We start from the raw sequence: 229,207 nt of genomic DNA on the forward strand, positions 1-229,207 counted from the left end.
GTAGGGTGGGTTCTCGTGTCCGAGCAGAGTGCCGACGGCGTCGAGCACGCGCGCCTGCGCCACCACGGTGACGTGGACGCGCGGCCGGGCATGCTCGATTTCGCCGTGAACGTCCGTGGCAGTGCGCCGCCGGAATGGTTGCGTGCGCGGCTGGCCGCCCGGCTCGGCGAACTCGGTCGGTATCCGAGCGCCGAGGACGAGCGCGTCGCGCGGGCCGCCGTCGCCGCGAGGCACGGGCGTCGCGCGGACGAGGTGTTGTTGCTGGCGGGCGCCGCGGAGGGGTTCGCGATGCTGCCGAGACTCGCCTCGCGTGCGGCCGCGGTGGTGCACCCGTCGTTCACCGAACCCGAGCTGGCATTGCGTGCGGCCGGTATCCCGGTGCGTCGAGTGGTGTTGTCGCCGCCCTATGTCCTCGATCCTGGTGCGGTCCCCGACGACGCCGACCTGGTGGTGGTCGGTAATCCGACCAATCCCACCTCGGTGCTGCACGCGGCGGAAACGATCCGGGCACTGTGCGCACCGGGCCGGATCGTGGTGGTCGACGAGGCGTTCGCCGACGCGGTACCGGGGGAGCCGCAGTCGCTGGCGCACACATCCGTCCCCGGGCTGCTCGTGCTGCGCAGCCTCACCAAGACCTGGGCGTTAGCCGGTTTGCGCTGCGGATACTTCCTGGGCGACCCGGCATTGCTGACGCGGTTGGCGCACGGCCGCCCGCATTGGCCGCTGGGCACGCTGCAACTGGAAGCGATCGCCGCTACCGCGCAACCGCACGCGGTGGCCGAGGCCGAACGGATCGCCCAGCGCGCTGTCGATGAGCGTGGCGTGATGATCGATCGGCTGCGGGCGCTCGGCGTCACGGTGCACACCCCCGCCGAGGGGCCGTTTCTGCTGCTGTCGGTCCCCGACGGTGCGTTGCTACGAAAGCATTTGGCCGACAAGGGGATCGCGGTGCGTCGCGCGGATACCTTTCCCGGTCTCGGACCGAATCATCTGCGAGTCGCGGTGCGTGCGGCGGCCGACGTGGATCGACTGATCGAGGCGATTGTCACGGCACCGGCTGGTGTCGCCAGAGCTGACGAGCGCCGATGATTGCGCATGGACGCGCCCATCCGTTCGAACTTTCGACGAATGCTGATCCGAGGAGAAGGGACACTGTTCGATGACGACGCTCGCCGATCTCATCGCCGTGCTCGACGCGGCCTACCCGCCGAAGCTGGCCGAATCGTGGGACTCGGTGGGGTTGGTGTGCGGTGACCGGACTGCCGAGGTCGAACGGGTGATGTTCGCCGTCGACGCGACCGCCGAGGTGGTCGACGCGGCACTGGACTGGCAGGCGCACGCGTTGGTCGTGCACCATCCTTTGTTGCTGCGCGGGGTGGACACCGTGGCGGCGGATACGCCGAAAGGCGCACTGCTGCATCGACTCATCCGTTCGGGTTGTGCGCTGTTCACCGCGCACACCAATGCCGATTCCGCCGACCCCGGCGTGAGCGATGCCCTCGCCGAGGCACTCGGGCTCACGGTGACGGGACCGCTGGATCCGAAACCGGAATCGGCCGTGGACAAGTGGACCATCCAGGTGCCGACCGAACACGCCGACGCGGTGCTCGCGGCACTGTTCGCGGCGGGTGCCGGTGGCGGCGGGAACTATCGCGAGGCCGCCTCGCGCACCGAGTCGGTCGGGCAATTCCGGCCGGTGGGCGCGGCGAATCCGGCACACGGGGTGGTCGGGGAGCTGGCTCGGGTGCGCGAAGAGCGCTTGGAGGTGGTTGCCCCGCCGAGCGCTCGCGCCGCCGTGCGCGCCGCACTGTTGGCCGCCCACCCGTACGAGGTTCCCGCGTATCACCTCACCGAGCGCGCCGAATTGCCTTCGACGCGCGGAATCGGTCGAGTGGGCACCCTGCCCGAACCGGAATCATTGCGCGCCTTCACCGCTCGGGTGGCTGCGGCCCTGCCGAGTACCACCTGGGGTGTACGAGCGGCGGGTGACCCGGAACGCCTGGTGCGCACCGTCGCGGTGTGCGGTGGCGCCGGTGATTCCTACTTGGCGTCCGCCACGCGCCTACAGGTCGACGCCTACGTCACCGCCGACCTGCGCCACCACCCGGCCGACGAACACCTGCGCAAGGGCGGCCCCGCACTGATCGACGCAGCCCACTGGGCCACCGAATTCCCTTGGTGCGCACAGGCTGAACACATAGTCCGCGACACCCTCCCCACCCTGCGAACAATGGTTTCGGAAGTACGAACCGACCCGTGGACCCTGGCCTGCGCCAGCGACTGACGACGGACCAAGATCAGCCACGACATCCGCACCGCATTTCCCCCCGCACGACCCCCTGGTTGCCTGTTGATCTTGCGAGACTCGCCGGGCTGCGATCTGCGGCGGTGCCAGCCGCCGGAGGAGTTCCTCGTCCCCCCGCGTGTCACCCCGGCGGCTACGTGGTGCTGAGCCCTTGCGTCTCGCTTCGCCGTTCACCGGGGGTCGGGTCGCAACCCGCGTGCATCACCAACCGCGTACCTGATGGCAGTCCTCGTCTCGGGTTTTCTCCGCGCGGCAGTTGCACTGTGAGGTGGGCGGTTTCGCGCGAATACGGCACCGGTTTGGGGGTACAACTAGGGCATGAGGTTCCTGGTGGACGGCGGCGTGGGGCAGATCGTTTTCGTTGTCCTGGTCGTTGTCGGGTTGGCGCTGCTCGTTTCGGGAATCGTGCAGGCGCGCAGGGCGAAGTGGGGGGCGTTCGCGGTGCGGGGCACCGGCGGCATCGTGGTCGCTTTGGTTGCCGTGGTGTTGTTGTGGATCGTCACCCTCGTACAGACCTTTCTCGGGTTGACGGGTGAGGTGAAAGCGGCGCATGTGGTGGCGCGGGCATTGGATGGGCAGCAGCATCAGATGGTGGTGGACCTGACCCTCTACGGTGATGCGGGGCACGATGAGCAACACCTGACCTACCAGGTCGAAGGGGACATGTGGATGTTGCAGGCGAACATCGTGGAACTCGAGCCCTGGGTGAACGCGCTGGGTTTCCACTCCGGCTACAAGATCAGCCGGCTGTTCGGCCAACGCCTCGACGGTGTCGCGACCAGCCAGCACCACATCTTCCTCAACGGCGGTGACCAGGACTTCTTCGCCGATATGCGGGACAACCGGTGGTGGACGGGCCCGTTCGTGCGTTCCGCGTACGGCAATGCGGTGGTCGCGGTGCCGGGCGAATACGACGTCTATATCTCCAGGGACGCGATCAAGACCCGTGCGGTCGGCGGTTAGCGCGGGCCGCTTCGGCGGGCGGGGTACGGTTGAACATCAACCCATCCCCAGCTTCCAGGAGTTTGTCCGCGTTGAATGTCGAACCCACGATCCAGGCCGAGCTGCTGAAGCTGGCCGCCGTCGACGCCGAGTTGACCCGGATCGCGCACCGTCGCACCGTGCTGCCCGAGCAGCAGGAGGTGGCCCGGCTGGAGGCCGAGCGCAACGCGCACAAGGACGCCGCCGTCGCCGTGCAGATCGTGCTCGATGATCTCGACCGCGATATTCGCAAGCTGGAGGGCGAGGTCGACGCCGTGCGCAAGCGCGAGGAGCGCGACAAGAGCATGCTCACCGCCGGATCGGTGAACGCCAAGCAGCTTTCGGAACTCCAGCACGAGCTGGGCAGCCTGGAGCGCAGGCGATCGGTGTTGGAGGACGAACTGCTCGAGGTGATGGAGCGGCGCGAAGCCTCCGAGGACGACTATCAGCACGCGGGCGCGCGGCTCAGCAAGACCGAGGAGGAACTGACCCTCGCGCAGGATCGCCGTGGTGAGGCGGTCGCGGATCTGGATGTGGCGCAACAACGTTGCGACAGCGACCGCACCGGACTGGTGCGCGAGTTCCCCGCCGACCTGCTGGCGATCTACGACCGGCAGGTGAGGCAGCACGGCGTCGGCGCGGCGTTGTTGCAGGCACGCAGGTGTGGAGCGTGCCGCATCGAACTCGACCGCGGGGAGATCGCGCGTATCGCCAAGACCGAGCCGAATGTGGTGGTGCGGTGCCCGGAGTGCAGCGCGATTCTGGTGCGCACGAAGGAATCCGGTTTGTGACCCGGGTCGTGTCGATGCCCGTGCCTACCGAATCTGTGAAGCGAGTGTAGTGATGAGCGAACGTGCCGTGATCGTCGAGGCCGACGGTGGTTCTCGGGGTAACCCCGGTCCTGCCGGGTACGGCGCGGTTGTTTTCGATGCCGATCACGGGCGGGTGCTCGCCGAGCGTCGCGAGTTCATCGGGATCGCCACCAATAATGTCGCCGAATATCGTGGTCTGCTCGCGGGATTGGCGGCAGCCGCGGAACTCGGTGCCGAATCCGTTGCGGTGCGCATGGATTCGAAGCTGGTGGTGGAACAGATGTCGGGGCGGTGGAAGGTCAAGCACGCGGCCATGATTCCGCTGGCTGATCAGGCGCGTCGCTTGGTCGCCGGGTTCGCCGAGGTGCGTTTCACCTGGATTCCGCGCGCGCAGAATTCGCACGCCGACCGGTTGGCGAACGAGGCGATGGACGACGGTGCCCTGGTCGACGAGGTGCACGCGGCCGAGCGCACGAGTACCGGTGTCGCCGAGCGTGTTACCACCGGCGAAAGTGGTGTTTCGGAGCGCGACCTGCCGAGTTGGGCTGACGAGGCGGAGCAGGCGAGGAAGTCCGCGCAGACGGTGTCGCCGAGTGAGCCAGCGCGTGCGGCACAGACCGGCCCCGGCTGGTCCGGCGCCACGGGAAGTCCGACGCGCCTGGTGCTCCTGCGGCACGGTCAAACGGAACTGTCGATACAGCGCCGCTATTCGGGTCGCGGCAACCCGCCGTTGACCGCGCTCGGTCGGGAGCAGGCCGCGCGCGCGGCGAAGCACTTCGCGGGTAAGGGCGGCATCGATGTCGTGGTGAGCTCACCGCTCGGGCGCGCACGGGAGACGGCCGAGGCCACCGCGAACGCGCTGGGCTTGCCGGTGCGGGTGATCGACGGGTTGATCGAAACCGATTTCGGCGAGTGGGAGGGGTTGACCTTCGCCGAAGCGGTGCAGCGTGATTCGCAGACGCACGCCGAATGGTTGGGTGACACGTCGGTGCGCGCACCGGGTGGGGAGAGTTTCGACGAAGTTCGTGAGCGGGTGGACGCGGTGCGCCGCGACCTGATCGCGCGCTATCCCGCGTCGACGGTGCTGGTGGTCAGTCACGTCACGCCGATCAAGTTGCTGTTACAGCTCGCGTTGGCGGTGGGTCCCTCGCTGCTCTACAAGCTGCACCTGGACCTCGCCTCGACCTCGATCGCCGAGTTCTACCCGGACGGGCCGACTTCGGTGCGTTTGGTGAACGACACGTCGTATCTGTGACTCGCGATGATCGGATAGTGGGGCGGTAGCTGGCACGCTGAGCGCACCGCGTGGGTGCCTGACCACGCGAACATCGGCGAGGCGACATTTCGGTAGTGGCCGGTGCGGACCAGAGCTCGAGTAGTCCGATGACAGCCGCGCACACGGACGTTTCTCGGCAGCACGCGCGGGTGGTCGTCGCGGCGAATGTCGCGTCGGTGGTGGGCATGGTGGTGCTGGCGTTCTCCGGGCTCATCCCGCTGACCGGGCTGGGTATCGCCTTTCTGCTGATCAGTGCCGCGTCGGTCGCGGTGTTCGCGACGTGGGAAGCGGCCGGTCTGCGGGTCGTCGAGTGAGCCTCGGTGTGCCGGGATCAGACGTTCGCGGCGGAACTACGCGCCGACGCGGGCGTCAGGCTCGCTTGGCCCAGGCCGAGGTGGTCGCGCAGGGTGTTGCCGGTGTATTCGGTGCGGAACAGGCCGCGCCGCTGCAATTCCGGGACCACGTAGTCGACGAAATCGTTGAAGGTGCCCGGTGCCTGTGCGGAGGAGAGGATGTAGCCGTCGGCTTCGCCGCCGTGGAACCCCTCCTCGATCTGGTCGGCGATCTGCTGCGGGGTGCCGACGAACTGCGGAAGCAACACACCCTGGGCGTAGAGCTTGCCGATGTCGCGCAGGGTGAGGTTGTCCTTGACGCTGAGCCTGCGCGCCACCTCGAACAGGCCCTGGGTGCCAGGTACCTGGACGTCCTCGATGGGGGCATCGAGGTCGTACTGGGAGAAGTCGTGGTCGGTGTGCACGGACAGGGTGATCAGGCCGGAAATGGGATCGGCGAGTTTGTTGTGGAAGGCCTGCTTCTCGCGGGCGATCGACTCCGTCTCGCCGACGAACGGCACGAACGATGGGAAGATCTTGATGTCGTCGGGGTTCCTGCCGTAGTTCGAGGCCCGCGACTTCACGTCGTCGTAGTAGGCCTTGCGTCCCTCCTTGGTGGGGTCGATCTCGAAGATCGCCTCCGCCCAGCGGGCCGCGAAATCCTTGCCCACCGAGGACGATCCGGCCTGGATGATCACCGGCCTGCTCTGCGGTGAGTGCGGGACCGTCAGCGGTCCGCGGGTTTTGAACCAGGCGCCGGCGTGGTCGATCGTGCGGACCTTCTCGGGGTCGGCGAACACGCCGGACACCTTGTCCTGAACCAGGGCGTCGCGATCCCAGCTACCCCAGAGCTTGAACGCGACCTCGAGGAATTCCTGGGCGCGCGCGTAGCGCTCGTCGTGGCCGAGGTGATCGTCGACACCGAAGTTCTGCGCCTCGGCCTGATTGAGCGAGGTGACCACATTCCACCCGGCCCTGCCGCGCGACTGGTGGTCGAGCGTGCCGAAGATCCGCGCCACCTCGTAAGGGTGGAAGTAGGTGGTGGACTTGGTGATCGCGAGCCCGATTTTCTCGGTGACATAGGCGAGCCCGGCCGCGACCAGCGACGGATCGATAGTGGCCGAGGCCTGGGTGCCGCTGCGCAGCGGCACCTCGATGTCGTTGCCGTAGCGCACCGGGGTGGCGAGTAGATCGGCGAAGAACACGAAGTCGAACTTGCCGCGCTCGAGCGTCTGCGCGACCCGGCGGTAGTAGTCCGGCCCGAGGTAATCGGACTCCGACGCGGGATGCCGCCACGCCGCATGCGAGTGCGTGACGTGCGAGGCGATCAGAAATCCGGCGAGGTGGAGTTCACGAGACATGCGGGTTCCTTCGGGTTGGCGCCTTCGGGTGTTCGGAGGTCGTATCGGCTGCCACCAAGGCTCGGCAACCCGTCGGCGAATGTCACCGGTTCGGCTCAGCGTGAGTTGAGCGCACGCCATCACCGTTCGGTGCCATGCCGCCCGAAACCCCCTGGGACAAGCAGCTCGTCGGTTTGGTATTCAGTTCTGATGGCCCCATCGACCGTCGATGTTCATCAGCTCACACCGGAGCAATGGCGCACGTTCCGACATGTCCGGTTACGCGCGCTATCCGACACTCCGCGATTCTTCGGAACGACTCTGGCGCAAGCCCGACAACGAACCGAAAGCGACTGGCGCCAAGCCCTTTCGGACCGCTCGCAGTACCTTGCCCGCCTCGGTGGCACCGAAATCGGCACGGTCGGTGGGATGGTCGACCCCGACCGAGGGGGAGTGCATCTGATCTCGATGTGGGTGGCGCCCGAGGCACGTGGCACCGGCGCCTCGGATGCCCTCGTCCGCGCGGTCATCGACGGCGCTGTGAGCGACGGTCACACCCTGATCTGGCTCGAGGTCGTGGAAGAGAACATATTCGCCGAGCGGCTCTACAGTCGCAATGGTTTCGTTAGAACCGGAGTCGTCTGTCCCACTGCCCCCGAGGATCCACGCCTGGAGTTCGAGATGGTGCGTCGGATCGGTATATGTGGGACCTAGAGTCGTGGGGTGCTGGATATTCCGGAGGGGTTCGCGAGCGCCACTATCGCGCGCGAGGGGGAGCCGGGCTCGCGGTGGATCGCGGCGCTGCCTGGCTTGATCGAAGAATTGACGCGCCGGTGGTCGTGCACGCCGGAAGGGCAGGTGTGGCACGGGCAGGTGGGGGTTGTGGTGCCGGTTCGGTCGGGTGATCTGGCGCCTGCGGTGCTGAAGGTGTCGTTCCCGCATCCGGGGAACGTGCACGAGCCCGATGCTTTCGAGGTGTGGGGTGGGTCGGGGGCGGTGCGGCTGTTTCGGCGCGACGATGCGGTGTTCGCGATGTTGTTGGAGCGTGCGGGCGAAGGGAGCCTGGCCGGAGTCGAGGATTTCGATGCCGCGGTCGCGGCGCTCGGTGAGTTGTCCCGTCGGCTGGCGGTACCCGCGCCCGAAGGTTTGCCTCGGATCGCTCGTCAGATGCCCGAGTGGGAGCACGAGATAACCACCACGGCACGGGAGTTGGGTTCGCCGATGCCCCAGCGCGTGCTGGATGCGGCCGTCGCCACCGTACGCGAATTCGGCGGCGATCAGCCGAACACGCTGGTGCACGGCGACCTCCACGACAGCAATGTTCTTCCGTCCCAACGGGAACCATGGCTGGTGGTCGACCCGAAGGGGTACGTGGGGGATCCGGCCTATGACGCGATCACCGTGGTGCGCAGCCTGCGGTTCCTACCACTGTTGAACGAACCGGATCCGGAACGTGCCGTGCGGCGCGGACTCGATCTCTACTGCGAGGGCGCGGGAATCGACCGGACCCGCGCTCGTCGATGGGTGCAGGCGGGTGCCGTGCGCTCCGCGCTGTGGGGGAGACGGTACGACGAGCCTTCGTGGGCGATCGAAGTCACCGATCGGCTGGCCGAGATGTTCACCGAGTGAGCGAGAGTCCTTGTACCTCACCGGCCCCCGCTTATGGACCGACCCGCGCTCGACTCACTCGAAGGCGGCCGACCGCAACCGCGCCGTATATGTCTGTGCCCGCTCCACCGCGTCGGCGGCGGCGTCGAGTTCGATCATGGCTTCTTCGAACACCTCTCGGGCTCCCGCGACGCAGTATTCGGGGGTGGTGAGCGCGCCGATTCCGTCGGTGTCGAGCAGCACCCCCGAACTCTGGAGCGTCGCGTAGCCCTTGTCCAGGGTGGCGAGGTCGAGTCGCAGTGCGGTCAATCGGTCGAGTAGGCGGGCGCGCTCGGCTTCCAGGGTGCTCGGATCGGTCATCGTGTTCGCCTCGATTCGGTGACGCCGGGGGTTGCTGCCCAACTTAGTCACGCTGATCGTCGAGGTGGTTACGCCGCAAGCGAATCAGGGTCACGCCGTAGGCGACGATCCAGACCACCCAGAGCAGCCAGCTGGCCAGCGACAGCAAGGTGAGTGGCCCGGTGTGGTCGATGATCGGTGCGACGAGTGTGGCCGAAAGGAATTGGCCCGCCGCGGCGATCAGGCCGAGGGTCCCGTGCCAGCGGGCGATGGTGCCGGTGCGTAGACCCGCGAGCGAGAGTCCGAGCATGGCGAGGGCGAGGAAGGTGCCGTTGACGGTGAACATGGCGTTGTGCAGCGTCCAGAGGCCCGATCGGTCGGTCGTGGTGGTCAATGCCAGGCGGATTCCGGAGATGCCGACGAAGGTGGCGTTCTGTAAGAGCATCCCGGCGAAGCCGACCAGCGACCAGGCCGAGCCTGTCGCGCGTTCGCGCGGCCACAGCGCGGCGACGGCGGCGGCACCGAAGATCGTCAACGACAGCCATGCGGTCGGCAAGAAGTACAGCGACCAGCCGACGACGTCGGATTTCGTGGTGAAGAACGCCGTCACCTCGTCGAGTTCGGCGCCGACCCGTGGCAGTCCCGCGGGCTCGAGGATGAGATTCGGTGCGACGATCGTGGCGGCGAAGACGAGACCGGCGACACCGCCGATCCTGGCGAACGACCACCCAGCGGCTACATTAGTTTTGTTGTTCACATATTGAATATAAGCTCCGTAAAACGAAAGGGGAACCCCGATGGCCGACGCGCACCCTCGCCGCCGCTACGACTCCCTGCGCCGAACCGCCAAGGCGCAGCAGACGAGCGCGGAAATCGCCGCGGCGGCAAGGTCGTTGTTCGTGTCGAAGGGGTGGGCGGCGACCACGGTGCGTGATGTCGCCGCCGAAGCCGGTGTCTCGGTGCCGACGGTCTACGCCGCCTACGGCAACAAGGCGGGGCTGACCAAGGCGCTGGCCGATTCGGCCGACCTGTCCGCCGACATGCCTCGGCTACTCGCCGAATTGGACCGGAACCCCGACCCGTCCGCCCAACTGGCGGCGATGGCGGGCTACGACCGAAGGCTCTTCGAGCGATCGGGGGATGTGCTGCTCCTGGTGCGCGAGGCGGCGCGCGCGGAACCCGAACTGGCGCACACGTATCGAGACGCGCGCGGGCGCGGCGACGACGCGCACCGTCAGGTGTTCACCGCGTGGCCGCCCGAAACCCTCGCGCGGGGTATCGATGTGGCCTCGGCCGTGGATATCTACGGTGCGCTCTGCAATATCGACGTCTACACCGATCTCACCGAGGAGCGCGGCTGGACACCCGAGCGGGTCGAACGATGGTGGGCGGAGACCCTCGTTCGTGAATTGTTGCGATGAAAGCACGTTCGGTGCGTTGGATTCCCCGCGACCCGAAGCCGCGGGGAATCCACGAAACTGCTACGGCCGCAGCACCGAGACCAGGAAATCGGTTTGGTCGTAGACGACCTGTTCGAAGGTGTCGTCGAAGTAGGCGTCGAAATGTCCGCCGGGGTAACGCTTCACGATCGCGTGCTTGGTCTGTTCGGCCGCACGCAGAGCGGGTTTGATCGGGGTGACGGTGTCGTCGTCGCATAGGCAGTACAGGACGGGAACTTTCACACGCTTGGCTTTGCGACCCGGCGAGTAGAACAATGCCGAGAAGGCCGCGCGTGCGGCCATTTTCGGCTTGTAGGTTTCGCTTTCCTCGGCGAGCCTGCCGAACCCTTCGGGCACCTCGCGTGCGCTCATCATCGCCGCCGACCGTTTGCGGCCACCGATTCTGATCCCGAGCGGTTTGCGCAAGATCGTGCCGAACACCACGTCCAGGGTGGCGATGATGCTCACCTTGGTCATGCTGATCGGCCCCTTCGCCAATGCCGAGGACAACCCGCTGGTAAACGGCACCTGCGCGACCACGGCGGCGATGTAGGCGTCCTCCGGCGCGATCGTCAGCACATGGCCGCCGCTGAACGAGGTGCCCCACAATGCGATTCTGGTCGCGTCGATTCCGCGCAGGGTGCGCGCGTAGGCGATGGCGGAATGCCAGTCCTCGCGTTGACGTTTCACCCGCAAGAGTTGACGCGGCTCTCCTTGACTGGCACCGAAGTGCCGGTAATCGAAGACCAGAACCGCCATTCCCGCCATGGCGAAACGCCTGGCATAGCGATCCAATCCCATTTCCCGATTTGCCCCCAAACCGTGCGCCAGCACCACGAGCGGGCGGGGTTTCGGCGATCCGTCCGGGCGATACAGCCAGCCGGCGCACTGCTCGCTTCCGGAGGGGAAGCCGACCTCGACACGTTCCATGGCTAATGACCGTACTGCGTTCCAGGTCGAGCGCATCTCGGTGGTCGGCCGGTCAGGCCCGGATTCACCGCTTCGGGCCCGCGCGAAGTAGGCTGAACGCCGCGGACGAGTTGGTCGGGCGACCGCGGCGTCGGGAACGGGCACGAATGTGTCGCTGCCCGGTGTCGAGGAAAGTCCGGACTCCACAGAGCAGGGCGGTTGCTAACGGCAACCCGGGGTGACCCGCGGGACAGTGCCACAGAAAACAAACCGCCCACGGCCCCTGTGGGTTGTGCGGTGAGGGTGAAACGGTGCGGTAAGAGCGCACCAGCGCCATGGGTGACCATGGCGGCTAGGTAAACCCCGCCCGGAGCAAGGTCGAAGGTCGCACCTCGCGGTGCGGCTGCGCAGGTGTTCGAGGGCTGCTCGCCCGAGCCTGCGGGTGGACTGCTCGAGGTACCCGGCAACGGTGTGCCCAGATGGATGGTCGCCACCCGGTGCGAGCCGGGGACAGGATCCGGCTTACAGGCCAACTCGTCCGCCTGTCCTCGCCTCGCGTCGGTATCGATCACGGTGATCGATACGGGGTGATTGCGGTGGGGTGTTTTCGCGGATGGCTCAGGCGATTACGCCGAGCACAGCATTTTCACGGTCTGGTAAACGGCTTGGGCCTGCTCGTGGCTGGCACCCGACGCGCGTTGTTCCGTGCTCGCCACGATGTCGTCCTCGGACTTGCCCGCTGTGATGTCGGCGCAGGTATCGGTGAAGATCGCGGCGACCGCCGAATCGTCTTTGCCTTCGGCGAGTTTCGGGAAAGCGCCACGGAAACTCGCGACGAAGGTGCCCGCCTTCGCGTTGTCGACGGCCTGGTCGACCGCGCCCGCGCTCGGACTCGGTGCGGCACTGTCGCTGTCGTCACCGCCGCAGGCGGACAGGAGGGCGCCGCAGGCGGCGATGGCCAGGACGGCCGTGCTGGTTCTGGTCAAGACGGTTCTCATCACGGGGCGCGATGGTAGCCCCTGAAAACCCGAAGTCGCCTCCCGTCAGGTGAACGGGAGGCGACCAATGATGCGTTCGAGGCGTGCGATCTAGTGTGTCGGGTCGATGACGAACATGTGCGCCCAGTAGGCGGCCTGTTCCGGTCCGAGCAGGGGCACGAGGTAGTCGAACAAGAGCGTTGACATAGGTGCGGGAACTCCCAATTGTCTTCGTATTCGGACAGTGTGCGGAGGATGCGTCGAGCTCGGCATCGCTCCGGCGGGGCCACGTTAGCAGCCGGCTGCCAGGGTAGGGGCGCGGCACTTCTGCTATGGGCCTTTTGTCCAAGCTTTTATTTCGGGTTCGTCCCAGCTTTGTTCCGGGCTGGCTTGTCGGTGATCGACGTCATAAGGTAATGCCGTTGGTATAGGACTCGGGCTGCTCGGCCTCGGGTCATTCGTACATAAATCGCGCGAAAGCAGGTCTCTACGCATATGCGGGTAGTTCGCTCACTGGTCACCGGCGCTCTGATCGCCGGTGCTGCTTCGGTTTTCGCCATCCTCGGCTCCGGGTCGGCCGGCGCCGTCGGGGTGACGCCGCTGCCGGGTGGGGTCCAGGTCGACCTCAGTCCCGGTGACACCGCGTGGGTGTCCCAAAACCATGTCGGACAGGCCCTCGCCGGTCTGCCGCATCCGTCGGCATCGTCGTTCGGCACTTCGCTGGATGCGGCGGCGCGGCTGTCGTCCACGGTGCCCGGCGGTCGGGTCACGTTCACGGTCTACGGTCCGCTCGATCAGTTGAGCGGCACGATGTTGGCGTTGCAGTAGCGCGGCGCTGTCCTCGAAATTCGGCTCGGCCACCGCGAATCCCGCGGCGGCCGAGCCGAATTCGTTCGAGCATCCTGGTGCTCGATTACTCGATGTTCTGCCAGCCGGTGAGTGCCGCCGCGCGTGCGGGGTAGCCGCTGAGCGCGCGCCCCGCGGCGGCGTCTTCCTCGGCGGCGAGCGCGGCGTAGGCGGCGGTGTCTTCGCCCGCCGTGGCGGCTTCTTCGGCCACCGCGAGGATCGCCTCGTGTGATTCGACGGCGTCACGGTGGTCGCCGAGTACCGTCTGCAAGCGTTTGGCTCGCTGCCCCAACTCGGTGGCCAGCTCGCCGACGCTGGGCTGCGCGGCCTCCCCGGAGTACCGTAATCGCTTGGCGCTCTTGCGAATATCGTGCAGCAGCTCGACGCGTTCGGCGGGGGCGACCGTGGGTTCCCTGCGAATCAGCGCCTCGACCCGTTCGCGATCGCGTTCCAGCACCACGCCGAAGTATTCCTGTGCGGTGGTCTCCGCGCGGGCGGTGCGCAGCGGCGGTTTGTCGCGCCAGCGCGCCAATTCCGCGCGCAGCGCCAGGTAGCGGTCGTCGTCGAGCGCGGAGGTGATCCGTTCGTGCGCGTCGCGGTAGCGATCGCGCTGGGCGGTCACCAGCCGCGCGGTGACGGCGGCGGTGTCGGCGCCGGGCACCTCGGCGATCAGCGCGGCGAACCGTTCGGCGCGCACTTGCGCATCCCTGGCCTCGCCGAGCAGGTCGGCCAACCACTTGAGCTCCGCGCCGGTGTCGGCGATGGCCCGCTTGTCGAACAAAGCGCGGTAGGACCTGAGCACGCTGCGTAGCCTGCGCGTGGCCACCCGCATCTGGTGGACCGAATCCGGTGCGTCACAGCGCACGTGCGGTTCGCTATCGAACAGTCGGTCGATGTCCTCGGCGAGCGCGACCGTCAGCGCACCGCCCGCGGTGGTGGTCACGGCGGGTCCGTTTTCGCGAAGGCGTCGGTGGCCTCGACCAGATGGTGCACGATGCCGGGTTCGAACGCGGTGTGACCCGCGTCCTCGACGAGATGCAGCACTGAACCCGGCCACGCACGGTGCAGGTCCCATGCGCTGGTCGCGGGGCAGACGACGTCGTGGCGACCCTGCACGATCACCGAGGGGATCTGCGCGATGGTGTCGATATCGCGCAGCAGCTGACCCTCATCGAGGAAACCGCGATGGCGGAAGTAGTGATTCTCGATGCGCGCGAACGCGAGCGCGAAGCGCGGGTCGGCGCTTTCGGCTACGCGCTCCTGGTTGGGCAGCAGCGAACTCGTCGCGCCTTCCCAGGTGGACCACGCGGTGGCCGCCTCGAGTGCGACCCGTTCGTCGGGGGAGTGCAGCAGTCGGTGATAGACCTCCACCAGGTCCTGGCCGCGTTCGTCTTCCGGCACCGGCGCGAGGAACTTCTCCCACTCGTCCGGGTACAGGTACCCGGCGGCACCGTTGTAGTACCAGTCGATTTCCTTGCGCCGCAACAGGAACACGCCGCGCAGCACCAGTTCGGTCACCCGCTGTGGGTGGCGTTGCGCGTAGGTCAACGCCAGCGTCGACCCCCACGACCCGCCGAACACCAGCCAGCGTTCGATACCGAGATGGGTGCGCACCGCCTCGATATCGGCGACGAGATGCCGCGTGGTGTTGTGCTCCAGGCTCGCGCCGTCGGCGATGTGCGGCGTGGACCGTCCGCACCCGCGCTGGTCGAGCAGCACGATGCGGTAGACGGCGGGGTCGAAGAATCCGCGTTGCGCCCGACCGGTCGCGCCGCCGGGCCCACCGTGCAGGAAGACCGCCGGTTTGCCGTCCGGGTTACCGCTGGTCTCCCAGTAGATCGACTGGCCGTCACCGACCTCGAGTAGCCCGGAAGCGTAGGGCTGGATGTCGCGGTAGGTGGTGCGTCTCGCGGGTGCCGTCATCAGAAGGCGAGTCCCGTGGCGAGGTCCGGGATTTCGAGGGCCTCGACGGCCTGCTGGCGAACATCGGAGCAGCTTTTGTCGGTGACCCGGTCGATGATCGGTTTGTCGGCGAGCACGGCGCCGTTGATGGCGCCATTACGCAGCGCCCACTCGTGCACGATGCCGTTGAGGCCGATCTTGCCCGCGGTCGGGCCTTGTACCCGCCAGTTGGACAGTTCCGGGCGGATCATGTCGCACAGTTGGCTGCCCGCGGCGTCGCTGATCTCCGGGCTGCCCGGCTTGGGCTTGCTCGCGCTCCCGGTCTCTTCCGGTGTCGTCGAACCGGTGGCGGTCGAGGTCGCGCTGGCCGTGGTCGACCCGGAGCTCCCGGTCGCCGGTGCGTTCTCGGTGCCCCCGCACGCGGTGAGCGCCGCTGCGGTGAAGACACCGGCGAGGAGCAGGGTGCTGTGGGAAATCCATCGGCTGTGCGGCATCGGTACCTCTGATCGTGTCGAGATTTGTCGGTTCGAGTCTGCCAGTTTCGCCGAAGCGGCGGGTGTCGGTCGACTGTTCGATGCGCGCTGACGTTCGCAATGACACGCGACGATATCCGATCCGCCGCGACCGGGTCCGGCGTTACACCTTGTCCAGCAACATCATTCGGCACCACCACGGGCATCCCACGAAGGCCGGCGCGCGCGGCGGCGGTGTGGTGGGCTTCTCGGTGCTGGCGTGGGTTTCCCACGATCGGCGCATCGAGGCGTGCTCGCGACGGTGGCAGACGAGCGGCCGAGCAGCGCGGTCCACCCGCACTCCTCGGCCGCACCCGGTGACCGATCCGCTCGGATCAGAAGATGTGCTCCGGGCCTGGGAACGTGCCCCGGCGCACCTCGTCGGCGTAAGCGGCTGCGGCCGTACGCAATTGGTCACCCACATTGCCGAATCGCTTGACGAACTTCGCCGTCTTGCCCTCGGTGTAGCCCGCCATGTCCTGCCACACCAGTACCTGGGCGTCGGTCTCCACCCCCGCGCCGATGCCGACGGTCGGGATGGTGAGCTTGCGGGTCACCTGTCCGGCCAACTCCGCGGGCACCATCTCCATCACCACCGCGAACGCACCGGCCTCCTGCACCGCGATCGCGTCCGCGACCAGCTGTTCGGCGCCGTTACCCCGGCCCTGCACCCGGAAGCCACCGAGGGTGTTGACGCTCTGCGGGGTGAATCCGATGTGCGCCATGACCGGGATACCCGCCGAGGTGATGGCCGCGATCTGGTCGGCGACGCGCTCGCCGCCTTCCAGCTTCACCGCGTGCGCCTGGCCTTCCTTCATGAACCTGGTCGCGGTGGCCAACGCCTGCTGTGGCGAGGACTCGTAGCCGCCGAACGGTAGATCGGCCACCACCAGCGCGTGTGGGGCGCCGCGCACCACACCCCGGACCAGGGGCAACAGCTCGTCGGCGGTGATCGGCACGGTGGTGTCGTAGCCGTAGACCACATTGGCCGCGGAATCGCCGACCAGCAGCACGGGGATGCCCGCCGACTCGAACAGGCGAGCCGAGGAGTAGTCGTAGGCGGTGAGCATGGCCCAGCGCTCGCCGTCGGCCTTCATCTGCTGGAGATGATGAACACGGGTCTTGCGGCGTGGCTTGTTCTGCCCGGCGTCGTCGGCCGGTGCAGCACCGTAGGCAGGGGTTTCCGAATCGGATACGGACATCATCGTCCCTCTCGTCGTGTCTCCTCGGGGCCCGTCCGGGTCCCCGGGTTCGTCTGACGAAGCCCAGTGTGCCACCACGACGGCGGGTCTTCTAAGGGTGGAGCACGATGCGATTGGTCACAGCGGGTGCCCGGGTATGTGGCGTTTGTCCAGGCGAAATGCCGTTCGCGGTCGGTTACTGCCAAGATCGACGCATGTCTTCGGTGTGGAGTGGGCGCGGCGCGCTCGTGCTGACGGTGCTCGCGTTGGTGGTGGCCGGGTGCGGCGACACGGGTGGGGAGTCGAAAGAGTCCGCCGAGATGCCCGCGGTGCCCGCGCCGTTGCAACAGTTCTACGACCAGCAGGTGCGGTGGGGTGGTTGCGACGGATTCGGTTCCGCCGACGATCGTTTCGCGCCGAATATGGAGTGCGCGCGGATCACCGTCCCGGTGGATTACGAGAAGCCCGAGGGTGCGACCGCGCAGGTCGCGGTGTCGCGGATCAAGGCGACCGGCGAGCGGGTGGGTTCGTTGCTGATGAACCCCGGCGGCCCAGGCGAGTCCGGGCTGACGATGTCGATGCTCGGCAACAACACCCCGTTGGCGGAGCGGTTCGATCGTGTCGGCTTCGATCCGAGGGGAATCGGCTCGTCGACGCCGACGGTGGCCTGCCAGACCGCGCAGGAGCAGGACCAAGAGCGTGCCGAGGCGCCGGAGGACAACAGTCCCGCCGGGATCGCCGCCGCCGAGGCCGACGACAAGCAGTACGCGCAGCGCTGCTCGGAGCGCACCGGCGATGAATTCCTCGCCCACGTCGGCACCCGCGAGGTGGTGCAGGACATGGACGTGATGCGCGCGGCGCTGGGCGACTCGAAGCTGAGCTATCTCGGATATTCCTACGGGACCAGGATCGGTTCGGCCTATGCCGAGCGTTTCCCCACGCACGTGCGCGCCATGGTGCTCGACGGCGCGGTGGACTCCTCGCAGGACCCGGTGCAGGAGTCGCTGCACCAGGCCGAGGGCTTCCAGAAGGTTTTCGACGCCTACGCCGCGAACTGCGCGAAACAGTCGGACTGCCCGATCGGCACCGACACCGCGCAGTCGGTGCAGAGCTTCCGCGATCTGGTGAATCCGTTGTGGGACAACCCGGTCGCGACCACCGATCCCAGGGGGCTCAACTATGAGGACGCGATGACCGGTGTGCGGCAAGCGTTGTACTCCGACGACCTGTGGAAGATCCTGACCATGGGTCTTTCGGAGGTACGCGAGGGGCACGGCGACACCCTGCTGAAGCTGGCCGACCTCTACGACGGCCGCAACGACGACGGCACGTACACCAACACCAACGATGCTTTCAACGCCGTGCGCTGCGTGGACGATCCGCGCATGAGCGACCGCGCCGTCGCGGGCAAGCAGGACGCCGAGTTCCGCAGGGTCGCGCCGTTCCTGGACGACGGTCGCGGTACCGGTGCCGCGCCGCTGGAACTGTGCACCAACTGGCCGGTACCCAATACCAGTGAGCCACATCGGATCTCGGTGCAGGGCCTGGCCAAGACGGTCGTCGTCTCCACCACCGACGACCCGGCGACCCCGTATCAGGCCGGTGTCGACCTCGCCGATCAGCTCGGCGCCGCCCTCATCACCTATCAGGGTTCGCGCCACACCGTCGCGTTGTCGGCGGACGTGGCCTGCGTCGACAACCCGGTCATCGACTACCTGGTGACACTGCGCGAACCCGAGGAGGGCCTGCGCTGCTGACCGGACACGCGGCGTGCGCACGGCCCGCACACGGCCTCGATCCCGACCGTGTACTCGGTATCGAAATGGTTGGCACACAATACTCAGCGCGTATGTAACACGGATTTAACGCCGGGTGCTTACGCTCGCGGGCATGGATCGCCAGAAGGAATTCGTGCTGCGGACGCTCGAAGAGCGGGACATCCGCTTCGTACGTCTCTGGTTCACCGATGTCTTGGGCTACCTGAAGTCGGTAGCGATCGCCCCCGCCGAGCTCGAAGGCGCCTTCGAGGAGGGCATCGGCTTCGATGGTTCGGCCATCGAAGGCTTTGCCAGGGTCTCCGAGGCCGACATGGTCGCGCGGCCCGACCCCTCGACGTTCCAGGTGCTGCCGTGGTCGACGAGCAAAGGTCATCAGCATTCGGGTCGGATGTTCTGTGACATCACCATGCCCGACGGCTCACCGTCGTGGGCCGATCCACGCCACGTGCTGCGTCGCCAGCTGAACAAGGCCGCCGACGTGGGGTTCAGCTGCTACGTGCACCCGGAGATCGAGTTCTTCCTGCTGGAGAACGGGCCCGACGGCGCACCGCCGGTCCCGGCGGACCGTGGCGGTTTCTTCGATCAGTCGGTGCACAACTCGGCACCGAATTTCCGTCGCCACGCCATCGACGCGCTGGAATCGATGGGGATCTCGGTGGAGTTCAGCCACCACGAGGGCGCACCGGGTCAGCAGGAGATCGACCTGCGTTACGCCGACGCGCTCTCGATGGCCGACAACGTGATGACCTTCCGCTACCTGATCAAGGAGGTGGCGATCGACGAGGGCGTGCGCGCGACGTTCATGCCCAAGCCGTTCTCCGACTTCCCCGGTTCGGCGATGCACACGCACATGAGCCTTTTCGAGGGGGAGGCGAACGCCTTCCACGATCCGGACGATCCGATCAACCTGTCGGAGACCGCGCGCGCGTTCATCGCGGGCATTCTCGAGCATGCCCCGGAGATCAGCGCGATCAGCAACCAGTGGGTCAACTCCTACAAGCGGCTCATCCACGGTGGCGAGGCGCCGACGGCGGCCTCATGGGGCCGGTCCAATCGTTCGGCGCTGGTGCGGGTGCCGATGTACACGCCGAGCAAGTCGTCGTCGCGACGCGTCGAGATCCGTAGCCCGGATTCGGCGTGCAACCCGTATCTCACCTTCGCGGTGCTGCTCGCGGCCGGACTGCGCGGCATCGAGAAGGGGTACACGTTGCCGTCGGAGGCCGAGGACGACGTGTTCTCGTTGACCTCGGCGGAGCGGCGCGCGATGGGCTTCCGTGAGCTGCCCGGCACGCTGGACGAGGCCCTGCAAGCGATGGAGCGGTCGGAATTGGTCGCCGAGGCCCTTGGCGAGCACGTGTTCGATTTCTTCCTGCGCAACAAGCGCAGGGAGTGGGCGGACTACCGCAGCAGGGTCACCCCGTACGAGATCGAGCAGTATCTCGGCCTGTAATCGGGGCCGGTGGCGGACCTGAGCGGCGGGGACCCGGCGGCGAGCATGTAATTTGAAGGCATGGTTCGGCCACCGACTGCGCGTTCCGCTGTTCCCGGTGTCGGCAGGCTCGGGTTACTGGAGCCGACCGCCGCCGCGTCGCTGCGCGAACTGGGCTGGGACAATGTGGACGGCATTCCGGTGCTGTGGTCGTTGTCGCGGGCCCCGGATGCCGACCTCGCGCTGAACACGCTGATGCGGCTGCGTGAGAGTTTCGACGACGACGGCGCGGGTTGGCGGGAACTCGACGCTGCCGTGCGCGCCGAACCCGCGCTGCGCGGCAGGCTGTTCGCGTTGATCGGCTCCTCGACGGCCTTCGCCGACCACCTGGTGGCCGACCCGCCGGGGTGGAAGTTGCTGCGCCGTAAGGACTTACCCGACGGTGACGAGCTGCGAGACGATCTGCTCGCGGTCGTGAACGCCGAGCCGGAGCAGGGACCCAACGCCAGCCCGATGTTGTTTCGCGCGGGGATCAGCGGGCCCGAGGTGGTCGCGCTGCTGCGCAAGCGCTACCGCGATCATCTGATGCTCCTTGCCGCACTCGACCTCGCCGCGACCGTCGAGAACGAGCCCGTCCTGCCGTATCAGGAGGTCGGCGTCCACCTCACCGAGCTCGCCGACGCGGCGCTGACCGCGGCACTGGCGGTCGCGGTGGCGCGGGTGTTCGAGAACGAGCCGGTGCCGGTGCGCCTCGCCGTGATCGCCATGGGCAAATGCGGTGCGCGCGAGCTGAATTACGTCAGCGATGTGGATGTGGTGTTCGTCGCCGAGCCCGCCGACGCCTCGGCGGCCAGGCTGGCGGCGGAGATGATGAGCGTTGGTAGCTCGGCGTTCTTCGATGTCGACGCGGCCTTGCGGCCGGAGGGTAAAGCGGGCGCGTTGGTGCGCACGCTCGACTCGCATCTGACCTATTACCAGCGCTGGGCGCGGACGTGGGAATTCCAGGCGCTGCTGAAGAACCGGCCGATGACCGGCGACATGGACCTGGGGTGGGAATACCGCGCGGCCGTGATGCCGATGGTGTGGACGGCTTCGGAGCGCGAGGATTTCGTCACCGACACCAGGGCGATGCGACGGCGGGTGGAAGACCTGGTGCCCGCCGAGATGCGCGAGCGCGAACTGAAACTCGGGCACGGCAGCCTGCGCGATGTCGAATTCGCGGTGCAGCTGCTGCAATTGGTGCACGGCAGGGTGGACGAGAAGCTGCACGTGCCGGGCACGGTCGAGGCGCTGGGCGCGTTGGCGGCCGGTGGTTATATCGGACGTGACGACGCGGCCAACCTCAATGCCTCCTACGAGTTCCTGCGGTTGCTCGAACATCGTCTGCAGCTGCAACGGTTGCGCCGCACCCACACTCTGCCCGCCGCCGACGACGAGGAGGGCCTGCGCTGGTTGGCGCGCGCCGCGCATATGCGCCCGGACGGCAGCCACAACGCGGTGGGTGTGCTCAACAGCGAGATCCGCCGAAACACGGTGCGGGTGCGGCGGTTACACGCCAAGTTGTTCTACCGGCCGCTGCTGGAATCGGTGGTGCGGCTGGAACCCGACGCGGTGCGCCTGAGTCCCGATGCGGCCATTCGGCAGTTGGCCGCGCTCGGTTATGTGTCGCCGGTGCACGCGATCGACCACCTCAAGGCCCTCACCGGCGGGGTGTCGCGCAAGGGCAGGATTCAGGCACTGCTGCTGCCCACGTTGCTCGAATGGCTCGGTGACACACCGAATCCCGATGCCGGGCTGCTGGCCTATCGTCGGGTGTCGGAAGGACTCACCGACCAGACCTGGTTCCTGCGGGAACTGCGCGACGAAGGCGCGGTCGCGCAGCGGTTGATGATCGTGCTCGGCTCCTCGGAGTATCTGCCCGATCTGTTGATCAACGCGCCCGAGACGATCCGGATGTACGCCGACGGCCCCAAAGGACCGTTGCTGCTGACGCCGAAGGCCGAAGATGTCGCGCGCGGCATCATGACGGCGGCGCGCCGCTACGAGGATCCGAAACGTGCTGTGGCCGCGGCACGTTCGCTGCGCAGGCACGAGCTGGCCAGGGTTGCCTCCGCCGATATTCTCGGCATGCTCGACGTGCCGAGTGTGTGCCGCGCGTTGTCGGCGGTGTGGGTGGCGGTGCTGGAAGCCTCGCTCGCCGCGGTGATCCGCGCCAGCGAAGCACAGCGGGGCGAGCCGGCTCCCGCCGACTTCGCGGTGATCGGCATGGGCAGACTCGGCGGGATGGAGCTGGGATACGGCTCCGACGCCGACGTGCTGTTCGTCTGCGATCCGCGACCCGGCCATGACGAGACCGCCGCGGTGAAGTGGGCGATCGGCATCGCCGATCAGGTGCAGCGGTTGCTCGGCGCGCCAAGTACGGACCCGCCGTTGCTCGTCGACGCCGGACTTCGGCCGGAGGGGCGCAATGGCGCCCTGGTGCGCACCCTCGCCGCGTACGAGGCGTATTACGCGCAGTGGGCGCAGTCGTGGGAGGTGCAGGCGTTGTTGCGGGCCCACCAGGTGGCGGGCGATCAGGAACTGGGCGTGCGCTTCCTGCACATGATCGACGCGGTGCGGTATCCGGCGGGCGGCGTCTCGCCGGAAGCGGTATTCGAGATCCGCAGAATCAAGGCGAGAATGGACGCCGAACGTCTTCCGCGCGGGGCGAATCCGGCCACACACACCAAACTGGGACGCGGCGGCCTCGCCGATATCGAGTGGACGGTGCAGCTCACGCAGCTGCGTCATGCCCACGAAGTGCCCGGCCTGCACAACACCTCGACACTGCAATCGCTCGCGGTGATCGAGGAGACGAAACTGCTGGACTCCGAGGATGTTTCGTTGCTGCGCGACGCGTGGTTGACCGCGACGAAGGCGCGCAACGCCCTGGTGCTCGTGCGCGGCAAGCCGACTGACCAACTGCCGGGGCCGGGACAGCAATTGTCGGCGGTGGCGCGGGTCGCCGGGTGGCCGACCGATGACGGCAGCGAGTTCCTCGACCATTACATGCGCGTGACCCGACGGGCGAAAGCCGTGGTGGAGCGAGTCTTCGGCGAGTCGTGAGCGATCGGCGCCGTCGAGGAAATCGCTGACGCGACAGGATTATCGGGTCACGCGCTTGGTGCCGATGCTCGACAAGCGGGCCTTCTTCGAGGACTGTCGGCGCGGGTGCGCGGTGTGCTGCGCCCGCGCGGGATAGTGTCCGGTGAGGGTTTGGAAACGGAGAACGAAATCACGCAGGGCGCGGCGGTCCTCTTCGTCGCGCGGTTGATGCCCACCCTCGGCGGTCACGGAGATCGCACTCCCCGCGACAACCCGCAGCACGTCCCAGTACACCGGCAAGACGGTCGATTGCACGCTACGACCGTTGCTGCTCACCGTGATCCGAGAGCTGTATCGGCCCGATAGGGCGGCGAGGTCTTCGGCGATTTCCGCGGTGAGATCGCCGGCCGATTGGAACTTTTCGACATACATCGTGGCTACCAGGCCTCTCTTCGACGCTCTTGCGCCGTGTATAGGGCCAGTGTAGGTGGTGTGGGCGAAAAGAGTTCCCGAGAACGACCGCGTGTAATCCTGTCGGGACAAAAATTTGTCAGAAATCCCGACCGGTCGGCGTGTGAGGGTGTCGGGGATTTCGGCCGCATGGAGGAATCAGTGCGGCCGAATGTCGTTCGTTCGGTCTCCCGGTACCCGGCTGGTTAACGGAGGTCGTCTCGTGCGAGCACGGTGGCGAGCGCTGTGAGCAGCGCATTGTCCGGTTCCGGGGGAGCGATGGGCGCGCGCCATGCGAGAAAGCCGTCCGGGCGGACGAGGGCGGCGCCGGTGTCGGCGAGGCCGTACGCGCACAGGAAGCGGTGCTCGACATCGTCGTAGTCGGCGCCGATTCGATGCACGTGCAGTTCGATTCCTGATGCGGTGGCGGATGTTTCCGCGGCGGCGGCCCACTGCGTACCGTCCGGTCCGACCAGAAGAACGAATGCGCCGTCGAACAAGTCGGTGGTCGACAGCTCGGTGGTCGACAGCTCCGCGCCGCCGCGCCGCAACCAGAGATGCGGTGCGCGTGATCCCGGGCGACCGGATGGGTGCCGTGGGTCCTCCACTGGGTCGGCGTGGTCGCGGGGTTCGGTGTGGTTGTCGGGTGCACCAGTGTCGCTGTGTTCGCCTGTGTTGCCGAGCTTGTCGGTGTCGTTGAGTTGGCTGGTGGCGTTGAGTTCGCCGAGCTTTGTGGTATTGCCGTGTTCGCCGGTGTCGTCGTGTTCACCGATGACCGCGGTGGACCGGTAGCGATAGCCGAGGATCATGGTGAGGTCGTCGATGGTCGCCTCGGTGTCACCCGCCGCGTGGTGACGACCGTGCAGACGCTGCATGGCCTGGTCGAGGGTGACCAGCGCGACCGGGCGTCGTTCGGGTTCGTAGGTGTTCAGAAGAGCTTCGCCCGCTTGGCCTTTCAGTACCGCGGCCAGTTTCCAGGCCAGGTTGTGCGCGTCGGCGATACCGGTGTTCGCGCCGAACGAGCCGGTGGGCGGGAAGACATGCGCGGCGTCGCCGACGAAGAACACGCGCTCGTCCCGGTACCGGTCGGCGACCCACGCGCCGATCCGCGTGCCCGCGACCTTCTGGTCGCTGCCGCGCATCAGCGGCACCAGCCGCACCTCGAGCGTGGGATCGCCGATCGCGCGACGGGTCAGTTCGACGCAGCGCTGCTCGGTGAAGTCGTCGAGGCTCGTGCCCGACTCCTCGCCGAACGGGATGCCGAGCGACCAGCGGCCGAATTCTCGTCCGGGAACCAGCGCGGTGCCCGTGATCGGCTGGTCGAGATAGCCGAGCAGGAAACGGCGCTCCCGCAACGCACCGGTGAGATCGGCGTCGAAGACGAAGGCGGCCGCGTGCAAGAGTTCGCCAGGCCCTTGGGCTTCGACACCGAGCCGTGTCCTGATTCCCGCGCGATTGCCGTCGGCGGCGACCAGATAGTCGGCGTGAATGCTGAACTCCCCGCTGCCGTTTTCCCCGCGATCGCGGCCCTCGCCGGCGCCCGCACCGCCGTCGCTACTGCCGCCGCCACCAACGTCGCGGAGGCGGGCGACGACGCCGTCGGTGCTGTTGTCGAACGCGACGAGCTCGGTGGCGAATCGGATGTCGGCGCCGAACTTTTCGGCTTCGGCACACACCACGCGTTCCAGTTCGTCCTGGTCGATCATCGTCCAGTCGGTGGGGCTGAGGCTCGCGGGCGGTCGCACCTGGCTGAGGATGTCGACCCGGAAGCGTTCGGCTCCGGCGAGTGTCTCGGCGCCGATCATCTCCGGGAAGTCGGCGAGGATCGAGGTGCGGTCGCGAATCGCCTGTTCCAGTCCGAGCGCACGGTAGATCTCCATGGTGCGCGGGTTGAAGGCGCGCGCCTGTGGTTGCAGTGCGGTCGCGGGGTGGCGCTCGACCAACGTGGTCCTGATACCCGCCCTGGCGAGGAACAACGCGGTGGACAGGCCGGTGATGCCGCCGCCGACGATGAGGACCTCGGTGCGTGCGCCGCTGCGTGGTGGGGTCATGGGTTTCTCCTGACTCGATGAACCGTCCAGCCCATGGTTCAACCATCTGCGGTACTTTGTCAATCGTTTGATTGATTAAGTCTTCGCAGTGATTGATACTGCTAGGTGTCTGTACACTCGCGGACGTGCCGTCGTCGAAACCCCGCAGGTCACCCAAGCCGCAGGAGCGCCAACGCGACCCCGAGCGCACCCGCGCCCTCATCCTGGACGCCGCCGAGGCGGAATTCGCCGCGCACGGTTTCCAAGGCGCGAGGACCGCTGCCATCGCCGCCCGCGCCGGGGTCAACCAGCAGCTCATCTCCTACTACTTCGACGGCAAACACGGACTGCACCAAGCCATGTCGCAACGCTGGCAAGAACGCCGCACCGAACTGGTGCCACCGGAAACACCACTGCCCGAACAGTTCCGCCGCTATGCGCTGGAGGCCCTGCACAACCCCGACGCCGTCCGCCTGATGACCTGGGGTGGCCTCGAATACACCGGTGCAGACAGCGATCCCGACCACACACCACGCGCACGCATGCTCGAACACAGCGTGGATGAACTGCGCACCCTGCAAGAGCAAGGCCGCCTACCGGCCGAATTGGACCCCGCCGCACTGATGGTGATGCTCATGGCCGCCGCCATGGCGCCGACCACCCTCCCGCACGTGATCGAAGGCGTCTACGGAACCGACCCCCGTACACCGGAATTCCTCACCCACTTCGCCGACCAGGTCTCTTTACTCGTCCGAGCGCTGGGACGCGACACCGAATAACCGCGCTCCCAGCGGTTGCGGGCCTGATCGCGTGCCCAGTACGGTGATCGCAACTGTGAAGGGGGCGGAAAGCCGGTCCGGCCCGGAACGTGGCTCCCACCTCACCGGCGGTAAGGGGACCGTAATGGCGAGCAGTAGCAGAGCTTTCCGTGCTGCGGCGGTGATGTGCGGTGCGGCGGTCGTACTGAGCGGATGCGGGTCGTCGGGGGAGACCGGAAAAGATGCGACGACGAGTGCGTCCGCGCCCAGCGTGGCGGCCGAGGTGCCCAGCGGGTATGACCCGTGTACGGATGTGCCGCAGGATGTGCTGGATTCGGAGAAGCTCACGCTGCGCGGCCAGGCGAACTCGAACGCGAACGGCGGGATCAAGTGGCGTGGTTGCCAGTTCGGTCGGACCGACGGATACGTGACGAGCATCCGCACGACGAACCTGACGGTCGACGTGGTTCGAGGTAAGAACTTCCCTGAGACGCAGGAGTTCACCATCGCGGGACGGCGGGCGATCTCGACCCGCCAGTTCGACGGGCCACACATCCAGGAGGCGTGCACCCTGGATGTCGAATTCAATGGTGGCAGCCTGGAATTCAACTTGAACAACCCTCCTTCGAACCGGGACACCGGGAGCACGGATTCGTGCGAACTCGCCCGGACGTTGGCCGAAAAGGTCGGCCCGACCCTTCCCTCGGCGCAGTAACCATTGCGTGGTCCCGTGACTCGACTTGGAGGACTAGATGAGTGAGGAAAACCCGCCTCGTCCGCTGGCGAATCTGATTGACGAGGCGCATGAGGGTCGGCTGTTGGTGCGTATGGACCCTGAGCAGTTCGTCAGGGTCGACCGCGACTGTGAGTTCTTCAAGAACGCCATCAGGGACATCCAGCAGAAGATGATCGAGATCGCTCAGCAGGACGAGTGGGGTCTGGGTGAGAAGTACACGAACGACGAGGGTAAGGAACTCGTCTCCGGGAAGACAATGGTGCATCGCTACCGAACGAAAGCCCAGGGCACGCAAAACGGAGTTTATGAGGTTCTGGAATCACACTTTCAGGTGGTCGAGGACTTTCAAAACGTGTTCCGTGAGATCCGAACCCGTTACTCGGAGCAGGATGACGGCTGGGCGGCGAGGTACCAGAACCTCGAACAAACGATGCCACCCGAGCCCCCTGCGCCTCCCAAGTACTTCATGCGTTTCACCAGTACTGGAGGCGCCTGATGGGTGAGTACGAGTCCAAGCAGATTCCCGGTGGCGGCGAGTATGCGAACGGTTGGTCGCATATCGAGATCAAGAACGCATTCGGGAGTTTGGATACCACCAACTCCAGTGATGCCGCTGGTAAATACACAGATTCCGCCACTCAATTCGACCAGGGGATCGAGACCTTCGCGCGGTCGGTAACGAATTCGATCTCGGAGTCTTGGGAAGGTAACGCGGCCGAATCCGCGAAGGACGCGATCAAGCGGTACACCGACGACGCTCGTCAGCTACCGGGTCTCCTATCCGACCTATCGAACCAGATCAACGAAGCCGCCAAGGCAATTGTCGACACCCGCAACGCGATTCCCGACTATGCCGATCATTCCTGGACCGCACGGATCAACCCCTGGCGCGCCGCCGAAGAGAATCGCTCGCGTAACGAGGTCGAGCAAAAGGCACGGGACGCCATGCACGACAACTACGTCACGCGATTCGCGGACTTCGATGCGAAGGTTCCGGTTCTCCCTCCCGCGGTGAATCCGACCAGCCCACCCGGTGATCCCGCGATTGTTCCTGGGACCACGGTGAACGGACCAGGGCCAGGCCCAGACGGTTCCTCGACACCCGAGAATTCCACGGGTGCCCCGGATTCCGCCGACGCGAACGACCAGGACGGCGACGGCATCCCGGATGATCAGGCCGTGGATCAGCCCACGCGGTCGCAGGATCCCGCCGACAACCAGACCACGACGTCGAGCGCCGGGTCGCCGAGCGCGGATCCGGGTACGCCGACCTCGTCGAATTCTCCGCAGACCATGGCGAGTAGTACCCCTTCGAATGCGCCGTCGACGTTCGGGCCGGGGCCTGGCCCCGGCGCTGCCCAAACACCCGGCGCGGGTCGCAGCCTGCCGGGCACGCCCGGTGCGCCGACTACGGGAGGCCCGGCTGCCGCTGCCGCGGCGACGGGACGAGCCGGAATGCCGGGAATGATGGGTCCTGGTCCCGGTGCGCCTGGGAAAAAGGGTGATGAATCCGAGCGCAAGGGTCCGGATTATCTGGTGAACCAGGAGAACACCGACGAGTTGCTCGGGGAGATTCCCAAGGTGGTGCCCGGCGGGGTGATCGGCGGCGATATCCCGGCGAGCGATCAGCCGCCGACCAGCTGAATGGTAGACGAATCATGCTGCGACGCAACCGTTGTGTGCCGGGTCCGGGGGCTCGATGAGTGAATGGACTTTCGACCCCGACGATTTCGCCGCGCTCTGGTACAACAACGCCAACGACCGGTTTCCGAGCCCCTTGCACTACAGCAGCCGCTTTCTGTTGCGCGACGAGTTCGAGGCGCACCGGGTTGCGGTCAGTCGGCGGTATCCCGCCGACGAACTAGAGCGAATCCAACTGGCCACGCACACCCTGACCACCTCCGACATTCGGATCGAGGTTCTCGGTGGTACCACCAGGCACAAAGCCCGCGACGGCAGTTTCAAGATGTATCGAATCGTGGGTGCGCGCAATCAGTTTCAGGCCGTGACGCTCTATCAAACAACCACCGACGATCAGGACGGCCCGATCAAGATGCGGCTGTGTCGGCCGGAGAGCCTGGTGTCGTATCTGGTGAAGTCGATTCCGCCGTGTCGGCCGGGATCGCAACCGCCGGAAACCTTTCACCCCGACGATCTACGCGCGCGCCACGGCGAATACTTCGAGGATGTCGCGCGCAATACCCCACGTGAGCGATTTCACCGTCTACTACAACGCCCGGCGGACGGCGGCGGCAGCGCCGGATTGTTCGCCGGGGCCATCAACACCATGCCCGCGGCGTGGAATGTGGTGCAGTGGCACGACATCACCCGCGACGGGCGCTATACCGAACTGCGCGGAAGTCATATTTCGGTTCAACCCACCCGATCCGAGGACCTTGTCACCCGGCTCACCGGGTGGGTGGGAGACGCGTTGCACCGCCTGGCCGAAGACGACGCGGACAGCTGGTGAACCACTCGCCGAACAACGTTCACCGATCTCGAGCGCGCTAACGTATCTATGATGTAACGATTCGCCCGGCGGGGGAGTGCGCGGAATGGAGCGACAATGAGCAACAGAACCGATCTCGAACAACAACTGGGCGGTTCGCTCGCGGCGTCCTCGGTGTTGTCCGAGGACGAGGCCGCCGACCTGCTCGAATTGTTCGCCGCCGCCCGTCGGCAGGAACGGACGTTGCTCGCCGAGTCGGTGGACACCACGACCAGCGCGCTGCCGTGGCCGCTGCGCTCCACGGCCAGGAAAATCATGTTCGGCGGCCACATCAGCTGATGACCGATCTGGTAACCCACGCCCAACTCGTCCTGTTGGCACGCACATTGCACGTGCCGGTGCGACGAGTCGCGCACCTGGAGCGGTTGGGTGCGCGGCACCTGCACGAGATTCAGCAGCGGATGGCCGCGATCGTGTTCGAGCAGCACACCGAGGTATTCGCGCGGATCAGCAAGTTGGTGCCGATCATTCCGCTGGGCGTCTCCATGCCGTTGGTGCAGCGGTTCGTGCCGCCGACGATGACCGGGAGAGCCGCGGGCTCGATCGGCGTCGAGCATCCGAAGAAGGCCGCGGACATCATCGCGGTGCTCGGCACCTCGTATGCCGCTGATTGCGTGCCGTACATAGACCCGAGGACCATCGCTACCGTAGCCGAACATGCGCCGTGGAGACCGATCGCGGAGATCCTGAACGAGATCTTGCGCCGCGGCGACTACATCACGGCGGGCCCCTTTCTCGAGTACCTGAACGCGGGGCTGATCGATGCCGTCGAGTTCGGCGTGCACGACGACGCGGGTGTGATCTTCTCCGCCGCGTACGCGTACTCCTCGTCCAGCGTGAGCGCGATTCTGCGGCGGCTGTCTTCCGGTCGCCGACAACGGGTTCCACGCATCGTGCACACCGTGCTGCACGGCTCCGCTGAGCTGCAACGTGCGGGATTGTCGACCTTCGCGCGGTGCGAGCCGGATGTGATCGCCTCGGTGGGCGAGGTGCTGTTTCGGGTCGGAAACGCCCAGTCCATCGGGAATCTCGTGGTCACCGCGATCCGGGTGGGCGCGGTCGAGGAGTTGTTGACCTTCGCCGACCAGCTCACTCCCGCCGCCAAGGACACGCTCGCCGGGTACCCGGTGTTCGGCAACGAGGCGGTGCTCACCGGGCTGATCGGTGCGCTGGAATCCTCTCGTGACCCGATTGTCTGGCATGGTCTGTTCGAAATTCTGCGCCGCAACGGTCCCGAACTGGGGCAGCGCGCGGCGCGCATGCTCGCCGACCTGCCGGACGAGACGGTGGCCGCGCTCCCGTCGATCGCCGCCGAGGCCGACCTGTGGCGGGTGCTGTTGCGCGTGCTCGCCGCCGCCGACGCCACCGTCCATGAGCGGATCGGCGCGGTGTGGGCCACGTTGCCGCCGGAACGGTTGAGCGGCTTGGAATTACATATCCACGAGCTCGACCTCGGCCAGGCGGTGTCGGCCTTGACCGAGCAGATCTCGACCGCCTCGATGGAGGAGGTGTTCTTCCGACGACGGCAGCGTAGTCGTCACCGTGACTCCGCCGACGATGGTTGGCCACTCAGCTGAACCCGTCGCACGACCGTTGGGGGTGCTCGGCTGTGCACATTCGCAATGGGTTCGATGCGGGGGTATCCGGTCGCGCTGGGACAGACATCGTCGGTGTGCCGGAGTTTGTCCGCTGTGCTTGTCGGGCCGGTGGAGCGTTCGACGGCTACTACCCCTATCGGTGGGTCGGGGGAGCGTTGTCAGGGTGTCGTCGGAACATGTCTCGCGCCTCGTCGTCGCGCGACGGAACCTGCTCGACGGGCTCGTTCGGGTGCTCCGGCTACCCTCGGCGGCATGCGGCATGGGTGGAACCGAGCGGTGCTCGGCGTGGGTTGGTGCGCTGTCGGGGTGGGCTTCGTCGGTGTGGTCCTGCATTTCGGCGCGTGGGGGAATCGATTGCCCGTGCTGGTCGCTTCGGGGGCCACGTATCTGATGTTCGCGGCGATCGTGGGTTTGATCCTGTTGCTGCTCGCGCGGGGGTGGCGCAGTTCGGTGGTCGCGGGCGTGGTGGTGGCGGCGGTGTTGTGGACGGTGGTGCCGATCTATGTGCCGCAGAGCCGGGCGGCGAGCGGGCCGGCCATCGTGGTGATGCAATCGAACCTGCTGTTCGGCGGTGCCGACCCCGACGCGGTGGTGCGCGCGGTCGAGGACACTCGGGTGGACGTGTTGACCGTCGAGGAGCTCACCGAGGCGGCGGTGGGCCGGTTGCGTACGGCGGGTCTCGAGGCGGCGCTGCCTTTCCACTACCTGGAGCCGACGCGCGACGGCGGGGGCGGCACCGGGATCTACAGCCGATTCCCGTTGCGCGAGAACAAGAAATACGACGGGTTCATTCTCAATACCGTCTCGGCGGTGGTGGAGCATCCCGAAGGTGGGCCGATCACGGTGTTCGGGATGCATCCCGTCCCGCCGACGGCGGCGTTCCCGAACTGGCGCGCGGAGATGGGTCGGGTTCGCGAGATCCTGGACGCACAGCGCGGGCCGGTGGTCGTCGGCGCCGATTTCAACGCGACGCGTGATCACGCGGAGTTCCGTGCGCTGCTCGAGGGGCGTTTCACCTCGGCGGCCGAGCAGATCGGCGCGGGCATGGTGCCGACCTACCCGAGCGATCGCCGCTGGGGTCCGCTGATCGGGATCGACCATGTGCTGCTCGCCGACGTGACCGCCGAAGATGTTCGCACCCTGAGTATTCCGGGTTCGGACCATCGGGCGTTGCTGGCTCGGGTGCGATTGACCTGAGCCGTCGCTTTCGGCGTCGAGTACCGGCGCGTGTCCGACTGTGTGGTTATCATGATCGTGGCTCGGTAGTCATGGTCCGAGCGTTCGCGTGCGGGAGACACGCGGAGGTATTCGGGGAGGATTCTCATGGTCACGATTCCACGCGTGCGCTCGGGTGTTGTCGCGCTGATCGCCGTATTGGCTGCCGCGCTCACCGGCTGCGACCAGGAGGCGGGCGCGCCCGCCTCGAATGCCGCTGTCGCGCCCGATGACTCGACGTGGGCGCTGGCGGGCGCGGCGACGGCTACGGGACCGAACGGTCCACGCCCCGGCATGCCGGACGCACCGTTGACCGCGCGCAACGGCGACGGCGGTCGGATCGACACGCTCGCGCTGAACACCCTGTCCGACGTGCAGGACTTCTGGACGAAGGAATACCCCAAGACCTTCCCCGGCACGTTCGAACCGGTCACCGATTTCCTGTCCTGGGATGCCAAGGCTCCCAAGGAGTCCGCGGTCGACTTCTGTCGCAGCAGCACCTATCACCTGGTGAACGCGGCCTATTGCAGTCTCGACCACAGCATCGGCTGGGATCGTGGGGTGCTGCTGCCCCAGGTGGTGGCTAAATTCGGCGAGATGGGTGTGGTGATGGTGCTCGCGCATGAATACGGCCACGCCGTGCAAGGACAGGCGAAGCTCGCCGGACTCTTCACCCCGACCCTGGTGAAGGAGCAGCAGGCCGATTGCCTGGCCGGAGCGTTCCTCAGCCACGTGGCGGGCGGCGACGCGGCGCACTTCGACATGAACACCACCGAGGGCTTGAATTCCGTACTCGGCGTGACGGTCGCCGTGCGCGACCACGATCCGGACAACCCGGGTAACGTGCACGGTTCCGCGTTCGAGCGGGTCGCCGCGGTGCAGATCGGCTACACCGACGGCGCCGAGGGCTGCAAGAAGATCACCAAGCAGGAGATCACGAAGCGGCGCGGCGGATTGCCGGTGACGTTCGAGCCCGGCGAGCAGGACGCGCAGCTCCCGGTGGATCAAGAATCGTTGACCACCCTGGAACAGGCGCTCACGACCATCTTCCCGACCGCCCGAGCGCCGAAAACCGACTTCACCGGCCTCGGCGACAACTGCGGGGGCGTCGGGCGCACCGCACCCGTCGCCTACTGCCCGTCGACGAACACGATCGGCACCGACCTGCCCGCACTGGCCGAGCGCGCGGGACGCGCTGTGCCGGAAGAGGATCCGCTCTCGGCGGTGGTCGACGGCGACTACAACGCCTTCGTGGTCTTCGTCTCCCGCTACGCGCTAGCGGTCCAACAGGATCGCGGCCTCACCTTGACCGGAGCCGCGACCGCTGGCCTGCGCACCGCGTGCCTGTCCGGCGTGGCCACCACCAAACTGAGCGAACCCACCAGCGACCCACACCTGTCCGCCGGTGACCTGGACGAAGCCGTCTCCGGCCTGCTAGCCGACGGCGCCGCCGCCGCCGACATAAACGGCAACACCGTCCCAAGCGGATTCCAGCGCCTCGAAGCATTCCGCACCGGCGTCCTAGACGGCGAACCCACCTGCCTAACCAAGTTCCGGTAACCGGAACCAGATCACCAGGACACCCTGGCGTGCCGACCGGTCCGATGCCGCCAATGTGTCCTGGTGATCTGAAGCCTCAGAAGACTGCGACGAGGCGTCCTTGTGTCTTGCCCGATTCCAGTCGGCGTAGGGCCGCGGGGATATCGTCGAATGCGATCGCCTCGGTGTTCGGGCGTACCGAACCGGCCGCGATGAGCTCGAGTACGGCCCGTGCCTCGTCCTTGGTGCCGTTGGACGATCCGACGATCTGTACCTCCTTCATAGTGATGCTCGGAATCGATACCGAGGTGGTGTCGGCGTGCAAGCCCGCTTCAACGATTCGGCCGCCGTGTCGGATGGCGTCGATCGCGGAGGCGAGGGTGCCGTCCGCACCCGCGAGGTCGACAATCAGGTCGAGTTGTTCGGGCTCGAAATCCCTGATGTCCTCGGCCACGCCCGTGACGCCGAGCGCGGATGCCGAATCCCATCTCGATTTGTCCAACTCGGACACATAGACGCTCGCGCCAGCGGCGAGGGCGATTTGCACCCCGAAAAAGCCGAGACCACCGAAACCTATTATCCCCACGCGCATTCCGGACTCGATCCGACCCGCGGTATGCACGGCTCGATAGGCCGTTCGGCCGGAACATGTCGCGGGTGCGGCGTCGCGGAACGACAGGCCGTCGGGCAAGGCGACCGGCAGTGCGGCGGGCACTCGTACCTTCTCGGCATAACCGCCGTCGATGGCGGTGCCAGGCCCATCGGTGGTGGCGGGTATTCCCACTCGCTCACCTGGCACGAATTCGGTGACTCCCGCTCCGACTGCGCTCACAGTGCCGACGATCTCGTGCCCGAGGGTAATCGGAACGTGTCCGAGCAGCGCGGTGATCGTGCCGTCCATGAACCCGATATCGGAGTGGCACAAACCCGAAGCGCCGATGTCGATGACGACGTCGCCGGGGCCGGGACGTGGATCATTCACCTCGTTCGCTACAAGCGGCTGCCCGACCTCCGTGAATTGCCAAGCTCTCAACGTTGTTTCGCCTTTCTTCAGGTGGAGGGCCCGATCACCAACGCAGCGGCAGGCCGACAACCGCGCCGACGATGCCGGACTGGTGGGTGATCTTCGTGTCGGGCACGATCTCGAACTCGGGGATGCGGGCCAGCCATTCCTTCAGTGTCGTCGTAATTTCGTAGCGGGCAAGATAGGAGCCCGCGCAGTGATGCACGCCGTGTCCGAAGGTGAAGTGCTCGGTGTCTTTCCGGTCGAGATCCACGTCCATCGGACAGTTGGCGACCGCTGGGTCGAGGCCGAACAGCATGGTGGGTACCGCGATCATGTCGCCGTCGAGCAAGGTGGCGCCGTCCATCTCGGTGTCTCCGTTGACGATCCGCGCGTCCGCGACGAGTCCGTATCTGCGCAGCAGTTCCTCGGCCGCGTTGTCGATCGAGTCCGGGTTGTCGACGAGTTTCCTTCGGTCCGAAGGGTTCTCGGCGAGGTGTTGCATCATGAAGCTGAGGAAGTTGACCACGGTGTCCAGGCCGGCCAGCAACAGCAGACCACATATTCGCAGGCATTCGTCCTGGGTGAGCGGCCTGCCGTTGACCGAACTCTTGGCCACCGCGCTGATCGCGTCGGGTCCCGGATTCGCCCGCCGTTCGTCGATGATCGGCCCCAGGTAGTCGAAGAACAGATCAGTGGCTTCCGACATCGTCATCGAACCGTCGGGCCTGGTCATCTGGTCGGCAATGTACTTCAGGTGCGCTGAATCAGAACTCGGCAGGTCGACCAGACGCAGGAACACCTCGACCGGGAAGATCTGCGCGAAGTCCTTCGTGAAGTCGCATGTGCCCTCGGCGACGATTCCGTCGATCAGGTCGGCCGCGATCTTGTCGATGTCACCTTCGATCCGTCGAATGGACCCCGCTCCGACTGCGGTATTGAGCACCTTGCGGTAGGGCCGATGTTCGGGAGGGTCCAGGGAGGTGGGGATGAAGCTGTACTGTTCACCGGCCTCCCTCGGCAGGAACGGGCACTTGCTCGAGAACGTGTCATGGTTCTCGAACACTTCCTTCAACAGTTGCCCCCGGGTCGCGATCCAATGGCCGCCGTTTCGGGGCGTCCAGACGAGTCCGTGGTCGGATCGTTGCAATCCGGTCCACGCCTCCTGGAGTCCGCTGCCGATATCGGCGGGGGCGAACATGTCGAAATCGACGACTCGATCGGCGGGCACATTGTCGGGCAAGTTCGTGGTATCGGAACTCGTGGTCATCGGATTACCTTTCTGGGCTGAACAACTGCGGGCTGGGCAATATGGGCTGGGACGATTCACCACTGCTCGGGTGCGACACGGACGACCAGCGCTGCCAGTTCGTCGCGCATGATCAATTGGCAACCGAGACGGCTGTTGGGCAATACCTCGGAGGCGGCGTCGCCGAGCATCTCCGTTTCGTCGTCGCTCTTGGGCGGTAGTTGGTCGAAGTGGGATTCCACGTAGACATGGCAGGTGGCGCAGGAAGCGCTGCCACCGCAGTCGCCGACGATCGACTCGATGCCGTGCGAAACAGCGGCTTTCATGATCGAAGTCCCGATCGGGACTTCGACATCCTCCTGCTCTCCGTCGGGGCAGACATAGGTGACGATGGGCATGAAGAGTCCTTTCGAGTGTCTTGTGGAACGGCGACTGTGGGTGTCACGTGTGCACGGCCTCGGACATGCGCTGTTTGCCCGACCGAAAGGCGGCGGCGTGATTGATCGCGTCCACCGCGACGAGCCTGCCCTCGCGTAGGTACTCGACGGCGAACGATCGGCTGCCGGGGTCATCGATGATTCGCGTCTCGTCGTAGCCGGTGGAGAGGCCGACGATTTTGAGGCTGTGGTCGTACTGATGGGACCAAAACCACGGCAACTGCCAGGGTTTCGGCGCTGCGCCGGTGAGTGTCGCGGCTGCCCTGCGAGCGTGTTCCACCGCGTTGGCCACGGATTCGAGCCGCATTCGTCGGTCGTAGATCGTGCTCGGGAAATCCGCGCAATCGCCTATCGCGAGTATTCTCGGATCGGTCGTGACCATGTCCTCGCCGACGACGATTCCGTTTCCGACCGCAAGGCCCGCATGGCGAGCGAGTTGTACGTTGGGTGCCAATCCGACGCCGACGATCAGGTTGTCGACCGGATATTGTGTCCCGTCCGAAGTCCATACCCGATCCACCGCTCCGTTCGGGTCGAGCGAGACCCGCTCGATCGTCGTCTCGGTGTTGATTTCGACGCCGCGATCGGTGTGCTCGCGCTCGAAGAATCGAGATACCACCGGTGCGGTTACGCGCGCCAGTACCCGTGGCGCCGCCTCGAGCAGCACTACTCGTTGACCCGATTCGATCGCTGCCGCGGCAACTTCCAAGCCGATATATCCCGCGCCGACGATCATCAAGGTGCGGCCGGTCCGAAATGCGGCGCGCAGGCGGGTGCAGTCGCCGATGGTGCGCAGGGTATGCACATTCGGCGCGGGGCGATCGAATCCGGACAGCATCGGAAGTTCGCGTGCGTGTCCGCCCACGGCGAGGATCACATGGTCGTAAGCGAGACTGCGATCTGCGTTGAGCTGTAACAGCCGGTTCTCGCGGTCGATTCGTTCGACCGAGGTATTCAATCTCAGATCGATGTTCTTCCTGTCGTACAGCGGCGCACCCTTCAACGGGTCAGGTGCGACGAAAGCCGAACTCGCGGTGAGTAATTCCTTGGACAGCGGTGGCCGATGGTAGGGCGGGTACGACTCCTCGCTCAGCAGGATGATTTCCCCCGACCATCCCGCATTGCGGGAGGCGAAGGCCGCTTCGGCGCCGGCGGTGCCGCCGCCGACAACGACGAGCCGACCTGTCTTCGCATGCGGTTGCTCGGAATTCACGGGTCACACTCCGGTGGTGATTGCGGGAATGGATCGATCGTGGGGTTGTCGGAGTTGGAAATTCGTTCGAGTGCGACGGCGATCGTTCCGCTAGCACTCGGGGTAAATATCCGAACGGTGGCTGTCCGTCGGTCTGTTACCAAGGTATGTGGCAGTGATCTGGATTACATCGGTCGCACGACACACAGTTTCGGCGCCCTTTTGGTACGCGCGCCCAGTCGAATTGCCGGCGCAGGGCGCGACTCTGCTACGCCGAGACTATTGCGCGAGCGGAAGGGGGATTCAGGCTTGCCTGAGTACGGCAGAGCCGAGCCAGAATGCGAGTTCGAGTGCATTCTCGAGATCCAAACGGTGCTCACGCACCGAGCGTCCGAGTTGCTCTTCGATCTTGCGGATTCGATACACGACCGAATTCTTGTGCATATGGAGGGATTCGGCGGTGGCCGCGTAGCTGCATCCGGTTCTGAAGAATTCTCGCAGCGTACTGCGCAACTGGGCGAGTGCGGCGCTGTCGGATGCCAGGGGGCCGAGCGTTTCGGCCACCCACGCCCGTGTCGAGGACAGGTCCGAACACAGTAGCGTCACCGCGCCGAGTTCCTTCGCGCAGACGACCCCGAAGCCGGACGCTTCCGATGCTTGCAGAACGGCCCTGGCCGAGTCGGCTTCGGCGTGGGTGCGCACGAATCCGTCGAGGCCGTGGCGTGCGTTGCCCACCGTGACGACCACAGGACCGGTCCAACTGCCGCGCATGGCGTCCAGCCGCGTGTGATCGAGACCGTTGCGCCGCCCCAGTGGAATCCACGCCCGAGCCATGTGCGCATCCCGCGCCTCTAGCAGCGGGTGCCCGTTGATTCCGAGTCGGTCGGTGAATGTGGAGGCCGCGGCTTCGAAATGGGCGATCGCGGACGGTGTGCCCTCGGTGTCGTCGGTCCACATGATGATGCCGAGGTGGTACTGGTCGAAGTGGTAGCCGAGGATCTCCTCGGTGGGCGCCAGGTCTATCGCGCGGCCTGCGAGCACGTCTTTGATCCTGGCCGAACGCGTGGCGGTTCGACGCAGACGCCATGCGTCACGCGCGGATTCGTAGGTGGTCAACAACTGTTGGGCGATCAAGTTCATGTGCGCGGAGACCAGCGCGCTGATCTCCAAGGCGGCTTGCGCTGTCACGGCGGCATTCCGGCTGCGCACGGACAGTCCCTGCAGGCACCACCGGACAACGGTTTCCTGGTAGAGACGGTATGCGTGTTCCAGGTCGGTGATCGGTATGTCTTGTTCGGCCATGAGTCGGGCCAACTCGATCGCTGGTTCCGAAGGTCCGACCTGTTCGATTTCTATATCGTGCCGGAGAATGGCCATGGTGATGGAGAAATTGTGTGTCGCACCGGCGTTCAATTGGTCGAGAATCGGTTGGTCGGTGGCGAAGGATTCTATCTCGGTGACCAGGTGCTCGACAATTGCCCCGACCCGTTCATCCAGTTGATCGAGTTCGGCGGCGGTAATGCGTGAGATGACGTTTGCCACTTGCAGATCGCGATCTACCGGGTTGATGGATTCCTGATCTGCGGTCGACAAATACATACTGGCTTCCGTCATGTCTGCTGTCGGGCAATCGGCGAATGCTGTCGCCTACAACTTTGTGGACCGATTATTCGGTTGTTGTCGATATCCGTGGCGGCGGGAACCGGGAAGGGATCGACAACCGCGGCAATAGGGACAAGCTGACAAACCCTTCCGTGAAAGTGACGGGCGACACATCGCAACAGTAGGTGACGGGCACGGAAACGTCAACATCCGAGTTGACAGAGCGGCCGTCGGTCTGTCGTCCGCGCCCGGATACGGCGGTCGATTCCCGCTCGAACGGTGCGGGTATCCAGCGGATTCCGGTGTCTCGAAGGCATTTTCACACCGCCGTGCTCGACGGTGCGAAAGCCTGTCCGAGAGGTGTTTCGTCCGGCCGAGCTGGCTCAGCCGAGAATCGTTGCGGCGGCGGTGTTCACACCGGCAGGGAGCGCAGTGAGCTGAGGGTGCTCGCGAGTGCACGGGCCGCTTCGGCGCCCTTGGTGTGGAAGTGTTCGGTGAAGAAGGTGACGTGTTCGCTGTGCTCGTGGAAATGGTGCGGGGTGAGCACGACGGAGAACACGGGGACGTCGCTGTCGAGTTGTACGCGCATCAGGCCGTCGATCACGGCGGAGGCGACGAAGTCGTGGCGGTAGATGCCGCCGTCGACGACGAGCGCGGACGCGACGATGGCCGCGTACTTGCCGGAGGCGGCCAGCCGCTTGGCGTGCAGCGGAATTTCGAACGCGCCCGCCACCTCGAAGACGTCGATCCCGGCGGAGTCGTAGCCGAGCGCGGCGAATTCGGCGGTGAAGCCTTCGAGCGCCCTGCCGACGATAGAGGTGTGCCAGCTGGCGCGAATGAAAGCGACGGAGTTGTTACTCATGCGCCGATCCTAGGCGCCGATAACGTGCGCTTCCAGCCAGGCGACGAGATCATCGAGCACCGCGCTCTGCTCGGGTTCGTTGAACACCTCGTGATACAGGCCGCCGTAGCGATGCACCGTGATGTCCTTCGAGGCGGCCCCGCGCGCGATGATGTCGGTGCTTTCCGGTGCGGCGATCGCATCGGCGGTGCCGTGCAACAACAGTAGCGGCGCGGTCAGGGAGTCCAGGCGGCCCTTGATCAGCTCCGCGGTGTCGACCAGTTCGACGGCGGTGCGGGCGGGCAGACTGCCGCGATAGTTCAACGGATCCGAATCGTAGTCGGCGACGACCTCGGGGTCGCGACTGATCTGTGCCGAATCGAGTTTCAGCACACCGAGATTCGGGGTATAGCGGCTCAGCAGGGGGGCGAGCAGCCGTTGGATCCGGTTACCCGCCGTGATCTCGATCGGCGGGCCCGACAGGGCGATACCCGACACATCGATCGGCGCGCGAGTGGCCAGCTGCAACACGATCACGCTGCCCATCGAATGGCCGAGCAGGAACTTCGGGATGCCGGGTTGTTCACCGACGGCGAGATCGAGCAGCGCGGCCAGATTGTCGGCGGCGCTGTCCATCGACTCGATGTTCGCCTTGGCTCCCTCGGACTTCCCGTGGCCGAGATGGTCGAGCGCGTACAGCGCGAAACCGGCCGTGGTGAGCCGTGCGCCCACGTGTTCGTAGCGCCCGGAATGCTCGGCGACGCCATGCGCCAACACCACCACGCCGCGCGCGGGAGCCTTCGGCAGCCACGCGCGCCAGGCGATCGTCCCACCGGACCCGTCGAACCGTCCGGTCTCGTTGCGGGTCGGCGAGTCGGTCATCACTGGGCTCCTGCGACCTGGGGCGCGCTGTCGACCGACCGGGCGAGCCGGGTGATCAGGCGTCGGTTGAATTCGATGAGCCGAGCATAATTGAGCCGCGACAGTCGTTCGTCGGTTCCGTGGATCGACGCCAACTCGCGCTCGTTCAGGATGATCGGTGCGAAATTGCAGCGGGTACCCGCCAGACCGTCGTAATGACGCGAATCCGTGGCACCGGGCACGATGCCGCTGGTCACGGCGCAGCCCGGCACGACGTCACGGGTGATCTCGGCAACCAACTCGAAGGCGGGCCCCGGGCCGGTGGTCGCCGACGGTTCCGAGGCCAGGCCCACCAGTTCGATGTGTACCTGCTTGTCCCGCACGACCTTCCGGCAATGGGTGAGGATCGTTTGCACCGTGTCGCCGGGCAGGATGCGGAAGTTCACCAGTGCCTCGGCGCTCTGCGGCAACACATTCGCCTTCACCCCGCCCCTGATCACGGTGGGCGCGGTCGTGGTGCGTACCAGCGCCTCGGTCTGCGGGCGTGCCGCGAGCACGCGGGTGAGCAGCGGTTCGGCCTTGCGTGCGAGCCCGAGCGCACCGCTGCGCGGCTGCGACAACACCAGCCGCAGCCGATCCAACATGTCGGCGATGACCGGTGTCAGCCGCAGCGGCAGCGGATGATCCTGGATCCGACCCACCGCACGCGCGATCCGCCCGACCGCGGTCTGCCTGCCGGGCATCGAGGAGTGTCCGCCCTTGTCGGACACCGAAAGCCGCACGGTCGCATAACCTTTCTCGCCGACCATGATCGTGGCGACCGGCTTGTTCACGCCGAACGCGAGTCCCTCGGCGATCACACCGCCCTCGTCGAGCAACAGGTCCGCGCGCACCCCGGCTGCGCGCAGATGCGCGGCGATACGCACCGCGCCCTCGTCGCCGAAGACCTCCTCGTCGTGGCCGAACGCGAGATAGATCGTGTGGTGCGGACGAACGCCTTCGGCTAGCGCGGATTCCACGGCTTCCAGGATGGCGAGCACACGACTCTTGTCGTCGATCGCGCCACGGCCCCAGATGTATTCATCGTCGACCACGCCGTCGAACGGGGGACGGGTCCAACTCTCGACGTCGCCCACAGGCACCACGTCCAGGTGCGCCAGCAGAATCGCCGCGGTGTGCTCCGGGTCGGTGCCCGCCCAGCGGTAGAGCCTGCTGTGGCCGAATCGCGTCAGCTCGAGTTCGGCGTGCACCAGCGGAAACGAGCGCTCCACATGAGCGCCGAGGCGGGTGAACTCGGCGGTGACGGCGCTCGCTGTGGCATCGGTGGGCCGCGTGTTGTCGATGCCCTCGGGGCTTTCGAGACTCTCGGCGCTCGCGGTGGCCTCGGCGGAGACCGTGCGGCAGCGCAGCGCCTCGGCCAGGCGTTGCGCGGTGTGTTCGTCGACGGGTCGAATCATCGGTCTCCGGTCCGGTCGGGCAGGTCCATGGGTACGGTCGCACCGTCGAGGACGGCGGGATCGATCATGATCGTCTTCTCATTCCGCCATTTCACCAGGTTCTCCGGCGCGCCGCCGGGCAGGTCCGGTTCGCGCGGCCGGGTGAGCAACGGCAGGTCGACGCTCGCCCGGTCGACGGTGACCTCGGCGAACGACGGGTTGCGCGCCCACACCTCGTCCACCACGTCGGTGACCCGCACGCCGATGCGGTGGCCGGCGGCCAGCGGCCAATCCTGCGCGAGTAGCCGCACCCGGGTTTCCTCCTCGGCGAGCGGCGCTACGCCACGGGTCACCGGGATGGCGGTGTTGTCCGGCGCGATGTCGTAGATCTCGACGGTCGCGGTGGCGTTCGGCGGACCGTCGGCGTGCAGCGTCGCGGTGGGGATGCCCGACAGGTGCTGGTCCTGCGACAGCGGCGCGGAGACCGACCAATACTCGCGGTCGTGCCCCGGTAGGAAGCCGCGGTCGGCGTAGCGGCCAGGACGAAGCGCGACCGGGACGTTCACCGAATCGGCGGGCGGCCACTGCTTTTCCGAACGCCACCTGGTGTCGAACTGGCCGACGGTGATGCGCGGCCCCGGCACGCTGACGTCGCGGTCGGCCACGTGCTTGTCGAAGAACGCCAGCAACTCCTCGTCGAAGCCCATTCTCCCGCACTTCGCGTGGCAGGTGCGGTGACCCCACTGCCCGAACCATGCCCGGTGGTCGCCGGGGCCCAGCGAGTTCCACAGGTCGAACACGCGGTAGGCCCTGGTGTTGTAGTCGACGAAACCCTGCCCGAGAAACAGCGGAATCGTGTTGCCGCGTACCCGGGGTAGCAGGTCGCGGTCACGCCAGAACGCGGAGTCGGGGTCGTGGTTGCTGGTATCGGCCGCGTACTGGCGATAGCACTCCAGCGGCAGTTGCGTCGCATTGGCGCGGTACTCGGGGGAGTCGTCGGGTCGCGGTGGCGTCGAGGCGATGAGCAGATGTTCCAGACCGGCGAAATCCGCTGGGCGCACCCCGTTCTCGGTGACCGGCTTGAGCGAGAACCGCCACGACACGCCTTGCATATACAGGTAGGAGTACGGGTCTACGACGGGTTCGAAGGACGCGACGGCGGCCAGGCCCTTCGGCTTCTCCGCCAAGCCCATCATTCCCGTCCACGCCTCATACGAGGTGCCGAACATGCCCACCTTGCCGGTCGACCACGGCTGGCTCGCGGTCCACTCCACCGCGGTCGCCACATCCGAACGTTCGCCCGGTCCACCGAAATCCGGGCATCCGGAGGACCCGCCGAAACCACGAAGATCCACGATCACATACGTGTACCCGGCCCGGAGGAACAGCTCGGGATTGAGGTCGTCGATGGAGGGTCCGCTGTCGATCCTCGGCACGCTGAGATACGCCAGGTGTCCGCGATACGGGCTGACGGTGAGGACGACCGGTGTGGGAGTGGCGTCGGCGACGCCTTGCGGGCGCACGATGTCGACGTGCAGCCTGGTTCCGTCCGAGGCGGTGATGTAGTCCTGTTTCCACTGGTAAGACGAGGGCAGCGGGTCGGCTGCCGCCGTGACCGGAATACAGATGACCAGCAGGAGAAGAACTCCGAAGACACTGCGCAAGAAGATGGACCGTTGGCTCACCATAGGACTATCCAGTGTGCCGTTGTCCAGGTCCAGCCCCAGAAACCGGGGGAGGCCACCCGATTTCGGCAGCTGTGCCGCATGAACTCGGCTGAAGCGCGGCTCGCCGATGGACGCGTCGCATCGTATTGGATGCGACGCGCGTGCGGGCCCCGGTTCCCCGCTGAGGCCGCGTCAGGCGGCGGCGTCCACGGTGAGCCTCGGCAAGTAGCGGGGCGGAGCGGATCTGTCCGTGCGTGGGCCGGATCGCGCGGTCCCCTCGACGACTGAGCCGACCGCGTGGCGAGGCGTGTGCGGACTGGGCACTATCCTGGCGGGTATGGCAGCAAAGCCCACCAAGGAAGCCAAGGCCGAGGCGAAAGCGGCCCGTAAGCAGCAGTCCAAACAGCGCAGGCAGCAGCTGTGGCAGGCGTTCCAGATGACGCGCAAGGAAGACAAGCTGCTGTTGCCGCTGATGATCGGCGCGCTGATCGCCAGCATCGTCGTCTTCGCCGTCATCGGGCTCGTCGTCGGCCTGACTTGGTACCTGATTCCGCTGGGCATCGCCGTCGGCGCGCTGCTGGCGTTCATCATCTTCGGTCGCCGGGTGCAGAAGAACGTTTACACCAAGGCCGAGGGTCAGGCGGGTGCCGGCGCGTGGGTGCTGGACAACCTTCAGGGCAAATGGCGCGTCAAGACCGGCATCGCCGCGACCACGCAGTTGGACGCGGTGCATCGCGCGATCGGACTGCCCGGCGTCGTCCTCGTCGGTGAGGGCACCCCGCACCGGGTGAAATCGCTGCTGGCGCAGGAGAAAAAGCGGACAGCGCGACTCGTCGGCGACACCCCGATCTACGACGTCGTCGTCGGCAACGAAGAAGGCCAGGTTCCGCTCAAGGAACTCCAGCGCTACATCACCAAGCTGCCACGCAATATCGACGCCAAGCGGATGGACCTCATCGAGGGCAGACTCACCGCCCTCAGCGCGCGCACCGGTCCCGCGCTGCCCAAGGGGCCGATCCCCGGCGGGGCGAAGATGCGCGGCATGCAACGCACCATGCGTCGCCGCTGAACGATCCTCGGTCGGCCCGGGTGGCTCAGCGCGAGTGCACCAGGGCCGTTCCGGTCGCCCTGTCGTGCATTCCTCGACCATCGGAGTCGGTGAACAAGGCGGGCACCACGAAGATCAGCAGCGCCTGGCGTGCCAGCGCGCGCACGAAACCCACGGTGACCGGCGCGTCGATGCGCACTGTGCGCAACCGCAGGAAGTATTGGCCCGGCGTGAACCCGAACAACGTCACCGCGACGATGCCGATCACGAACCACACCAGCAGGGTGACCGTCGAGGCCGAGCTGCCGCGCACGATCAGCGCGGCGATACCGAGCGAGATCATCCAGTCGACGAACAGCGCGGCGATGCGCCGCGTCATCCCGGCCAACGAACCGGCGCCCGATCGCGGTAGGCCGAGTTGTTCACCGGGGAACTCGGAGGTCGCCGGTTCGCCGGAGCTTTCAGGGCCGGAAAGCCAGGATCCCGTCATGCGTGCCATACCCCCACAATATGCGCGGCCGGACGACAGCCTCTCGGCGCATAGCAGGGCGTCCAACCCGACAACAGGCGTTTCGGATGGCAGGATGACCCAGGTCGGTGCCTTCAGGTGGTACTGGTCACCCGGTGAGCGGCACGCGTAACACTGGCGAAACACGTCCTTGACTGCAGGGAAACACCGCATCCATAGCGTCTGGTCTCGACGAACCCACGCAATCGACACTGGCGGGGAACCGATCCGTAAGGAGAAGCACGTGACGTTCAGCACGGCCGACGAGGTCATCAAATTCCTCGCTGACGAGGAAGTCGAATACGTCGACATCCGCTTCAGCGACCTTCCCGGTGTGCAGCAGCACTTCTCGATCCCGGCCAAGGCGTTCACCACCGATCTCGTCGAGGACGGCCTCGCGTTCGACGGCTCCTCCGTGCGCGGCTTCCAGTCGATCGACGAGTCCGACATGCTGCTGCTGCCCGACTTCGGCACCGCGCGCCTGGACCCGTTCCGCGCCGCGAAGACGCTGAACCTGAACTTCTTCGTGCACGACCCCTTCACCCGCGAGGCCTACAGCCGCGACCCGCGCAATATCGCCCGCAAGGCGGAGGAGTACCTGCGCTCGACCGGCATCGCCGACACCGCGTTCTTCGGCGCCGAGGCGGAGTTCTACATCTTCGACTCGATCCGCTACGAATCCGGCATCAACCACTCCTCCTACGAGATCGATTCGATCTCGGGTTCCTGGAACACCGGCGCGCGGACCAACCCCGATGGCAGCCCGAACCTCGGCTACAAGGTTCGCAGCAAGGGCGGTTACTTCCCCGTCGCTCCTTACGACCACTACGTCGACCTGCGCGACAAGATCTCCACCAACTTGCAGAACGCGGGTTTCGTGCTCGAGCGCGGCCACCACGAGGTCGGCACCGCCGGTCAGGCCGAGATCAACTACAAGTTCGACACCCTGCTTTCGGCTGCCGACGATCTTCAGCTGTTCAAGTACATCGTGAAGAACACCGCATGGGCCGAGGGCAAGTCCGTCACCTTCATGCCCAAGCCGCTGTTCGGTGACAACGGTTCCGGCATGCACGTGCACCAGTCGCTGTGGAAGGACGGCAAGCCGCTGTTCCACGACGAGGCAGGCTACGGCGGGCTTTCCGACATGGCGCGGCACTACATCGGCGGCATCCTGCACCACGCCCCGTCGCTGCTGGCGTTCACCAACCCGACCGTGAACTCCTACCACCGCCTGGTCCCCGGCTACGAGGCCCCCATCAACCTGGTGTACTCGCAGCGCAACCGCTCCGCCGCGGTCCGCATCCCCATCACCGGCAACAACCCGAAGGCCAAGCGCCTCGAGTTCCGTGCCCCCGACTCCTCGGGCAACCCGTACCTGGCCTTCGCCGCCATGATGATGGCGGGCCTGGACGGCATCAAGAAGAAGATCGAGCCGCTGGCGCCGGTCGACAAGGACCTCTACGAGCTCCCCCCGGAGGAGGCCAAGAACATCCCCCAGGCCCCCACCAGCCTCTCGGCCGTCATCGACCGCCTCGAACAGGATCACGACTACCTGACCGAAGGCAACGTCTTCACCGAAGACCTCATCGAGACCTGGATCAGCATCAAGCGCGAACAGGAAATCGCCCCGGTGAACCTGCGCCCGCACCCGTACGAGTTCGAGCTCTACTACGACGTGTGAGTCGATGTAGCGCAAGACTTTTCGAGCCCTTCCACACTTCGGTGTGGGAGGGCTCGGCTGGTTCTTCCTGCTCGGTGCCGATTACTTTTCGGTGAGGAAACTATGCAGGGCGGCGAGTATGGCCAACAGCCCAACTGGAGGTTTGGCCGTCGAGCGACCTTTCGCCGGAGTTGTTACCAGACCGTATTTCACAGAACCAAAGATGGGTTGGTGCTTGTCTCACTGCTCTCGGGCGAACTGAACTAACTGTTCCAAATCTGTCAATTCGTATTGCGTGGCGTCCACACCGATCGATCCGGACAAGCTGTCTTCGGGTAGTCCTTGGCAGCGTTGGATTGCTGTCAGAGAATCGATTCCGTCCTCATAGGTCCTGGCTGAGTCGGAAATTCCACAATCCGGCAGCGATTTCGCCCGCACGACCGACAGCGGCGCGTGGCAAGTAGTCCGCCGCATCGCCGGTGGTCGCGGCCCAGATGTAGCCGATGGTGGTGTCGTCCTTGGTGATTGGGAAGTACCTGATGACGGACTGTGTCGTGGTGGCGTATCTGGGTAGGGGGCTACTGACAAGAGGGCCCCATCCTTGGGAACGGTCGACGGGTGTTCCGTCGACGAAGGCGCCATCTTGAATCATCGGATTGGGTGGCGGCGGGCCGCCAGGGTTGGTGAGTTCATAGAGGGTCGCTAGATCCGGCGCTTCTCGTGCTTCACTGTCGGCGGGAATCTGCCCGCCGACGGGGTGTTCCGGTGCGCCGATCCATTTTGCTACGGCATCGACGGGCCGGAGCTCGTGTCGCTTACCATCGTCGAGACGCGCATGCCAAACATCTTGCCAGAGACGGTTCCTCCCAATCGGGGCGACGAATCCTGCTGAGTGGAACGATTTCGATGCCCAGACATATCCAACGAATTCCCCGTGAACCGAGAGTGGCCAGTAGTATATAGGCTTTCGTGTCCACGGCTCGTATGATTTTTCCAGGAGACTCGGTTTCTCCTCGACCATTGGTGGTGGGGGTGTTCCGGGCGGTGGTGTGGGTGCGCCGTGGAGGTATGAGTTATCCGGTTGCGGTGGTGTTTGAGGAATTTTCTTACCTTTCAACGAGATCCCTGGGGCCCAAAACCCACTGAAACAACTTCAGCATGAACGGTGTACGTCGAGGTTCCGTCCGATAATGCGAAGGGCTCCGGGCTGATCCCGACCGCATTGACCCGCTTCCAACCAGGATGACCAGCGCAAACCACACCTACAAGACGAAAGGCCCACACTTACAAGACGAAAGGCTGAGAACCCGGGCCGGTGGCCCCCAAGTCACCCCCGCTGAACGGGCCACGAATCACACCGTTGTCCGGCCGGAAATGCCGCACAACACCAACCCGAAACCAAGCAGGCCAGCACGTCAGCACCACGAAAGATCCAACAGCTAGGCAGTGGGGGGAGCGTGGTACTCGACCATTTCATCGCTTATCCGAATTCCTTGCCGCCCTAGACTGTCTACGACTTGCCTGGTTATGTGCCGGGGCGGCTTATAGTGACTGCTTTGGTCGCTGATCAGTCGAACGTTGCCATGTGCAACTTCGATCTCGCCGGCTCCGGAAGCGGGACCTCCGGCAAGGAAACTTGAATGATGAAATTCTCCCAAGATGTGGTACGGGGCAGAGTAAAGGTTACCGCTATGATCCATGACAAATATCGCGCGACCACCACCTGGCGACCAGAGTGTTTTTGCGGAGCTGGTATCGTACGGGTAGCCGTTTCTGTCATAAAGCTTCCCGTTCTTGCTCCTCAGTCTGAACTCTTGACGTTCTTCTCGACTCAGGTATTTGACGACCATCCCGTCCCACCTTGTGTTTTCGGGAGAATTTTCTCCTTCAAACGAGCTCTGAATCGAGACTGATTCGTAGTACGTGATCGGAACGGCGAATTTTGTTCCTGGCAGATCTACTCGAAAAACACCCGTGGGGTCCAAATTTCCTGCGCGCACAAGTTCATTCAAGACTTCCCCGGATTCGTGATCGCTGCTTGCGCTGGCCACCATGACATGGTCACTGCCTTCCCAATAGCCTGAGAACATGCCCACGATCGCTCCGGACTTCATGCGTAGCAACAAAAAATTTCCGAAGCCGCGTCGATGAAAGATACGTCTGACCCGCGACTCTATCTCGCGTGTCGACAACGTGATCCGGGCAACTGGTTCCGAACCCTGAAACTCGGTGAGCAGTGACTCCGGCAGCAGTAAGTATCCCGGCTCCTCCCATGGACGCATCTCATCCATTCGGGCAACGACCTCAGACAGGAATTCGCGGAGTTCATGCGAGCTATGGTGCATCGGAACCAGCGATGGTAGTGGAGAGTTATTCGCAAGCCCGCTAGCGAGAGCCGAGTATTCTTCGTCGGGTGTCAGGATGTCGATGGGTTCAGTCAGTAGTGAACGGGCAGTGATATCGACGAGGTCTTTATTCAAATCAGGTTCGAACTGGATCTTGTAGAAAATCCTCGAAAGTAGGCCCGGCCAATAGTCGGTCACTGCGCCGCTCTGGGTCGAGGTTCCCAATCCTTCGCACGGTCGGCTGGTGTGCTGTCGGGGAATTCGCCGTCGGCCGGGCCCTGTTTCGGGCCTGGCCGGATTATCCCTGCCCGGCAATGGATTCGAGGTCGCTGAGGCTCGCGGCAGACTGTTCATGCGCCTCGGTCCCGATGACTCCTGCGAGCATGTCGGGTGGGTATCGCCGGAATCGGCGGATTGCTTCCAATGCGGGGATTCCTTGGGAGAACGCATCACTGAGGCGGATGTTCCAGAGTCCGGCGGCGGCCGTTCCTGCTGGGCCTGCCGATGCCAGTGGTAGGTACTCGGCCGACTGCTCGCCTGCCGCAGCCCACAGAAATCCGAGCAGTTGCCCGCTCTTGGTGACTGGGTAGTACCTGACTTCGGCTGCTGTGTTGGACGCATAGGTTGCAGGTGTGACCGAGACTGGTGCGCTCCAACCCTTGCTGCGGTCCTCGGGCGTTCCGCTCGGAAACTCGCCATCCTGAATCCACGGACCTGGGTCCATGGGGGTGGCTGTGGGGTTGAGCACGCTCCAAAGTTCCTGCTTCGTGGACGCTTCCAACTCCTGCGCGTGTGGCGGAACCCCGCCACAACGGGGGTCCTCTGGTACACCTGCCCATTGCCGGAGCGCGACTTCGGCGGAGAGCCCTTGGCGATACTGCTGATCGAGTCGATCATTCCAGAAGCCAGGGCAGGTCAGGTTATCGTCGTCGACCGCAACGTGACGCAGATAGCCCGCCGCGTTGCCGCCGACGGATGCCCACAGGTAGCCCATCAGTTGGCCGTTCAGGACCACCGGCAGGTAGCGGACCGGGCGTCGTGTCCATCTGTCGAAGCCTTGGGGGAGCGCGGGGGCGAAGTCTGAGGGAGGACCGCCGGAGAAATCTGACACATCATTCCTTTCGTAGGTGTCTGAATTGAAATTCTAGTAGACCACCTTCCTTACGCCCCCGGAATCTCTTCTGGTCGCAGGACTCTCGCACGTATGAGCCATTGAACTCGGCCGCCGGGAGCACCATTTCTGGAGTACTGATCGCCTGGTGGGTTGGGAATTACTGCAGTCACTTGATACCGTGTACCACTCGGGAGAATGAGTTCACGCTGGTCTGGATATGCGCTTCTGTGCCCCATCCAGATTCCAGTTGTCCCCGGGGGTAGTTCCAGTTCCATTCTATAGGCTCGGTCAAAATTGGCAGGCGGTGTCGCACCGAGACTCGATGACATGTAGCCCTGCTCGGTTTGCACGGTGCCGAGGAGGTTTCGGGGATCCCCTGAATTGCCCAACGGTGTTCCGAAGTTATCGACCGTCATGAACCCGACATCACCAAGTCCGCGAACTACTTCGATTGCTTCGGGCAGGGGATGCCCGACGGCCTGGTTCAATGATGTCATGTGAGTCTCGATGAGGCTTACTGTTGGTGCAGCTCCAAAATCTTGCCACATGAGATGGTATTTCTGAGCATTCGACCACATGCTCATGATTCGATCGGTGGGATTCTGATCGCCAAGAATTTCCAATATTGTCTGCCGCTGGGCCGTTGTGATATCCCGACGTTGGAGCAAATAGGCGAGAGTTTCGGGGCGTGGCATTTGATTGTTGCCAGTAAGCTGAGATAGCATGCGGAAATTCCCGTAGCTTGAGGAAAGTGTATGAATCAGGGCAGGCGTGTTGCCATGTCTCAGAAATTCATTTACCCATGAATTCACAGTGTATTGATACGCCTCGTTGAATTCATGCCGTGGCATACCATCACGTATTGGCCCCAATTGTTGCTCGCCATAATTGTATCCCTCCGCGTTATTCGTAAACCTCCGTGGAGTCTGGTGATCGTGCTGTGTGGGTTCAGGAGGGCGGGTCGGTATGTCGCGAGGGAATTGTTCCGGTCCTGACGGATGATGCCCCGGCGCATTTTCGTTGGTTGGGCTGTGTCGGTGGATGTTCGGGCCGTGTGGCCGAATCGATGCGCTTGGTGCGGTGGGTCGGCTTCCGGCATGCATCTCGGTGCCCGGAGGGCGAGCTCCCGTTCCTGGCAAAGGTGCGGTTGTACGGCTGGGTGAATCTATGTGGCGGTCGGTGGGAGCCCTGGGAGCTCGTGGCGGTGTGCCGGGGTGCGGTGGGGTGTGTGGGCGGGACGGTGGCACGGAGTGGGATGGTGCGACCGGGTGGGTTGGAGGTGCTGGGTCACGTGGTGCGTTCCGGAGCGGTGGGGGTGGGAAGCCTTCGGGGGTGGGATGGTGGCCGGTTGGCTGGGTGGGGGTGTGGGTCGGCTCTGGTGTGCGGGGTGGGGGTAGGGACTCGGGGGCGTGGGTGGTTGGTGGGGGGAGGGATTCCGGGGCTCGGGCGATGTTCGTCGAGTCAGGGAACGGTGGTGAGCTTGTGCGTTCGGGTTGCGGGTACCAATCGGGCAGTCGGGCCGACTGTTGGTAGTTCGGGTCCACCTGTTCCCAGGGGTATCTGGTCGGCTCGATGGGCGGGGCCTCGTCCGATGTCGGCCTGGTGGTTTCCGGGGCGGGACGGTTGGCTTCGACATCGGGGTGGTTGGTCTCAGGACCGGGGCGGTCGGACTCGATGGTGGGGTGGTTGGTGTCGGGACCGGGACGGTTGGCGTCGAGGCCAGCGTTGGTCTCGGGATCAGGGTGGTTGGTTTCGGAACCGGGGCGGTCGGACTCGGCATCGGGACGGTGTGCTGGCGAGTCCGGTCTCGGTGTGAGTTGGGCGCCAACGGGTTCCGGGGCTACTCCGGGGTCTCGCCCCGTTCCTGCTCGATCCTCTTCGCCTCCGAGTCGCCCCACGCCTGCCAGATCGCGGTCTGTTCCTCTGTCGCCTGCCGGCGGCCCTTCTCCTCCAGTTCTTTCAGGTACGCCTTTTGCTTCGCTACTACGGCTCGGCTCTCCGGGGTGTCCCTCTGGAAGCCCATTGTGGGTCCCCAAAGCTCCCGCGCTATCCGCTCCATTTCTTCCCGACTGATGGACATCAGGGCTCCTTCCTAAATCGGTGAGTTGTACGATGTATTTATCTTCGAATGGTGTGCGGCCCGGTTGAAAGTTGACTGATTCGACACGGAATTGATGTCCTGGTGGAAAAATTATCTCATGCTGTTGTCCGCTGCTCCACGAGATGTCTTTTCCGTGCTGGGACTCGATGATCATTTCGATATTTCCGCCAGCGGAAGCGTCTTTGTCGGAAGACGCGAAACCGCGGTCCGTTACGATGTTTTCTTCCGTGTAGTAATCAAGGAAATTCTGCAACTGTGCCGGGTCGGTGATCGAAATTCCGCGCAGTACCGTGCCCTGGTAGTCGGGCAGCCTGTTGTAGGCGCTGACCAGTCCGCGGATGGCGGCATCGTGGGATTCGAGTGCGTGGGTGTCGCCGTCGCGGGTGGCGCGGTTGACGTGTTCGTTCAGCGACAAGTGCTGGTTGTGCCGGATGAGGGCGATTTCCTCGTCGGAGAGGTTCGCTATTTCCGGGTGCTCGTCGGTCGACCTTTCGCGGATGCCAGGGACTTCCTGCAGATGGGCAGGGTTTGCGTGGACGTATTCGGCTGCCGCGCTCGGATCGTGGAACTCGGTGTTGGCGTAATAAGGGCGCTCCTCCACCGGATGTGGTGGGCGAGCAGGTGTCGGGGTCTCGGGTGAAGGGGTCGTGTGCTCTGGTGTGTGGTCGTCCGACGAGTCGTGGGGCCGGGGCGCGTCCGTACTGTTTTCGACGGGTCGTCGGGCGGGAGGATCGAGGTCACGTGGCCGTGACGAATCGTGAGGCTGTTCAGGAGCCCGGTCCGAACGGGGGTTCGGTTCAGTGGGCCGCGAATGTGTTTCAGGGTGCGCGGGGGGCGCTTGTCGTTCGGAAATCGGGCGGTGCGGGGCCGCGGAGGAGTCCGGGCCAGTCGGGCGCGGTGTGGTTTCCAGGCGCGATGGTGTTGGGCGGACTGCGGGTTCCGGGCGTGACCCAGCAGGGTGCTCAGTGCGCGAGGATTCGGGTCTCGGTGTGGTGGGTGGTTCGGGGCGCGTGGCAGTCGGCGCGGGTGTCGGCGCAGGCGTAGGTGTTGCCGCGTCGGGAGTGGGTGGTATTGGGCGGTGGGCTGTTTCGATTCCAGGGGCGGCGGGAGGGACCGGTGGTGTCGAGGGGGTTGCGGCGGAAGCGGTGCTGGTTTCTTGCGGCGCCGTGGGGGTGTCCGGTTGTGTGGCGGTGTCGGCCGGTGGTGGTGTCGGGCGGATCAATTCGACGGGTGGGAGGTCGAGGCTGGATTGTGGCTGCGACGGCGGGGTGGCCGGGTTGTCGGCAGGACGCGACGGAGCGCTGGATTGTGAGGTGTCCGAGCTGGGTTCGGGGCGCGGCCCGCTGTGGGAGGGGGCAGGGGCCGTCGCTGATTCAGGCGTGCGTGGGGGTGGTGCCGTGGGGTTGCTGCCGGTGCCGGTCTCGGCCGAGTTGGTTTCGTTCGTTGGGTTTGGCTGAGTGCCGGGGTCGGTAGCTCGGCTGGGTCCAGCGTCGGTTTGCTGGGTCGGAGCAGTCTCCGTACTGGTTGTGGGGTTGTTACCGGACTCGGGATGAGTGTTCTGGGTGTGGGGGTTCGATCGTGGTGCTGCGTCTGTGGGTTGGGTTGGCGCAGCGGGGTTTCCGGCAGCGTTGTCGGCCGGCGCAGCCGGATGTTGTGCGGCGTCGGTGCCGCCAGGTTGTCCGGGATCGGTGCTGGGCGTGGGGTTGTTCGCGTTGCTCGGATCGCTAGTGGCGGCGTGCGGTGGTGTCGCGGTATCGGTCGCGGTGACCGAGGGCGTGGTGTGGGCGGGTCCCGGGGCCGGCGTCGGGGAATTCGACGTCCCGGCGTCCGTGATATTCGACGAGGTGTCCGCGGGTTGTGCGGGCTCGGGTGTCGTCGGAGCGTTGTTCGCTGTGCCGGGATCGACAGGGGCCGAGGAGGTTTCGTGGACCGATGTGGATGGAGTGTCACCAGTGCTCTGTGACGGTGCCGTGCCTGTGGGTTGGGCTGGTGTCGGTTCCGGGGCTGACGCAGGGGTGTTCGCCGCTCCGGTGTCGGAGTGCCCGGGTTGTACTGGTAGCCCGGAGTCGGTGGGCGAGGTTGGCCCCACGCTTGATGACGGCGCAGGTTGGGACGGTGCAGGTTCGGGCGTAGGGGTGTTCGCCGCTCCGGTGTCGGGGGGTGCGGGGCTCGCGGGCTGTGCGGGCTCGGGTGATGTCGGGCCGTTGTTTGCGACACCGGGATCAGTGGGGGTGGAGATGGTTTCGGTGTTCGGTGCCGGTGCGGAATCGGTGGTGCTCGGCGGGGGTGTGGTGTCGGTGGGTTGGGTGGGTGGGTCCGTGCTGGGTGGCGGCGCCGTGTCTGCCGGTGGGGTCGGGGCTGGTTCTGGCGTTGGCGCGGGGGTGGTCGCCGCTGCGTCGGAGGGCGTGGTGCTTTCGGGTGCGGGTGCTGTTGGCGGGTTGTTTCCGTTGCCGGGGTCGCCGGGGGTGGAGGTTTCGGTGCTCGGGGGTGGTGGGGTGTCGGCTGCGCCCGGTGGTGCGGTGTTCGCAGGTTGAGTGGGGGCCGAGGAGGTGTCGCCGGTGGGTGGCGAGATGGTGTCACCCGTGGACGCGGATGCTGTCGAAGTCTGTTGCGGCTGTTCGGAACCCGGTGTGGGTGGCGTCGTGGGCCGGTTGCCTTCTGGCTGCGACGGCGGGGTGTTCGGGGGCGGCTGGTTGTCGGGTTGTGCCGGGGGACTATTGGGTTCGGGGGAGGGGCCGTTGGGTGGCTGGGGGTTGTTTCCCTGACCGTTGGTGTTGTTACCGGTGTCGGTGGTTCCCGGTTCGTTGCCGTGACCGAAATTGGTGCTGGCCGCCCCGGCGACCGAGGAGGTGAGGGTGGTGGCGTCGACGTGGAACTCGCCGCCCAGCGGAACGGTGGCGGCGCTGCCCGCGACGCCGCCCAAGGCGCCTGTGGCGGAATCGTGCCGATCTCGGCGGCGTAGCGGCCCGCTTGGTTTCCGATGCCGCTGGTGCCCGCGGCGAGGCCGCCGGTGCCGAGTCCGCCGCCGACCGCGCCGCCGACGGTGCCTGCCAGGGAGCCGAGTCCGATCTCTTTCCAGTCTTCGGCTTTCAAGGCTTCGTCGTGGCCCTGGGCCTTCTGCACGAGCCGGGCACCGAGGTCGACGCCGCCGGATTGCAGGAGGCCGAAGGCCGCGCCTTTGAGCGCGGCACGGGCGATGGCGCGGGCGGTCATTCGGGCGATCATGCGTTGGACGAGTTGGCGGATCGCCATGCGTATGGCGACCTGGGTGGCGGCGCGGGCGGCGACCTCCGCCGCCGCGGCGGCGGGTGCGCCGATGCCGGTGGCCGCCGTTGCCAGGGCCGCCACCATTTGGGCGGCGAAGATCACCAGCGACGCGATGATGACGTATTTGGTGTGTTCGATGTCGGTGGCGCCCTCATCGAGACTGGTGGCCTGTTTTTCCAGGCGTTCGATGAGGTGCTCGAGCCCGCCCTCGGGACCGCCGACCGTTTTCCAGTACGCGTCGAACGAATCGTGCGTCGCCCCGGCGCTCAGTGCGTCGAGCGCATCGCGAACGATCGCTTCCGCGGCATCATCGATGCCGTTGAGGGTGGTCGCCGCGGCTTCCCACGCGTCGGCGGCCCGGCGCATCGCCGTCTCGTCACCCTCGGGCCAATCGCCCGCCCCGACAACCCACTTCGCCACCCATTGGAGCGAACCGGGGATCTCGATTCCCATGGATCAGGGCTCGAGCGCGTTGGTGGCGGCGGCGCGGGCTTGGTCCTGTGCTTCGAGCGTGTCCGCGATGGTGCGCACGTTGTCGGCGAGACCGCCGAAGGTGGTCGCCAAGCCGTCGGTGCCCTGGAGGGCTTCGTCTCGAGCCGTGACGTAGTCGCTGGCGAAGTGTTTCCCGGTCTCGTCGTGTCCCCAGCATTCGCCCTCGGCGTCGAGTGCGGCGCGCAAGGTGGACGCCATGTCGGTGACCCTGCGTGCGACATCCGCGAACCGAGGTTGGGTGGCGCGCAACGCGTTCGTGTCCGCGTGCAAGGAGGTCATCGGCGGCGGTCCTCGAGGTAGGAGCGGTTGCGGTAGTAGTCGTCCTCGTCTTCGTCGTCGAAGTGCGGCGGATCCGGTTGTGCGGGTGGCTGCGTCGCGGCGTCCGGAATGAGGGAGGCGACCAAGTCCTTGATGCTCGGCGCGCCGGGGATGAGGTCGGAGAGGTCGGGAATCTCGTCGGCGAGGTTGTTGACCGGAGCGAAGAGCTCCGCCGACTTGCGTGCCGCGATCGCGGCGGCGGCCTGCGCTGCCTCGGCGATGGATCGGCCGAGCTTCTGCGGGGTCGACCGTTTGAAGGCACCCTCGTCCAGTTGCACCTCCAGCGGGATGCCCGCGACATTGCAGACCACGCGGACGAGATTGTCCGACGACCACGCTTCCCCGGTGGCGGCCGCGAGTTGTCCCTGCGCCTCGGTGAGTTCGCGACGTTGTTCGTCGAACGCCGACAGCATCGAGTCCACTTGATCACGCAACGCGTTGTTGCGGGCACGCAGCTCGCTCTGTTCGGCGTCGTTCATTCCTCACCCATTTCTCCGAGATATGACCCTGTCACCTGATATCGACGCGACACGAGGCCGATCGGTTCCACAGTCGGCAGATTCCATCACTCGCGTCGAGATCGGGCAACCCGGCGACCTGGCGGTGCGACGTCCCGCACATTCGTGCGCGACCTCGATCCGTTGCCGAGCCGGGCCGATCGAACCCGGCGGTGTGTCATGCGCCGGGTGGTGTTCGTGGCGAATCGGTGGACGCGGGTCGCCTCGGCTGTCGGCTTGTGTCACCATCGTTGAGCAACCTTGTGATCCGAAGGCTCTGGTAGCGCTGATGTTCGGCGCCCGGCCGCGGGCAAGGGGCCAGGTGCGATACGGAAGAAGCGCTGCATAACCATGAAGATCACCACGATGACCCCGCAGCTCACCGGGCTCGACCTTCGTCCCGAACTGTCGCGGGAAGACTTGTGCACGTTCGTCGAACGGATGCGCCCGGAGCTGCCGGACGAATTGTGGCGGCTTGTCGAGCCCTACACCGAGACGCCGCGAAACTGGTCGACCAATACCGAGGTCTACGGTTTCGCCACCGTGGACGACGGGGACGGTCGCCCGTGGCGCTGTGAGCTGCACGCACCTATTCCCTGGCACGATGTGGTCGACACGGCGCCGTCGCTGCGGTGGGCCGACGAGCGTCCCACGGTCGAACAGTTGCGCGGTGCGTGGACGGCGCTCGAAAACCTCGGAGCGCGTCCGGCTTTCGCCGCGAACCTGGGGCCTTCGGAGTCGGGGGACGCCTGGTTGGTGCAGGTGGTGTTGCTTTCGACGATCGGATCGATCTGCGTCGAGGAGGCCAGGGAGGTCGGTCGGTTGTTCGGTGGACGTGTCGGTGGGATCGCCGACCATTGGGCGTGCTGGCGCACGGGGCGGTGAGTCCGGGCGCCGAATCGGCGCGGATGAGCGTTGGCACGAACCTTGCTACGATCTGCACGCCCCGGTCGGTGACCGACTCCTGATTCCGGGCGCAGCCTCTGTTCGAGGTGGCTTCATGCTGCGTGCGTTGAGAAGTGGTGTCCCCCCGCGTGGATTCAAGGGTTGGCAAGGACGAGTTGGATGGGGCGCGACCGTACACGCGGTTGATGCTGACGATTTACGATCTATGGGTTCTTCGGTTCAATAATTCTGTGGTGTGGCGTTGTCCCACAAGGAATTTGCTGAAGTTGTACAACAAGAATGTTTCCAACGCGCACCTGGATATCGGTCCCGGCACCGGCTGGATGTTGCGTCGGGTGAATTTTCCCGGTAGTTCCTCGCAGGTCGTCGGATTGGTTGATCTGAACGAAAATTCGTTGGCGAGGTCGACGCAGCGGCTGCGTCGACGCGGGGTGGAGCCCACCAAGCATCTCGGCTCGGTGCTGCGCGAACTGCCCGTCGATCGCCAGTACTCCTCGGTGGCGGCCTCACTGTTGATGCATTGCGTACCCGGGTCCTGGGCGGAGAAAGGCGAGGCCTTTCGCCATATCGCGGACGCGACAACCGATGACGGTGTTTTCTTCGGTGGCACCGTGCTGTCGAAAGACGTTCCGCACACGCGTTTGAGTCGGGGGACATTGCGCTGGTTCAACGACGCGGGCGGGTTCCACAATGCCGAGGACGATCTGGCGGGTCTGCGCACGGCGCTGGCGGCGGCGTGGGGTGAGGTCGAGCTGGAGGTGATCGGGGCGACGGCGTTGTGGACGGCCCGCGTCCCGCTGCGGCGGTGATCCGCGTGGCTGCCGCGGGGACAGCGGTGGGCCGGAATCCGCTGCGGTTGCGCAGCTGCGGGGCCGCCGAGGTGCGGGCGACCGCTCGAGGTCCACCGGCGCGCGAACACCGTTTCGGCCGAGCGTCATGGGGATGATCGCGGAGGAAACGGTTCGACGAGGATCACTCGAGGGAGGTCCGGAGGGGACTTCACGCCGCGCAGGGGGCGACGTGGGGAGAGGTCCGACCTGTGGTGAACATGGAAAACCGACGGCTCCGTGCTGCGGGGAAGCGCAGCGGAGCACGCTGATCCGCGTGCATGCGGTCACTCGGCGACACCAGCCGGGGCGAGGTATTCGGCCGCTGGCCGAGCGTGTCATGGCGTAAGACGGCGCGGGAAAGGCCGAATCGGTCAGAAGTTCGCGGGCACGGCACCCGCTCGTTGTCGGGCCGTGCCGCGAGCGGGTGACTCGCACGCACCGAGCCGGGTCACGCCCGGTTCACCGACTCGCTGTCAACACGACGGCGGCCGGATGGACGGGCCGATTCTGGACGGTGGGCAACGCGAACGAGCTCGCCCGAAAGGTGCTGCCCGCGAAGGTGATCTGGGTGACAGCGGTGTCCATCGGTGCGGCGACGACGGGGGCGAAATCGATCTGGTCGAGAATCGTGTCGATCTGTGCGGTGCTCAACGGCGCGAGCATGCCCCCGGTGGCCAGCGGTGCCCGACGGTCGACGTCGACGATCAGCACGGTGCCCTGGGCGATGTCGACCAGTCGGCCCAGGTTGAGGTCGAGCTCGCGGTGCGGTAGCCGCAGGGTGAGGCCGTGCACGGTGCGGCGACTGGTGTCGATGACGCCCACGCGGGCGGCCGACCAGAAGTGCACCCATTCGCGGTGGGGTTTGATCGACCACACGGATTCGGCGAGGGTGCCGGTCTGCGCGGTGAGCGCGTCGTAGGACAGGCTCAGAAAGCCCGCGGTGTCATCGGGATTGATGCCGGTCAGCAGGTCGCGCAGCGGTCGCTCCTCGCCCGCGCGGCGACCGTCGCCGATGAGGTCGAGTCCGTCGCCGTTGGAGCGGGTCGTGATGGTTTCCAGGTCGAGAACCCACGCGTTGAACACGGGCATCGCTGTGACCGGGGCGGGTGCCAACCAGATGAGCAGGCCGACGGCGGTCGAGTCGGGTGCGACGATCCAATGCGTTCGACATTCGAAGCCGCCCTCGGTCGCGACGTGATCGACGTGCTCGGCTCGGCGGAGCACGTCCGTGGCGACTTCGGTGAACAGATTCTCCCCGCGAAAATCGAACCGACACCAGCTCTTTCTGGCGATGCGACGCAACGGCCGCGCGACCCGCTCAGTGTCGACGGAGTGCACGATGATCTCGCCGTGCAGCTGGGTGGCCAGCACATCGATACAGATCCAGCGGTTCGGCAAATCCATGACGTGAGCGTAAACAAAGCCGCAGGCCATGACGTGAGGGCCATCGGCACGGGCGTCCTTCGACCGAAACGCCTCGGCGCCCGGCACAATGCCAGTCGAGTGGGGGAGGGTGCCGCACGTGCGGTGAGCGCGGCATGTGCGGCGCTGCGTGATCGTCACGGTGTACCGGTCGTCACGACCAGCACCGACACGGTTCGGTGCCGGGGCATGGCCACCGGCCGCATCAGCCATTTCGCTGAATACTGGGACAGTCGTCCCATAATCGCGCGCACGGGAGCGCGGGAAGGTCGTCGTGGATCTCGTCGTCGATGGTGATGACGAATTCCTGGGAGCTTCGCCGCAGATGCGCGGCCACACTCTCGGCCTGGTCGGCGCGGGCGAGGTAGTGCAGCTGTAGCGCGCCCGAGTGGATGCAGAGGTGGCGCCAGCCGGGGGACACCGAGAGGTCACCGAGGTCGGCGACTGGGCACCACGCGTCCGCCGTCGATGAGCGTGTGTAGCGCCGCCGCTTTCCGTGGGCACCGGCGGGCGCGGCAAGCCAGGTGAATGCGCATCACCTCGTGGGCTCGGTCGACCGTGAACGGAACCGAAGGCGCGCGGTGCGCCGAGGGGTCACACAATGCGATGAGTCGGTACACGGCAAGGGATTCCGTGCGCATCTGAGCCCTTTCTCTGGTGAACGGTGGTGCCCGACACCGAGGGCTTTCGCCACCGACCCGCCGTCGTCGGCGAGCCGGTGCGCCGTGGCGAGGGAATCGGCGTCGTCTCGGTGTCGGGCACCTGTTGTTGAAACTAAGACGAGGAAAGGGGTGACCGCGTCTCCGATTCGGGTCGATGTCTCGAATATGTGTATCGGCGTATATCCGGTTGGGCCCGGGCATTTCGGCGGTAGGTTTCCGGTATCCGACGAGCGGGGGTGTGGGTGTGTATATGACGACGGGTGCGGTGATTCGGCGAATCCGGAAGTCGATCGGCATGACGCAGGTGGAGTTGGGTGCGTTGATTCGGTTTTCGCAGCCTGCGGTGTCGGGGTTGGAGCGTGGCGGTCCCGCGTCGCATGATGTGCGCGTTCTCCGCCTTGTTGCTCGCGCCCTGGACGTTCCGCTTGCCATACTGGTAGTGGAGTCGGATCGGGAGGCAGATGTGGACCGTCGGAACTTCTTGAGGGTGGGGGCGGTCGGTGGTGCGGGGGCAGCCGCGATGGGGGCTGAGGCGTCGCGCGGCGGGTTCGGTCTGAAAGTCGGTGTGAGCGATGTGATGACGATCAGCGACAGTGTGCAGCAGATTCATGACTTGGACTTGGCCATAGGCGGTGACCGGTTGTGCACGGTCGCTGCCAACCAGGTTCGCCTTGTTGAGTTGTTGCTCGAGAGCGGCACCTATACCGAATCGGTGGGACAGTCGCTGATGAGCGTTGGCGCCGAAATGATGACGGCGACCGGGTGGGTTCATTTCGACTCCGGCCGTTTCGATGCCGCACGTCGTTATTACGCGGATGCGGCGAATGCCGCGAATGCCGCTGGTGACGGAGTAGCGGCGGCGCATGCGCTGGGAAACGCGACGTTCCTCATGGTGTGTGGTTCAGATGAGTCGAGTCCGGCCGCTCCTGCGATGGCCGTGCAATACGCGCAGGCCGCGTCGAAGGCGGCGCTGCGTGAAGGTGGCCCGAAATTGCGTGCGCTGATGGCAATTCGTGAAGCCGAGGCGCACGCGGCACGCGGCGAGCACAAGATGATGACGGCCGCGATCAGTCGGGCTCATCGCGCCTACGAGTCGACTCGTGGACATGACCCGGAGTGGGTGCACCTGCCGAAGGCTGAATTCCTGGGTGGTGTCGGCTGGGCTCAGATGCGCATCGGCGACCACTGCGCGGCGACCGAAAACCTCCGAGCGGCAGTAGACGCGGCGGTCGAATGGCCGAGGGAACGCGCCGCATTGCGGACCTATCTCGCACAGAATTTGGTCAATGCGGGTGACGTCGCGCAAGCGTGCGAATTGCTCGCCGCGAACATGGCGGCGATGAGCGGCCTCTCCTCGACGAGACTGCGTCGACGCATCGGGAGCCTCGCCAACCAGGTTCGTCGGCACGCCTCCGTTTCGGAGGTACGGGAGTTTCTAGGTCAGTGTGCGACTCGGCTGTAGTCGGTTGAAATCGGCTGTGGTGCAAGGAGTATCGGTCAGTGTTCGACAACGACCGGTATTTTTTTCGGCGATCTCTTCGGTCCCGCCGGTCGGGTCCGGTGAACGAGCTCCTTGTGGTATCTCCGCTCGTCCCCTGGGATGTCTCCTCGGTAAGTAGCGGTCCACGGGGGCCAAGACAGGGCCTGCCGCCCGCAGCGGAATATCGAGCACGGCTACGGGCTGCGCTGTCGAGTTGCCTATCCCTCTCTCCGGGTTATGCTTTCGAGCGTTCAATCTCTAGGGGGAGTCCGTATGTCACGTTTGCGTGTTCTGCTTGTCCTGTTCGTGATCGCGGCGATCGGGATCGGGGGGATGTTCGTCTGGAAGAGAGTGTTCGGCACCACCGTCGACCGACGTGTCGAGCTCGGCGGTATCGTCTGCGACGTGGGCGGCAAGGTGACCAACACCGCCGACTACCGGTCGGGGCCGTCACCTCATGGGCTGGTCGTCTTCCTCGACAAGGATTCGACGTACTCCGAAAAACCCGTCAAGGACACCGGATCGGAGGGTCCGCTGCGGGCGGCGCAGCGCGACAAGCAGATCGCCGATATCCAACTCGTCGCGTGCGTCGACCGCGATAGCGAGCAGGCGCTCGGTCGTAGCTGTGACTTCGACGGGGGAACGAGCCTGCCGGTCTATCGCCCGCGCTACCACGTTCGCGTCTACGAATCCAAGACTCATCGGAAGGTCTCCGACCAGTTCATCGACGCACAGTCGGAAGCCGAATTCACCTGCCCGACTCTTTATTTCGATGAGGGCGAACGCAAGATCCAGGTCGACCCGGACTATCCGGCTTTGGCGGCACTGCTCACACCGCTGGTGCGGTGAGGGCGGGTCCGAGTAGCGGCGGCCCCGAAGCGCTCGGCGGCGGCGAGGGCACCCGCGAGATCAACCAGCTCATCGTCGGCCGGGCGGTTACCGGCACAGGTGCTGGCGCGACCCTGACTGTTCACGGCGTGTTCGGGATGATCAGTTCGTCGGCTACCCAGCGGGCGACATGGTCAGGGTAGGGGTCTGACAATCCGAGCACGATGTGGGTGAATTCGGCCTCGAGCGCCTCGGTGATGGCGTGCCTGGTGGTGTCGGGGTGGTCGTAGGCGACCGGCAGGAAGATCGAGCGGGTGATCGTCGCGGGATCGCGGCCGATCTCGGCGCAATAGCTGTTCAGCAGTGCGCTGCGACTGATCGCGTCGGCGATGTCACCACCGGGGATGTTCCATACGTCGGCGTGTTCGGCGACCACGCGCAGGGTGGCCTTCGCGCGTCCGCCGATGACGATCGGTGGATGCGGACGCTGCACGGGTTTCGGGTTGCCGAACGCGCCGGTGAGTTGGACGTGCTCACCCGCGAAGTCGAACGGCTCCGACTCGGTCCACAGGCGGCGGATCACGGTGAGCGCTTCATCGAAACCCGCTGTGGCGTCGGCGGAATCGTGGAAGGGCAGGCCGTGAGCCGCGTATTCACGGCGTGCCAGCGGGTGGCTCGGACGGGAGCCGACGCCGATGCCGAAGTCCAGTCGTCCACCGGAGATGATGTCGACGGTTGTCGCGATCTTGGCGAGCAACGCCGGTGGTCGGAAGCGGTTGCTGGTGACGAGCAGGCCTAGGCGCAGCCGTTCGGTCTGTCCGGCCAGCGCCGACAGCAGCGTCCAGCCTTCGAGGATCGGCCCGTCGGGGTCGCCGCCGATCGGCATGAGGTGATCGAACAGCCAGGCGTGCTCGATCTCGGGGATGGTGTCGGCCTCGCGCCACACCCGCAGGATGTCGTGGTAGTCGACCTGCATGGGCGCGGTCAGGATTCCGAAGCTCGGTGATTGCGGCACTGGGTGCTCCTCGGGTGCGAGGGTGGGATGGGGGTTGGCTTCTCTCGGGAGATTTGGCATCCTGGTGAAGCGGAGCGTTGTTCCGTTAACCAACATACGGAACCATGTTCCGCTTGGCAAGTGGTGTGAGGAGGTCGGTCGTCATCGGAGAGCAAGCACGGACGTCGCCGCCGAAGAAGCGGGCCGATGCGCAACGTAACGAGCAGGTGTTGCTGGACGCTGCCGCCGCGGCGTTCGTTCGCTCAGGTGTCGGGGTGCCGGTGCGCACGATCGCCGCGGAAGCGGGCGTGGGGGTCGGCACGATCTACCGCCACTTTCCGACGCGCGCCGACCTCATCGCCGCCGTCTACCGACATCAGGTCGAAGCGTGCGCGGCGGCGGGTCCGGTCTTGTTGGCCGAAAGTGACTCGCCGTACCCGGCTTTGGCGCGCTGGGTCGATCTGTTCGTCGACTTCCTCGTGACCAAGCACGGTCTCGCCGAGGCGATGAATTCCGGTGGTGCGGCCTACGAAAACCTGCACGCCTCGTTTCTCGATCGGCTCTTGCCGGTTGTCGCCGAGCTCATCGGCGCCGCGGTCGAGGCGGGTGAGATCGCCGAGATCGGCGCTCTCGAGCTGTTGTTCGGGATCGGAAACCTCTGCGCGGGTGCGGGAAAGGTGGACGGCTACGACGCGCGGCGCATGGTCGGGTTCCTGATCGACGGGTTAGGCGTGCGCTAGCGACACTTCTTTCGTCGGGTCAGCTCGCGGTATCGGGGCGGTCGGTGAGGCCGAGGCGGAGGTGCTCGATGTGGTAAATGGCTTCGTCGAGGAGCTGGGCCACGTGGTGGTCGTAGAGGCTGTAGACGATGCTTCGGCCGGTGCGGGTGCCGGTCACCAGGCCGAGATTGCGCAGCAGGCGCAGTTGGTGTGAAACGGCGGACTGTTCCATCCCCACGGCTTCCGCGAGCTCGGTGACCGGGCGCGGACCCTGGCGTAGTTCCGTGAGAATCAGCAGGCGGCTCGGGGTGGCGAGGGCCTGCAGAGTGGTGGCCACGTGGGTCGCCGCATCGGCGTCCAGCCGGGCCAGCGGCCGGTCGCGGCCGTCGACACCGTGTCCCATGTGTGGGAGTCTAGCTCAGAGCTATAAGTGAAGACCTCTTCATATGTTCTGTTATTCTTGCGTCGTTTCGTCTCGGCTTCGGAGGTGTCCTGTGGTCTCGTCCCTCGATATGCGTGATCCCGTGGCCGTGGCAGCGCCCTTGCGGCGGACCGGCTTGCGCGAACTTCCCGAAATGCGTTGGGCAGCAGCATCATTGGTGTTGTTCCTGCTAGGACTGGGTGCGCAGTTACTCGGCACGCCCACCTGGCTCTACTGGGTGCTCTACCTCGGTTGCTACCTCAGTGGTGGATGGGAACCCGGCCTCGCCGGGTTGCGTGCGCTGCGCGAGAAAACCCTCGATGTCGACCTGCTGATGGTGGTCGCGGCGATCGGCGCCGCGGCAATCGGGCAGGTGATGGACGGTGGGCTGCTGATCGTCATCTTCGCGACCTCCGGTGCGCTCGAAGCGTTGGCCACCGCGCGCACCGAGGATTCGGTCCGCGGACTGCTGACGCTCGCGCCGGACACGGCCACGCTCGACGGCAGTGAAAAGCAAGTCGCCGCAGCCGATCTCGCGATCGGCGACGTGATCCTGGTTCGTCCAGGCGAACGGATCGCGGCCGACGGGGAAGTGGTGGGTGGTGCCAGCGAAGTCGACCAGGCCACCATCACCGGCGAGCCGCTTCCGGTGGACAAGCTGCTCGGCGACGAGGTCTTCGCGGGAACGCTCAACGGAACCGGCGCGCTGCGCGTGCGGGTGAACCGCCGTGCGGGGGACTCCGTCGTCGCCAGGATTGCCCGATCCGTCGAGGAAGCCAGCCGCACCAAGGCGAAGACCCAGTTGTTCATCGAGAGGATCGAACAGCGTTATTCGATCGGCATGGTCGTGGCCACGCTCGCGATCTTCGCTGTGCCACTGCTGTGGGGTGCCGCGTTGCGTGACGCGCTGTTACGCGCGATGACCTTCATGATCGTCGCGTCACCGTGCGCGGTGGTGCTGGCCACGATGCCGCCGCTGCTCGCCGCGATCGCCAATGCGGGACGCCACGGTGTGCTGGTGAAATCCACCGTGGTGATGGAGCGACTCGGCGCCACCAGCATGGTCGCGTTCGACAAGACCGGCACGCTCACCAGGGGAACACCGGAGGTCACCGAGATTCGCGGATTGCCAGGCGCGTCGTATTCGCGATCGCAGGTACTCCGATTCGCCGCTGCCGCAGAGTATCCCAGCGAACATCCGGTTGCCGCCGCCATCGTGCACGCCGCGCGCGGCGCGGGAATCGCACTACCCGCCGCCACCGAATTCGCCGCACAACCGGGGCGCGGGGTCAGTGCGTTGGTCGAGGGACGCTTCATCCAGGTCGGGTCGGTGTCCGCGCTGCTGCCGGTCCGGGAACCGGAGGTCGCGATCGTGCTCGAGCAGGTCGGCGCACGTGCGGGGTCCGTCGTTGTCGTCTGTTGCGAAAGCCGACCTGTCGCGATCATCGGGGTCACCGACCAGCTTCGTCCCGAGACGCCCGAAGTGGTGCGCGCGCTACCGGAATCGCTGGGCACACCAACGATCCTCCTGACCGGTGACAGTCGCCGCAGCGCCGAACAGTTCGTCGAACAGCTCGCGATCACCGAGGTGCGCGCCGGATTGCTCCCCGAGGACAAACTGCGCGTCGTGCGCGAGCTGACGGCCAACGGACAGCGGGTGACCATGGTCGGCGACGGCATCAACGACGCGCCCGCCCTCGCCGCCGCGCACGTCGGCATCGCGATGGGGGCGGCGGGCTCGGATCTCGCGCTGGAAGCGGCCGACGCGGTGATTGTGCGCGACGACCTGAACACGGTCGCGTCCGTGATCGCCCTATCGCGCAGGGCCGCTCGCGTGGTCACCGCCAATCTCGTGATCGCCGGTGTGTTCATCGTCGGGTTGGTGGTGTGGGATCTCGTCGGCGACCTGCCGCTGCCGTTGGGGGTCGCCGGGCACGAAGGGTCGACGGTGTTGGTGGGGCTCAACGGGTTACGGCTGCTGCGCCGTCGCGCGTGGGGTGCTCAGTAGGGTTGTGCTCTGCTGTGCGGGATCCGGCGATCGACCCGGTGGCTGGATGCCGACCGCTTTCATGGCGGGATCGATCTGCGCGTCAGGAGGTGGACGAGGCGGATATCGCGTCCGGCCATCGCGGTTTCGGCACGGTGTGGGTGCCGTACACGGGTCGTCGCGCGGGCAGACCTTCTGTGCCGATCGCCGCTCGAGTGGATGCGCGAAGCCCGCACGTGCCTGGTCGGGCGTCGCGCGTACGAGGGCATTCAGTCTTGCGGTAGCGCGGTTGCCGAGACATGTTCCTGGGCTAGGCGGCGCAATGCCGAGAGCAGTGTGTCGCCGAGAACCGTTCCGACGATGGCGGTTTCGGTCATCTGCTCGATGCTCGATTTCTTGGCGACGACGGCCATGTCGGTGGCGGCGATGGTTTCGCTGGCGGCGGCATAGCTGTCTATCGCCTCGACCACGTCGGCGTGACCGATCTGGCGCAGCGCCGCGCAGGCATCGACGAGAGTCGCACGGGCCGGGCTGGTTTCGGTGATATTCCAGCCGCGTCGTTCCAGGAGGGATGCGACATCGCGGGTGGCGGCGTCGCGCTGTTCGTCGCCGACGGGGGAGCGTCGAGCGCCCAGTGCGTACAGCACGTGGCCGAGCGATTCGCGGGCCGTCATGGTGCCGCTGTCGAGCACCGTCAACAATTCCTTGGCCGTCCCGACCGACAGGCCGCCGATGTCGACCAGTGCTCGGATCAGTCGCAGCCGGTTGACGTGCTCGTCGTTGTAATCGGACTGGTTGTGGTGGGTGCGCACACCGGAGGGGAGTAGGCCCTCACGGACGTAGTACTTGATCGTCGCGGCGGGCACGCCGCTGGTGCGGCTGAGTTCGGCGATGCGCATCGTGGGACCTCTCGGTATTGACAGTGCGACTTACAGCTATCCATAATGGTGATGATAGTGCAACTATCGATAGTGATTTATCCATGGAGGTCATGATGGAAACCCTGCTAGTCCTGTTCACCACGCTGCTCGTGCTCCGTATCGCCGGAGCGCTGGGCGCGCGCCGCTTCGCGAACTGGTCGACCTGTGCCGCCTATGGTCTCGGCGTCATGCTGATCATGACCGGCACCACGCACTTCCTCCCCGAGGCTCTCGCCGACTCACCGGCACCCACCCATGCGGACTTCCTCGCGATGGTCCCGCCGTCGCTGCCCTTCCCCAGCCTGCTGATCTACCTGACCGGAGCCCTCGAGCTCCTCGCCGCAGCGGCCCTTTTTCGCGCCGACACCCGCCGCATCGCGGGGATCGGTCTCGTCCCGCTGTTTCTCGTCATGCTGCCCGCGAACATCTACGTCGCCGTCGCCGACATCCCGTTCAACGACGCCCCCGCGCCACCCCTGTGGTTCCGAATTCCGGAACAAGCCGTCTACATCGCCGTCGCGCTCTTGGCCGCCGGTGTACTCCGCCTCTCCCGCCGCAACTCCTCGCCCGTCCCCGCATAGTGGAAGGCGACCGGACAACGGGGCGATTTCGCCCCACGTCTCGTTGATCCCGGCCCGCCGCTGCCGGTCAGTAGAGTAAGGCCAACCACCAGTCGAGAGGCGCCAGGAGGCATGCGGTGAGTGCGAAATCGTTGGTGAACGGGTTCAATTCGGGGATCGTGGCATTGACCAAGGTCCCCGGTCTCGGCCCGCTCATGCGCAAGAGCTTTGTCGAGATCACCTATGTGGGCCGTCGATCCGGGAAGAGTTTCACCACACCGGTGAACTTCCGGCGTTCCGGCGATTCGCTCGTCATCGGGGTCGCGCTCCCCGACCGGAAGAAGTGGTGGCGCAACTTCACCGGCGACGGCGGACCGATCACGCTGCACCTCCCCGGTGGCGACCGGCGTGGCCACGCGCTCGCCCAGCGTGACGAACGCGGGCGGGTCACAGTGCGTGTCCGCCTGGAGGATTCGACCGTGTCACCGGGCAACGCCGACTGATCGTCCCGGCCCATCGCGAGCCCGATCCGGCCAGCCGCGCGGCGAACGCGTCGACGGAGAACGGTGCGGACGTGGTCGATTCCCGCTCGAGCAGCCGGCCACGCCGATCCGACCACGGCCGCCTCCTCGTCGCACGCGAACGCCGCCACACGCGGAATCGCACGGAGAACGGTGTGCCGGTGTTCCTGCCGGAGTGGGAGTGATCCGGAGTGGGAGTGATTACGCCCGGTCGCAGCTACGGGGTCGGACCGATCCGACGACGTCGACCGCCTTGCGGAACGCGACCGCACGCCGAGGCGCACGGTAGGGGCGCACCGGTGTTCTTGTCGGCGTGCCGATGACGGTGACCGACGCCCGATCGGAGCCGCGTGCTCATGCTTGTTCGATGAAGTCGACTGCCGCGCGAGTCGCACGGGCAACGGCGTGCCGGTGCACGCTGTCCGCGTAGGACATATGGACGGGATGCCCACCCGTGCGCCGCCGACCATTCCGGATTGGGCGAGGCACTCCCCTCCGGATGCCTCGACCATCCGGTTCCATGCCAGCAGCGAGGGGGAGCGGGGACAAGTTCGCGCGGTGACCCGGATCGAGTAGCCCCACGGCGGGTGCTACTACTCATCGGTGGTAGGACTGGGTCGGTGGTGAGAGTTGACGAGTTCGGCGGTGTGCGGAAGTGACAGCGACGCGACCGCCTGAACTGCTGGTGCCGACGTTGGCCGACTTCGTGCGGGCGCGGCGGAGCAGATTGGGACTCAATCGGCAGACGCTGGCCGCGGCGGCCGACCTCAGCATGGGATACGTCACCAAGATCGAACAGGGCGCGGGGGTTTCGCCGACTCCCTCGGTGCTGAACTCGCTCACCGGATTGTTCGCGCTCACCGCGGATGAGCGAACCCACCTGTATCGGCTGGCAGGCCGAGAGTCCGAACTCGACGACCCGACGGGTGCCGACGCCGGACTCGACGCCGCATCGGCACGGCGCACCGTCGAGGCGTTGTCACCGAACCCGGCCGCACTCTTCGGTTCCGGCTGGGATTTCGTCGAAGGCAACCAGGCTTTCGACGACACCTTTCCCGGACTGCGCGGCGCGGGCAATGTGCTGGTCTGGATGTTCACCAACCCCCGCGCGCGGCTGGTGCACGAGGAATGGGAGCGGGAGGCGGCGCTCGCGGTCGGCCGCTACCGGCACTACGCCGCGGCTGACGTCGACCCGGAGGCCGTGGGCGCCCTGCTGGAGGAACTCGGCGCGCACCCCGACTTTCGTCGGCTCTGGACTTCCGGTGTGGTGTCCACCGCGCGGCCGGATCCGCTCATGCGGCTGCGCGAACCAGGGACCGGGACGGTCTTCACGGTGCGCGTGGTGGCGTTGCGTACCGCGGATACGGCTGTGCCGCAACGACTATTCCTCGGCTTGCGGCGATAATCCGCTCAGTCCAGCCGAGCCAGGAACTTCCGGAGCAATTCGTTCACCTCGTCCGGGTTGGTGATGTTCACGGCATGTGTGGCGGCGGGCACCGTGTGCAGTTCGGCGGGCCCACCGAGACCGTCGGTGAGCGCGACCATCTCGTCGGCGGTGAATGCCTGGTCACTTATTCCGCGTACCAGCACGGCAGGGCAGGTGATCTCGCCGAGTAGGCCGGTGATGGACTCCCGGTTGATCAAGCACTCCGCCGCGAGCGCCAACCTGGTGCGATCACCGGACAACCATTTGTCCAACCACGGCTGCCGATCCTCGTCGGTGCCACCGATCATCACCGACGCCATGGTGGTCGCCAGCGGTTCCAAGGGCGCCGACCCGGACCACGCGTCCATGACCTGGCGATAACCCTTCTGCTGCTTCGCTGTGTACGCGTCGCCGGAGGTGCCGATCAAGATGAGGCCCTCGGCGCGCGGCGGAGCCAACAGTGCCATGCGCAAGGCGATGAAACCACCCTGCGACATGCCACCGACCACCGCGCGCTCGATACCCAACGCGTCGAGCACCGCCCACGCGTCGCGCGCGAGGTCCCAATAGCTGAACGGCACCCCCGAATCCTCGGTGCGTCCGAAGCCACGCGCATCGATCGAGATCACCCGGTACTCGGGCGCGAGCCCGGCCGCCTGCGCGGCGAACATCTCCTGGTCGAGGAAGAACCCGTGGCCGAGAACGACCACGCGCCCCGCACCACCGGTATCGGTGAAATGCACCTTCGCCCCGTCGGTCTCCACGTACGGCACTCGCACTCCCATCGCTGAACTCGCATCCGACTCTAACAAGAACACGTTCTAGGAGTGTGTGACGCCGGGGTCGCAGAGATGCTGGTGGAACAAGTCGACGGCTTCACGGGGTTGTGCAGCCACGCCGCGTCTGCCGGTCGGCTGTCGGATCGTGCGTGTTCTCCTCCCGGACTCGAGGGTTGGACATCCGCCGAGCTTGCGCTGCGCGAGAGACCGGCGTGGTCGGGCAACCGCGTATAGGCTGTGGTGCCATCGGCGCGTAGGGCCGTGGAAGATCGAGTACCGGTGGTGTTTTCGTCAGCCTTCGTTGGCCGAGGAATGCCTCCGGCGCAGAAGGAGGATCGATGTCGGGCAGCACGCCATTCACGTTCGCGGGAGCGACCGCTCTGCTCACCGGAGCCGCCTCGGGTATGGGGGAGCAGATGGCCTACGGATTGGCCTCGCGCGGCAGCGATCTGGTGCTGGTCGACCGTGACGCCGACCGGCTCGAGACCGTCGCCGCGACCGTGCGCAAGGCCAACCCGGGCACCGGCGTAACCACCTACGTTGTGGACCTCGCCGACCTCGATGCGCTGGAGAAAACGGCGGCGACGATCCTCGCCGAACATCCCGGAATCACGTTGTTGATCAACAACGCGGGCGTGGCCCTCGGTGGCGAATTCAGCGACCTCACGGCCGAAGAGTTCCAGTGGGTGCAAGACATCAACTTTCGTGCCCCCGTCGCGTTGACCCGGCTGTTCCTCCCCACCCTGCTCGAAGCGCCCGGCAGCCATATCGTCAACCTCTCCAGCCTGTTCGGGCTGATCGCGCCCGGAGGTCAAACAGCTTACGCAGCAAGCAAATTCGCGATTCGCGGCTTCAGTGAGGCATTGCGCCACGAACTCTCGGGAAAGGGAGTGGGGGTGACCACCGTGCACCCCGGTGGGATTCGCACCAGGATCGCCGAAACCGCCCGCGTGGCGAGCGCCGCCTCGCAAGAGCAAGCGCGACAAGGTAAAGCATCGTTCAACAAGCTGCTGACCTTCCCCGCCGACCAGGCCGCCGAGCAGATCCTCACCGGTATCGAGAAGCGTAAGGCGCGGGTGCTGATCGCGTCCTCGGCCGTGGTGCCCGACCTCTTGGCCCGGCTGTTTCCCACTTCGTACATGAAGGTGCTCGGCATGCTGCGACCCGAGGTTTCGAGCAAGCGGCGACCGGAGTAGGTGCGCGGATAGCGCCGCTCGGCCCCGCACGCACCGATTTGACCTGCGGTCGCGTTGCCACGAGAGTTCGCTGAATGGCAGATTCTTCCGAGGTGGGCCGCGCGACATTGCGGAAAGTCACCCTTCGTCTTGTGCCGTTTCTCGGCCTGTTGTACTTCGTGAACTATCTGGACCGGGTGAATATCGGGTTCGCCGGGCCCAGCGGTATGAAGACGGATCTGGGGTTGACCGAGACCGCATTCGGATTCGCCTCGGGGATCTTCTTTCTCGGATACCTGGTGCTCGAGGTGCCGAGCAACCTGGCGTTGCACCGGTTCGGTGCGCGGCGGTGGATCGCGCGGATCCTGATCACCTGGGGGATCATCGCGACAGCGATGGCGTTCGTGCCGAACGAACCCGTCCTGCATATCCTGCGCTTCGCGATGGGTGTTGCCGAAGCGGGCTTCTTCCCCGGCATCCTGCTGTATCTCACCTACTGGTTTCCGCAAGCACAGCGCGCGAAGGTGGTGGCGCTGTTCATGACGGCGGTGCCACTGTCGACCGCGCTCGGTTCGACCGTGTCGAGTTTGCTCATCCAGTACGGGCACGGCATCTTCGGGTTGAGCGGGTGGCGGTTCATGTTCCTCGTCGAAGGCGTGCCCGCGATGCTGCTCGCCTTCGTGACCTGGTACTTCCTCACCGACCGGCCGGAACAGGCGAGTTGGCTCAACGACGACGAAAGAGCGTGGCTCACCGAACAATTGGCGGCCGACGACACCGCGGCGCAACGGTCCGAACACTGGACGGTGCGCAAATCGCTCACCCACCCGCGCATACTCGCGCTCGCCCTGATCTACGGCGGCATCGCCTACGGGCTCTACGCGCTCGGATTCTTCCTGCCGACCATCATCGACGGATTCCAACAGCAATACGGCACGCACTACTCGGTGGTGCAACGCGGACTGATCAACGCCGTTCCCTACGTGATCGGCGCGGTCGTCATGGTGTGGTGGGGTCGACACGGCGACCGCAGCGGGGAGCGCGCGTGGCACGTCGCGCTACCCGCACTCCTCGGTGGACTCGCGATTCCGGTGGCGCTCTACCTCGGGAACCCGTTCGCGGCCATGGCCGCGGTGACGGTATGCGCGGTCGGTGTGCTCGCGGCGCTACCGACGTTCTGGGCCCTGCCGAGCACCTTCCTGACCGGTGCCGCCGCCGCGGGCGGGATCGCGATGATCAACTCGATCGGCAATATCAGCGGCTTCGGCGCGCCGTATGTGACGGGCTGGCTGAAGGATTGGACCGGAACACAGCGGGCCGGTCTGTGGGTCGTCGGCGCTTGCATGGTCGCGTCCGCTATCGGTGCGCTGATCCTGCGGCGCCGTACCGCCGCGCGTACGCTCCCCGAACTGCCGAGCGCCGTCTGACCCGGTCCGCCCGACCGGTCGCCGAGTACGCCACTCGGAGAACGACGCCATGATCCCCGTTGTGCCGGAGGCCGAGCACCGCGGCCACGACGAATGCGACCGCCGCTATACCGATATCCCGCCCGGCGCACCGACGTTCGTGCGACGGACCGACGCCCTGCCAGCGGCTCCATGGTGGCGTCGACTCGTTGTCGTCACCACTTCCGACCCGAACCGGGGAGCAATGCGTCAGCTGACCGAATGAGCGGCTGCGACGTACCGCACCGTCGTCGGGTGGGGCCGGCCAGCGCGGCGATCATCGACGTAACAGCAGGCCGGGCGGGCCGGACTCACCCACCGAACCTTGCTCATACCCGGCGACCAACTTCGAACATTCGGCGCACTCGGCGACGATCCGGTGTCGGCACTCCAGCACGTGCTCGAGAAACCGGTCGGTCGCGCGGAGCAGTGCGATGTTCGCCCTGATCTCGCCGCGCTTGTTCGCGATGAGTGTGATCCGATCGTCGTGGGTGCCGATCGCCAGGTGGCGGATCTGTGCCAACGACAGGCCGGTGCGCTGCAATGTTCGGATCAAACGTGCCTGGTCGAGGGTTCGCTCGTCGTAGACCCGATGCCCGGATGGGCTACGCGGCGGTGCGAGCAGGCCGACGGACTCCCAGTGCCGCAGCACGTGCGCCGCGATGCCCAGACAGACCGCGGCGTCGCCGATCCGCAGTACGTTCGCGGTTGTCACGACCCACCCCTTTACTTCATGTCGACGTGAAGTATTACCGTGCCACAGTTCCGTCGGCCGAACCAGGCCGATCGTGGTGACCGACGAACGGAGACATGTCATGGCCGATCCCGTGCGCACGCCCGGCGTGCTCGAATGTTGTGCCGCCGCAACCGGGATGGTGTGGGGAGCGGTGCGCCCGCGTCGACCCGATCAACGTTTCCTACGGTCGGTCGAAGACGCTGGGCTGCCCGAGTCGCCTCGGCACACGGTCCGAGTCACCGCGTTGCCGCAGTCGCCGCGCCAGGTACCTACCGCGGCGGTCGCGGAGGGCACCTTCACACCCTTCCTGGTCGCCAACGCGCTGAACTCGTTCGTCGTCGAACACCCGAGGGCGACGTTCCTCGTCGATCCGAGCGTGTGTCACGATGTCGAACAGCGAGCGATAGCGCAGCTGCCCGCCGTGTTGCGCCCCGCGGTACGGCCACCCGCCGACAGCATCCCGACGGTCACCGGCCTGCGCAGGATGCCGAACCTCCCGACGCCCGACTTCGCGCTGCCGACCCACGCGCACTGGGATCACGTGTGCGGGCTGCTCGATCTGCCCGATCTTCCGGTGCGACTGCACCGCGTCGAGCACGAATGGGTCAGCACGGGTCCGTTCGCGCCCGCGGGTGGCGTCCGGGACGCGTTGCGGGACCGGACGATCGACGACTACGAGCTGGACGGGCCGCCGGTACTGACCTTCACCGCCAGTCACGATCTCTTCGGCGACGGCACCGTACTGCTGGTGGACCTCGCCGGGCACACGCCGGGCAGCGTCGGCATCCTCCTGCACACCCGGCAGGGTTGGGTCCTACTGGCGGGGGACGCCGCGTGGCACACTCGCCAGATCGACGATGTCCGCCAGAAAGCCAGTTACCCAGGCAATTTCGCGGACGACGATCGCGCACAAACGTTCAGGACATTGCAGCGACTGCACCTCGCCCGGCACCGGGTACGAATCGTGCCCACCCATGACCACAGCGCGGCGACGCGGCTCGAACCGTCGCGAGCGGCGCGAAATACCGCGCCGCGCTAGCCGCTCGGGATGATCAATAGCGGGTCCGTGCGCGAACTTCGGTGACCTACGGTGCCCTCGGTGTGTCAGCCGCCGAAGCGGGCGAGGACCGAGCTGGCCTCCTGCGATGCCGTACCGCTCTGGGCCAGATGTGCCATCTCCGGGGCGATCTCACGCCCGTGATGCGCCATAGCCTGGGTGTAGAGGCGACCGGCCCGGTAGGACGAGCGCACCAGCGGACCCGCCATCACACCCGCGAAGCCGAGCTCCTCGGCCATCTTCGAGTGGTCGACGAATTCCTGCGGCTTCACCCACCGGTCCACCGGGTGGTGACGCGGGGACGGACGCAGATACTGGGTGATGGTGAGGATGTCGCAGCCCGCCTCGTGCAGGTCGCGCATCGCCTGGGTGACCTCTTCCGGGGTCTCACCCATGCCGAGGATCAGGTTCGACTTGGTGACCAGACCCTCCTCGCGCGCGGCCGTCAACACCGACAGCGAACGCTCGTAGCGGAACGCGGGACGGATGCGCTTGAAGATGCGCGGCACCGTTTCCACGTTGTGCGCCAACACCTCGGGACGCGAGGAGAACACCTCGGCCAACTGCTCGGGCACCGCGTTGAAGTCGGGGATCAACAGCTCGACGCCGGTGTTCGGGTTCAAAGCCTTGATGGCGCGCACGGTTTCGGCGTACAACCAGGCGCCGCCGTCGTCCAGGTCGTCGCGCGCCACACCGGTGATGGTGGAGTAGCGCAGGCCCATCGCCTGCACGCTCTCGGCGACGCGGCGCGGCTCGTCACGATCCAACGCGGCGGGCTTGCCGGTATCGATCTGGCAGAAATCGCAGCGCCGAGTGCACTGCTCACCACCGATCAGGAAGGTCGCCTCACGGTCTTCCCAGCATTCGAAGATGTTGGGACAGCCCGCCTCCTCACACACGGTGTGCAGGCCCTCGCGTTTGACGAGGCCCTTCAACTCCGAATACTCGGGGCCCATCTTGGCCTTGGTCCGAATCCACTGAGGCTTGCGCTCGATCGGGGTCTCCGCGTTGCGCGCCTCGATGCGTAGCAGTTTGCGTCCTGCCGGTGCTGAAGCTGAGGTCACCGCATCGACATTACGCCTAGTTCACCGGGCGGCCGACGCCCCACCTGTGGGTGTGACATGGGCGATATCGTGCACGGTGACCGGAAGTTCGCCGTCGAGCGCGCGCCCGATCGCCTCGGCCACCGCGGGACGTACCTGCGCGACGGTCACCTCACGGCCCAGCTCGCGCGACAGGCTGGTCACGCCCACGTCGCGCAGTCCGCACGGGACGATCGCGTCGAAGCCGTCCATCGTCGAATTGCAATTCAGTGAGATGCCGTGCAAGGCGACCCCGCGCTGCACCCGGACACCGATCGCGGCGATCTTGCGTTCTTCGAGCACCTCGGTGGCGGGCAGCCACACGCCGGAACGGCCCTCCACCCGACCACAATGCAACCCGAGATCGGTGCACACCGTGATCAGCGCTTCCTCCAGCCGACGGACATACGCGACCACGTCGACCGGTTCGGCCAGCCGAATGATCGGGTAGCCGACGAGCTGGCCGGGACCATGCCAGGTGATCTTGCCGCCGCGGTCGACCTCGACCACCGGTGTGCCGTCGACCGGCATGTCCTCGGCGGCGGTCCTGCGACCCGCGGTGAACACCGAAGGATGCTCCAGCAACAGCAGCCGATCGGCGCCGAGGCCCTCGGCCCGCTGCGCGGCGATCTCGCGTTGACGGTCCCATGCGGCGGTGTATTCGATCAGTCCGAGATCCTCGACCACGATCGGGGTCGAATCGAATCGGGCGGACAGCGTTGTGCGCGTGTCGGTCACGTGCTCGACGTTACGCCGCGCGCGTCGGGAGATGCTGTCCAGGCGGGCGGTCATGGCCTGCCGCGTCGGTGCTCGCAGCGGTTGCGGCGAGGTTGTTCTGGACGGTTTCTCGGATCGAGTCGAGTGCCGTACCCCGTGCCGCGGAACTCGTGCCGGCGGATCGAGGTCAGGGCGTGCGCATCGCACGCCGAACGCCATCGGACCCTGATCGAGGCGAGCAGCTGGATCGGGCGCGCGGACGTGTCGACCCGACAATCCGGGGACGCGGCGCGCGGGACCGACGCGTGCTCGCACGCTCCACATGCGGGCCGGTGAGCGACCAGAAGTGCGGACCGGCTCAGTCCACCTGGACGGGCAGGGTGAGCTGCATGAGCGTCAGGTCCATCCAGTGGCCGAACTTGTGGCCGACCTCGGGCAGCACACCGACGGTGCGGAAGCCGAACCGCTCATGCAACTGAATCGAGCCGGTATTGCTCGACTCGATGGCCGCGATCATGGCGTGCACCGTTCCGGACGCGCGCGCGTGCGCGAGCAGTTCGGTGAGCAGGGCGGTGGCGACGCCGCGGCGATGGAAATCGGCGTCGACGTAGACGGAATTCTCCACCGTGAAGCGATACCCCGACTTCGGCCGCCACGGGCCGTAGCTGGCGTAACCGGCCAGCGCGCCGTCGATCTCGGCGACCAGGATCGGTCGACCCGCGGCGATCCGATCACGGAACCAGGCGACACGATCGTCGAGCTCGACTTCCTCGGTATCCCAGATCGCGGTCGACTCGGCGATGTTCGCGTTGTGAATCGTCAGGATCGCTGGCAGGTCGTCGGCGCGCGCGTCCCGGATCCGAACAGCGGTGACGGCGCGGTCGGTGGTCGTGCTGTGGTCGGTCATCGGTGTTCGGTCGCCGCGGTGAGCGCCGCGCCGATCGTCGGATGCCGAAATTCGTAGCCCGCGTTCTCCAACGCCGTGGGAATCGCGCGCGGGCCGCTCAGGATCGCCTCCTGCGCGAACTCGCCGACCGCGAGCCGCAACGCGAACGCGGGGACAACGAAGGGGGCCCGACGATGCAGCGCGCGCCCGAGCGCACGGTTGAACTCGGCATTGGTCACCGGTGCCGGACCGACGGCATTGATCGGACCGCGCACCGCGTCGTGGGTGAGCGCGAAGACGATCGCCCCGATCTCGTCGTCCAGCGACACCCAGGGCGTGTACTGGCGGCCGTTGCCGAGCCGCCCACCGAGGCCGAGCGAATACAGCGGACGCAACATGCCGAGCATGCCGCCGCCGCGCGCGAGCACCACGGCGCTGCGCAGCAACACCGTGCGCACGCCAGCGTCCGAGGCGGGCGCGGTCGCGGCCTCCCAGTCCCGACACAGCGTGGCGAGGAAACCGGTGCCGACTCCCGCGGATTCGTCGACGACGCGATCACCGGTGTCACCGCCGTAGATGTGCACGCCGCTGGCATTGATCAGCACCGGCACCCCCGCCGTCGCGGCCGCGTCGGCGAGCACGTCGGTGGCGGTGATCCTGCTGTCGCGCAGCAACTGCTTGTAGGTGCCGTTCCATCGATGACTGCCGAGACCGGCACCGCACAGGTTCACGACCGCGTCCGCACCCCGCAGCGCACCGTCGTCGATGGAAGCGCGGGCCGGATTCCAAGTGAATTCGTCCGGGCCAGCGGCCTTTCGGCGCACCAGACGGGCCACGTCGTGCCCGTCGCGGCGCAGTGCCGCGACGAGCGACGTCCCGATCAAACCGGAGGAACCGGCGATCACGACCTTCATACGATGACCGACCTACAGGCCGAGGTCGGCCTCGAAAGCGGCTTCTTCGAGCCGGTGTCTGATGGTGGTCAGGAACCGGCCCGCGTCGGCGCCGTCGATGAGACGGTGGTCGTAGGTGAGCGGAAGGTAGGACAATGACCGCACACCGATGGACTCGTTGCCGTTCTCGTCGGTGAGCACCACGGGACGCTTGACGATCGCACCCGTGCCGAGCATCGCCGCTTGCGGCGGAACCAGGATCGGGGTGTCGAACAGGGCGCCCTGGCTGCCGATGTTGGTGATGGTGAAGGTGCCACCGGCCAACTCGTCGGGCTTGAGACCACCGTTACGCGCGCGGTTGGCGATATCGGCGATCGCGCGTGCCAGGCCGGCCAGCGACAGGTCGCTGGCGTTGTGGATCACCGGAGACAGCAGACCCTGCTCGGTGTCGACGGCGATGCCGAGGTGCACCGAGGCGTGGTAGGTGATCTCCTTGCTCGACTCGTCGTAGCTGGCGTTGACGTTCGGGTGCACGCCGAGCGCCTCGACGACAGCCTTGGCGAAGAACGGCAGGAACGTCAGGTTGACGCCCTCGCGGTCCTTGAACGATGCCTTGGCCTGGGTGCGCAGCGCGGCGATCTTGCTGACGTCGGCCTCGTGGACCTGGGTGAGCTGCGCGGTGGTCTGCAACGACTCCCGCGTCTTGGTCGCCGTGATCTGACGGATCCGGTTGGCCTTCTGCACGGTGCCACGCAGGTGCGCGAACTGCGACTCCGCGGCGGCAGGGGCCTTCGCCGCGGGTGCGGAGGAGGCGGGCGCCGGGGCGGGAGCCGAACCCTTCTTGGCGTCCGCGGCGGCGAGCACGTCCTGCTTACGGATGCGTCCGCCGACACCGGAACCGGTGAGCGCGGAGAGGTCGACACCGTTCTCGTCGGCCAGCTTTCGCACCAGCGGGGTGACATACGGGGTGGCGCCACCGTTGGACGAGCTGGCCGAACCTTGGTTGGCCGGTGCCGGAGCGGGAGCTGCGGGAGCAGGTGCCGGGGCCGCCGCTGCTGGTGCCGGGGCTGCCGGGGCAGGTGCCGGGGTCGGCGCGGGAGCCGGTTCGGGCGCGGGCGCCGGTGCCGGTGCCGGTGCGGGTGCGGGTGCGGCGGGGGAGCCGCTGCCGATCACGCCGAGCTGGCCGCCGACCTCGATGACATCGTCTTCCTGGGCGCTGATCTCGAGCAACGTGCCCGCGACCGGCGAAGGGATCTCGGTGTCGACCTTGTCGGTGGAGACCTCGAGCAGCGGCTCGTCGACGGCGACCTCGTCACCGACGGCCTTGAGCCAGCGTGTGACGGTGCCCTCGGTGACCGATTCGCCGAGCTCCGGCATCTTCACCGAAGTACCTTCGGCAGCCTGTGCGGGCTGCGCGGCGGGCGCGGGTGCCGGTGCGGCAGGAGCAGGTTCCTGTGCGGCAGGGGCGGGTTCCGGCGCGGGCGCTTCGGCGGCGGGGGCCTGCTGAGCCTCCGGTGCCGGTGCGGCGGCGGGCGCGGGCGCCTCACCCTGATCGCTGATCACACCGAGCTCGCCACCGACCTCGACCACATCATCTTCCTGGGCGACAATCTTCGACAGCACGCCCGCCTGGGGGGACGGGATCTCGGTGTCGACCTTGTCGGTGGAGACCTCGAGCAGCGGCTCGTCGACCTCGACCGTGTCTCCTTCCTGTTTCAGCCACCTGGTCACCGTTCCCTCGGTGACGCTCTCACCAAGAGCGGGCATCTGGACGGAGAAGGCCATGTCAGTTGACTCCTCTGACTGCTCGACGGGGTTCTACAACAGTTGATCTTCCGGCGGACCGTCACCGCGGTTGGCGGCGATAGTCCGAAAGCCACCGATCATTGTGCGCGGCACCGGAGATCCGTGTGGTTCTTGTACCGGTATCCATCCTTGCACTCGTCGCGTCGGCGTGAAGCACAGGGCGGGGAACTCTATGCACCTGGCAGTATGGAATGACCGGCGTCGAAGGTGCTCCGGTGCAGGAAAGGAGGTCGGCGTCGTTGAGTTTGTTGAAGAGATTTCGCAGCGGCGCGACCCGTGTCGGTAGTGGTTTACGTGCGGGTTTCGTCGAAAACGAGGATGCGCGCTATCTCGCCGAGTGGGTGCGCACGCACACCGGTGTCGAAGGCTACGTCGAGCCCAAGACCACCGTGACCGATGTCACGGTGGTGCTTGTTGCCGCTGATGGTGAGTGGACTCGCCGCATCGTCGGCGAGCGCGGCGCGCGGCGGCTCGCGGGCGATCTGCGGATCCCGGTGTACGACGTGGGCAAAACCGGCTACCCGCAACGGATGCGTGACCACGACGCGCGTCAGCGCATCGCGCGGCGTCGCTCGTTCGAAGACGAACTGCGCGACCTGTAGTCCCGTGACGCGGCTCGGCTGCGGCCATCGGTGCTCGACCCGACTGTTCCGCACCGTCCGAGGCGCGGCCCCGAACGGTGCGAATGCGGCGTCGGTTATTGCGCGGCGATGTCCTCGATGACCGAGATCAGCGTGCGAACCGGTACGCCGGTACCACCCTTCGGGATGTATCCGAACGGGCCGCCGGTGTTGTAGGCCGGTCCCGCCACATCCAGGTGCGCCCACTGCACGCCCTCGGGCACGAACTCCTTCAGGAACAGTCCCGCCGAGAGCATGCCGCCGTAGCGATGTGGTGCGACATTCGCGAGGTCGGCGATCTTCGAATTGAGATCCGCGCGCAGTTCCGCGGGAAACGGCATGGCCCAACCGTTCTCGCCGACCGAGCGGGAGATCCGCGCGACCCGGTCGCGGAAGTCCTCGGTGCCGAGCACGCCGGGCGTGCGGGTGCCGAGCGCGACCATCTGCGCACCGGTCAACGTGGCGACATCTATGAGGTAGTCGGGTTCGTCCTCGCCGGCGCGCACGATCGCGTCGGCCAGGATCAGTCGGCCCTCGGCATCGGTGTTGAGTACCTCGACGGTGGTGCCGCCGTACTGGGTGAGCACATCGCCAGGGCGCTGCGCGGTCGCCGACGGCATGTTCTCGGCCATCGGTACCGTCGCGGTGACCGACACCGGCAGTCCGAGGCGCGCGGCCACCAGCGTGGTCGCGATGACCGCCGCGGCGCCACCCATGTCGGAGGTCATGTTCTCCATATTGGCGGCGGGCTTGATCGAGATGCCGCCGGTGTCGAACGTGACGCCCTTGCCGACCAGTGCGACCTTCTTCGGGCCGCCGTCGTAGCTGATCCTGATCAGGCGCGGTGGGCGCGAAGAACCCTTACCGACGCCGATGATGCCGCCGTAACCTCCCGCTTCGAGGGCCTTTTCGTCGAGTACCTCGACGGTGAGCCCGGCGCCTTCGGCCAGTACCTGTGCCCGGTCCGCGAATTCGGCGGGGAACAGGTGGCTCGGTGGGGTGTTCACGAAATCGCGTGCGGTAGCGACGGCTTCGGCGACCAGTCGCGCCCTGGTCAGTTCCGCTTCATCGAAATCGGAGTCGGGAACCAGCAGCGCGACCTTCGCCAACGGGCCCTCGTCGGGCTTGGGCGCGGACTTGCTCGACTTGAACGCCGTGAACGAGTAGGCGCCGAGGTAGAAACCTTCGGCGGCGGCACCGAGGTCGAGGCCCGACAAGGTGGTCACCACGCTGTCGGTGCCGACGAGTGAACGCGCGGCCACACCCGCCGACCTGCGGATCTGCTCGGCGTCGACGGCGTCGGCCGCACCAAGACCCACCGCGAGCACGCTGCGGACACCCAGCGCGGCAGGGGCCGCGATCCTGACCAGTTCTTCGGCCTTGCCCTTGGCGCCGACCGCGCGCAGCTGCTCCAGAAGTCGCGTGCGCACCTCGGCGTCGAGCACATCGGTGAACAGGTCCTCGGGCACGATCGCCGGCCCCGTCTCGGAATCGTTCGAGGACGTGGTGGCGATGACGAGCACGTCGAATTCGGCGTCGATGGTCTTGGTTCGTGTCAGCTCCGGTCCGAGCGAGCGATCTGCAGCAGCGGTCATGGCGACAGATTATGCGGTCGCTCGGCGGCGCCGCATCGTGACGCCGCCGGACACCCCGTCGTCGCTGGTCGTTTCGGTGTCCGGTGCCGCATACGATCGAATCGCCGGTGCGTCAGTGTCGAACGTGAGGGTCGAACGTGAGGGTCGAACGTGAGGACCGAGAGGAGTCTGCGGAATGAATGCGCCGATGACCGTGCGCCGCGCGGGAAGCGAGGATCGGGCGGCGGTCGTCGCGGCCTTCGAGGTCGCGAACCTGGACGAGGCGGTGACCGCCTGGGTGCTCGAGGACCGCTCCGAGAACATCTACCTCGACTCGAGCTATGCGCAGGATCGCGTCGACACCGCGCTGCGAGAAGACGAGGTGTGGGTCGCGGGGGTAGGACAGGAAATCTGGGCGATCTCGGTGTGGCAGTACCTGACCTCCTTGCGCCGATTGGAGGTCGAGGTCGCGAAGGCGCGCCGGTGGGCGGAGGCCGCACCGAACTCGCGACCGCTGCGGCGGATCGCGGAGGCGAGCGATGTGCTGCTGCGGACCCATCCGAGGGAGTTTCCGCACAACTATCTCGAGGTGATCGTCACCGTGCCCGAACATCGTGGCCAGGGTGCCGGTGGTGCGGTGCTCGCCGACCGGCTCGCGGCATCCTCGGCGCAAGGGGTGCCCGCGTACCTGGAGGCGAGCACCGAACGTTCGGCGCGGCTGTACACCAGTCGCGGATTCGTGCGCACCGGGACCACCCACCCGTTGCCGGACAACGGGCCGACGCTGATTCCCATGTGGTTTCGTCCGTAACCCCGTCATATCTTGGTAGGCAAGAGGATTCGCGTGGCAGCGAGCTCGGTGGGTGCGGGTGCGCACACGGTTGTTCCGAACCTGTCGGGTGCGCCGGATAAGCTCGCCGGGTGAGCGCCTCGAACCTGTCGCAGGGACCGATCCATGCCGTCCACACCGAGCTCGGCGCGAGCTTCGCGCCGTTCGGCGGCTGGGAGATGCCCGTCTCCTACGCCGGAACCGTCGGTGAACACGAGGCGGTGCGCAACGCGGTCGGGCTGTTCGACGTGAGTCACCTCGGCAAGGCGACCGTGCGCGGGCAGGGCGCCGCCGACTTCGTGAATTCGGTACTGACCAACGATCTCGGCCGGATCCGACCCGGCAAGGCGCAGTACACGATGCTGTGCACCGACCAGGGCGGGGTCGTCGACGACCTGATCGCCTACTACGTGGCCGACGACGAGATCTTCCTCGTACCCAACGCGGCCAACACCGCGTCGGTGGTCGCGCGACTGCGTGAGTTGGCGCCCGAAGCAATCACCGTGACCGACGAACACCGCGAGTACGGCGTTTTCGCGGTGCAGGGACCGCGTTGCGCGGAAGTACTCACCGCGCTCGGCCTACCGACCGAATCGGAATACATGGCCTACGTCGACGCGGAATGGGAGGGGCGTCCGGTGCGGGTGTGCCGCAGCGGATACACCGGGGAACAAGGATACGAACTGCTGCCACGCTGGGACGACGCCGAACCCCTTTTCCGTGCGCTGCTCGCGCGGGTGCGTGCCGCCGACGGTCAGGTCGCCGGACTCGGTGCGCGCGACACCCTGCGCACCGAGATGGGGTACCCGCTACACGGCCACGAACTGTCGTTGGACATCTCGCCGGTGCAGGCGCGCTGTGGTTGGGCGGTGGGGTGGAAGAAGCCGGAATTCGGCGGCAAAGCCGCACTGACGCAAGAGAAGTCGGCGGGTCCACGCCGGACCCTGCTGGGAATCAAGGCGATCGACCGAGGTGTGCTGCGTCAGGGACAGACGGTGCTGCGCGGTGACGTATCGGTGGGGGAGACGACCTCCGGGACCTTCTCGCCCACGTTGAAGGTCGGCATCGCGCTGGCATTGTTCGATACCGAAGCGGGCATCGAGCCGGGTGCCGAGGTCGAGGTGGACGTGCGCGGCCGCCGCCTCCGTTGCGAGGTCCTGCGGCCGCCGTTCGTCGAGCCCAACACCAAGTAGGTCAGCCGATTCCGAGGAATGCCTGCGCGTTGGTTTCCAGGATCGATGTCGCGTCGGCGGGGTCGATCGCCGGATCGTTGATGTAGTCCACGGCGCGCACGTAGATGTCGCCGTCCTCGTATGGGAAATCGGTGCCGAGCAGCAAACGATCCGCACCGAAGGAATCGATCGCGGCGCGCAGTGCGGGCACATGTCCGTGGCCGACGGTGTCGTACCACATGCGTCGTGCGGCGTCGCTCGGCTTCTCCGGGGTATCGGGGGCTTCCCAGCCGACCTGATTGTCCGCGCGCTGCAACAACATCGGCATCGCACCGCCCAGATGCGAGTTCAGGATCTTGATGTTCGGATAACGGCTGGGGATACCGTTGGTGATCAACTGCATGATCGAGATGGTGTCCTCGATCGGCGCGCCCACCATCCAGGTCAGGTGGTGCTCGCCGATCAGCGCAGAGCAGGCGTTCGCCCCTGCCGGGTGCAGGTACAGGATCGTGCCGCGACGGTCCAGCTCGTCGAAGATCGGTGCGAACTCCGGATCCACCAGTGCGCGCCCGAACACGTGGGTGTTCATCGTGACCCCGATCATGCCCAGTTCGTCCAGCGCCCGTCCCAACTCCGCGATGGAGTCCTGCACGTGCGGCATCGGGGTGGCCGCGAAGGCGGCGAAGCGGTCGGGGTATTTCCGCACCACCGAGGCGTACTGGTCGTTGACGAAGCGTGCGGTGTCGGCCGCCCGTTGCCGGTCATCGCCGTAGGGCAGCTGCGGGCTCGCCGACAGTATCTGCATGTCGACACCTGCCCTGTCCATCAGCGCGGAGCGGGCCTCGAGTTCCTTGCCGTCGCCCGCGCCCATTCCGCGCTGGGTGTCGGTGTCGGTCTTGCCGAGCTCGACCAGCCGGTCGAGGTAGTCGTCGGTCCAATAGTGCGCGTGTACGTCGATGCGCATAGCGGATACGTCCTCTCTCGAGTGGTGGTCCGAGCTGGCAGGGTGCGATCGCACGCACCGAGCTGTCGCCGTGGCTGTCCTCGCACTTCCCGCAGTCGTGGGATCGAAACCGGTCGATGAATGCCGAGAATGGTCCGGCGATCTCCGATCCGCCGCGCCGCGCAACGGTCGAGCCCGTCCACCTGGTGCGGCGACCGACGACGGCGATGTACTCGACCGTGCGGACCCGCTGACGGTGACTGTGCACGGGGCACGCAAAACCTCCGAAAACGCCCGGATAAGATCGAGGGATGACCGTTGCCGCACAGTTCTCTCGTATTCCGCACCCCGCGCCCGCTCCGGCGCTGCGGCGACAAGAAATACTGGCGGCTCCCGGTTTCGGCCGGTACTTCACCGACCACATGGTCTCGATCGACTACCGCGACGGTGCGTGGACCAACGCGCAGGTCGAACCGTACGGGCCGCTCCCGTTGGATCCCGCGACCATGGTCTTTCACTATGGTCAGGCGATCTTCGAGGGACTGAAGGCTTACCGACAGCCCGACGGTGGTGTCTCCACTTTCCGTATCGACGCCAACGCCGAGCGTTTCCGCAAGTCCTCGCGTCGACTGGCGATGCAGGAGCTGCCGGACGAGCTGTTCATCGAGTCCGTGCGACAACTGCTCGAGGTCGACCGCGACTGGGTGCCCGCCGCGGGCGGTGAGGACTCGCTCTACCTACGTCCGTTCATGTTCGCCACCGAGGCGGGTCTCGGTGTGAAGCCCGCCGCCGCCTACAAGTATCTGCTGCTCGGTTCGCCCGCCGGTGCCTACTTCCCGCGCGGCGTGAAGCCGGTGCGGGTGTGGTTGTCCACCGAATACGTGCGCGCGGCGCCGGGCGGAACCGGCGAAGCCAAGGTCGCGGGCAACTACGCGTCGTCGCTGCTCGCGCAGCAGGAAGCCACCGAGCAGGGTTGTGACCAGGTGGTGTGGTTGGACGCCATCGAGCGTCGCTACGTCGAGGAAATGGGCACCAACAACCTGTTCTTCGTCTTCGGTAGTGGCTCCGAGGCGCGTCTGGTTACCCCGTCGCTGTCCGGGTCGTTGCTGCCAGGCATCACCCGTGATTCGCTGCTCACGCTGGCCGCGGACTCCGGCTACTCCGTCGAACAGCGCAAGGTGAGTGTGGAGGAGTGGCGCAAGGGCGCCGAATCCGGGGAAATCACCGAGGTTTTCGCGTGTGGCACCGCGGCCGTGATCACGCCGGTCGGCTGGGTCGCAGGACCCGATGGCGAATTCGCTATCGGTGGCGGCGAACCCGGCGAGGTCACCCTGGCGTTGCGCGACACCCTGACCGGCATCCAGCGTGGGACCTTCGCCGACATCCACGGGTGGATGCGCGGCATGTGAATCGTACGCGGCGTACCGGCCGTGCTCCGAGCGCGCGGCCCGGCCGGAAAACGCCGCCTCGGCAACTCAGCCCGGCATGAGTGCTTGCCACTGATCGAGCGTTTTCGGGCGCATCACGTAATTATTGTCGCGGATATCCGAGAGCGGAGCACTCGGTTCTTGCGAGTACCAGTGACCGGGGTAAACGACCGGATCGCCGGACAATTCGGAAAGATTGCGCAGACTGCGGAACATATCCTCGGAATTGCCTCCCGGAAAGTCGGTGCGTCCGCAACCGTCGACGAATAACGTGTCGCCCGCGATGAGCCGGTCCTCGAACAAGAAGCACTGACTGCCGGGGGTGTGGCCGGGGGTGTGCAGCAACTCGAGCTCGAAAACGCCGACGCTGACCTTGTCACCATGTTCGTGTCCGGCGAACTCGCTCGGCGCGATGCCGGTGACGTTCGCCGCCCACGACAGCTCCTGGGCATTGACATGCACTGGGACACTAGCCTTTTCGAGGATCTCCGCGACGCCGCGCAGGGTGAAACCCATCATCGTTCCGCCGACATGGTCGGGGTGGTGGTGGGTGGCGAGCACCCCGGTCAGCCGCAGGCCGTCGCCCGCGGCGATCTCGACGATGTCGCTGGCCGCGTACGCGGGATCGACCACCAAGCATTCCCCGGTCTCCCGGTCGCCGATGAGGTAGGCGAAGTTGCGCATCTGTGTCGCGATGGGGTCGCCAACGGCGTAGTCGCGGCCAGATAACAGCTGGCGAAAGTAGAGGCGCTCAGAAGACATACCGTCCAGCTTATTGCCTTTCCCATAGGCGGCGCGCGGCGCGGTCGGCGATATTTCCAGCGTCGGAGCATGAATCCGATAACCGACCGGCCGGGAGCTGGATCGATGATCGCGGCACCCTCCGAAAGACCCGGAAAAGATAATGCCTGGTCCGATATTCGACACCGGGGTGCGGCGCCCATGCCGTCGGTCTGCGACCGTCGCCGAAGCGATTGCGGCAGCCCAACATCCGGTGCCGACAGTGACACGGTCGTGCCGGACTCGCCCCCGTGGCGCCCTACGCGCCGAAGCAGAGCCCGACCGCGACCAGCGCGACCGAGATCTCGACCACCGCACCGAGCACATCGCCGGACAGGCCGCCGAACCTGCGCACGCAATGCCGCACGAGCAGCACCGAAAAGGCCAACGTCACGGCTACCGCGACCGGGCCGAGCCAACGCGCCTCGGGCAGGGCGAACACCGAGACGATCACGATCAGCACCGACCACCCCGCGTAGGTGCCGACCCGCTGCGTGCCCGCGACCAAGCTGCCGAACCCCGACTCCGGCGCGGCATCGATGCCCAGACGGCAGGCCAAGACCACCGCGACCCTGCCGAGAGCCACCGCGACGACGACCGCAAGCCACCGGTCCTCCTGCGCGAGCTGTGTGAACGCGAACGCCTGGACACCGATAGCGAAGACAAGGGCCGTGACCCCGAACGGTCCGACATCCCCGCGTTTCATCACCTCGCGCGCACGCTGCGGCGACCCGTAGGTGCCGAGACCGTCCATGGTGTCGGCGAGACCGTCCAGGTGCATGCCCCTGGTCAGCAGCGCCACGATCGCGACGACGAGCAGTCCGGACAGTGGCGCGCTCGCTCCCGCCGCGGTCAGCGCCCACAACGCCGCTGCCGCCATGCCGCCGAGCACACCGCCCACCACCGGTGCGCAGGCGATGGCCCTCGCGGCGGCGGGCCGGTCGACCGATTCGGGGCCACCGACCGGCAGTACCGTCAACCACGACAGCGCCAGTCGCAGTCCGGTCAGCACGGTCGTTGGCTCACTTGCGCAGATCCGGGGTACTGCTCGCCGGGTCCGTCGCCTCGAAGGCGGTGTTCGTCGCGGTGTCGGCGTCGGTCGTGGTGACCCCCGCTTCCTCGAAGGTCGACATCTGCGCGAGCGTCGCGACCGCAGCGCGCAGCAACGGCAGGGCGACCAGGGCGCCGGAACCCTCACCGAGGCGCATGTCCAACTCCACCAACGGTTCCAGGCGCAGCTGTCGCAACGCCAAGGTGTGCGCGGGCTCGCTGGAACGGTGTCCCGCGATCCACCACGCGCTCGCGCCCTCGGCGAGATCTTCGGCGAGCAACGCGGCCGCGGTGACTACCACACCATCCAGGATCACCGGGGTGCGCCGGGTGGCGGCTTGGGCGAGGAAGGCGGCGATGGCGGCGAAATCCGCGCCACCGGCCACCCGCAGCAACTCGACCGGGTCCTTGACCACCGGGCGCGCCCTGCGCATGGCGTCACGGATGGCGGCGACCTTGCGCATCCACCCCGCGTCGTCCACGCCGGTGCCGCGACCCACCGCCGCGACCGGCTCGGTGCCGGTGAGGGTGGCGATCAGCGCGGTCGCCGGGGTGGTGTTGCCGATCCCCATATCGCCCGCGATCAGCAGGTCGGCGCCCGCGTCGATCTCCTCGTCGGCCAAGGCGCGACCCGCGTTCAGTGCGGCGGTGACCTCCTCGGCGCTCAACGCGTCGGCGCGGTCGATGGGTCCGCTGGCGCGACGCACCTTGTGCGCGGTGACATTCGGGTCGTCGATATCGGCGTCCACCGCGATGTCCGCGACCCGCACGGTCGCGCCCGCCACCGTGGCCAAGGCGTTCACTGCGGCGCCACCGCCGAGGAAGTTCGTGACCATCTGCGCGGTCACCTCGCTCGGATACGCCGACACGCCCTGCTGGGCGACACCGTGGTCACCGGCGAACACCACCACCCTGGCCCGTTCGAATTGTCGGGGCGGGCACACGCCCTGGCAGGCCGCGACCCAGTTCCCCAGCTGCTCCAAACGTCCCAGTGCGCCACCGGGTTTCGTCAACCGGGCCTGGCGCTGCTGCGCCTCGGCGCGCGACCCCGAGTCCGGGGGAGTCACCGGTCCGAATCCGTGTGTCACTTGTCGACCCTCTCCATCTCCCGCGTACCGACCGGCACCATGTCCTGCACCGCCACTGTGCCGCTCAATACTGCCATTGCGGTCGGATCCGAACCCGACCGCGCGGTGCGCGAGGGTGGCATCGCTGCCGACAACGACGGGTTTCGCGGGCGACACACCGGCACCTACCATGGGCGACACCAAGATTGGGGCGGTCGACCGCCGGTGGAGTGAGCGAGCGGTGACCGCGTCGAGGCGGTGAGCGGTGTCGCGGGCAGCGGGCACCCCGTGTCTTTGTCCGCGCGCGGCAGCATCGCCGGACACCGGCGGAAACATCGCCGGACACCAGTGGTCGGAGTCGAGGGATGGCCGCGTCGAAGGATGGCAGCGTCGAGGTCGCTCGTCGCCGTGGCGCTGCCCGACGACCGGTAATCGCGGCGTAGGCCGAACTCCGCGTGGCTATCTCAGTCGCAGGGCCAGTCCCGCCACGATCAGGAATGCCTCGTCGCACGCTTGCGCCAGCCGCTGGTTCACCACGCCGATCTCGTCACGGAACAAGCGGCCCGCCCTGGTCGCCGGAACGACGCCCATTCCGACCTCGGGGCTCACGATCACCAGTCGATGCGGGAAGTTCGCGACCGCGTCGACCAGTGAGTCGGCGTCGGGGGTGATCGTGCCGCGCGGTGCCTCCCACGCGGAGCGGGCGTCGATGCGTGCGGTCAGCCACGTGCCGATGTCGTCGAGCAGGGTGGTGGTGTCGGCGTCCCGGTCGGCGAGTTCGCGCAGAACCGTTGCGGGGTCGGCGCTTTCGATGACCTGCCACGCGGCGGGGCGGCGTCGGCGATGCTGGGCGATGCGGTCGGCGAAGTCGGTATCGGCGGGGTCGGGGATCGCGGTGGCGAGGTAGTGGACGGCGCCTTTCGCGGCGGTGGCCAACTGCTCGGCGTAGTCCGACTTACCCGAGCGGGCGCCGCCGAGGACGAGGGTGCGGGGTGGGCGGGGGGTTGGCACGAGCGCACGGTATCAAGTGGTGGGTTTTGGGGTTGGTGTGTGGGCTGGTGGTCTCGGCTCTTGCCCACCGCATCATTGGGGTGCTGCTGGGTGACTTACGTGAGTGGGGGTGTGGTGAGTTGCTGGGCGGGTTCTTGGGTGCCGAAGCGGCGGCGGTATTCGATGGGGGCTATGCCTACGTGGCGTTGGAAGTGGTGGCGCAGGAGGGCGCCGGAGCTGAAACCGGAACGCGTGGCGACTTGTTCGAGGCCGAGGTCGGTGTCTTCCAAGAGGTGTTTGGTGAGCAAGATGCGTTGGTTGGTCAGCCACTTCACGGGGGTGGTTCCGGTTTCGGCGGCGAAGCGGCGGGCGAAGGTACGGGTGGACATGTTCGAGCGGGCGGCGAGGTCTTCGACGGTGTGCGGCAGGTCGAGGTGCTCGTTCATCCACTCCAGCGTCGGGATGAGGCTGTCGGAGGTGCAGGCCACGATCGGGCGTTCGATGAACTGTCGTTGACCGCCGTCGCGTTGGGGCGGCACCACCATGCGGCGGGCGATGGCATTGGCGACACCGCTGCCCAGTTCTCTGCGCACCAGGTGCAGGCAGGCATCGATGCCCGCGGCGGTGCCCGCGCTGGTGATCAGATTGCCTTCGTCGACGAACAGCACATCGGGGTCGACGGTGGCGTTCGGATGCCTGGCCGCCAGTTCGGCGACATGGCGCCAGTGCGTCGTGCATTTGCGGCCGTCGAGCAGTCCGGCGGCTCCGGCGAGAAACGCGCCCGAGCAGACGGTGAGCACGGTGGCGCCCCGGTCGAAGGCGGTACGGACGGCCGCGACGACGCGCGGGTCGAATTCCGCGCCGTAGGCGGCGGCGGGAATGGTGACCAGGTCGGCTTCGTCGAGCTGATCGAGACCGTACTCGGGGGTCAAGGTGATGCCGGGAGTCATGGGTTGCAGTGGCTTGCCCGGATCGGCGCCGCACACCCAGAAGTCGAAGCGGGGCAAGCCATCCGAGGATCGATCGAGGCCGAAGACTTCGCACAGGACGCCGAACTCGAACATCGCCGTCTGCTCGGACAATACGACGGCGACCTTGGACAGCATGGCCACCAGTCTACTGGCTGAATATTGATGACTGTCGTCAGTCCAGCCACTGTCGGCGGATAATACTGGCACGCAAAATTACTGCCATGCTGAGTTTTCTTATCGCCCTCGTAGTCATCGTCGGCCTCGCGGTTCTGATCGCCAGGATCACCGCCAATTCGACGACGTGGGACCTGATAGCCAGGGCCGGATCATGGGACCTCCTCGATCGCGACACCGAGCGTGTGCGCGCCGAGATCGCCGCCATCGACAGCCACGGCCGCGACCATCGGTAAGTCAGATCGCGTCGCCGGGGCCGACCCTCGGCTTCGGTGCGCGCATCTTGCGGATCTGGGAGGCGCGGACGAAGGCGTACCAGCCGAGCTTGAAGCCGCCGTCGGCGCTGTCGGGGTAGCGCTCCCTGACCCGGTTGTTCACGATCCGGCCGAGCAGCACGCCCTCGGCCATCATGAACACCAGCATCACCAACATCACCAGGGTGACGATCGTTTGCAGGGCGGGTGCCACGAACATCGACAGGATCAGCAGCAACGCCATCGGCATGAACAGCCCGACCAGGTTGCGCCGACCGTCGACGATGTCGCGGACGTAGGCGCGCACCGGACCCTTGTCGCGGGGCAGTAGGTACTTGTCCTCACCGGCGAGCATGCGCGCGCGACGGTCCTGGGAAGCGGCCCTGCGCTGCGCCGAGGCTTCCTTGCGGTCGACTTTGCTGCCTGCCGTCGCCTTCCTTCGAGCGCGCGCTTCCTTGTTGGTGAGCGGGGCGGGGGCCACCGGTCCGCGCCGTTTGCCTTGCGCGTCACGGCGTTTCGGGGTCGGACGGCCCTTACCCGCGGTGTAGGCGACGGGGTCGACAGCCGAATCGCCGTCGGTCACCGCCGTCTCCTCGGCGGAAACGTCGGTGTTGCTGGACTCGCCGCGACGGAACAATTTCACAGTGACCAGGCTATTCGATGGCCCGCGCCGCACGAAACGAGGTCCGATTCGCGGCATTGTCGCTGGGTGATGGCGCGTAGGCTGGGTGAGGTCGGCCGAGCGGAGGAGGCCGTGTACCCCCGACGCGGGGTCGAGTGGCAAGATAGGAATAGCAGACCGACGCGTGGCGTTGACCACCGTGACCCGTGCGCTGTTACGGATCGCCCACCAGGTTCTTCGAGGAGAGTTCATGACTGTGCAGAACGACACCACCGTCGCCCATGGTGTGACGCTGACCGACGCTGCCGCCAGCAAGGCGAAGGCGCTGCTGGACCAGGAGGGTCGCGACGACCTTGCCCTGCGTATCGCGGTACAGCCGGGTGGTTGTGCCGGGCTGCGCTACCAGCTCTTCTTCGACGATCGTTCGCTCGACGGCGACCTGACCGTCGACTTCGAAGGCGTCAGCCTGGCCGTCGACCGGATGAGCGCCCCCTACGTGCAGGGTGCCTCGATCGACTTCGTCGACACCATCGAGAAGCAGGGCTTCACCATCGACAACCCGAACGCGGGCGGCTCCTGCGCCTGCGGCGACTCCTTCAACTGAGTCTTTCTTTTCGCGGGGCGCAGACGGAAATCCCCGCGTAGGACCCGCGACAACCGATCCACAGCTGCTTTGTGAGATCGGTTGTCGCACTTGGTCGGCGTGACAAGAAGTCGGCGGATCTTGATACGGTGAGATCGGGGCATACGCTGTCTCGGTCCCCCTCCTGCCGCCTACTTGGCCTATTTGTCGAAGGGCTCTGCCACGTGTCTATCGCTGTTTCCGCGTCTATCGCGACCGACCATCTCATGCGTTTCCCCGGGCGGTTCGCCGACGCGCTGCTGGCCGACCAGCTCGACCATGTGTCGCTGAGCTTCCTGGTCGACGACCTGCAGATCCGGCGTGGCGGCGTTGCCGGCAACATCGCCTACGCGATGGGTCTGCTCAATCGCGAGCCCCTGTTGGTCGGTGCCGTGGGCGCCGACTTCGCCGAATACCGTGCGTGGTTGGAATCCCACGGCGTCGATGCCTCGGGGGTGTTGGTCTCCGAGCGCGCGCACACCGCACGGTTCGTGTGCACCACCGATGACGACATGGCGCAGATCGCGTCGTTCTACCCCGGTGCGATGAGCGAGGCCCGCGATATCGGTATCGGTGCGCTCGCCGAATCGCACTCGATCGATCTGGTCTTGGTCGGCGCCAACGATCCCGAGGCCATGTTGCGCCACACCGCCGAGTGTCGCGCGCTCGGCATTCCGTTCGCCGCCGATCCTTCTCAGCAGCTCGCCTTGCTCGACGGCGACCAGGCGATGCAGCTGATCGACGGCGCCGCATACCTTTTCACCAACGAGTACGAGTGGGCGCTGCTGCTGCAGAAGACCGGATTGAGCGAGGACGAGGTCGCCAATCGGGTCGGTATCCGGGTGACGACGCTCGGCGCGAACGGCGTGCTCGTCGTCGACGCCGACGGCAACCGGCTCGAGGTCGGCGTGGTTCCAGAGACCGAGAAGGTGGAGCCCACCGGCGTGGGTGACGCGTTCCGTGCCGGTTTCCTCACCGCGCACACCGGTGGCCTGAGCCTGGAGCGTTCGGCGCAGCTGGGCTCATTGGTCGCGGTGCTCGTGCTGGAGACCATGGGAACCCAGGAGTGGACGCTGAACTCCGAGACCGCGTTGGAGCGTCTGGCCGCGGCATACGGCGCGGACGCGGCGGCGGAGATCAAGCCGCTGCTGTAATCGAATGACAGAGCGATCGGGGCACCCACCGAGGTTTCGGTGGGTGCCCCGATCGCGTCAGGTCGAGCGCTACAGGGAGACCGGGTACGTGGGTTCCTGGATCTGCGGCTTGATTCGATCCTCGACGAAGATGCCGTGCCAGATCATGAACACCAGCACGGTCCACAGCCGTCGGCTGTGATCGGAGGTGCCGGTGCGGTGGGCGACGAGCATGTCGCTGATCGCCGCCTTGTCCAACAGATGGTCGGTCTGTGATTCGGCGACCTGCTGCTGGGCCCAGTCGTAGAGCTCGGTGCCGCGCAGCCAGTGGCGCAGCGGGACGGGGAAACCGAGCTTGGCGCGGTGCAGGACATGGCCGGGCACGATGCCTTCCAAGGCTTGGCGCAGCGCGTACTTGGTGGTGTCCTTGGTGATCTTCTGTTCCAGCGGGATACCTCCGGCCACCCGCATGACCTCGCTGTCGAGGAACGGGACCCGCAGTTCCAGCGAGTTGGCCATCGTCATCTTGTCGGCCTTGACGAGGATGTCGCCGCGCAGCCAGGTGAACAGGTCGAGGTGCTGCATGCGCGCGACGGGGTCGAGGTCGCGCGACTGCGCGTAGATCGGCGCGGTGACGTCCTGATGGGTCCATTCGGGCCGGAATTCGCGCAGTACCGCACGCAATTGGGCGTCGTTGAAGCTGCGCGCGTTGCCGTAGTAGCGCTCCTCCAGCGACAAGGAGCCGCGATGCAGCAGGCTCTTGCCCCGGGTGCCCTCGGGAATGCGGTTCGACAGCGCTCCCGCCAGCTTGCGCAGTCCGCGCGGCAGACGCTCGAACGGAGCCAGCGACAACGGTTCGCGATAGATGGTGTACCCGCCGAACAGTTCGTCGGCGCCTTCGCCCGACAGCACCACCTTGACGTGCTTGCGTGCTTCCTTGGCGACGAAGTACAGCGGGACCAACGCGGGATCGGCCACCGGATCGTCCAGGTACCACACGATTTCGGGAAGAGCCTCGGCGAATTCGGTGGGGGAGACGGTCTTGATGATGTGGCGTGCCCCGATCGCCTTCGCGGTCTCGGCTGCCACGTCCGCCTCGGAATAGCCCTCGCGTTCGAAGCAACTGGTGAAGGTGATCAGGTTCGGGTTGTGGCGCATCGCCAGCGCCGCGATGGCGGTGGAGTCGATGCCACCGGACAGGAACGACCCGACCGTGACGTCGGCGCGCATGTGCTTGGCGACCGAATCCTCCAGCGCCTCCGCGATCTCGCGGTAGCGCGCGTCCTCGGTGCCTTCGGCGAAGGGGCGGACCGCGAATCCTGGGGTGAAGTACCGCTTGATCCTCGGGGTCGAGCCCGGCTGCACCGTCGCGAAGCTGCCGGACTCCAGCCGCTGGATGTTCTTGTGCAGCGTCTCGGGTTCCGGCACGTACTGCAACACCGTGTAGTGCTCGACCGCGCGAGGATCGAGGTCGTCGTCCAGGCCGAGCGTTGGCAGCAGTTCCAGCAGGCTCTTCTTCTCGCTGCCGAACGCGGTGCCGTGCGGGCCGGTAGCCAAAAACAGTGGCTTGATGCCGAACGGGTCACGGGCGAGGAACAGTTCGTTGGTCTCGGTGTCCCAGATCGCGAAGGCGAACATGCCGCGCAGCCGGCGCACCGCGTCGGGTCCCCAGTAGTGGTAGGCCGCGACGATCGCCTCGCCGTCGCCCTCGGTGGCGAACATCTCGCCCTCGGGGAATTCCGCGGCGTGCGTCTCGGCGAGGTCGGCGCGCAGTTCGAGGTAGTTGTAGATCTCGCCGTTGAACGCCAATGCGTAGCGCTCACGATTCTCGGCGGGACCCCACCGCAACGGCTGGTGGGAGTGCTCGATGTCGATGATCGACAGGCGGTTGAAGCCGAAGACGAGGTGATCGTCGTGCCAGGTGCCACGCTCGTCCGGCCCTCGGTGGCGCGCACAGTGCAGCGCGTCGTATACCTGGGTCACCACGGTCTCGTAGTCGGACGTGGCCGGTGTCGCCACATCAGATGCCAGGAATCCGAGCAGTCCACACACGGCGTCGGCAACCTCTTTTCTTGGTCGGGGCAATCGCCCGCAACGGGATGAATGACCCACGCAACCGACCCGGCGCGCGGCGAAGGGAAATCTGCTGTCCGAGTATGCCGTACGTCGAGGATTCGCGTTGCGCCCGCAGGCGCTCGATGCGGTTTCGTGGTCTGCGCCCGAGCAATTGGGCGATGTCGCGAGTGTCGAAGCCGACCCAACGCGGAACAGATGGCTCGTTTGGTCTACGCTGCGTAGTACTCAGACCGTTCTCAGGTGGTCGCGTGCGAAGGCGCGCATGACCGGGGGAGGTCGGAAACGTGCTTGGAACGTATCGGCGGGCGGTCGCAGCTCGCGGATGCGCTGTCGGAATGTGTGGCGACCAGGAAGGCGTGAGCGTGGCGCACAAGGCGAGCGAAGAGATCGGGGCACGACCCATTCGGGGTCGGCAGGGCCGGATCCTTCGGCGGGCCGGGCTGGCGGTGTCCTTGGGGATCACCGCGATGCTCGTCTCGGGCTGCTCGATCGACAATGTTTGGCTGCGGTTCGGCTGGCCGTCGGGTATCACCCCGCAGGCCACCCGCATGCGGGAGTTGTGGACCTGGTCGGTGATCGCCGCACTGGTGCTCGGCGTTGTGGTCTGGGGCATGACGTTCTGGACCGTCGCCTTCCACCGCAAGAAGGCCGATTCGCCGGAGTTCCCGAGGCAGACCGCCTACAACGTGCCGCTGGAGCTCGGCCTCACGGTCGCTCCGTTCCTTATCATCGCGGTGCTGTTCTACTTCACCGTCGTCGTGCAGAACTACGTGCACGAGCGGGTACCCGATCCCGACGTCACGGTCGATGTGACCGCGTTCCAGTGGAACTGGAAGTTCGGTTACCGCGATGTCGACCTCAAGGACGGCACGCCGAAGTACAACGGCATCGACACCACCCGCGAGGACGCCAACGCAGGTCAGCTCGAGGAGTACAAGGAGCTGACCAAGGACGGTCACCCGCAGCCGGGTCCCGTGCACGGCAAGCCGGCCAACGACATCCTGTCCTACCTGCACTACGACAAGGTGGAGACGACCGGTTCGAGCAGTGAGATCCCGGTGCTGGTGTTGCCCACCGGTAAGACGATCGAGTTCCAGCTCGCCGCCGCCGATGTGGTGCACGCCTTCTGGGTGCCGGAGTTCCTGTTCAAGCGGGACGTGATGCCCAACCCGAAGGAAAACCACTCGGAGAACATCTTCCAGATCAGCAAGATCGAGAAGGAAGGCGCGTTCGTCGGCCGTTGCGCCGAGATGTGCGGCACCTACCACTCGATGATGAACTTCGAGGTCCGCGCGGTGACGCCGGAGAAGTTCACCACCTACCTCGAGGCGCGCAAGAGCGGCAAGACCAACGCGGAGGCGCTGAGCGCGATCGGTGAGTCGCCGGTGGCCACCTCCACCGTGCCGTTCAACACCGACCGCACCCTGAAGTCCGCGGCAGAGAGCAAGTGAGGACTGATCTGACATGAAGCTCGAAGCGCGAATTTTCGAACTGCTCACGTTCTTCTTCTTCCTCGTCGCGATCGTGTACGCCTTCTTCACCGGCATGTCACGCACGGGCGTCGAATGGGCCGGTACGACCGCCCTGGTGCTCACCGGTGGCTTGTCGCTGATCATCGGCACCTACTTCCGTTTCGTCGCGCGCCGCCTCGACCTGCGTCCCGAGGACTACGAGGAGGCGGAGATCGCCGATGGCACCGGCGATCTCGGCTTCTTCTCGCCCGGCAGCTTCTGGCCCATCCTGCTCGCGGGTGCGGGTTCGATCACCGCGTTGGGGTTGGCGTTCTTCCAGCCGTGGCTGATCGCGGTGGGCGTGATCAGCGTGCTCGCCGCCGCGGGTGGTCTGGTGTTCGAGTACTACCTCGGCCCGGAGAAGCACTGAGCCGAGTGCGTCGCTGATCCTGGATCAGCGCGCGCGGCGAGAGCGAACAACGTAAGGCGCCCCACCGGAATCCGGTGGGGCGCCTTACGTTGTTCGGGGTATTCGGACCTACTCGCCCGACTCGTAGCGCATCGCGTTCTCCGAGCGGCAGATCTCGTCGATGCCCGAGACGATGTCGCGCAACAGCTCCGAGGGCATCGCGGCGGGTCGCAGTCGGCAGGTGAAGGTGATCAGGCCGTAGTCGTCGGCGGCGAGGCCGCGTGCGGTGGCCTCCGCGCGCAGGTAGCGCGAGCGCACGCCGTAGGTCATCGCGGAGATCACCGTGAAGCAGCCGGTGCGTTCGCGATGCGCGGAGAACAGATCGTGCATGCGGTAGAACACCGACCCGTAGCTCGACAGCGGCGCGAACACACCCACCCGGTAGGCGGGTCCGCGTTCGGAGGAACTGAGCGCCGTATCGGCCAGATACTCGGCGTCGCGCAGGGTTTGGATCTTCGGCGCGAACATCACCGCGCCGGCCGCCGCGTTGCGCACCGGGGTGCCCGCGCGTCCGCCCGCCGCCGAAGCGATGGCGCCCAAGGATTTCCGTGCCCGTGACCCGACCTCACGTCGTGCGCGCAACGCCCGGTTGGGCGCGGTGGGGTGCAGGCTCGACCACTGGCCGAACCGGACGGTGCCCAGTTGGACATGTCCCGTGCCGACCGGCCGCGCCACCTTCAGCGGTGCGGTGTCGACCCACCGACCCACCTGGAGCACGGAGCTGCCCGGCCGGGAGATCTCGGAATAGGCGTGCTCGACGAACAAGTCGAAATCGAGGAACCGGTCGGCGTTGGTGCTCAGCCAGGTGTGGTCCTTGTCGATGTCGATCACATCGAGGGTGAGCGCGGTGATGATGCCGGCACGTCCGCCCGCGCACAGAATGCGGTGGAACCGCTCGGTGTGATGGCCGCGTCCACAGGTGCCGATGCGACCGTCGTTGTCGACGTACTCCAGATCGACCACCTGATCGATGAACATGCCGTGCTTGTGCGAGGCCGTGCTGACGCCGCCCACCGACGCGAAGCCGCCCGCGGTGATGTCGCGGTGATCGCCGATCACCGGCAACCCGAGTCCGTGCGCACCAAGGCGCCGGTCCACCTCCGACAGTTTGGCACCCGCCTGCACCCGGACGGTGCGCTTGCCGAGGTTGATGTCGAGCACCTGATCCATCCGGCGCAGCGAGACCACCGTGGGCTGTGCGGGCAGATCGAATCCCTCTTCGTACAACTCGCCGCCGCGTACGGTGAGCTGTTCCGAGCGGCTGCGCGAATCTCGTACCGTGCGAACGACATCGGCGGTGTCGCGGGGCAGATATTCTTCGGCGGAGACAGAATGCGGCGTGCTCATGGGAGCAATGCTAACCACTCTTGGGCCCGCGCGGAGTACCCCGATGCCCGGCTCATCGAGTGCTCGGCGGCAGCCGCTTGCTGAACAGCACCGATCCGCTCGCGTCACACAGATCGACCGTCAATTCGGCGGTCTTCCCGTCGATGCGGACCTCACCGAAATGTTGGAAAGCGTCCAGTGGCGAACTGTTCTGCTCCGGTGGCGCGTGCACGAACACCGCCTCGGGACCGAAGGTGGCGTCGAGCTTGTTGGGGCCGAACGCGCCCGCGTTGAGTGGGCCGGAGACGAACTCCCAGAACTCGTCGAAATCGGTGAACGCCGCGCGCTCGGGCGAATAGTGGTGGGCGGCGGTGTAATGCACGTCCGCGGTCAGCCACACCACACCGCGGACCCGATCGGCCTTGATCGCCGAGAGCACCTGGGCGATCTCGGTCTCGCGGCCCCTCGGCGCGCCAGGGTCGCCGTTGGCGGGGCCCTCCTGCGCGGTGTCACCGTCGGGCACAACGACGCCGAGGGGCAGGTCGTTGGCGACGATCTTCCAGGTGGCCTTCGAATCGCGCAGGCCGTCGATCAACCATCGGGTCTGCGCGGGCCCGAAAATCCGTCCCGTCGGCCCGTTGTCGGCGTCGTTGGTGTCCTTGTAGGTGCGCATGTCGAGCACGAACACGTCCAACAGGGGACCGTAGGAGATCTTGCGATAGATCTTGCCGTCGACCGCCTCGGTCGGCTCGACCGGCATCCACTCGTGAAACGCCTGCCAGGAACGGGTGGACAGCACGTCCATCGAGCGCTCGGTGTAGCCCTTCGAAGCGGCGACGGTGCCGCCGGGATACCAGTTGTTGGTGGTCTCGTGGTCGTCCCACTGCGCCACCTGGGCGACGGAACTGTTGAACCGCAGGTAGTTCTGGTCGGTGAGGTTGTAGGCGTAGTTGCCCCGGAACTGGTCGAGGGTTTGCGCGACAGCGCTTTTCGCCTCGCTCACCACATTGCGCCATACCCGTCCGTCGGGCAGCGTCACCGATTCTTGGAGCGGGCCGTCGGCGTAGATCGAGTCGCCGGAATGCAGGAACAGGTGCGGATCGCGTCCGGCCATGGTGGCGAAGATCCGCATGCCACCGAGATCGGGATTGATGCCGTAGCCCTGGCCGACCACGTCGCCCGACCAGTGCAGCTTGATGTCCGCCGGTGCGGCGGGCGCGGTGCGGAAGACGCCGGTGACGGGTTCGGACGCGGCACCGTCGTCGCCTTCGAGGGTGACCCGGTAGTGGATCTGCTGGCCCGAGGGCAAGCCGTTGACCCGAAGGCGACCCGTCCCGTCGGAATCGGGGGTGAGCAGGGGGCCGGTGAATCGGCGTGCGTCGGTGAACGATTCGGTGGCGGCGGTCTCCACGATCAGGGTGGCCGGCCGGTCGGCGCGCGCCCAGATCAGCGCACCGTCGGCGCGGGGGTCGCCGACCGCGACGCCGTGGGTCAGCGTTGGACGCGCACGTACCAGCGTGGGTCCTTCGCCGGACGCGCACGCCGCGAGCGCGGGAACGGCGACGAGTCCGAGCGCGCCGCCGCGCAGCAGGGTCCGTCGAGCGAGGCCGTGCACCGATCCAGTCATGGCGACCACGGTCGCGCAGCGACCTCAACGCGCGGTGAACGGGTTCGGTCGGTGTGGCCAACAGCGTCAACAGATCAGCTGTTCAACAGGGGTGTGTGACTGCGGATTCGAGAAGCGAGACGACGATCCGTGGTCGTGGGTGATCCTGCGGCGTCCAACGAACCCGGCGTACTCACCCGCGTCGGTCAGCCGGTGCGATTCGCCGGGTGGGGACGGAGACCGAGGACTACCGGCGGGGCCGCACGGACGGTGCGCGATCCGCAGCGGGGAACGCGCCGCACGGAGCGGCGATCCCGTGGATGGGTGCTCGGCGGCGTTGCCTCGGGTGTGCCTCGCGTCCCGTGGAAACAACTGTGCCGCACCGGAATCACGAAATTCTGGTGCGGCAACGGGGAAGAGTCAGCTGGCGGCGGAGTCCATGACGCGGGCCGATGCGGCGGCGGGACGGCTGCCGGACGGCACGCCCTTCTTCAGGCTGGCGGCGTACACGTCGACGTACTCTTGGCCACTGAGCTGCATGAGCACGTACATCACCTCGTCGGTCACCGAACGCTCGACGAAACGGTTACCGCCCATGCCCTCGTAGCGGGAGAAATCGATCGGCGCACCGAAGCGCACGGTCACCTTGCGCCGCCGCCAGCGAAACGGTCCTGGCGGGCTCACTTCGTCGGTGCCGATCACCGCGACCGGGATCACGGGCACACCGGTTTGCAACGCCACGCGCGCCAAGCCCGTCTTGCCCTTGTATAGCCGACCGTCGGGGGAGCGGGTGCCCTCCGGGTACAGGCCGAGGAGACGACCCTGATCCAACAGTCCCTTGGCGGCGTTGAGCGCGTCCTCGGCGGCGTCGGCGCCGCTGCGATCGATCGGGTACTGGCCGGTCGCACTGAAGAAGAACTTCTGCAAACGCCCCTTGAAACCGGGGGTATTGAAGTACTCGGCCTTGGCCAGGTAGTTGATCCGACGCGGGCTCAGCAGCGGCGCGAACAACCAGTCCGCGAAGGAGAGGTGGTTGCCCGCCATGATCGCCGGCCCGTCGGTCGGAATGTTCTCGACCCCTTCGACCGTCGGTCGATTGTAGAGGTGCATGAACGGCCCCAGTAGCACGTGCTTCAGCAGCCAGTAGAACATGACTTCCTTTCCCCTTGGGCCGAGATCATGGCGGTTACCTGCGTCAATCGCCGACTTTACAGGGGGGCGCAGATCACATCCAACCGCTGGGGCGAATCTCACCACACTCTCTCATGTCGACGTCGCCACCACCGACACACCACGCGCGAATTCCGCGCCGCGACACCGGAACGCTGTCCGGTAGCCAGCCGCTGCCAGGCTCGCGACCAGCGGGGTCGCGCGGGTGCGGGCGTCGAAACGCCGCCCAGAATCGTCTTTCGATCGTGATGTGCGAATTCAGCGGTGGGCGACGGCGGCACGGGCGAGGTCGGCGGCGCCGATCATGCCCGCGGCCTCGCCGAGTTGCGTGGTGCGGATGCGGGCCAGCGGACGGTGCCCCGCGCCGGTGAGGGTGCGGGCGTACTCCTCGCGTGCCTCATCGAGAAACAGCCCCGCCGAACTGCTGACCCCACCCGCGACGACAACAAGGTCGGGGTCGAAGATATCGCTCACGAACGCCAGACCGAGGCCGAGCCAGCGCGCGAAGTCCGCCATCACCCGCACGGCGAGTGGGTCGCCGTCCTGTGCGGCGCCGGCGACCCGGCGCCCGGTGAGCGAGCCAGGATCGAGCGCGACCTCCTTGGCGAGCACCGAATGCACCGGGTCGGTCGCCAACAACTCGATCGCGGTATCGGCGAGCGCGGTTCCGCTGCAATATCTTTCCAGGCAGCCACGCTTACCGCACGGACACGATCTGCCCTGCGCCACCACCTGGAGATGACCGAGTTCCGGTGCGACACCGTGCGTGCCGCGATACAGCGTGCCGTCGTTGAGCAAGGCGGCACCGATACCGGTGCCGATCGCCACCATCACCACATTGTGTCCGCCCGCGGCCGCACCGAAGCGGTACTCGGCCCACATCGCGGCATTGGCGTCGTGTTCCAGCAGGACCGGAAGTTCCAGGCGATCGGTGAGTCGTTGTGCCACCGGGGTGTTCTGCCACGGCAGATGCGGCGCGAACCGCACCGTGGAGCGGTCGGCGCTGATGAACCCGGCCACCGCGAGACCAACGGCGCTGATCGGGTGTCGGCGGGCGAGGTCACGAACCGAGCGGTCGAGTGCGTCTTCCAACGCACGCGCCGAATGCGGGGTCGGTGCCTGCACGGTGTCGAGCACCTGGCCGTCGTCATCGATCACCGAGGCACGAATGTTGGTGCCGCCGACGTCGATTCCGACGGTCAGCGCTCGGGTGCCAGCCGCACGGGGGGTCACGGCTTGATCGTCACCGGGATATCGGCATAGCCGGTGCCCGAGCCCTCGCCCGGTGCGTTCTTCTCCTGTGCCGCGGATTTCCGGCGACCGGTGGGGCCCTCGGCGTGCTCGTCGCGCACGGGGGCGACGGGAACGCCAGCGAGCGCCTCGCGCAGCACCGTGACGATCGCGGTGCCGTGATCGGCGAAAGCCGCGAGCAGGTCGTGCTGCTCGCCGCGAATCAGCGCCGCAGCGGCGCACACCGGGCACCAACGGCAACTCGACCATTCGGGACCGCCGTCGGCGGCCGCGCGCCGCAACACCGGCTCGACCCGTTCGAGCACCGCCTCGGCCAACAACTTCAATTCCTCGGCGAACTCGCCGACCGCGTCCATGCCGGGGTCGGCGTCGTCGCCCTCGCCGTGTGGATGCCTCGAATGGTCATGGGCGTAGTCGTTTTCGGTGCCGTCGTGCGCCGAACTCGGCCCCGGTGGGGCGTCGCTCGCGGCACCGGGCACGCGCTCGTCGTCGTAGGGCGGGCGCTCGTCACTGTCCATGTCCGTGACCTTCGCGTGCGTCGGGCCAACTGTGCGGGTCGGGACGGAAGCGCACCAGCAGGCGGCCACGGTCGAGTTCGGCGCCCTCGACCGCGCACCTGCGCAGCACCGGCGCGAGGCGCACGCGGCGTCGTACGCCGTCTGCTCCCACGATCAAATCGTCCTCCACTCGCCCGAGTCGCAGCGTCGCCGGGTCGACGACGGGCAGGTGCATCCGCAGGGTGTACACCGAGTGCAGGCCGCTGCCCGATTCCCAGCGCACCTCGGGCGCGCCGGAATCCGGCACATCCCCCGGCCGATCCTCGTGCACCCGATCCCGTGGCTCCCGGTCGTCGTCGGTCTGGTTGGCGCCAAGCATAAGGGCTCGCACGCTCGAGTCGCCGTCCGACCGTCCGGCACCGGGTTTCGCACTGTCGTCGGACCCGGTGGCGCCGTGCTCGTCCCGCGCGACGCCGTGACAAGACAACCGCGCCAACGAACTCGGGCCGATCGGCTCCCGACCGGTGTGCTCGGCGACAAGCACCCGCACCCCGCACATCGACTCCCGCAGCTGCGCCAACACCTCGAGCTGTTCGGCGCGGCGTTCGGAATACCAACGCACAGCCGGGTTCTCGGCCTCCGCGCGGCTGCTCGGCGGCGGCACCGGCGGCAAGATCTTGTTCACCACCACCGCGTCCAGCCGCAAGCCGAGCAACGCGGCCGCCGAACGCACCCGCGCCGATTCCGCGACCGCGACCTGTTCGGCGACGGTGACCAGACACGCGCCGGTCCTGCGCCGATCGGCGAGCAGATCGCGAACCTCGCCGACCGCCTTGGCGATTCGCTCCACGGTATGGGCCAGCACCGCGGTGCGCAGGTCGGTGCCCGCCACACTCATCGCGCGCGCGTGCGGCGGCCACACCCGGTCGAGGTAGTGCAGCAACGTTTCCGGCGCGGTGACCAGGCGCAGCATGTCGGCCGACGGTGGACAGTCCACCACGATCACATCCCAGTCCGCGTCGGCGGCGAACTGTGCGATCTCCACCAACACCAACAGTTCCTGCACGCCGGGCAGGCCGGTGAGTTCGGCGGGATCCAGTGCGGTGATATCGAATCCGTGCTCGGAGCCGCGATCGACCAGACCGTGCCGATGACCCGCGCCGTGCGACAACGTCGTGACCACTTCGCGGAACCTGTCCTCTAGCAGGGCCAGCGAATCCACCTCGATGACGTCGAGTCCCGGCAATACGCTGGTGATTCCGGTGATCGTGCCGGGATCGTGCGGGAAGTGGAAGCCGAGCGCGTCGCCCAACGAATGGGCCTGATCCACCGACGCGATCAAGACCTTGCTGCCCGCGTGCGCGGCGGCGACGGCGTCGGCGCACGCCAGTGTCGTCTTACCCACCCCACCCTTGCCGAGGAAAAGCTCGACGCGGGTTCGGTGCGCGGTCAGCCCTCGACCCGTTTCTTCAGTTCCTTCAGCGCGGTATCGGTGATCACCTTCTCGGCCTTGCGCTTGAACATGCCGATCATCGGGATGTTCAGGTCGACGGTGAGGGTATAGACCACCTCGGTGCTGCCGTCGGGCTGTTCACTCAGCTCGTAGCTGCCGTCCTGGCCCTTCTGCAACTCACCGCTGAGCAGGGTCCAGCTCACCGCTTTGGCGTCCGGCCGCCAGGTGTAGGACAGGGTGTAGCTGTCCTTGACCACGCCCGCGTCCAGTACGAAGCGCGCGGTATGTGCGCGGCCGTCGGCGTCTTTGTCGAGTACCTCAACGGACTTCGCTGCCGACACCCACTCCGGGTACGACTCCAGGTCGGCGATGACGGACATCACCTGCTGCGTCGTGGCCTCGATGATGATCGACCTCTGGGTCTTGTCGGCCATGGCGGGCGGTGCTTCCTTTCAGCGTCGGTGCCGGTCGGCTCACGACACGGCGGCCGGTGCGACACCGGCGGGACGATCGGCCTCCAGCCGGTCCTTGATTTCGAACGACATATTCTTGCCCGCGAGCCTGCGCGCCTTGATCGCGGCGGCGAGGCGGCCTGGAGCGAGTGCGGAACGCGGCTCGGCATGCAGGAAGTAGTGCAGGATCACCCCGTCCAGCGACGGCTGCAACCACACTTCCATGGTTCCGGTCAGCGCGCCCGTGACCGTCCAGCGAATTCCCTTGTCGGCCCGGTCTTCCCGCACCTCCAGGTCGAGATCCGGCCACCAACGGCGCCAATTGTTCGGCCCGGCCAGCACTTCGGCGACAGCGGCGCCCGAGGCGGCCACGAACGTCTGGTCCGCGATCTGGAAACTACTCATGGGTGCACCTCGTCGTGACCTCGTTCGCCGGTGGTGACCTCGCCGTGCACGTGCTGGCCACGATCGAGGTCGACAGGGCTGGAATCGCTCGGGTCGATTTTTCTGGGGTTGAGTCTGCTGGGGTAGAACTTGCTGCGTTGCCGCACAATGGCGAGCCTAATGGATGGGTCCGACATCACCGCAGCAGCTGCCGCAGCCGGGCACCGAGGCTGTCCCAGCGCCACTGTCGCTCGACGAACGCGCGCCCCGCTCTGCCCATCTCGGCCGCCTTGTCGCGGTCGGACAGGATCGCCACCAGCGCGTCCGTGATCTCCCGCGTCGAGCGTCCGTCGACCACCGCGCCGGTCTTGCCCTCGATCACCGTCTCCGGTGCGCCACCCGAGCGTCCGGCGACCACAGGAACACCCGATGCGGACGCCTCCAGATACACGATGCCGAGGCCCTCCACATCCAGTCCCGCACCCCTGGTCCTGCACGGCATAGCGAACACGTCGGCGAGCGTGTGGTGTGCGGCCAACTCACCGGAGGGCACCCGACCGGTGAAGACCACGGCGTCATCGAGGCCGAGCGAACTGGCCAAACCGCGCAACTTCTGCTCATACGGGCCGCCACCGGCCACCACCAGCACCGCGCCGTCGACACGCTCGCGGATCTCGCGCATCGCGACGATCAGCGCGTCCTGCCCCTTGCGTGGCACCAAACGGGACAGGCACAGAATCGTCGGCCGATCGCCGAGGCCGTAGCGCGCACGCAGCTCCGCGCGCGCGGACTGGTCGGGGCGGAAGGCCTCGGTGTCGACGCCGGGCGGCAGATATTCCAGCGCCGCGTTCGGGCCGAACGCGGCGGCGAATCTGCGCCGGGTGTATTTGCTGACGTAGGTCACCACATCGGTGTGCTCGCCGATACCGCGCAGCGACTGCCGTGCGCCCGGCAGCATCGACCAGCCGACCTCATGACCGTGTGTGCTCGCGAGAATGCGCTGCGCGCCCGCCCTGCGCAGCAGGGGCGACATCAATGCCAGCGGTGCGGCCGCGCCGAACCACACCGTGTCGCAGTCCTCCGAACGCAGCAACCGCGCCGCCCTGCGCACCACGGCGGGCGAGGGCAGCATGAGCGTCGTCGGGTGGCGGACCACCTGGAACTTCTGCCTGGCATCGAACTTCACATGACTGTCACCGCGCCACCGTGGCGCGTAGACCACCAGATCCTCCGGCACCAGTTCCGCGCTCAGTGCTTGCAGGTAGGACTGGATACCGCCCGGCCGAGGCGGGAAATCATTGGTCACCAGCAGTGTTCGGGCCATGGGCAACAACCTACTTGGTTCGCGACCGGTGCGCCGGTGCGGACGGGGGAAGCGGTGGCGCTCGCGCACCGGGGCGTCAAATCTGTTGTGTCGCCAGCCAATCACGCCACCCGTCGACCAGTTCGTCGCGGCCGGCACCGAGCACCTCGCGCAGTGCGGTCTCCAGGCTCGCCGCGTCCTGCCGCGAGCCCGCGATCCGCCGATACGCCTCGACCAGCCGGGGCTGGCCGTAAGTCGCGGCGACATACGCGCACACCGACCACGCCTGCTCGTAGGCGAACGCGGCATCATGGCCGGTGAACAGCGCGTCCGCGGGCAGATCGGTAGGCAGGTCTTCGGCACGGATATGGGACGCGACGGTCGGTGCGATGGACCCGAAGGTGCGGGGGCGATCGTGGTAGGCGGTGTAGTCGGCGAAGCCCTCCAACATCCACATCGGCGCGCCGTCGACCGTGCGTGCGCGGGCGGCGATGTGGGTCAATTCGTGACGAAGCAGCGTGACCATGCCGTCGCGGTCCAGCCGATCACCCGCGTCGGGACTGAAGACGATGCGCTGACCCGTCGGACGCATACCGGGGGCGAACGGGTCGGCCACCGACGCGGCCGCAACCTCGGTGGGCAGCGTCGGCGAATGCAGTAGCGCGGCGAACTCCGAGGGTGACGACGCGACCGCGACGAGGGTCGAGCGCGCCCACTCGGTGCCCCACACCGACTCCACCGCGGCCACGGCGGCGGGAAGTTCCGCGGCGAGGGTGTCCATTTCGGCGCTGTGGTCGTCGTGGCCGACCACCAGCGAGGTGCGACCGTTGTCGGCGAGCGCCGAGCGAGCCAGGATCTCGCCGAACGGTTCCATCGTCCTGCGGACCTCGGTGACGCGTGAGTCGGTGGCGGCCGCGCGATCAGCCGAGGCCGACCGTGCCGAATCCGAGTGTGGTGCGCCCGATTCCGGTATCAGCAGCAGCGCCGCGCACAGGCCGAGTACCAGCAATACCGTCACCGTGACGACGACACCGAACCGGGTGGGTCGCAGACGCCGCCGCGCGCCGGAGGTCTTGGCGGGGGATTCGGGTCGCTCGTGGAGGTCCGGCACGGCCGGCTAGAAGCGCCTGGCCGAGTGGAACGGGGTCGAACTCACCGGCGCCACACCCACGGGAACACCGAAGGTGGAGGCGTGCAACATGAGTCCGTTGCCCGCGTAGATCCCGACGTGCGAGACCTCCGAGTAGAAGAACACCACATCGCCCGCCTGCATGTCTTCCTTGGCGACGGGGGTGCCGTAGGTCGACTGCGCCTCACTGGTGCGCGGCACGTCCTTGCCGACCTGTTTGAACGCCCATTGCACAAGACCCGAGCAGTCGAACTGGTCCGGCCCGGTCGCACCCCACACGTAGGGGTCGCCGACGCGGGTGAGTCCGGCGGCCAACGCGCTTGTGCCACTACCGGGTACGAGCCCCTGTAACAGGCTGTCACGGTCGAAACCGGGCGGGAACGGCGAGCCGACGAGCGCCGACCGGTCGGTGGCCGACAGGCCGCTCCACGCCTCGACCACCTTGGCGGTGGAGTCGCTGAGCTCGGCCTGCTTGCGTTGTACGTCCGCGCGTACGGCATCGGCCTGATCGGCGGCCGAACGCGCGGCGTCGGCGGCGGCGCGTGCCACCGATTCCGCACTGGTGGCAGCATCGGTGGCCTGCTTGTACAGCTTCAGCTGATCGGCGGTCTGCTCCGAAAGCACGTCCAGCGTGGACATTTGGTCGAGCAGCTGCTGCGGTGAGTCGCTGACCAGCACGGCGAACAACCGGTTGGTACGCGCGCCCTGATAGGCGGCGATCGCGGTGCGATCGACCACCGGCTGATACTTGCGCACCTCGTCGCGGGCGCGGTCGACGACACCGGTGGCGGCGGCGAGCTTGTCTTCGGCGTCGTGCTGCACGCCGAGTTTCGCTTCGAGGTCGGCCTGTGCGCCGAGCGCCTGCTCGTTGAGCTGTTCGGACTGGCGCGACATGTCGATCATCTGCTGCACCGCGTCGCTGGCGGTGGTGGGCAGTGGTTCGGGATCGGCACCCGCGGGTGATCCGCCGCACACGGCGGTGGCGACGACTCCCGCCACCACTACGCCGCGCACCAGACGGTTCAGCACGAAACGATCCATGCGATGACTCCGGTGTGCTGCCACAGCGTGCCGTGCCCCGTTTCTGTCTATGATGCGAACTTTCGACCGTGATCGCGGACGACCGTCGGCCGGATTGGACCGGGTGACCGATCACCTCCGGAAGAACGCGGGTTTGTCACGTGCGCACTCCGGGTAATCCACGAATATCTCGGTGAGATTACGGACGGCGTCGGTCGGTGTCCAGTAGAGCACGAAACGATCACGCACACCATCCGGAGTACGGATCGTCCCGTGCCCTCAGCTCGGCTTTCGCGGTGATTCGTCGGGTTCGAGCGATTTTTCCGCTCGGTCGGACCGGCTCAGAAGCGTCGCGCACCCGCGACCGGCATCGAGGAGATCGGCGCCACCTGCACGGGGGTGCCCGAGGTGCTCGCGTGCACCACATTTCCGTCACCGGCGTACAGGCCGGAGTGGCCGCCGCCGTAGAACGAGACCACGTCGCCCGGCTGTAGATCGTCCATCGACACCGGGGAACCGGCGGCGAGTTGCGACTCGCTGGTGCGCGGGAGGTCCATGCCCGCCTGCTCGTAGGACCACTTGACCAGGCCGGAGCAGTCGAAGGCGTTCGGGCCCGCGGCGCCGTAGACGTACGGCGCGCCGACCTTGCTCATCGCGGCGTCGAGCGCGACATCGCCGAGCGTCTTCTGCGGCGCGACGAAGGGCAGCGGGCCCTGGCCCGGCACCTCGATGCCGGGAATGCCCTGCGGAATCTGAACCTCGTCGGGGATCTCGAACGTTCCGACGCCGGGGATGTTCACCGGCTGGGCCGACGCGGGGGCGGCCGGAATGAGAAACGCGCCGAGGGTGGCAGCGCCGACGGCGCCGGCGGCGGCAGCGCGTTGTGCGTGTCGCTTGACGGTGTTGCTCGCCATGATGCGGTACTCCCAATCTGCCTCACGGCGCCGCACCCGGTGCGCGGCGGACGGGACTGCGACACCGTGCGGTGTCCGGACTCCGTGAGGTCTCGAAGAGATTACGAATACATCACGGTGGTTTGTAAAGGGCCGGTATTCGGAATGGCATGCGACTGGACAATTCGGAAATACCGGGTGTGATATATATCGCAACAATAACGAGTAGATAACGAACGAAGTTATTCGATGAATTCCTGCGGCTGACCGAGGATTGTCCGCGTGGGCGATTTTCGGGGCCCGTGGCATGTGGTGCGGATATAACGCCAGGTATGCGTGACGTACCGGCCGGTCGGCTCGCGCGGTCGGCCGTGGCGGAGGGGTGGGAGCCGGTGGTCGCCCGATGATCTTGGCGCCCGCCCGAACTCCTCCCGTCGCCGCGATCCATGATGTGCAAAACGAATGACGGTGACCTGTGTCACCAAAATGTGTTCGGTGGGGGTCAATGGGTAACCGCGCGTGAATCACCTCTCGGTAATTCACGCGTTTCCGAGATGTTTCCGCGCGGCCATCGCGCGTGCCCCCGATGCCGGTTGCCCGTCAGGTCACGGCACTCTGTCGGACCCCGCACCTACGCTGCTCGCCGTGTCAGTTCCCGTGTCGCGCAAGGCCGTCGCCGAGCAGCTGGTTTTCGATGACCTCGACACGCCCCTCTACGACACCACTTTCGTCGTTGTCGACCTGGAAACCACCGGGACCAGCCCGAATTCCGACGCGATCACCGAAATCGGCGCGGTGAAGGTGCGCGGAGGGGAAGTGCTCGGCGAGTTCGCCACCCTGGTGAATCCCGGCCGCGCCATCCCGCCGCAGATCGTGCAGATCACCGGAATCACCACCGCGATGGTCTACGACGCGCCGCCCATCGATGAGGTACTGCCCGCTTTCCTCGAGTTCGCCGCCGGTGCGGTCCTCGTCGCGCACAACGCACGCTTCGACATGGGATTTCTGCGCGCGGCCGCCACCGCCACGGCGGTGGCGTGGCCCGCGGCGACCGTGGTCTGCACCGTGAAACTGGCGCGCCGAGTGCTCGGCAAGGACGAGGCGCCCTCGGTGCGCCTGGGCATGCTCGCGCAAATCCTGGGTGCGAGCACCCGCCCCACCCACCGTGCGCTCGACGACGCACGCGCCACCGTCGACGTGCTGCACGCGCTGATCGGGCGGGTCGGAAACCAAGGCGTGCACAGTCTTACCGAACTCGTCGACTATCTCCCCGACGTCACCCCGCGCCAACGCGCCAAACGCTTTCTCGCCGCCGACCTGCCCGCGCTGCCCGGCGTCTATCTGTTTCGTGGTCCCTCCGACGAAGTGCTCTACATCGGCACCGCCGTGAATCTGCGCCGCCGCGTGCGCACGTACTTCACCGGGTCGGAGACCAGAGGACGGATGAAGGAGATGGTCGCGCTCGCCCAGCGGGTCGACCATGTGGTGTGCGCGCACGCGCTGGAAGCGGGGGTGCGGGAGCTGCGGCTGCTCGTCGCGCACACGCCGCCGTACAACCGGCGGTCGAAATTTCCCCAGCGCTCCTGGTGGCTCACCCTTACCGCCGAACCGTTTCCCCGATTCGCTGTCGTCCGTACGCCGAACCGGGACGCCCTCGGCCCCTTCAATTCTCGCAACGATGCCGCCGAGATCGGTGCTTTCGTCGCCGAATACACCGGGTTGCGCACCTGTACGACCCGACTGGCACGCACCGGACGCCATGAATGCCCGCCGGTCCCGGTGGGTGGGTGCCCCGCCGCGGCAACGGAATCGACCGATGCGCAGACCTACGCCTCGGCGCCCGCACTGGTCCGCGACCTGTTCAGCGGACGATCGGACGCGACGCTGCGCACCGTGCTCGACCGCATCGACGCCTCGGCGCGCGCGGAACATTTCGAGGCCGCCGCACGGTTGCGTGACCGCGCTCGGGCCGTGGTTCGCGCACTGCACCGCAGCCAACGACTCGCCGCGATCGCACGTATCGCCGAATTGGTCGCCGCACACCCCGACGGCGCTGGCGGCTGGGAATTCGCGGTGATTCGCTACGGCCGCTTGGCTTCCGCTGGCGTCGCGGTACGCGGCATACCCCCGATGCCCGTCGTAGAACAGCTCGTCGCCGCCGCTGAGACCGTGATTCCAGTAGGAGGACTCGCTGCCGAGGTGCCCGTTGGCGGGACCTCGGCTGTTGCGGCGCGCGCTGAGGTGGAGACTTCGACGAACAATGCGGTGAATGGAGCGACAGATGTGGAACACCTGGCTGCACATGTGGATCAAGCGGCAGCAACGGCTCGACCAGTTGGACGAAATCGATCGGAAACTGGATCAGGAAGAGCAGGAGCAGTGGGAGAGGGAAGAGCGGGAGCAGTGGGAGAGGGAGGAGCAGGAGCAGCGGGAGCAGTGGGAGCAGTGGGAGCAGTGGGAGCAGTGGGAGCAGTGGGAGCGGGAGGGGCAGGAAAAGCGGGCGCAGTGGGAGAGGGAGGAGCAGGAGCAGTGGGAGCAGTGGGAGCGGGAGGAGCGGGAGGAGCGGGAGGAGCGGGAAGAGCGGGAAGAGCGGGAAGAGCGGGAAGAGCGGGAAGAGCGGGAGTGGGAGAGCCGGTGGTAGGTGATGTGCCGCCGTTGCGGGGTGCCTCCCCCGAGGAAGTGGCGGTGATCGCGCGGTGGTTGGCCAGGCCGGGTGTGCGCATCGTGCGCACGAGCGAGGGCTATCACGAGCCCTGTCACGGGGCGGCCCGCTGGCTGGCGTGGGCCGAACGAGCCGACGCGGCGGCACACGCCCGGTACGCCGAAGACGAATACTTGCAGCACTCGGGCTGACCTAGGCTGACGGCATGATTACCGCGATCGTGCTGATCCACGCCGACAACGGCCGCATCCCCGAGACCGCACAGGCCGTTGCCGACACCGAGGGCGTCACCGAGGTGTACTCCTGCGCGGGCGACGTCGACCTGATCGCGATCGTGCGGGTGCGCGACCACGAACAGATCGCCGAGGTGGTCACCGGGCGTATCGACAAGACCCCCGGCGTCGCACGCACCACCACCCACATCGCGTTCAAGTCGTATTCGAGCGCCGAGGTGGAGGCGGGATTCTCGTTGGGGGAGTAGCGACAACCGCACCCGCGTCGGCCGGTCCCGATCGCTTGTCGGCCCGGCGGACCGACCAGGTCGGCGGCGGCGCCGGACAGCCTCCGGTGCCAGGCGGCTTTCTCGCCGGGACCAGCACCACCATCAGTGCCGTCGCAGACGGGTTGGGCATGCCCTGCGCGCCGAGTCGGGCGGTGTCGCGGGCGCGCGAAGCACACGAGATTCAGTCGTCGCCGAGCGTTGTCGTCAGCTTCGACCAGCGTGCCAGCAGATTCTCGGCAGCACCCTCGTCGATCGCGGCGGCCGCGCGTGCGATGCCCGCCGCGAGCGCGTCGTGCGGATCTGCGGTGACATCGCCGCCGGTCAGCGACCAGTCGTAGGCCGTGATCGCGGCCGCCGAATTCAGCAGCACCGCGTCACGGACGGCGCCGCGCTCACCGGCGAACACCGCGCGCGCCACGGCCGCATTCACCTCGGCGTCGCCGCCGCGCAGGGCATCCGGTTCGGTGCGCGGAATGCCGAGCCTGGTCGGATCGATGGTGGTCCTGCGCTGCTCGCCGCCGGAGACCAACCAGGCTTCGGTGGTGTCGCAGGTGGTGATCTCGTCGAGGCCGTCGTTGCCGCGCACCACGAAGGCACTGCCGCCGCGTTCGGCGAACACCCCGGCGATCACCGGAAGCAGGTCGGAGAAGGCGCAGCCGATCAGGCCCGCGCGCGGTTGCGCGGGATTGGTCAGTGGGCCGAGCACATTGAAGACGGTGGGAATGCCCAACTCCCTGCGCGCCGCGCCCGCGAAACGCAGCGCGGGATGAAACACCGGCGCGAAACAGAAACCGATCCCCACCTCGCGCACGCATCTGGCCACCGATTCCGGACCGAGCGCCAAGCGCACCCCGAGTGCCTCCAGCACATCGGCGCCGCCGCTCTTGGACGAGGCCGCGCGGTTGCCGTGCTTGACCACCGGCACACCCGCCGCGGCGACCACCACCGAGGACATGGTGGAAATGTTCACCGAACCGGAGCGGTCACCACCGGTGCCGACGATATCGACGGCATCGCCGTCGATGCGCACCAATTTCGCGTGCTGGAGCATGCCCGTCACCAGGCCCGCGAGCTCGGTGGGGGTCGGGCCCTTGATCTTGATGGCGATACCGAACGCGGCGATCTGCGCGGAGGTGGCGTTGTCGGACATGATCTCGTCCATCGCCCACGCCGTGTCCGCCGCGGCAAGGTCCATGCCTTCGGCAAGGTTTCCCAGGACCTGGGGCCAGCTGCGCACGCTCATGTCTCGTCCGTTTCTCTTGTCCGGCTCGCGGACCGTTCCTGTCGTGAAGAGCAAGTCTCGTCGCGCAGAGCCTAGTGCGCGACCGTTTTTGGGTCGGTGCGTGGTTGCAGCGCGTCCCAGCCGTCGACCGTGCCGTCGTGGCGCTGGGCGAGACCGGCCATGCGCGAGCGTTCCTGCGAGCAGTGCAGCGCGTCGAGGATTTGCACGCGTCGCAGGATCAACGGTTCGAGCCCCGCTGTTCGCGTCGTGTCGGTGTCCGCGTTCTTTGTCGTGATGGCGTCCGACTCGCGCGGATCGACCTCGCGCGGATCGACCTCGCGCGGATCGACCTCGCGCGGATCGACATTGCTCGATCCGCTGTTGCGGGCGGCGATGCCGTCCTCGGCGGTCGGGTCCGTGTTCGCGCGTCCGTCCGGGTTACCGATGTCGGCGACGCGCTGTGCGCGTTCGTAACCATCTTGCGCGGCGAGCGCGCAGACCGACTCGATCTGGTCGGCCGGAATCCGAAGATGGTGGCGCAACACGACGGGAGCGTCGCGCACCAGAGCGCTCGCTCGGTCGAGCACCGTCGAACACGCCTCCGCGTCGTCGAATCCCTCGGCCACCACCACCAGATCCGTGCGGGCCGCGTCCAACGACGCCGGTTTTCCTCGCCCGAACCTCGGCAACCAACTCCACCGTCGTGCTGTCAACATCAACTCCGTGTCTCGTGGTCGAACGCATCGTTGTCTTCGATCTTGCGCGGAGTCGGATTTCGCACCACACGCGCGGGGGGTCCACCGCATCCACACCCGATCACCAGCAACTTTCTCAGTGTTTTCCAAGACACACGCCCCCGGATAGCTCTGTCGTACTACGACGAGTCATACTTACCCCCGTGACGACCGCAGTAGGTACTCCAGGAACGGCCATAACCCAGCGAGTGCACTCGCTGAATCGGCCAAACATGGTGAGCGTCGGTACCATCATCTGGCTGTCGAGCGAGCTGATGTTCTTCGCCGGACTCTTCGCGATGTATTTCGTCGCGCGCGCGCAAGCCGGGGACAACGGCTGGCCGCCGGAGCCGACAGAGCTGAACCTCAAGCTGGCGATCCCGGTGACGACCGTGTTGATCCTCTCGTCGTTCACCTGCCAGATGGGTGTGTTCTCCGCCGAGCGTGGCGACGTGTTCGGCCTGCGCCGCTGGTACGTCATCACACTGATTATGGGCGCGATCTTCGTAGCCGGTCAGGCGTATGAGTACTACAACCTGGCCCATGAGGGCACCACGATCGCGGGTAGCTCCTACGGGTCGGTCTTCTACATCACCACCGGCTTCCACGGTATGCACGTCATCGCCGGTCTGATCGCGTTCGTGTTCCTGTTGCTGCGCACCAAGGTCAGCAAATTCACCCCCGCGCAGGCCACCGCGGCGATCGTCGTCTCCTACTACTGGCACTTCGTCGACATCGTGTGGATCGGTTTGTTCGCCACGATCTACTTCGTCCGCTGAGGCCAGCCCACAGCCTCGCATACCAGTCGGTTCCGTCTACTTCAAAGGGACAACGGATGAGTTCATCTCCCCCATCAGCGCCAGAAGCCGAGGGCCCCAACAGCCCCCGAGGCCTCGGCGACGGCCAGGCCAGCAAGACGCGCAGGCAGCGCCGTATTCGCCGACGCATCGCGGGCGGGCTCGCGCTGCTGGTGGGCCTCGTCGGCGCGGGCATGCTGGCGACGGCACTGACACCGGAGCCGCAGCGCGCCACCGCCAACGAGGACACATCGGCACTGATCCGCGAGGGACAGCAGCTGTTCGACAGTTCGTGCATCACCTGCCACGGTGCCAACCTGCAAGGTGTGCAGGATCGCGGCCCGAGCCTCATCGGCGTCGGCGAGGCCGCCGTCTACTTCCAGGTGTCCTCCGGTCGGATGCCGATGGCGCGCAACGAAGCTCAGGCGCAGCGCAAACCGGAGAAGTTCGACGCACACCAGACCGACGCGCTCAGCGCCTACGTCGCGGCCAACGGTGGCGGCCCCACCGTCGTGCGTGACGCGAACGGTGAGGTGGCCCAGGAGTCGCTGCGTGGCGCCGATATCGCCCGCGGCTCCGAGCTGTTCCGGATGAACTGCGCGTCCTGCCACAACTTCACCGGACGCGGCGGAGCGCTCTCGTCCGGCAAGTTCGCGCCGCCACTGGAACCCGCCAGCGAAGCCCAGATCTACGCGGCGATGCAGACCGGCCCGCAGAATATGCCGAGGTTCTCCGACCGGCAGCTCAGCCCGGAAGAGAAGCGCGACATCGTCGCCTACGTGAAGAACTCGAGCGAAGAGAAGGCCCCCGGCGGCTGGGATCTCGGTGGGTTCGGTCCCGCCACCGAGGCACTGGTCATCTGGGTTGTCGGCATCACGCTCGTCGTCGGCGCGGCGATTTGGATCGGATCCCGGTCATGACCGAGGTGCGCGGTGCCGGCGTCCCGGGTATGCCGAAAGGACACCGCATGGCAGGGATGCGCCCGGAGGCCCCGGTCATGTCGAAAGGACACAGGTCATGACGGACAAGGAGCGAGACGACATGGGTCGGCCGGATGGGGGCGAGTCCCCCGCGGGCAGCGTCGAGTTGTCGAACGAGAAATCGGTGAGCCACACTCCCGCCGAGTACACCGAGGAACAGCTCGACGCGATGTCGCGCGACGAACTCGTCGAGATCGGCACCAACCGCGACGGCGTCGACGTCGCCTACCGGCGTGAGCGGTTCCCGATCGAAGGCACCCGCGCCGAGAAGCGTGCCGAACGCGCGGTGAGCTTCTGGTTCGCGGTTTCCGGTATCGCCGCCATCGCGTTGGTCGGCGTATTCCTGTTCTGGCCTTGGGAATTCAAGGGCAACGGCGAAGCGGGCCACGGCGCGTACTCGCTGTTCACCCCGCTGATCGGCATCACCTTCGGTGTCTCGGTGCTGGTGATCGGTGTCGCGGTGGTGTTGATCCGCAAGCTGTTCATCCCCGCGGAACTGTCCATCCAGGAACGCCACGACGGTCCCTCGGACGAGGTCGAGCGGCGCACCCTGGTCGCCGAGCTGTCCGACGCGCTCGACACCTCCACCCTGGCCCGGCGCAAGATGATCACCCGCACCGCGGGCGCCGGTGTCGGCGTGCTCGGTGTCGGCGCGCTCCTGGTGTTCGTCGGCGGCCTGATCAAGAACCCGTGGGCCAAGGGCGACAAGTCGCCGCTCGCGGTGTCCGGCTGGACTCCCGACTTCGAGGGCGAGACCATCTACATTCGCCGCGACACCGGCCGTCCGGAAGACATCGTGCTCGTCCGTCCCGAGGACCTGGACACCGGCGCCATGGAGACGGTGTTCCCGTGGAAAGAGAAGTGGCGCGACGACGAGGAAGCCACCCTGCATTCGCTGCGCGGTATCCGCAACGCTGTCATGCTGATCCGGCTGCGCACCGAAGACGCGCAGCACGCGATCAAGCGCAAGGGTCAGGAGAGCTTCAACTACGGCGATTACTTCGCCTACTCGAAGATCTGCACCCACCTCGGTTGCCCCACCTCGTTGTTCGAGGCGCAGACCAACCGGATTCTGTGCCCGTGCCACCAGTCGCAGTTCTTGGCGACCGAGTGGGGTAAGCCGATCTTCGGTCCCGCCGCACGCGCGCTGCCGCAGCTGCCGATTACCGTCAACTCCGAGGGTTACCTCGTCGCCAACGGCGACTTCATCGAGGCGCTCGGACCCGCCTACTGGGAGCGTCGCTCATGAGCCCTTCTGTGGCAGCCCAAGCCAACGAGGCGGACGAGCGCTACCGCGCCGCCGCCTTCATGAAGCGGTCGATCAACAAGGTCTTCCCGACCCACTGGTCGTTTCTGCTCGGTGAGATCGCGCTGTATGCCTTCATCATTCTGCTGCTGTCGGGCGTGTATCTGACCCTGTTCTTCGACCCGTCGATGACCGAGGTCGTCTACAACGGCTCCTACCAGCCGTTGCGTGGTGTCACCATGTCGCGGGCCTACGAGACCGCGCTGAACATCTCCTTCGAGGTGCGCGGCGGCCTGTTCGTCCGCCAGGTACACCACTGGGCCGCACTGCTTTTCGCCGCCTCGATCATCGTGCACCTGCTGCGCATCTTCTTCACCGGTGCGTTCCGCAAGCCGCGTGAGGCCAACTGGGTGATCGGCTCGCTGCTGCTGATCCTGGCCATGTTCGAGGGCTTCTTCGGGTACTCGCTGCCCGACGACCTGCTCTCGGGTACCGGCCTGCGCGCCGCGTTCGGCGGTATCACGATGAGCGTGCCGATCGTCGGCACGTGGATGCATTGGCTGATCTTCGGCGGGGACTTCCCCGGCACGATCATCATCCCGCGCCTCTACATCGCGCATGTGCTGCTGTTCCCCGGCATCATCCTCGCGCTGATCGCCGCGCACGTCGCGTTGGTCTGGTACCAGAAGCACACGCAGTTCCCCGGGCCGGGCCGCACCGAGAAGAATGTCGTCGGCGCGCGCATCATCCCGGTGTTCGCCGCCGACCAGGGCGCGTTCTTCGCCTTCACCCTCGGCATCGTCGGCATCATGAGCGGCGTGTTCCAGATCAACCCGATCTGGAACCTCGGTCCCTACAACCCCTCGCAGGTGTCTGCTGGTTCGCAGCCGGACTTCTACATGATGTGGACCGACGGCATGGCCAGGTTGATGCCGCCGTGGGAGCTGTATCTGGGTCGCTATACGGTGCCCGCCGCGTTCTGGGTCGCGCTCATCATGGGCTTGGTCTTCATGGTGCTGGTGATGTACCCGTGGATCGAGAAGCGGTTGACCGGGGACTCCGGGCAGCACCACAACCTGCTGCAGCGTCCCCGCGACGTGCCGGTGCGTACCGCGATCGGCGCGATGGCCATCGCGTTCTACCTGGTGCTCACGCTCTCGTGCGTCAACGACATCATCGCGCTGAAGTTCGATATCTCGTTGAACGCGACCACCTGGATCGGTCGAATCGGCCTGCTGCTGGCGCCGCCGATCGCCTACTTCGTCGCCTACCGGTTCTGCCTCGGCCTGCAACGCAGCGACCGCGCGGTGCTCGAGCACGGTATCGAGACCGGTGTGATCAAGCGCCTGCCGCACGGCGAGTACATCGAGGTGCACCAGCCGCTCGGCCCGGTCGACGACCACGGCCACCCGATCCCGCTGGAGTACCAGGGCGCTCCGGTCCCGAAGAAGATGAGCAAGCTCGGTTCGGCCGGTAAGCCAGGCACCGGTAGCTTCCTGCGCGCCGACCCGTGGCAGGAGAGCGAGCAGCACTTCGAGATCGAAGAGGCCGAGGAGCACCGGCAGCTCGCCGTCCTGCGCAAGGAGCAGGAAAAGGGCAACGGGCACAACGGAAACGGCAGTCACTGAGCCGGTTGCCGTTGCGAACATCGAAGGCCCCGAGTCGATTCATCGGGTTCCAGGGGCCGTCGCGACACTGGTGGTCGTGTCAGGCAGCCAGTAGCTGAGCAAAACGCTCGGCTGGGGTATCCCAGCCGAGCGTTTTTGCGTAGTCGAGGCGTTGAGTTCGGTGGCGACACCGTCGAGTTTGTTCGCGGGTGTGCGGAAAGAGGTCGGTTCGCTCGAGGAAAGTACTGCCGCCGCAGACCGTTCGCGTTCGAGCCGAGCGCTGCCCGTGCCGTGCTCGAGCGAGGTAGCTACTTCGCCGCGCGCCTGGCGACCTCGATGGCCTCGAATTTGGCCAGGTTGTGGCGGGCGTCGGCGAGCGCGTCGTGCGCGTCCGCGGGGACCGGCGGCAGATCGGGGCGGCCGTGCGCCTCCCAGTGCTGACGCAGCTCGTTGGTGTAGCGGGGCATGGTGGTGGGCAGTTCGGTCATCGAACCCCACAGCTGGCACAGCGCGACATGGTCGTAGGCGGCGACCCAGGCCCACAGCTCCGGTTGCACGGTGGGGCGTGGGAGCAGGAACTTGTAGAGGTCGTCGCGGATGCGCGCGCGGCTGCGCCACAGCGGGGACGCGGGAGCAGGCAGTTGCGGTAGCACGTGCTTGCGCACCCAGGGGCCCGCGCGGTCGGGATCGAACTCGGTGGAGACCGCGTAGTACTCCCGTCCGTCCTCACAGACCACGCCGATGGAGACGAGATCGATGGTGACGCCGTCTTCGACGAACTCGGTGTCGTAGAAATATCGCAGCGAGATCGGTTTCCCCTCGATGAGTTGGCTGGCCGCCTTGCCCACCAACCCTATGCCGCCCAGCACGCGGACTCGCAGGCAAGGGGTACTCCATGACACGTCGCCTTGTCGCGGTGTGCGTTGTTCGGCTCGGCGACCGGGTGACCGGGCCGCACGCGTCGTCCGTATTCTGGGTGGGTGAACTGGACCGTCGATGTACCGATCGATCGCTTGCCCGAGCTGCCACCGCTGCCGGTCGAACTGCGGAGGCGGCTCGACGACGCGCTGGCGCGACCCGCCTTGCAGCAGCCCTCCTGGGATGAGCAGCAGGCCGCCGACATGCGCACCGTGCTGGAGAGCGTGCCGCCGATCTGCATGCCCGCCGAGGTGGAGGAGCTGCGCACGCAGCTGGCCGAGGTCGCGCGCGGGGAGGCATTCCTGTTGCAGGGCGGCGACTGCGCGGAGACCTTCGCCGACAACACCGAGCCACACATCCGAGGCAATATCCGCACCCTGCTGCAAATGGCGGTGGTGCTGACCTACGGCGCGAGCCTGCCGGTGGTGAAGGTCGCCAGGATCGCGGGGCAGTACGCCAAGCCGCGCTCGGCCGACACCGACGCGCTCGGCCTGCGGTCCTACCGCGGTGACATGGTGAACTCCCTGGTCGCGGATGCCGCACTGCGCGAACACGATCCGTCGCGGCTGGTGCGTGCCTACGCCAATGCCAGCGCGGCGATGAATCTGGTGCGCGCGCTGACCGGCGCGGGCATGGCCGACCTGCACAAGGTGCACGACTGGAACCGCGACTTCGTCGCGCAGTCGCCCGCGGGCGCCAGGTACGAGGCGTTGGCCGAGGAGATCGACCGCGGTCTGGCCTTCATGAAGGCGTGCCGGGTGAACGATCCGAGCCTGGAATCGGCACGGATCTACGCCAGCCACGAGGCGCTGGTACTCGACTACGAGCGGGCCATGCTGCGGCTGAGCCAGAACGCGGCGGGCGAGCCGGTGCTCTACGACCTGTCCGCGCATTTCCTGTGGATCGGTGAGCGCACCCGCCAGTTGGACGGTGCGCACATCGCGTTGGCCGAGCTGATCTCGAACCCGATCGGGTTGAAGATCGGGCCGACCACGACGCCGGAACAGGCCGTCGAGTACGTGGAGCGGCTCGACCCGAACAACGAGCCGGGCCGGTTGACGTTGGTGTCGCGGATGGGCAACGGCAAGGTGCGCGACGTATTGCCGGCGATCATCGAGAAGGTGCAGGCGACCGGTCACCAGGTGATCTGGCAGTGCGACCCGATGCACGGCAACACCCACGAGGCCTCGACCGGCTTCAAGACCAGGCATTTCGACCGCATCGTCGACGAGGTGCAGGGCTTCTTCGAGGTGCACCACGCGCTGGGCACCCACCCCGGCGGCCTGCACATCGAGCTCACCGGCGAGGACGTCACCGAATGCCTCGGTGGCGCACAGGACATCTCCGATCTCGACCTGTCGGGGCGCTACGAGACGGCATGCGACCCGCGGCTGAATACCCAGCAGTCGCTGGAGTTGTCGTTCCTCGTGGCGGAAATGCTGCGCTGAGACAGGAATGCTGCGCTGAGACAGGCCGCCGCGCGACCGTCCCCTCGGCTTCGTGCACGAGGGGACGGTGACACAAACACGTGCCGCCGGCGGCGGTGCGGTGTCCGCCCAGCGAAGGTAGCTCGTCGCGGGCATGAGATCTCCTGCGGGACCGCGGTTTCGGCCACCTGCGGCGCCCGTCGCGGGCGTTCCGGTCTGTGACGATGTCGCCGCGCCGGGTACGCGATGGCACCTCGATGCCGAGCGAATACGGGGCGGCCCGCAGCTACTGCGTGAACGGTCACAGCCACCGCGCCGAAGGCGCCGACGTGCTGGTCACCACTGGCGCACCACAGTCCAATCACGCACGACTGACCGCCGCCGCTGCCGCGCGTGCGGGGCTGCGTTCAGTTCTCGTCTTCCCCGGACCGCCGCCTACCGAATCGCGCGCGAATGGTCGCGGCCACTGCGCTAACGGTCGCGGCCCCTGCGCTAACGGTCAGGGGAGAGCGACCAGGGAGACGGTGCTGCCCGGCTCCACATTCGATCCGATCGACGGGGTCTGCGAGACCACGAGTGAGGAATCCGAGCGGGTGAGCTGGCTGACCTGAACCTGCAATCCCATGCCCTCCAGGCGGCTGCGCGCATCGCCGACCTTGGTGCTGAGCAGGCTCGGCATCTCCAGCGCGTTGGAGACGAGCAGCACGACGCCGTCGCCGGATTGCACGGTGGCGCCCGCGCCGGGGGTGGTGCCGATGACCTTGTCGAGCTTGACGTTGCGGTCGAACCGGCTTTGGTGCTCGCGGACATCGACCCCGGCGTCGATGAGGATTCTCTCCGCCTCGGTGGCGTCGCGTCCGCGCACGTCCGGCAGGCGCACCGGGTGAGATCCCTTGCTGGAGAAGACCTTCACCTGCGCGCCGAGCGGCAGCGGTGTGCCGGGGCTCGGTTCGACCTTCGCCAGGGTGCCTTCGGGTGCGGTGCTTGGTGCCTTGCCGCTGTCCACGGGGACCAGGCCCTGATCGCGGATGAGCTGGTTGACGTCCGCGAGGTTGTTGCCTGCCGAGACGTCAGGGACGGCGGGTTTTCCGCTGGAGACGAGCACCGCCACCGTCGACCCCTTGGTGACTCGCGCACCGGCCGAGGGGTCGCTCCCGACCACCCCGCCCACCGGAATGGTGTCGGAGGTCTTCTGCCGGATCGTGGTGTCGAATCCGGCGGCGGCGAGCACCGCTACGGCGGCCTCGGCGTCCTTGCCCGCGATGGACGGTACGGGGGAGTAGCGGCCGACACCCAGCCACCAGCCGCCGATCCCGACAACGAGCGTCAGGATGACGATGAGCGCCACCCACAGCCACACCACGCGGCGCGAACGGGTGTTGCCGGTGTCGTCGGCCCGATATGCCGAGGCCGCCGCGTGCTGCAGCGGTTGCTGATGGCCGGGTCGGCCGTAGTCGCCGTAGTCGGGCGCCGGGTAATCGGGTCGAGGCCGAGGCGCCGTGACGACCTTGGTGTGTTGCACGGTCGGCGGCGCGGGTGCTGGCTGCCGGGGCGGCGGCTGCTGACCGAAAGGGGACGGGCTTGGTGCTGGCGGTACCGCGGGGATGGCGGCGCTGTGATGCTCGGCCGACTCCTGGGGTGCGGGCACCCGGTAGGGCGGTAGGCGTAGCTCCGCGGCGATCTCGCGGAGCGCGGCGACCATGGCGTTGGCGTCGGCGTAGCGATGTGCTGGTTCGCGTGCGGTGGCCTTGGCGACGAGTTCGTCGAATTCCGGCGGCACCCCGTTGATCGATTCGCTCGGGCTCGGGACGTCGTTCTCGATGCGTTGATACGCCACCGACAGTGAGGTGTCGCCGGTGAAGGGCACCGATCCGGTGAGCAATTCGTAGATCAGCACACCGAAGGAGTAGACGTCGCTGCGCGCGTCGGCGGTACCGCTGGTGACCTGCTCGGGGGAGAGGTAGGCGGCGGTGCCGAGGATGACGCTCGCGGAGGTGGTGTTGGCGGCGGCGACCGCACGGACCAGGCCGAAGTCGGCGATCTTCACTTCGCCGCTGTCGGAGATGAGCACGTTCTCCGGCTTGATGTCGCGATGTACCAGGCCGCCCGCGTGTGCGACGCCGATCGCGGCGAGTACCGGCTCGGCGACCGCGCGCACCGCGTGCGGTGGCATCGGCCCGCGCTCACGCAGCAGTTCGCGCAGCGTGCCGCCTTCGACGAGTTCCATGATCAGGAACGGGTATTCACCGTCGATGCCCTGGTCGTAGACGGCGACCAGCGAGGAGTGCTTGAGCTTGGCGACGGCCCGCGCCTCGAATTCGAAGCGGGACAGGAATTGGGGGTCGCCCGCGAACTTGGGGTCCATCACCTTGATGGCGACCGGTCGGTCCAGGCGGGTGTCGACGCCGCGGAAAACCATCGACATTCCGCCGCGTGCGATCGGCGCATCGATCCGATAGCGCCCTTCCAGCATCTGGCCGATCAAGTGGTGTCCTCCGGCTTTCACAAAATTATTCACCTCCCGCGGGCGCGACAAGCGACGGCCGCTCGGTGCGGCCCCCACGATGGTATCGACCGATCAGCCCCGGGTGTCTCACGACGTGCTGTGGGCGACCGTCTACCGTTATCCGGGTGAGCGCATTCCCCTACAGCGATGATGTCCTGGACGAGTCGGTGCCGGTATTGCCACTGCCCGAGGTGGCCGACCGACTCGGTGTCGTGGTGACCCGCGTCCATCAGATGCTGCGTGACTACCAGCTCATCGCGGTGCGCAGGGACGGCGTCGCCGTCGTCCCCGAACGCTTCTTCGACAAGGAGGACGCGGTCGTGCGGTTCCTCCCCGGCCTGATCACGGTCATGCGCGACGCGAAGTACACCAACGAGGAGATCCTGCGATGGATCTTCACCGAAGACGACACCCTGCCGGGCAGGCCGGTTGACGCCCTGCACGGCCCCCTCGCCCGTGAGGTGATCCGCCGAGCCGCCGCCGACCCGTTCTGAGCCTTCGGGTGCGGCCGCTGCGCCGGCCGCGTCACATTCTCGCCGTACCGAGAACAAGTCACCGCGGCGCCTTCCTGGCGCGCACCCACACGATCACCAGGAAGCGCGCAGGAGAAACCACCTGGCACCGGCCCTGGACGTCCCGACGACCGTGCGGCGCGGCCGGAAGGATCGCCGATGCGCCGCAGCGCCGAGATCGACAGGACCTCGCGGGGCCGAACCGAGTCCCACTCTGCTCTTTTGTCGACCCCTAGCGTCGAGGCGCGGCGAATTGCGTGACGGCGGTGCGGATTCGGTGAAATCCGGGGACTACCGCGCGGGTGGCGAAAATCTGGTAATCCGCCGCTTCGATACGCGACAGGATGTCCGCGTACAGCGCGGCGGCGGTGTGAATGGCGGGTCGAACGCGAGGAGTGAGCAGCTCGATGCCGGGCAATGCCCGCCGATACCCGTCCCTATTGACAGCGATCAGGTGCCGCAACATGTTCCGCACCCGAGGGTCGGTCGCGGCGGTACGTCGGCAATGGCCTAGCAGCGCCGCATCGACCCCGAACGCGGCAAGCTCGTCGGCCGGCAGGTAGATACGGTCTCGGTCGAGGTCTTCGGCGACATCGCGCAGAAAGTTGGTGAGCTGGAACGCTTCTCCGAGTTCGGCGGCCGCCGGTTGCGCTTCGAGGACCGGGACCACGGTGCCGAGGACGGGCAGCAGTTGCAGGCCGATGGCGGCGGCCGATCCGCGCATGTATTCGCGCAGTTCGCCCATCGTGGCGTAGCGGTTTCGGAACTCGACGGTTCCCGGCACGTCCATGCGCATGGAATGCAGGAAGGTGTGGAAGTGCTCGAGCGCGATGTCGTAGCGGCGAATGGTGTCGGCGACGGCGAGCAGCACCGATGACCTGGCGTCCGGTTCGATCCCGTCCCGTGCGCACGGTTCGAGCGCCGCGTGCAACTGTTTGTCGATGCGGTCGAGTTCGGCGATCGAGTCGTGGGTGGTGGCGTGGTCGACGAGGTCGTCCACGGTCCTGGCGAAGGCGTAGAGCGCGTGTACGGCGGGGCGGTGTTCGGCCGCGAGCAGGCGGGTGGCCAGGAAATAGGTGCGTCCGTGGGTGGCGGCGATCTGTCGGCACTCGCGGTAGGCGACCGCGAGCTCGGCGCTCGTCGTCGCGCCGGTGTTCATGGCTGGATCGGTGCGGCCGTCGTGGTGTCGGACGTCCCGGCGATTTCGCCGCCGGGGGCGTTCTCGGTGCCCGTCGAATCGGCGTGCGCACCGGTGGGTGTCGGATCGGTGGATCGAGTGTTCACCGACGTGGTGTCTGGATCCTCGACAGCCGTGTTGGTGCGGGGTGAATCGAGGTCGACGGCCCCCGTTTCCCTGTCCGCCTCGTCCGCCGTGCGGCGGCCGCTTTTCGGTGCGGTGGCGCGTTCCTCCGTGGGCGGCGTCGCGCGTAGGCGCAACGGGTCGACCTTGCGCAACGACATCGCGGCGACCACCGCGGCGAAGGTGGCGGCGGCGACGTGCCAGACGTTGTACAGGCCGATCGACCCGTCGGGTTGGAAGACCAGCATCAGCCAGGTGCAGACGCCGACCAGCAGCATCAATGTCGTGGTGGACAAGGCGAACCCGGCCGCGAGCGCGAGCGGCCACGAGTAGTACCACGGCAGGGCGGCGGGGGAGAGGATGACGATCGCCACGAACGCGATGACGATGCCGAGTACCGCTTCGCGTTCGTTGTGGCGGAATTTCCACCACGTCGCGGCGAGTACGGCGACCATCGTTACTTCGCAGAGCAACCGGGTGACGTCGAGGACCGGCTCCAACCGCAGCGGGCTGATCCAGGTGACGACGTGCGCCATCATGGTCGGCAGCGACAGCCAGTTGATGATCTTGTTCGATCCCGATAGGGCGGTGAGCCAGCCGATTCCGACCCCGGCGACGGCCGAGGCGATCACGAATACCGCGGCGAACACACTCAGTCCGAGTCCGGCGATCTTCGCGAACATCAGCGTCGGATGCGGCATATCCATGGTGGGTCGGGCCGCGTCGGTGGGTTGCTGATCCTTCGGTAGGTTCGTCGGATCGCGCCCTGCGCGCTGCGCGGCCCTGCGCTCGCGTTCGTGCAGCATCCAGATCCACACCAGGAACGGCAGCGCGATACCCGCGGTGGCCTTGATGGCCACGCCGACGGCGACGGCGACGATGCCGAGCGCGTGGTGGCGTTCGAGGACCAGCGCGATGCCCGCGCACATGAGCCCGACCATCAGCAGCTCGTTGTGTACGCCGCCGATCAGGTGGATCAGCACCAGCGGGTTGAGCACCGCCAACCACAGTGCGACCGTCGGCTTACCGCCGAGGTGCTTGGTCAGATAGGGCACCGCCCAGAGCATGAGTGCGAGGCCGGGCAGCATCACCAGTCGCATGGCGATGGTGCCCGCGATGACATTGTCGCCGGTGATGGCGGTGATCCCGCGCCCGAGCAGCAGGAAGGCCGGTCCGTAGGGCGCGGTGGTGGTGGTCCAGACGGTGCTCACGTTGTCCAGCAGCACGCCCGGGTTGGTGACGGGGCCGACCTTGTACGGGTCGAAGCCGTCGCGCAGCAGCGCGCCTTGCGCGAGATAGGAGTAGACGTCGCGACTGAACATCGGCACCGCGAACAGCAGCGGGAATACCCAGATCCCGACGATGCCGCGCAGTTCGTTGAGGGTCACCCCGGCGCCGGGATGCTTACCGAGCCCGATCGTGGTGCGACCGAGGCGAACCCACGCGGTGATCATCAGCAGCACGCCGATCCACACGAAGATCATCGACAGCGCGTAGCCGTGACCGAAGCGCAGCCACGACAGGTGCATCGCCTCGAGCAACGGGTCGCGCTTGCGCACGGCGCCGGCGCCGAAGCCGCCGAAGGTGATCATGAGCGCGCCGACGAAGCCGAGCAGCGCCGCGTGTCCTTCCTGGCTGCGCAGGAAGTCGGCGCTGTAGCGCAGCCACCAGCGCAGGTCGTGCCGGGTGGACGCACGCGCGGCGGGAGTGATCACGTCGGTGACGGCGGCCGTGGCGGCACGCGTTTCGGGGGATGCCATCTGGTGTCGGTCCCCCCGAATGGTCGGCGGTCGTAACCGCGAGGCTGATAGGTCGGCGCTCAGTTTACGGCGTCACTGTCGAGGCCATGGTTCTGGTGGGTGGCGTTGCGGCGTACCGGGGCGAATCGGCACCGATCACGCGGGTTGCGGCAAGTTTTCCAGACAGCACAACCGTGGGCACACCTACGCCTGGTGTAGTGCCACAACCAGCGATAACCACATTATCGCTGTGGCGGGGGAAGTTGGTTGGTCGAAACGGGCCGGTCTGTCGGAAAAGGTGCGCCGCGGAGAACGGGGTGCCGTCGAGCATGCCGTTGTCGCGCCACGTTCGCGGCGTGTCGAGGTGATCGACGGTGAAATGTTCGGCGATGCCGTGGTATCCGCGGTCAGCCAGCACCGCGAGCAGTTCCGCGAGATAGGCGGGCCCGATTCGGGCCCAGTCCAGTGGTGCCGCGCGCAGATTGGGGCACGGCGCCAACAGCGAGAACGGTTCGTGGCGTCCGTCGGCGCGGTCGATGGCGAGGCCGGGGTCGGTGACGGCGGGCCGGGTGAGCAGCAGTGAGGGGTCGCGCATCAGACGGCCGCGACCTGGGCGAGCGACGATCTCGGCGAAGGTCTTGTCCCATGCCTGTCCGAATTCGATGGCGTGGTGTGCGCGCACCCGCCAGGTGTCGGCGAGGGCGGAGGGGATGGTGCCGTGGGCGACGAAGGCCGAGGGAGCGGCGCGCAATCCGCGGCGTCGGCGGACACCGAAGCGGGTGATCTCGCCGAGGTCGGCGGTGACGACGACGGCGTCGCAGTCGAGGTCGCCGCCGTCGGTGCGTACCCGGTGGGCTCGTCGTCCCGCGTAGTCGATGCCGGTGACCTCGGTGTCGAGTTCGAGCCGTCCGCCCGCCGAGGTGAATGCCTCGGCCATGGTTTCGGCGATCCTGCGCATGCCGCCTTCGGGGAAGTAGACCCCCAGCGAGGTGTCCATGTGCGGGATGGCCCCGTAGACGGCGAGCGCGTCGGCGGGTGCCATTCCGGCGTAGAGCGCCTGGAAGGTGAACAGTCTGGCCAGCCGTGGTTCGCGCAGTATTCGGTGCACCCGTGGTCCGAGCTTGCCGAACGCGCCGAGGCGGATCAGGTCGGCGAGCGCGCGGCGCTGGTCGCTGGTGCGGACCATATCGAGCGGTGAGTCGAAGTCGGCGTCCAGGAAATGCCGGAATTCGGCCTGATAGACCCGCGCCAGCCAGGTGCGAAGGCGCAGGTAGCGGCGAGCGGTATCGGTGCCGCAGGTGGCGGCGACCTCGTCGGCCATGGCGGTGGGGTCGGCGAAGACCCTGATGGATCTGCCGTCGGCGAAGCGGGCGTGATAGCCGGGGCTGAGCTGGCGGATGCGCAGCGGGGGCGCGCAGGTGAGCGGAGTGCGGCCGACGGCGGCGAGCGCGTCGTCGATCACGTCGGGCAGGGTGAGTACCGTTGCGCCGGAGTCGATCTCGTAGTCGGTGCCGGAGCATTTACCGACTCGTCCACCGACATGATCGGCGCGTTCGACGACGGTGACGGTGCGACCGGCGCCCGTGAGATACAGCGCTGCCGAGAGCCCGGCCAGTCCGGCGCCGACGACGACCACTCGATCGGTAGGTCCGGCAACGGTTTTCACGCGGACTCCTCCGTGCTGATCCGAAAAGTGGTGGACGCGAGTGAGGTTGCGCTCATGCGGTGCGGCGGGTCGCCGCCGACGCCATGTGGGCCAGGCGATGCTTGGCGGCTGGTGTGGCGTTGCTCGCGGTGATGGCGGCGAGGCCGGTGTCGGTGAGGGCGGTGATGCGCTGTTCCACCGCGTCGACGGCGCCGAGGTCGGTGAGCAGGGTGCGTAGTCGGATGACGGCGTCGGTGTCGAGGTCGGTGCCGATGCTGGTGCGCAGCAGGGTCGCGGCGGCGGGGTCGGTGGCGTCGGCGCGGCGTAGTGCTTCGGCCAGCAGCACGGTGCGTTTGCCCTCGCGTAGGTCGTCGCCGGAGGGTTTGCCCGTGACGGCGGGGTCGCCGAAGACGCCGAGGAGGTCGTCACGCAGCTGGAACGCGACGCCGATATCGGTGCCGTAGGTGCGGTAGGCCGCGATGAGGTCGGCGTCGGCGTCGGCGAGCGCCGCACCGAGGTGCAGGGGGCGTTCGACGGTGTAGGCGGCGGTTTTGTACCGGTTGATCCGCAGGGCGGCCTCGACGGATTCGTCGCCGCCCGCCTCGCCGTTGACGTCGAGGAGTTGGCCGCCGAGCACCTCGGTACGCATCGCGGCCCATACCGGGGCGAAGCGGGTGAGCGCCGCGGGCGGCAGTCCCGACCAATGCACCATGTCGTCGGCCCAGGCCAGGGCGAGATCGCCGATGAGGATGGCGACGCTGGTGCCGAAGTGCGCGGACTCGCCCGCCCAGCGGCGGTCGCGGTGGCGTTGTTCGAAATCGACGTGCACGGTGGGGAAGCGGCGTCGGGTGCGGGAGGAGTCGATGATGTCGTCGTGCACGAGCGCGCACGCCTGCACCAGTTCCAGCGCCGAGCACGCGGTGAGCACGGCCTCGGCCTCGGCGGTGTCGGGTGCGCCGCCCGCACCCAGCCAGCCGGAGTAGGCGAAGGCGGGGCGGGTGCGTTTACCGCCGCGCAGCACGAAATCGGCCAGCGCGTCGGCGGTGTCGACGAACACCGGGCCGAGGGGGTCGACGATCTCGCGGCGGGTATGGAAGAACGCACGCAACGCGTCTTCGACGGCGGCGGCGAAGGCGGGGGTGCCCGGCGACGGGGTGGTTTCCCGCGTCGACGGAGTCTGGGTACCGGTTCCGGCGGACAGGGGGACCCTCCAAGATCATGGCGGGAGCGTTGCCCCGCGGTTGCGCGTGTGCCTCGATCATGGAATGTGTCGAGTCGAGGCCGGGATTGTGCGTGTCGCTCGGCGTGGCGAACGCGTGTCCTGGTTCGAAGAATACGCGGTGACGTCTCGACGACCCCCATGGTGCGGGCACAGGTCACCCTTACACTGAAGCGGTGACTTTCGATAACGTGCGGGGACGTTCGACCCCTGGCCGGCCGTCTCGAACGCACCCGATCGTCTCGGGGACGCAGTCGGTGGTGCAGCGGTTGCGTGCGTATCAGGGCAAGTTGGTGCCGTTCTCGGTGGAGTTCAATCCGCCGCGCGATACCGCGGCCGAGGCGCGGTTGTGGCGGACGGTGCGCCAGTTCGAGTGCATGCACCCCGCTTTCGTCTCGATGACCTATGGCGCGGGCGGCAGCACCCGCGACCGCACCGTCCGGGTGACGGGTCAGCTGGCGCAGGAGACCACCTTGCTGCCGGTGGCGCACCTGACCGCGGTGGAACACAGTGTCGCGGAGCTGCGCTCGTTGGTGGGTGCCTACGCGGATTCGGGGATCCACAACATCCTGGTGTTGCGCGGTGATCCGCCCGGTGATCCGCTGGGTCCGTGGCGTAAACACGTGGACGGTGTCGATTACGCGGAGGATCTGGTGCGGATCGTGCGCGATCTTGGCGATTTCCACGTCGGTGTCGCGTCGTTCCCGCAGGGGCATCACCGTTCGAAGGATCTGGAGTCCGATACCGCGTTCCTGGCCGCGAAATTGCGTGCGGGCGCGGAGTATTCGATCACCCAGATGTTCTTCGACGTGGAGCATTATCTGCGGTTGCGCGATCGAATCGCGGCGTTCGACCCGGTCGAGGGCGCCAAGCCGATCATTCCCGAGTTGATGCCGATCACCTCCTTGCGCACGGTGACCAGGGCCGAGGAGCTGTGCGGGCGTCCGCTGCCCGCGTCGGTGCTGGATCGGCTGCGACGGGCGGCCGGTTCCGGTGCCGAGCCCGACAATGCCGCGGTGCGTGAGGTCGGTATCGAGATCGCCACCGAGCTCGGGCAACGACTGATCGACGAGGGCGCGCCGTGCCTGCACTTCATCACCTTGAATTTCGCCAAGGCCACCGGTGAGGTGCTGACCAACCTCGGTTACGGGGTCGATACCGCGTTATCGGCGTAAACAGCCGCCCAGTTCGCGCACGTACCGCACGGGGGACCAGGCCGCGATGACATGGTGCGGTGGATCGGGAAATGCCGACTGTCGCCCCGATACGTGTCGGACCAGGGCTTGCCTCGACCGCGCCGGATTTTCCGTATGGCGCGCGTCGGGTCGGATCGCACCGTGCGTAACCGAATTCGCCGACCCGAGGGGATCGGGTCGGCGAGAGGGGCGTGTTCTCCTTACGCGGCTTGCGTGGCCTGCCGTGCCCACTCGTCGGCGAGCAGTCGGTAGGACTCCAGGCGGTCGGTGTGTCGGTAGGTGGCGCTCGTGATCACCAATTCGGTGGCTCCGGTGACGCGTTGGAGCGCTTCCAGTCGGCGCACCACGGTGTCCGGCGCGCCGACGAACTGGGTAGCCAGCCGGTCGTCGACCAGGCGCAGCTGTTCGGCGGTGAGCGGCCCAACGGTGTCGGGGTCGAGGTAGGCCGAGGCGCCCTTGCCGCTGCGGATGCTGTGCACCCAGTGGCCGTAGCTGCCCGCGAGATGCTGTGCCGTGGCGTCGTCTTCGGCGACCACGACGTCGGCCGAGACGATGACGTGCGGTGCGGCCAATTGCACCGACGGCTGAAAAGCCTTGCGGTAGGCCGCGACCGCGTCCAGTGCGGTGCCCGGCGACACGTGATAGGCCGCCGCGAAGGGCAAACCGAGCCGTCCCGCCAGTTCCGCGCTCTCGCCCGCGGAACTTCCGAACACCCACAGTTGCACCCGCGCACCCGCGCCCGGCACGGCTTGCAACGCGATCCCGGCGGAGTCGACGTAGCTGCCGTCGAGCAAGGCGCGGATCTCGGCGACCTGGTCGGCGAAGTCGAGGGGTTGGGCGCCCCGCTGTTGGAGTGCGCCGAGCGAGGCCACGAAACGGGAACGGTCGGCGATGCGGCCAGGGTCGAACGGCGGCGGAACTACCACGCCGTCGCGGACCTCGGTCCTGCGCGTCGTTGTCGTCGGCTTGGTGCGCGCGGATTCGGCGCCGAACTGGGCCCTGCGGTGTCCCGAGCGTCCGATGCCGAGATCGAGTCGCCCTGGGTAGAGCGCGTCGATGGTGCCGAACGCTTCGACGATCGAGGCCGAGGTGTGGTGGCCGACCTGCACGGCGCCGGAGCCGACCCGGATCGTGCTGGTGTTCGCGGCGACCAATCCGATCAGGGTGATCGACGAGGAGCTGGCTACCTGGACGAAATGATGTTCGGCCAGCCAATACCGGTGGTATCCCCACTGTTCGGCGTGCTGGGCCAGGTCGACGGTATTGCGCAGTGCCTCCTGTGCGGTGGAGCCGTCGCTGATGGGGGACAGGTCGAGGATCGATAGCGGGGTGCTCATAATGTCGTGCCGAGTCGCGGGTGCTGCTCGCCGGCCTCGATGGCGACGCGCAATCGATTCTCTTCCGGCGCCACCGGGCAGGTGGCGTAATCGGTGAAGGCCGCGGGCAGGTTGGCCGCCCGGTTGAAGTCCAGGACGACGGTGCCGTCGTCGGACGCGGCGCCGACGGCGAGCGACCGCGCACCGGGGTAGGTGGTGACACCGCTGGTGGCGTCGGTGAACAGCAGACGAAGCGCACCGGGCGTGCCGAACGCGACCACCCGTTCGGTGACCTCGCCGACGGTGAATTCGATGGTGCCCGCTGCGGTGTGGTGGTGGCGAAGCCCCTCGATGACCGCGCCGGTGGTGATCGTCTTCGGCTCGTCGAACGGCGTGAACCGGCCGGTGATCACCCAGTCCTGGTTCGGTTCGTAGGCGGGGATCCCGGCGAATGCGGCCAGCGTCGGCGCGGCCGGATCGTGCACGCGCACCGCGTATTTCCCGGTGCGTTGGATCACCTCGAGCACGCGCTTGTCGTTGCGCACGGTCAGACCCGGCGCGCCTTCGGCCGGTGTGATGATCTGCACGCCGGCGATGCCGATGCCGTCGTATTCGAGGCGGTCGGCGGGCTGGGCGGTGATGAACACCTTGTTGTCGGTGACCCACCAGGTGCCAGGCAGCTCGGGCAAACGTGCGGGCTGGTCGGTGAGCCAGTGCAGCGCGGTGAGGCCGAGGAAACCGAACGGGTCGCGCAGGTGTTGTTCGCGCTCGGCGTGCCAGCGTGCCCATTCGGTGGCGAAGGTGGTGGTGAGGGTGGAAGTCATGAGGCTCTGGCTCCTTCGTGGGTGATCGAGGTGTCGCGGTGGTGGGGGTGTGGCAGACCGAGATGCTCGCGCAGGGTGGTGCCGGTGTACTCGGTGCGGAAACTGCCGCGTTCCTGGAGTTCGGGAACGACGCGGTCGACGAATTGGTCGAGGCCGCCGGGGGTGAGGTGCGGGACGAGGATGAAGCCGTCGCTGGCGTCGCCCTGTACGTAGGTGTCGATCTGTTGGGCGACCGCGGCGGGGGTGCCGACGAACTGTTGGCGCGCGGTGACCTCGATGATCAGTTGCCGGATGCTGAGGTTTTCGGCCTCGGCGCGGGCTCGCCACTCGTCGGCGACCGCCCTCGGGTCCTTGGCGTGGCGTACCCGCCCTCGGGTGATGGTCGCGTTCTCCACCGGGTCGACGTCCGGCAGCGGGCCGTCCGGGTCGTAGCCGGAAAGCTCACGGCCCCAGACCTGTTCGAGGAAGGCGAGGGCGGTTTGTGGGCTCACCTGCGCCAGCCGGATGTGGCGCGCGCGTTCTTCGGCGTCTTCGGCGCTGTCGCCGAGGACGAAGGTGGCGGCGGGCAGGATCTTCAGATCCTGCGGCGCGCGACCGTATTTCGCGAGTCGGCCCTTCATATCGGCGTAGAAGCGTTGTCCCGCCTCCAGGGTGCCGTGTCCGGTGAAGATCGCGTCGGCGGTGGCCGCGCCGAATTCGCGGCCGTCCTCGGAGTCACCAGCCTGCAGCAGCACGGGGTGTCCCTGCGGGCTCGGTGGGAGGACGAAGCGCGCGGCGATATCGAATTGTGCGCCGCGGTGCCGGGTTTCGGGAATTTCCCTGGCGAACACGCCCGCTTCCCTGTCGACGACGAGGGAGTCGGCGGCCCAGCTGTCCCAGAGCGCGCGGGTGACGTCGACGAGCTCGGCGGCGCGCCGGTAGCGCTGACTGTGTTCCAAATATCCGCCGCGCCGGAAGTTCTCGCCGGTGAAGGCGTCCGAGGAGGTGACGATGTTCCACGCGGCTCTGCCCCCGGAGAGGTGATCGAGCGAGGAGAACTGTTTGGCCAGTTCGAACGGTTCGTTGAAGGTGCTGTTGATGGTGCCCGCGAGCCCGAGCCGTTCGGTGACTCCGGCCAGCGCGTCGAGCACGGTGAAGGTGTCCGGCCGCCCGACCACGTCGAGGTCGTGGATGCGGCCGAGGTGTTCGCGCAGCCGTAGACCTTCGGCGAGGAAGAAGAAGTCGAAAAGGCCGCGTTCGGCGGTGTGCGCGAGGTGGACGAAGGAGTCGAAGTCGACCTGGCTCTTGGAGTCGGGGTCGGCCCAGACGGTGGTGTTGTTGACGCCGGGGAAGTGTGCGGCGAGATGGACCTGTTTGCGTGGTGTGCCGGTCACGACGGAGTTCCTTCGGTGCTGGTCGCGTAGCGGTTTGCCGGTCGTGGCAAGCCGAGGCGGGCTCGTAAGGTGGTGCTGGGGACGGCGTTTCGGCCGAGTTCGGACAGCTGGGCGATGGTGGCGGCGACGGCGAGGGGACGCAGGGTGACCCCGTCGGCGGCGCCGGACTCGTGCACGGTGTCGAGCAGCGCGCGCAGTTGACTCGCGGTGCCGAGGTGGCGCAATCCCGGTGTGCTGGCGGTGGCGGCGGGCGTGTCGGCGGCCCACGCGTCGAGCTGCGCGAGCCCGGCTTCGGCGGCGTCGGTGCTCGCGGCGAGCAAGAGGTCGAGGTCGAGCAGCACGGCGACGGTGTCGGGGTCGCGGCCGGCGTCGGCGAGGGCGGTGCGCAGCAGGGTGCGGCGCGCGCGGGCGGTCGCCAGGTCGGGTGCGCTGACACGGATCAGGTCGGCCCTGGCGACGGCGACCTTGGCGCTGTCCTCGTCGTCGGCGCGCACCGCGACGATGGGCTGCCCCTGGGGTGAGCGCGGGGTGATCGATGGCCCCTTGACCGAGAAGTTCTCGCCGTGGAAGTCGATGTAGTGCAGCTTGTCTCGATCGATGAACCGGCCGGTGGACTGGTCCCTGATCTCCGCGTCGTCCTCCCAGCTGTCCCACAGGCGAGCGGCTACCTCGATCGCCTCGTCGGCCTCGTGCCACAGCGACGGCGTGCTCTGCACGACCTTGCGTCCGAATGCCCGTGCCTCCTCGGTGGTTTCGGACACGGTGACCTCCCATCCCGCGCGGCCCATGGACACGAAATCGAGGCTCTGGACGGCCTTGGCGAGGTGGAAGGGCTCGGTGTGGGTGACGGTGGCCTGTGGCAGCAGTCCGATGCGCTCGGTGCGTGCGGCGACCCGCGCGGCGATGGCGACCGCGTCGAGCCTGCCCCTTGTCACGTCGGGGCCGCCCGGTTGCAGGCCGAACGAGTCGGGCACGAAGACCGCGTCCAGGCCCGCCGCTTCGGCCGCACCGATGGTCTCGGCCCAGTAACCGCCGGTGAAGAGGTCTTCGGCGCGCGAATCGGCGCGCCGCCACGACGCGGGATGCACACCGGTCCCCGCGAGTTCCACGGCGAGTAGCGGTTCGGAATCAGGCATCAGTACAGCCCTTCCCATTCGTTCGGTCGTGCGGAGGGATTGCCGATCGCACCTGCGGCGTCGGGCGCGAGAAACAGCGCGTAGCGCCAGTCCATGGCAGTGGTGTCGCGGCGTGTCGCCAAGGCCCGCCGCAGCTTTCGATGCGGCAAGCGCCACCAGGGTGTGCGCGCGGCGACGGGATCGAACGCTCGCCGGTGCGTGCGCCCGAGCGTCGCGCGCGGGGGAGTACGACCGTGGCAGTAGCGCGAATCAGCGGTCATGATCGTCCTTTCCGAAGACGGGCGCGGGTACGGCGGCGAGCAATTCTTTGGTGTAGGCGTGCCGCGGGTGCTCGAAGATCTCCTCGGTGACACCGGCTTCGACGATGCGGCCGTGGCGCATCACCGCGACCTGATCGCTGATCCTGCGCACCACGGCCAGGTCGTGGGAGATGAACAGGTAGCTCAGCGACAGCTCCGTTTGCAGCCGGTCCAGCAGTTCCAGGATCTGTGCCTGCACCGAGGCGTCCAGCGCGGAGACCGGCTCGTCGAGCACCAGCAGGTCGGGGTGCAGTGCCAGCGCGCGGGCGATGGCGACACGTTGACGTTGTCCGCCCGATAGTTCGCGCGGGCGACGCTTGGCGTAGTTCTGCGGCAACGCCACCTGCGCGAGCAATTCCTCGACCCGCGACCGGCGGGCTCGACGGTCACCGACTCCGTAGGCGCGCAACGGTTCCTCGATGATCCCCGCGACGTGCCAGCGTGGATTCAGCGAGGCGTACGGGTTCTGATACACCATCTGGAATCGCCTGCGCAGTGCGCGCAGGCGGCCGCCGCGCAGGCGCGCGAGTTCCTGACCGTCGAAGGTGACCTCGCCGCTGTCGGGTTCGGTCAGCCGCAGCGCGATCCGCGCCGTCGTCGACTTGCCCGAGCCGGATTCGCCCACCAGCGACAATGTTTCACCGCGGTGGAGTTCGAAACCCACATCGTCCACGGCAGTGATTCCCGCACCCGCGTGCCCGGTGAAATGCTTGCGTACCGCGCGCAGGGTGAGCAACGGCCCGCCGTCCCCCGCGCGTGGCGCGCGATAGTCGCCCGGCGGCGTGAGGCTCGGCGACGCCGCGAGCAGTTGCTTGGTGTAGGGGTGGCTCGGTTCGGTCAGCAGCTGGGTGGTCGGCCCCTGCTCGACGATCTGGCCCGCGCGCAGCACCACGAGTCGGTCGGCGCGTTCGGCGGCCACCGCGAGATCGTGGGTGATCAGCAGTACCGCCGCGCCGCGTGCCGCGGTCTGGGCGGCGAGCTGGTCGAGTACTCGGCGCGCGACGGTGGCATCCAGGGCGCTGGTCGGCTCGTCGGCGATCACCAGGTCGGGCCCGCAGGCCAGGGCGGTCGCGATCAGCACCCGCTGGCGTTGGCCACCGGACAGTTCGTGTGGATACTGTTCGGCGCGCAGGCGCGGCTGGTCGAGTCCGGCGTCGGCGAGCAGTTCCAGCGCGCGGTCGCGGGCCCATTTGCGGTCGGCGAGGCGGTGCACCAGCAGCGCCTCCGCGACCTGGTCGCCGACGCGGCGCACCGGGTTGAGCGAAAGACCGGGGTCCTGGGGGACGAAACCGATGCGGGCGCCGCGTAGTCGTCGTAGCGCGCGCTCGGATCCGGTGTCGATCACCTCACCGTCGAAAGTGACCGTGCCGTCGGCGATTTCGGCCTCGGTGTCGAGCAGGCCGATCACCGACTGCGCCAGGGTCGATTTGCCGGAACCGGATTCGCCGACCAACGCGACCACTTCGCCGTGCGCGACCGTCAGCGAAACGCCGTCCAGTGCGGTCACCGGCTCCGCGTCTGTGCGGTATCGCACGCGCAGGTCACGCACCCGCAGCAGCGGGGTGTCCGAGCGGTCGGTCTCGGTGCGCGGTACGGCACCCGCCGTGTCGTCGACAACACCGGTACTCATGCTGATTCGTTCCTTTCCACCGCGCGGCCGAGTCGTTGCGCGGCGATGACGACGGCGGCGATCACCAGGCCGGGTAGCGTGGTCAGCCACCATGCGGTCGCCAGGTAGTTGCGTCCCTCGGAGATGAGCGAACCCCATTCCGGGGTGGGGGGTTTCGCGCCGAAGCCGAGGAAGCTCAGCGCGGAGACGGCGATCACGGCCATGCCGAGCTCGACGGCGGCCAGTGCGAGCACCGGCTGGAACGAGTGCGGCAGGATATGGCGCACGAGCACCGTGTACCAGCGCACGCCGGAGGCCCGCGCGGCCTCGACGAACAGTGTTCGGCGTACCCGAAGCACCTCCGAGCGCAGGACGCGCGCGAAATTGGCGATCAGCGGAACCCCCACGGCGATAGCCACATTGCGCGGCCCGAAGCCGAGCGCGGTGATCAGCGCGAGCGAGAGCAGCAGCGACGGCACCGAGAGCAGCACGTCGACCACCCGCATCACCACCGTGTCGATCACGCCGCCGAGCGCGCCGGCGACGAGGCCGAGGATCGTGCCAGCGATCAACGCGATGGCGACGGCGGTGAGCGTGGCGGTGAGCGAGTTCCCCGCGCCGTGCACCATCCTGGTGTAGAGGTCGCGGCCGAGGTTGTCGGTGCCGAACCAGTGCGCGAGGCTGGGCCCCTGGAGTTTCTGCGCGGGCACCCCGGTCATGGGATCACCGCTGGCGAACACCGAGGGAAACAGCGCCCACCCGAGCACCAGCAGCGCGACCGCGGCGGCGGCGACCAGCAGGATGTTGTCGCGCAACCACTTCCAGCGGGCGACCGGGCGGCGGACGCCGGGCGTTTCGGTGACCTCGGGTGGCCGGGTCCGCTCGAGGAGATCAACCACGGGCGTGCACCCCCTTGCTGTCGTTCGAGCCGTCGGTCACCTGGTTCGCGTGGTGGTCCGGCGCGTCGGTGTGCGGGTGTCGGTCGGCCGAGGTCGACGGTGCGTCGGCCGCGTGCCTGCCGTACGGGTGGGACTGCTCGGTGTGCCGCACCGGGGTTCGAGATTTCTCGAGGCTCGGCTGTGTCGCTGTCGCGGTGTTTTCGTGTCGCGCCGCGTCGGCCTCGGGGTTGGCCGGGCGGTCGACGCGTGAATTCGTCGGCTCGTCGGCGTCATTCGCGGGTGCCGTGGCGGCGTCGGCGTCTGCTCGTCCACGCTGGGACGCCGCGACGGATGACGGTGCGGCCGCGCCGCTCTCGGCTGCCGAGGGCCCGGTGTGGTCCGGTCCTGTGGTGGAAACCGTGTCCGTGTCCGTGCCCCCGGCGCCGCCACGCCGGGGTCCGCGCACCCGAGCCGCGATGCGCGGGTCGAGCAGCGGGTAGAGCAGGTCGACCACGAGGTTGACGCTGACGAACACCACCGAGGTGAGCAGGACGATGCCCTGCACCACCGGAATGTCCTGGGCCAGAACGGAAGTCTGGGTGAGGCGCCCGATGCCCTGGCGGGCGAACACCGTTTCCACCACCACCGAGCCCGCGAGCATATTGCCGATCAGCACCCCGGCGACGGTGAAGGTCGGTACCGAGGCCGGACGCAACACGTGCTTGCGTTGCACCCACCACCGGGAGCCGCCCTTGGCCTTGGCGACCGCGACGAACGGTTGCCGCGCGGTCGAACGCAGCCCCGAGGCCAGTACCTGTGCGATCACCGCGCCGATCGGGATCGCCAGCGTGATCGCGGGCAGCACCGTGGCGGAGAAACCCTGCCCACCGAAGGCGGGGGTCAGCCGCCAACCGAACGAGAACACCTGCAGCAGGAGCAATCCCACCCAGAACGTGGGCAGCGAGACACCCACCGAAGGCAGCGCGCCGAGCAGGTCACGCAGCCAGGCGCTGCGCGGATAGGTGGCGGCGAACGCCAGCGCCACCCCGCCGACCACCGCGAACAGCAGGGCGAGTCCGGCGAGCGCGAGGGTCTGCGGTAACGCGTCGGCGATCGCGCCGGTCACCGTCCGTCCGGTCGCGATGGACGTGCCCAGGTCACCGTGCGCCGCGTGCGTCAACGCGGTCCAATACTGTTCCCACAGTGGACGATCCAGGCCGTAGCGGGCCTGCAATTCGGCGATGGCGGCCTGGTCGACGGGGGTGCCCGTCGCGCCGCCGTCGGCCGCGATCGACACCGGGTCGGCGGGCAGCAGAAACAGCACGATGAACGAGATCGTGAAGGCCGCCCACAACACCCAGATCGCTTGCAGAACACGCTGGATCAGATACCGGGCCATGATCAGCGCCCGCTCAACCAGGTGTCGAAGAATTGCAGTCGCGCCGTTGCGTCGAAGCCCACGTTCTGGGTGTCGGCGGCAGCGCCGATGGTCTGCGAGAGTTCGACCGTCGGAATCCACAATCCGTTGTCGAGCGTGGCCTCCTGTGCGGTGTGCACCAGTGCGGTGCGCTCGGCAGGGTCCACCGCGCTCAGTTCCTTGGTCAGTACGTCATCGAGCGCCGGAATCGGCCCTCGCGCATTGAGGTTGGTTCCGTCGAGGCCGAAGGTCGAGCGCAGCACGTCACCATCGGCGCGGGTGATGTTGTAGTACACCGAGTCGAAGTCCTTCGCGTTCTGCTTGACGGTGTATTCCGCCGCCGAGATCAGGTCGAGTCGCAGGTCCACCCCGACCTGGCGCAGCTGCTGCTGCGTCAGCTCGAGAATTGCCTGGTTACCGGCGAATACCGCGGTGAAGGTCACCCCGAACGACAGCCGCTCACCGTTCTTGGTGCGGATTCCGTCCGCACCGGGCACCCAACCGGCCTGGTCGAGCTGACGGCGCGCTTTGTCCTGGTCGAAATCGATCCGGTCCGTCAGATCCTGATAACCAGGGGTGGTGCTGGCCAGCGTGCTCGTCGCGGCGTTGAACTGCGGGCCGAGCACGGTATCGACCAGTTCCTGCCGGTTGATCGCGTGCGGCAGCGCCTGGCGCACCGCGGGGTCGCGCAACGGCCCGCGGGTGATGTTCGGCTGCAGGCCGAAGGGCACACCGGGATTCACCACATTGAGCACCTGACCGCCGCCCGCGCTGATCTGCGGCTCGTCCTGCGGCAGCGCGTCGCTGATCGCGTCGAGTTGTCCGGAGACCAGGCTGCCGGTCCGCACCCCGGACTCGGGCACCACGGTGAACTCGATCTTGTCCAGGTATGCCTCGCCCTGGTGGCCGAATAGCGCGGAGCCCCAGTGGTATCCGGGACGTTTGACCAGCGTCGCCGAAGCGTCCTGCCGGTAGCTCTCGTAGCTGAACGGTCCGCTGCCGACGACGTCGCCGAGGCAGCGCTGCTCGGCGGGCTTCGCGGTGGTCGCGTCGGCGAGAATGCCGAGTTGGGTGGACGAGGTCGCCTGGAGGAACTGCGCGTTCGGTGTACTGAACCCCACCGTGACGGTCAACGGATCGATGACCGTGGTTCCGGTGTAGTTGGCGAGGAAGGCCTTGGCCTGCGGTGCCTTGGCGCCGAGCCCGATGATCGAGTCGAAAGTGTTGGCCACCGATCGCGCGGTGAGCGGTGTTGCGTCGCTGAAGGTGACGCCGTCGGTGAGGTGGAAGGTGAACGACTTCGCGTCGGGGGAGACCTCCCAGCTCTTGGCCAACCACGGCTTCAGTTCGCCGGTCTCGGGGTCCTGGTCGGTCAGCGAGTCGACGATCTGCCGTGCCACATAGATGGTCTGATTGCTGGCCGACTGGGCGGGATCCGAGCAGGTCGGCGCCTGGGACAAGCCGTAGCGCAACGTGCCACCGGGCTGCGGTGGACCCGCGTCGGCACCGGAGGTCCCCGAATCGCCGCCGCACGCGGCGAGCATGGTCGCGGTGGCGAGCATGCCCGCCGCCAGTGCGACGATTCGGTGCGGGGTTCGGATCACGAGGCAACTCCAGAGGTTTCGGGACGGACGGTGTCGGCGCTGGCCAGCGGCCGACTGGGGACGCGCTCGCGCAGGTGCGGCGCGACTTCGGCTTGGAAGAGTTCGAGGCTGTCGCGGTAGACGCGTTCGGTGCGGCCGTCGCGCTCGGCAGAAAGGTGTGCCACCTCGTGTCCGAGTTGTTCGTGCTGGCGCCCGATCTTGTCGACCACCTGCTCCGGGCTGCCCACCAATGCCGAACTGCGCGTGAGGAAGTCGTCGAGCGTCTCGAACACGATCGGCAGGCCGAGGCGGCGCGACAGTGCCAGCCGCGCCTCGAAGAGCGGACGGTAGGTCTCGCGGGCCTCCTGCGAGGTGCGCGCCACATGGAATCCCGCGGTGCCCGCGCCCACGAGTGCGTCGGCGGGGTCGTGGCCGTGGTGAACCCAGCGCTCCCGGTAGTGCCGGATCAGCTCCGCATACGGCTCGATCGGATTGGTGACGTTCGCCGAGAACACCGGATCACCGTGGCTCGCGGCGAGTTCCACCGAATCCTTGCTGGTGGCGCTGCCGTGCCAGATCCTGATCTTGCGCTGCCACGGCCGAGGCAGCGCCTTGGCCTCCCGCAACGGCGGCCGGAATCGGCCCGACCAGGTGACGCTCTCCCCGGCCCACAGCGCCCGAAACAGGTCGTAGCCTTCGCGATTGCGATCCCACTGGTCCTCGGTGGTGACGTGGAACAGTGTGGCCTGTGCCGCGCCGTTGCCTTTGCCGATGATCAGTTCCAGGCGTCCGCCGCACAGATTGTCGAGCGTCGAATAGTCCTCGAACGCGCGCACCGGGTCGAGCAGGCTCAGCGTGGTCACCGCGGTGAACAGGGTGATCCGCGAGGTCACCGCGGCGATGTGACTGAGCACCACCGGCGGCGACGCGGAAAGGAAGGGGTCCTCGTGGCGCTCGCCGACGGCGAACCCGTCGAAGCCCAATTCCTCCGCCACCTTGGCTTGTTCGACGACGCTGAGCAACCGTTCCCTGGTGCCGGGCAGTTGTCCGGTGATCGGATCGGGGACCCGGTTGATCAGCGTCATCAACAGAAACTTCATGCGGTCTCTCCCCATTCGCCTGCGGCGAGATACTTCTCGAACGGGTGCGGGCCGATCTGCGCCGCGGGCACCGATGCGTCGTAGCGCGCGGTATATCCCGTGGCCAGATACAGCGCGACGGCTTCGGGCTGGCGCCAGCCGGTCGTGAGGTAGACGCGCCGGTACCCGCGGCGCGCGATCTCGAGTTCCAGTTGCTCGACCACGAACTGGCCGAGGCCCCTGCGCCGATGCTCGCGGGCGGTCCAGATCCGTTTCAGCTCCGCGGTTTCGGCGTCGTAGCGTTGGAAAGCGCCGCCCGCGACCGGAACGGTGTCCTCGGTGACCACGAGCAGCGCGCCGTCCGGCGCGGCGAAGGCGGTCGCGGGGTGCTCGCGTAATGCGGTGTGCATCTCCCCGACGCCCCCGCCGTAGCGGTTGCTGTATTCGAGGGCGAGCTCGGCGAGCAGCGGTTGGGCCAGCGGATCGTCCTGGGCGACGCGGTGCACTCGCCGTCGCGCCGTCGAATCCTGCATCGGCGAAGAATTTTTCAGCGACACGCCCTCACTCCTTTCTCGGCAGACCCTGCGGGTTGATCCGCGACTCGGTCACCTGCTCGGACTGCAAGCCCCACCGATCGATCACCTGCTGATAGGTGCCGTGCTCGATCGCGTAGTTCAGCGCCTGCTGGATGGGGCCGATCAGGCCGTTGTCCTTTTTGGTGGTCACCGCGATCTCGCCCTGCAATGCGGTGCCGGCGCCGGAGAAGGTGCCCACGATCTTGGTCTGCTTCGCGGTGGCCGAGTGGTAGATCGCGCTCGGGTTCGGACCGAGGTAGCCATCGAGGCGGTGTGAGGCCAGCGCGAGGTAGTAGTCCGAGGTCTGCTGGAAATAGGCGATATCGATCGGGGCCAAGCCCTCGGCGGCGTTCTGCTGATTCCATTCCACCAGCAGCTGTTCCTGGTTGGTGCCGGTACCGACGCCGATCCGCTTGCCAGCCAAGCTGGTTCGGTCCTTGAAGTCGAGGTCGCTGTCGTTGGGCAGCTCCAGCGCCACGGTGTCCTTGCGGTAGGTGGCGAAGTCGTACTTGTCTTTACGCTCCTCGGTGACCGTGACGTTCGAGACGAAAGCGTCGACCTCACCGGAATCGATGCGCACGAAGTTTTGCGACCAATCCGCCGCGGTGATCTCGAGTTTCAGTCCGAGGATGTCGGCGACCAACGAGGCGAAGTCCACTTCCGAGCCGACGATCGTCCGGTCGTCGGTGGCGTAGAAGCGCAGCGGCGGCGCGGTGCCGGAACTGCCGGTGACCACCAGCGTGCCCCGGTCGCGGATCGCCTGCGGCACCGTGGCGGCGATGCTGTCGACCTTGTCCGCATGCACCCGTGTCGACTGCTCGGGGGAGAGGTCGAACGTGGTTTCGCCGACCGTGGCGGGGTCGGGGTCGGCGCAGCCGGAGGCCAACACCGCGACCGCGGTCGCGACAGTGGTGGCCAGGACGGAGAATTTCATCGAATACCTGTTCATCAGCGAACTCGGGACAGGAACGCACGGGTGCGTGGATGGGTGGGGTGATCGAGGACCGCCTTCGGCGGTCCCTGTTCGACGATCGCGCCTTCATCGAGAAACACGACGGTGTCGGCGATTTCGCGGGCGAAGCCGATCTCGTGGGTGACGATCACCAGTGCCGTGCCGTCGTGCGCGAGGTCACGGATCACCTCCAGCACCTCACCGACGAGTTCGGGGTCGAGGGCGGAGGTGGGCTCGTCGAAGAGGATCACCCTCGGTCGCAGTGCCAGTGCGCGGGCGATCGCCACCCGTTGCTGTTGTCCGCCGGACAGATTGCGCGGATACGCGTCGGCGTATTCGCCGATGCCGACGCGCCGCAGCAGCGTGTGCGCCTCGGCCTCGATCTCGGCGCGGTCGCGGCGTTGCGCCGAAAGCGGTGCGAGGGTGACATTGTCGAGCACGGTCAGGTGCCCGAACAGATTGAACTGCTGGAATACGAACCCGATCCGGGAACGCTGCTTGCGCACCGCCCGATCCGAGAGCGCGTGCAGGGTGTCGCGGCGTTGGCGGTAGCCGATCAGCTCGCCGTCGATGCGCACCGTGCCCGCGTCGAGGGATTCCAGGTGGTTGATCAAGCGCAGCAAGGTGGACTTGCCCGACCCCGACGGTCCGATCACGGTCACCACCTCGCCGGAGCGCACGGTGAGGTCGATGCCGCGCAGCACCGTGCGCGCGCCGAAGGATTTGCGGACCCCGCGCACCTCGACGGCGAGCATTTCGGTGGGTGTGGTCTCGGTGGTGGACGGTGTGGTTCGGGTTGTGGCCGGGGTGCCCCCGGTTGTCACCGGCGTTGCCTCGGGGGTATTCGTGCTCGGCGCGCCGGTTTCGGTCGTAGCTGTCTCGGTCACGGCTGTGCCTGCGCCCGTGCGAAACCGGTGGTGGCGGTATCGGAATCGGCGACAGCACGCACCCTGTCCCACGCTCGTCGCCACGGCGGTGGCGCGACGGGGCCCGTGCTGCCCCTGGCGTAGTGGCGCTCGATGTAGTGCTGTGCCACCGAGAGGACCGTGGTGAGCACGATGTACCAGACCGTCGCCACCATCAGCAGTGGAACCACGCGCCCGTTGCGGCCGTAGATCACCTGGACCTGGTAGAACAGCTCCGCGATCGCCATCACCGACACGATCGAGGTGCCCTTGAACAGGCTGATCACCTCGTTGGTGGCGTTGGGCAGGATCGAGCGCATCGCCTGCGGAACCACCACCGTGCGGAACTGACGCACCTTCGGAATGCCCAGTGCGGCGGCGGCTTCGAGCTGGCCCGCGTCGACGGAGATGATTCCCGCGCGGATGATCTCGGCCGAATACGCCGCCTGGTGCAGCGCCAGACCGATCACGGCCGCGGTGAACCCGCTGATCACGCCGTTGACCTCGAAGGTGAAGAACGCGGGGCCGAACGGGATGCCGAGCGAAATCGTCCGGTACAGGTAGGCGATGTTGAACCAGAACAGCAGCTGCACGATCAGCGGGATCGAGCGGAACGCCCAGATGTAGCCCCACGAGATCACCCGCAATACCGGGTTGTTCGACAGGCGCGCGATCGCCAGCCCCGTGCCGAGCAGGAATCCGAGCGCGGTGCCCCATGCGGTGAGCTCGAGGGTGACCTTCAGCGATGTCAGCACCGATCGCGCGGTGAAGTACTGCGCGAAGGTCGGCCAGTCCCAGCCGGGGTTGGTGGCGAGGCCGTGCGCGAACTGCGCGAGCACCACGAGCGCGATCACGCTGACCACCCACCGCCACGGGTGCCTGGTCGGCGCGATCTTCGGGGTGGTCGGCGTGTGCCGGCCGTCGACCACCGTGGACGATGCGGTGGTGTCGACGGTGGTCTGGGTGCCGGTGTCGGCGGTGTTCTCGGGGTGGGTCTCAGCGGTGTCCGCTTCGCCGGGTGCGACTGACGCACTCATCTCGGGTCCTTCGACGGAACGTGGGTGACCGTGCCACTCGGGCACCGGTCACGTCACCCGGCCAGTCTCGGGTGGCTAACTGCTGGCTGCGCGGATCAGTGACGACAACCAGCCGATCCGACCTTGCCGTAATCGATGTGTCGGCGCCGCCAGCAGACGAAATGATCAGCGGAAATTCCCACGTCGTTCCTCCATCGATCCCGGCGGAAGCACCCGCACCCGATCGCTCGAGGGGTTGCTGCGACGTCGACGAGCCAGGTCTCTCGGTCGCTCTGGATGGTTGATTTCGGCTCGGTGGAACGTCGGGTCAGCGGCCGAGGCCCCGAACCGACAACCGCCGAGCCGAACCATCATGCCCAGCGCCCGAAACATCAGACAAGGAAAGCGATCACGCTGAATGTAGCCATTGCCGCACGGGCTTCAGGGAGGTAGATACGGTATTCGACGCAAGCCCTGCCACGAATCGAGGCGGTCGGCAACGCGCCTGCGGACGAGCTACCCCGCTTGCCTACCCAGCGGGTGGCGCCGGACAGCGTTCGGGTGATGCGTTGCCCGCGTCGACCGATCCGGGTAGTGCCAGCGCAAGGCGCAGAATGTTCGACCGAGGTCCATCTTGCCCGGCCGTGGTAGCGCCGGCGACGGGGCCGGTCGGCTACTTCATTTGTCGGTCGGCCATCGCATGGTCCGGCATGCCGCCCCATTCGACCCGAACATGTTTTACCCCTTGGTAATTCGGCGACGAAGTCGGACCGTTGGTGCACGCGGCGATGCGGAATCACACCGAAGCGGCCGGTTCGGGTGTGCGGCCGGGGACCGCGAGCGCCCGTCCCTTCCAGCGCAATCCGTCCCGTCGGCGGAGGCGACAGGATCGCACCCACAACCGGAAGTAGGCGGCGACGCCGAGTGGATGAGCGAGGCTCGCGAGTAGATCCGCGACATTCGCGCGGCGTCCGGTCTCGAGACGGCGGGCCAGCAGCCTGCTGGTGGTCGCGGCCAGATAACCGAGGATGCCTGTGCGGCGCAGCCTGCCGTGACCGCACAGCGCGGCGATCGGCGGCACCAGGAAGGCCAGTGCGGCAACGGCTCCCACGGCGGACCCGGCGAAAACCGAACCGCCGTAAGCCGACCAGAGCCAGCGGGTGTACCCGGCGTCCAATTCGCGTGCGTCCCGGTACATGCGCGTGTGCGCGAGTTGCTCCGCGGCGAGCACCGCGGTGCGACGTCCGCTACGGCGCAGCGCTCTGGCAATGTCCAGATCCTCGGTCACACTGTCGGCGACCGCCGCGTGGCCGCCGATCGCACGGTAGTCGGCGGTGTCGAAGACGAGGAACTGCCCGCACGCCACGGTCGTACTCGCGCGCGTCGTGCGCTCGGTCGCCGTGACCGGCACGGTCGAGGCCCACGACCAGCACAGCAACGGTTGCACCAGCGCCTCCGTCAGCGATCCGGACCGCTGACACGGCCACGGCGCGAGCAACGAAACCCGCCGCCGACGCAACTCGCGCACCGCCGCCGCGATCGCCTCGGGTGCCAGACGCACATCGGCGTCGAGGAACACCAGCACCGGCGTCGTCACCTCGTGCGCCAATCGCGCGCAGGCGGCGGCTTTTCCGGTCCACCCGGCTGGCGGCTCGGTGTCGCCGCGCAGCACGACGAACCGAGGGTCGCCCGCCACCGCGCGGCGGGCGAGGTTCGCGGTGTCGTCGCGTGAGGCGTCATCGAGGATGCGCACCGTCAGCTGATCGAGCCCGCGTTGCGCACGCAGATCCGCGATCAGCGCGGGCAGCCGGTCGGCTTCGTCGCGGGCGGGCACGCACACGGTCACCGCCGCGCTGTCGGCGGTGTCGGCGGCCGGTCGATCAGCCAAGGACCGCACGGTGAGTCGGTTGTAGGCGGCGACCGCCACACCGCACAGCGCGAAGGCGGTACCGACCCGGGTCGCCGTCGTCGCGACCGACACACGTCGTCGCCGTAGCGATCCGGCCATCGCGACTCAGTCGTTGTCGATGAGCGAACGCACCAGTCGACGCGGCGAGAACCCGGTCGGTGCCCCCGGCGCGGCGGGGTTGCGGTCGAGATACGCCACGGCGGCCACCAGTGCGGCCACCGCGAGCGTGATGCCACCCATGATGACCGCCCAGCCCGCGAAAGATCGGGTGTTCGGATCGGCGTAGCTCACTTCGGCGCGCACCGTCGACACATCACCGGCTGGCAGCTTCCACGACACGATGTTGTCGCCCTCGCGGTTGCCGTTGGTCTTGGCGACGCGCGCGGGGAAGGCGATGGTGAACTGCACGTCGGAACCATGCGGTGGAACGGTTTTGAGGTCGATCCTGCCGTTGAGGGTCACCAGGTCGCCGGTGCGGGCGAAGGAGAGTTGGAACATGCCCTGGGTCTGTTCGGAGAGCCCACCCAGCTGTTGCACATCGCCGAAGGACAGGTCCTCGAAGTACACCTGGCTGCCGACGTAGCCGTCCTGGCTGTAGGGCTCCACGCGCAGCTTGGTCGCCAGCGATTCCGGCGCTTTCAACTGCGGGCCCTTGTCTTCGGCCGTCGCGGGGATCACGGCGGCCACGATCCGTCCCGACACACGGTCGTTGGACGAGACACCCATCGAAGCCTGTACCCGCAGGCAGCCCGCGAGGAACGGCACCAGGAACGCGGCGAGCAACACGGCCGCGGTGACCCTGAGCGCGCCGTGGCGAGCGCGCAGGTGTCCGGTTCGCGGCATGGCCGTGGCATCGGGTGTCGTGGTGTCGGGACTCGGCTGCACGGATGACATCGTGCCAGGCCGAGTACCCGAGATGCCACGCGACGGGCGGAACGGTCGCGAAGGACTCGAATCCGAGTCCCGCATCACGAAGCAACGCCCCGAGCTTCGCACCGAACGAACCCGAGCACGCACGGCGTCGCGCCGCCCGTGCCGGAAGACCTCCGCGAGGACCGCACTCGGTGCGACAAGTGATCTGCGTGCGAATTCGTGGGCGCGCGTGCGGATTTCATCCCGGGGTCACGCCGCGGCGTCCGCACGGGAGAACGGTCCGCGCGTCGGCCACGGCGGCAGCAGCGTCTAACCGAGGATGCCGGACGAGCTGCCGATCACGTGGTCTGGTCGGCGTAGCGGCTTCATCCTCGGGTCGATGTTCGCGCAGGGGATGGGGTCGAGACCGCGCGACGGTTCGATGACCGGATCGGCGCGGTGGCTGAGCGGCTGGCCGACCGTCGAATCCGACATCCCGGTAGCCGTCGACCTCGTGACCTGGTCGGCGGGATGGCTACGGCAGCGGGTCCCTGTCCGCACGGAGGAGGGGACCGCGCCTGCGTGATCGCCACAGCAGTCCGACGCCGAGAATGCCGAACCCGACGCCGCCGTACGCCGCCGACCGTGGCAAGCCCAGGAAGACCGCGTGGGCGAGGATCGAGCCGAACCACGTCCACAGGAACACCGCGATCGGCACGAACATTGCCGTCGGCGCGGGATCGGACAGCGGTGGGAAACGTCGCGCCAGCGTAGTAAGCAGGACGGCCATGAGCAGGGCGACCGCGAACCAGCCGAGATAGTTGGTGTATGGAATGGCGGGCAGGCCCGGCAATCCGGAGCCCTCATCGCACCAGGTCCAGCGACCGTCGGCGACCATCTGCGGGTCGAGGAACAGATCCCAGCCCACCGCGCCGACCGCGGTGAGCGCGATCCGATTCGACGTGCGATCCGCGACGGCACCGGCCACCATCCACACCGGATACAGTCCTCCGGTCCAGGCCAGCGCGATGACCAGCGGGACACCCGCCACCGCAGGGCCGAGACCCGCGGTGGCGTAGGCATAGCACCCGAACGGGTAACCCGTCGTGGTGCCGATGATTTCGGCGACGAGACCGACTCCGGAGACAGCGACCAACAGTCCGATCGCGAATCGCGCACCGCGAGTGGTCGCCGCGTGCGTCAACGCCGTCGCCGCCGAAAGCAGCACGATCAACACGGTGATCCGATCGCGGGCGACCGAGGAGGTCAGTGGATAAGCGATCTGTGCGAGCACCCATGACCCCGCGAGGAGTGCGGGCGCGAGCTCACGCACGGTCGGCCGGAGCCGGGGCCGGGTCCGCGCCGCCGAGCCGAGTGGCGGCGATGCCGGTGCGATCACCGTCGCAGCAGCCGCGATACTCGGCCGCGTCGTAGGTCACGTAACACCAGGTCGGCCGCAGTGCGTCCGCTCGCGCCGGACACTCCGCCGCCGGGATGAGTCGAAGCACCCGTCAGGTAGAGGCCGGGCGCACCGGGCACTCGCTGCCCCGACAGCTCGGGCAACGGCCGCCACAGCATCATCTGATCCAGACTCATCTCGACGTGCATCACATTGCCGCCGAGCAGTCCCATCTCGCGTTCGAGGTCGACCGGCGTCTGGACGTGTCGCCGCAGCACCGAATCGGCGAAACCCGGTGCGTGTGAGTCGAGTTCGGCGACGATCCGGTCGGCTTCGGTGCGCGCGTGCGTGGCCCAGTCGCCGTCGGTGATGCGGTAGGGATGCCACTGCGACCACAGCGACAACTGGTGTTGGCCGGGCGGCGCGATCGAAGGATCGAGCGCGCTGAAACTCATCGCCAACACCACCGGGCGTGGCGGAAGCCGCCCGGCGAGCGCCGCGCCGTGCGCGTGCCGCAACTGTTGCCGATCGCTGACGAGAAACTGGAGGCCGGAGGCGGATTCGTCGCTCGAGCTGCCCGGATACCGCGGCAGCGCCGAGGTGGCAAGTCGCACCACCATGCCGATGCCGGGACCGACGCGAATGCGTCGGCGCCAGTCGTCGAGCACCGCGTGGTCGAAACCGCCCGCGTCCAACAGCGCCAACGTGGTGAGGATGTGCGTGCCCGCGATCACGGTGTCGGCGTGCAGTTCTCGGCCCGCCTCGGTGCGCGCGCGCCACCCGTCACCCGCCCGCCGCAGCGCGGTGACGGCGTCACCGGCGTGTACGACACCGCCGTCGGCGCGCAGCCGGGCGATCAAGGCGGTACTGAGCGCACCGCTGCCACCGACGGCGCGACCGGGCGGGAGTGTGTGCATGAGCGCCGCGAATCCGACCATCGGCGCGGTGCCCGGTTCGGACATCGGCGGCCCGGATTGCGCGCCGAACCAGGCCAGCGAGGCCCTGAGTCGTTCGTCGTCGAACCAGGTGTCCAGCAACGCGTCTCCGGATTGCAGGAACTCGCGCGACAGCGCGCTGCCACCGCCTTTCGCGTCCAATCCCCAGAACGACCTGACCAGTCGACCCGGTGTCGGCGCACCGCCGAACGCGCGCATCACGCTGGCGCTGCGCGGCCCCCAGACCTCGACGAACCGCCGATAGGCGGCGGCGTCGCGTGCACCGCATCCCGCCGCGATCGATGCGCAGGTGGCGTCGAGATCGCGGCGGAAGACCAGCGCGCTACGGCCCTGGTGCGCGGGTGTGAAGCCCCACGGATCGCATTCGAGGTAGCGCAGTCCGAATCGGTCGAGTTCGAGTTCCTCGATGATCCCGGTGTGGCGCACCATGATGTGCGCCGAGGACCCGCGATCGACGAGGTGTCCGGGAAACCGTTCGACCGTCGAGACGGCGCCGCCGAGGATCTCGTCGCGTTCGAGTACCTCCACCCGGTGTCCCGCCCGTGCGAGATAGCAGGCCGCGACCAGCGCGTTGTGGCCCGACCCGAGCACGATCACCGACACGGGCACCTCGCGTTCACAGCGGTAACCGACGACCGAGTACGGCGAAGGGACGGTTGTCGCCCGCGAACACGAAATCGCGCAGCACGTCGCCGAACCCCTGGCGCCGATACAGCCGCCACGCCCGGTTGTCCTCGCCGCGCACCTCGGGGGTGGACAGCAGCACCGCGGCTTCGGAGCGCTCGCGCAGCAGCCGTTCGAGCAGCACGGACCCGAGTCCGCTGCCCTGTGCGGTGGGGTGCACGTGCAGCTCGGTGAGTTCGAAATAGTCCGAAAGCAGTTCCCGTGCCGCGTGTTCGGGCCAGCCGGTCCGGCGCATGCCGCTGTGGACCTGCTGGTGCCACCACTGGTGATTCGCGCCGCGGTACCCGTAAGCGATAGCGAGGATCGGTGCGTGCCGCAGGTCGACCCTGCCCGAGTCGTCGGGCAGTACCGCCGCGACCGCCTGCCAGCCCGCCCGCGTGGTGTGTTCGGTCCACATCGGGGCGCGATGGTGTTCGGTACCGCGCGGATAGTCCATCGCGGCGACATAGACGGCGAGGATGTCGTGCAGGCGGGAGCGCAGCGCGGCGACCGACAGGTCGATGACGACAGGCGCGGGGGTGTGATTCGGCTTGACTGCGGTCATGGCTCTCGTCGGTACGGACGGCGGCGGCAGGTGTCGTCGTCGCAGGGGCGCGGATGCGGTCGGAACTTGTCGGTGGGTCTCGTTATATTCGGTGTCAATTCAATCGTTCGAATACCTGTTCGGTTGGTGGCGGTGGTTTTCCTGTTGTTCTACAGGGTGCCCCACCGCGTGCTCGGCGGTGTCGTCCGGGCACGGGCGGACAGGCGGGCGAGTGGGTCCGAATGAACCACGGCAGATTCGGAGAGGAGCGGGTATGTCGAATCCGATGGGTGGAAACGGTCGGCGCCGAGCCGGGTCGGTCGGCGGATCGGGTAAGGCGGGTACGTTGCTCGCGCGCGCCGATGGCCTGCTCGTGCAGGCGGCGGGCGAGCGCGATCCGCGCGAGCGATTCCGCACCGCGTATCTGGCGGCGTTGCGTGGTGCCGGTGCGGTCATCGCGGTCACCGGTGCCGATGCCACGCCGAGGGCGCGGTCGCGTAGTGCCTGGGCGTTGATGCAGCGCGCCGCACCCGAATTCGTCATGTGGGCCGACTACTTCAGTGCGCGTTCGGAGATCAGAGCGGCGCTGGAGGCGGGACTCGATCGCGCGATCGACGACGCCGAGGCCGACGAGTTCGCTTCGCGGGTGGGCGCATTCCTCTACGACGTGGAGGATCTGTTGGCCGCCTCGGCCCGGTTACATCCGGTGCGCGGGTGGTCGGGAGATGTCACCGCGTAGTCGGCGGACCCGGGGTTCTCCTCGGTAGTGCGCGGTGCTGAACGTTTTTCGGCCCGTGCGCCCAGGGCGCCGAACGGGTGTTCGGCGCGTCTCCCGTGACGTCCCGTCGACCAGCAAGTGACATGCGGCTGACTTGTGACTTCGTTCTCGTGTACCCATAAGGTGGTCTGGCCCTGATCGAACTCGTATCATTGATGTCAGATAGCCGCCAAGGTCGGCTATTTGTCGCCTACCCGGAGGCGACAGCCACGCCTAGTGCCGGGGGAGGTACCGTGCCACTCTCCGAGCACGAGCAGCGCATGCTCGAACAGATCGAGAGCGCTCTCTATGCTGAGGATCCGAAGTTCGCCTCGTCTGTCCGCGGCGGACGTCTTCGTTCCACCTCCAGTCGCCGCAGACTGCAAGCCGCGGCGCTGTTCGTCTTCGGCCTCTTCCTGCTTGTCGCGGGTATCGCCGCACCGGTCAAACCTGGCGGGTTCCCGATCATCAGTCTGATCGGTTTCATCGTCATGTTCGGCGCCGGTGTGCTGCTGTTGCTCGGCAGCTCGAAGGGGACCGCGAAGGGCGAAGCGGCCGGAGGCCCGAATAGCGAGGCCAGTCCGCCCGGCGGTCGCGGCGGCGCCGCGGGACCGAGCGGTCGCGGACGCCGCAAGTCGGGTGGTTTCTCCGAACGTATGGAGGATCGCTTCCGGCGACGGTTCGAACAGGAGTAGGTCGCCTGCGCCACTGAGCTGCGGCGCGGGTCGTCGAGTTACCGCGTCGATCGCTCCGCTCGGCGCCTCCTCGAATACAGCGAACACGGCGGACGCCGCATCGGAATTCCGATGCGGCGTCCGCCGTGTTCTGCGCGTTCACCTCCTTCCCCCACCTCTGCCCACCGATCGCCCCACTTGCCCCCACCGCACCGAAATCCTGGCTGGTCTTTCGGTGTTTGCTGGGTGTTTCCGGGCCGTCGGAAATGTGGTGCCCGCGTGTCGCTGGAACTCGTGAAAAGTTCTCCACCCCGGTGATAGCTGGGGTGACCTGCGGAATCGTCTGAGTCGGGAGCCAGATCACCAGCCTTTTCGATTGAAAGTGGGGGAAAGTGGGGTAATGTGGAGCGTGCAGCACTAGAAGGGCCGACCATCGAGGTGGATCGATCAGGGAGGTGTCGAGTTGTTTCTCGGTACCTACACACCTCGGTTGGACGACAAAGGGCGACTCACGTTGCCTGCGAAGTTTCGAGACGATCTGGCGGGAGGGTTGATGGTCACGAAAGGTCAGGACCACAGTCTTGCCGTGTACCCCAAGGAAGAGTTCACCGCGCTCGCGCGTAGGGCGGCGGCGGCATCTCGAAGCAACCCGCAGGCCCGCGCGTTCGTCCGGGCACTGGCGTCCGGAACGGATGAACAACGTCCTGACGCACAAGGTCGAATCGTGTTGTCGGCAGAACATCGTCGCTACGCCGCCCTGCAACGGGACTGTGTGGTGACCGGCTCGGTCGACTTCCTCGAGATATGGGATAAGCAGGCGTGGGAGTCCTACCTCGCCGAGCACGAGGAGGACTACGCGGAAGCGAGAGACGAGTCGCTGGGCGGAATCTTCTAGCCCCGAGCGAGAACGAGTGCCGCGTGGCCTCTGCCCGGACGCGGACCCTGACGTACTTCCCCGACGCCAGGTGCCGCGGTCGGTCAGAGACCACGAGGCATTCGTCTCGGCCCCGGTCTATGCGATCTGTTCGCAGCACCATTCATGTAAGTCCACTTGACGGTTACGCGCCGGAAAACCAGCGCCGGGTACCGGTGCTGAACCACAACAAGCGCCGTGGGACAAGACAACCCGTGTGCGAAACGCGACGACGCGAGGCAGGATTACGGGAGGTCGATGTGCACCGTGAACAGCACGGCCAGCGTCATGTCCCCGTTCTGCTCCACCGTGCCGACGCGCTCTTGGGGCCCGCGCTCACCGAGCCGGGCGCCGTCTACCTCGATGCCACCCTCGGCCTGGGCGGGCACGCCGAACACTTCCTTCGGTCCTACCCGGACCTGCGCCTGGTCGGCCTCGATCGCGACACCACGGCACTGAAGGCGGCGGCCGAGCGGCTCGCGCCGTTCGAGGACCGAATCACGTTGGTGCACACCCGATACGACGGGATCGCCGACGCACTCGACGAAGCCGGCCTCGCGGCCGTTGGCTCGGTCGACGGGATTCTGATGGATCTCGGTGTGTCCTCCATGCAACTCGATGAAGCCGATCGCGGATTCGCGTACTCGGTCGACGCACCCCTGGACATGCGGATGGACCCGACCACGGGACCCACCGCCGCCGATGTGCTCAACACCTACAGTCACGGCGAGTTGGCCAGGGTGCTGAAAACCTATGGCGAGGAACGCTTCGCGGGCCGCATCGCCTCGGAAGTCCTGCGTCGTCGTCCTTTGCACACCAGCGCCGAACTCGTGGAGTTGCTGTACGCGGCGATCCCCGCGGCGACGCGCAGGACCGGAGGGCATCCGGCCAAGCGCACATTCCAGGCGCTGCGGGTCGAGGTGAACGGCGAGCTCGATTCGCTGCGCGCCGCGCTGCCCGCCGCGGTGGGCGCGCTGCGCCTCGGCGGACGGATTGTGGTCATGTCCTACCAGTCGTTGGAGGACAAGCTGGTCAAGCACGAGTTCGCGGCCCGAGCGGCCTCGCGAACACCGGTCGACCTACCCGTCGAACTTCCCGGCATGGGACCCGAATTCCGGATGCTGACCCGCGGTGCGGAGAAGGCGACGGAGGCGGAGATCGAGGAGAACCCGCGTGCGGCACCGGTTCGGATGCGCGCGGCGGAGCGTATTCAGGAGGTCGGATGAGACACCACCGCGACAGCGTTCGTTCGCTCGGTCGGCTCCTGGTAGCGGATGCGGGTGATCAACCTGGGCGGCTCGGCACGCAGTGTGGCCAGGTCGATCAGCGGTGGTGCGCTCATCCCACGGTCACCGGACGTCCGAAATCTCGTCGGGCGGTAGTCATTCGGCAATTCGATCGCGACGTACGGACGTGGGAGGCCGGGCGTCGCGCCATCACACAGGGAGGGAAAGCATGAGTGTGCGAACGAAGACCGTAGCGGCACCCGGACGCGTCGCGCGTCGAGTACAAGAGGCCGAGCGGGTCAAATCCGGTGCGGCACAGCGCGCGTACGCGCGTCGCAAGGTACGTGCCGAGGGAAAGCCGGACAGCCCCGCGTTGCCGCCGCCCCGAACCTCGGTGATGGCGGGCCGGATCCCGTTCGTGACGGCGATCATCGCGCTGCTCGGCTGCGGCCTCGCGCTCACGCTGTTGTTGACCACCCGCGCCGCCGAGGACAGCTACCAGCTCAGTTCCGCGCGCGAGACCAATCGCAAGCTCTCCGACGAGCGCGCGTTGCTGGAACGTGAAGTGGCCGCGGCGGATTCGGCGCCCGACTTGGCCGAGCGCGCGCGCGAACTCGGGATGATCCCGGCGAAGGACCCGGCCAGGTTGGTGGTGGCTTCGGACGGCACGGTGACCGTGATCGGCGAGCCCGTTCCCGCGGAGGGCACGCCAGCGCCTCCGCTCGGTGGCGTGCGCACGCCACCGCCGAGCCAGCAGGCGGGTCCCGGCGAGCGGGTCGTCCCGGTGACGACGACGCCACCGGCCGCACCGTCCGGCGCCCCGGCTCCCGGCGCGCAACCTCCGGGTGCCCCCGCACCTGCCCCCGTGGTCGGCGATCAGGCGCACGTACCCCCGGCTCCGGCGCCGCTGCTCGACCTGACCGGCCCACGCCCCGGCAACTCGGCCCCTCAGCTGTCTGAGTCGGACGCGGGGCCGGATGGTGACCCCGCGCCGCAACCCGCGCCCGCGCCGATCGATGACACCCAGCCGTCGGTCGACAATGGCCAACTGCCCGAGGACGGTTCCGTGCCCGCCGAAACACCGCAGCCGGAGCCGACGCCCGCCGAGGCGCCGCAGTGACGCAGGCACGGCCAGGTTCTCGGCAGCGCCGCGGACCCGTTCCGCCCGGCGCGAAACCGCCGCGGCCGCGCTCGGGCGGTGGTGGCCGAGGGTCGAGGCCCCCGGCCAAGGACCGACCGTTGCGGCTGCGGATCGGCGTCGGCCGGGTGATCATGCTCATCGCGCTCGGCGTCGTCGGCCTGCAATTGCTGTGGGTGCAAAGCATTTCCGCCCCCGCACTCTCGGCGCAGGCGGCGAGCCAGCGCACGACGAAGGAACCGGACGCCGCGTTGCGTGGCGCCATCACCGACCGCAACGGCACCAAACTCGCCTTCACGGTGAGCGCGAAAGCACTGACCTTCCAGCCGAACCCGGTGCGTAAGCAGCTGGCCGAGGCCAAGGCGACCAATCCCAAGGCGCCGGATCCCGAACAGCGCCTGGACGCGATCGCCACCGCCATCCACGACACACTGGGCAAGGCGGCGCCGAGCAAGCAGGAGCTGCTCGCGAAGATGCACAGCGACAGCACCTTCGTCTATTTGGCGCGCAGCGTCGATTCGGCGATCGCCTCCGCCGTCACCGACCGGTACGACGAGGTCGGCGCCGACCGCGAGGACGTCAGGGAATACCCCGGCGGTCCACTGGCGGCCAATGTGCTCGGCGCGACCGGCTGGGACGGTCACGGCCAGATCGGTCTCGAATCGTCGATGGACTCCATCCTCGCGGGCACCGACGGTTCGCAGACCTACGATCGTGGCTCCGACGGGGCGGTCATTCCCGGCAGTTGGCGCGACAAGCAGGACGCGGTCAACGGCCACACCGTGGAACTCACCCTCGACTCGGATTTGCAGTACTACACCCAACAGCAGGTGCAGCAGGCCAAGGAGATGTCGGGGGCGCAGGGTGCCTCCGCGGTGGTGCTGGACGCGAAGACCGGTCAGGTGCTCGCGATGGCCAACGACAGCACCTTCGATCCCGCGCAGAACCCGAAGACCTGGGGTGACTCCGATATGGGCAATCCCTCGGTGTCGGATCCGTTCGAACCCGGTTCGGTGAACAAGATCATCACCGCGGCGGCCTCGATCGAATACGGACTCACCGATCCCGACGAGGTCCACCAGGTGCCGGGCAGCATTCAGATGTCGGGCGTCACGGTCAACGACGCGTGGGTACACGGTGTCGCGCCGTACACCACCACGGGAATCTTCGGAAAATCTTCCAATGTCGGCACCCTCATGCTCGCGCAACGCGTCGGCGAGGACCGATACGCCGACATGATCAAGCGCTTCGGCCTCGGCCAACGGACCGGCGTCGGACTGCCCGGTGAGAGCGGGGGGCAGGTTCCTTCGCGTGACCAGTGGTCCGGCGGCACCTTCGCGAACCTGCCTATCGGACAGGGTCTTTCGATGACCACGTTGCAGATGACCGGCATGTACCAGGCCATCGCCAACGACGGCGTGCGCATTCCGCCGCGGATCGTGAAAACCGATGTCGCGCCGGACGGTAGCCGCACCGACGAACCGCAACCCGACGGGATCCGGGTGGTGAGCTCGCAGACCGCGGCCACCTTGCGCACCATGTTCCAGTCGGTGCTACAGAACGATCCGACCGGCCTGCAGAGCGGCACCGGGGCGACCGGCGCGGTGGAGGGTTACCGCATCGCGGGCAAGACCGGCACCGCGCAGAAGATCGACCCGAACTGCGGCTGCTACTCCAGCGACAGCTACTGGATCACCTTCGCGGGCATCGCCCCCGCCGACAACCCTCGGTATGTCGTCGGACTCATGCTCGACGATCCGGTGCGCAGTTCCGACGGCAGCGGAGGGCAGTCGGCGGCGCCGCTGTTCCACAACATCGCCTCCTGGGCGCTGCAACGCGACCGTATTCCGCCCTCGCCGGGAACCGCGCCGGAGTTCGTCCTGCAAGCGCCGTGATCTCGTGTGTGCACCCGGTGCCGAGCTCGCCGCGCGCGGCGGAGTTTCCCGCCTCGGCGCTACCAGCGCGCACCGACAGCGCGGTGAGTGGAATGCTCGGCGGCGCGCGAACACCGGCCGCGTTGTCTGTCCGTGACTGTTCCTCGGTAACCTGACACGTCGTCCCAGTCCTGCCTCGTATCAGAGAGGAGCAATGTGCCTGCGCAGCCCAGCCAGCACGCGCTCCGGCCTGCCCGCCCGCCCTCGACATCGCTGGCCGCAGTGCTGGAGCGAATCGATGCGACCGTCGCATCGGGATCGCATCCGCTCGACGGTCGGTCGGTGACCGGCATCGAGCATCGGTCGAACGTGGTGTTGCCCGGCGATCTGTTCGCCGCCTTGCCAGGAGCACGCGCACACGGCGCGCGGTTCGCCGCCGACGCGGTCGAGCGTGGCGCGGTCGCGATCTTCACCGATGCGGCGGGGGCGGAGTTGATCGGCGCGTCGCAGGTGCCGGTGCTGGTGCGGGAGAACCCCCGCGCGGTCCTCGGTGAGCTGTCGGCGACGATCTACGCTCACCCCTCGCAGCGGCTACGCATCGTCGGGATCACCGGAACCTCGGGTAAGACGACCACCTCGTATCTGGTCGAGGCGGGTCTGGCCGCCGGTGGTTTGTCCACGGCGCTGATCGGCACGATCGAGACCAGGATCGGCGGTCGCAGGGTGCCGAGCGCGCTGACCACCCCGGAAGCTCCGCAGCTGCACGCGATGTTCGCGCTGATGGTCGAGCAGGGTGTGGACGCCGTGGTGATGGAGGTGTCCAGCCACGCACTGGCGCTCGGCCGGGTCGACGGCGTGCGCTTCTCGGTCGGTGGTTTCACCAATCTGTCGCAGGATCACCTGGACTTCCACGCCGACTTCGACGACTATTTCGCCGCGAAACGCCGCCTGTTCGAGGCGGATTCGCCGGTGGCCGCCCGTACTTCGGTGGTCTGCGTCGACGACGAGTGGGGCAGGCGCCTCGCCGACGGTCTCGTCGCGCCGACCCGGGTGAGCACCACCGACGTGCCCGCCGACTGGTCGGTCGCGGGGGAAGTCGGCACGCACGGCGGCGAACAGGAATTCACCGCGCGCGGGCCGAACGGTGATGTGCCCGTGCGCCTTCGGTTACCGGGGCGCTACAACGTGGCCAACGGCCTGCTCGCGATCGCGCTGTGCGAACAGGCGGGCATCGCCGCCGCGACGGCGGCGCCCGCGCTCGCGCATGTCGACGTGCCGGGTCGGATGCAGCGGGTCGAACGCGGTCAGGACTTCCTCGCGATCGTCGACTACGCGCACAAACCGGCCGCGTTGGATTCGGTGATCGCCACGCTGCGTGCGCATTTGGTGTCGGACGCCGCCCACGCCTCCGATGGCTCTGCCGGCTCCGCCGCGCGCCCCGGTCGTCTCGCTGTGGTCGTCGGCGCGGGCGGCGACCGGGACACGGGCAAGCGCCCGCTGATGGGTGCCGCGGCGGCTCGCGGCGCCGACCTGTTGATCATCACCGACGACAACCCGCGCACCGAGGACCCGGCGACCATTCGCGCGGCACTGCGCCACGGTGCGATGGAGGTGTCGGACACCGAGCGCGCACAGGTGCGCGAGATCGGTGACCGCGCCGAAGCGATTGCGGCCGTGGTTGATTGGGCGCGCGCGGGGGATGCGATATTGATCGCGGGCAAAGGCCATGAGTGGGGGCAGGAGATCCAGGGTGTGAAGCACCCGTTCGACGACCGCGAGGTGCTCGCGGCCGCCTTGTCGACACATTGTCCGCATGACGCGGACGCGGAGGACTTGACGGTTTCATGATCGAGATGACACTGCGGGAGATCGCGGACGTCGTGGGCGGCACGCTGCACGATGTCGACGACCCGGAGGCGACGGTTCGTGGTTCGGTCGAATTCGATTCGCGCCGAATCGGTTCCGGTGATCTGTTCCTCGCGCTTCCCGGCACGAAGGCCGACGGCCACGAGTTCGCCGCCACCGCGGTGGCGGCCGGCGCGGTCGCCGTGCTCGCGGCGCGACCGGTGGGCGTGCCCGCCATCGTCGTCGAACCGCGTCCCGGCGCGGTCTCGTCGCGTTCGATTGCCCTGACCCATGATTCGGATGGTTCGGGTGCCGCCGTGCTGGCGGCGCTGGCCGAGCTGGCCGCCGCGAGTGTGCGGCGGCTGGTCGCCGATCACGGTTTGATCGTGGTCGGCGTCACGGGGTCGTCGGGGAAGACCTCGACCAAGGACCTCCTGGCGGCGGTGCTCACGCCGCTCGGCTCGGTGGTGGCGCCGCCGGGATCGTTCAACAACGAGCTCGGTCACCCGTGGACGGTGCTGCGCGCGGACGCGACAACTCGTTTCCTGGTGCTGGAGCTGTCGGCCAGGGGGACCGGCCACATCGCCGCGCTCACCCGGGTCGCGCCGCCGAACGTGGGTGTCGTGCTGAATGTCGGCACGGCGCACCTGGGCGAGTTCGGCAGCCGCGAAGCCATCGCGCAGGCGAAAGGCGAACTGGTCGAGGCACTTCCCGATTCCGGGTTGGCCGTGCTCAATGCCGACGACAGTGCTGTCGCCGCGATGGCCTCGCGTACTTCGGCGCGCGTGGTGTCGGTCGGACAATCCGGCGACGCGACGATCCGCGCCACCGATATTCGGCTCGATGACACCGCACGCGCCCACTTCACCTTGCACACGCCGCAGGGCAGCGTACCGGTGCGGTTGGCGGTGCACGGCGAGCACCACGTCGGCAATGCGCTTTCCGCGGCGGCTGTCGCGCTGGAGTACGGTGCGGATCTCGACACCGTGGCCACCGCGTTGGCGGGAGCCCAGGCCGCCTCCGCGCGTCGGATGGATGTGCGCACCACCGATGACGGCATCACGGTGGTCAATGATTCGTTCAATGCCAACCCGGATTCGGTGCGCGCGGCGCTCAAGGCGTTGGTCACCATGGCGCGCGCGGGGCAGACCCGGCGACGCAGCTGGGCGGTGCTCGGCGAGATGGGCGAGCTCGGCGAGGACGCGGTCGTCGAGCACGACGCGATCGGCAGGCTCGCGGTGCGCCTGGACGTGAGTCGGGTGGTCGTGGTGGGCGACGGAAGGCCGTCGCACGCACTGCATCAGGGCGCGGTGATGGAGGGCTCCTGGGGTGAGGAGTCCACGCTCGTGCCCGATATCGATGCGGCGATCGCCCTGCTGGACGCGGAACTCGCACCGGGTGACGTGGTGTTGGTGAAGGCGTCGAAGTCGGTGGGCCTGTGGGTGGTCGCCGAACACTTGATCGGACGCCGAAGTGCTGGCGGCGGGGAGCAGGGGGCGGACGCGCGCACGAGCGCGGCAGGGGAGAACGCGGCAGGGGAGAACAAGGGTGGGATCGGGGCCGGGGACGACACGGGTGGGAGCAGGGCGGGGACTGACACGGAGGCAGTAGGATGAGACAGATAATGTTCGCCGCGGGGATCGCGCTCGCGGTATCGATCCTATTGACCCCCCTATTGATTCGAATCTTCGCCAAGCGCGGTTTCGGTCAGGAGATCAGGGTCGACGGCCCGGCCAGTCATCAGTCCAAGCGTGGCACGCCGACCATGGGCGGGGTGGCGATCCTGGTCGGCCTCTGGGCGGGCTACCTGGGTTCGCACCTGATCGGCATCGGTTATTCGGCCGACGGGCCTTCGGCGTCCGGGCTGCTGGTCCTCGGTCTCGCCACCGCGCTGGGTGTCGTCGGTTTCCTCGACGACTTCATCAAGCTGCGTAAGCAACGCAATCTCGGGCTGTCCGCGGCGGGCAAATACATCGGGCAGATCAGCGCCGCGGTGATCTTCGCGGTGCTCGCCTTGCAGTTTCGCGGTGAGAACGGTCTGACGCCGGGCAGCATGCATCTGTCCTATGTGCGCGACATTTCCACCGTGTCCGTGGGTGCGATCATCTTCGTCGCGTTCGTTTGCCTGGTCGTGGTCGCCTGGTCGAACGCGGCCAACCTCACCGACGGATTGGACGGCCTCGCGGCCGGGTCGATGAGTCTGGTGCTCGGTGCCTACGTGATCATCACCTTCTGGCAGTACCGCAACGCGTGCGCCACCCTGCCCGAGGCGGGCTGCTACAACGTGCGCGACCCGCTCGATCTCGCGTTGGTGTGCGCCGCGGGCGCGGCCGCCTGCGTGGGGTTCCTGTGGTGGAACGCCGCGCCCGCCAAGATCTTCATGGGTGACACCGGGTCGCTCGCCCTCGGTGGCATGCTGGCAGGATTGTCCATCACCACCCGCACCGAACTGCTGATGATCGTGCTCGGCGCCCTGTTCGTCGCCGAGACCGCGTCGGTGGTGTTGCAGGTGGCGGTGTTCCGTACTACGCGCACCAGGTTGTTCAAGATGGCACCGTTCCATCACCACTTCGAACTCAGTAAGTGGGCCGAAACCACAGTGATCATCCGGTTCTGGTTGTTGGCCGGAATGGCCTCCGCCGTGGGGCTCGGTTTGTTCTACAGCGAATATCTTTCCCAGGTCGGGTGAACGAGCACATGGTCGAACCTTCTCCACGCGCCCTGCGTACTCCGGGGCCCATGCTCGAATTCCTGCGCGGTCGTGACGTTCTCGTCGCCGGCTGGGGCATTTCGGGGCGCTCGCTCATCGAGCCGTTGCGCGACATCGGCGCACGCCCGGTGGTCACCGACGCCGGTGCCGCCGCGCTCGCCGAGGCCGCCGAGCTCGGCTTGGCGGTGGCTACCGCGCCGGAACTGGAAACCACGGACTGGAGCCGGTTCGCGCTGGTGATCACCAGCCCCGGCTGGCGGCCGGACTCCCCGGTGCTCGCCTCGGCGGTGGCCGAGGGGACACCGGTGTGGGGTGACGTCGAATTCGCCTGGTGGGTCGACCAGGCGAGGATCTACGGCCCGGTCCGCAAGTGGTTGGTGATCACCGGGACCAACGGCAAGACCACCACCACCCAGATGACCCACGCCATCCTGCGCGCGGCGGGTATCGCGAGCGTGGCCTGCGGCAATATCGGCTTGCCGATTCTGGACGCGCTGCGGCGCAACCCCGGCCCCCAGGTCCTCGCGGTGGAGCTCTCGTCGTTCCAGCTGCACTGGGCGCCTTCGGTGCGCCCGGAGGCCGGCGTGGTGCTGAATGTCGCCGAGGACCATCTGGATTGGCACGGCGGATTGGACGCCTACGCGGCGGCCAAGGCACGCGCGCTGTTCGGCAGGGTCGGTGTCGTCGGGCTCGACGACCCCGTGGCCGCGTCCTTGGCGCGGCGCTCGAAAGCGCGTCGCACGTTGGGTTTTCGGATCGGCGTGCCCGCCGACGGTGAACTCGGTGTTGTGGACGGCAAACTGCTGGATCGAGCCTTCACCAAGGCGGCCATCTTGGCGGAGGTCGGCGATATCAGTCCGCCCGGTCCCGCCGGTGTCGCCGACGCGCTCGCCGCGGCCGCGCTCACCCGTGCGATCGACGTGGCGCCACAATTCGTGCGCGAGGGCCTGATCGAGCACAAGGTGGGGCCGCACCGCGCCGCGTTCGTCCGGGAGATCGACGAGGTCGCCTTCGTCGACGACTCGAAGGCCACCAACCCGCACGCCGCGCGGTCGTCGATCTTGGCGCATCAGCGGGCCGTGTGGATCGCGGGTGGTCAGCTCAAGGGCGCCCACATCGACGAACTGGTCGAGGAGGTCGCCGACCGACTGGTCGCGGCCGTCCTGATCGGCGCGGATGCGCCCGCGTTCGCGGCCGCGCTGGCGCGACACGCCCCTGAGGTCCCGGTCATCGAGGTGATCGCGGGAGACGATGCTGGAATGGCCGATCAAGCGTCGACAAACGACAAAGCCGACGCGGCGATGGCCAAGGCGGTCCGCACGGCGGCCGAGTTCGCCGGTCCCGGCGACACCGTGCTGCTGGCTCCGGCCGCGGCGTCGCTGGACATGTTTACCGACTACATGCACCGTGGCCGCAGCTTCGCGGCGGCGGTGCACGCGCTGGAAGACGGTGACACCGGACGGCGGCTATGACCGAATGGACGCGATGACCTGGTGGACGCGATGACCGAGACAACCCGCCGCAGTAGCGGTCCCACCCGATTCGGTGCCTGGTTGGCCCGCCCGCTGGCGTCGTTCCACCTGGTCGTCACCATCGCCACCCTGCTCACGGTGCTGGGTCTGGTCATGGTGCTCTCGGCCTCCAGTGTCGAGGCGTATGCCGATGGGGGATCGGCGTATTCGTTGTTCATCCAGCAGGCGATGTTCGCCTCGATCGGCGCGGTGCTGTTCTATCTGGCGTTGCGTATCCCGTTGCGCAGATTGCGGCAGTGGTCGTTTCCGCTGTTCGCGGCGTCGATGCTCGGCCTGGTGCTGGTGCTGATTCCCGGTATCGGTTCGCAGGTGCAGGGTGCGCGCCGCTGGATCGACCTCGGCCCGTTCTCGATTCAGCCCTCCGAGGTGGTCAAGGTGACCTTGGTGGTGTGGGGTGCGCACCTGCTCGCCTCGCGCAGGTCCGGGCACGCCAATCTCAAGGATCTGATGGTGCCGTTGGTGCCCGCCGGGTTGCTGGCCTGTCTGCTCGTGGTGTTGGAGCCGAACCTGTCGACGACGATCGCGCTGGGCATCGTGCTGGTGGCGTTGCTGTGGTTCGGCGGTCTCCCGGTGCGGTTGTTCGTGACGATCCTGGTGTCCGGTGCGGTCGCGGCCGGCGTGCTCGCCTTGTCGGCGGGCTATCGCTCCGATCGCATGCGCGCCTTCTTCAATCCGGGTGACGATCCGCAGGGCATCGGCTATCAGGCGCGTCAGGCGCTGTTCTCGCTGGCCGACGGCGGGATCTGGGGTCGCGGTCTCGGCCAGAGCCGGGCGAAGTGGAGCTATCTGCCCAACTCGCACAATGACTTCATCTTCGCGATCATCGGCGAGGAACTCGGTTTCCTCGGATGTGCGTTGGTGCTGGCCTTGTTCGCCTTGTTCGTCTACACGGGCTTGCGGATCGCTTCCCGCTCGGTGGACCCTTTCCTGCGTTTGCTCACCGCGACCGCGACGACGTGGATCACGGCGCAGGCGTTGATCAATATCGGATATGTGGTCGGCCTGCTTCCGGTGACCGGTTTGCAGTTGCCGCTGGTGTCGGCGGGTGGGTCGTCGCTGGCGATCACGCTGTTCATGTTCGGCATCATCGCCAACGCGGCGCGGCACGAACCGGAGGCGGTCTCGGCGCTGCACGCGGGGCAGGACGGCAGGTTCAGTAAGCTGCTGCGGTTGCCGAAGCCGGAGGTGTACTCGGCGGCCAAGGCGCGCAAGTCGGCGCCACGCGCCGGTGCGCCCGAACGCAGGCAGCCGCCTCGGCGTCCGTCAGGCGGGCAACCCGGGCGACGGAAGTCGCCGGAGAGTCGCGGTACCACCTCGGCGCGCGCCACCAGGGCGTGGGAGCCGAATTATCCGGTCAATCACGCAAGAGAACGGGGAAGATCCAGGTGATCTCGGTAATCGTCGCGGGCGGCGGAACGGCGGGCCATATCGAGCCCGCGCTCGCGGTGGCGGACGCGCTGGGACGACTCGATGAGTCGATCCGGGTGACCGCACTCGGCACCGAGCGTGGCCTGGAAACTCGACTCGTCCCCGAGCGCGGTTACCCGTTGGCGTTGATTCCCCCGGTTCCGTTGCCACGCAAGCCGACCGCCGACCTGTTGCGGTTGCCCGGCAGGGTACGTGCCTCGGTGGCGCGGACCAGGCAGATCATCGACGAGGTGAACGCCGACGTGATCGTGGGTTTCGGCGGCTATGTCGCGCTGCCGGCCTATCTCGCCGCGGGCGCGGGTCCTGCGCGGCGCAGGCGTGCGGTGCCGGTGGTGGTGCACGAGGCGAACGCGAAGGCCGGCATCGCGAACAAGGTCGGCGCGCGCAGGGCGGCGCGTGTGCTCGCCGCGGTGCCGGATTCGGGGCTGGACGCGGAGGTGGTCGGCATCCCGGTGCGCGCGGCGATTACCTCGCTGGATCGCGCCGGGTTGCGTGCCGAGGCCCGTGCGCACTTCGGCCTGCCGGCCGAGGGGCCGGTGTTGTTGGTGTTCGGTGGCTCGCAGGGTGCGCGTTCGTTGAACGAGGCGGTCTCGGAGGCCGCGCCGCAATTGGCCGCCGCGGGAATCTCGGTGTTGCACGCGCATGGTCCGAAGAATTCGTTGGAAGTCGTGGAAGATACGAGTGGCTCGGCGCGTTATGTGGCCGTTCCGTATCTGTCGAGGATGGATCTGGCCTACGCCGCCGCCGACGCGGTGGTGTGTCGCAGCGGAGCGATGACTGTCGCCGAGGTGTCGGCGGTCGGTCTTCCCGCCTTCTACGTGCCGTTGCCGCACGGCAACGGCGAGCAGGAACTCAATGCGCGGCCGGTCGTCGCCCAGGGCGGTGGCAGAATCGTTCTCGATGCCGAGTTGACGCCGAAATACGTGATAGATGAGGTGATTCCGCTGCTCATGGACTCAGCACGAGTGAAAGAGATGGGCCGTGCCGCTGCGGGGGCGGGTCATCGCGATGCCGCCGACGAGGTGGCGCGGATCGTGGCCGAGGTGGCGCGCCGGTGACCGGACAGGGCGTCGGCACCGCGACCGAACGGCCGGGATTGCCCGCCGAGTTGGCGCGGGTGCACATGGTCGGGATCGGCGGTGCCGGGATGTCGGGGATCGCGCGTATTCTTCTGGCGCGCGGTGGCGCGGTCTCGGGGTCGGATGCCAAGGAGAGCCGAGGCGTGCTCGCGTTGCGCGCCAGGGGTGCCGAGGTGCGCATCGGTCACGACGCGGACGCGTTGGATCTGCTGCCCGGCGGGCCGACGGTGGTGGTCACCACGCATGCGGCCATTCCGAAGGACAATCCGGAACTGCTGGAGGCGAGTCGCCGGGGTATTCCGGTGCTGCTGCGCCCCGCGGTGCTCGCCTCGCTGATGCAGGGCCACCGCACCTCGCTGGTTTCCGGCACACACGGCAAGACCTCGACCACCTCCATGCTGATCGTGGCGTTGCAGCATTGCGGTGTCGACCCGTCCTTCGCGGTCGGTGGTGAATTGAACGAGGCGGGGACCAACGCGCACAACGGTTCCGGTGACGCCTTCGTCGCCGAGGCCGACGAGAGCGATGGTTCGCTGCTGCAATACGAGCCCGATGTCGCGGTGGTCACCAATATCGAGTCCGATCACCTGGATTTCTTCGGTTCCGACGCGGCGTATGTGCAGGTCTTCGACGATTTCGTGGACCGCATCGTCGACGGTGGTCTGCTCGTGGTCTGTCTGGACGATCCTGGTTCGCGCGCGCTGGCCGAACGGGTCGCGCCGCGGCTGGGCGAGCGCGGGGTGCGGGTGCTCGGTTACGGGTCGGGTGACCTCGATGATGCCCCGATCGCGGTCGGGGTGAGTTTGCACAGTTGGGAGCCGCGCGACGTCGGTGGCATCGCGCAGTTCCAACTCGGTGACGAGTCGACGCCGCGTACCTTGCGGCTGTCGGTGCCGGGCAGGCATATGGCGCTCAACGCGATGGCGGCGCTGATCGCCGCTCGCGCTTCCGGCGTCGAGGTGGACGAAATCGTCCAGGGCTTGGAGGGTTTCGGCGGCGTCCATCGTCGTTTCCAGTTCTCCGGCAGGGAGGGCGGTGTGCGTGTCTTCGACGATTACGCGCATCATCCGACGGAGGTGCGCGCGGTGCTCGGTGCCGCGGCGGAATTGGTGGAGCAGGAAGCTCGCGACGGCGCCCGCTCGCGTCAGGGGCGGGTGATCGTGGTCTTCCAACCACATCTGTACTCGCGCACCGCGACCTTCGCCGCCGAGTTCGGCGCCGCGCTGAGCCTGGCCGACGAGGTGGTCGTGCTCGACGTCTACGGCGCGCGAGAGAAGCCGCTGCCCGGTGTCAACGGTGCGTTGGTGGCGCAGTCGGTGACCAAACCTGTGCACTACCAACCGGATATGTCGCGGGTCGGCCGTCAGGTCGCGGGGTTGGCGGAGCCAGGGGATGTCGTGATCACCATGGGTGCCGGCGATGTGACGATGTTGGGCGGCCAGATCCTGGACGGGCTTCGCGCACGGCCACAGCACGGACGCTGAGGCGGATGCGTAGGAGCGGTACGGCGACGAGGGACGGCAGCCTCGATTCCGAGGGTTCGTCGCGGCGAACTCGCTCGGGTCACGGTGAGTCGCGGTGGGTCGGTGCGGTGAATGCCGTTCGGGACCGGTTCGATCGGAGCAATCGGGGACGAATTCGGTTGTGGGGGTTGCTGGCCGTATGCGTTCTTGCGATCGTGCTTGTCGTCGCATGGTTCACCCCGGTGCTCGCGGTGCGTACGGTTCACATCGAGGGTGTCGCCGCGGTGCCGGAGCAACAGGTGCGCGATCTCGTTCGTATCCCGTCGAATCTGTCGATTCTGCGCGTGGATACCGATCCGATCGCGCGGCGGGTCGCGAGTATCCCGAAGGTGCGTTCGGTGCGCGTGCAGCGCGCGTTCCCGTCCACGGTGCGGGTGACGGTGGTCGAGCGAACGCCGGTGCTGTATTTCGATGCTCCCGACGGCACGCACCTGATCGATTCCGAGGGTGTGGAGTTCGCGGTCGAGGCACCGAAGGAAGGTGTCGCGAAGCTGGTCACCGAGCATCCCGGCGGCGCGGATCCCGCGACGAAGGCCGCGGTCGCGGTGGTCAGCTCGTTGCCGAGGACACTGGCCGGTCAGGTGGACGAGGTTGCGGCGCGGTCGGTTTCGGATGTTTCGTTGAATCTGACCGACGGACGGACGGTACTGTGGGGCGGGACGAACGACGCGGAACGCAAGTCGGCGGTCGTTGGCCCACTGCTTACCCGCCCCGGAACGGTGTTCGATGTGTCGAGTCCTAATCTGGTCACTGTAAAGTGATCGATACCCATTGCGCCCGTGCCGGATTGTCGCCTGGCGCGTCGGGGGGTAACCGTTCACCATACGGCGTGTTGCGCGGCGGCACGAGAGGGATCACACAAGATTCTGTGTCTCGTTTCGGCGCGCCTGCACAAGTAATGCGGCGGCTACGAATAGCGTTCCGCACCAGTCGGATACTTGACATAACGCCAACCCTATGGTTGAGGTTTAGGGTTTGCCCGGCCACGGATCGCTTCGCGGAAGCGGCTCGTGTCCACGCGGGGCCGACCCGGCGCAATGCCGAGAATTCGAAAACGACAGGCTTTGGATCGAAGGAAGGCGAGAGCCCATGACGCCCCCGCACAACTACCTTGCAGTGATCAAGGTCGTCGGCATCGGCGGCGGCGGTGTGAATGCCGTCAACCGGATGATCGAACAGGGACTCAAGGGAGTCGAGTTCATCGCGGTCAACACCGATGCGCAGGCGCTGCTGATGAGCGATGCCGACGTCAAACTCGACGTCGGCCGTGAGCTCACGCGTGGTCTGGGTGCGGGCGCCGACCCCGAGGTCGGCCGCAAGGCCGCCGAAGATCACAAGGACGAGATCGAAGAGGTGCTCAAGGGTGCCGACATGGTCTTCGTCACCGCGGGCGAGGGTGGTGGCACCGGTACCGGTGGCGCGCCGGTCGTCGCGCAGATCGCGCGCAAGCTCGGTGCGCTGACCATCGGTGTCGTCACGCGTCCTTTCTCTTTCGAGGGCAAGCGCCGTGGCAACCAGGCCGAGGTCGGCATCAACCTGCTGCGCGAGTCCTGTGACACGCTCATCGTCATCCCGAACGACCGGCTGCTTCAGCTCGGTGACGCGGCGGTGAGTTTGATGGACGCGTTCCGCTCCGCGGACGAGGTGCTGCTCAACGGTGTTCAGGGCATTACCGACCTGATCACCACCCCCGGTCTGATCAATGTCGACTTCGCCGACGTCAAGAGCGTGATGTCCGGTGCGGGCAGCGCGTTGATGGGTATCGGTTCCTCCCGAGGCGAGGGCAGATCGGTGAAAGCCGCTGAGTCGGCGATCAATTCGCCCCTGCTGGAGGCCTCCATGGATGGCGCGCACGGCGTGCTGCTTTCCATCGCGGGTGGTTCGGACCTCGGACTGTTCGAGATCAACGAGGCGGCGTCGCTGGTGCAGGAGGCCGCGCACATCGAGGCCAACATCATCTTCGGCACGGTGATCGACGATTCGCTCGGCGACGAGGTCCGCGTCACCGTGATCGCCGCGGGTTTCGACGGCGGTGGCCCCGCGCGGCGCACCTTCGAGACCTCGGGTCGAGGCACGATCGGGTCGGCGCGCGCTGGCGAAATCGGCAGTGGCGCAAGCAGCCACACCCGTGCGTCGGAAACGCCGTCGCGCAGTGATGTGGCCCCGGCGCCCACGGGATCGACGAGTTCGGGTCGCACCGGAGTGCCGAGCTACCGGGATTCGGAGCGCGCGCGCACCCTCGCGGAACCGTCGAGCAGCAGTGCCTCGCGTGGGCACATCGAACCACCGGACGACGATGACGATGTCGACGTCCCCTCTTTTATGCGTAGGTGATCGAGCCCGGGGGAGCGCGCGGTACCCGAAAGCCATTGTGGTGACGGGTGCCGCCGTGGCGGCGCCAGGCCCGATGCGCCACTAGGCTCGTCGGTATGACCCCTTCCGCACCCGCTGCCTCCGCCCCGACGCTGACCGTTCGCCGGGTGACGACGACCAGGGCGGGGGGTTTCTCGGCGCCGCCGTACGACTCGTTCAATCTCGGCGACCACGTCGGTGACGATCCCGCCGCCGTGCGGCGCAACCGCGACCGTTTGGCCGAGGGCATCGGACGCACCCCGGAACAGTTGGTGTGGATGGATCAAATCCACGGTCGCACAATCGAAATCGTCGACGGTCCACGCGCGGAGCCGGTGTCGGGTACCGATGCGTTGGTCACGACGGCCCCCGAGCTCGCGCTGGTGGTACTCACCGCCGACTGTGTTCCGATCCTGCTGTCCGACGACGAGGCGGGCGTTATCGCCGCCGTGCACGCCGGCCGGGTCGGCGCGCGGATCGGCATCGTGCCGAGGGTGGTCGAGGCGATGGTCGTCGCGGGCGCGCGTCCCGAACGGATCGGCGCATTCCTCGGCCCTGCCGCGTCGGGTCGCCAGTACGAGGTGCCCGCCACGATGCGCGCCGATGTCGACGGACATCTGCCGGGCAGTGCGACGACCACTGTGCGCGGCACCCCGGGACTCGACCTGCGCGCCGGAATCACCAGGCAGCTCACCGAACTCGGGGTCGCAGCGGTCGCCCTCGATCCGCGCTGCACCATCGAGGATCGCACGTTGTTCAGCCATCGGCGTGGCGCGCCGACCGGCAGGATCGCCAGCGTGATCTGGATGGAGCGCGGCGCGTGAGCAGTGCGGGGGCGGTGGATCCGGTCGACGCGCGGACCGCGCAGCTGGCGACGAATCTCGCGGCCGTGTTGCAGCGGATCGATCTCGCCTGTGTGGCGGCCGGGCGCGATCCCTCGAGTGTGCGACTGCTACCGGTGACGAAGTTCTTCCCGGTCGAGGACGTGCGCGCGTTGTATCGCCTCGGGCGAAGGGAATTCGGTGAATCGCGAGAGCAAGAGGCGACGGCCAAGGTCGCGGACTTGCGCGTGCCGTCAAGTGACGGAGGCCTCGATGCGGTGCGGTGGCACATGATCGGCCGCATGCAACGCAATAAGGCGAAGGTGATCGCGCGATGGGCGCACACGGTCCATTCGGTGGACAGCGAACGTCTGGCTACGGCCCTTGACACGGGTAGTCGCGCCGCGATCGATGCGGGAATCCGCGTCGAGCCGGTCGAGGTGATGCTGCAGGTGAGCCTGGATGACGACCCGTCGCGTGGTGGTGTCGCGCCCGCCGATGTGGCTCGGCTCGCCGATCATGTGGCGAGGTCACCGGGTCTGCGACTATCGGGTCTGATGGCGATTCCGCCCCTGGGGGCTGAGTCTGATGCTGCGTTCGCGAAACTTGCGACGTGGCACACACGTCTGCTCGTCGAGCATCCCGAGGCGAGGGAACTTTCCGCCGGAATGTCGACAGATATGGAATCGGCGATCGAACACGGTTCTACGTGTGTGCGTGTCGGTACCGCTTTGATGGGCGCCCGCCCGATAACCTCGGCGTAGCAAAGAAACCTCATCAGTCACATTCGACACATTATGCTTGGGACAAGCTGAGGGCTGACACTGGCTGAGGGCTGAGCAAGACTTCAACACCCGGCCGCCACCGGGGCCGAAGGAAGGTCGACCAATGAGCACGCTGCACAAGTTCAAGGCGTACTTCGGCATGGTTCCGCTCGACGACTACGAAGACGACTATGTCGATGACCGCACCCCCATGGGTGTGGACGAGCGTGCCGCGCACCGGCCCCGTGATTTCTCCGAACGCGGCTACGGCGCCGATCGCTACCCCGAGGACCGCTATTCCGAAGACCGTTACGGCGCAGACCGTTACGGTTCGGATCGCTATGGCGAGAGTCGTTTCGAGGGCAGGGATCGGGACGTCGCCGAGTACGCGGAGCCCGCGTACAAGTCGCCGTACGCCGCGCCTCGGCGCGAGGACTACTCCGACGAGCCCTTCGGTGGTGACCGTTACGAGTCGCCACGTCGCCCGACCAGGATCGAGTCGGCGCCGTCATCGGGTCGGTTCCGCGCGGGTGGTGGCGGTAGCGCCGCGGTGCTGCGCGGTGCGACCAGGGGTGCGCTTGCGGTGGACCCGGCCGCGGAGGAACGGCGGCTGGAGGAGCGCGTCCGTCCTGAGCCCGCTCCCGCGCGCAGGCCGGGGATCTTCGAGGATGGAGGTCCCTTGTCCAGGATCACTACGCTGCGTCCGCGCGACTACAGCGAGGCCGCCGTCATCGGCGAACGGTTCCGCGAGGGCAACCCGGTCATCATGGATCTGGTCGATCTGAGCAATGCCGACGCCAAGCGGTTGGTCGACTTCGCGGCGGGTCTCGCGTTCGCGCTGCGTGGTTCGTTCGACAAGGTGGCGACGAAGGTGTTCCTGCTCTCACCCTCCGACGTCGACGTATCAGCGGAAGAGCGTAGGCGTATCGCGGAAACCGGCTTCTACAACCAGAAATAAGGTCGTGATCCGGGGGAGCACGCCGACCGGCGCAGTGCCGGTCGGCGCGGTCATTTTGCGCGACGCTGTTTTTACGGCAGAGTGAACTCGTGGCCTTGTTCGCGGTGCTGTACTTCGTGCTGTTCATCTTCTGGCTGTTGCTCATCAGCCGGGTGATCGTCGAGTTCATCCGTAGCTTTGCCCGAGACTGGCGGCCAACCGGCTTCGTCGTTGTCGTTCTCGAGGTAATCTTCACGATCACCGACCCCCCGGTGAAACTGCTGAGGCGGTTGATACCGCCGGTATCATTGGGCGGAATTCGGTTGGATCTGTCGATTATGATCCTGCTTTTCCTCGTCTTCATCTTGATGTCGATCGTGGGCAGGCTCGGGCAACCGGTCGCTCCGGTGTGACAGAATGGGCGATGAAGACAGCTCGCTAGATCTGCTAGATCTCCAAAAGACGCGCGAAGGGATCCTTCCATGCCGCTGACTCCAGCCGATGTGCACAACGTCGCGTTCAGCAAACCGCCGATCGGTAAGCGCGGCTACAACGAGGACGAAGTCGACGCGTTCCTGGATCTGGTCGAGCAGGAGCTGTCTCGCCTGATCGAGGAGAACGCCGACCTGCGCCAGCGCGTCGCGGAGCTCGACGGTGAACTGGCGGACGCGAAGAAGAGCCGCGGCCCCGCTACCGGACCGAACACGGTGAAGGCGCCGATACAGCAGGCCCCGCCGCCGGTGCCGGAACCCGTGAAACCGCCTGCCCCTGCACCAGCCCCAGCGCCCGTCGCGGCGGCGGCACCTGCGAAGGACCCGGCGGGCGCGGACGCGAACCTGCAGGCAGCCAAGGTGTTGAGCCTGGCGCAGGAGATGGCCGATCGCCTGACGACGGATGCGAAAACCGAGTCGGAGAACCTGCTGTCGAACGCGCGGGCCAACTCGGAGCGACTCGTTGGTGACGCGCGCAACCGTTCGGAATCGATGATCGCCGACGCACGCCAGAAGTCCGATGCGATGCTGTCGGACGCGCAGACCCGTTCGGACAGCCAGCTGCGTCAGGCCAAGGAGAAGGCCGACGCGTTGCAGGCCGATGCCGAGCGCAAGCACACCGAGATCATGGCGACCATTACTCAGCAGCGCACGGTGCTCGAGGGTCGGATCGAACAGCTCAAGACCTTCGAGCGCGAGTACCGGGTGCGGCTGAAGTCCTACCTGGAGTCGCAGCTGGAAGAGCTGGAGAACCGCGGTTCGGCCGTCCCGGTCGACGGCGGCGAGGCCTTCGATGTGAACGCGGCCAACGGCCTGCAGCCCGCATCGTTCGCTAAAGGTGGCAAGTAAGCCGCTCGCCTCGAGCACAGCAGTTCAGCACGATAATCGAACTGTCGAGCCGCCCGGCATGTCTTGGGGGTCACCATGCTCGTCTTGACGCTTGTCCTAGCCGCGATCGGCTTTGCCCTACTCGTGGCAGCTTTGACCACGGGATCGGTGGTGTGGGCGTGGGTGTGCATCGTGGTGTGTGTGGTCGGTGCGGTATCGCTACTCGTCAGTGCCCTCTCCATACGAAGGCCGAACGGGGATTCCGAACCGCCTCCCGGTCGCCATGCGAAGGGATAGCGACCCGCGATAGTGGGATTGACCGTACTGGCTAGACTCAAACATGAATACGGCGTCGATCCGGTCATCACCGGGGAGTCTTCGGAAGAACGGCGCAAAGGCCCAGCGCAATCGGGTTGCGCGCCAAGTAGAACCGAACGGGTGAGCCCGTCACAGCTCACGCAGAGTGGTTCGGCCCTACCGGCCGGACAAGCGGGGTGGTACCGCGGTTACAGCGCACGTGCGCTGCCATCGTCCCCGTGCCGACGACGATGGCACGAGGAGACGTATCCGCGATGGTGGACAATACTTTCGATGCCGACGTGTATCCGCGCGTCGATCTGGCCAGCACAGCGAATGCGGCCGTCAACAGTGACGATGGCAGCCCCGGTTCCGGATTCCCCGCGCTGGAGCAGCGGGTGCTCGACTCATGGGCCGCCGACGACACCTTCCTGGCGAGTATCGAAAAACGCTCTGCCGCAGCGGCTTCGACGCACGAACCGGACTCGTCTGAGCAAACGCATGCTGGCACAGGGGAATTCGTCTTTTATGACGGCCCGCCCTTCGCGAACGGCCTGCCGCATTACGGTCATTTGCTCACCGGATACGTCAAGGACCTCATCCCTCGTTTTCAGACGATGCGCGGAAAACGCGTCGATCGCCGATTCGGTTGGGACTGCCACGGATTGCCCGCGGAACTCGAGGCCGAAAAGCAGCTCGGTATCACGGACAAATCACAGATCGACACGATGGGCCTCGCGGAATTCAACGCGGCGTGCAAATCCTCTGTGCTGCGATACACCGGCGAATGGCGCGACTATGTGACCCGCCAGGCGCGTTGGGTCGACTTCGACAACGACTACAAGACACTGGATCTCGACTTCATGGAGTCGGTGATGTGGGCATTCAAGTCGTTGTACGACAAAGGCCTGATCTACCAGGGCTTCCGGGTCCTGCCCTACAGCTGGTACGAGCAGACGCCGTTGTCGAACCAGGAGACCAAGCTCGACGACGCCTACAAGATGCGCCAGGATCCGGCGGTCACCGTGGACATGGTCCTGCGGGTGCCCGAGCAGGCCGCGCAGCCGCTGCGGGCACTGGACGGCGCCAACGCGTTGATCTGGACGACGACGCCGTGGACATTGCCCTCGAACCTGGCGATCGCCGTGCACCCGAATGTGCGCTACGTGCATCTGCGTGCCGCCGACGGCAAGCGGTATGTGCTTGCCGCCGAGCGGGTGTCGCACTACGGACGCGAACTCGGTGAGCACGAGGTGCTCGGCGAATACGACGGCGCCGCGTTGGTCGGCTTGGACTACACGCCGCCGTTCGACTTCTTCCTCGGCCACCCGCACGCGCATCGCGTACTGAGCGCCGACTACGTGACTACCGACTCCGGCACCGGAATCGTGCACCTCGCACCAGCTTTCGGTGAGGAGGACATGGACGTCGCCACCGCCAACGGCATCGAGATCGTGCAGCCACTCGACCAGGGTGGCAAGTTCACCTCTATGGTGCCGCCGTACGAGGGGCTGATGGTCTTCGACGCGAACCCGGTGATCATCAAGGATCTCAAGGCCGAGGGAAAGCTGTTGCGGCACGAGACGATCGAGCACTCCTACCCGCACAGCTGGCGTTCCGGTCAGCCCCTGATCTACATGGCGGTACCGTCCTGGTTCGTCGCGGTCACCAGTTTTCGTGAGCGGATGGTCGAGCTCAACAAGCAGATCAGCTGGGTGCCCGAGCACATCAGGGACGGCCAGTTCGGGAAGTGGCTCGAAGGCGCGCGGGACTGGAACATCAGCCGCAACCGGTACTGGGGCAGCCCGGTCCCGGTGTGGGTGTCCGACGATCCCGCCTACCCACGCGTCGACGTGTACGGCTCGCTCGATGAGCTCGAGCACGACTTCGGGGTGCGGCCCACCGACCTGCACCGTCCGGTGATCGACGAGTTGACCCGTCCGAATCCTGATGACCCCAGCGGGAATTCGACGATGCGCCGGGTGCCCGAGGTGCTCGACTGCTGGTTCGAGTCCGGCTCCATGCCCTACGCCCAGGTGCACTACCCGTTCGAGAACACCGAGTGGTTCGACCAGCACTTCCCCGGCGACTTCATCGTCGAGTACAACGGGCAGACCAGGGGGTGGTTCTACAACCTGCACGTATTGTCCACCGCGCTGTTCGACAGTCCCGCGTTCCGCAATGTCGTGGCGCACGGCATCGTGCTCGGTGACGACGGGCTCAAGATGAGCAAGTCCAAAGGCAACTACCCCGACGTGAACGAGGTGTTCGACCGGGACGGCTCGGACGCGATGCGATGGTTCCTGGTGAGCTCACCGATCCTGCGCGGCGGCAACCTCGTCGTCACCGAGCGCGGCATCCGCGAGGGGGTGGGGCACGCGTTGCGCCCGCTGTGGAACGCGTGGACCTTCCTGCAGCTCTACGCCTCGACGCCGGGGACGTGGCGCACGGATTCGCCGCATGTGCTCGATCGCTACGTTCTGGCGAAACTGGCGCGGACCAGGGATGTGATGACCGAGGCGCTGGAGAGCTATGACATCGCCGGCGCCTGCGAGGAACTGCGCTCGTTCGCCGACGGGCTGACCAATTGGTATGTGCGCCGGTCGCGTTCGCGCTTCTGGCGGGAGGACCGCGACGCCGTCGACACCCTGCACACGGTGTTGGAGGTCGCCACAAGGTTGGCCGCGCCGCTGTTGCCTCTGGTGACCGAGGTGATCTGGCGCGGGCTCACCGGCGGCGCGTCGGTGCATCTGACGGACTGGCCCGAAGCCGACGAGCTGCCCGCCGACCCCGAGTTGGTGGCTGCGATGGACGAAGTGCGCGAGGTCTGCTCGACGGTGCTCGGGCTGCGCAAGGCGCAACGGCTGCGGGTGCGGCTGCCGTTGGCCGAAGTGACGATCGCCGCGCCGGACGCAGAACGCTTGCGCCCCTACACCGACATCATCGCCGACGAGGTGAACGTCAAGCACGTGGACCTGACCACCGACGTGGCGGTGCACGGCCGCTTCGAACTGGCGGTGAACGCGCGCGCGGCGGGTCCTCGGCTCGGTAAGGACGTGCAGACGGTGATCAAGGCCGTCAAAGCGGGAGAGTGGTCCGAGGACGCCGACGGTGTGGTCACCGCGGCCGGAATCGCGCTGCTGCCGGAGGAATTCACCCAGCGGCTGGTCGCCGCCGAGCCGGAGTCGACCGCGGCGCTGCCGGGTAATGCCGGACTGGTGGTGTTGGACTCCGCGGTCACCGAAGAGTTGGAGGCCGAGGGGTGGGCCCGCGACCTGATCCGTGACTTGCAGGAGAACCGGAAGACGCTCGGTCTCGACGTCTCCGATCGGATCAGCGTGGTGCTCGAGGTTCCTGAGGACCGGGTCACTTGGGCGCGGACGCACCGGGATCTGATCGCCGGTGAAGTTCTGGCTACCGAGCTGACTTTCGGTGATGCGGGTGTCGAGGCTGCCGAGTTGGTGGGTGGGGTGCGGGCTCGGGTCGTCAAGGTCTGAGGTTTCGGTGGGGCGGGCGCGGGTGCGCTCGCCCCACCGTTCGCTGTGCTGAGTTGCCGAGTTGTTCGGCCCGTTGCTGACAACCATGCGGTGTTCGTCTCGTTCTTCGTCCTACAGCGCTTCAGAGGTGATGGGGGTGACGAGAACGCATGGGGATGTGGTGGGGTGATGTGCGGGGGCGAGGGACCGGCACCGCGCGAGTGGTGGGGTGATGTGCGGGGGCGAGGGACCGGCACCGCGCGAGTGGTGGGGTGATGTGCGGGGGCGAGGGACCGGCACCGCGCGAGTGGTGGGGTGATACGCGGGGGCGAGTGCTTCCTCGCTGTGTTTTTGGCGGCTGGCGCCGCGTGGTTCGCGGCCGGAGAGTCTCGCTGTTGAGTACCCGTTTCTTGCTCCTGCGTCGCCTACGAAACGGGCACTCAACAGCGAGACGGCCGCGAACTTACCGTGCCGGTCTCGCTGCGCTCGGAACACGTGTTTCGGCGGCTAGCGGGGAGGGTTGAGTTGGGTTCGGGGGGTGGGGGTTTCACCGGGTGGCCGGGCTGTGTGCCTACAAGATCACCAGTACATGGGGTTGGGGCGCTGGATGGCCTGGTGATCTTGGGTGGGTGGTGTGTTGATCTTGGTGGGGCTGGTGGTTTTCGGGCGTGGGTGTCAGGGCGTGGGTGTGTGGCAGAGGGTGGGTGTGCGGGGTGCCGACTCTCGTTTGCTTGTGATGTAGATCACATGCCAGAAAATAGCTGAAGTGGGGATGTGTCGGTGGGGTTGGCGGCACAATCAGCCTGTTGTTTCTGTTGTCTGGGTGAACTACTGGGGCGGCAGTGCATGTTCGGAGAGTGTTTTACCTGCAATTCGCCGTGTGGGGCGGTGGTTCGTTCCCGTGGTGTGCGCGGCTCGCGACGCCGATGTTGCTGATGCCGCACGTTAGCCAGAGTCATCACATGGTGGCTCACCAGCCTGGGCCGACGGAAGGGCAAGCACGTGCCGAGAAAACCGCTGCGACGCATAGCGTTCGGATTTCTGATCTCCCTCATCGCCACACTTCTCCTCGCCGGGCCCGCGTGGTCGGATACCGGGTCGGCCTCGGGCAGTGGGGGTTCGGGTTCGGCGTCCGGGAGCGGCTCCGGGTCCGGCTCGGGTAGCTCGAGCGGCTCGGCCGCGTTGCCGCTGCCCACCTCCACGGGGCTCGGCGCACTGGCGGTCGCGATGTCGCAGACCGGCAAGCCATACGAATGGGGCGGCACCGGCCCGCTCGCCTGGGACTGTTCCGGACTGGTCCAGTGGGCCTTCCGTCAGGTCGGTGTCGCGCTGCCGCGCACAACCTGGGAACAAGCCAAGGTCGGCACAGCGGTTCCCGTGAGCGGTCTGGCCCCCGGTGACGTCGTGGTGCTGCACCGCGACGGCTCGCACGTCGGCATCTACGCCGGCGGCGGCCAGATCTTCAACGCCTACGACTGGGGTGTTCCGGTCGGTCTCAGCCCACTCAGCCAGTTCGAAATCTTCAGTATTCGCCGATTCTGAGCTCGACTGTCACCGGCCCTCGGTCCCACCGAATGACTAGACCGTCATTCGGTGGTGCGGCGTCGGCGGGGCACTCGAACCCCCAGAATTCGGCAAGGGGTGAAAACCGTGATGACCGATGGTGCGCCGGAACCACTGGTAACCGTAGTCGCACGGTTGTCCGCCACGACTCCTGGCCGGGGGTGACGACCTAGAGGTCGGTGCAGCGCGCTCGCCTGTGCTGAGCGCGGACTCCGCAGGGCGCACGGTCGCCGTCGACGGCGATGACGCTGGGACGCGGGCTCGCCCTCGACGTCGGTGCAGTGCATTCGTCGACGACGGAACCGGGGTCGGTGGCGCGTCGCCGGTGGGAGGGGTGGTGTGCCGAGAGTCGATGGCTGCGATCGCACGGGTTTCGGCGGCGACCCCGGGGCGCGGGTGAGACTCCGCGGTCGGTTCAGTGTGCAGCGGTGCGACTGTGCTGAGCGAATCGCGTGAGGGCAGACGGTCGCCGCTGACCGCGAGGACGCTGGGACGCGGGCGGCCGAGGGTCGGTCCGGTGCGTTTGTCAATGACGGAACCGGGGTCGGTGGTGGATCACCGAATCGGTTCAGTGTGCATTCGGTGACGACGAAACCGGAGTTCGGTGGGGCCTCGGAGGCGACGCGCTGTCGAGGTTGTCGTGTTCGAACGCCGGTGTGGCGCAGTCGGAACTGTGCGACCGCGCCACAGTGTTGTTCGTGGCGAGTCAGGGTTCGAGGTTGTCGGCGAGGTTGCGCAGGAGCGGGCCGTAACGCGGGTGTGCGAGGGCCGAGGCGAATTGGGCGATCAGGTAGTCGGCGGGGTTGCCGGTGTCGTACCAATCGCCGCGGATCACCTGGCCGAAGACCGGGTTCTCGGCGGCGTGCACATTGATGGCGTCGGTCAGATAGACCTCGCCGGTGCGGTGTTCGTACCAGTGATCGGTTTGGCGGCCGAGTTCCTCGATCACACCGGGCGTCACCACGTAACCGCCGATCGCGGCGTAGTTCGACGGCGCGTCCTCCGGCTTGGGCTTCTCCCGCAGGCCGGTGATGCGCAACAGGCCCTCGCCCTGATCGTCGGCGACGACCGGAACGCCGTAACGCTGGGAGTCGGTGGGGTCCATCGGCATCAGCGCCAATACCGGGGCGTCGGTCTTCTCGTAGGCGTCGATCAACTGCTGGGCGCGCGGCACATCCGCGACGAAGACGTCGTCCGGCCAGAGCACGAGCATCGGCTCGTCGCCGAGGTTGCGAGCGGCGTTGAGCACGGGGGTGCCGTTGCCGTAGGGGCCGTGCTGGTCGAGATAGGTGATGTGGCCGAGCCTGGACAGTTCGCCGACCTCGGCGACCGCGTCGGCGTATGCCTTCTTTCCGTCCGCGCGTAACTGGGCGACCAGGGCGGGGTTGGGGCGGAAGTGGTCTTGGATCAACGACTTTCCGCTGCTGACCACGATGGTGATGTCGGTAATGCCCGACGAGACGAGTTCGCGGACCGTGTGTTCGATCACCGGCTTGTCGCCGACCGGCAGCATCTCCTTGGGGATGGCCTTGGTCAGCGGAAGCAACCGGGAGCCGATGCCGGCAGCCGGGATCACGGCTTTGCGGATCTTCATACGCCCGATCATCACACACGTCCCGGTGTGGCGAGCCTTGTCACGCTCAGACGGCGTGGGCAGGGGCGGTCCGGTTCGATGGCCGCTCGGTGCGGCGTTCGGCCTGCTCAGGGCGACGTATCAAGGGGGCTTACGTGCGCGTGGTCCGATTCGCGATCGTTGTGAGATCGACAGGGAAACGACGCACATCCGGCGCGGGAGCACAACCGACCCCGAGCGCACGGGGGCTGTCGGAGGTGCGGCGTAGATTGCCGAGATGTGAGCACTGACGTGACGGGCACGCCGGGTGGGGTGGGGTCCGTGGCGGTCACGGCCGCGCGCTGGGTGTTGCACATCGACATGGACGCGTTCTTCGCCTCGGTGGAACAACTGACCCGGCCCACGTTGCGCGGACGGCCGGTGCTGGTCGGGGGGACCGGGGCGCGTGGTGTGGTGGCGGGGGCGAGTTACGAGGCGCGGGTTTTCGGTGCGCGCTCGGCGATGCCGATGCATCAGGCGCGCAGATTGGTCGGGGGCAACGCGGTGGTGGTCCCGCCGAGGGGCGCGGTGTACGGGGTGCTCAGCGGCGAAGTATTCGACACATTGCGCAGCAGGATCCCGGTGTTGGAGACCTTGTCGTTCGACGAGGCGTTCGGTGAGCCCGCAGAATTGGCAGGTGCCTCGGTCGCGCAGGTGCACGCGTTCTGTGAGGCGCTACGCACCGCGGTCCGCGAACGCACGGGATTGGTGGCCTCGGTGGGTGCCGGCACCGGGAAACAACTGGCCAAGATCGGTTCCGGCCTCGCCAAACCCGATGGAGTTCGGGTGATCTCGCCTGCCGAGCAAACGGAACTGCTGGCCACGCTTCCGGTGCGCAAGCTGTGGGGGATCGGCCCTGTCGCCGAACACAAGCTGCGCACGCTCGGCATCGAAACCGTCGGTGCCTTCGCCGCGCTGCCCGAGGCGGAGGCGGCGTCGGTGCTCGGCGGCGCGGTCGGCGCCGTGCTGCATCGGCTGGCCCGTGGCATCGATGACCGTCCCGTCGCCGAACGCGCCGAGGCCAAACAGATCAGTGCCGAAACGACATTCGAGACCGACATCGTCACCCTCGCGCACCTGCGTTCGGCTATCGAAGACATGGCCGAGTCCGCGCACCGGCGCCTCGTCAAGGACGGGCGCGCGGCTCGCACCGTGGTGCTGAAACTCAAGAAGTCCGACATGAGCATCGTGACCCGCTCGTTCACCTTGCCCTACGCCACCGAGGACGCGGCGACGCTGTCGGCGGCGGCGCAGCGTTCGGCGCTCGACCCGCAGGAGATCGGCCCGATTCGGCTGGTCGGCGTCGGCTACGGCGGATTGTCGACGGTCCGTCAGGAATCGTTGTTTCCCGAACTCGATCGGGCCTTCACACCCGATCAGGCGGCCGAACCATTCGCGTCGGCGGACGAGGACAGCGGCGAGGCGCACCTGAGCAGGGCGCTCGCCCCGCACGTCGAGGACGATCCCACCGACGGCGTGCGTGGCGCCCTCGGCCACGGCACCGAAGCGATTGTCGCGCAGGACAGTACGATGCCGGGTTGGTTTCGCGGCATGGATGTGACCCACCCCGACCACGGACACGGCTGGGTGCAGGGCGCCGGGTTCGGTGTGGTCACCGTGCGTTTCGAGACGCGCTCGACCGGACCGGGCCCCACCCGCACCTTCACCGCCAGCGACCCGTCGCTCACCCGCGCCGATCCGGTCGACAGTCTGAGCTGAGCAGGGTGCTGTGCGCTGTGTGCGTCGGGAGCTCGTTTCACGGGTGCGGGCCCTTGAACTCTGCTGCGCCCCTTGTTCACTGGCCGTGCCGTTGCGGGGGAAGGCTCCCAACCGGCGTCTGTACGGTTCGTGGCCGGCTGCGGCAGTGCATATTCCGTGGCGGGACCGGCGCGCGTTATCGGAGACGGGTCCTGATGTCTACCACGGTGCGCTCGTTGTCGCGGTGGCGCGCCAGATCTTTCATCGGGTGCGGGCCCTGATGTCTACCACGGTGCTCGCTGGCGCATCAGCGGCGGAGTGCGAATGTCTGAACGCGTTGACGCGGCTCGTCGCCGACTTCGACACCGCGTGGGCCAAGGGCGCGCGCTGGATCGAGGAAGGTGTAGACAACCGCCAGCGCGGCCGCGACGACATGGGACGCGGCCAGGTTGAGCAGGAGGCCCGCTGGCTGAGGTGATGATGCGGTGCGTTGCCAGGGTGCGGTCGGGGTCACCACCGGCGTGGTGGGGGCATTGTGTGGACGCGGGACCGCACAGCATAGCCAGGTGGGTGCGTGCGGCGGGTTCGACACGGCGGGGGTCGGGCGCGTACGTTCGCTGCCGACGACATCAGTCCGTCCCGTGTGGATCCGTGCGAAAGTTCCCGTTGACGGTAGCCTGTGTGCTCGTGCAGCGGCGCCGGTTCGGTGGTCGCTGCCATGGTGGAACACGACACGGACCCACACGAACGCAAAGGACGATCAGTTGAAGCTTCGTAAGACTGGACGCATCGCGATCGCCGGCCTGGCCATCGTCGCCGCGCTCGGCTTGACCGCGTGCGGCGACGACAAGGACAGCAAGCCTGCCGCGAAGGCGACGACCAGTGCCGCTGCTGCCACGACCGAGGACGCGAGCAACCCGCCTGCCCCGACTGTCGCCGAGCTGAACCAGGAGCTGACGAAGGCGCTGGATCCCGCGGTTCCGGCCGAGGAGAAGCTCGACGGCGTGCAGGGTGCCGAGGCCGACCCGACTCTGCCCGACCGGCTTTCCCAGGCCGCCGCGGGTAACGACGTGCAGATCGAGGTCACCGAGGTGCAGTCCTTCGGTGGTGCCGTGAACGCGAAGGCCAACTTCACCGTCAACGGTCAGACCAACGTGGTCGACGTGCCCTTCGTCGTCGACAACGGCAAGTGGAAGATCCAGAAGGAATGGGCCTGCACGATGCTCACCAACCTGGGTGAGCAGTCGACGGCTTGCGCCTGATTTTCGTGTGGTCGCGGGTGACTTCGGGGGGCTCTGCGGAGTCACCCGCGACCGTGCTCGACCGACGACCGGTTTCGCCTTTCGCGGATCGGGCTAGGATCGAGCCCCGTGGCTGACACGATGTTGTGGTCGGGCCTGCCTTCGGTCGATGAATCCGAACCTGGCACGGCCCAACGGAATACGAGTTCGGGGTGGGCGCGCCCCATTGCGTTGTTCGCGGCTCTGATCGGCGTTGTCGCCGCGCTCGCGGTACCGCTGCTTCCTGTCCGTGTCGACGCGGCGACGCTGTCTTGGCCGCAGGTCGGGTCCACGCACAGCGTGGAGGCGCCGCTGGTCTCCTACGCGCCCTTGACCTTCGATGCGAAGCTGCCCTGCGCGGCGATTCAGCAACTCGGTCCGGGTGGCGGCATTCTCGCCGCGACCGGCCCCACCGGTGCGCCCGACCTCGCGCGGTACGGTTTCATCGCTCAGGTGCAGGCCGCGACACCGGACGCGCCGACCCGCCTGGATGTGGTGTTGCGGAATCGGCCACTGCTCAGTGTTCCGGTCGAGCAATTGACTCCCGGCTGCCAGCTCGTCGTCCATGCCGACACCGGCCGCGCCACCGTGACGCTCGACGGCGCCTCGCCCGCGGTCGCTCCGGTGACGATGAACGGTGACTATCGCCCCCAGATGGTCGGTATCTTCAGCGATCTGGCCACCTCCGACGGCGCCAAGGTGACCGCGGATCTGGACAGCAGGTTCTCCTCGTCGCCGACGCCGATCAAGCGGGCCGCGATCTGGTTGGCGGTCTTGGCCACGATCGTCTCGCTTGCCGCGCTCTATCGACTCGATCGGGCCGCCGGTCATCGCACGAAACGTTTTCTGCCGCAACGATGGTGGTCGTTCTCGGTGCTCGACGGCGTGGTGCTCGGCACCTTGCTGGTGTGGCATTTCATCGGCTCGACCACCTCCGATGACGGCTACCAGTTCGGCATGGCCCGCACCTCCGGTGCCGCGGGGTACATGGCCAATTACTTCGCCTACTTCGGGGTGCCGGAGAACCCGGTGGGCACACCGTATTACGACCTGATCCGGATCATGGCGGAGGTGAGTACCGCCAGTCCGTGGGTGCGTTTGCCCGCGTTGTTGGCGGGCATACTGATCTGGCTGCTGCTCAGTCGCGAGGTGATACCGCGTCTCGGTGTCGCGGTGCTGCGTAATCGGGTCGCGTTGTGGACCGGTGGACTCGGATTCCTCGCGGTGTGGCTGGCCTATAACAACGGGTTGCGTCCCGAACCACCCGTGGCGCTGGGACTGCTGCTGACCTGGTGTTCGATCGAGCGCGCGATCGCGACGCGCCGGTTGTTGCCCGCCGCGGCCGCGGTGCTGGTGGCGGCGTTCAGTTGCACGGCGGGTCCTTCGGGATTGATCTGTGTCGCCGCCCTGGTGGCGGGGCTGCGTCCGGTGGCGCGAATCGTGCTCAGCCGCATCAAGGACGCGACGTCGCGACGCGAGCGGCTGATGCGGTGCGCGAGTCTGCTCGCGCCGCTCGTCGCGGCGGGCGCGGTGGTGGTCGTGGCGATGTTCGCCGATCAGCCATTGGCGGCGATGTCGGAGATGAGCCGTATCCATCACATCGTCGGCCCGGATGTGCCGTGGTACCAGGAGTATCTGCGCTACCAGTACCTGTTCCAGAGCGAGGTGGACGGTTCGGTCGCGCGCAGGATCGGCATCTTCGTGATGTTGGCCGGACTGGTCGTCTGCATGCTGATGCTGTTGCGCAAGGGCGGTCGGATTCCGTTCACCGCGGTGGGGCCGACCCGGCGCATGCTCGGGACGACGGCGGGTGCGCTGCTGTTGCTGATGGTGACCCCGACCAAGTGGACCCACCATTTCGGGGTGTTCGCCGGGGTGGCCGGTGCGGTGGCGGTGGTAACCGCGATGGCCGTTGGCCCGAAGGTGTTGAAGGCGCCGCGTAATCGTGCGCTCTTCGCCGCGGCGGTGACCTTCCTGCTCGCGCTGGTGTTTTCCGGGGAGAACGGCTGGTGGTATGTGTCCTCCTACGGAATTCCGTGGTGGAACGAGGCGCCGGTGCTCGGCAGTACGCCCGTGAACAAGATCTTCCTCATCGCCACGGGTGTGCTGTTGGCGGTCGCCGGGTATTGGCAGGTGCGTGCGCCGGAACCCGGTACGCCGCACCGGGTTTCCGGATTCGCGTGGCGGGTGACGTTGCTGCCGCCGTTGACGATGGCGTTGGCACTGCTCGTGGTCTGGGATGTCGGCTCGTTCGCAGTGGCCGCGGTGAAGCAGTATCCCGCGTTCTCGGTGGCGCAGTCGAATGTCGAAGCGGTGACCGGACATACCTCCGGTCTCGCCGACCAGGTGTTGGTGGAGCCGGACCCGAACGTGGGCATGCTCGCGCCGCTGACCGGTGATGCGATGAGCACCCTCGCCGGGACGGGGTTGGGGTTCAGTCCCAATGGCATCGCGGGATCGGGATCGACCGCGATCGATTCGGCCGCGACGGGCTTCACGGCCAGTGGCGTGGCCGACGATCTGCGCGCCGATCAGGAACCTTCCTCGGGCAGCATCACCGCGGACGCGCTCAACAGCAAGACCCCGTCCGACAATGCGGCGGGAATCTCTTCGGCGGCATTGCCTTTCGGTCTCGACCCGGCGACGACTCCGGTGCTCGGTACCTACCGTTCCGGCGACGCGGGACCCGCGGACCTGACGACAGGGTGGTACCGGCTGCCCGATCCCGCCGACCGCGCGGGCATCCTCGCGTTGAGTGCGGCCGGTCGGATCTCCTCCGACGATGCCGACGGTCATCACACCGATGGTCAGTCGGTGCATATCGAATACGGTGCGACGGATTCGGCCGACACCGCGCAGCCGATGGGGCAGGTGGCGCCGATCGACATCGGTCCCGCACCGTCGTGGCGCAACCTGCGGGTGCCGTTCACGCAGATTCCCGCCGACGCCGACGTGATCAGGATCGTCGCCTCCGATCATGATCGGACGCCGAAACAGTGGCTCGCCCTGACGCCGCCGCGGATGCCGAAGACGCAGACGTTGAGTTCGTTGGTGGGTCCGGACACGCCGGTGTTCGCGGATTGGATGGTGGGGTTCCAGTTCCCCAATCAGCGTCCGTTCGATCATCACAACGGGATCGCCGAGACGCCCGGCTACCGGATCCTGCCCGATCGTCCCGGTGCGGCGATCACGAATCTGTGGCAGAACCACGACAGCGGTGGCGCACTCGGCTGGACCGGCCTGCTGCTGAAGGCCGAGACGATGGCCACCTACCTGGACAACGACTGGAATCGCGATTGGGGTGGGTTGCAGAAGTTTACGAAGATCGACCCGTCCGCGGTACCGGCGCGGCCGACGGTGAAACAGGAGGATCACTCCGGTCTGTGGAGTCCGGGGCACATCAATACGCTGTACTGATCGGCGTGGCTGGAAACTGCGACGACGCTACCGCCGATGTTCTCGACGGTAGCGTCGTGCGTTGCGTGCCACCGGGTTCGGTGTCGAGCGAGCGCGGTGATTATCCGGACGCGGTGGCGCTGAGGTTCTTGGTCGCGATGCGGGTGGCGAGCTGGACGAGGTCTTCGCCGGTCGATCCCGGGTAGCCGTGCAGCTTCTCGCGCCACGCGGTGGGCACGGCGGCGGCACCCCAGCGCGCGCCGAGGAGGCCGCCCGCGATGGCCGCGGTGGTGTCGGTGTCGCCGCCCGCGCGTACGCAGCGTTCCAGTGCCCGCGGGAGGTGGGTCTGATCCGACTGGTCGGTGGTGCTGATCGCCCACCATGCGGTTTGGAGTGCGTGCACGACCCAGCCGTTCTTGGGAAAGTCCTGTGGCACACCGGTTTCGGCCTGATCGAGCAGGGGGTTCCAGTACTCGGCGCTCTCGGAGACGGCAACGGCTTCGCGCACGCCGTCGAAGCTGCCGTGTAACACCGCGTGCCGGATGGCGCAGCTCCAGATCTGGCACGCCTCGATGGCTTGCTTGTCGTGGTGGGTGAGCGCGCCGATGGTGCCTGCCGTGCGCGCGCACGCGGCGGCGTCGCCGAGGTAGGCCAGGGCGACCGGCGCGGTGCGCATGAGTGAACCGTTGCCGCCGGTCAGTCCCTCGATGGTCATCGCTTGCAGGTGCATGGCTCGTGCCGATCCCGGTCGCGGGGAGAGCACGCGGGCGGTCTGCGCGCCGACGTCGGGTGGGACGGAATCCCACCAGGCCACGAAGCCCGCTGCCACATCGTCCAATGTGATCCCGGGATGGTCCTTGTCCGCGGCGAGTGCGATCACCATGGCCATGGAGGTGTCGTCGGTCCATTGGCCGGGTGCGAACCGGAACGGCCCACCGCCGATCATGTCGATCGCCTGGTCCGTTTCCGGATAGGTGAATTCGTATCCTGCCCCCAGTGCGTCCCCCGCCGCGGTGCCGAGCAACACCCCCGCCGCTCGGTCGAGTTGCTGGTCGTCCAGCATTGTTTTCGTACCTCTCGAGTTGTCTGATCTCCGGGGTAGGAAAGCCATACCCCTCCGGCGGCAAAAGTGTGGGAAGTAACAAATCGCCGCGTCGGTGTGCGTAGGTTGCCACGTCGGTCTCGAGGAAGCCAACGGGGCGGTGAACTGCGCGCATGGTGCGCGACGATGCCGATGGTGTGCCGGGTGGATTGCCGAGGGCAGTAGCAGGGGCTGGTTCGGCGACTATCCGGGTTTTCCAGGTAATTGCCACATTGCCGAATTCACTGTTTCGTGCGCGCGAGACTTTTTTCCGGAATCAAACTGGAAAAAGGCTATTTCAAAATTTCTCGGTCCACGGGGACGGTGCGGCGCGCACGGGAGAGGGCGTGTCCGGTGAAGATCGCCAGTGCTGTCCAGATCAGTGCGAAACCCGCCCAGCGTGCGGCGGGCATCGGCTCGTGCATGACGGCGACGCCCCACAGCAGCTGCAAGCCCGGAGTGAGGTACTGGAGCAAACCCATCGTCGACAACGGAACCTTTTGTGCGGCAACCGCGAACAGCAACAGCGGAAGCAGCGTCGCCGGGCCGCTGGATATCATCAGCGCGCCGTGCCCGACACTCGAGGTGAATTCGCTGTGACCGGTGCACACGAGCACGAGGATGAAGGCGAGCGCGAACGGCGCGGCCACCACACCCTCGGCGGCGATGCCGCGCAGCGCGTCCAACCGGATCACCTTCTTGATCACCCCGTAGATCGCGAACGCGGCCGCGAGGGTGAGCGCGATGACCGGCGGCCTGCCGTAGTCGACGGTGAGCACGACGACCGCGCTCGCGCCGAGCCCCAGCGCCACCCACTGCGCCGGCGCCAGTCGCTCACGAAAGATCACCACCCCGAACGCCACGGTGACCAGCGGATTGATGAAATACCCGAGGGCGCATTCCACCACGTTCCCCGAGTTCACCCCGTAGACGTACACACCCCAGTTCAGTGCGATCGCGGCCGAGGCGGCGGTAGCGAGCAACCAGGTACGTCGGTCGATGCCGCGTAAGTCGCGCAGCCGACCCATGCCCGCGAGCAGCAGCAAGACCAGCACGAGTGTCCACAGGATCCGCTGGGCGACCACCTCGGTCGCGTCCGCGAACGCCAGCAAACCGAAGAACGCGGGAAACGCGCCCCACAGGAAGAACGCGCCACCGCCGAACACCACACCGGGGACAGAACTGGTTCGCCGCACGACTGGCCACGCTATCGCCTCACGTAATCTTGCGACCATGTCGATCACTGTGCAGGCCGCCAGCGCCGCAGGACTGACGACGGCGCAGGTCGAGCAACGCCGCCGCGACGGTCAGACCAACGACGTGCCGGATCGGGCGAGCCGATCGGTGCGCGACATCGTCCGCGCGAACGTATTCACCAGGATCAACGCGATTCTCGGCGTGCTGTTCATTCTGGTATTGGCGACCGGTTCGATCATCGACGGGATGTTCGGCCTGCTGATCATCGCCAACAGTGGGATCGGCATCATCCAGGAGATCAGGGCCAAGCGCACGCTGGACCAGTTGGCGATCGTGAGCCAGGCCAGGCCGACGGTGCGTCGCGAAGGCGGTTCGGCGCAGATCCCGCCGAACGAGGTCGTGCTCGACGACGTGATCGAGCTCGGGCCCGGCGATCAGATCGTGGTCGACGGCGAGGTCGCGGAGTCGGCGCTGTTGGAGATCGACGAATCGTTGCTCACCGGTGAGGCCGACCCGATCGCCAAACAGGTGGGCGATCAGGTGATGTCGGGCAGCTACGTGGTGTCGGGGTCGGGTGCTTATCGCGCGACGAAGGTCGGTAAGGATGCCTACGCGGCGAAGCTGGCCGACGAGGCGAGCAAGTTCACCCTGGTGAAGTCGGAGCTGCGCAGCGGAATCGACACGATTCTGAAGGTGATCACCTACCTGCTGATCCCTGCCGGGTTGTTGAGCATCTACAACCAGTTGTTCTCCAGCAGGGAGTCCTGGCAGCCCGCGCTCACCGGCATGGTCGCCGCCCTGGTGCCGATGGTGCCGGAGGGTTTAGTGCTGATGACCTCGGTGGCGTTCGCGGTCGGTGTGGTGCGATTGGGTCGGCGTCAGTGTCTGGTGCAGGAGCTGCCCGCGATCGAGGGACTGGCCAGGGTCGATGTGGTGTGTGCCGACAAGACGGGCACGCTCACCGAGAACGGTATGCGGCTCGCGGAGGTCAAGACGGTCGACCAGGCCGACGGAATAGACGCCGACGAGGTCCGAAAGGCACTGGCCGCCCTGGCTGCCGACGATCCGCGACCGAATGCGAGCGTGTTGGCGATCGCGGAAGCATTGCCGCAGACGCCGGGTTGGCAGCAGACCGCGGTCGCGCCGTTCTCCTCGGCCAAGAAGTGGAGCGGCGGCTCCTACGGCGCACACGGCGACTGGTTGCTCGGTGCGCCGGACGTGCTGCTGGATTCGGCGTCCGAGCACGCGCGCCAGGCCGAGGAACTCGGTTCCTCCGGACTGCGCGTGCTGTTGTTGGCCCGCAGCGACCGTGCGGTCGACGCGAAAGACGCGCCGGGTGCGGTGACCCCCGCCGCACTGGTGGTGCTGGAGCAGAAGGTGCGTGCCGATGCCGCCGAGACGCTCGAATACTTTGCCGAGCAGGATGTTTCGATCAAGGTGATCTCCGGCGACAATGCGGTGTCCGTGGGTGCTGTCGCAGGGTCGCTTCGCCTTTCCGGTGGCGACGCGGCCGTCGATGCCCGCCAATTGCCTTCCGACCGTGACGAACTCGCCGATGTGCTGGAGGAACGCACCACTTTCGGTCGGGTACGGCCCGAGCAGAAACGCGCCATGGTGGGTGCGTTGCAGTCGCGCGGACACACCGTGGCGATGACCGGTGACGGCGTGAACGATGTGCTCGCGCTCAAGGACGCCGACATCGGCGTCGCGATGGGTGCCGGCAGTCCCGCGACGCGCGCGGTGGCACAGATCGTGTTGCTGGACAACAAGTTCGCGACCCTGCCCTACGTGGTAGGGGAGGGTCGCAGGGTGATCGGCAATATCGAGCGGGTCTCGAATCTGTTCCTCACCAAGACCGTGTATTCGGTGCTGCTGGCCTTCCTGGTCGGTCTCGCGGGGGTGGGATCGCAGATCTTCCACTACGACCCGATCGGTTATCCGTTCCTGCCGAGACACGTCACCATTGCCGCCTGGTTCACCATCGGCATTCCGGCGTTCATCCTCTCGCTCGCGCCCAACAACGAGCGTGCGCGCTCCGGGTTCGTGCCTCGGGTCATGCGCCTTGCCATCCCGTCGGGTGTGGTGATCGGCATCGCGACCTTCGTCTCGTATCTGATCGCCTACCAGGGCGCGAACGCCACCGAGCAGGAGACGGTGCGCGCGGGTACCACCGCGCTGATCACGCTGATCATGATCGCGGTGTGGGTACTCGCCATCGTGGCGCGGCCGTACGTGTGGTGGAAGGTGCTGCTGATCGCGGTGTCGGTGCTGGCGTATCTGCTGCTGTTCACGGTGCCGTTCACTCGAGCGTTCTTCAAGCTCGACCCCTCGGATTGGGGACTGACAGGTGCGGCGGTGGTCTGCGGTCTGGTGGGCATCGTGCTCGTCGAAATCGCCTGGTGGGTCGGGTCGGCAATGAGTGGGCAGCGCCGTGGGCTGTTGCCTCCCGCCTAGTCTCCTCGCCTAGTCCCTCGGCGGTGACCAAACTGGACGCTCGTCTCGGCGCGCCGCGAGATGCCTTGTGCGAAGGGGCATTCGGGGTGGGAGTACCTTTTCAGTCATGGAGGTCTTGCTGCACCAGATCGACGCGTTCGCCGACGCACCGTTTTCCGGCAACCCGGCCGCGGTGATGCCGCTGTCGGACTGGTTGCCCGATACGCTGCTGCAACAACTCGCCGAGGAGAACAACCTCGCCGAAACCGCGTTCTACACTTCGCGATTGCCACCCGAAGCGGGTGCGGCGCCCGGCGACTGGCCCGCCTTCGCGCTGCGCTGGTTCACGCCGGTGCACGAGGTGGATCTGTGCGGGCACGCCACCATGGCGGCCGCGGCGCAGATCCTCGAAGACCTCCATCCCGGCGCCGATCGGGTGAGCTTCTACACCCGCAGCGGCTGGGTGCACGTCGATCGCACCGACGACGACGAGTTCGTGCTCGACCTGCCGGTGCAGGAGTCGGTCGAGGTGACCGCGGATGTGGCACTGGTGGCCGCGCTGGGCGTCACGCCGGTGCGCGCCTTCAGTGGTGCCGACGAGGTGATCGTGCTCGGCAGCGAACGCGAGGTGCGCGAGGCCACGCCGAGCTTCGACTCCTTTCCTACGTTGCGTCGCGGGGCCGTCATCACCGCGCCCGGCACCGAAACCGATTTCGTGTCACGCTTTTTCGCGCCGGGGTATGGCATCGCCGAGGATCCGGTCACCGGTTCGGCGCACGCGCAACTCGTGCCGCTGTGGAGCGGGATGCTCGACAAGCACCGCTTCACCGCGCGTCAACTGTCTCGGCGTGGCGGCAGCCTGCGGTGCGAACTCGCCGACGGACACGTGTTGCTTGTCGGTCGGTGTCGGCGTTACCTCGACGGCGTGGTGACGCTGCCGGACTGAGCTGCCGTTTTCGCCGCCGGTGTTCGACATGTGTCGACGTGGTACCGGATGATTTCCCGCATCCACGCCGACCTGCCGCGTCGTTCGCCGTAGATGTTCGACACCCCTCGGCGGGTCGGTGCGGGCTGATTCTTTGTTCGTGCGTGGCGACCAGCGGCCGCGAGTGTGTTCGCGGTGAAGAGCGGGGAGGGGGCCCGGGTCACCACCGCGTTCGATGACCCTACGGCGACGTGAAACCCGAGCGGCCAGGGCAGGTGACAGCCTCGGGGCCTGCGGACAACTGGTGGGGCATAGGAAAAGTCTTGTCCGTCTGCGCATTTCGCGACTCGTGGCGTGCGCACTCCCGGCGGCTCGATGGTGCCAACGAATCCGACTGGGCAGCAGGCGCTTCCGGGATAGTGGCGGCCCACGCACCGCGACGCGGCAGGGCGGGTTCGAGCTGTCCGTTACGCGGGCGGTACATCGCCGTCGTCGGGGCCCGGGCGCACAACGTCAACATACTCAGGGAGCAGGGGAACCACGCCGAAGTAACCCGCCGCAGCGTCGGCGGGCAGGGCTTGCACCGCGCGAACCCCATACCGTGCGGCCACATTTCGCAACTGCGGCAGCGGCGCCCTGACCACGAGCCCGACGGTGCACTCGCAACCGGCGCGCAGCCGTGCGGCCGATACGTCGAGGATGGCGGCGGCGCGATCGTCGACGGGTCGAGGCAGTAACCAGGCCGCATCGGCCGCCGAAGCCACCGCCGCCGCGGCCCCCTCGGGCACGGACACCGTCACCAGCGGCGTCTGCACGCGGGGGATCGAGACACGATGCAGCACCTGCGCGATCCGTGTCCCCGCGCCGTATTCCGGAATCTGCTGCGGTGCCAGCGCTTCGGTGAACGACACCAGTGCCCAATGCTGCTCGTCGTCGGTGCCGATGAGCGAATCATTCGACCGCGCGAGATAATCCGCGACCGGCTCCGTGCGATCGGGACCGAGTTGGTCGGTTGCCACCTGCGCGCGATACGGCGCGCGCAGGGCGGCGGCCACGAGCAGCGCGAGCACCACGAGCGCGACCGCGCCGACAGCGAGGCCGCGCCACGACAGCGTTCGCTCAGGCATCACTCAGAACGTCCAACGCGTGCTTCAGGTCGTCGGGGTATTCGCTGGTGATCTCCAGATACCTGCCGTCGGCGGGATGCTGGAAACCGAGCGATCGCGCGTGTAGCCACTGTCGTTGCAGGCCGAGGCGTGCCGCCAGCCGCGGGTCGCTGCCGTAGGTGAGGTCACCGCAACAAGGGTGGCGGATCGCGGAGAAATGCACCCGGATCTGGTGTGTCCGACCGGTTTCCAGGTGCACATCCAGCAGGCTCGCCGACTGGAACGCCTCGATCGTGTCGTAATGCGTGACGCTGGGTCGACCGTCCGCGGTGACCGCGAACTTCCAGTCGTTGCCGCGCGCGCGGCCGATGGGCGCGTCGATCGTGCCGCTGCTGGGGTCCGGATGTCCTTGCACGAGTGCGTGATACCGCTTGTCGATGGTGCGTTGCTTGAACGCGCGCTTGAGCACCGTGTAAGCGTGCTCGGACTGCGCGACCACCATGACACCGGAGGTTCCGACGTCGAGACGATGCACAATGCCCTGACGTTCGTGCGCGCCCGAGGTGGAAATGCGATATCCGGCTGCCGCGAGTCCCCCGATCACCGTGGGACCCGACCAGCCGACCCCGGTATGTGCCGCGACACCGACCGGCTTGTCCACCGCGACGATGTCGTCGTCGGCGTAGAGGATCTTCATGCCCTCCACCGGTTCGGCCTCGATCGTCAACTCGCGCTTGGGTTCCGGAAACACCACTTCCAACCATGCGCCCGCGATCAGCCGGTCGGACTTGCCCGCCGCGGTGCCGTCGAGTTGTACGGAGCCTTCCTCGGCGAGTGTGGCGACCGCGGTCCTCGACAGGCCGAGCAGACGGGAAAGGCCCGCGTCGACGCGCATGCCGTCCAGGCCGTCGGGAACGGGCATGGTGCGTGTCTCTCTCATGCCGCACTCCCTTCATTATCGGTCTTCTCGGGCGTTGTCGCGTCGGTGTCCAGATCGTCGCGCCGGGTGCGCGTGCCGTTCGGTTCGAAACCGAAGACCGTGAGCGCGACGAGCGCGATCGCGCCGCACACGATCGCGGAGTCGGCCACGTTGAACACCGGCCACCAGCCGACGGCGACGAAGTCGACCACGTGTCCTTGCAGTGGGCCCGGCGCGCGGAACAGTCGATCGGTGAGGTTGCCGAGCGCGCCGCCCAGTACCAGGCCGAGCCCGATCGCCCACCACAGCGACCGCAGCGTGCGACCGATGCGGATCACGCCGATCACCACGGCGAGCGCGACCAGGGTGAGCAGCCACGTCATCCCGGTGGCCATGGAGAACGCGGCTCCGGCATTGCGAATCAGCGACAGCCGCACGACATCGCCGATGAGGTAGACGGGGTGGCCGGGCCGCAGGTGGGCGACCACGAGGGCTTTGGTGAGTAGATCGAGGCCGAACAAGACGGCGGCGATGGACAACAGCGTCAGCAGCCGTTGCCGGGGACGGGGGGTATCGGGGACGCTCGTCGACGCGCCGGTCGCGGCTGTATCTGTTGACGTGGTCGTACCTGTGGGCTCAGCGGTAGGTGTTGAGTCGGTGGTGCTGGTCGACTTGGTGTTGCCCGCCGGTTCGGTGGTACCTGTCGGCTCAGTGGTGGCTGCCGACTTGGTGGTGGCTGTCAGCTCAGTGGCACCTGTCGCCTCAGCGGTGTCTGCCGGCGTGGCGGCGCTTGTCGATTCAGCGGTGCTTGCCGACGGGGTGGTGCTTGTCCGCGCAGCGGTGGCTGCCGACCCAGTAGTACCTGCCGATTCAGCGGTGGCTGCCGACCCCGCTGCCTCCGTGTCCTGCGGGTCGGTGGCTCCCGTGGACTTCGCCGACTCTGCCGTGTTCGCTGGGTCCTCCTGATAAGACTCGTCGTCACTCACGTGCACCATCATCGCAAGAGCGTCCCAGGTCGCTGTGCTCGGCTCCGCTCGGTCGCCGGTTGCGGTGGATGCGCCTCGGGTGGTCGTGGCGGCGGGCGAGGATGTCCAAGCTGATACTCAGGAAGCGGTCGTACCCTGTTGCTCGTGACGGTGTTGTCTTCCCCCTACCTCCCGAGGGCCGCGCGCTCGGGTGTGCTGGTCATGGTGCTCGCGGTGGGTCTTTCCGCGTTCAGCGTCGGCTGCGGCGACGGTCGCGGATCGCGGACCGACAGTGAGAGCGCGGAACCGCTCGGCGTGGACAAGGAAGTCACCGTGCCGATCCCGGCGGTGACGACGACGATGGTTTCGCCCGGCGACGAGCCGCGATCGCCGCTGCGGCCGATGTACACGCCGGGGACGGCGCAGCAGGTGACCCTGCAGACCTCCCATCACATCGAGCAGCAGATCAACGATCAGCCGGGCCATGATTTCTCGACGCCGTCGCTGACCATCCCGATGACCGCGCAAACCCGTTCCGACAGCATCGATCTCACACTCGGTTCGGTCACGACACCGGACCCGGTACTGGCCGAGGCGCTCACCGGTGTCGGCGGCTCGCACGCGGGCTTCGACCTCGGCGATCTCGGCGCCATCACCGCGCTGCGGATGGAACCGCACCCCGACACCTCGAACACGGCGCGTTCGGCGCTGGAGCAAGCGTTCTATCAGGCCGTTTATCGTTCGATCGCGTTCCCGGACGAACCGGTGGGCGAGGGTGCGACCTGGACGGTGCGTCAGGATGTCAGCGGCGGTGTCGCCTTGGATCAGGTGACCACCGCGACGCTCACCAAGCGCGAAGGTGACCGGCTCACCATCGAGTTGAAGGTGCGCCAGACGCCGAAGTCGTCGACCTGGGATCTGCCGAACAACGCGGGAACACTGGACATTCAGGATTACAGCATGGACGGCAACGGCACCATCACCGTCGATCTCGGACTGCCGCTGCCGGTTTCGGGGTCGATCACGGTCGGCGGGCATCAGAGCTACCGCGACCCGCACAGTGCGAGTGTGTTGCAGCAGACCATCGAAACGCAGGTGTCGTGGACCGAATGACGCCCCGCCGTGGCGCTTGTGCCGGTTCGAGCCGATCGATCGGGGGATCGCCGCAGGACGGCGCGAAATCTACCGACGCCCGGCGACGCCGCTCGACCGTGCGGTCGAATCGGTCGCCGAATCGCGCGACCCGCAGGTCGACGGCGGCGCGGTCGGCGATCGGTTCGGCCGTCGCGTTGCTCGCGCTCGCCTCGACCCTGCTCGTCGCGGGGTGTGGCGGGTCGGATTCCGGGCAGCCGCCCGCCGAACAGCCGGAGCTGCCACCGCTGGGTCCTGTGGTCGCCGCCGCACCGGTGACGGGCGCGCCGATCACCGATCGTGGCCGCCTCGACGCGTTGCTGCTCGGGCCCGATGTGCTGCCGCCGAATTTCACCGCGCTGCCGCCACGAAACGATGGTCAGCAGGGTACGGGCGCGGCCGCGGGGGAGGCGCCGACCGATCCCGCCGAGTGCGCGGCCGTGCTGACGCCCGTGGGGACGCAACATGCGGGCGCGCTGACCCAGTCCTCGGCGCAATACGAGGGACCGAATTTCGCCAGTATCGACATCGACGCGGCGAGCTTCGCGAACGACGTTGCGGCGCAGGCATTCACCGGGGTGCAGGAGGTGCTGCGGCGGTGTGCGCGCTATTCGAGCACCGATTCCTCCCAGGCCGGGATCGATTATCGAGTCGGTGGACTCGCGCAGCCGCCCGCCGGTGACGCCTCGGCAGCGTTTCAGGTGCGCACCACCAGCGACGGCTTGACGCTCGAGTCCTCGGTCGCGCTCGTGCAGGTGGGCAGCACCCTGGCGCAAGTATCGGTGACCGCGCCCGAATCGGTGGACCCCGGCGTACTCACCGACCTGACCGCGGCGCAGGTGCGCGAACTTCAGGGACCCGAAGCTCGCTGACCCGCGCCGCTGGGGTCTTTCGGTCAGCCCTCGTACTTCTTCACCGAGAACTCGACCGTGCCCGGATCGGGCAGGTGCGCGCCGCCGATGGTGATGGTGGCGCTGAATCGGCCGAGGCCGGGCGAGAAAAGTGCGCCACGGCCGTCGGAACCCCAGTAACCCGGTCCGCGCGCCTCCTTGGCGACCGAGCCGGTTTCGCCGGTGTCGAGGTTGCGCCAGTTCAAGGTGATCGGCAGCGTGCATGGGCCGATGCCATAGAGCTGGGTGGCGACGGTGAAGCCCGCCATTCCGGGGTAAAAGTTGCCGCCGACGTAGGTGTCGACCGTGCCGACACACGGCCCGTTCGCGACTGCGTAGCTGGTGGCGAATTTTCCGCCGTTGCCTTCCTCGGCGTTGGCGGGTCCGGCCGCGGTGAACACGGCCAGCGCCGCGAGTGCGGGTATCGAGGGGATCGCCAGCAGAGCCTTCTTCGAAATCATCATCATCTCCATGGGAGGGGAAGTGGTCGAACGGTATTCGGTTGCTACCGGTCGGTGGACGAGCGCGGAGGTTACTCTTCTGCTATCCCCGAGATCGGCAAAACCGTTAACTCGCCGCTACCGCCCGGCCGCCCGTCTCACCCGACACGCCGACGCCGCATCGGCGCCGACACGCGGGGACAATTCGCCTACCACAAGCGGTTTCCGCCACGACCCGGTGTGTGCTGACCGCAACCTGTCGGTGGGCGGGCATAATCTCGTGGCGTGTCAGCTGCGTCCGGATCTTTCGTTCATCTGCACAACCACACCGAGTACTCGATGCTCGATGGTGCGGCCAAGATCTCCCCGCTGTTCGCGGAGGCCAAACGCCTCGGCATGAGCGCGGTGGGCATGACCGACCACGGCAACATGTACGGCGCCTCGGAGTTCTACAACTCCGCCAAGAAGGCCGGGGTGAAGCCGATCATCGGCATCGAGGCCTACATCGCGCCCGCGTCGCGCTTCGACACCAAACGTGTGCTCTGGGGTGACCGTAGCCAGAAGGGCGACGACGTCTCCGGCAGTGGTGCCTACACCCACATGACGATGGTCGCCGAGAACGCGACCGGCCTGCGTAACCTGTTCAAGCTGTCGTCGCTGGCCTCGATCGAGGGCCAACTCGGCAAGTGGGCGCGCATGGACGAAGAGATCATCGCCCAGCACGCCGCGGGCATCATCGCCACCACCGGCTGCCCCTCCGGTGAAGTACAGACCAGGCTGCGCCTCGGCCACGACCGCGAGGCGCTGGAGGCGGCCGCGAAGTGGCAGGAGATCTTCGGCAAGGAAAACTTCTTTCTGGAGCTGATGGACCACGGACTGTCCATCGAGACGCGCGTGCGTGAGGGCTTGCTCGAGATCGGGCGCAAGCTGGATATTCCGCCGCTGGCCACCAACGACTGCCACTACGTGCACGAGTCGGACTCGACCAATCACGAAGCGCTGCTGTGCATCCAGACCGGTAAGACGCTCTCGGATCCGAACCGGTTCAAGTTCGGCGGCAGCGGCTACTACCTGAAGTCCGCCGAGGAGATGCGTGCGCTCTGGGAGTCGGAGGTCCCCGGCGCCTGCGACAACACCGTCCTCATCGGTGAGCGGGTGCAGTCCTACGACGAGGTGTGGACCCACCGCGACCGGATGCCGATCTTCCCGGTTCCCGAGGGTGAGGACCAGTCCAGCTGGTTGCGGCGCGAGGTCATGGTCGGGCTGGAGCGACGGTTCCCGGACGGTGTCGGTCAGGAGTACCTCGACCGGGCCGATTTCGAGCTGAACGTCATCATTCAGATGGGTTTCCCCGCGTACTTCCTCGTCGTCGGCGACCTGATCAATCACGCCAAGGAAGTCGGGATCCGAGTGGGTCCCGGCCGTGGTTCGGCGGCGGGTTCGCTGGTGGCCTTCGCCATGGGCATCACCAACCTGGACCCGATCCCGCACGGTCTGCTGTTCGAGCGCTTCCTCAATCCGGAACGCGTGTCGATGCCCGATATCGATATCGACTTCGATGATCGCCGTCGCGGTGAGATGGTGCGCTACGCCACCGACAAGTGGGGTAGCGACAAGGTCGCGCAGGTGATCACCTTCGGCACCATTAAGACCAAAGCGGCGCTGAAGGATTCGGCGCGCGTGCAGTTCGGTCAGCCGGGTTTCGCGATCGCCGACCAGATCTCCAAGGCGCTACCGCCGCCGATCATGGCCAAGGACATTCCGCTGTCGGGGATCATGGATCCCGACCACGAGCGGTACAAGGAGGCCACCGAGGTCCGGGAACTGATCAACACCAACCCGGATGTCAACAAGATCTACGAGACCGCCCGCGGCCTGGAGGGCCTGATCCGTAACGCCGGCGTGCACGCCTGCGCGGTGATCATGTCCTCGGAACCGTTGATGGACGCGATTCCGCTGTGGAAGCGTGCGCAGGACGGCGCCGTCATCACCGGCTGGGACTATCCCTCGTGTGAGGCCATCGGCCTGTTGAAGATGGACTTCCTCGGCCTGCGCAACCTCACCGTGATCGGTGACGCCCTGGAGAACATCGAGTCCAACCGCGGTATCCAGCTGGATCTGGAGAATCTGTCGCTGGAGGACACCGCGACCTACGAATTGCTCGCGCGCGGTGACACGCTCGGGGTCTTCCAGCTCGACGGTGGCGCGATGCGCGATCTGCTGCGCCGCATGCAACCCACCGGCTTCGAGGACATCGTCGCGGTGCTCGCGCTGTACCGGCCTGGCCCGATGGGCATGAACGCGCACAACGACTACGCCGATCGCAAGAACGGGCGCCAGGACGTCACGCCGATCCACCCCGAACTGGAGGAGCCGCTGAAGGAAATCCTCGGCGACACCTTCGGTTTGATCGTGTACCAGGAACAGATCATGCAGATCGCGCAGAAGGTGGCCGGGTATTCGCTCGGTCGAGCCGATATTCTGCGCCGCGCCATGGGTAAGAAGAAGGCCGAGGTGCTCGAGGCCGAATTCGAGGGCTTCGAAAAGGGCATGCAGGACAACGGGTATTCCAAGGCGGCGATCAAGGCGCTGTGGGACACCATCCTTCCGTTCGCCGGGTACGCGTTCAACAAGTCGCACGCCGCCGGATACGGGCTGGTGTCGTTCTGGACCGCCTACCTCAAGGCGAACTACCCCGGCGAGTACATGGCGGGTCTGCTCACCTCCGTCGGTGACGACAAGGACAAGGCCGCGGTGTATCTGTCGGATTGCCGCCGACTCGGGATCACCGTGCTGGCACCGGATGTGAACGAATCCGAGCTGAACTTCGCCTCGGTGGGCAAGGACATCCGCTTCGGTCTCGGCGCGGTCCGCAATGTCGGAGCGAACGTGGTGAGTTCGATCATCGCCGCGCGCAAGGAGAAGTCGAAGTTCACCGATTTCTCCGACTACCTGAACAAGATCGACGCCGTGGCCTGCACCAAGAAGGTCACCGAATCCTTGATCAAGGCGGGCGGTTTCGACTCGCTCGGGCACCCGCGTAAGGGTTTGCTGCTGGTGCATTCGGACGCGATCGACGCGGTGATGTCGACGAAGAAGGCCGAGGCGATCGGCCAGTTCGATCTGTTCGGTGGCGAGGACGCCGACGAGTCGGTGGCCTCGGTGTTCAACGTGAAGGTGCCCGACGAGGAGTGGGAGTCCAAGCACAAGCTGGCCCTCGAGCGCGAAATGCTCGGGCTGTATGTGACGGGACACCCACTCAACGGCGTCGAACACGTGCTCGCCGCGCAGGCCGACACCCAGATCCCGTCGATTCTCGAAGGTGACGTCAAGGACGGCGCGCAGGTCACCCTCGGCGGCATCCTCGCCTCGGTGAACCGCAGGATCAACAAGAACGGATTGGCCTGGGCCTCGGCACAATTGGAAGACCTGTCCGGCGGGATCGAGGTGCTGTTCTTCCCACAGTCCTACTCGGTGTATGGCATGGACGTGGTGGAGGACGCGGTGGTCCTGGTCAAGGCACGCGTCTCGGTGCGCGACGACCGAATCTCGTTGATCGCCAACGACCTCGCCGTCCCCGACCTCTCCTCGATCGGCGTCGCCAAACCATTGGCGGTCACTTTGTCCACCCGCATGTGCACGCCCGACAAGATCGGCGAGTTCAAACGCGTGCTCGCGCGGCACCCTGGCACCTCGGATGTGCACGTGCGACACGTGGGCGCGCGGGACAAGACCACCATCTTGAAGCTCGCCGACAGTTACCGGGTATCGCAGTCCTCGGCGCTGATGGGTGATTTGAAGGCGTTGTTGGGGCCGGGCTGCTTGACGGCTTGATCTCGGTCCGAGTTGATCGGTCATCGTGCCGCCGGATTCCGGTGGTGGGATAACCGCACGGTGTCCTATCCGTCGCCACAGGTCAGGCTGCTGAAATCGCGACCGGTTCGCCGCTTTGCCAACGTGCTCTCGAAGGGTTAGGACCACACTTCTTAGGAGTGCCACCAGCACGGAGTCGCTACGGCAGTTCGGCGCCGCGATCGCCGAGTTCACCGGTGCCGAGGTGCCGATCTCGTTCGACAACTGGGATCACGCGATGGCCTACCTGTTCGGTCTCGGCACGCGTGCGGACAACCCGATGCTGGTGGTAATCGACGAGTTTCCCTACCTCGTGAAGGCGGCGCCCGAGTTGGCGTCGGTCATGCAACGCGAAGTCGACCGGTACCAGACCGAGCCCAACAACATACGCATGCTGCTGTGCGGATCAGCGATGTCGGTGATGGGTGGTCTGCTCACCAGTAACGCGCCGTTGCGCGGACGCGCGCAGCTGGAATTGGTCGTCCAACCCTTCGGATATCGTGAGGCTGCGCGGTTCTGGGAAGTAGCGGCCGACCCGGCGTTGGCGCTACGGCTGCATACCGTCCTCGGTGGAACCCCGGCCTACCGGCGGCAGTTTCTCGCCGCGACGTGCCCGCCACGCTCGACGACTTCGACCCGTGGTTGTGCCGCACGGTGCTCTCGCCACTGAATCCACTGTTTCGCGAAGCGCGCTACCTGCTGGCGGAGGAGGCCGACATCCGCGACACCGCGCTGTATCACTCCGTGCTGGCAGCCGTCGCGCAAGGCAACAACACTCGTGGTGGGATCGCGAACTACATCGGTCGAAAGGCGGTAGATATTTCGCATCCGCTGAATGTGCTCGAGGACTGTCGTCTGTTGACCCGCGAACAGGACGCGTTTCGGGCGGGGAAGTCGATATATCGCATCACCGAACCATTGATCACCTTCTACGAAGCCGTGATGCGTCCGGCTTGGACGCGCTTGGAGAGTGGTCAGGCGCAGCAGGTGTGGGCACGGTGCAAGGAGCGGTTCGCGGCACAGGTCGCCGGGCCACACTTCGAAACGATCTGCCGCGAGTACATGTTCGGCGATGGCATCGACACACTGGGCTCCGACGCAGCATTCGGCGTAGTCGGCAGCGGTGTGGTCACCGATTCCGTCGCGCGCACCCGAATTAAAATCGACGTGGCCGTCACGCAGGCGGGCGACGGCGGACGTAAAGCGGCGGTATCGCTGCTCGGCGAAGCGAAGTGGGGCGTGACGATGGGTGCCAACCACCTGGATCGCCTCGTCAGAGCACGAGAAGTGTTGGCGGGCACCGGTCGTGACGTCTCAGCGTGCCGCCTGGCTTGTTTCAGCGCCACCGGGTTCACCGACGCGCTTCGCCGTCGAGCCGACGAGAGCGCGGACGTGGTGCTCGTCGGGCTCGATGAGCTCTACGGTCGTGGGTAGCGAGATAAGACGGGGGTCGAAGATCCACACGCTGACCGACCTGGCCAGGCTGCCGCTGTCGGTGACGGTATCCGCCGCCAACACCAACGACGCCGCTGCACTTGAACCACTCGTCAGGGCCGCCTCCCGTGATCAGGTCCCGGCGTGGTCCACGTCGCTGCGAACACGGCAAGCTGCACGCCGAATGCCTATGACCACCGCCGGATCGGGAAACGAAGGACGCCGATGCCCGAGCAAGCAAGTGCGGACGAGTGGTTACATTGCGGCCGTGAGGTTCTCGGGCCGGAGTGCTCAACTCCCGTACCAACGTGGAGTAGTTGTTTGGCGGCGGATGAGGCGTCCTCGGCGAATACCCTGCAGCGATATGATTTCATCTCTGGGATCGCCTGCTTTCCGGGGAGCCGGAGAACCGCAGCGGTACTGAGTTCTGCTGGTTTCACTCGAGAGTGCAGGGAGCCAAGCGCGGGCGACTCCTGGTGCATCGCATGGTCGACTTTCCACCGTCTGCAATGATCATTGATGACCAGTGACCGTCTCGTCCCGCCAACCACGGTGGAACCTCCACGATCCAGGATCCCATGATGAAGAGAAGTTTCGCCGCTGGTTGCCTAGCGGTAGGTATGACGACACTGGTCGCTTGCGGCGGTGATCGCGCAGCGGAGGAAGCGGCGGCGACGGCCTCGACCGGGAGTCCGGGCGGGAGCACCTCTTCCGTGCAAGTGAGCCTCCCGCCAGCGCCGGTACAGACTCGCGCCAAGCAGGTTCAGTTCGATCCATGTGTCGGCGTGGGTGACGACCTGGTGACCCGAGTTGGGTTCGACCCCGGCAGCCGTGAAAGAAGCGTAGCCGAAGGCGATACCGGAACATTCACCACGATTGGGTGCCAGTTCTGGCGTGAAGCCTCTGAAAACGGCCAGTACTCCGCGTCCGGTCTGTCAGTTACCTCGAGCGACCTGAATCTGGACCACTATCGTGCCACGCCAGATTTCGTCGTCCTCCACTCCGATCCGATCGGAGGCCACGACGCCGTGACCTACCGAACACCACGAGTCCCTAACTCATGCGCCGCGTCGACCGAGTCACCGGACGGAACTTTCACCATTGACCTGAGTGTGTTTCCGGCCCCCGCTGACTTGACATCAGCGTGCGATGAGGTTCGCCGAATAACTGAAACACTGAGTACAGCACTCACGCCAAGCTAGTGCTTAAATTTGACAGATTACACCGTGATGCTTAACCTTCCACTGTTGATCCGGGGTGGGGCATAGCCTTTACCTTTTCTCGAAGAGTAGAGCGTTAGGGCATCGAATGGCCGAGACTTTCGCGGCAAACCCCAGCGAGATCGCTGGGCTGAGCAATCTTGTAACCTCCATCGGTGCGGACGCCCGGTCGGTTATCGATTTTGTGGCAAAAGAAGGAAAAGCAGCGGCTTGGCTCCATGGGCCAATTATCGACGACATAGTAAATTACGTTAATGGTGCGGCGGACTGGATGGCGCAGCGCCACGCCGTGCTCGCAGATACGACACAGAATACCGGAATCGAACTCAATAAGGTCGCGTGGACGTACCACGACCAGGATCAGCGGACGTATGCTGCGCTGAATGCGCATACGGAATCGAGTCTGCCAGCGGATGACAGTGCCGAGGCGGCAGGAAACACTGCACCATACAGCGGAGCTGCCGTCTATCCGAAGCCGGAATCTTTCGAGCTTCAAGCGCCGGTCGCAAACCAGGATGAACTAGCTGGTCTGATCACTGAGATATTCCCAGTGCTCGGCAACGTAAACGAATCGATTAAGAGCATAACCCGCGCGGCAGGAACCGAGTACGACCCGTTGGTGAAATGCCTCGAGCCGATCCCCGGAAATTGGTCGGAGATCCGTAGAATCGGCGATGTTTACAAGTCGGCAGGAAATGGGCTGGAGGCCTGCGGTAAAAACCTGGAGTCCGGTCTCAAGCGCATCGATGGCAGCACCGGCGGTAAGCCGAACTGGAATGGTGAAGCAGCTATATCCTTCGGCAACTGGGCGAATATGCAGATCGCGGCGATGAAATGGGAGGGGCCGGTAGGTCGAGTTTTCAGTGACTGCACGGGAAAGGTCGCGGATGCGATCCGAGACGGCATTAAATTCATCCTCGAAAAAACATGGGGAATGCTCAACAAATACGTGGACTTCGATGACATCAAGGGTGCGTTGAAGTCCGTAGCGAACATCCTATCAGCAGCTGTTCCTGGGCTTGGCGCAGCGCGGATCGCCAAGCTCGTTGTGGATATAGGAAACATCGTCGTTTCTGCGATTAACGTTGTCACGCACATCAAAGAACTTGCCGATGCCTTCATGAGGCTGATAGATATCATCAAAGACCCAGCAGGCCAGCTCAGAGACAACGCGAAACAGAAGATTGAACAGGCGATTGCGCCCGTCACCAGCACCGTGGACAAGGCGACTTATGCAGCGACTGTCGCCAAGGATGTCGAGCAGATTTCCCACTACAATGACACGGTGAATCGGCCTACCCAGGGTTATGACGCTGGATCCGGAAGCGCCCCGTGGGGGGACGCGTCATGACGAGACCCCAATGGGGCAGCATGCGGGAACCCGACCTGGATCCCGCTGTCGAGGAGATTGCCAAGAAGGTCATGGATGCGATTGACAACCTCAATACCGCCACTATTCGCCTGTCCAACATAGACATTGACGAACTGTTCGACGGTCCTACGGAAGTAACCGAAGAATTCATCTCGATGGTTGCCGGGATGGAGACCGCGTCTCCTGCACTCAAGGTTTACGCTGAACGGGTCGAAACCGGAGAATGTCGCTGGGCTGAAATAGAATCCATGGCTGATCCGATTCCGCCCGAAGTGGCAGAAATGAAGAGCTCGCCGCTGTTTGCCTGGAATTGGACCCTCGAACCACAGCAACCACCAACGCCACCAGCCGGCGTTGCCTGGCCACCCCCACAGAACACGATCCGTCGCCCGCGCTCGGGCGAAACGGTGGTCGGACCCAGCGATTGGCCTGAGGACTTCGAGGACTATCCCGACGACAGGCCTTGGCGTTGAACGGGCGCCGCAGCGGCAAACTTTCCGGCGCACTGGCAGTTACGCCGAGGGGTTGATGTGGGGCGGAAAAATGAGTTGATGTCGCCGATGGTGCTGGTGTGGATCGTCATGGTCGTAGTCGGATCGGTGGCGTTCATGTCGGTGGCGTTGCGCCTGGGCCACGTGGTCGCTGTGTGGACTGGTTTACAAGTCGCTCGAGCGTTATTTCTTCCGGTGAGCCTCATACTGGGCATGATCGGCTGGCTGGTGGTGCTGATTGCCGCGTCGCAGCTACGCAGGTCTTATCTGCGGAAGGTCGGAACCTCGACGACCGCGGTGGTGGTCGAGTCAGATCTGCGGTACAAGAACCGCCCGGGAAGATTCGGGCAGTGGGAGCTTCGGGTCAAAGCGCAGCTTGCGCACCCGACCTCGGGAGCGGATGTCCACGTGGTGAAAAGATTCCTTTATCACGACTTCTGCAAAACTCGAGCGCAAAAGCTGGCCGAACGCCTTAGTGTGGGTTCCGCGTCTCCCGTTGTGGTGCATAAGAATTCCGCGCAGTTCGAGGTGTCGAAGCGCCCTGTTTGGATCGATGCCTGGTGATGCGACGGGCTCGCGACCGTCTTAGCCGAAGCCCGGTGACAAGTGAACCTAATGCGGATCGGGTCGGAGATGCCCGCTGGAACCTGGTCGGGTTCAGCTGGATACAGGACCCGCTGTTCATGACGACCCCGCGGTCGTTCTTTCCCGTGCGGTGTTTCGAAAGTGGCGCGGTGAGGAGCCGACGACGCGTCGGAAGGCTGTGCTGAAGGCGCTCTCGGATTCGTATCCCGTGGCGGCTGCCAGTTCCGAGATCGACCAGGCGTCGCCGCGTAGGGCGTCGCGAGCCAGGCTCATGCGCCATTCGATGAGATAGGTCAACGGCGCGGTTCCGACTTTGGCTTTGAACGCGGCGGCGAATGCCGATCGTGACATTCGGCTGATCGCGGCCAGTTCCCCGAGGGTCCATCGTCGACTCACCTCGGAGTGCATCGCGCGTAACGCTGCGCCGACGCCGTCGTCGGCGAGTGCGGCCCGGGTTGTTGCAGACGGCGGCTTACGACCACTCGCTGGTCCGCAGAATTTGGCCGGATGCCACGCCTGCGGAGTGGGATCGGCGAGTGCAGATAAAACAGCAGCGGCAGATCCTCGTCACGCGTAGAACGGCGCCGATCGGCCTCGACGTGGTGATCGGAGAGGCGGCGCTACATCGGGTGTCCGGCGGGCGCGCGGTGATGGCCGCGCAGCTTCGGCATCTCGCGGATATGAGCACCCGGGATAATGTGACGATTCGGGTCTTGCCGTTCGAGGCCGGTTACCCGGATGGAGTTTCGATGCCGCCCTTCGTCGTGCTCGATTTCGGCAAGACGTCCGTCGGTGAGCCTGCTGAGCCGACCATCGTCTTCCTCGAAGGTGCGGTCGGTGATCTCTACCTCGAGGACGAGGCTGATGTGAAAATGTATTTGCAAGCGTACGACGGCATTCGGCGATCCGCGCTGGATGCTGTGGCGAGCAGAGACCTGCTTCGGCGGGTGGCAAGGGAGCGTGAGCAGCGTGAACGTTGATCTAACCGGTGCGAAGTGGTTCAAGTCCAGTCGGAGTCAAGGAGGCAAAGAGTGCGTGGAGGTCGCTCACCTCGATAATGGCCTGGTGGGTGTTCGGGACAGCAAGAACCCGACCGGTCCGGCGCTGGTCTTCGCGCCTGGCGAGTGGGATGCCTTCCTGAGCGGCGCGAACGCCGGTGAATTCAACCGTCCGAGGTAGCAAGGGAGAGCGGGCATCGTGAACGTTGATCTGACCGGGGCGAAGTGGTTCAAGTCCCGCCTGAGCCAGGCAGGGCAAGAGTGTGTGGAGGTTGCGCATCTCGATGGCGGCGTGGTGGGGGTTCGGGACAGTAAGAATCCGACTGGTCCGGCGCTCGTCTTCACGGCCGGTGAGTGGGATGCGTTCCTGGGTGGTGCGAGCGACGGTGAGTTCAACCGTCCGAGGTAGCAGGGAGACGGACATCGTGAACGTTGATCTAACTGGGGCGAAGTGGTTCAAGTCCAGCCGTAGTCAAGCCAATAAGGAGTGTGTGGAGGTCGCGCACCTCGGGGGCGGCGTGGTGGGGGTTCGGGACAGTAAGAATCCGACTGGCCCGGCGCTGGTTTTCACGCCTGGTGAATGGGATGCGTTCCTGGGTGGCGCGAGCGCCGGTGAGTTCGACCGGCCAAGATACAAGGGAGAGTGGGTGTCGTGAGCGTTGATCTAGCCCGGGCGGAGTGGTTCACGTCTAGCCGTAGTCAGGGTGGCCAAGAGTGCGTGGAGGTCGCGCACCTCGGGGGCGGCCTGGTGGGTGTTCGGGACAGTAAGAATCCGACTGGTCCGGCGCTGGTTTTCACGGCCGGTGAGTGGGATGCCTTCTTGGGTGGCGCGAACGACGGTGAATTCCACCGTCCGAGCTGACCTCTCCGGCTCGAGCAACGAAACCGCCTCGGGCACACGATGTCCGAGGCGGTTTCATCGGGACTGCCCCAGTTCGGTTGACTTCTGACATGTACGGACTGCGGTTTTCACGGTGGAAGGATGTTCGATATGCCGAAGCCGTATCCCGAGGAGTTCCGCCGCGACGTGGTCGCGGTCGAACGGCCTCATCCACCGGGGGCGAGCCATCCGCACCGTGCGCGAATTCCGATCTACTGCGGGGGTAGATCGAGGCTCGAACCCTGGTCTGCGGTCGAAGGTTTCGGGGGTGCCGGGTTCGATTCGGTGGTGGGCTGCGGGGTCGCCGGTGGTTGCGACAGGGTCTCGACGATCTCGTTTCGGGTGTAGTCGACCGCATCGCCCGCGACCCTGGCCGGGATTCCTTCCTGCTCGCCCCAGGTCGCGTCGGAGACAGCTCCACCGACGTGCTGGCCGAGCCGCCAATTGACCAACCAGTCGCCCTTGGAATTGCCGGTGAGGTTGACACCTTTGTCGTTCAACAGCTTGCTCACCGGGGCCGCGACCGCGCCGGTGATCGCACCGGAGACGGTGTTCGAGGCGATGGCAAGGCCGTCGTAACCATCGCGGACGCCGATCTTCATCTCGAGCGACTGGAATCCGACTTCTGTTCCCGCCTTGACGCTCGCTCCGATCAAGGCACCCTTGACGATCGTCTTGATCCCGATGTCCTGGATCAACTTCTTCAGCGCCGTCGTGACCGCCGCCCTGACCGCGACTTGCACCGCGGCGCCCTCGGCGAGGCTCGCGCCCAACGTCGGTGCCGCCGACGCCGCTGCCACCGCCAGTTGGATCGCGAGAAACACCAGCATCGAAATGATGTACAGCTTCACCGCGAGCACCAGCATCGCCATCACCCGCAGGACGAAAGCCAGCTCTTTGCAGAAGTCGGCGACGTTCTGCAAGGTGCCGTCCTCGCCGGCGACGGTCTTCCAGAACGCGTCGATCGCGTCGTGGGTTTCGCCTTCGGTGTTCGCCAACACCACCTTCACGACGTCGTCGCCGAGCTCGTTGACCTGCTCGAGGAGATCGGCGATCTGATCCCACTGATCGGCGGCCGCACGCAGGCCGGTCTCGTCGGTTTCCGGCCACTTGCCGACTACAAGGGAGGCAACCGGTTTCAGCGCATCGGGAATTTCCAGGCCCATGGTCGCCTCAGCCCCTGTCATCCAATTGTTCTGTCACCCTGGTCAGAGCGTCTTTGAAGTCCTGATCGAGATTCTGGAACGTGGTCCCGGTCTTCTCGACGCCCTGGCCGAGGAACTGAAGTAGTCGCACTGCGCCGTCGATAGCCGTCAGCGCCTCTCCGGCTTTTCCGGCGTAGTTCTGGGCGAATCGTTCACCGAACTCGTCGTTGCCCCACGCCTCGCCGACGCTGTCGAGTCCGGACCGCAGCGACGAAAGGCCGGTGGAGAGATCGGTCGCGAGCTCGGCAAGCTTGGGTGCCTGCGCCTTGACCTGCTCTGGATCGATCCCGAAGTTGTTGTTACCAGCCATTATTGGCACCCAGTCCCTTCCAGTGCGGCCCCTCGTCCTCGTCCTCGGCGGGTAGCGCCTGTTCCGGGGCGTACGCGGGTGCTTCGGGTTCGGTTGGGGGGCGCAGCATCTCGCCGATCTGCCTGCCGATGAAAGGCAGGTCCTCGTAAGCCTGCTCCGGCGGGGCGAACTCTGCGGCCGCCGCGGTGATCGGCGCCAGCAGGGCGTCCATCTGGGATTTGGCTGAGCGTGCCGCGAACTGGGTCGCTTGGAGGAACGACGCCGCCAGCTTCTCCGGTGCCGACCGCTTGAAAGCAGCAGGGTCGACCCACACGTCGACGGGGATCCCGGCGGCGTTGCTGGTCACGCGGATCAGGTTGTCGTCGGACCAGCCTTCGGACGTGGAGACGGCCAGCGCATCTCCCGCGTGCGCGATATCGCGCAGCTGCTGTTCGTAAGTGCCAAGCATGTTGTCGGCCTGGGCCTGCATCGCCTCAGTGCGGGCACGGAGCTGGTCCTGCTCAAAGGGATTCACACTAAAATCCTCAGAATCGAGTTTTTCGCCATCACCCGTTGGACGCTACATGCGCGAGTTCGGTTCCATCGGATCGTGGGAAACGCTCGGTGGGCGAGGGTTGCGTCGTGGACATCGCGTCGAACGACACCGAGACCGACGAGCATGAGCGACGGTCTGTGGCCGGGTGAAAGGCGTCGCGCGCCTGCTCTGGAATCCGGAGGTTCAGGGCAGCGGGTCGCAGGTCGTGCGGTACGCGGCCGGGGCGTCGACGTAGTGGACTTTTGATACAGTCACATTTCACAGACTTCGCGGACCGAGAGGTGGGGGATGGGGCGTCGAGTTCGCCTGGCAGTGTTGGCAATGGTCATGCTTCCCGGGCTGGTGGCCTGCGGGGGGTCGACGACCGGGACGCCGAGCGGCAGTTCGACTTCCGCCGAAGTGAAGCTGTTTGATCCGTGTGCGGGGATTCCCGATGATGCGCTGACTGCTGCGGGGGTTGATCCCGCGACTGAGGAGAGCGGGATCGCTGGAGTGCATCAGCATGGGCAAGAAATCTGTGCATGGAAAGGGCGCGCGTACGCGATCACCATCTATTCGACGGGGCGAACCGTAGGCGAGTACGAGCGGAAGCCAGGCAACGTCGAGTTCGAGGATGTTGTCATCGCGGGCCGGACTGGTCGTCAGTTCCGCGACCAGGGCACGTCGCACGACCGGTTGTGCAACGTCTTGTTTCCTGCGACGCAAGGCGTCTTTCAGATCACTGTGCACAGCAGTCTGATCCTCGACAATCCGCCGCCGCCGTGTCCGACACTGCACGAAGTCGGCGAAGTGTTGGTGCCGAAACTACCGAGTTGATCAGCTAGGGGGACAGGATGAGTACGCCGGAGAAGAGTCGGTGGAGCGACTTTGCAGACTCGGCACGTGCCGGGGAGCTCTACTTGGACGATGAGCAGGTCGCACGACAGTGCCTTGCCGCCTGCGATCAACGAATACAGGACTTGGAAGATCTCGGGTTTCTCGCTGACCGTACGAAAAGCGTTGCCGGGTTTGGTGATTTCGAGATGGCCGACGCTCTGGCTGGCGGTTTTCTAGGCCAAGCTACCGGTGAGAACAACTCGATCGACCAGATCATCAGCGACCACATAGAAGTAGTCAAGAACATGCGCGAAGTCATGGCCCTATCCATCAAACGACTAACCGGCCAAGACGTCACGAACGCCGCGGATTTCACCGCTGGCACCGAGGGACAGTGACGTTATGAACCTGCACGATCTGGCTTCCATCGGCAATGCTCTGACCACTTTGATCGCGGGTGAAGGTATCCCCGCGCCGACTCATCCCGGCGATGTGCAGGGCGAGTACAACCGCCAGCGCGACGGTGTGCGCGGCAAGGCGGGCGATATCGGGTTCGAGGGTGACTTCCGTCCCCAATCTGTCACGCACACCGATGAATTCGAACGACACGATGTTTCGGCACTGCGGGCGAAAGTCGACGCGATCGATCTCGCCGCCGTGAATGACCTGTCCACCGCGTGGCAGACGATCGGCGATCGCGCCAAAACTTCTCTGGACACATTCACCGCCGCGATGGCGCGCGCTACCGACGACAGTATCTGGCGTGGTGAAGCACGGGACGCGGTCGCGAAGGGGGTCGCGGACTATTCGGCCGGTGCCACCCAGCTCGCCAATTCCGCGCATCTCACCGGCAGCAAGGTCGCCGAACTCGCTACCGGACTCGAGCCGACCAAACAGCTCGTGCCGCACGCCCCGGACGATCGGTCCTGGATGAACAATGCCAGGCACTGGGTCGCCGGGCGTGGCTGGCGTAGCAATGGCGAGGCGCAGGACACCGCGAAAAGGGAAGCGGTGCGGGTGCTTTCGACGGTGTACGCGCCGGTGATCAGGGAGAGCGACACCAATGTTCCGGTGATTCCGAAACCGGAGCATGTGGTGAGCCCACCACCCGGCCCTGCCCCGGGGCCTGGTCCTGGTCCCACCGGGCCGGGGCCCGGCCCCGGCGCTGTGCCGCCCGGTGGGTCGCAGCCGGGTGAGCAACCGGCCGCACCCGATGCGCAGACCACCCCGGCGGGCACCGGGCAGCCGGACACCCAGGGCGCGCCGAAACCCGAAGCGCCGGCGACGAATCCGGCATCGACGACGGCCGCGTCGACGCCTTCCGGTACGCCGACCACGCCGGGTGCGCCCACCGCACCGGGTATGCCGGGTTCGCCGTCACGTGGTGTTCCCGCGCCGAGCCCCGGACTGCCCGGTGGGATGCCACCGCAACCCGGTCAGAGCCTGCCCGGCAAGCCTGGTGCCCCGGCCGGTCCTGCCGCCGCCGTCGCGGGTCGCCAGGCCGCCGCCGCGCGCGGCGCGATGGGGCCGGGGATGGGACCCGGCATGGCGGGCAACAAGAAGGACGACGAGTCGAGCAAGGGCGCTCCCGACTACCTGATTACCAAAGAACACGGCGAGGAGGTCACCGGACTCGATTCGCTGACCCCGACCGTGCCGCCGGTGATCGGCGAATAACACCGACGCACAAAGGATTTCGAGTGACAATTCTGCGTCGTTGGCGCTTCACCGCCGTGCAATTGCGCACCCTGTGGGAATCGGCCGGCCGCGATGTGCTGCCCTATCCGTTGCGGCACTGGTACGCCGAGCAGTACCGGGAAGACAGCCTGCGCCTGCGGCGAGTCGCGGCGGGCGAGGTGCATCGGCAACTGGACGAGGACCTGGTGCACGCGATGACCGTGCTGCTCGAGCCGGAGGCGCGGATCGAAGTGGCGGGGTTTCGTGGTGCGCGCAACGAGGTGCCGATTCGCGCGCACGCCGCCGCGCACTATCAACACGGCGTGCTCGCGATTCAACACCCCGGCCCCGAACCCGATCAGGGCGGCGACGTCGATTTCCTGTTCCTGTCTTCCGACGCGCTGCCCGCCGCCGTCATCGATGTGCTTCCGGAATGCGCTCCTGGGCAGGGCGATCCGCTGTCCATTCCGGTGACCGAGCTGGAGAAGCCACCCCCGGTGGTCCGCGACGCGTGGCGCACCACCCCGCGCGAAGACTTCGACCGCTTCTTCAACCGGCCCACCACCAGCACCACCCACGTCGCCGTCTATCCCTTCGGCAGCATCGACAACCGACACATCAAGGGGCGCAAAGACTTCCAGGTTACCGATTTCGCCGACGACGGCCGCTACGTCAGCTTCGGCAGCCGCACCATGATCGCCAAACCCACCGACCGCCGCCGCCTCACCGCCACCGTCGCGGAAATGCTCACCCGCACCGTCACCGAAGTCCGCGACGGCGACCACGTCCCGCATTAGCGCGGCTTATCCGTCGCCGCTGGTGACGGTTATGCGTGCTGCGTCGGGATACTTGCGCACGTCATCGTGTCGGGTCCGGCGGCCGGTGTCCTGTGCGGCGACGGTGGGGGTAATCGCGCCTTGCGGTAGGGGTGGGTGCTCAGGGCGTCAGGCGCGGTCGACGGTGAAATCACTGGTTGAACGCTGTCTGGACTTCCTTTTGGTAGCCTAACGACGAAAAAGCCGACTCGATTGCAACGAGGTGACCGATGCTTATTCGGTTTGAAGTCGAGAACTTCCGCTCGATACTCGAGCCCGCAGAGCTGTCGATGGTCGCTGTCGACGACCGCCCGGAAGTGCGGCACTTCCCGAAGTTCGGTGCCTCCCTCGTGCCTGTCGCGGGCATCTTCGGCCCCAACGCGTCGGGAAAATCCAATGTGCTGGCGGCGCTCGCCTGGCTTCGCCATGCGGTGAGGAACTCGCTGAGTAGCTGGGACGAGGAGGTCCCAGTCGATCCGTTCGCTTTCGGCGAGGCGAAGAACCAGGATTCCTCATTCACGCTGGAGCTGGAAGTCGACGGAGTTCGTTTCGAGTACTTGCTCGACGTCGGCCGACACAAGGTCAGCTACGAGGCACTGTTTCATTACCCGGAAGGGCGGCGGCGGCGCGTCTTCGAGCGCGAGGCGAACGAGCTGACGCTACAGCGTGGGCTCGGAGAACTTTCCGCCATTCGCAAACTCCTGACGGATCGCTCATTGGCACTGTCGATCATGCGCCGCTTCGACGAGCCGATCACCTCCGCGTTCTCGGAAGCCCTGCTTCGCTTGGTGATCTTGGGTCGTCCGCTGAACCGGAATCGGTTCTCTTCGGGGGCTGGTGTACTTTCGACGCTTCGACTTTTCGAGATGCCGGACGATGACATGGTTTCTTCGCCCGGTGGGACTTCCTTCGATGAGGCCGAATGGCAATCGACCCGGCAACAAGCGATGGCGTTGTTGCAGCTCGCGGACCTCGGGGTGGCGGACGTCGAGATCGAGGAAACCCGGATCGAATCGGCCCGCGGCGAGACCATCGTCCGTCGGAACCCACAGCTCGTCCACCGCACCGACAGTGATCGTCAACCCTTCGAGTACCGAAACGAATCCGCAGGAACCCGGGCCTGGTTCGAGCAGATCGGCCCGGTGCTCAACGCACTGCGCCGAGGCTCCATCATCCTCTTCGATGAACTCGACGCGAGCCTGCATCCGACACTGACGGCTCAGTTCGTCAAGCTTTTCAAGCTGGGCAAATCCAACCCGCACGGTGCTCAACTGCTGTTCACTTCACACGACACGAATCTGCTCAACCACCTGAATCGGGACGAAGTCTGGCTGACGCAGAAACAGGCGAACGGATCGACCCGCTTCGCCGCGCTGTCGGACTTCGCGGGTGAACGAGTCCGTCGTTCGGCAAACCTCGAAAGTGGTTACCTCAGCGGCCGTTTCGGCGCGCTACCCGATGTTTCCCGTCCGGAGGTTCTGCACGAACTGGGGCTTATCGGGTGAGCGCGAGAGACCGTGGCAGGAGAGGGAAGAGTCTCAAGCGATCCACGGGAACAACGCCGGTGCGGTCCACTTTCCGCGTCTATACCGAAGGCGTATCGACCGAGCCCGAGTACGTCGACGCGCTGAAAAGGATGCCTGAACTCGCCGGCGTTTCGGTGAACGTTGTCATCGAAGAAGCGGGTGCGACACCGATGCACCTCGTCGAAAGCGCGTGCGCGGACAAGCGCCGCGCTGACCTCGACATCGATTTCTACTGGTGTGTGTTCGATGTCGAGTTCCCGCAGCGCCACCCGCACCTCGACCGCGCCAGGCAGAAGGCGCGAGACAACGGCGTCTACCTGGCGATCAGCAACCCTTGCTTCGAGGTTTGGCTGATCATGCACCATCGCCGCCATTCGGGTCATCTTTCCACTGACGATGCGGTTCGACTCAGGTGCGAAATCGACGGCTCCGACGGCAAACACCTCGATGGTGCGTCCTATATGAAGCTGGCGGACAAAGCGGTTCGCCACGCACAGGCAATGCGCAAGAAGCATCAGCGAGACGGCACCGAGTTTCCGGACGACAACCCTTCGTCCTCGGTCGACGAGTTCGTCACGCAAATCCGGGAGATGGCAAAGTCTGTGGCGAACCAGTAGCTCGGCGGTGTACGTGCGCCGTGCGCTCAGCTCGGCAGCGCCTGGCTGACCGAATTACAAGCGGGCTACGACGGACGGTTCGGCCTCTTCGGTGTGGTGGGGGCCTTGGTCGCTGTGGGATCTCGTTTGTCCGATCGCCGTAGTGCTGCGAGCTGCGGGTCGACCGCGCGTGCCGTCACTGCGAACGTCCGTTGCTCCGCGATCAGCGGCACCGCCGCTGCGGCGTTCGACCGCATGCAAGCAGGCAAGAACCTCGGCGCCAACCAGCTGCACTTCGTGAATCTGCTCATCGATGTCGTGGTCGAGAACGGCCTGGTAGAAGTCGGCGCACTGTGGAAACCGTACGTTCCGTGCCGTGGCACCCACCGGCCCGGAAGCCCTGTTCACCCACGATGAGGTGGAAGCCATGGTGGCGGTATTGAAAGCCTTGCGCACCACTGCCGTCCAGGCGGACTTGTCGGATCGCGTCGTGACTCGAGCGAGGCCGTCAGCCGGGCCGATGACAGAAGGTGACAACGCCACGGCCGCAGCAGGATACGAATATTCCTGACTCCGGACCGGTGCTGTGGCGGAGCGAACGGTCGCCGTGGTGCTGGTGGCCGTGAATTCGGGAGGGCGAACAACAATGGTCAATTGTCTCCCGTCGGACGACAGCCGCGTCCGTTCCTTCCGGCACCCGGGCGGTCACGCCGGGCACTGCACTCCTGTTGAACGCCGACCTCGCCGAGTCGTCTTGTTCGGGAGCCGCCGGTTCGGACATCCTGGCCGTGCGCGATACCGAGTGCTGTTTTCCACAGTCCTACTCGGTGCGCGGCATGGACGTGTCAGTGCTCCAGGTACAGGCGTTCGCAGGGCAGGCGGGGGAGTCCGTTGGTGTCGTCCGGGGTGATGATCGCGTCGTCGAGGTAGTGGCGTGCGTGGTGGTCGAGGACGAATTCTCTTGCGGCAGACTCACATGCCGCGTAGTCGAAGGGTGTTCCGTGGATATCGACATGCAGACGCACGTCGGTTTCGTCGGGACGCGGTGACTTGGTGCCAGGGATCATGAGCTCGCCCATCGGACGTCTTGTCGACAAGTTGTCGTTCACTCGTGTGCCGTGCGGCGGCAGCGGGTCGTCGAGGAAGGCGCCGATGCGGATCGTCGACGCCATGGCGGGGATCGGCCTCGGTTATGCGCGCCGCAGTTGGGCGAGGTACTCGTAGTGCGTGGGAAGGGTTTTGACGAGGTCGCGCGCTGTGGTGCGGATCGCGGCGAATTCCTTTCGGGCTGCTGCCTGATCGCTGAGGCTCAACGCGGGGGAGACGGGCACCCCGATCGAGCCCGCGCCGAGCAGGATGCACATGTACGAGGACGGTGTGAGGCCGTGGTAGTACGGGAAGATGTTCTCCGTGTCGGGCAACTGCGCCTGCCAGCACTCGATCCGTTCGGCCAGCGCGTCGGGGATCGCCCGCGTCTTGGTGTCCTTCCAGTACTGCGTGTCCTTGCGTCCCGCGGCACGGTAGTGCACGACGAGGAACTCGCGGACGCCGTCGATCGCGTGATTGACCGCCGAGTTGTAGCGCTTGCGCATGCCGGGATGCCAGTCCTCGGCGGGAAAATGCTTGACCAACTGCTCGACGGCGTGGTGGATGAGAAAGATCCCGGTCGACTCCAGTGGTTCGAGGAAACCACTGGACGGTCCGATCGCGACACAGTTGTGCCGCCACGATGATTCGCTGCGGCCGATCCGCATTCGGATGTGCTCGGCCTCGACATCGGCGGCCTCCTGGCCGACGAACTCGCGCAGCGTGCGCTGCGCCTCGTCCGGCGTGCAGTAGTCCTCGGCGTAGACGTATCCGGCGTCGAGGCGTCCGAACAGCGGGATCTTCCAGATCCAGCCGGCCTGCTGTGTGGTCACGGTGGTGCACGCGGGGATGTCGGACTTTTCCATGTCCAGCGGTACCCGCAACGTCACGGCGCTGTCGTTGGGCAGTGTGTCCTGATAGGACACGAACGGGACCTCGAGCGCTTCGTTCAGCAGCGAACCCCGGAATCCTGTGCAGTCGATGTACAACTCGCCGCGCAGTTCACCGTGTTCCTCGGTGAGCACGCGGTCGATCCAGCCGCGCTCATCGAGCCGGACGTCGGTCACCTCGTCGATGATGTGCCGGACGCCGCGTTCGACGGAATACGTGGTCAGGTAAGCGGCGAGCAGCGCGGTATCGACGTGGTAGGCGTACGGGAACCGCGTCGCGGCCGGGTGCTCGGACATCGTCGGCCCGAGGGATTCCGTGGAAGCCGCGACGACACCTGTGTGCATCAACGACCCATCCAGGTGACGAGGGCTGCGCCCGGCATCGCAGAGCGAGGCCGTCACGAAGCAGTCCTTGTCGAAGCGGTCGGTCGGTCCGTCGTGTAGCCACCAGTCCGCCAGCGCGAACCCGTCGACGGAGCGCATCGGTTCGAACGGGTGGTAGAAGGAGGTGCCCGGCCGTCGCCAGTCCTGAAACCGCACTGCCAGTTTGTAAGTGGCATTGCACGCGGGCATCCAATCCGCTTCCTTCACGCCGAGGAACTCGAAGAAGTGGCGGATGTCGCCGCGGGTGCCCTCCCCGGCGCCGACCGCGCCGGACTCCACGAGGGTGATCGAGATCTGGTCGGCGAACGCGGCTTTCAAGTATGCGGCGGTCATCCACCCCGCGGTCCCGCCTCCGACGATGACGACATTGTTGATCATGAGGTACTCCCGGTTCGGTGCACGGCCACTGCTCGACGCTGCCGCCAATGTATGTAACATACCGCTGAAACATGGCACATACAATGAATGTCGCGGTTCGATTCGCGGTCGCCGACCGCATCGAGGTCGTGAATTACTGGCGCACCGGGGACAACTGGCGATCGTTCGAAGCACCTGTACCGAATCGGAAAGCTCCGCGACGACTCGTGCGCGCGACACTGATCATGGCCAGCGCTGACAGCGGCGACGGTCCAGAACGTGCCGCGCCGGCGGAGTGTTGGCCAAGGACCGCCCCGACGGGATCGGCTGGCGGCCGCCTCGGGGGGCCAGCACAGCGAAACCCCGGTGGCGCTACGCCGCGATCGCGGTGCCGAGCGACAAGGCGGCGAAGGTTCGGGGAGCCTGGTCGGCGTAGAAGGTGTCGAGCTCGGGCAGCTGCCACCCCGCCGCGGTGAGCAGGCCGGGAATGTCGCGATCGAGGTGGCAGCCGCCGCACAGGCGCTTCTGGAGGGGGTTCAGTCGATGCTGCCAACGTCGCACCTGCGCGTCGGGGGCGAGGCCGTGCTCGACGAAGTGCAGTGTCCCACCGGGCACCAGGACGCGGCGCAGCTGGGCGAGCGCGGTGGCGATATCGGGGATGGTGCACATGGTCCAGGTCGACAAGGCGGTGTCGAAACTGTTGTCGGGGAAGGGGAGTGACTGTCCGTCGAGTCCCGCGCGTTCGATCGGCACCTTCGCGGCGGCGCGACGGTCGGCGGCCAGTCGCCAGCCGAGGTCGGCCGGTTCCACCGCGCTCACGGTCGCCACCGTCTCGGGGTAGAACGGCACGTTGAGTCCGGAACCGAAGCCGATCTCGACCACCCGTCCGTGCAATCCGGCGCACGTGCGCTCGCGCAGCGGGTCGTTCGCCCGCAACCCGCAGGAACGGTCGACGATGCGCGGGACGATCCTGTCGGCGTAGAAACCCATCCCACCAGCTTCCTCATGATCGACCGACGGCGCCAGATCTCTCGCGTGGGCGGCGAGCGGCCCGCACGCGTGCGATGCTGACGCGGTGACGTTGTTCGAGGTGTGGGCGCCGCGACCGGCGCGAGTGCGGCTGGATGTCGCCGGGGATATTCATTCGATGCGGCGATCGACGGACGGGTGGTGGCGCGTCGAACTACCGGATATCGGCGCGAACGATGAGGTGCGCTACGGGTATCTGCTCGACGACGACCCGACGGTGTTGCCCGACCCGCGATCGCCGCGACAACCCGACGGCGTGCACGCGCGCTCGGCGCGCTACACCGTCGACGCGACGCGCTGGACCGACGAGCGCTGGACCGGACGCCCGCTGGCCGGAGCGGTGTTCTACGAGCTGCACATCGGGACCTTCACCCCCGAAGGTAGTTTCGACGCCGCGATCGAGCGCCTGGATCACCTGGTCGACCTCGGCGTCACCGTGGTGGAACTGATGCCGGTCAACGCCTTCGACGGCACCCACAACTGGGGGTACGACGGTGTGCTCTGGTACGCGGTGCACGAACCCTACGGTGGACCAGATGGCCTGCAACGTTTCGTAAATGCCTGCCACGCAAGAGGATTGGCCGTGGCGCTCGATGTCGTCTACAACCATCTCGGGCCCTCTGGCAACTATCTGCCGCGTTTCGCGCCCTACCTGAGCGCCGACGCCAACACCTGGGGCCACGGCCTCAACCTCGACGGACCGTACTCGGATCCGGTGCGCGCCTTCGTCATCGAGAACGCGCTGCGCTGGTTGCGTGATTTCCACCTCGACGCGTTGCGGCTGGACGCGGTGCACGCTCTCGTCGACCACACCGCCACCCACCTGCTGGCCGAGCTCGCCGCGGAGGTGGAACGATTGGCCACCGCGGTGCGCAGGCCGCTGACGTTGATCGCGGAAAGCGACCGCAACGACCCCATCGTGATCGCGCCGCGTGCGGCGGGCGGTTACGGTCTGCACGGTCAGTGGAACGACGACATGCATCACGCCGTGCACACCGCGGTATCCGGCGAAAGGCAGGGCTACTACTCGGATTTCGGCTCGCTGCGGGCATTGGAGCACACCCTCACACACGGATTCTTCCATGCGGGAACCTATTCCAGCTTTCGTCGCCGCACCCACGGGCGCCCGCTGGACACCACGGTCACGCCCGCGTCGGCGCTGTTGGCATACACCTGCGACCACGATCAGATCGGCAACCGTGCGCTCGGCGACCGACCCAGCGCCTACCTGACCGACGGCCAGTTGGCGATCAAGGCGGCGCTGGTGCTGTGCTCGCCGTACACGCCGATGCTGTTCATGGGGGAGGAGTGGGGCGCGCGCACGCCGTTCCAGTTCTTCACCTCGCACACCGATCCCGAGGTCGCCGCCGCCACGGCGCACGGACGCGTCGCGGAGTTCGCCGAGCACGGCTGGCCGGGCGTCGAGGTGCCCGACCCGCAGGACCCGGCGACCTTCCACCGCTCGATCCTGGACTGGGACGAACTCGAGCAGCCACGGCACCTGCGACTGCTTTCGTGCTACCGCCGACTGCTCGCGTTGCGCCGCAGTCGATCCGAGCTGTCGGACCCGTGGCTCGCGCACGTCTCGGTCGACTACGACGAGGTCGAACGGTGGATCGTCGTGCGCCGCGGTGCGCTTCGGTTGCTGTGCAATCTGTCCGAGGACGAGGTGAAGGTGCCGATTACCGGTGTGAGCCTGCTGTTTTGGGAAGCGCCGACCGAGGGCCCCTCCGCGACGACGATGCCGGGCCACTCGTTCGCGGTGCTCGAGGATCGGTGAGTATCGGGTCGCTGGACAACCGCCGCGGCGTTACCACCAGTCGAGCAACGGGCGTAGTTGGCGGCCGAGCGCGCCCGCCAGTGAGCGGGAGTAGCTGGCGCTGAAATGGTGTTCGTCGTGGTAGACGAGAATGTTGCCCGCCTCGACCGGGCAGATCTGCGGCTCGCAGACGGCATCGGTGAGGTCGATCGGGAACACGTTCGGGAACTGCGCGGCCGGTTCGAGCCCGGGGTCGACGGCGTCGAGGGCATCCAGGCGCGCGATACCGCAGCTGAGCCGGTCTCCGCCCGCGGTGAGGCAGTCCGAGGCCTTGTAGGGGACTCCGCCGTCGCGGCGCAACCACGGGGTGTCGCGGACCGCGACCACGTTCAGGCCGCGGTCGGCCAACGCCGCCCAGACATTGAGGTAGTCGGGGGGTGTTTCGTCACCGATCTCCAGGCGCGGGTGCGTGCCGGTCGTGAACACCCAGTCCGGGCGTTCGACGCCGAGGCGATCGATCACGTCGTGGGACCAGTCGCGGCAATCGGGAAAGGGCTCGCCGTTGTAGCTGGCGTCCTCGGTGAGGGTGAGCGGGCAGCCCATCTTCAGATAGACCTGGATGCGGAAGGGGTGCCGCTCGGACAATGCCTGCATGGCGGGCAGCCAGTGCTCGACGTGTGAGCTGCCCGCCATGGCGAGCGTGCGGTCCGCGTCCGGGTCCCCGTAGGTGCAGGTGACGACGTCGCGGGTGTTCCAGTCGGCGATACAGCCGTCCAGGGTGGGCGGCGGCAGATCGCCCCCCGCTTCGAGAACGCTCGGTCGCATCCGCGCCTGCGGCGCGTGCACCGATGCCGCCAGCGTCTCCGCGCCTGGATACCGAGCGGGGTCGAGGAGCCCGACCGGCCCGGACGCCGCCGCGACGACCACCTGCCAGGCCACGACAACCGTGGCCACCGCCGCCGCGACCGTGGCCACCGCCGCGCCCGCTATACGACGGTAGATCGATGATCTCGCGGCCGAGACGGTGGCGGGTCGGGTACGCAGCCGCAGCGGTTCCTCGACCCAGCGGTGGGTGGCCCACGCGAGCGCGACCGAGACCGCGATGACGGCAAGACCGCCGCGCCAGCCGATCTGGGGTTCGTCGCGTTCGGCGAGGAAGAAGATCAGGATCGGCCAGTGCCACAGGTACAGCGGGTAGGCGATGTCGCCCAGCCAGCGCGCGGCGCGCATGGCCAGCACGCGGTTGGGCCACGGTCGTGCCGCCGCCGCGAGGTTGTTGCCGGACAGGATCATGGCCGCCGCCGCGGCGACCGGAAGCAGCGCGGCAGGACCGGGAAATCGGTTGGCGCCATCCATGATCAACCATCCGCACCCGACGACTCCGGCGAGCCCGAGCCATGCGAGCACGTGACGTACCGCTCGTGGCGCGGACAGATACTTCGCGCCGAGCACCAGCGCGGCACCGACCAACAATTCCCACGCTCGCGCGAAGCTGTCGTAATAGTTCCAGCCCTGATGCGTCGCCGTCCCGTGTGTGGCATGCGCGAACGACGCGACCGCCGCCACGAGGACGAGGATGGTCAGGACGGTGGGTAGTCGGGCCAGACGTCCGGATCGGCGACACAGCCATGTCACGGCAGCCACCACGAGCAACGCGGCGAGATAGTACTGACCCTGGACCGACATCGACCACAGGTGTTGCAGCGGACTGACCGAGGGGTCGGCGGCCAGATAATCCGACCACGTCGTCGCCAGATGCCAGTTCTGGTAATAGAACAACGACGCCATGATCTGGGTGGACAGATCCGCCCACTGGGTATAGGGACGCAGCACCACGCCCGCGACGACGATCGCGGCGAGCACGACGATCATCGCGGGCAGCAGGCGCCGTGCGGTGCGACGCACCGTGAACCAGATGGCGACCGAACCCGTCTTCTCGGCGCGACGCAGCAGCAACCCGGTGAAGAAGAACCCGGACAGGACGAGGAAGACGTCCACCCCGCCCGAGACCCGACCGAGCCAGATGTGGAATAACACCACCAGCGCGATCGCGACTCCCCGCAATCCGTCCAGGTCGGCGCGATACGACGGATGCGCCGATGGGGCGAT

213 protein-coding genes, 1 other RNA gene, 3 pseudogenes and 1 riboswitch (1 of these 218 only partly in view) are annotated in these 229,207 nt (G+C 66.7%); of the genes and pseudogenes, 110 read left to right on the forward strand and 107 right to left on the reverse strand.

What is annotated here, in order from left to right; all coding sequences use genetic code 11:
- Positions 1-15: 15 nt before the first annotated feature.
- The 6 genes from cobC (at position 16) to ABEA50_RS18435 (ending at position 5,688) form a co-directional block, all read left to right on the forward strand.
- Positions 16-1,089 (forward strand): Rv2231c family pyridoxal phosphate-dependent protein CobC, encoded by a 1,074-nt coding sequence (cobC, locus tag ABEA50_RS18410; protein WP_345496785.1) that lies wholly within the window; start codon positions 16-18, stop codon positions 1,087-1,089.
- Between the two features lie 70 nt (positions 1,090-1,159).
- A complete protein-coding gene (locus ABEA50_RS18415) occupies positions 1,160-2,284 on the forward strand; it encodes a Nif3-like dinuclear metal center hexameric protein (protein WP_345496786.1) in 1,125 nt (374 codons plus the stop codon).
- Between the two features lie 339 nt (positions 2,285-2,623).
- Positions 2,624-3,268, forward strand: a complete 645-nt coding sequence (locus tag ABEA50_RS18420; protein ID WP_345496787.1) for a hypothetical protein — start codon at positions 2,624-2,626, stop codon at positions 3,266-3,268.
- A gap of 71 nt (positions 3,269-3,339) precedes the next feature.
- Entirely contained in the window at positions 3,340-4,077 is a 738-nt protein-coding gene (locus tag ABEA50_RS18425; protein ID WP_345496788.1) for a zinc ribbon domain-containing protein, read from the forward strand.
- 52 nt (positions 4,078-4,129) lie between these two features.
- Positions 4,130-5,353 carry a bifunctional RNase H/acid phosphatase gene (locus tag ABEA50_RS18430; RefSeq protein WP_345496789.1) on the forward strand — a complete coding sequence of 408 codons (1,224 nt, stop codon included), beginning with the start codon at positions 4,130-4,132 and terminating at the stop codon, positions 5,351-5,353.
- Positions 5,354-5,481: 128 nt separating this feature from the next.
- Entirely contained in the window at positions 5,482-5,688 is a 207-nt protein-coding gene (locus ABEA50_RS18435; protein ID WP_345496790.1) for a hypothetical protein, read from the forward strand.
- A 17-nt stretch (positions 5,689-5,705) separates the two neighbouring features.
- Here the strand turns inward: ABEA50_RS18435 and ABEA50_RS18440 are convergent, their stop codons facing one another.
- Positions 5,706-7,067 carry an LLM class flavin-dependent oxidoreductase gene (locus ABEA50_RS18440; protein ID WP_345496791.1) on the reverse strand — a complete coding sequence of 454 codons (1,362 nt, stop codon included), beginning with the start codon at positions 7,065-7,067 and terminating at the stop codon, positions 5,706-5,708.
- Between the two features lie 189 nt (positions 7,068-7,256).
- On the opposite strand from ABEA50_RS18440, the gene ABEA50_RS18445 reads away from it, so the two are divergent.
- Together ABEA50_RS18445 and ABEA50_RS18450 are read left to right on the forward strand one after the other, a co-directional pair.
- Positions 7,257-7,760 carry a GNAT family N-acetyltransferase gene (locus ABEA50_RS18445; protein WP_345496792.1) on the forward strand — a complete coding sequence of 168 codons (504 nt, stop codon included), beginning with the start codon at positions 7,257-7,259 and terminating at the stop codon, positions 7,758-7,760.
- 9 nt (positions 7,761-7,769) lie between these two features.
- A complete protein-coding gene (locus tag ABEA50_RS18450; protein WP_345496793.1) occupies positions 7,770-8,675 on the forward strand; it encodes an aminoglycoside phosphotransferase family protein in 906 nt (301 codons plus the stop codon).
- 54 nt (positions 8,676-8,729) lie between these two features.
- Here ABEA50_RS18450 and ABEA50_RS18455 read toward each other — a convergent pair whose 3' ends face one another.
- Positions 8,730-9,014 (reverse strand): hypothetical protein, encoded by a 285-nt coding sequence (locus ABEA50_RS18455; RefSeq protein WP_345496794.1) that lies wholly within the window; start codon positions 9,012-9,014, stop codon positions 8,730-8,732.
- Positions 9,015-9,057: 43 nt separating this feature from the next.
- Positions 9,058-9,750 (reverse strand): hypothetical protein, encoded by a 693-nt coding sequence (locus ABEA50_RS18460; protein ID WP_345496795.1) that lies wholly within the window; start codon positions 9,748-9,750, stop codon positions 9,058-9,060.
- A 40-nt stretch (positions 9,751-9,790) separates the two neighbouring features.
- Here ABEA50_RS18460 and ABEA50_RS18465 point away from each other — a divergent pair, with 40 nt between their 5' ends.
- Entirely contained in the window at positions 9,791-10,414 is a 624-nt protein-coding gene (locus tag ABEA50_RS18465; protein ID WP_345496796.1) for a TetR/AcrR family transcriptional regulator, read from the forward strand.
- Between the two features lie 60 nt (positions 10,415-10,474).
- Here ABEA50_RS18465 and ABEA50_RS18470 read toward each other — a convergent pair whose 3' ends face one another.
- On the reverse strand, positions 10,475-11,362 hold the full coding sequence (locus ABEA50_RS18470) for an alpha/beta hydrolase (protein WP_345496797.1): 888 nt from the start codon (positions 11,360-11,362) through the stop codon (positions 10,475-10,477).
- 106 nt (positions 11,363-11,468) lie between these two features.
- Between ABEA50_RS18470 and rnpB the strand changes: the two genes are divergently transcribed.
- An RNA gene (gene rnpB, locus ABEA50_RS18475) (RNase P RNA component class A) lies at positions 11,469-11,882 on the forward strand.
- 85 nt (positions 11,883-11,967) lie between these two features.
- Here rnpB and ABEA50_RS18480 read toward each other — a convergent pair.
- Positions 11,968-12,339, reverse strand: coding sequence for a hypothetical protein (locus ABEA50_RS18480; protein ID WP_345497140.1), 372 nt, complete (start codon positions 12,337-12,339; stop codon positions 11,968-11,970).
- 474 nt (positions 12,340-12,813) lie between these two features.
- Between ABEA50_RS18480 and ABEA50_RS18485 the strand changes: the two genes are divergently transcribed.
- Positions 12,814-13,146 carry a hypothetical protein gene (locus tag ABEA50_RS18485; RefSeq protein ID WP_345496798.1) on the forward strand — a complete coding sequence of 111 codons (333 nt, stop codon included), beginning with the start codon at positions 12,814-12,816 and terminating at the stop codon, positions 13,144-13,146.
- An 85-nt stretch (positions 13,147-13,231) separates the two neighbouring features.
- Here the strand turns inward: ABEA50_RS18485 and ABEA50_RS18490 are convergent, their stop codons facing one another.
- The 4 genes from ABEA50_RS18490 to panB form a co-directional block, all read right to left on the reverse strand.
- Positions 13,232-14,107, reverse strand: a complete 876-nt coding sequence (locus ABEA50_RS18490; protein ID WP_345496799.1) for a CHAD domain-containing protein — start codon at positions 14,105-14,107, stop codon at positions 13,232-13,234.
- Complete coding sequence (pip, locus tag ABEA50_RS18495) at positions 14,104-15,087, reverse strand: prolyl aminopeptidase (RefSeq protein WP_345496800.1); 984 nt, start codon at positions 15,085-15,087, stop codon at positions 14,104-14,106. Before pip ends, ABEA50_RS18490 begins: the two co-directional genes overlap by 4 nt.
- Positions 15,087-15,560 carry a hypothetical protein gene (locus ABEA50_RS18500; protein ID WP_345496801.1) on the reverse strand — a complete coding sequence of 158 codons (474 nt, stop codon included), beginning with the start codon at positions 15,558-15,560 and terminating at the stop codon, positions 15,087-15,089. Before ABEA50_RS18500 ends, pip begins: the two co-directional genes overlap by 1 nt.
- A gap of 353 nt (positions 15,561-15,913) precedes the next feature.
- Positions 15,914-16,780 carry a 3-methyl-2-oxobutanoate hydroxymethyltransferase gene (gene panB / locus ABEA50_RS18505; protein ID WP_345497141.1) on the reverse strand — a complete coding sequence of 289 codons (867 nt, stop codon included), beginning with the start codon at positions 16,778-16,780 and terminating at the stop codon, positions 15,914-15,916.
- 194 nt (positions 16,781-16,974) lie between these two features.
- Between panB and ABEA50_RS18510 the strand changes: the two genes are divergently transcribed.
- The 3 genes from ABEA50_RS18510 to ABEA50_RS18520 all read left to right on the forward strand — a co-directional run bounded on the left by ABEA50_RS18510 (position 16,975) and on the right by ABEA50_RS18520 (position 23,071).
- Positions 16,975-18,516: an alpha/beta hydrolase gene (locus tag ABEA50_RS18510; protein WP_345496802.1), complete on the forward strand. Its 1,542-nt coding sequence runs from the start codon at positions 16,975-16,977 to the stop codon at positions 18,514-18,516.
- Between the two features lie 133 nt (positions 18,517-18,649).
- Positions 18,650-19,987, forward strand: a complete 1,338-nt coding sequence (locus tag ABEA50_RS18515) for a glutamine synthetase family protein (RefSeq protein ID WP_345496803.1) — start codon at positions 18,650-18,652, stop codon at positions 19,985-19,987.
- A 60-nt stretch (positions 19,988-20,047) separates the two neighbouring features.
- The gene (locus ABEA50_RS18520; protein WP_345496804.1) at positions 20,048-23,071 is read left to right on the forward strand and encodes a bifunctional [glutamine synthetase] adenylyltransferase/[glutamine synthetase]-adenylyl-L-tyrosine phosphorylase; all 3,024 of its coding nucleotides are present in this window, start codon (positions 20,048-20,050) and stop codon (positions 23,069-23,071) included.
- A 39-nt stretch (positions 23,072-23,110) separates the two neighbouring features.
- On the opposite strand, the gene ABEA50_RS18525 is transcribed toward ABEA50_RS18520, so the two are convergent.
- The gene (locus tag ABEA50_RS18525) at positions 23,111-23,482 is read right to left on the reverse strand and encodes a hypothetical protein (RefSeq protein WP_345496805.1); all 372 of its coding nucleotides are present in this window, start codon (positions 23,480-23,482) and stop codon (positions 23,111-23,113) included.
- A 224-nt stretch (positions 23,483-23,706) separates the two neighbouring features.
- A complete protein-coding gene (locus tag ABEA50_RS18530; RefSeq protein WP_345496806.1) occupies positions 23,707-25,551 on the reverse strand; it encodes an FAD-dependent oxidoreductase in 1,845 nt (614 codons plus the stop codon).
- A 125-nt stretch (positions 25,552-25,676) separates the two neighbouring features.
- On the opposite strand from ABEA50_RS18530, the gene ABEA50_RS18535 reads away from it, so the two are divergent.
- From ABEA50_RS18535 to ABEA50_RS18575, 9 genes are all read left to right on the forward strand, one after another.
- Entirely contained in the window at positions 25,677-26,309 is a 633-nt protein-coding gene (locus ABEA50_RS18535) for a TetR/AcrR family transcriptional regulator (protein WP_345496807.1), read from the forward strand.
- A gap of 124 nt (positions 26,310-26,433) precedes the next feature.
- Positions 26,434-27,003, forward strand: a complete 570-nt coding sequence (locus tag ABEA50_RS18540; protein ID WP_345496808.1) for a DUF3558 domain-containing protein — start codon at positions 26,434-26,436, stop codon at positions 27,001-27,003.
- A gap of 37 nt (positions 27,004-27,040) precedes the next feature.
- Entirely contained in the window at positions 27,041-27,520 is a 480-nt protein-coding gene (locus tag ABEA50_RS18545; RefSeq protein WP_345496809.1) for a hypothetical protein, read from the forward strand.
- Positions 27,520-28,668, forward strand: coding sequence for a WXG100 family type VII secretion target (locus ABEA50_RS18550; protein WP_345496810.1), 1,149 nt, complete (start codon positions 27,520-27,522; stop codon positions 28,666-28,668). Before ABEA50_RS18545 ends, ABEA50_RS18550 begins: the two co-directional genes overlap by 1 nt.
- 55 nt (positions 28,669-28,723) lie before the next feature.
- Positions 28,724-29,494, forward strand: a complete 771-nt coding sequence (locus ABEA50_RS18555) for an ESX secretion-associated protein EspG (RefSeq protein WP_345496811.1) — start codon at positions 28,724-28,726, stop codon at positions 29,492-29,494.
- A gap of 96 nt (positions 29,495-29,590) precedes the next feature.
- Entirely contained in the window at positions 29,591-29,812 is a 222-nt protein-coding gene (locus ABEA50_RS18560; protein ID WP_345496812.1) for a hypothetical protein, read from the forward strand.
- Entirely contained in the window at positions 29,812-31,110 is a 1,299-nt protein-coding gene (locus ABEA50_RS18565) for a hypothetical protein (protein ID WP_345496813.1), read from the forward strand. Before ABEA50_RS18560 ends, ABEA50_RS18565 begins: the two co-directional genes overlap by 1 nt.
- 273 nt (positions 31,111-31,383) lie before the next feature.
- Positions 31,384-32,328, forward strand: coding sequence for an endonuclease/exonuclease/phosphatase family protein (locus ABEA50_RS18570; RefSeq protein WP_345496814.1), 945 nt, complete (start codon positions 31,384-31,386; stop codon positions 32,326-32,328).
- 126 nt (positions 32,329-32,454) lie between these two features.
- On the forward strand, positions 32,455-33,906 hold the full coding sequence (locus ABEA50_RS18575; protein WP_345496815.1) for a neutral zinc metallopeptidase: 1,452 nt from the start codon (positions 32,455-32,457) through the stop codon (positions 33,904-33,906).
- A gap of 76 nt (positions 33,907-33,982) precedes the next feature.
- Here the strand turns inward: ABEA50_RS18575 and ABEA50_RS18580 are convergent, their stop codons facing one another.
- The 9 genes from ABEA50_RS18580 to ABEA50_RS18620 all read right to left on the reverse strand — a co-directional run bounded on the left by ABEA50_RS18580 (position 33,983) and on the right by ABEA50_RS18620 (position 44,194).
- A complete protein-coding gene (locus ABEA50_RS18580) occupies positions 33,983-34,867 on the reverse strand; it encodes an alcohol dehydrogenase catalytic domain-containing protein (RefSeq protein ID WP_345496816.1) in 885 nt (294 codons plus the stop codon).
- An 85-nt stretch (positions 34,868-34,952) separates the two neighbouring features.
- Positions 34,953-36,158: a cytochrome P450 gene (locus ABEA50_RS18585; RefSeq protein WP_345496817.1), complete on the reverse strand. Its 1,206-nt coding sequence runs from the start codon at positions 36,156-36,158 to the stop codon at positions 34,953-34,955.
- Positions 36,159-36,214: 56 nt separating this feature from the next.
- Complete coding sequence (locus tag ABEA50_RS18590) at positions 36,215-36,535, reverse strand: 2Fe-2S iron-sulfur cluster-binding protein (RefSeq protein ID WP_345496818.1); 321 nt, start codon at positions 36,533-36,535, stop codon at positions 36,215-36,217.
- 43 nt (positions 36,536-36,578) lie between these two features.
- Positions 36,579-37,787, reverse strand: coding sequence for an NAD(P)/FAD-dependent oxidoreductase (locus ABEA50_RS18595; protein WP_345496819.1), 1,209 nt, complete (start codon positions 37,785-37,787; stop codon positions 36,579-36,581).
- A gap of 282 nt (positions 37,788-38,069) precedes the next feature.
- On the reverse strand, positions 38,070-39,380 hold the full coding sequence (locus ABEA50_RS18600; RefSeq protein WP_345496820.1) for a PucR family transcriptional regulator: 1,311 nt from the start codon (positions 39,378-39,380) through the stop codon (positions 38,070-38,072).
- A 400-nt stretch (positions 39,381-39,780) separates the two neighbouring features.
- The gene (locus tag ABEA50_RS18605; RefSeq protein ID WP_345496821.1) at positions 39,781-40,230 is read right to left on the reverse strand and encodes a 6,7-dimethyl-8-ribityllumazine synthase; all 450 of its coding nucleotides are present in this window, start codon (positions 40,228-40,230) and stop codon (positions 39,781-39,783) included.
- A 9-nt stretch (positions 40,231-40,239) separates the two neighbouring features.
- Positions 40,240-41,091, reverse strand: coding sequence for an alpha/beta hydrolase (locus tag ABEA50_RS18610; RefSeq protein WP_345496822.1), 852 nt, complete (start codon positions 41,089-41,091; stop codon positions 40,240-40,242).
- Positions 41,091-42,527, reverse strand: a complete 1,437-nt coding sequence (locus ABEA50_RS18615; RefSeq protein ID WP_345496823.1) for a M20/M25/M40 family metallo-hydrolase — start codon at positions 42,525-42,527, stop codon at positions 41,091-41,093. Before ABEA50_RS18615 ends, ABEA50_RS18610 begins: the two co-directional genes overlap by 1 nt.
- Positions 42,524-44,194: a CocE/NonD family hydrolase gene (locus ABEA50_RS18620; RefSeq protein ID WP_345496824.1), complete on the reverse strand. Its 1,671-nt coding sequence runs from the start codon at positions 44,192-44,194 to the stop codon at positions 42,524-42,526. The genes ABEA50_RS18615 and ABEA50_RS18620 overlap by 4 nt, the downstream gene beginning before the upstream one ends.
- Before the next feature lie 316 nt (positions 44,195-44,510).
- Here ABEA50_RS18620 and ABEA50_RS18625 point away from each other — a divergent pair, with 316 nt between their 5' ends.
- Positions 44,511-45,242 carry a DUF4191 domain-containing protein gene (locus ABEA50_RS18625; protein ID WP_345496825.1) on the forward strand — a complete coding sequence of 244 codons (732 nt, stop codon included), beginning with the start codon at positions 44,511-44,513 and terminating at the stop codon, positions 45,240-45,242.
- Positions 45,243-45,267: 25 nt separating this feature from the next.
- Here the strand turns inward: ABEA50_RS18625 and ABEA50_RS18630 are convergent, their stop codons facing one another.
- Positions 45,268-45,720 (reverse strand): RDD family protein, encoded by a 453-nt coding sequence (locus ABEA50_RS18630; protein ID WP_345496826.1) that lies wholly within the window; start codon positions 45,718-45,720, stop codon positions 45,268-45,270.
- Positions 45,721-45,973: 253 nt separating this feature from the next.
- Between ABEA50_RS18630 and glnA the strand changes: the two genes are divergently transcribed.
- On the forward strand, positions 45,974-47,410 hold the full coding sequence (gene glnA, locus ABEA50_RS18635) for a type I glutamate--ammonia ligase (RefSeq protein WP_345496827.1): 1,437 nt from the start codon (positions 45,974-45,976) through the stop codon (positions 47,408-47,410).
- Positions 47,411-47,771: 361 nt separating this feature from the next.
- On the opposite strand, the gene ABEA50_RS18640 is transcribed toward glnA, so the two are convergent.
- The 5 genes from ABEA50_RS18640 to ABEA50_RS18660 form a co-directional block, all read right to left on the reverse strand.
- The gene (locus ABEA50_RS18640) at positions 47,772-48,410 is read right to left on the reverse strand and encodes a hypothetical protein (RefSeq protein ID WP_345496828.1); all 639 of its coding nucleotides are present in this window, start codon (positions 48,408-48,410) and stop codon (positions 47,772-47,774) included.
- Between the two features lie 418 nt (positions 48,411-48,828).
- The gene (locus ABEA50_RS18645; protein WP_345496829.1) at positions 48,829-49,932 is read right to left on the reverse strand and encodes a hypothetical protein; all 1,104 of its coding nucleotides are present in this window, start codon (positions 49,930-49,932) and stop codon (positions 48,829-48,831) included.
- A gap of 100 nt (positions 49,933-50,032) precedes the next feature.
- Positions 50,033-50,749, reverse strand: coding sequence for a hypothetical protein (locus ABEA50_RS18650; protein ID WP_345496830.1), 717 nt, complete (start codon positions 50,747-50,749; stop codon positions 50,033-50,035).
- A gap of 146 nt (positions 50,750-50,895) precedes the next feature.
- Entirely contained in the window at positions 50,896-51,660 is a 765-nt protein-coding gene (locus ABEA50_RS18655) for an ADP-ribosyltransferase (protein ID WP_345496831.1), read from the reverse strand.
- A 1,028-nt stretch (positions 51,661-52,688) separates the two neighbouring features.
- Entirely contained in the window at positions 52,689-52,928 is a 240-nt protein-coding gene (locus ABEA50_RS18660; protein ID WP_345496832.1) for a hypothetical protein, read from the reverse strand.
- Positions 52,929-53,046: 118 nt separating this feature from the next.
- Between ABEA50_RS18660 and ABEA50_RS18665 the strand changes: the two genes are divergently transcribed.
- The 3 genes from ABEA50_RS18665 (at position 53,047) to ABEA50_RS18675 (ending at position 55,911) form a co-directional block, all read left to right on the forward strand.
- On the forward strand, positions 53,047-53,589 hold the full coding sequence (locus tag ABEA50_RS18665) for a hypothetical protein (protein WP_345496833.1): 543 nt from the start codon (positions 53,047-53,049) through the stop codon (positions 53,587-53,589).
- A gap of 1,597 nt (positions 53,590-55,186) precedes the next feature.
- Positions 55,187-55,483, forward strand: a complete 297-nt coding sequence (locus ABEA50_RS18670; RefSeq protein ID WP_345496834.1) for a hypothetical protein — start codon at positions 55,187-55,189, stop codon at positions 55,481-55,483.
- 275 nt (positions 55,484-55,758) lie between these two features.
- Positions 55,759-55,911, forward strand: a complete 153-nt coding sequence (locus ABEA50_RS18675) for a hypothetical protein (protein WP_345496835.1) — start codon at positions 55,759-55,761, stop codon at positions 55,909-55,911.
- 362 nt (positions 55,912-56,273) lie between these two features.
- On the opposite strand, the pseudogene ABEA50_RS31090 reads toward ABEA50_RS18675, so the two are convergent.
- The 3 genes and pseudogenes from ABEA50_RS31090 to ABEA50_RS18685 all read right to left on the reverse strand — a co-directional run.
- Positions 56,274-56,669: pseudogene (locus tag ABEA50_RS31090) on the reverse strand (WXG100-like domain-containing protein); the annotation flags it as partial.
- A gap of 3 nt (positions 56,670-56,672) precedes the next feature.
- Positions 56,673-56,987: a WXG100 family type VII secretion target gene (locus tag ABEA50_RS31095; protein ID WP_459077165.1), complete on the reverse strand. Its 315-nt coding sequence runs from the start codon at positions 56,985-56,987 to the stop codon at positions 56,673-56,675.
- Positions 56,984-57,505 (reverse strand): YbaB/EbfC family nucleoid-associated protein, encoded by a 522-nt coding sequence (locus ABEA50_RS18685; protein WP_345496837.1) that lies wholly within the window; start codon positions 57,503-57,505, stop codon positions 56,984-56,986. Before ABEA50_RS18685 ends, ABEA50_RS31095 begins: the two co-directional genes overlap by 4 nt.
- Before the next feature lie 369 nt (positions 57,506-57,874).
- Between ABEA50_RS18685 and ABEA50_RS18690 the strand changes: the two genes are divergently transcribed.
- Together ABEA50_RS18690 and ABEA50_RS18695 are read left to right on the forward strand one after the other, a co-directional pair.
- On the forward strand, positions 57,875-58,408 hold the full coding sequence (locus ABEA50_RS18690; protein WP_345496838.1) for a hypothetical protein: 534 nt from the start codon (positions 57,875-57,877) through the stop codon (positions 58,406-58,408).
- Positions 58,409-58,695: 287 nt separating this feature from the next.
- Positions 58,696-59,238 (forward strand): class I SAM-dependent methyltransferase, encoded by a 543-nt coding sequence (locus ABEA50_RS18695; RefSeq protein WP_345496839.1) that lies wholly within the window; start codon positions 58,696-58,698, stop codon positions 59,236-59,238.
- 480 nt (positions 59,239-59,718) lie between these two features.
- On the opposite strand, the gene ABEA50_RS18700 is transcribed toward ABEA50_RS18695, so the two are convergent.
- Both ABEA50_RS18700 and ABEA50_RS18705 read right to left on the reverse strand, forming a co-directional pair.
- Positions 59,719-60,663, reverse strand: a complete 945-nt coding sequence (locus tag ABEA50_RS18700) for a hypothetical protein (RefSeq protein ID WP_345496840.1) — start codon at positions 60,661-60,663, stop codon at positions 59,719-59,721.
- Between the two features lie 223 nt (positions 60,664-60,886).
- A complete protein-coding gene (locus ABEA50_RS18705) occupies positions 60,887-61,102 on the reverse strand; it encodes a hypothetical protein (protein WP_345496841.1) in 216 nt (71 codons plus the stop codon).
- A gap of 491 nt (positions 61,103-61,593) precedes the next feature.
- On the opposite strand from ABEA50_RS18705, the pseudogene ABEA50_RS31005 reads away from it, so the two are divergent.
- The 3 genes and pseudogenes from ABEA50_RS31005 to ABEA50_RS18715 all read left to right on the forward strand — a co-directional run.
- Positions 61,594-61,764 (forward strand): annotated as a pseudogene (locus ABEA50_RS31005) (helix-turn-helix domain-containing protein); the annotation flags it as partial.
- Between the two features lie 156 nt (positions 61,765-61,920).
- Positions 61,921-62,805: a hypothetical protein gene (locus ABEA50_RS18710; RefSeq protein WP_345496842.1), complete on the forward strand. Its 885-nt coding sequence runs from the start codon at positions 61,921-61,923 to the stop codon at positions 62,803-62,805.
- A 291-nt stretch (positions 62,806-63,096) separates the two neighbouring features.
- Positions 63,097-63,672, forward strand: coding sequence for a hypothetical protein (locus ABEA50_RS18715; RefSeq protein WP_345496843.1), 576 nt, complete (start codon positions 63,097-63,099; stop codon positions 63,670-63,672).
- 121 nt (positions 63,673-63,793) lie between these two features.
- Here the strand turns inward: ABEA50_RS18715 and ABEA50_RS18720 are convergent, their stop codons facing one another.
- Positions 63,794-64,627 carry an LLM class flavin-dependent oxidoreductase gene (locus ABEA50_RS18720; protein ID WP_345497142.1) on the reverse strand — a complete coding sequence of 278 codons (834 nt, stop codon included), beginning with the start codon at positions 64,625-64,627 and terminating at the stop codon, positions 63,794-63,796.
- Between the two features lie 152 nt (positions 64,628-64,779).
- On the opposite strand from ABEA50_RS18720, the gene ABEA50_RS18725 reads away from it, so the two are divergent.
- A complete protein-coding gene (locus ABEA50_RS18725; protein ID WP_425577660.1) occupies positions 64,780-65,385 on the forward strand; it encodes a TetR/AcrR family transcriptional regulator in 606 nt (201 codons plus the stop codon).
- A 19-nt stretch (positions 65,386-65,404) separates the two neighbouring features.
- On the opposite strand, the gene ABEA50_RS18730 is transcribed toward ABEA50_RS18725, so the two are convergent.
- On the reverse strand, positions 65,405-65,767 hold the full coding sequence (locus tag ABEA50_RS18730; protein ID WP_345496844.1) for an ArsR/SmtB family transcription factor: 363 nt from the start codon (positions 65,765-65,767) through the stop codon (positions 65,405-65,407).
- Positions 65,768-65,876: 109 nt separating this feature from the next.
- Here ABEA50_RS18730 and ABEA50_RS18735 point away from each other — a divergent pair, with 109 nt between their 5' ends.
- Complete coding sequence (locus tag ABEA50_RS18735; RefSeq protein ID WP_345496845.1) at positions 65,877-67,793, forward strand: heavy metal translocating P-type ATPase; 1,917 nt, start codon at positions 65,877-65,879, stop codon at positions 67,791-67,793.
- Positions 67,794-68,041: 248 nt separating this feature from the next.
- On the opposite strand, the gene ABEA50_RS18740 is transcribed toward ABEA50_RS18735, so the two are convergent.
- Positions 68,042-68,671, reverse strand: a complete 630-nt coding sequence (locus ABEA50_RS18740; protein ID WP_345496846.1) for a MerR family transcriptional regulator — start codon at positions 68,669-68,671, stop codon at positions 68,042-68,044.
- A 95-nt stretch (positions 68,672-68,766) separates the two neighbouring features.
- Here ABEA50_RS18740 and ABEA50_RS18745 point away from each other — a divergent pair, with 95 nt between their 5' ends.
- The 3 genes from ABEA50_RS18745 (at position 68,767) to ABEA50_RS18755 (ending at position 71,178) form a co-directional block, all read left to right on the forward strand.
- Entirely contained in the window at positions 68,767-69,273 is a 507-nt protein-coding gene (locus ABEA50_RS18745; RefSeq protein ID WP_345496847.1) for a DoxX family protein, read from the forward strand.
- Positions 69,274-69,389: 116 nt separating this feature from the next.
- Positions 69,390-69,755, forward strand: coding sequence for a PNPOx family protein (locus ABEA50_RS18750; protein ID WP_345496848.1), 366 nt, complete (start codon positions 69,390-69,392; stop codon positions 69,753-69,755).
- A 673-nt stretch (positions 69,756-70,428) separates the two neighbouring features.
- Entirely contained in the window at positions 70,429-71,178 is a 750-nt protein-coding gene (locus ABEA50_RS18755; RefSeq protein WP_345496849.1) for a helix-turn-helix transcriptional regulator, read from the forward strand.
- A gap of 5 nt (positions 71,179-71,183) precedes the next feature.
- Here ABEA50_RS18755 and ABEA50_RS18760 read toward each other — a convergent pair whose 3' ends face one another.
- The gene (locus ABEA50_RS18760) at positions 71,184-71,984 is read right to left on the reverse strand and encodes an alpha/beta fold hydrolase (RefSeq protein WP_345496850.1); all 801 of its coding nucleotides are present in this window, start codon (positions 71,982-71,984) and stop codon (positions 71,184-71,186) included.
- Between the two features lie 332 nt (positions 71,985-72,316).
- On the opposite strand from ABEA50_RS18760, the gene ABEA50_RS18765 reads away from it, so the two are divergent.
- The 3 genes from ABEA50_RS18765 (at position 72,317) to ABEA50_RS18775 (ending at position 74,824) form a co-directional block, all read left to right on the forward strand.
- On the forward strand, positions 72,317-73,174 hold the full coding sequence (locus ABEA50_RS18765; RefSeq protein WP_345496851.1) for an SDR family NAD(P)-dependent oxidoreductase: 858 nt from the start codon (positions 72,317-72,319) through the stop codon (positions 73,172-73,174).
- 74 nt (positions 73,175-73,248) lie between these two features.
- Complete coding sequence (locus tag ABEA50_RS18770) at positions 73,249-74,580, forward strand: MFS transporter (protein ID WP_345496852.1); 1,332 nt, start codon at positions 73,249-73,251, stop codon at positions 74,578-74,580.
- Between the two features lie 49 nt (positions 74,581-74,629).
- Positions 74,630-74,824, forward strand: coding sequence for a hypothetical protein (locus tag ABEA50_RS18775; protein ID WP_345496853.1), 195 nt, complete (start codon positions 74,630-74,632; stop codon positions 74,822-74,824).
- A 51-nt stretch (positions 74,825-74,875) separates the two neighbouring features.
- Here ABEA50_RS18775 and ABEA50_RS18780 read toward each other — a convergent pair whose 3' ends face one another.
- Positions 74,876-75,313, reverse strand: coding sequence for a MerR family transcriptional regulator (locus ABEA50_RS18780; RefSeq protein WP_345496854.1), 438 nt, complete (start codon positions 75,311-75,313; stop codon positions 74,876-74,878).
- Between the two features lie 100 nt (positions 75,314-75,413).
- Here ABEA50_RS18780 and ABEA50_RS18785 point away from each other — a divergent pair, with 100 nt between their 5' ends.
- Positions 75,414-76,373, forward strand: coding sequence for an MBL fold metallo-hydrolase (locus tag ABEA50_RS18785; RefSeq protein WP_345496855.1), 960 nt, complete (start codon positions 75,414-75,416; stop codon positions 76,371-76,373).
- A gap of 65 nt (positions 76,374-76,438) precedes the next feature.
- Here ABEA50_RS18785 and lipA read toward each other — a convergent pair whose 3' ends face one another.
- From lipA to sucB, 5 genes are all read right to left on the reverse strand, one after another.
- A complete protein-coding gene (gene lipA, locus ABEA50_RS18790) occupies positions 76,439-77,455 on the reverse strand; it encodes a lipoyl synthase (RefSeq protein ID WP_345496856.1) in 1,017 nt (338 codons plus the stop codon).
- 21 nt (positions 77,456-77,476) lie between these two features.
- Positions 77,477-78,211 (reverse strand): lipoyl(octanoyl) transferase LipB, encoded by a 735-nt coding sequence (gene lipB, locus ABEA50_RS18795; RefSeq protein ID WP_345496857.1) that lies wholly within the window; start codon positions 78,209-78,211, stop codon positions 77,477-77,479.
- A 337-nt stretch (positions 78,212-78,548) separates the two neighbouring features.
- Positions 78,549-79,097 (reverse strand): GNAT family N-acetyltransferase, encoded by a 549-nt coding sequence (locus tag ABEA50_RS18800; RefSeq protein WP_345496858.1) that lies wholly within the window; start codon positions 79,095-79,097, stop codon positions 78,549-78,551.
- Complete coding sequence (locus tag ABEA50_RS18805) at positions 79,094-79,990, reverse strand: TIGR01777 family oxidoreductase (protein WP_345496859.1); 897 nt, start codon at positions 79,988-79,990, stop codon at positions 79,094-79,096. The genes ABEA50_RS18800 and ABEA50_RS18805 overlap by 4 nt, the downstream gene beginning before the upstream one ends.
- A gap of 12 nt (positions 79,991-80,002) precedes the next feature.
- Positions 80,003-81,754, reverse strand: a complete 1,752-nt coding sequence (gene sucB, locus ABEA50_RS18810; protein WP_345496860.1) for a 2-oxoglutarate dehydrogenase, E2 component, dihydrolipoamide succinyltransferase — start codon at positions 81,752-81,754, stop codon at positions 80,003-80,005.
- Positions 81,755-82,014: 260 nt separating this feature from the next.
- Here sucB and ABEA50_RS18815 point away from each other — a divergent pair, with 260 nt between their 5' ends.
- On the forward strand, positions 82,015-82,377 hold the full coding sequence (locus tag ABEA50_RS18815; RefSeq protein ID WP_345496861.1) for an oxidoreductase: 363 nt from the start codon (positions 82,015-82,017) through the stop codon (positions 82,375-82,377).
- Positions 82,378-82,472: 95 nt separating this feature from the next.
- On the opposite strand, the gene ABEA50_RS18820 is transcribed toward ABEA50_RS18815, so the two are convergent.
- Positions 82,473-83,990: a leucyl aminopeptidase gene (locus ABEA50_RS18820; RefSeq protein ID WP_345496862.1), complete on the reverse strand. Its 1,518-nt coding sequence runs from the start codon at positions 83,988-83,990 to the stop codon at positions 82,473-82,475.
- 175 nt (positions 83,991-84,165) lie between these two features.
- On the opposite strand from ABEA50_RS18820, the gene ABEA50_RS18825 reads away from it, so the two are divergent.
- Entirely contained in the window at positions 84,166-84,780 is a 615-nt protein-coding gene (locus ABEA50_RS18825; RefSeq protein WP_345496863.1) for a GNAT family N-acetyltransferase, read from the forward strand.
- A gap of 110 nt (positions 84,781-84,890) precedes the next feature.
- Positions 84,891-85,991: a glycine cleavage system aminomethyltransferase GcvT gene (gene gcvT, locus ABEA50_RS18830; protein ID WP_345496864.1), complete on the forward strand. Its 1,101-nt coding sequence runs from the start codon at positions 84,891-84,893 to the stop codon at positions 85,989-85,991.
- A gap of 1 nt (position 85,992) precedes the next feature.
- On the opposite strand, the gene ABEA50_RS18835 is transcribed toward gcvT, so the two are convergent.
- On the reverse strand, positions 85,993-86,934 hold the full coding sequence (locus ABEA50_RS18835) for an amidohydrolase family protein (RefSeq protein ID WP_345496865.1): 942 nt from the start codon (positions 86,932-86,934) through the stop codon (positions 85,993-85,995).
- 290 nt (positions 86,935-87,224) lie between these two features.
- Between ABEA50_RS18835 and ABEA50_RS18840 the strand changes: the two genes are divergently transcribed.
- The gene (locus tag ABEA50_RS18840; protein WP_345496866.1) at positions 87,225-88,322 is read left to right on the forward strand and encodes a branched-chain amino acid aminotransferase; all 1,098 of its coding nucleotides are present in this window, start codon (positions 87,225-87,227) and stop codon (positions 88,320-88,322) included.
- A gap of 66 nt (positions 88,323-88,388) precedes the next feature.
- Here ABEA50_RS18840 and ABEA50_RS18845 read toward each other — a convergent pair whose 3' ends face one another.
- The 5 genes from ABEA50_RS18845 to ABEA50_RS18865 all read right to left on the reverse strand — a co-directional run bounded on the left by ABEA50_RS18845 (position 88,389) and on the right by ABEA50_RS18865 (position 93,333).
- Complete coding sequence (locus tag ABEA50_RS18845; protein ID WP_345496867.1) at positions 88,389-89,102, reverse strand: MBL fold metallo-hydrolase; 714 nt, start codon at positions 89,100-89,102, stop codon at positions 88,389-88,391.
- Positions 89,103-89,379: 277 nt separating this feature from the next.
- Positions 89,380-90,129: an adenosylcobinamide-GDP ribazoletransferase gene (locus ABEA50_RS18850; protein ID WP_345497144.1), complete on the reverse strand. Its 750-nt coding sequence runs from the start codon at positions 90,127-90,129 to the stop codon at positions 89,380-89,382.
- A gap of 13 nt (positions 90,130-90,142) precedes the next feature.
- Positions 90,143-91,258, reverse strand: coding sequence for a nicotinate-nucleotide--dimethylbenzimidazole phosphoribosyltransferase (gene cobT, locus ABEA50_RS18855; protein ID WP_345496868.1), 1,116 nt, complete (start codon positions 91,256-91,258; stop codon positions 90,143-90,145).
- Positions 91,259-91,696: 438 nt separating this feature from the next.
- Positions 91,697-92,248 (reverse strand): bifunctional adenosylcobinamide kinase/adenosylcobinamide-phosphate guanylyltransferase, encoded by a 552-nt coding sequence (gene cobU / locus ABEA50_RS18860; RefSeq protein WP_345496869.1) that lies wholly within the window; start codon positions 92,246-92,248, stop codon positions 91,697-91,699.
- Positions 92,249-92,343: 95 nt separating this feature from the next.
- Positions 92,344-93,333, reverse strand: a complete 990-nt coding sequence (locus ABEA50_RS18865) for a helix-turn-helix domain-containing protein (protein ID WP_345496870.1) — start codon at positions 93,331-93,333, stop codon at positions 92,344-92,346.
- 86 nt (positions 93,334-93,419) lie between these two features.
- On the opposite strand from ABEA50_RS18865, the gene ABEA50_RS18870 reads away from it, so the two are divergent.
- Entirely contained in the window at positions 93,420-93,608 is a 189-nt protein-coding gene (locus tag ABEA50_RS18870; RefSeq protein ID WP_345496871.1) for a hypothetical protein, read from the forward strand.
- A gap of 1 nt (position 93,609) precedes the next feature.
- Here the strand turns inward: ABEA50_RS18870 and ABEA50_RS18875 are convergent, their stop codons facing one another.
- Complete coding sequence (locus ABEA50_RS18875; RefSeq protein ID WP_345496872.1) at positions 93,610-94,269, reverse strand: DUF3043 domain-containing protein; 660 nt, start codon at positions 94,267-94,269, stop codon at positions 93,610-93,612.
- Between the two features lie 229 nt (positions 94,270-94,498).
- Between ABEA50_RS18875 and ABEA50_RS18880 the strand changes: the two genes are divergently transcribed.
- Together ABEA50_RS18880 and ABEA50_RS18885 are read left to right on the forward strand one after the other, a co-directional pair.
- The gene (locus tag ABEA50_RS18880; RefSeq protein WP_345496873.1) at positions 94,499-94,852 is read left to right on the forward strand and encodes a HesB/IscA family protein; all 354 of its coding nucleotides are present in this window, start codon (positions 94,499-94,501) and stop codon (positions 94,850-94,852) included.
- A gap of 203 nt (positions 94,853-95,055) precedes the next feature.
- The gene (locus tag ABEA50_RS18885; protein WP_345496874.1) at positions 95,056-96,024 is read left to right on the forward strand and encodes a carbohydrate kinase family protein; all 969 of its coding nucleotides are present in this window, start codon (positions 95,056-95,058) and stop codon (positions 96,022-96,024) included.
- Positions 96,025-96,093: 69 nt separating this feature from the next.
- Here the strand turns inward: ABEA50_RS18885 and asnB are convergent, their stop codons facing one another.
- Positions 96,094-98,055 (reverse strand): asparagine synthase (glutamine-hydrolyzing), encoded by a 1,962-nt coding sequence (gene asnB / locus ABEA50_RS18890; protein WP_345496875.1) that lies wholly within the window; start codon positions 98,053-98,055, stop codon positions 96,094-96,096.
- A gap of 425 nt (positions 98,056-98,480) precedes the next feature.
- Between asnB and ctaC the strand changes: the two genes are divergently transcribed.
- Complete coding sequence (ctaC, locus tag ABEA50_RS18895) at positions 98,481-99,530, forward strand: aa3-type cytochrome oxidase subunit II (RefSeq protein WP_345497145.1); 1,050 nt, start codon at positions 98,481-98,483, stop codon at positions 99,528-99,530.
- Between the two features lie 13 nt (positions 99,531-99,543).
- Positions 99,544-99,960, forward strand: coding sequence for a cytochrome c oxidase subunit 4 (locus tag ABEA50_RS18900; protein WP_345496876.1), 417 nt, complete (start codon positions 99,544-99,546; stop codon positions 99,958-99,960).
- Positions 99,961-100,068: 108 nt separating this feature from the next.
- Here ABEA50_RS18900 and ABEA50_RS18905 read toward each other — a convergent pair whose 3' ends face one another.
- The 13 genes from ABEA50_RS18905 to ABEA50_RS18965 all read right to left on the reverse strand — a co-directional run bounded on the left by ABEA50_RS18905 (position 100,069) and on the right by ABEA50_RS18965 (position 112,504).
- Complete coding sequence (locus ABEA50_RS18905; RefSeq protein ID WP_345496877.1) at positions 100,069-101,346, reverse strand: FAD-binding protein; 1,278 nt, start codon at positions 101,344-101,346, stop codon at positions 100,069-100,071.
- A 52-nt stretch (positions 101,347-101,398) separates the two neighbouring features.
- Entirely contained in the window at positions 101,399-102,940 is a 1,542-nt protein-coding gene (locus ABEA50_RS18910; protein ID WP_425577671.1) for an alkaline phosphatase D family protein, read from the reverse strand.
- Positions 102,941-103,351: 411 nt separating this feature from the next.
- On the reverse strand, positions 103,352-104,083 hold the full coding sequence (locus tag ABEA50_RS18915; protein ID WP_345496879.1) for a lysophospholipid acyltransferase family protein: 732 nt from the start codon (positions 104,081-104,083) through the stop codon (positions 103,352-103,354).
- Positions 104,084-104,359: 276 nt separating this feature from the next.
- Positions 104,360-105,334: an ROK family protein gene (locus tag ABEA50_RS18920; protein WP_345496880.1), complete on the reverse strand. Its 975-nt coding sequence runs from the start codon at positions 105,332-105,334 to the stop codon at positions 104,360-104,362.
- Positions 105,331-105,870 (reverse strand): hypothetical protein, encoded by a 540-nt coding sequence (locus ABEA50_RS18925; RefSeq protein ID WP_345496881.1) that lies wholly within the window; start codon positions 105,868-105,870, stop codon positions 105,331-105,333. Before ABEA50_RS18925 ends, ABEA50_RS18920 begins: the two co-directional genes overlap by 4 nt.
- Positions 105,860-107,302, reverse strand: a complete 1,443-nt coding sequence (locus ABEA50_RS18930; RefSeq protein ID WP_345497146.1) for an ArsA family ATPase — start codon at positions 107,300-107,302, stop codon at positions 105,860-105,862. Before ABEA50_RS18930 ends, ABEA50_RS18925 begins: the two co-directional genes overlap by 11 nt.
- Complete coding sequence (locus tag ABEA50_RS18935; protein ID WP_345496882.1) at positions 107,299-107,736, reverse strand: SRPBCC family protein; 438 nt, start codon at positions 107,734-107,736, stop codon at positions 107,299-107,301. The genes ABEA50_RS18930 and ABEA50_RS18935 overlap by 4 nt, the downstream gene beginning before the upstream one ends.
- A gap of 39 nt (positions 107,737-107,775) precedes the next feature.
- Positions 107,776-108,159 (reverse strand): polyketide cyclase / dehydrase and lipid transport, encoded by a 384-nt coding sequence (locus ABEA50_RS18940; RefSeq protein ID WP_345496883.1) that lies wholly within the window; start codon positions 108,157-108,159, stop codon positions 107,776-107,778.
- Complete coding sequence (locus ABEA50_RS18945) at positions 108,156-108,305, reverse strand: hypothetical protein (RefSeq protein WP_345496884.1); 150 nt, start codon at positions 108,303-108,305, stop codon at positions 108,156-108,158. The genes ABEA50_RS18940 and ABEA50_RS18945 overlap by 4 nt, the downstream gene beginning before the upstream one ends.
- 29 nt (positions 108,306-108,334) lie before the next feature.
- Positions 108,335-109,462 (reverse strand): glycosyltransferase family 4 protein, encoded by a 1,128-nt coding sequence (locus ABEA50_RS18950; protein WP_345496885.1) that lies wholly within the window; start codon positions 109,460-109,462, stop codon positions 108,335-108,337.
- A 76-nt stretch (positions 109,463-109,538) separates the two neighbouring features.
- Positions 109,539-110,552, reverse strand: a complete 1,014-nt coding sequence (locus tag ABEA50_RS18955; RefSeq protein WP_345496886.1) for a hypothetical protein — start codon at positions 110,550-110,552, stop codon at positions 109,539-109,541.
- A gap of 6 nt (positions 110,553-110,558) precedes the next feature.
- A complete protein-coding gene (locus tag ABEA50_RS18960) occupies positions 110,559-111,611 on the reverse strand; it encodes an NlpC/P60 family protein (protein WP_345496887.1) in 1,053 nt (350 codons plus the stop codon).
- Between the two features lie 320 nt (positions 111,612-111,931).
- Positions 111,932-112,504, reverse strand: a complete 573-nt coding sequence (locus ABEA50_RS18965; protein WP_345496888.1) for a C40 family peptidase — start codon at positions 112,502-112,504, stop codon at positions 111,932-111,934.
- Between the two features lie 624 nt (positions 112,505-113,128).
- Here ABEA50_RS18965 and ABEA50_RS18970 point away from each other — a divergent pair.
- Both ABEA50_RS18970 and ABEA50_RS18975 read left to right on the forward strand, forming a co-directional pair.
- Positions 113,129-115,336: a DEDD exonuclease domain-containing protein gene (locus ABEA50_RS18970; protein WP_425577661.1), complete on the forward strand. Its 2,208-nt coding sequence runs from the start codon at positions 113,129-113,131 to the stop codon at positions 115,334-115,336.
- A 14-nt stretch (positions 115,337-115,350) separates the two neighbouring features.
- The gene (locus ABEA50_RS18975; RefSeq protein ID WP_345496889.1) at positions 115,351-115,626 is read left to right on the forward strand and encodes an Lrp/AsnC family transcriptional regulator; all 276 of its coding nucleotides are present in this window, start codon (positions 115,351-115,353) and stop codon (positions 115,624-115,626) included.
- Positions 115,627-115,828: 202 nt separating this feature from the next.
- Here the strand turns inward: ABEA50_RS18975 and trpD are convergent, their stop codons facing one another.
- Positions 115,829-116,890: an anthranilate phosphoribosyltransferase gene (gene trpD / locus ABEA50_RS18980; RefSeq protein ID WP_345496890.1), complete on the reverse strand. Its 1,062-nt coding sequence runs from the start codon at positions 116,888-116,890 to the stop codon at positions 115,829-115,831.
- Positions 116,891-116,961: 71 nt separating this feature from the next.
- A complete protein-coding gene (locus ABEA50_RS18985) occupies positions 116,962-117,582 on the reverse strand; it encodes a hypothetical protein (protein WP_345496891.1) in 621 nt (206 codons plus the stop codon).
- 185 nt (positions 117,583-117,767) lie between these two features.
- On the opposite strand from ABEA50_RS18985, the gene ctaE reads away from it, so the two are divergent.
- The 4 genes from ctaE to qcrB all read left to right on the forward strand — a co-directional run bounded on the left by ctaE (position 117,768) and on the right by qcrB (position 122,254).
- Positions 117,768-118,382 carry an aa3-type cytochrome oxidase subunit III gene (gene ctaE, locus ABEA50_RS18990; protein WP_345496892.1) on the forward strand — a complete coding sequence of 205 codons (615 nt, stop codon included), beginning with the start codon at positions 117,768-117,770 and terminating at the stop codon, positions 118,380-118,382.
- Positions 118,383-118,438: 56 nt separating this feature from the next.
- Entirely contained in the window at positions 118,439-119,320 is an 882-nt protein-coding gene (gene qcrC, locus ABEA50_RS18995) for a cytochrome bc1 complex diheme cytochrome c subunit (RefSeq protein ID WP_345496893.1), read from the forward strand.
- Positions 119,321-119,441: 121 nt separating this feature from the next.
- Complete coding sequence (gene qcrA, locus ABEA50_RS19000) at positions 119,442-120,629, forward strand: cytochrome bc1 complex Rieske iron-sulfur subunit (RefSeq protein WP_425577672.1); 1,188 nt, start codon at positions 119,442-119,444, stop codon at positions 120,627-120,629.
- On the forward strand, positions 120,626-122,254 hold the full coding sequence (gene qcrB, locus ABEA50_RS19005) for a cytochrome bc1 complex cytochrome b subunit (protein WP_345496895.1): 1,629 nt from the start codon (positions 120,626-120,628) through the stop codon (positions 122,252-122,254). The genes qcrA and qcrB overlap by 4 nt, the downstream gene beginning before the upstream one ends.
- 287 nt (positions 122,255-122,541) lie before the next feature.
- Here qcrB and ABEA50_RS19010 read toward each other — a convergent pair whose 3' ends face one another.
- On the reverse strand, positions 122,542-123,036 hold the full coding sequence (locus ABEA50_RS19010; RefSeq protein ID WP_345497148.1) for a polyadenylate-specific 3'-exoribonuclease AS: 495 nt from the start codon (positions 123,034-123,036) through the stop codon (positions 122,542-122,544).
- Positions 123,037-123,213: 177 nt separating this feature from the next.
- On the opposite strand from ABEA50_RS19010, the gene ABEA50_RS19015 reads away from it, so the two are divergent.
- The gene (locus ABEA50_RS19015; RefSeq protein WP_345496896.1) at positions 123,214-124,599 is read left to right on the forward strand and encodes a class II 3-deoxy-7-phosphoheptulonate synthase; all 1,386 of its coding nucleotides are present in this window, start codon (positions 123,214-123,216) and stop codon (positions 124,597-124,599) included.
- 478 nt (positions 124,600-125,077) lie between these two features.
- On the opposite strand, the gene pknB is transcribed toward ABEA50_RS19015, so the two are convergent.
- Positions 125,078-127,051 carry a Stk1 family PASTA domain-containing Ser/Thr kinase gene (gene pknB, locus ABEA50_RS19020; RefSeq protein ID WP_345497149.1) on the reverse strand — a complete coding sequence of 658 codons (1,974 nt, stop codon included), beginning with the start codon at positions 127,049-127,051 and terminating at the stop codon, positions 125,078-125,080.
- A 158-nt stretch (positions 127,052-127,209) separates the two neighbouring features.
- Between pknB and ABEA50_RS19025 the strand changes: the two genes are divergently transcribed.
- Complete coding sequence (locus ABEA50_RS19025) at positions 127,210-127,578, forward strand: Rv2175c family DNA-binding protein (protein ID WP_345496897.1); 369 nt, start codon at positions 127,210-127,212, stop codon at positions 127,576-127,578.
- Positions 127,579-127,828: 250 nt separating this feature from the next.
- On the opposite strand, the gene ABEA50_RS19030 is transcribed toward ABEA50_RS19025, so the two are convergent.
- The 4 genes from ABEA50_RS19030 to ABEA50_RS19045 form a co-directional block, all read right to left on the reverse strand.
- Positions 127,829-128,755, reverse strand: a complete 927-nt coding sequence (locus tag ABEA50_RS19030) for a phytoene/squalene synthase family protein (protein ID WP_345496898.1) — start codon at positions 128,753-128,755, stop codon at positions 127,829-127,831.
- On the reverse strand, positions 128,752-130,656 hold the full coding sequence (locus ABEA50_RS19035; RefSeq protein ID WP_345496899.1) for an alpha-(1->6)-mannopyranosyltransferase A: 1,905 nt from the start codon (positions 130,654-130,656) through the stop codon (positions 128,752-128,754). Before ABEA50_RS19035 ends, ABEA50_RS19030 begins: the two co-directional genes overlap by 4 nt.
- Before the next feature lie 64 nt (positions 130,657-130,720).
- Positions 130,721-132,400 carry a phytoene desaturase family protein gene (gene crtI / locus ABEA50_RS19040; protein ID WP_345497150.1) on the reverse strand — a complete coding sequence of 560 codons (1,680 nt, stop codon included), beginning with the start codon at positions 132,398-132,400 and terminating at the stop codon, positions 130,721-130,723.
- Positions 132,354-133,481, reverse strand: a complete 1,128-nt coding sequence (locus ABEA50_RS19045) for a polyprenyl synthetase family protein (protein WP_425577673.1) — start codon at positions 133,479-133,481, stop codon at positions 132,354-132,356. Before ABEA50_RS19045 ends, crtI begins: the two co-directional genes overlap by 47 nt.
- Before the next feature lie 194 nt (positions 133,482-133,675).
- On the opposite strand from ABEA50_RS19045, the gene ABEA50_RS19050 reads away from it, so the two are divergent.
- Positions 133,676-134,674, forward strand: a complete 999-nt coding sequence (locus ABEA50_RS19050; RefSeq protein WP_345496901.1) for a methylenetetrahydrofolate reductase — start codon at positions 133,676-133,678, stop codon at positions 134,672-134,674.
- A 221-nt stretch (positions 134,675-134,895) separates the two neighbouring features.
- Here the strand turns inward: ABEA50_RS19050 and ABEA50_RS19055 are convergent, their stop codons facing one another.
- The 20 genes and pseudogenes from ABEA50_RS19055 to ABEA50_RS19150 form a co-directional block, all read right to left on the reverse strand.
- Positions 134,896-136,032 carry an LLM class flavin-dependent oxidoreductase gene (locus ABEA50_RS19055; protein ID WP_345496902.1) on the reverse strand — a complete coding sequence of 379 codons (1,137 nt, stop codon included), beginning with the start codon at positions 136,030-136,032 and terminating at the stop codon, positions 134,896-134,898.
- On the reverse strand, positions 136,029-136,835 hold the full coding sequence (locus ABEA50_RS19060) for a DUF1684 domain-containing protein (protein WP_345496903.1): 807 nt from the start codon (positions 136,833-136,835) through the stop codon (positions 136,029-136,031). Before ABEA50_RS19060 ends, ABEA50_RS19055 begins: the two co-directional genes overlap by 4 nt.
- Positions 136,832-138,208, reverse strand: a complete 1,377-nt coding sequence (locus ABEA50_RS19065) for an NtaA/DmoA family FMN-dependent monooxygenase (protein WP_345496904.1) — start codon at positions 138,206-138,208, stop codon at positions 136,832-136,834. The genes ABEA50_RS19060 and ABEA50_RS19065 overlap by 4 nt, the downstream gene beginning before the upstream one ends.
- The gene (locus ABEA50_RS19070) at positions 138,205-139,344 is read right to left on the reverse strand and encodes an LLM class flavin-dependent oxidoreductase (protein WP_345496905.1); all 1,140 of its coding nucleotides are present in this window, start codon (positions 139,342-139,344) and stop codon (positions 138,205-138,207) included. The genes ABEA50_RS19065 and ABEA50_RS19070 overlap by 4 nt, the downstream gene beginning before the upstream one ends.
- Positions 139,344-139,604 (reverse strand): hypothetical protein, encoded by a 261-nt coding sequence (locus ABEA50_RS19075; RefSeq protein WP_345496906.1) that lies wholly within the window; start codon positions 139,602-139,604, stop codon positions 139,344-139,346. Before ABEA50_RS19075 ends, ABEA50_RS19070 begins: the two co-directional genes overlap by 1 nt.
- Complete coding sequence (locus ABEA50_RS19080; RefSeq protein WP_345496907.1) at positions 139,594-141,273, reverse strand: ABC transporter ATP-binding protein; 1,680 nt, start codon at positions 141,271-141,273, stop codon at positions 139,594-139,596. Before ABEA50_RS19080 ends, ABEA50_RS19075 begins: the two co-directional genes overlap by 11 nt.
- On the reverse strand, positions 141,270-142,151 hold the full coding sequence (locus tag ABEA50_RS19085) for an ABC transporter permease (protein WP_345496908.1): 882 nt from the start codon (positions 142,149-142,151) through the stop codon (positions 141,270-141,272). Before ABEA50_RS19085 ends, ABEA50_RS19080 begins: the two co-directional genes overlap by 4 nt.
- Before the next feature lie 400 nt (positions 142,152-142,551).
- A pseudogene (locus tag ABEA50_RS19090) lies at positions 142,552-143,529 on the reverse strand (ABC transporter permease); the annotation flags it as partial.
- 2 nt (positions 143,530-143,531) lie between these two features.
- A complete protein-coding gene (locus tag ABEA50_RS19095; protein WP_345497151.1) occupies positions 143,532-145,109 on the reverse strand; it encodes an ABC transporter substrate-binding protein in 1,578 nt (525 codons plus the stop codon).
- 38 nt (positions 145,110-145,147) lie between these two features.
- Positions 145,148-146,230, reverse strand: coding sequence for an LLM class flavin-dependent oxidoreductase (locus ABEA50_RS19100; RefSeq protein ID WP_345496909.1), 1,083 nt, complete (start codon positions 146,228-146,230; stop codon positions 145,148-145,150).
- Positions 146,227-146,742 carry a GNAT family N-acetyltransferase gene (locus tag ABEA50_RS19105; RefSeq protein WP_345497152.1) on the reverse strand — a complete coding sequence of 172 codons (516 nt, stop codon included), beginning with the start codon at positions 146,740-146,742 and terminating at the stop codon, positions 146,227-146,229. The genes ABEA50_RS19100 and ABEA50_RS19105 overlap by 4 nt, the downstream gene beginning before the upstream one ends.
- Positions 146,743-146,770: 28 nt before the next feature.
- A complete protein-coding gene (locus ABEA50_RS19110; RefSeq protein ID WP_425577662.1) occupies positions 146,771-147,733 on the reverse strand; it encodes an ABC transporter substrate-binding protein in 963 nt (320 codons plus the stop codon).
- Complete coding sequence (locus tag ABEA50_RS19115; protein WP_345497153.1) at positions 147,733-148,491, reverse strand: amino acid ABC transporter ATP-binding protein; 759 nt, start codon at positions 148,489-148,491, stop codon at positions 147,733-147,735. The genes ABEA50_RS19110 and ABEA50_RS19115 overlap by 1 nt, the downstream gene beginning before the upstream one ends.
- 128 nt (positions 148,492-148,619) lie before the next feature.
- Positions 148,620-149,678 carry an amino acid ABC transporter permease gene (locus ABEA50_RS19120; protein WP_345496911.1) on the reverse strand — a complete coding sequence of 353 codons (1,059 nt, stop codon included), beginning with the start codon at positions 149,676-149,678 and terminating at the stop codon, positions 148,620-148,622.
- A 188-nt stretch (positions 149,679-149,866) separates the two neighbouring features.
- A riboswitch (SAM riboswitch) is annotated at positions 149,867-149,961 on the reverse strand.
- 492 nt (positions 149,962-150,453) lie between these two features.
- Positions 150,454-151,665 (reverse strand): glycosyltransferase family 2 protein, encoded by a 1,212-nt coding sequence (locus tag ABEA50_RS19125; RefSeq protein WP_345496912.1) that lies wholly within the window; start codon positions 151,663-151,665, stop codon positions 150,454-150,456.
- Between the two features lie 6 nt (positions 151,666-151,671).
- Positions 151,672-152,460, reverse strand: coding sequence for an LppM family (lipo)protein (locus ABEA50_RS19130; protein ID WP_425577663.1), 789 nt, complete (start codon positions 152,458-152,460; stop codon positions 151,672-151,674).
- Positions 152,461-152,748: 288 nt separating this feature from the next.
- Positions 152,749-152,913 (reverse strand): hypothetical protein, encoded by a 165-nt coding sequence (locus ABEA50_RS19135; RefSeq protein ID WP_345496914.1) that lies wholly within the window; start codon positions 152,911-152,913, stop codon positions 152,749-152,751.
- 40 nt (positions 152,914-152,953) lie between these two features.
- Complete coding sequence (locus ABEA50_RS19140; protein ID WP_345496915.1) at positions 152,954-153,817, reverse strand: carotenoid biosynthesis protein; 864 nt, start codon at positions 153,815-153,817, stop codon at positions 152,954-152,956.
- Entirely contained in the window at positions 153,814-155,376 is a 1,563-nt protein-coding gene (locus tag ABEA50_RS19145) for a phytoene desaturase family protein (RefSeq protein ID WP_345496916.1), read from the reverse strand. The genes ABEA50_RS19140 and ABEA50_RS19145 overlap by 4 nt, the downstream gene beginning before the upstream one ends.
- A 13-nt stretch (positions 155,377-155,389) precedes the next feature.
- Complete coding sequence (locus ABEA50_RS19150; RefSeq protein WP_345496917.1) at positions 155,390-156,001, reverse strand: GNAT family N-acetyltransferase; 612 nt, start codon at positions 155,999-156,001, stop codon at positions 155,390-155,392.
- A 253-nt stretch (positions 156,002-156,254) separates the two neighbouring features.
- Here ABEA50_RS19150 and ABEA50_RS19155 point away from each other — a divergent pair, with 253 nt between their 5' ends.
- From ABEA50_RS19155 to rsmH, 4 genes are all read left to right on the forward strand, one after another.
- Positions 156,255-156,719 carry an SAV_6107 family HEPN domain-containing protein gene (locus tag ABEA50_RS19155; protein ID WP_345496918.1) on the forward strand — a complete coding sequence of 155 codons (465 nt, stop codon included), beginning with the start codon at positions 156,255-156,257 and terminating at the stop codon, positions 156,717-156,719.
- 272 nt (positions 156,720-156,991) lie between these two features.
- A complete protein-coding gene (locus ABEA50_RS19160) occupies positions 156,992-157,432 on the forward strand; it encodes a DUF3040 domain-containing protein (protein ID WP_345496919.1) in 441 nt (146 codons plus the stop codon).
- 442 nt (positions 157,433-157,874) lie between these two features.
- Complete coding sequence (gene mraZ / locus ABEA50_RS19165; RefSeq protein WP_345496920.1) at positions 157,875-158,306, forward strand: division/cell wall cluster transcriptional repressor MraZ; 432 nt, start codon at positions 157,875-157,877, stop codon at positions 158,304-158,306.
- 278 nt (positions 158,307-158,584) lie between these two features.
- Positions 158,585-159,550, forward strand: a complete 966-nt coding sequence (gene rsmH, locus ABEA50_RS19170; protein ID WP_345496921.1) for a 16S rRNA (cytosine(1402)-N(4))-methyltransferase RsmH — start codon at positions 158,585-158,587, stop codon at positions 159,548-159,550.
- On the opposite strand, the gene ABEA50_RS19175 is transcribed toward rsmH, so the two are convergent.
- Positions 159,535-159,666 carry a hypothetical protein gene (locus tag ABEA50_RS19175; RefSeq protein ID WP_345496922.1) on the reverse strand — a complete coding sequence of 44 codons (132 nt, stop codon included), beginning with the start codon at positions 159,664-159,666 and terminating at the stop codon, positions 159,535-159,537. The two genes, rsmH and ABEA50_RS19175, sit on opposite strands and share 16 nt — an antisense overlap.
- A gap of 113 nt (positions 159,667-159,779) precedes the next feature.
- Here ABEA50_RS19175 and ABEA50_RS19180 point away from each other — a divergent pair, with 113 nt between their 5' ends.
- The 18 genes from ABEA50_RS19180 to ABEA50_RS19270 all read left to right on the forward strand — a co-directional run bounded on the left by ABEA50_RS19180 (position 159,780) and on the right by ABEA50_RS19270 (position 184,187).
- Entirely contained in the window at positions 159,780-160,670 is an 891-nt protein-coding gene (locus tag ABEA50_RS19180) for an FtsB family cell division protein (RefSeq protein ID WP_345496923.1), read from the forward strand.
- Between the two features lie 152 nt (positions 160,671-160,822).
- The gene (locus tag ABEA50_RS19185; protein WP_425577674.1) at positions 160,823-162,583 is read left to right on the forward strand and encodes a peptidoglycan D,D-transpeptidase FtsI family protein; all 1,761 of its coding nucleotides are present in this window, start codon (positions 160,823-160,825) and stop codon (positions 162,581-162,583) included.
- 195 nt (positions 162,584-162,778) lie between these two features.
- Positions 162,779-164,410, forward strand: coding sequence for a UDP-N-acetylmuramoyl-L-alanyl-D-glutamate--2,6-diaminopimelate ligase (locus ABEA50_RS19190; RefSeq protein ID WP_345496925.1), 1,632 nt, complete (start codon positions 162,779-162,781; stop codon positions 164,408-164,410).
- Entirely contained in the window at positions 164,407-166,023 is a 1,617-nt protein-coding gene (locus ABEA50_RS19195; RefSeq protein WP_345496926.1) for a UDP-N-acetylmuramoyl-tripeptide--D-alanyl-D-alanine ligase, read from the forward strand. Before ABEA50_RS19190 ends, ABEA50_RS19195 begins: the two co-directional genes overlap by 4 nt.
- Positions 166,020-167,096, forward strand: a complete 1,077-nt coding sequence (mraY, locus tag ABEA50_RS19200; protein WP_345496927.1) for a phospho-N-acetylmuramoyl-pentapeptide-transferase — start codon at positions 166,020-166,022, stop codon at positions 167,094-167,096. Before ABEA50_RS19195 ends, mraY begins: the two co-directional genes overlap by 4 nt.
- Before the next feature lie 50 nt (positions 167,097-167,146).
- Positions 167,147-168,589, forward strand: coding sequence for a UDP-N-acetylmuramoyl-L-alanine--D-glutamate ligase (murD, locus tag ABEA50_RS19205; RefSeq protein WP_345497154.1), 1,443 nt, complete (start codon positions 167,147-167,149; stop codon positions 168,587-168,589).
- Positions 168,590-168,619: 30 nt separating this feature from the next.
- Positions 168,620-170,038, forward strand: coding sequence for a putative lipid II flippase FtsW (ftsW, locus tag ABEA50_RS19210; RefSeq protein WP_345496928.1), 1,419 nt, complete (start codon positions 168,620-168,622; stop codon positions 170,036-170,038).
- On the forward strand, positions 170,035-171,135 hold the full coding sequence (gene murG / locus ABEA50_RS19215) for an undecaprenyldiphospho-muramoylpentapeptide beta-N-acetylglucosaminyltransferase (RefSeq protein ID WP_345496929.1): 1,101 nt from the start codon (positions 170,035-170,037) through the stop codon (positions 171,133-171,135). The genes ftsW and murG overlap by 4 nt, the downstream gene beginning before the upstream one ends.
- 65 nt (positions 171,136-171,200) lie before the next feature.
- Positions 171,201-172,640 (forward strand): UDP-N-acetylmuramate--L-alanine ligase, encoded by a 1,440-nt coding sequence (gene murC / locus ABEA50_RS19220; protein WP_345497155.1) that lies wholly within the window; start codon positions 171,201-171,203, stop codon positions 172,638-172,640.
- A gap of 194 nt (positions 172,641-172,834) precedes the next feature.
- The gene (locus ABEA50_RS19225) at positions 172,835-173,440 is read left to right on the forward strand and encodes a cell division protein FtsQ/DivIB (RefSeq protein ID WP_345496930.1); all 606 of its coding nucleotides are present in this window, start codon (positions 172,835-172,837) and stop codon (positions 173,438-173,440) included.
- A 328-nt stretch (positions 173,441-173,768) separates the two neighbouring features.
- The gene (gene ftsZ / locus ABEA50_RS19230) at positions 173,769-175,013 is read left to right on the forward strand and encodes a cell division protein FtsZ (RefSeq protein ID WP_345496931.1); all 1,245 of its coding nucleotides are present in this window, start codon (positions 173,769-173,771) and stop codon (positions 175,011-175,013) included.
- 95 nt (positions 175,014-175,108) lie between these two features.
- Positions 175,109-175,855 carry a peptidoglycan editing factor PgeF gene (gene pgeF, locus ABEA50_RS19235; RefSeq protein WP_345496932.1) on the forward strand — a complete coding sequence of 249 codons (747 nt, stop codon included), beginning with the start codon at positions 175,109-175,111 and terminating at the stop codon, positions 175,853-175,855.
- Entirely contained in the window at positions 175,852-176,616 is a 765-nt protein-coding gene (locus ABEA50_RS19240; RefSeq protein WP_345496933.1) for a YggS family pyridoxal phosphate-dependent enzyme, read from the forward strand. The genes pgeF and ABEA50_RS19240 overlap by 4 nt, the downstream gene beginning before the upstream one ends.
- Positions 176,617-176,740: 124 nt before the next feature.
- On the forward strand, positions 176,741-177,574 hold the full coding sequence (locus tag ABEA50_RS19245; protein ID WP_345496934.1) for a cell division protein SepF: 834 nt from the start codon (positions 176,741-176,743) through the stop codon (positions 177,572-177,574).
- A gap of 89 nt (positions 177,575-177,663) precedes the next feature.
- Positions 177,664-177,966, forward strand: a complete 303-nt coding sequence (locus tag ABEA50_RS19250) for a YggT family protein (RefSeq protein ID WP_345496935.1) — start codon at positions 177,664-177,666, stop codon at positions 177,964-177,966.
- A gap of 69 nt (positions 177,967-178,035) precedes the next feature.
- On the forward strand, positions 178,036-178,893 hold the full coding sequence (gene wag31 / locus ABEA50_RS19255) for a DivIVA-like cell division protein Wag31 (protein WP_345496936.1): 858 nt from the start codon (positions 178,036-178,038) through the stop codon (positions 178,891-178,893).
- 551 nt (positions 178,894-179,444) lie between these two features.
- Entirely contained in the window at positions 179,445-182,666 is a 3,222-nt protein-coding gene (gene ileS / locus ABEA50_RS19265) for an isoleucine--tRNA ligase (protein WP_345496938.1), read from the forward strand.
- Positions 182,667-183,647: 981 nt separating this feature from the next.
- Positions 183,648-184,187, forward strand: a complete 540-nt coding sequence (locus tag ABEA50_RS19270) for a C40 family peptidase (protein ID WP_345496939.1) — start codon at positions 183,648-183,650, stop codon at positions 184,185-184,187.
- Positions 184,188-184,914: 727 nt separating this feature from the next.
- On the opposite strand, the gene ABEA50_RS19275 is transcribed toward ABEA50_RS19270, so the two are convergent.
- Positions 184,915-185,802: a UTP--glucose-1-phosphate uridylyltransferase gene (locus tag ABEA50_RS19275; protein ID WP_345496940.1), complete on the reverse strand. Its 888-nt coding sequence runs from the start codon at positions 185,800-185,802 to the stop codon at positions 184,915-184,917.
- A gap of 258 nt (positions 185,803-186,060) precedes the next feature.
- Between ABEA50_RS19275 and ABEA50_RS19280 the strand changes: the two genes are divergently transcribed.
- The 4 genes from ABEA50_RS19280 (at position 186,061) to ABEA50_RS19295 (ending at position 192,215) form a co-directional block, all read left to right on the forward strand.
- Positions 186,061-187,539, forward strand: a complete 1,479-nt coding sequence (locus ABEA50_RS19280; RefSeq protein WP_345496941.1) for a DNA polymerase IV — start codon at positions 186,061-186,063, stop codon at positions 187,537-187,539.
- 223 nt (positions 187,540-187,762) lie between these two features.
- Complete coding sequence (locus ABEA50_RS19285) at positions 187,763-187,996, forward strand: hypothetical protein (protein ID WP_345496942.1); 234 nt, start codon at positions 187,763-187,765, stop codon at positions 187,994-187,996.
- 286 nt (positions 187,997-188,282) lie between these two features.
- A complete protein-coding gene (locus ABEA50_RS19290; protein ID WP_345496943.1) occupies positions 188,283-188,780 on the forward strand; it encodes a hypothetical protein in 498 nt (165 codons plus the stop codon).
- A 120-nt stretch (positions 188,781-188,900) separates the two neighbouring features.
- Positions 188,901-192,215 (forward strand): arabinosyltransferase domain-containing protein, encoded by a 3,315-nt coding sequence (locus ABEA50_RS19295; protein ID WP_425577675.1) that lies wholly within the window; start codon positions 188,901-188,903, stop codon positions 192,213-192,215.
- A gap of 100 nt (positions 192,216-192,315) precedes the next feature.
- On the opposite strand, the gene ABEA50_RS19300 is transcribed toward ABEA50_RS19295, so the two are convergent.
- Positions 192,316-193,257: an ADP-ribosylglycohydrolase family protein gene (locus ABEA50_RS19300; RefSeq protein WP_345496945.1), complete on the reverse strand. Its 942-nt coding sequence runs from the start codon at positions 193,255-193,257 to the stop codon at positions 192,316-192,318.
- 311 nt (positions 193,258-193,568) lie between these two features.
- On the reverse strand, positions 193,569-194,471 hold the full coding sequence (gene rarD, locus ABEA50_RS19305) for an EamA family transporter RarD (RefSeq protein WP_345496946.1): 903 nt from the start codon (positions 194,469-194,471) through the stop codon (positions 193,569-193,571).
- Positions 194,472-194,508: 37 nt separating this feature from the next.
- Here rarD and ABEA50_RS19310 point away from each other — a divergent pair, with 37 nt between their 5' ends.
- Together ABEA50_RS19310 and ABEA50_RS19315 are read left to right on the forward strand one after the other, a co-directional pair.
- Entirely contained in the window at positions 194,509-196,926 is a 2,418-nt protein-coding gene (locus ABEA50_RS19310) for an HAD-IC family P-type ATPase (protein WP_345496947.1), read from the forward strand.
- Positions 196,927-197,032: 106 nt separating this feature from the next.
- Positions 197,033-197,851 carry a PhzF family phenazine biosynthesis protein gene (locus ABEA50_RS19315; RefSeq protein WP_345496948.1) on the forward strand — a complete coding sequence of 273 codons (819 nt, stop codon included), beginning with the start codon at positions 197,033-197,035 and terminating at the stop codon, positions 197,849-197,851.
- A gap of 446 nt (positions 197,852-198,297) precedes the next feature.
- On the opposite strand, the gene ABEA50_RS19320 is transcribed toward ABEA50_RS19315, so the two are convergent.
- The 3 genes from ABEA50_RS19320 to lspA are packed head-to-tail and all read right to left on the reverse strand — an operon-like array spanning position 198,298 to position 200,598.
- Positions 198,298-198,957 carry a hypothetical protein gene (locus ABEA50_RS19320; protein WP_345496949.1) on the reverse strand — a complete coding sequence of 220 codons (660 nt, stop codon included), beginning with the start codon at positions 198,955-198,957 and terminating at the stop codon, positions 198,298-198,300.
- On the reverse strand, positions 198,950-199,876 hold the full coding sequence (locus tag ABEA50_RS19325) for an RluA family pseudouridine synthase (RefSeq protein WP_345496950.1): 927 nt from the start codon (positions 199,874-199,876) through the stop codon (positions 198,950-198,952). The genes ABEA50_RS19320 and ABEA50_RS19325 overlap by 8 nt, the downstream gene beginning before the upstream one ends.
- The gene (gene lspA, locus ABEA50_RS19330) at positions 199,873-200,598 is read right to left on the reverse strand and encodes a signal peptidase II (protein WP_425577676.1); all 726 of its coding nucleotides are present in this window, start codon (positions 200,596-200,598) and stop codon (positions 199,873-199,875) included. Before lspA ends, ABEA50_RS19325 begins: the two co-directional genes overlap by 4 nt.
- A gap of 444 nt (positions 200,599-201,042) precedes the next feature.
- Between lspA and ABEA50_RS19335 the strand changes: the two genes are divergently transcribed.
- Together ABEA50_RS19335 and ABEA50_RS19340 are read left to right on the forward strand one after the other, a co-directional pair.
- Complete coding sequence (locus ABEA50_RS19335) at positions 201,043-201,933, forward strand: hypothetical protein (protein WP_345497156.1); 891 nt, start codon at positions 201,043-201,045, stop codon at positions 201,931-201,933.
- Between the two features lie 98 nt (positions 201,934-202,031).
- A complete protein-coding gene (locus tag ABEA50_RS19340; protein ID WP_345496951.1) occupies positions 202,032-202,823 on the forward strand; it encodes a hypothetical protein in 792 nt (263 codons plus the stop codon).
- Between the two features lie 23 nt (positions 202,824-202,846).
- Here the strand turns inward: ABEA50_RS19340 and ABEA50_RS19345 are convergent, their stop codons facing one another.
- Positions 202,847-203,302, reverse strand: coding sequence for a hypothetical protein (locus tag ABEA50_RS19345; protein WP_345496952.1), 456 nt, complete (start codon positions 203,300-203,302; stop codon positions 202,847-202,849).
- A 264-nt stretch (positions 203,303-203,566) separates the two neighbouring features.
- Here ABEA50_RS19345 and dnaE point away from each other — a divergent pair, with 264 nt between their 5' ends.
- From dnaE to ABEA50_RS19375, 7 genes are all read left to right on the forward strand, one after another.
- Positions 203,567-207,115, forward strand: coding sequence for a DNA polymerase III subunit alpha (dnaE, locus tag ABEA50_RS19350; RefSeq protein WP_345496953.1), 3,549 nt, complete (start codon positions 203,567-203,569; stop codon positions 207,113-207,115).
- A 223-nt stretch (positions 207,116-207,338) separates the two neighbouring features.
- Positions 207,339-207,803, forward strand: coding sequence for an AAA family ATPase (locus ABEA50_RS19355; protein WP_345496954.1), 465 nt, complete (start codon positions 207,339-207,341; stop codon positions 207,801-207,803).
- Positions 207,743-208,567 carry an AAA family ATPase gene (locus tag ABEA50_RS19360; protein WP_345496955.1) on the forward strand — a complete coding sequence of 275 codons (825 nt, stop codon included), beginning with the start codon at positions 207,743-207,745 and terminating at the stop codon, positions 208,565-208,567. The genes ABEA50_RS19355 and ABEA50_RS19360 overlap by 61 nt, the downstream gene beginning before the upstream one ends.
- Positions 208,568-209,187: 620 nt before the next feature.
- Positions 209,188-209,769 (forward strand): DUF3558 domain-containing protein, encoded by a 582-nt coding sequence (locus ABEA50_RS31010; RefSeq protein WP_425577664.1) that lies wholly within the window; start codon positions 209,188-209,190, stop codon positions 209,767-209,769.
- Positions 209,770-209,875: 106 nt separating this feature from the next.
- Complete coding sequence (locus ABEA50_RS19365) at positions 209,876-211,138, forward strand: hypothetical protein (RefSeq protein ID WP_345496956.1); 1,263 nt, start codon at positions 209,876-209,878, stop codon at positions 211,136-211,138.
- Between the two features lie 20 nt (positions 211,139-211,158).
- On the forward strand, positions 211,159-211,632 hold the full coding sequence (locus tag ABEA50_RS19370; protein ID WP_345496957.1) for a hypothetical protein: 474 nt from the start codon (positions 211,159-211,161) through the stop codon (positions 211,630-211,632).
- A 78-nt stretch (positions 211,633-211,710) separates the two neighbouring features.
- On the forward strand, positions 211,711-212,214 hold the full coding sequence (locus tag ABEA50_RS19375; RefSeq protein WP_345496958.1) for a hypothetical protein: 504 nt from the start codon (positions 211,711-211,713) through the stop codon (positions 212,212-212,214).
- 117 nt (positions 212,215-212,331) lie between these two features.
- Here ABEA50_RS19375 and ABEA50_RS19380 read toward each other — a convergent pair whose 3' ends face one another.
- The gene (locus ABEA50_RS19380; RefSeq protein WP_345496959.1) at positions 212,332-212,643 is read right to left on the reverse strand and encodes a helix-turn-helix transcriptional regulator; all 312 of its coding nucleotides are present in this window, start codon (positions 212,641-212,643) and stop codon (positions 212,332-212,334) included.
- 35 nt (positions 212,644-212,678) lie between these two features.
- Between ABEA50_RS19380 and ABEA50_RS19385 the strand changes: the two genes are divergently transcribed.
- From ABEA50_RS19385 to ABEA50_RS19405, 5 genes are read left to right on the forward strand one after another with little or no spacing between them, the layout of a single operon-like run.
- Entirely contained in the window at positions 212,679-213,215 is a 537-nt protein-coding gene (locus ABEA50_RS19385) for a DUF5753 domain-containing protein (RefSeq protein WP_345496960.1), read from the forward strand.
- On the forward strand, positions 213,205-213,414 hold the full coding sequence (locus ABEA50_RS19390; protein WP_345496961.1) for a DUF397 domain-containing protein: 210 nt from the start codon (positions 213,205-213,207) through the stop codon (positions 213,412-213,414). Before ABEA50_RS19385 ends, ABEA50_RS19390 begins: the two co-directional genes overlap by 11 nt.
- A gap of 18 nt (positions 213,415-213,432) precedes the next feature.
- Positions 213,433-213,642 (forward strand): DUF397 domain-containing protein, encoded by a 210-nt coding sequence (locus ABEA50_RS19395; RefSeq protein ID WP_345496962.1) that lies wholly within the window; start codon positions 213,433-213,435, stop codon positions 213,640-213,642.
- Positions 213,593-213,889, forward strand: a complete 297-nt coding sequence (locus ABEA50_RS19400) for a DUF397 domain-containing protein (RefSeq protein ID WP_425577665.1) — start codon at positions 213,593-213,595, stop codon at positions 213,887-213,889. The genes ABEA50_RS19395 and ABEA50_RS19400 overlap by 50 nt, the downstream gene beginning before the upstream one ends.
- Positions 213,886-214,095, forward strand: coding sequence for a DUF397 domain-containing protein (locus ABEA50_RS19405; protein WP_345496964.1), 210 nt, complete (start codon positions 213,886-213,888; stop codon positions 214,093-214,095). The genes ABEA50_RS19400 and ABEA50_RS19405 overlap by 4 nt, the downstream gene beginning before the upstream one ends.
- A gap of 230 nt (positions 214,096-214,325) precedes the next feature.
- On the opposite strand, the gene ABEA50_RS19410 is transcribed toward ABEA50_RS19405, so the two are convergent.
- Genes ABEA50_RS19410 through ABEA50_RS19420 form a run of 3 tightly spaced genes read right to left on the reverse strand, consistent with a single transcriptional unit; the run spans position 214,326 to position 216,142 of the window.
- Entirely contained in the window at positions 214,326-215,300 is a 975-nt protein-coding gene (locus tag ABEA50_RS19410) for a WXG100-like domain-containing protein (RefSeq protein WP_345496965.1), read from the reverse strand.
- Positions 215,287-215,628, reverse strand: coding sequence for a WXG100 family type VII secretion target (locus tag ABEA50_RS19415; RefSeq protein WP_345496966.1), 342 nt, complete (start codon positions 215,626-215,628; stop codon positions 215,287-215,289). Before ABEA50_RS19415 ends, ABEA50_RS19410 begins: the two co-directional genes overlap by 14 nt.
- A complete protein-coding gene (locus ABEA50_RS19420) occupies positions 215,618-216,142 on the reverse strand; it encodes a YbaB/EbfC family nucleoid-associated protein (RefSeq protein ID WP_345496967.1) in 525 nt (174 codons plus the stop codon). Before ABEA50_RS19420 ends, ABEA50_RS19415 begins: the two co-directional genes overlap by 11 nt.
- Before the next feature lie 309 nt (positions 216,143-216,451).
- Between ABEA50_RS19420 and ABEA50_RS19425 the strand changes: the two genes are divergently transcribed.
- From ABEA50_RS19425 to ABEA50_RS19455, 7 genes are all read left to right on the forward strand, one after another.
- Positions 216,452-216,979: a DUF3558 domain-containing protein gene (locus tag ABEA50_RS19425; protein ID WP_345496968.1), complete on the forward strand. Its 528-nt coding sequence runs from the start codon at positions 216,452-216,454 to the stop codon at positions 216,977-216,979.
- Between the two features lie 83 nt (positions 216,980-217,062).
- Positions 217,063-217,377 (forward strand): hypothetical protein, encoded by a 315-nt coding sequence (locus ABEA50_RS19430; RefSeq protein ID WP_345496969.1) that lies wholly within the window; start codon positions 217,063-217,065, stop codon positions 217,375-217,377.
- Positions 217,378-217,381: 4 nt separating this feature from the next.
- A complete protein-coding gene (locus ABEA50_RS19435; protein ID WP_345496970.1) occupies positions 217,382-218,656 on the forward strand; it encodes a hypothetical protein in 1,275 nt (424 codons plus the stop codon).
- Between the two features lie 23 nt (positions 218,657-218,679).
- Positions 218,680-219,453, forward strand: a complete 774-nt coding sequence (locus tag ABEA50_RS19440) for an ESX secretion-associated protein EspG (RefSeq protein WP_345496971.1) — start codon at positions 218,680-218,682, stop codon at positions 219,451-219,453.
- 308 nt (positions 219,454-219,761) lie between these two features.
- Positions 219,762-220,976 carry an AAA family ATPase gene (locus tag ABEA50_RS19445; RefSeq protein WP_345496972.1) on the forward strand — a complete coding sequence of 405 codons (1,215 nt, stop codon included), beginning with the start codon at positions 219,762-219,764 and terminating at the stop codon, positions 220,974-220,976.
- Entirely contained in the window at positions 220,973-221,614 is a 642-nt protein-coding gene (locus ABEA50_RS19450; protein WP_345496973.1) for an RloB family protein, read from the forward strand. Before ABEA50_RS19445 ends, ABEA50_RS19450 begins: the two co-directional genes overlap by 4 nt.
- A gap of 355 nt (positions 221,615-221,969) precedes the next feature.
- The gene (locus ABEA50_RS19455) at positions 221,970-222,164 is read left to right on the forward strand and encodes a hypothetical protein (protein WP_345496974.1); all 195 of its coding nucleotides are present in this window, start codon (positions 221,970-221,972) and stop codon (positions 222,162-222,164) included.
- 274 nt (positions 222,165-222,438) lie between these two features.
- On the opposite strand, the gene ABEA50_RS19460 is transcribed toward ABEA50_RS19455, so the two are convergent.
- The 3 genes from ABEA50_RS19460 to ABEA50_RS19470 all read right to left on the reverse strand — a co-directional run bounded on the left by ABEA50_RS19460 (position 222,439) and on the right by ABEA50_RS19470 (position 225,300).
- Complete coding sequence (locus tag ABEA50_RS19460) at positions 222,439-222,765, reverse strand: hypothetical protein (RefSeq protein ID WP_345496975.1); 327 nt, start codon at positions 222,763-222,765, stop codon at positions 222,439-222,441.
- A gap of 18 nt (positions 222,766-222,783) precedes the next feature.
- The gene (locus ABEA50_RS19465) at positions 222,784-224,331 is read right to left on the reverse strand and encodes a tryptophan halogenase family protein (protein WP_345496976.1); all 1,548 of its coding nucleotides are present in this window, start codon (positions 224,329-224,331) and stop codon (positions 222,784-222,786) included.
- Between the two features lie 351 nt (positions 224,332-224,682).
- Positions 224,683-225,300: a class I SAM-dependent methyltransferase gene (locus ABEA50_RS19470; RefSeq protein WP_345496977.1), complete on the reverse strand. Its 618-nt coding sequence runs from the start codon at positions 225,298-225,300 to the stop codon at positions 224,683-224,685.
- Between the two features lie 85 nt (positions 225,301-225,385).
- Here ABEA50_RS19470 and treZ point away from each other — a divergent pair, with 85 nt between their 5' ends.
- Positions 225,386-227,119 (forward strand): malto-oligosyltrehalose trehalohydrolase, encoded by a 1,734-nt coding sequence (treZ, locus tag ABEA50_RS19475; protein WP_345496978.1) that lies wholly within the window; start codon positions 225,386-225,388, stop codon positions 227,117-227,119.
- Between the two features lie 30 nt (positions 227,120-227,149).
- On the opposite strand, the gene ABEA50_RS19480 is transcribed toward treZ, so the two are convergent.
- Positions 227,150-229,207: the 3' portion of an acyltransferase family protein gene (locus tag ABEA50_RS19480; protein ID WP_345496979.1), read on the reverse strand. Its footprint extends 75 nt past the window's final position; 2,058 of the gene's 2,133 nt are visible here — the last part of the coding sequence; the start codon falls outside the window, past its right edge — the gene reads right to left on this strand; the stop codon is at positions 227,150-227,152.

The sequence above is a fragment of the Nocardia callitridis genome (genome assembly GCF_039543305.1).
GTDB classification, from domain to species: domain Bacteria; phylum Actinomycetota; class Actinomycetes; order Mycobacteriales; family Mycobacteriaceae; genus Nocardia; species Nocardia callitridis.

Bases quoted from the DNA above. Each gene is read 5' to 3' on its own strand.
- ABEA50_RS18415 (WP_345496786.1), top strand. From the start codon at position 1,160: ATGACGACGCTCGCCGATCTCATCGCCGTGCTCGACGCGGCCTACCCG.
- ABEA50_RS18420 (WP_345496787.1), top strand. From the start codon at position 2,624: ATGAGGTTCCTGGTGGACGGCGGCGTGGGGCAGATCGTTTTCGTTGTC.
- ABEA50_RS18430 (WP_345496789.1), top strand. From the start codon at position 4,130: ATGAGCGAACGTGCCGTGATCGTCGAGGCCGACGGTGGTTCTCGGGGT.
- ABEA50_RS18435 (WP_345496790.1), top strand. From the start codon at position 5,482: ATGACAGCCGCGCACACGGACGTTTCTCGGCAGCACGCGCGGGTGGTC.
- ABEA50_RS18440 (WP_345496791.1), bottom strand. From the start codon at position 7,067: ATGTCTCGTGAACTCCACCTCGCCGGATTTCTGATCGCCTCGCACGTC.
- ABEA50_RS18445 (WP_345496792.1), top strand. From the start codon at position 7,257: ATGGCCCCATCGACCGTCGATGTTCATCAGCTCACACCGGAGCAATGG.
- ABEA50_RS18455 (WP_345496794.1), bottom strand. From the start codon at position 9,014: ATGACCGATCCGAGCACCCTGGAAGCCGAGCGCGCCCGCCTACTCGAC.
- ABEA50_RS18465 (WP_345496796.1), top strand. From the start codon at position 9,791: ATGGCCGACGCGCACCCTCGCCGCCGCTACGACTCCCTGCGCCGAACC.
- ABEA50_RS18470 (WP_345496797.1), bottom strand. From the start codon at position 11,362: ATGGAACGTGTCGAGGTCGGCTTCCCCTCCGGAAGCGAGCAGTGCGCC.
- ABEA50_RS18480 (WP_345497140.1), bottom strand. From the start codon at position 12,339: ATGAGAACCGTCTTGACCAGAACCAGCACGGCCGTCCTGGCCATCGCC.
- ABEA50_RS18485 (WP_345496798.1), top strand. From the start codon at position 12,814: ATGCGGGTAGTTCGCTCACTGGTCACCGGCGCTCTGATCGCCGGTGCT.
- pip (WP_345496800.1), bottom strand. From the start codon at position 15,087: ATGACGGCACCCGCGAGACGCACCACCTACCGCGACATCCAGCCCTAC.
- ABEA50_RS18500 (WP_345496801.1), bottom strand. From the start codon at position 15,560: ATGCCGCACAGCCGATGGATTTCCCACAGCACCCTGCTCCTCGCCGGT.
- panB (WP_345497141.1), bottom strand. From the start codon at position 16,780: ATGTCCGTATCCGATTCGGAAACCCCTGCCTACGGTGCTGCACCGGCC.
- ABEA50_RS18510 (WP_345496802.1), top strand. From the start codon at position 16,975: ATGTCTTCGGTGTGGAGTGGGCGCGGCGCGCTCGTGCTGACGGTGCTC.
- ABEA50_RS18515 (WP_345496803.1), top strand. From the start codon at position 18,650: ATGGATCGCCAGAAGGAATTCGTGCTGCGGACGCTCGAAGAGCGGGAC.
- ABEA50_RS18520 (WP_345496804.1), top strand. From the start codon at position 20,048: ATGGTTCGGCCACCGACTGCGCGTTCCGCTGTTCCCGGTGTCGGCAGG.
- ABEA50_RS18525 (WP_345496805.1), bottom strand. From the start codon at position 23,482: ATGTATGTCGAAAAGTTCCAATCGGCCGGCGATCTCACCGCGGAAATC.
- ABEA50_RS18530 (WP_345496806.1), bottom strand. From the start codon at position 25,551: ATGACCCCACCACGCAGCGGCGCACGCACCGAGGTCCTCATCGTCGGC.
- ABEA50_RS18540 (WP_345496808.1), top strand. From the start codon at position 26,434: ATGGCGAGCAGTAGCAGAGCTTTCCGTGCTGCGGCGGTGATGTGCGGT.
- ABEA50_RS18545 (WP_345496809.1), top strand. From the start codon at position 27,041: ATGAGTGAGGAAAACCCGCCTCGTCCGCTGGCGAATCTGATTGACGAG.
- ABEA50_RS18550 (WP_345496810.1), top strand. From the start codon at position 27,520: ATGGGTGAGTACGAGTCCAAGCAGATTCCCGGTGGCGGCGAGTATGCG.
- ABEA50_RS18555 (WP_345496811.1), top strand. From the start codon at position 28,724: ATGAGTGAATGGACTTTCGACCCCGACGATTTCGCCGCGCTCTGGTAC.
- ABEA50_RS18560 (WP_345496812.1), top strand. From the start codon at position 29,591: ATGAGCAACAGAACCGATCTCGAACAACAACTGGGCGGTTCGCTCGCG.
- ABEA50_RS18565 (WP_345496813.1), top strand. From the start codon at position 29,812: ATGACCGATCTGGTAACCCACGCCCAACTCGTCCTGTTGGCACGCACA.
- ABEA50_RS18570 (WP_345496814.1), top strand. From the start codon at position 31,384: ATGCGGCATGGGTGGAACCGAGCGGTGCTCGGCGTGGGTTGGTGCGCT.
- ABEA50_RS18575 (WP_345496815.1), top strand. From the start codon at position 32,455: ATGGTCACGATTCCACGCGTGCGCTCGGGTGTTGTCGCGCTGATCGCC.
- ABEA50_RS18585 (WP_345496817.1), bottom strand. From the start codon at position 36,158: ATGACCACGAGTTCCGATACCACGAACTTGCCCGACAATGTGCCCGCC.
- ABEA50_RS18590 (WP_345496818.1), bottom strand. From the start codon at position 36,535: ATGCCCATCGTCACCTATGTCTGCCCCGACGGAGAGCAGGAGGATGTC.
- ABEA50_RS18600 (WP_345496820.1), bottom strand. From the start codon at position 39,380: ATGACGGAAGCCAGTATGTATTTGTCGACCGCAGATCAGGAATCCATC.
- ABEA50_RS18605 (WP_345496821.1), bottom strand. From the start codon at position 40,230: ATGAGTAACAACTCCGTCGCTTTCATTCGCGCCAGCTGGCACACCTCT.
- ABEA50_RS18610 (WP_345496822.1), bottom strand. From the start codon at position 41,091: ATGACCGACTCGCCGACCCGCAACGAGACCGGACGGTTCGACGGGTCC.
- ABEA50_RS18615 (WP_345496823.1), bottom strand. From the start codon at position 42,527: ATGATTCGACCCGTCGACGAACACACCGCGCAACGCCTGGCCGAGGCG.
- ABEA50_RS18620 (WP_345496824.1), bottom strand. From the start codon at position 44,194: ATGGTGAGCCAACGGTCCATCTTCTTGCGCAGTGTCTTCGGAGTTCTT.
- ABEA50_RS18625 (WP_345496825.1), top strand. From the start codon at position 44,511: ATGGCAGCAAAGCCCACCAAGGAAGCCAAGGCCGAGGCGAAAGCGGCC.
- ABEA50_RS18630 (WP_345496826.1), bottom strand. From the start codon at position 45,720: ATGGCACGCATGACGGGATCCTGGCTTTCCGGCCCTGAAAGCTCCGGC.
- ABEA50_RS18640 (WP_345496828.1), bottom strand. From the start codon at position 48,410: ATGGTCGAGGAGAAACCGAGTCTCCTGGAAAAATCATACGAGCCGTGG.
- ABEA50_RS18660 (WP_345496832.1), bottom strand. From the start codon at position 52,928: ATGTCCATCAGTCGGGAAGAAATGGAGCGGATAGCGCGGGAGCTTTGG.
- ABEA50_RS18665 (WP_345496833.1), top strand. From the start codon at position 53,047: ATGCTGTTGTCCGCTGCTCCACGAGATGTCTTTTCCGTGCTGGGACTC.
- ABEA50_RS18670 (WP_345496834.1), top strand. From the start codon at position 55,187: ATGGTTTCGGTGTTCGGTGCCGGTGCGGAATCGGTGGTGCTCGGCGGG.
- ABEA50_RS31095 (WP_459077165.1), bottom strand. From the start codon at position 56,987: ATGACCTCCTTGCACGCGGACACGAACGCGTTGCGCGCCACCCAACCT.
- ABEA50_RS18685 (WP_345496837.1), bottom strand. From the start codon at position 57,505: ATGAACGACGCCGAACAGAGCGAGCTGCGTGCCCGCAACAACGCGTTG.
- ABEA50_RS18690 (WP_345496838.1), top strand. From the start codon at position 57,875: ATGAAGATCACCACGATGACCCCGCAGCTCACCGGGCTCGACCTTCGT.
- ABEA50_RS18700 (WP_345496840.1), bottom strand. From the start codon at position 60,663: ATGGATTTGCCGAACCGCTGGATCTGTATCGATGTGCTGGCCACCCAG.
- ABEA50_RS18710 (WP_345496842.1), top strand. From the start codon at position 61,921: ATGACGATCAGCGACAGTGTGCAGCAGATTCATGACTTGGACTTGGCC.
- ABEA50_RS18715 (WP_345496843.1), top strand. From the start codon at position 63,097: ATGTCACGTTTGCGTGTTCTGCTTGTCCTGTTCGTGATCGCGGCGATC.
- ABEA50_RS18720 (WP_345497142.1), bottom strand. From the start codon at position 64,627: ATGCAGGTCGACTACCACGACATCCTGCGGGTGTGGCGCGAGGCCGAC.
- ABEA50_RS18730 (WP_345496844.1), bottom strand. From the start codon at position 65,767: ATGGGACACGGTGTCGACGGCCGCGACCGGCCGCTGGCCCGGCTGGAC.
- ABEA50_RS18735 (WP_345496845.1), top strand. From the start codon at position 65,877: ATGCGTGATCCCGTGGCCGTGGCAGCGCCCTTGCGGCGGACCGGCTTG.
- ABEA50_RS18740 (WP_345496846.1), bottom strand. From the start codon at position 68,671: ATGCGCATCGCCGAACTCAGCCGCACCAGCGGCGTGCCCGCCGCGACG.
- ABEA50_RS18745 (WP_345496847.1), top strand. From the start codon at position 68,767: ATGGAAACCCTGCTAGTCCTGTTCACCACGCTGCTCGTGCTCCGTATC.
- ABEA50_RS18760 (WP_345496850.1), bottom strand. From the start codon at position 71,984: ATGGGAGTGCGAGTGCCGTACGTGGAGACCGACGGGGCGAAGGTGCAT.
- ABEA50_RS18765 (WP_345496851.1), top strand. From the start codon at position 72,317: ATGTCGGGCAGCACGCCATTCACGTTCGCGGGAGCGACCGCTCTGCTC.
- ABEA50_RS18770 (WP_345496852.1), top strand. From the start codon at position 73,249: ATGGCAGATTCTTCCGAGGTGGGCCGCGCGACATTGCGGAAAGTCACC.
- ABEA50_RS18775 (WP_345496853.1), top strand. From the start codon at position 74,630: ATGATCCCCGTTGTGCCGGAGGCCGAGCACCGCGGCCACGACGAATGC.
- ABEA50_RS18785 (WP_345496855.1), top strand. From the start codon at position 75,414: ATGGCCGATCCCGTGCGCACGCCCGGCGTGCTCGAATGTTGTGCCGCC.
- ABEA50_RS18800 (WP_345496858.1), bottom strand. From the start codon at position 79,097: ATGACCGACCACAGCACGACCACCGACCGCGCCGTCACCGCTGTTCGG.
- ABEA50_RS18805 (WP_345496859.1), bottom strand. From the start codon at position 79,990: ATGAAGGTCGTGATCGCCGGTTCCTCCGGTTTGATCGGGACGTCGCTC.
- sucB (WP_345496860.1), bottom strand. From the start codon at position 81,754: ATGGCCTTCTCCGTCCAGATGCCCGCTCTTGGTGAGAGCGTCACCGAG.
- ABEA50_RS18820 (WP_345496862.1), bottom strand. From the start codon at position 83,990: ATGACCGCTGCTGCAGATCGCTCGCTCGGACCGGAGCTGACACGAACC.
- ABEA50_RS18825 (WP_345496863.1), top strand. From the start codon at position 84,166: ATGAATGCGCCGATGACCGTGCGCCGCGCGGGAAGCGAGGATCGGGCG.
- ABEA50_RS18835 (WP_345496865.1), bottom strand. From the start codon at position 86,934: ATGCGCATCGACGTACACGCGCACTATTGGACCGACGACTACCTCGAC.
- ABEA50_RS18840 (WP_345496866.1), top strand. From the start codon at position 87,225: ATGACCGTTGCCGCACAGTTCTCTCGTATTCCGCACCCCGCGCCCGCT.
- ABEA50_RS18845 (WP_345496867.1), bottom strand. From the start codon at position 89,102: ATGTCTTCTGAGCGCCTCTACTTTCGCCAGCTGTTATCTGGCCGCGAC.
- ABEA50_RS18865 (WP_345496870.1), bottom strand. From the start codon at position 93,333: ATGCTGTCCAAGGTCGCCGTCGTATTGTCCGAGCAGACGGCGATGTTC.
- ABEA50_RS18870 (WP_345496871.1), top strand. From the start codon at position 93,420: ATGCTGAGTTTTCTTATCGCCCTCGTAGTCATCGTCGGCCTCGCGGTT.
- ABEA50_RS18880 (WP_345496873.1), top strand. From the start codon at position 94,499: ATGACTGTGCAGAACGACACCACCGTCGCCCATGGTGTGACGCTGACC.
- ABEA50_RS18900 (WP_345496876.1), top strand. From the start codon at position 99,544: ATGAAGCTCGAAGCGCGAATTTTCGAACTGCTCACGTTCTTCTTCTTC.
- ABEA50_RS18905 (WP_345496877.1), bottom strand. From the start codon at position 101,346: ATGAGCACGCCGCATTCTGTCTCCGCCGAAGAATATCTGCCCCGCGAC.
- ABEA50_RS18915 (WP_345496879.1), bottom strand. From the start codon at position 104,083: ATGTTCTACTGGCTGCTGAAGCACGTGCTACTGGGGCCGTTCATGCAC.
- ABEA50_RS18925 (WP_345496881.1), bottom strand. From the start codon at position 105,870: ATGGACAGTGACGAGCGCCCGCCCTACGACGACGAGCGCGTGCCCGGT.
- ABEA50_RS18935 (WP_345496882.1), bottom strand. From the start codon at position 107,736: ATGGCCGACAAGACCCAGAGGTCGATCATCATCGAGGCCACGACGCAG.
- ABEA50_RS18940 (WP_345496883.1), bottom strand. From the start codon at position 108,159: ATGAGTAGTTTCCAGATCGCGGACCAGACGTTCGTGGCCGCCTCGGGC.
- ABEA50_RS18950 (WP_345496885.1), bottom strand. From the start codon at position 109,462: ATGGCCCGAACACTGCTGGTGACCAATGATTTCCCGCCTCGGCCGGGC.
- ABEA50_RS18960 (WP_345496887.1), bottom strand. From the start codon at position 111,611: ATGGATCGTTTCGTGCTGAACCGTCTGGTGCGCGGCGTAGTGGTGGCG.
- ABEA50_RS18965 (WP_345496888.1), bottom strand. From the start codon at position 112,504: ATGGCGAGCAACACCGTCAAGCGACACGCACAACGCGCTGCCGCCGCC.
- ABEA50_RS18975 (WP_345496889.1), top strand. From the start codon at position 115,351: ATGATTACCGCGATCGTGCTGATCCACGCCGACAACGGCCGCATCCCC.
- trpD (WP_345496890.1), bottom strand. From the start codon at position 116,890: ATGAGCGTGCGCAGCTGGCCCCAGGTCCTGGGAAACCTTGCCGAAGGC.
- qcrC (WP_345496893.1), top strand. From the start codon at position 118,439: ATGAGTTCATCTCCCCCATCAGCGCCAGAAGCCGAGGGCCCCAACAGC.
- qcrA (WP_425577672.1), top strand. From the start codon at position 119,442: ATGGGTCGGCCGGATGGGGGCGAGTCCCCCGCGGGCAGCGTCGAGTTG.
- qcrB (WP_345496895.1), top strand. From the start codon at position 120,626: ATGAGCCCTTCTGTGGCAGCCCAAGCCAACGAGGCGGACGAGCGCTAC.
- pknB (WP_345497149.1), bottom strand. From the start codon at position 127,051: ATGCTGGAAGGGCGCTATCGGATCGATGCGCCGATCGCACGCGGCGGA.
- ABEA50_RS19030 (WP_345496898.1), bottom strand. From the start codon at position 128,755: ATGAACACCGGCGCGACGACGAGCGCCGAGCTCGCGGTCGCCTACCGC.
- ABEA50_RS19035 (WP_345496899.1), bottom strand. From the start codon at position 130,656: ATGGCATCCCCCGAAACGCGTGCCGCCACGGCCGCCGTCACCGACGTG.
- ABEA50_RS19055 (WP_345496902.1), bottom strand. From the start codon at position 136,032: ATGAGCACCCCGCTATCGATCCTCGACCTGTCCCCCATCAGCGACGGC.
- ABEA50_RS19060 (WP_345496903.1), bottom strand. From the start codon at position 136,835: ATGACTTCCACCCTCACCACCACCTTCGCCACCGAATGGGCACGCTGG.
- ABEA50_RS19070 (WP_345496905.1), bottom strand. From the start codon at position 139,344: ATGCCTGATTCCGAACCGCTACTCGCCGTGGAACTCGCGGGGACCGGT.
- ABEA50_RS19075 (WP_345496906.1), bottom strand. From the start codon at position 139,604: ATGACCGCTGATTCGCGCTACTGCCACGGTCGTACTCCCCCGCGCGCG.
- ABEA50_RS19080 (WP_345496907.1), bottom strand. From the start codon at position 141,273: ATGAGTACCGGTGTTGTCGACGACACGGCGGGTGCCGTACCGCGCACC.
- ABEA50_RS19095 (WP_345497151.1), bottom strand. From the start codon at position 145,109: ATGCTCGCCACCGCGACCATGCTCGCCGCGTGCGGCGGCGATTCGGGG.
- ABEA50_RS19100 (WP_345496909.1), bottom strand. From the start codon at position 146,230: ATGAAGTTTCTGTTGATGACGCTGATCAACCGGGTCCCCGATCCGATC.
- ABEA50_RS19105 (WP_345497152.1), bottom strand. From the start codon at position 146,742: ATGCAGGATTCGACGGCGCGACGGCGAGTGCACCGCGTCGCCCAGGAC.
- ABEA50_RS19110 (WP_425577662.1), bottom strand. From the start codon at position 147,733: ATGAACAGGTATTCGATGAAATTCTCCGTCCTGGCCACCACTGTCGCG.
- ABEA50_RS19115 (WP_345497153.1), bottom strand. From the start codon at position 148,491: ATGCTCGCCGTCGAGGTGCGCGGGGTCCGCAAATCCTTCGGCGCGCGC.
- ABEA50_RS19120 (WP_345496911.1), bottom strand. From the start codon at position 149,678: ATGAGTGCGTCAGTCGCACCCGGCGAAGCGGACACCGCTGAGACCCAC.
- ABEA50_RS19125 (WP_345496912.1), bottom strand. From the start codon at position 151,665: ATGGCCGGATCGCTACGGCGACGACGTGTGTCGGTCGCGACGACGGCG.
- ABEA50_RS19130 (WP_425577663.1), bottom strand. From the start codon at position 152,460: ATGTCATCCGTGCAGCCGAGTCCCGACACCACGACACCCGATGCCACG.
- ABEA50_RS19135 (WP_345496914.1), bottom strand. From the start codon at position 152,913: ATGTCGGATTCGACGGTCGGCCAGCCGCTCAGCCACCGCGCCGATCCG.
- ABEA50_RS19150 (WP_345496917.1), bottom strand. From the start codon at position 156,001: ATGACCGCAGTCAAGCCGAATCACACCCCCGCGCCTGTCGTCATCGAC.
- ABEA50_RS19155 (WP_345496918.1), top strand. From the start codon at position 156,255: ATGTCGAATCCGATGGGTGGAAACGGTCGGCGCCGAGCCGGGTCGGTC.
- ABEA50_RS19175 (WP_345496922.1), bottom strand. From the start codon at position 159,666: ATGAGCGCACCACCGCTGATCGACCTGGCCACACTGCGTGCCGAGCCG.
- ABEA50_RS19180 (WP_345496923.1), top strand. From the start codon at position 159,780: ATGAGTGTGCGAACGAAGACCGTAGCGGCACCCGGACGCGTCGCGCGT.
- ABEA50_RS19185 (WP_425577674.1), top strand. From the start codon at position 160,823: ATGCTCATCGCGCTCGGCGTCGTCGGCCTGCAATTGCTGTGGGTGCAA.
- ABEA50_RS19195 (WP_345496926.1), top strand. From the start codon at position 164,407: ATGATCGAGATGACACTGCGGGAGATCGCGGACGTCGTGGGCGGCACG.
- mraY (WP_345496927.1), top strand. From the start codon at position 166,020: ATGAGACAGATAATGTTCGCCGCGGGGATCGCGCTCGCGGTATCGATC.
- murD (WP_345497154.1), top strand. From the start codon at position 167,147: ATGCTCGAATTCCTGCGCGGTCGTGACGTTCTCGTCGCCGGCTGGGGC.
- ftsW (WP_345496928.1), top strand. From the start codon at position 168,620: ATGACCGAGACAACCCGCCGCAGTAGCGGTCCCACCCGATTCGGTGCC.
- murC (WP_345497155.1), top strand. From the start codon at position 171,201: ATGGTCGGGATCGGCGGTGCCGGGATGTCGGGGATCGCGCGTATTCTT.
- ftsZ (WP_345496931.1), top strand. From the start codon at position 173,769: ATGACGCCCCCGCACAACTACCTTGCAGTGATCAAGGTCGTCGGCATC.
- pgeF (WP_345496932.1), top strand. From the start codon at position 175,109: ATGACCCCTTCCGCACCCGCTGCCTCCGCCCCGACGCTGACCGTTCGC.
- ABEA50_RS19245 (WP_345496934.1), top strand. From the start codon at position 176,741: ATGAGCACGCTGCACAAGTTCAAGGCGTACTTCGGCATGGTTCCGCTC.
- wag31 (WP_345496936.1), top strand. From the start codon at position 178,036: ATGCCGCTGACTCCAGCCGATGTGCACAACGTCGCGTTCAGCAAACCG.
- ileS (WP_345496938.1), top strand. From the start codon at position 179,445: ATGGTGGACAATACTTTCGATGCCGACGTGTATCCGCGCGTCGATCTG.
- ABEA50_RS19275 (WP_345496940.1), bottom strand. From the start codon at position 185,802: ATGAAGATCCGCAAAGCCGTGATCCCGGCTGCCGGCATCGGCTCCCGG.
- ABEA50_RS19295 (WP_425577675.1), top strand. From the start codon at position 188,901: ATGTTGTGGTCGGGCCTGCCTTCGGTCGATGAATCCGAACCTGGCACG.
- ABEA50_RS19300 (WP_345496945.1), bottom strand. From the start codon at position 193,257: ATGCTGGACGACCAGCAACTCGACCGAGCGGCGGGGGTGTTGCTCGGC.
- ABEA50_RS19310 (WP_345496947.1), top strand. From the start codon at position 194,509: ATGTCGATCACTGTGCAGGCCGCCAGCGCCGCAGGACTGACGACGGCG.
- ABEA50_RS19315 (WP_345496948.1), top strand. From the start codon at position 197,033: ATGGAGGTCTTGCTGCACCAGATCGACGCGTTCGCCGACGCACCGTTT.
- ABEA50_RS19320 (WP_345496949.1), bottom strand. From the start codon at position 198,957: ATGCCTGAGCGAACGCTGTCGTGGCGCGGCCTCGCTGTCGGCGCGGTC.
- ABEA50_RS19325 (WP_345496950.1), bottom strand. From the start codon at position 199,876: ATGAGAGAGACACGCACCATGCCCGTTCCCGACGGCCTGGACGGCATG.
- ABEA50_RS19335 (WP_345497156.1), top strand. From the start codon at position 201,043: ATGGTGCTCGCGGTGGGTCTTTCCGCGTTCAGCGTCGGCTGCGGCGAC.
- ABEA50_RS19345 (WP_345496952.1), bottom strand. From the start codon at position 203,302: ATGATTTCGAAGAAGGCTCTGCTGGCGATCCCCTCGATACCCGCACTC.
- ABEA50_RS31010 (WP_425577664.1), top strand. From the start codon at position 209,188: ATGACGACACTGGTCGCTTGCGGCGGTGATCGCGCAGCGGAGGAAGCG.
- ABEA50_RS19365 (WP_345496956.1), top strand. From the start codon at position 209,876: ATGGCCGAGACTTTCGCGGCAAACCCCAGCGAGATCGCTGGGCTGAGC.
- ABEA50_RS19370 (WP_345496957.1), top strand. From the start codon at position 211,159: ATGCGGGAACCCGACCTGGATCCCGCTGTCGAGGAGATTGCCAAGAAG.
- ABEA50_RS19375 (WP_345496958.1), top strand. From the start codon at position 211,711: ATGTCGCCGATGGTGCTGGTGTGGATCGTCATGGTCGTAGTCGGATCG.
- ABEA50_RS19380 (WP_345496959.1), bottom strand. From the start codon at position 212,643: ATGCACTCCGAGGTGAGTCGACGATGGACCCTCGGGGAACTGGCCGCG.
- ABEA50_RS19400 (WP_425577665.1), top strand. From the start codon at position 213,593: ATGCGTTCCTGGGTGGTGCGAGCGACGGTGAGTTCAACCGTCCGAGGT.
- ABEA50_RS19410 (WP_345496965.1), bottom strand. From the start codon at position 215,300: ATGACAGGGGCTGAGGCGACCATGGGCCTGGAAATTCCCGATGCGCTG.
- ABEA50_RS19415 (WP_345496966.1), bottom strand. From the start codon at position 215,628: ATGGCTGGTAACAACAACTTCGGGATCGATCCAGAGCAGGTCAAGGCG.
- ABEA50_RS19425 (WP_345496968.1), top strand. From the start codon at position 216,452: ATGGGGCGTCGAGTTCGCCTGGCAGTGTTGGCAATGGTCATGCTTCCC.
- ABEA50_RS19435 (WP_345496970.1), top strand. From the start codon at position 217,382: ATGAACCTGCACGATCTGGCTTCCATCGGCAATGCTCTGACCACTTTG.
- ABEA50_RS19445 (WP_345496972.1), top strand. From the start codon at position 219,762: ATGGTCGCTGTCGACGACCGCCCGGAAGTGCGGCACTTCCCGAAGTTC.
- ABEA50_RS19460 (WP_345496975.1), bottom strand. From the start codon at position 222,765: ATGGCGTCGACGATCCGCATCGGCGCCTTCCTCGACGACCCGCTGCCG.
- ABEA50_RS19465 (WP_345496976.1), bottom strand. From the start codon at position 224,331: ATGATCAACAATGTCGTCATCGTCGGAGGCGGGACCGCGGGGTGGATG.
- ABEA50_RS19470 (WP_345496977.1), bottom strand. From the start codon at position 225,300: ATGGGTTTCTACGCCGACAGGATCGTCCCGCGCATCGTCGACCGTTCC.